General features: G+C 42.3%; 160 protein-coding genes, 1 tRNA gene and 1 pseudogene (2 of these 162 cut by a window edge). 82 read left to right on the plus strand and 80 right to left on the minus strand.

Features of this window, described 5'->3' with window-relative positions:
* From ACYQ3L_RS07415 to ACYQ3L_RS07455, 9 genes are all read left to right on the plus strand, one after another.
* Positions 1 to 56 carry the end of a sugar phosphate nucleotidyltransferase gene (locus ACYQ3L_RS07415; RefSeq protein WP_379994083.1) on the plus strand. The gene continues 655 nt to the left of window position 1, outside the view, so the window shows 56 of its 711 coding nt (coding positions 656-711); its start codon lies off the left edge, out of view; its stop codon occupies positions 54 to 56.
* Positions 43 to 906 (plus strand): hypothetical protein, encoded by an 864-nt coding sequence (locus ACYQ3L_RS07420; protein WP_379994084.1) that lies wholly within the window; start codon positions 43 to 45, stop codon positions 904 to 906. Before ACYQ3L_RS07415 ends, ACYQ3L_RS07420 begins: the two co-directional genes overlap by 14 nt.
* 128 nt (positions 907 to 1,034) lie before the next feature.
* Positions 1,035 to 1,508 (plus strand): phosphatidylglycerophosphatase A family protein, encoded by a 474-nt coding sequence (locus tag ACYQ3L_RS07425; RefSeq protein ID WP_379994085.1) that lies wholly within the window; start codon positions 1,035 to 1,037, stop codon positions 1,506 to 1,508.
* Entirely contained in the window at positions 1,493 to 2,050 is a 558-nt protein-coding gene (locus tag ACYQ3L_RS07430; protein WP_379994086.1) for a GtrA family protein, read from the plus strand. Before ACYQ3L_RS07425 ends, ACYQ3L_RS07430 begins: the two co-directional genes overlap by 16 nt.
* A 54-nt stretch (positions 2,051 to 2,104) precedes the next feature.
* Complete coding sequence (locus tag ACYQ3L_RS07435) at positions 2,105 to 2,851, plus strand: CDP-alcohol phosphatidyltransferase family protein (RefSeq protein ID WP_379994087.1); 747 nt, start codon at positions 2,105 to 2,107, stop codon at positions 2,849 to 2,851.
* Positions 2,852 to 3,787: a phosphoinositol dihydroceramide synthase gene (locus ACYQ3L_RS07440; RefSeq protein WP_379994088.1), complete on the plus strand. Its 936-nt coding sequence runs from the start codon at positions 2,852 to 2,854 to the stop codon at positions 3,785 to 3,787.
* 71 nt (positions 3,788 to 3,858) lie between these two features.
* Positions 3,859 to 4,686: a lysophospholipid acyltransferase family protein gene (locus ACYQ3L_RS07445; protein WP_379994089.1), complete on the plus strand. Its 828-nt coding sequence runs from the start codon at positions 3,859 to 3,861 to the stop codon at positions 4,684 to 4,686.
* Positions 4,687 to 5,179: 493 nt separating this feature from the next.
* Entirely contained in the window at positions 5,180 to 5,905 is a 726-nt protein-coding gene (locus ACYQ3L_RS07450; RefSeq protein WP_379994091.1) for an HAD family hydrolase, read from the plus strand.
* Between the two features lie 241 nt (positions 5,906 to 6,146).
* Complete coding sequence (locus ACYQ3L_RS07455; RefSeq protein ID WP_379994093.1) at positions 6,147 to 7,442, plus strand: inositol-3-phosphate synthase; 1,296 nt, start codon at positions 6,147 to 6,149, stop codon at positions 7,440 to 7,442.
* 72 nt (positions 7,443 to 7,514) lie between these two features.
* On the opposite strand, the gene coaA is transcribed toward ACYQ3L_RS07455, so the two are convergent.
* On the minus strand, positions 7,515 to 8,456 hold the full coding sequence (gene coaA / locus ACYQ3L_RS07460; protein WP_379994095.1) for a type I pantothenate kinase: 942 nt from the start codon (positions 8,454 to 8,456) through the stop codon (positions 7,515 to 7,517).
* A gap of 403 nt (positions 8,457 to 8,859) precedes the next feature.
* On the opposite strand from coaA, the gene ACYQ3L_RS07465 reads away from it, so the two are divergent.
* The 5 genes from ACYQ3L_RS07465 to ACYQ3L_RS07485 all read left to right on the plus strand — a co-directional run bounded on the left by ACYQ3L_RS07465 (position 8,860) and on the right by ACYQ3L_RS07485 (position 18,876).
* Complete coding sequence (locus ACYQ3L_RS07465; RefSeq protein WP_379994126.1) at positions 8,860 to 10,245, plus strand: sugar porter family MFS transporter; 1,386 nt, start codon at positions 8,860 to 8,862, stop codon at positions 10,243 to 10,245.
* A gap of 110 nt (positions 10,246 to 10,355) precedes the next feature.
* Positions 10,356 to 13,694 carry a DUF5107 domain-containing protein gene (locus ACYQ3L_RS07470; RefSeq protein ID WP_379994096.1) on the plus strand — a complete coding sequence of 1,113 codons (3,339 nt, stop codon included), beginning with the start codon at positions 10,356 to 10,358 and terminating at the stop codon, positions 13,692 to 13,694.
* 13 nt (positions 13,695 to 13,707) lie between these two features.
* Positions 13,708 to 15,891: an alpha-galactosidase gene (locus ACYQ3L_RS07475; RefSeq protein ID WP_379994097.1), complete on the plus strand. Its 2,184-nt coding sequence runs from the start codon at positions 13,708 to 13,710 to the stop codon at positions 15,889 to 15,891.
* Between the two features lie 3 nt (positions 15,892 to 15,894).
* The gene (locus tag ACYQ3L_RS07480; RefSeq protein ID WP_459952371.1) at positions 15,895 to 17,850 is read left to right on the plus strand and encodes a glycoside hydrolase family 97 protein; all 1,956 of its coding nucleotides are present in this window, start codon (positions 15,895 to 15,897) and stop codon (positions 17,848 to 17,850) included.
* Positions 17,851 to 17,877: 27 nt separating this feature from the next.
* Positions 17,878 to 18,876: an aldose epimerase family protein gene (locus ACYQ3L_RS07485; protein ID WP_379994101.1), complete on the plus strand. Its 999-nt coding sequence runs from the start codon at positions 17,878 to 17,880 to the stop codon at positions 18,874 to 18,876.
* Between the two features lie 131 nt (positions 18,877 to 19,007).
* Here the strand turns inward: ACYQ3L_RS07485 and trhA are convergent, their stop codons facing one another.
* Complete coding sequence (gene trhA / locus ACYQ3L_RS07490) at positions 19,008 to 19,661, minus strand: PAQR family membrane homeostasis protein TrhA (RefSeq protein ID WP_379994103.1); 654 nt, start codon at positions 19,659 to 19,661, stop codon at positions 19,008 to 19,010.
* Between the two features lie 302 nt (positions 19,662 to 19,963).
* On the opposite strand from trhA, the gene sufB reads away from it, so the two are divergent.
* Together sufB and kdsB are read left to right on the plus strand one after the other, a co-directional pair.
* The gene (gene sufB, locus ACYQ3L_RS07495) at positions 19,964 to 21,421 is read left to right on the plus strand and encodes a Fe-S cluster assembly protein SufB (RefSeq protein WP_379994104.1); all 1,458 of its coding nucleotides are present in this window, start codon (positions 19,964 to 19,966) and stop codon (positions 21,419 to 21,421) included.
* A gap of 226 nt (positions 21,422 to 21,647) precedes the next feature.
* Complete coding sequence (kdsB, locus tag ACYQ3L_RS07500; protein ID WP_379994105.1) at positions 21,648 to 22,400, plus strand: 3-deoxy-manno-octulosonate cytidylyltransferase; 753 nt, start codon at positions 21,648 to 21,650, stop codon at positions 22,398 to 22,400.
* Position 22,401: 1 nt separating this feature from the next.
* Here the strand turns inward: kdsB and ACYQ3L_RS07505 are convergent, their stop codons facing one another.
* Complete coding sequence (locus ACYQ3L_RS07505; RefSeq protein WP_379994106.1) at positions 22,402 to 23,301, minus strand: SMP-30/gluconolactonase/LRE family protein; 900 nt, start codon at positions 23,299 to 23,301, stop codon at positions 22,402 to 22,404.
* Between the two features lie 233 nt (positions 23,302 to 23,534).
* Between ACYQ3L_RS07505 and ACYQ3L_RS07510 the strand changes: the two genes are divergently transcribed.
* Positions 23,535 to 24,176 (plus strand): TetR/AcrR family transcriptional regulator, encoded by a 642-nt coding sequence (locus ACYQ3L_RS07510; protein ID WP_379994108.1) that lies wholly within the window; start codon positions 23,535 to 23,537, stop codon positions 24,174 to 24,176.
* Between the two features lie 13 nt (positions 24,177 to 24,189).
* Entirely contained in the window at positions 24,190 to 28,437 is a 4,248-nt protein-coding gene (locus tag ACYQ3L_RS07515; protein ID WP_379994109.1) for an acyl-CoA dehydratase activase, read from the plus strand.
* 101 nt (positions 28,438 to 28,538) lie between these two features.
* Here the strand turns inward: ACYQ3L_RS07515 and ACYQ3L_RS07520 are convergent, their stop codons facing one another.
* Complete coding sequence (locus ACYQ3L_RS07520) at positions 28,539 to 29,171, minus strand: ExbD/TolR family protein (protein ID WP_379994110.1); 633 nt, start codon at positions 29,169 to 29,171, stop codon at positions 28,539 to 28,541.
* 366 nt (positions 29,172 to 29,537) lie between these two features.
* Between ACYQ3L_RS07520 and ACYQ3L_RS07525 the strand changes: the two genes are divergently transcribed.
* Both ACYQ3L_RS07525 and ACYQ3L_RS07530 read left to right on the plus strand, forming a co-directional pair.
* Positions 29,538 to 31,358 (plus strand): LTA synthase family protein, encoded by a 1,821-nt coding sequence (locus ACYQ3L_RS07525; RefSeq protein WP_379994111.1) that lies wholly within the window; start codon positions 29,538 to 29,540, stop codon positions 31,356 to 31,358.
* Between the two features lie 85 nt (positions 31,359 to 31,443).
* A tRNA-Arg gene (locus ACYQ3L_RS07530) sits at positions 31,444 to 31,515 on the plus strand.
* 239 nt (positions 31,516 to 31,754) lie between these two features.
* On the opposite strand, the gene ACYQ3L_RS07535 is transcribed toward ACYQ3L_RS07530, so the two are convergent.
* The 5 genes from ACYQ3L_RS07535 to ACYQ3L_RS07555 all read right to left on the minus strand — a co-directional run bounded on the left by ACYQ3L_RS07535 (position 31,755) and on the right by ACYQ3L_RS07555 (position 40,044).
* Positions 31,755 to 31,883 (minus strand): hypothetical protein, encoded by a 129-nt coding sequence (locus tag ACYQ3L_RS07535; RefSeq protein WP_379994112.1) that lies wholly within the window; start codon positions 31,881 to 31,883, stop codon positions 31,755 to 31,757.
* A gap of 688 nt (positions 31,884 to 32,571) precedes the next feature.
* Complete coding sequence (gene tyrS, locus ACYQ3L_RS07540) at positions 32,572 to 33,864, minus strand: tyrosine--tRNA ligase (RefSeq protein WP_379994114.1); 1,293 nt, start codon at positions 33,862 to 33,864, stop codon at positions 32,572 to 32,574.
* Positions 33,865 to 34,483: 619 nt separating this feature from the next.
* Positions 34,484 to 37,402, minus strand: coding sequence for a calcium-translocating P-type ATPase, PMCA-type (locus tag ACYQ3L_RS07545; RefSeq protein ID WP_379994115.1), 2,919 nt, complete (start codon positions 37,400 to 37,402; stop codon positions 34,484 to 34,486).
* Positions 37,403 to 37,595: 193 nt separating this feature from the next.
* Positions 37,596 to 39,443 (minus strand): 4-hydroxy-3-methylbut-2-en-1-yl diphosphate synthase, encoded by a 1,848-nt coding sequence (locus ACYQ3L_RS07550; RefSeq protein ID WP_379994116.1) that lies wholly within the window; start codon positions 39,441 to 39,443, stop codon positions 37,596 to 37,598.
* A 127-nt stretch (positions 39,444 to 39,570) separates the two neighbouring features.
* Positions 39,571 to 40,044 carry a PaaI family thioesterase gene (locus tag ACYQ3L_RS07555; protein WP_379994117.1) on the minus strand — a complete coding sequence of 158 codons (474 nt, stop codon included), beginning with the start codon at positions 40,042 to 40,044 and terminating at the stop codon, positions 39,571 to 39,573.
* Positions 40,045 to 40,208: 164 nt separating this feature from the next.
* Here ACYQ3L_RS07555 and ACYQ3L_RS07560 point away from each other — a divergent pair, with 164 nt between their 5' ends.
* Positions 40,209 to 41,396: a class I SAM-dependent rRNA methyltransferase gene (locus tag ACYQ3L_RS07560; RefSeq protein WP_379994118.1), complete on the plus strand. Its 1,188-nt coding sequence runs from the start codon at positions 40,209 to 40,211 to the stop codon at positions 41,394 to 41,396.
* A gap of 78 nt (positions 41,397 to 41,474) precedes the next feature.
* Here the strand turns inward: ACYQ3L_RS07560 and glyA are convergent, their stop codons facing one another.
* Together glyA and ACYQ3L_RS07570 are read right to left on the minus strand one after the other, a co-directional pair.
* Positions 41,475 to 42,755, minus strand: a complete 1,281-nt coding sequence (gene glyA, locus ACYQ3L_RS07565; RefSeq protein ID WP_291109527.1) for a serine hydroxymethyltransferase — start codon at positions 42,753 to 42,755, stop codon at positions 41,475 to 41,477.
* A 372-nt stretch (positions 42,756 to 43,127) separates the two neighbouring features.
* Entirely contained in the window at positions 43,128 to 45,839 is a 2,712-nt protein-coding gene (locus ACYQ3L_RS07570) for a cation-transporting P-type ATPase (RefSeq protein WP_379994119.1), read from the minus strand.
* 680 nt (positions 45,840 to 46,519) lie between these two features.
* On the opposite strand from ACYQ3L_RS07570, the gene ACYQ3L_RS07575 reads away from it, so the two are divergent.
* The 5 genes from ACYQ3L_RS07575 (at position 46,520) to ACYQ3L_RS07595 (ending at position 55,677) form a co-directional block, all read left to right on the plus strand.
* The gene (locus ACYQ3L_RS07575) at positions 46,520 to 48,322 is read left to right on the plus strand and encodes a glycoside hydrolase family 2 protein (protein WP_379994120.1); all 1,803 of its coding nucleotides are present in this window, start codon (positions 46,520 to 46,522) and stop codon (positions 48,320 to 48,322) included.
* Positions 48,323 to 48,329: 7 nt separating this feature from the next.
* Positions 48,330 to 50,807 (plus strand): glutaminase domain-containing protein, encoded by a 2,478-nt coding sequence (locus ACYQ3L_RS07580; protein ID WP_379994121.1) that lies wholly within the window; start codon positions 48,330 to 48,332, stop codon positions 50,805 to 50,807.
* A gap of 133 nt (positions 50,808 to 50,940) precedes the next feature.
* A complete protein-coding gene (locus ACYQ3L_RS07585; RefSeq protein ID WP_379994123.1) occupies positions 50,941 to 52,995 on the plus strand; it encodes a beta-L-arabinofuranosidase domain-containing protein in 2,055 nt (684 codons plus the stop codon).
* 458 nt (positions 52,996 to 53,453) lie between these two features.
* Complete coding sequence (locus ACYQ3L_RS07590; protein ID WP_459952372.1) at positions 53,454 to 53,594, plus strand: hypothetical protein; 141 nt, start codon at positions 53,454 to 53,456, stop codon at positions 53,592 to 53,594.
* Positions 53,595 to 53,937: 343 nt separating this feature from the next.
* Positions 53,938 to 55,677: a fibrobacter succinogenes major paralogous domain-containing protein gene (locus ACYQ3L_RS07595; RefSeq protein WP_379994124.1), complete on the plus strand. Its 1,740-nt coding sequence runs from the start codon at positions 53,938 to 53,940 to the stop codon at positions 55,675 to 55,677.
* A 246-nt stretch (positions 55,678 to 55,923) separates the two neighbouring features.
* On the opposite strand, the gene tnpC (ACYQ3L_RS07600) is transcribed toward ACYQ3L_RS07595, so the two are convergent.
* The 7 genes from tnpC (ACYQ3L_RS07600) to araD form a co-directional block, all read right to left on the minus strand.
* Positions 55,924 to 57,450, minus strand: a complete 1,527-nt coding sequence (gene tnpC / locus ACYQ3L_RS07600; RefSeq protein ID WP_459952232.1) for an IS66 family transposase — start codon at positions 57,448 to 57,450, stop codon at positions 55,924 to 55,926.
* A gap of 51 nt (positions 57,451 to 57,501) precedes the next feature.
* Positions 57,502 to 57,864: an IS66 family insertion sequence element accessory protein TnpB gene (tnpB, locus tag ACYQ3L_RS07605; protein WP_459952231.1), complete on the minus strand. Its 363-nt coding sequence runs from the start codon at positions 57,862 to 57,864 to the stop codon at positions 57,502 to 57,504.
* On the minus strand, positions 57,864 to 58,229 hold the full coding sequence (gene tnpA, locus ACYQ3L_RS07610; protein WP_459952230.1) for an IS66 family insertion sequence element accessory protein TnpA: 366 nt from the start codon (positions 58,227 to 58,229) through the stop codon (positions 57,864 to 57,866). The genes tnpB (ACYQ3L_RS07605) and tnpA overlap by 1 nt, the downstream gene beginning before the upstream one ends.
* Positions 58,230 to 59,217: 988 nt before the next feature.
* Positions 59,218 to 60,963 carry a sodium:solute symporter gene (locus ACYQ3L_RS07615; protein WP_380000254.1) on the minus strand — a complete coding sequence of 582 codons (1,746 nt, stop codon included), beginning with the start codon at positions 60,961 to 60,963 and terminating at the stop codon, positions 59,218 to 59,220.
* 106 nt (positions 60,964 to 61,069) lie between these two features.
* Positions 61,070 to 62,737: a ribulokinase gene (locus ACYQ3L_RS07620; RefSeq protein WP_380000256.1), complete on the minus strand. Its 1,668-nt coding sequence runs from the start codon at positions 62,735 to 62,737 to the stop codon at positions 61,070 to 61,072.
* Positions 62,738 to 62,903: 166 nt separating this feature from the next.
* Positions 62,904 to 64,406: an L-arabinose isomerase gene (araA, locus tag ACYQ3L_RS07625; protein WP_380000258.1), complete on the minus strand. Its 1,503-nt coding sequence runs from the start codon at positions 64,404 to 64,406 to the stop codon at positions 62,904 to 62,906.
* A gap of 67 nt (positions 64,407 to 64,473) precedes the next feature.
* Complete coding sequence (araD, locus tag ACYQ3L_RS07630) at positions 64,474 to 65,157, minus strand: L-ribulose-5-phosphate 4-epimerase (protein WP_380000260.1); 684 nt, start codon at positions 65,155 to 65,157, stop codon at positions 64,474 to 64,476.
* A 270-nt stretch (positions 65,158 to 65,427) separates the two neighbouring features.
* On the opposite strand from araD, the gene ACYQ3L_RS07635 reads away from it, so the two are divergent.
* Positions 65,428 to 66,651: an IS4 family transposase gene (locus tag ACYQ3L_RS07635; RefSeq protein ID WP_459952373.1), complete on the plus strand. Its 1,224-nt coding sequence runs from the start codon at positions 65,428 to 65,430 to the stop codon at positions 66,649 to 66,651.
* An 84-nt stretch (positions 66,652 to 66,735) separates the two neighbouring features.
* On the opposite strand, the gene ACYQ3L_RS07640 is transcribed toward ACYQ3L_RS07635, so the two are convergent.
* Positions 66,736 to 67,428, minus strand: coding sequence for an NUDIX hydrolase (locus tag ACYQ3L_RS07640; RefSeq protein ID WP_379994278.1), 693 nt, complete (start codon positions 67,426 to 67,428; stop codon positions 66,736 to 66,738).
* A gap of 295 nt (positions 67,429 to 67,723) precedes the next feature.
* Between ACYQ3L_RS07640 and ACYQ3L_RS07645 the strand changes: the two genes are divergently transcribed.
* From ACYQ3L_RS07645 to folD, 9 genes are all read left to right on the plus strand, one after another.
* Entirely contained in the window at positions 67,724 to 68,836 is a 1,113-nt protein-coding gene (locus tag ACYQ3L_RS07645; protein ID WP_379994299.1) for a glycoside hydrolase family 43 protein, read from the plus strand.
* Between the two features lie 118 nt (positions 68,837 to 68,954).
* Positions 68,955 to 72,932, plus strand: coding sequence for a hybrid sensor histidine kinase/response regulator transcription factor (locus ACYQ3L_RS07650; RefSeq protein ID WP_379994279.1), 3,978 nt, complete (start codon positions 68,955 to 68,957; stop codon positions 72,930 to 72,932).
* A gap of 125 nt (positions 72,933 to 73,057) precedes the next feature.
* Positions 73,058 to 73,315: a hypothetical protein gene (locus tag ACYQ3L_RS07655; protein WP_379994280.1), complete on the plus strand. Its 258-nt coding sequence runs from the start codon at positions 73,058 to 73,060 to the stop codon at positions 73,313 to 73,315.
* 487 nt (positions 73,316 to 73,802) lie between these two features.
* Positions 73,803 to 73,967: a hypothetical protein gene (locus ACYQ3L_RS07660; RefSeq protein WP_459952374.1), complete on the plus strand. Its 165-nt coding sequence runs from the start codon at positions 73,803 to 73,805 to the stop codon at positions 73,965 to 73,967.
* A 343-nt stretch (positions 73,968 to 74,310) separates the two neighbouring features.
* Positions 74,311 to 76,059, plus strand: coding sequence for a fibrobacter succinogenes major paralogous domain-containing protein (locus tag ACYQ3L_RS07665; RefSeq protein WP_379994281.1), 1,749 nt, complete (start codon positions 74,311 to 74,313; stop codon positions 76,057 to 76,059).
* Positions 76,060 to 76,491: 432 nt separating this feature from the next.
* The gene (locus tag ACYQ3L_RS07670) at positions 76,492 to 78,321 is read left to right on the plus strand and encodes an ABC transporter ATP-binding protein (RefSeq protein ID WP_379994282.1); all 1,830 of its coding nucleotides are present in this window, start codon (positions 76,492 to 76,494) and stop codon (positions 78,319 to 78,321) included.
* A 41-nt stretch (positions 78,322 to 78,362) separates the two neighbouring features.
* Positions 78,363 to 79,124: a tRNA (guanosine(46)-N7)-methyltransferase TrmB gene (trmB, locus tag ACYQ3L_RS07675; RefSeq protein WP_379994283.1), complete on the plus strand. Its 762-nt coding sequence runs from the start codon at positions 78,363 to 78,365 to the stop codon at positions 79,122 to 79,124.
* On the plus strand, positions 79,117 to 80,229 hold the full coding sequence (locus ACYQ3L_RS07680; RefSeq protein WP_379994284.1) for an Mrp/NBP35 family ATP-binding protein: 1,113 nt from the start codon (positions 79,117 to 79,119) through the stop codon (positions 80,227 to 80,229). The genes trmB and ACYQ3L_RS07680 overlap by 8 nt, the downstream gene beginning before the upstream one ends.
* Before the next feature lie 115 nt (positions 80,230 to 80,344).
* On the plus strand, positions 80,345 to 81,226 hold the full coding sequence (folD, locus tag ACYQ3L_RS07685; protein WP_379994285.1) for a bifunctional methylenetetrahydrofolate dehydrogenase/methenyltetrahydrofolate cyclohydrolase FolD: 882 nt from the start codon (positions 80,345 to 80,347) through the stop codon (positions 81,224 to 81,226).
* A 108-nt stretch (positions 81,227 to 81,334) separates the two neighbouring features.
* Here the strand turns inward: folD and ACYQ3L_RS07690 are convergent, their stop codons facing one another.
* Positions 81,335 to 85,564, minus strand: coding sequence for a hybrid sensor histidine kinase/response regulator transcription factor (locus tag ACYQ3L_RS07690; RefSeq protein WP_379994286.1), 4,230 nt, complete (start codon positions 85,562 to 85,564; stop codon positions 81,335 to 81,337).
* Between the two features lie 214 nt (positions 85,565 to 85,778).
* On the opposite strand from ACYQ3L_RS07690, the gene ACYQ3L_RS07695 reads away from it, so the two are divergent.
* The 14 genes from ACYQ3L_RS07695 (at position 85,779) to ACYQ3L_RS07760 (ending at position 111,910) form a co-directional block, all read left to right on the plus strand.
* Complete coding sequence (locus ACYQ3L_RS07695) at positions 85,779 to 86,750, plus strand: glycoside hydrolase family 43 protein (RefSeq protein ID WP_379994287.1); 972 nt, start codon at positions 85,779 to 85,781, stop codon at positions 86,748 to 86,750.
* A 91-nt stretch (positions 86,751 to 86,841) separates the two neighbouring features.
* Positions 86,842 to 88,386, plus strand: a complete 1,545-nt coding sequence (locus ACYQ3L_RS07700) for an alpha-N-arabinofuranosidase (RefSeq protein WP_379994288.1) — start codon at positions 86,842 to 86,844, stop codon at positions 88,384 to 88,386.
* 26 nt (positions 88,387 to 88,412) lie between these two features.
* Entirely contained in the window at positions 88,413 to 89,897 is a 1,485-nt protein-coding gene (locus tag ACYQ3L_RS07705) for an arabinan endo-1,5-alpha-L-arabinosidase (protein WP_379994289.1), read from the plus strand.
* A 141-nt stretch (positions 89,898 to 90,038) separates the two neighbouring features.
* On the plus strand, positions 90,039 to 91,832 hold the full coding sequence (locus ACYQ3L_RS07710) for a LamG-like jellyroll fold domain-containing protein (protein WP_379994290.1): 1,794 nt from the start codon (positions 90,039 to 90,041) through the stop codon (positions 91,830 to 91,832).
* A gap of 21 nt (positions 91,833 to 91,853) precedes the next feature.
* Positions 91,854 to 95,000 (plus strand): SusC/RagA family TonB-linked outer membrane protein, encoded by a 3,147-nt coding sequence (locus ACYQ3L_RS07715; RefSeq protein ID WP_379994291.1) that lies wholly within the window; start codon positions 91,854 to 91,856, stop codon positions 94,998 to 95,000.
* Positions 95,001 to 95,006: 6 nt separating this feature from the next.
* The gene (locus ACYQ3L_RS07720) at positions 95,007 to 96,782 is read left to right on the plus strand and encodes a RagB/SusD family nutrient uptake outer membrane protein (RefSeq protein WP_379994292.1); all 1,776 of its coding nucleotides are present in this window, start codon (positions 95,007 to 95,009) and stop codon (positions 96,780 to 96,782) included.
* A gap of 18 nt (positions 96,783 to 96,800) precedes the next feature.
* The gene (locus ACYQ3L_RS07725) at positions 96,801 to 100,034 is read left to right on the plus strand and encodes a SusC/RagA family TonB-linked outer membrane protein (RefSeq protein ID WP_379994293.1); all 3,234 of its coding nucleotides are present in this window, start codon (positions 96,801 to 96,803) and stop codon (positions 100,032 to 100,034) included.
* 115 nt (positions 100,035 to 100,149) lie between these two features.
* On the plus strand, positions 100,150 to 101,943 hold the full coding sequence (locus tag ACYQ3L_RS07730) for a RagB/SusD family nutrient uptake outer membrane protein (RefSeq protein WP_379994294.1): 1,794 nt from the start codon (positions 100,150 to 100,152) through the stop codon (positions 101,941 to 101,943).
* Between the two features lie 41 nt (positions 101,944 to 101,984).
* A complete protein-coding gene (locus ACYQ3L_RS07735) occupies positions 101,985 to 103,874 on the plus strand; it encodes an arabinan endo-1,5-alpha-L-arabinosidase (RefSeq protein WP_379994295.1) in 1,890 nt (629 codons plus the stop codon).
* Between the two features lie 217 nt (positions 103,875 to 104,091).
* Positions 104,092 to 104,652 carry a sugar O-acetyltransferase gene (locus ACYQ3L_RS07740; protein ID WP_379994297.1) on the plus strand — a complete coding sequence of 187 codons (561 nt, stop codon included), beginning with the start codon at positions 104,092 to 104,094 and terminating at the stop codon, positions 104,650 to 104,652.
* Positions 104,653 to 104,662: 10 nt separating this feature from the next.
* Positions 104,663 to 106,597, plus strand: coding sequence for a glycoside hydrolase family 97 protein (locus ACYQ3L_RS07745; RefSeq protein ID WP_379994298.1), 1,935 nt, complete (start codon positions 104,663 to 104,665; stop codon positions 106,595 to 106,597).
* Positions 106,598 to 106,616: 19 nt separating this feature from the next.
* Positions 106,617 to 108,593, plus strand: coding sequence for an alpha-L-arabinofuranosidase C-terminal domain-containing protein (locus ACYQ3L_RS07750; protein WP_379994300.1), 1,977 nt, complete (start codon positions 106,617 to 106,619; stop codon positions 108,591 to 108,593).
* Between the two features lie 740 nt (positions 108,594 to 109,333).
* Positions 109,334 to 111,367, plus strand: a complete 2,034-nt coding sequence (locus tag ACYQ3L_RS07755) for a transketolase family protein (RefSeq protein ID WP_459952375.1) — start codon at positions 109,334 to 109,336, stop codon at positions 111,365 to 111,367.
* Positions 111,368 to 111,454: 87 nt separating this feature from the next.
* The gene (locus tag ACYQ3L_RS07760; protein ID WP_459952376.1) at positions 111,455 to 111,910 is read left to right on the plus strand and encodes an RpiB/LacA/LacB family sugar-phosphate isomerase; all 456 of its coding nucleotides are present in this window, start codon (positions 111,455 to 111,457) and stop codon (positions 111,908 to 111,910) included.
* A 142-nt stretch (positions 111,911 to 112,052) separates the two neighbouring features.
* Here ACYQ3L_RS07760 and ACYQ3L_RS07765 read toward each other — a convergent pair whose 3' ends face one another.
* From ACYQ3L_RS07765 to ACYQ3L_RS07825, 13 genes are all read right to left on the minus strand, one after another.
* The gene (locus ACYQ3L_RS07765; RefSeq protein ID WP_380000475.1) at positions 112,053 to 112,988 is read right to left on the minus strand and encodes a family 43 glycosylhydrolase; all 936 of its coding nucleotides are present in this window, start codon (positions 112,986 to 112,988) and stop codon (positions 112,053 to 112,055) included.
* Positions 112,989 to 113,013: 25 nt separating this feature from the next.
* On the minus strand, positions 113,014 to 113,940 hold the full coding sequence (locus tag ACYQ3L_RS07770; RefSeq protein WP_380000557.1) for a family 43 glycosylhydrolase: 927 nt from the start codon (positions 113,938 to 113,940) through the stop codon (positions 113,014 to 113,016).
* Between the two features lie 102 nt (positions 113,941 to 114,042).
* Positions 114,043 to 115,713 carry a GH35 family beta-galactosidase gene (locus ACYQ3L_RS07775; RefSeq protein WP_380000478.1) on the minus strand — a complete coding sequence of 557 codons (1,671 nt, stop codon included), beginning with the start codon at positions 115,711 to 115,713 and terminating at the stop codon, positions 114,043 to 114,045.
* Complete coding sequence (locus tag ACYQ3L_RS07780; RefSeq protein ID WP_380000481.1) at positions 115,710 to 117,119, minus strand: GDSL-type esterase/lipase family protein; 1,410 nt, start codon at positions 117,117 to 117,119, stop codon at positions 115,710 to 115,712. The genes ACYQ3L_RS07775 and ACYQ3L_RS07780 overlap by 4 nt, the downstream gene beginning before the upstream one ends.
* Complete coding sequence (locus ACYQ3L_RS07785) at positions 117,116 to 119,785, minus strand: glycoside hydrolase family 3 N-terminal domain-containing protein (protein ID WP_380000483.1); 2,670 nt, start codon at positions 119,783 to 119,785, stop codon at positions 117,116 to 117,118. The genes ACYQ3L_RS07780 and ACYQ3L_RS07785 overlap by 4 nt, the downstream gene beginning before the upstream one ends.
* Positions 119,786 to 119,899: 114 nt before the next feature.
* A complete protein-coding gene (locus ACYQ3L_RS07790) occupies positions 119,900 to 122,269 on the minus strand; it encodes a glycoside hydrolase family 31 protein (RefSeq protein WP_380000485.1) in 2,370 nt (789 codons plus the stop codon).
* A 9-nt stretch (positions 122,270 to 122,278) separates the two neighbouring features.
* Positions 122,279 to 123,601 (minus strand): glycosyl hydrolase family 28-related protein, encoded by a 1,323-nt coding sequence (locus tag ACYQ3L_RS07795; RefSeq protein WP_380000487.1) that lies wholly within the window; start codon positions 123,599 to 123,601, stop codon positions 122,279 to 122,281.
* 12 nt (positions 123,602 to 123,613) lie between these two features.
* Positions 123,614 to 125,356, minus strand: a complete 1,743-nt coding sequence (locus ACYQ3L_RS07800) for a family 43 glycosylhydrolase (RefSeq protein WP_380000489.1) — start codon at positions 125,354 to 125,356, stop codon at positions 123,614 to 123,616.
* A gap of 15 nt (positions 125,357 to 125,371) precedes the next feature.
* Entirely contained in the window at positions 125,372 to 127,633 is a 2,262-nt protein-coding gene (locus tag ACYQ3L_RS07805; RefSeq protein ID WP_380000491.1) for a GH92 family glycosyl hydrolase, read from the minus strand.
* A gap of 156 nt (positions 127,634 to 127,789) precedes the next feature.
* A complete protein-coding gene (locus ACYQ3L_RS07810; protein WP_380000493.1) occupies positions 127,790 to 128,569 on the minus strand; it encodes a DUF3823 domain-containing protein in 780 nt (259 codons plus the stop codon).
* Positions 128,570 to 128,589: 20 nt separating this feature from the next.
* A complete protein-coding gene (locus ACYQ3L_RS07815) occupies positions 128,590 to 130,635 on the minus strand; it encodes a RagB/SusD family nutrient uptake outer membrane protein (protein WP_380000495.1) in 2,046 nt (681 codons plus the stop codon).
* A 14-nt stretch (positions 130,636 to 130,649) separates the two neighbouring features.
* Positions 130,650 to 133,913: a SusC/RagA family TonB-linked outer membrane protein gene (locus ACYQ3L_RS07820; RefSeq protein WP_380000497.1), complete on the minus strand. Its 3,264-nt coding sequence runs from the start codon at positions 133,911 to 133,913 to the stop codon at positions 130,650 to 130,652.
* 766 nt (positions 133,914 to 134,679) lie between these two features.
* Complete coding sequence (locus ACYQ3L_RS07825) at positions 134,680 to 136,896, minus strand: glycoside hydrolase family 3 C-terminal domain-containing protein (RefSeq protein WP_380000499.1); 2,217 nt, start codon at positions 136,894 to 136,896, stop codon at positions 134,680 to 134,682.
* Between the two features lie 258 nt (positions 136,897 to 137,154).
* Here ACYQ3L_RS07825 and ACYQ3L_RS07830 point away from each other — a divergent pair, with 258 nt between their 5' ends.
* The 3 genes from ACYQ3L_RS07830 (at position 137,155) to ACYQ3L_RS07840 (ending at position 144,554) form a co-directional block, all read left to right on the plus strand.
* Positions 137,155 to 139,731 (plus strand): Kelch repeat-containing protein, encoded by a 2,577-nt coding sequence (locus tag ACYQ3L_RS07830; RefSeq protein ID WP_380000501.1) that lies wholly within the window; start codon positions 137,155 to 137,157, stop codon positions 139,729 to 139,731.
* Positions 139,732 to 140,781: 1,050 nt separating this feature from the next.
* Positions 140,782 to 143,223: a glycoside hydrolase family 95 protein gene (locus ACYQ3L_RS07835; RefSeq protein ID WP_380000503.1), complete on the plus strand. Its 2,442-nt coding sequence runs from the start codon at positions 140,782 to 140,784 to the stop codon at positions 143,221 to 143,223.
* 101 nt (positions 143,224 to 143,324) lie between these two features.
* Positions 143,325 to 144,554 (plus strand): glycoside hydrolase family 99 protein, encoded by a 1,230-nt coding sequence (locus ACYQ3L_RS07840; protein ID WP_380000505.1) that lies wholly within the window; start codon positions 143,325 to 143,327, stop codon positions 144,552 to 144,554.
* A gap of 26 nt (positions 144,555 to 144,580) precedes the next feature.
* On the opposite strand, the gene ACYQ3L_RS07845 is transcribed toward ACYQ3L_RS07840, so the two are convergent.
* Together ACYQ3L_RS07845 and ACYQ3L_RS07850 are read right to left on the minus strand one after the other, a co-directional pair.
* Positions 144,581 to 145,339 (minus strand): LytR/AlgR family response regulator transcription factor, encoded by a 759-nt coding sequence (locus tag ACYQ3L_RS07845; RefSeq protein WP_380000507.1) that lies wholly within the window; start codon positions 145,337 to 145,339, stop codon positions 144,581 to 144,583.
* Positions 145,336 to 147,141, minus strand: coding sequence for a tetratricopeptide repeat-containing sensor histidine kinase (locus tag ACYQ3L_RS07850; protein WP_380000509.1), 1,806 nt, complete (start codon positions 147,139 to 147,141; stop codon positions 145,336 to 145,338). The genes ACYQ3L_RS07845 and ACYQ3L_RS07850 overlap by 4 nt, the downstream gene beginning before the upstream one ends.
* A 157-nt stretch (positions 147,142 to 147,298) precedes the next feature.
* Here ACYQ3L_RS07850 and ACYQ3L_RS07855 point away from each other — a divergent pair, with 157 nt between their 5' ends.
* The 9 genes from ACYQ3L_RS07855 to ACYQ3L_RS07895 all read left to right on the plus strand — a co-directional run bounded on the left by ACYQ3L_RS07855 (position 147,299) and on the right by ACYQ3L_RS07895 (position 155,943).
* Complete coding sequence (locus tag ACYQ3L_RS07855; RefSeq protein WP_380000511.1) at positions 147,299 to 148,480, plus strand: vWA domain-containing protein; 1,182 nt, start codon at positions 147,299 to 147,301, stop codon at positions 148,478 to 148,480.
* 228 nt (positions 148,481 to 148,708) lie between these two features.
* Positions 148,709 to 149,554 (plus strand): DUF3298 and DUF4163 domain-containing protein, encoded by an 846-nt coding sequence (locus tag ACYQ3L_RS07860; RefSeq protein ID WP_380000513.1) that lies wholly within the window; start codon positions 148,709 to 148,711, stop codon positions 149,552 to 149,554.
* 4 nt (positions 149,555 to 149,558) lie between these two features.
* Positions 149,559 to 150,179, plus strand: coding sequence for a 16S rRNA (guanine(527)-N(7))-methyltransferase RsmG (rsmG, locus tag ACYQ3L_RS07865; RefSeq protein ID WP_380000515.1), 621 nt, complete (start codon positions 149,559 to 149,561; stop codon positions 150,177 to 150,179).
* A gap of 70 nt (positions 150,180 to 150,249) precedes the next feature.
* Entirely contained in the window at positions 150,250 to 150,660 is a 411-nt protein-coding gene (locus ACYQ3L_RS07870; RefSeq protein WP_380000517.1) for an Rrf2 family transcriptional regulator, read from the plus strand.
* Between the two features lie 66 nt (positions 150,661 to 150,726).
* Positions 150,727 to 151,377: an NAD(P)-dependent oxidoreductase gene (locus ACYQ3L_RS07875; protein ID WP_380000519.1), complete on the plus strand. Its 651-nt coding sequence runs from the start codon at positions 150,727 to 150,729 to the stop codon at positions 151,375 to 151,377.
* A gap of 159 nt (positions 151,378 to 151,536) precedes the next feature.
* Positions 151,537 to 152,178: an MBL fold metallo-hydrolase gene (locus ACYQ3L_RS07880; protein ID WP_380000521.1), complete on the plus strand. Its 642-nt coding sequence runs from the start codon at positions 151,537 to 151,539 to the stop codon at positions 152,176 to 152,178.
* A gap of 17 nt (positions 152,179 to 152,195) precedes the next feature.
* Positions 152,196 to 155,048, plus strand: coding sequence for an aminomethyl-transferring glycine dehydrogenase (gene gcvP / locus ACYQ3L_RS07885; protein ID WP_380000523.1), 2,853 nt, complete (start codon positions 152,196 to 152,198; stop codon positions 155,046 to 155,048).
* Positions 155,049 to 155,162: 114 nt separating this feature from the next.
* Positions 155,163 to 155,483 carry a heavy-metal-associated domain-containing protein gene (locus ACYQ3L_RS07890; RefSeq protein WP_380000525.1) on the plus strand — a complete coding sequence of 107 codons (321 nt, stop codon included), beginning with the start codon at positions 155,163 to 155,165 and terminating at the stop codon, positions 155,481 to 155,483.
* A gap of 7 nt (positions 155,484 to 155,490) precedes the next feature.
* Positions 155,491 to 155,943, plus strand: a complete 453-nt coding sequence (locus ACYQ3L_RS07895; protein ID WP_291107294.1) for a copper resistance protein NlpE — start codon at positions 155,491 to 155,493, stop codon at positions 155,941 to 155,943.
* 112 nt (positions 155,944 to 156,055) lie between these two features.
* On the opposite strand, the gene ACYQ3L_RS07900 is transcribed toward ACYQ3L_RS07895, so the two are convergent.
* Positions 156,056 to 156,469 carry a nuclear transport factor 2 family protein gene (locus ACYQ3L_RS07900; protein WP_380000528.1) on the minus strand — a complete coding sequence of 138 codons (414 nt, stop codon included), beginning with the start codon at positions 156,467 to 156,469 and terminating at the stop codon, positions 156,056 to 156,058.
* A gap of 609 nt (positions 156,470 to 157,078) precedes the next feature.
* Here ACYQ3L_RS07900 and asnA point away from each other — a divergent pair.
* The 4 genes from asnA to ACYQ3L_RS07920 all read left to right on the plus strand — a co-directional run bounded on the left by asnA (position 157,079) and on the right by ACYQ3L_RS07920 (position 163,954).
* Entirely contained in the window at positions 157,079 to 158,116 is a 1,038-nt protein-coding gene (asnA, locus tag ACYQ3L_RS07905) for an aspartate--ammonia ligase (protein WP_380000531.1), read from the plus strand.
* A gap of 154 nt (positions 158,117 to 158,270) precedes the next feature.
* Positions 158,271 to 159,941 (plus strand): nucleoside kinase, encoded by a 1,671-nt coding sequence (locus ACYQ3L_RS07910; RefSeq protein WP_380000533.1) that lies wholly within the window; start codon positions 158,271 to 158,273, stop codon positions 159,939 to 159,941.
* 537 nt (positions 159,942 to 160,478) lie between these two features.
* Entirely contained in the window at positions 160,479 to 161,450 is a 972-nt protein-coding gene (locus ACYQ3L_RS07915; protein ID WP_380000535.1) for a hypothetical protein, read from the plus strand.
* Between the two features lie 503 nt (positions 161,451 to 161,953).
* On the plus strand, positions 161,954 to 163,954 hold the full coding sequence (locus tag ACYQ3L_RS07920; RefSeq protein WP_380000537.1) for a hypothetical protein: 2,001 nt from the start codon (positions 161,954 to 161,956) through the stop codon (positions 163,952 to 163,954).
* Positions 163,955 to 164,025: 71 nt separating this feature from the next.
* Here ACYQ3L_RS07920 and rnc read toward each other — a convergent pair whose 3' ends face one another.
* From rnc to ACYQ3L_RS07935, 3 genes are read right to left on the minus strand one after another with little or no spacing between them, the layout of a single operon-like run.
* Complete coding sequence (gene rnc / locus ACYQ3L_RS07925; protein WP_380000539.1) at positions 164,026 to 164,853, minus strand: ribonuclease III; 828 nt, start codon at positions 164,851 to 164,853, stop codon at positions 164,026 to 164,028.
* A 9-nt stretch (positions 164,854 to 164,862) separates the two neighbouring features.
* Complete coding sequence (fabF, locus tag ACYQ3L_RS07930) at positions 164,863 to 166,125, minus strand: beta-ketoacyl-ACP synthase II (RefSeq protein ID WP_380000541.1); 1,263 nt, start codon at positions 166,123 to 166,125, stop codon at positions 164,863 to 164,865.
* A gap of 21 nt (positions 166,126 to 166,146) precedes the next feature.
* Entirely contained in the window at positions 166,147 to 166,383 is a 237-nt protein-coding gene (locus tag ACYQ3L_RS07935; RefSeq protein WP_006798850.1) for an acyl carrier protein, read from the minus strand.
* 154 nt (positions 166,384 to 166,537) lie between these two features.
* Between ACYQ3L_RS07935 and purN the strand changes: the two genes are divergently transcribed.
* Positions 166,538 to 167,137: a phosphoribosylglycinamide formyltransferase gene (gene purN / locus ACYQ3L_RS07940; protein ID WP_380000543.1), complete on the plus strand. Its 600-nt coding sequence runs from the start codon at positions 166,538 to 166,540 to the stop codon at positions 167,135 to 167,137.
* A gap of 66 nt (positions 167,138 to 167,203) precedes the next feature.
* Here purN and ACYQ3L_RS07945 read toward each other — a convergent pair whose 3' ends face one another.
* Positions 167,204 to 168,364, minus strand: a complete 1,161-nt coding sequence (locus tag ACYQ3L_RS07945; protein WP_380000545.1) for a hypothetical protein — start codon at positions 168,362 to 168,364, stop codon at positions 167,204 to 167,206.
* A gap of 814 nt (positions 168,365 to 169,178) precedes the next feature.
* Here ACYQ3L_RS07945 and ACYQ3L_RS07950 point away from each other — a divergent pair.
* Positions 169,179 to 170,357 (plus strand): tyrosine-type recombinase/integrase, encoded by a 1,179-nt coding sequence (locus ACYQ3L_RS07950; protein WP_380000547.1) that lies wholly within the window; start codon positions 169,179 to 169,181, stop codon positions 170,355 to 170,357.
* Positions 170,358 to 170,786: 429 nt separating this feature from the next.
* On the opposite strand, the gene ACYQ3L_RS07955 is transcribed toward ACYQ3L_RS07950, so the two are convergent.
* Complete coding sequence (locus tag ACYQ3L_RS07955) at positions 170,787 to 170,951, minus strand: hypothetical protein (protein ID WP_380000549.1); 165 nt, start codon at positions 170,949 to 170,951, stop codon at positions 170,787 to 170,789.
* Positions 170,952 to 171,763: 812 nt separating this feature from the next.
* Positions 171,764 to 175,164 (minus strand): annotated as a pseudogene (gene cas13b / locus ACYQ3L_RS07960) (type VI-B CRISPR-associated RNA-guided ribonuclease Cas13b).
* 682 nt (positions 175,165 to 175,846) lie between these two features.
* Here cas13b and ACYQ3L_RS07965 point away from each other — a divergent pair.
* From ACYQ3L_RS07965 to ACYQ3L_RS07975, 3 genes are all read left to right on the plus strand, one after another.
* Positions 175,847 to 176,713 (plus strand): hypothetical protein, encoded by an 867-nt coding sequence (locus ACYQ3L_RS07965; RefSeq protein ID WP_380000551.1) that lies wholly within the window; start codon positions 175,847 to 175,849, stop codon positions 176,711 to 176,713.
* Positions 176,671 to 177,183, plus strand: a complete 513-nt coding sequence (locus ACYQ3L_RS07970; protein WP_380000553.1) for a hypothetical protein — start codon at positions 176,671 to 176,673, stop codon at positions 177,181 to 177,183. The genes ACYQ3L_RS07965 and ACYQ3L_RS07970 overlap by 43 nt, the downstream gene beginning before the upstream one ends.
* A gap of 64 nt (positions 177,184 to 177,247) precedes the next feature.
* Positions 177,248 to 177,874: a hypothetical protein gene (locus ACYQ3L_RS07975; RefSeq protein ID WP_380000555.1), complete on the plus strand. Its 627-nt coding sequence runs from the start codon at positions 177,248 to 177,250 to the stop codon at positions 177,872 to 177,874.
* Positions 177,875 to 177,988: 114 nt separating this feature from the next.
* Here the strand turns inward: ACYQ3L_RS07975 and ACYQ3L_RS07980 are convergent, their stop codons facing one another.
* The 10 genes from ACYQ3L_RS07980 to ACYQ3L_RS08025 form a co-directional block, all read right to left on the minus strand.
* Positions 177,989 to 180,916, minus strand: a complete 2,928-nt coding sequence (locus ACYQ3L_RS07980; RefSeq protein WP_459952377.1) for a DEAD/DEAH box helicase — start codon at positions 180,914 to 180,916, stop codon at positions 177,989 to 177,991.
* Between the two features lie 6 nt (positions 180,917 to 180,922).
* Positions 180,923 to 181,189 carry a hypothetical protein gene (locus ACYQ3L_RS07985; protein ID WP_459952378.1) on the minus strand — a complete coding sequence of 89 codons (267 nt, stop codon included), beginning with the start codon at positions 181,187 to 181,189 and terminating at the stop codon, positions 180,923 to 180,925.
* 420 nt (positions 181,190 to 181,609) lie between these two features.
* Positions 181,610 to 182,581, minus strand: coding sequence for a hypothetical protein (locus tag ACYQ3L_RS07990; protein WP_380002173.1), 972 nt, complete (start codon positions 182,579 to 182,581; stop codon positions 181,610 to 181,612).
* 18 nt (positions 182,582 to 182,599) lie between these two features.
* Complete coding sequence (locus ACYQ3L_RS07995; RefSeq protein ID WP_459952379.1) at positions 182,600 to 183,622, minus strand: hypothetical protein; 1,023 nt, start codon at positions 183,620 to 183,622, stop codon at positions 182,600 to 182,602.
* 562 nt (positions 183,623 to 184,184) lie between these two features.
* Positions 184,185 to 185,153 (minus strand): IS110 family RNA-guided transposase, encoded by a 969-nt coding sequence (locus tag ACYQ3L_RS08000; RefSeq protein WP_459952380.1) that lies wholly within the window; start codon positions 185,151 to 185,153, stop codon positions 184,185 to 184,187.
* 77 nt (positions 185,154 to 185,230) lie between these two features.
* Positions 185,231 to 186,157 (minus strand): hypothetical protein, encoded by a 927-nt coding sequence (locus tag ACYQ3L_RS08005; protein WP_459952381.1) that lies wholly within the window; start codon positions 186,155 to 186,157, stop codon positions 185,231 to 185,233.
* Positions 186,158 to 186,169: 12 nt separating this feature from the next.
* The gene (locus ACYQ3L_RS08010; RefSeq protein WP_380002194.1) at positions 186,170 to 188,302 is read right to left on the minus strand and encodes a hypothetical protein; all 2,133 of its coding nucleotides are present in this window, start codon (positions 188,300 to 188,302) and stop codon (positions 186,170 to 186,172) included.
* Positions 188,303 to 188,314: 12 nt separating this feature from the next.
* Entirely contained in the window at positions 188,315 to 189,025 is a 711-nt protein-coding gene (locus tag ACYQ3L_RS08015) for a hypothetical protein (RefSeq protein WP_380002196.1), read from the minus strand.
* A gap of 32 nt (positions 189,026 to 189,057) precedes the next feature.
* Positions 189,058 to 190,332, minus strand: a complete 1,275-nt coding sequence (locus tag ACYQ3L_RS08020; RefSeq protein WP_459952382.1) for an SPFH domain-containing protein — start codon at positions 190,330 to 190,332, stop codon at positions 189,058 to 189,060.
* Positions 190,333 to 191,210: 878 nt separating this feature from the next.
* Entirely contained in the window at positions 191,211 to 191,390 is a 180-nt protein-coding gene (locus tag ACYQ3L_RS08025; RefSeq protein ID WP_379993820.1) for a hypothetical protein, read from the minus strand.
* Positions 191,391 to 191,992: 602 nt separating this feature from the next.
* On the opposite strand from ACYQ3L_RS08025, the gene ACYQ3L_RS08030 reads away from it, so the two are divergent.
* Positions 191,993 to 192,835: a DUF3800 domain-containing protein gene (locus tag ACYQ3L_RS08030; RefSeq protein ID WP_379993821.1), complete on the plus strand. Its 843-nt coding sequence runs from the start codon at positions 191,993 to 191,995 to the stop codon at positions 192,833 to 192,835.
* A gap of 342 nt (positions 192,836 to 193,177) precedes the next feature.
* Here the strand turns inward: ACYQ3L_RS08030 and ACYQ3L_RS08035 are convergent, their stop codons facing one another.
* The 3 genes from ACYQ3L_RS08035 to ACYQ3L_RS08045 form a co-directional block, all read right to left on the minus strand.
* Positions 193,178 to 194,002: an IS982 family transposase gene (locus tag ACYQ3L_RS08035; protein WP_459952367.1), complete on the minus strand. Its 825-nt coding sequence runs from the start codon at positions 194,000 to 194,002 to the stop codon at positions 193,178 to 193,180.
* 88 nt (positions 194,003 to 194,090) lie between these two features.
* A complete protein-coding gene (locus ACYQ3L_RS08040; RefSeq protein ID WP_379998099.1) occupies positions 194,091 to 195,425 on the minus strand; it encodes a TM2 domain-containing protein in 1,335 nt (444 codons plus the stop codon).
* Positions 195,426 to 195,636: 211 nt separating this feature from the next.
* On the minus strand, positions 195,637 to 195,873 hold the full coding sequence (locus ACYQ3L_RS08045) for a hypothetical protein (RefSeq protein ID WP_379998097.1): 237 nt from the start codon (positions 195,871 to 195,873) through the stop codon (positions 195,637 to 195,639).
* Between the two features lie 242 nt (positions 195,874 to 196,115).
* On the opposite strand from ACYQ3L_RS08045, the gene ACYQ3L_RS08050 reads away from it, so the two are divergent.
* On the plus strand, positions 196,116 to 196,280 hold the full coding sequence (locus ACYQ3L_RS08050) for a hypothetical protein (protein ID WP_379998095.1): 165 nt from the start codon (positions 196,116 to 196,118) through the stop codon (positions 196,278 to 196,280).
* 984 nt (positions 196,281 to 197,264) lie between these two features.
* On the opposite strand, the gene ACYQ3L_RS08055 is transcribed toward ACYQ3L_RS08050, so the two are convergent.
* The 5 genes from ACYQ3L_RS08055 to ACYQ3L_RS08075 form a co-directional block, all read right to left on the minus strand.
* Positions 197,265 to 197,516, minus strand: coding sequence for a hypothetical protein (locus ACYQ3L_RS08055; RefSeq protein ID WP_379998093.1), 252 nt, complete (start codon positions 197,514 to 197,516; stop codon positions 197,265 to 197,267).
* A gap of 418 nt (positions 197,517 to 197,934) precedes the next feature.
* On the minus strand, positions 197,935 to 199,299 hold the full coding sequence (locus ACYQ3L_RS08060) for a replicative DNA helicase (RefSeq protein WP_459952260.1): 1,365 nt from the start codon (positions 199,297 to 199,299) through the stop codon (positions 197,935 to 197,937).
* Positions 199,296 to 200,183, minus strand: coding sequence for a hypothetical protein (locus tag ACYQ3L_RS08065; RefSeq protein WP_459952261.1), 888 nt, complete (start codon positions 200,181 to 200,183; stop codon positions 199,296 to 199,298). Before ACYQ3L_RS08065 ends, ACYQ3L_RS08060 begins: the two co-directional genes overlap by 4 nt.
* A gap of 227 nt (positions 200,184 to 200,410) precedes the next feature.
* A complete protein-coding gene (locus tag ACYQ3L_RS08070; protein WP_380002133.1) occupies positions 200,411 to 200,710 on the minus strand; it encodes a helix-turn-helix domain-containing protein in 300 nt (99 codons plus the stop codon).
* 253 nt (positions 200,711 to 200,963) lie between these two features.
* Complete coding sequence (locus ACYQ3L_RS08075; RefSeq protein ID WP_459952383.1) at positions 200,964 to 201,248, minus strand: hypothetical protein; 285 nt, start codon at positions 201,246 to 201,248, stop codon at positions 200,964 to 200,966.
* Between the two features lie 135 nt (positions 201,249 to 201,383).
* On the opposite strand from ACYQ3L_RS08075, the gene ACYQ3L_RS08080 reads away from it, so the two are divergent.
* The 3 genes from ACYQ3L_RS08080 to tnpC (ACYQ3L_RS08090) all read left to right on the plus strand — a co-directional run bounded on the left by ACYQ3L_RS08080 (position 201,384) and on the right by tnpC (ACYQ3L_RS08090) (position 203,761).
* A complete protein-coding gene (locus ACYQ3L_RS08080) occupies positions 201,384 to 201,770 on the plus strand; it encodes a hypothetical protein (protein WP_459952242.1) in 387 nt (128 codons plus the stop codon).
* Between the two features lie 39 nt (positions 201,771 to 201,809).
* Entirely contained in the window at positions 201,810 to 202,139 is a 330-nt protein-coding gene (gene tnpB / locus ACYQ3L_RS08085; protein WP_459952347.1) for an IS66 family insertion sequence element accessory protein TnpB, read from the plus strand.
* A 71-nt stretch (positions 202,140 to 202,210) separates the two neighbouring features.
* Positions 202,211 to 203,761: an IS66 family transposase gene (tnpC, locus tag ACYQ3L_RS08090; RefSeq protein WP_380002139.1), complete on the plus strand. Its 1,551-nt coding sequence runs from the start codon at positions 202,211 to 202,213 to the stop codon at positions 203,759 to 203,761.
* A 29-nt stretch (positions 203,762 to 203,790) separates the two neighbouring features.
* Here the strand turns inward: tnpC (ACYQ3L_RS08090) and ACYQ3L_RS08095 are convergent, their stop codons facing one another.
* Positions 203,791 to 204,441: a hypothetical protein gene (locus tag ACYQ3L_RS08095; protein WP_459952384.1), complete on the minus strand. Its 651-nt coding sequence runs from the start codon at positions 204,439 to 204,441 to the stop codon at positions 203,791 to 203,793.
* A 939-nt stretch (positions 204,442 to 205,380) separates the two neighbouring features.
* On the opposite strand from ACYQ3L_RS08095, the gene ACYQ3L_RS08100 reads away from it, so the two are divergent.
* Positions 205,381 to 206,202, plus strand: coding sequence for a glycosyltransferase family 2 protein (locus ACYQ3L_RS08100; protein ID WP_380000210.1), 822 nt, complete (start codon positions 205,381 to 205,383; stop codon positions 206,200 to 206,202).
* Between the two features lie 153 nt (positions 206,203 to 206,355).
* Positions 206,356 to 207,996 (plus strand): fumarate hydratase, encoded by a 1,641-nt coding sequence (locus tag ACYQ3L_RS08105; RefSeq protein WP_380000212.1) that lies wholly within the window; start codon positions 206,356 to 206,358, stop codon positions 207,994 to 207,996.
* A gap of 63 nt (positions 207,997 to 208,059) precedes the next feature.
* On the opposite strand, the gene ACYQ3L_RS08110 is transcribed toward ACYQ3L_RS08105, so the two are convergent.
* The 16 genes from ACYQ3L_RS08110 to def (ACYQ3L_RS08185) form a co-directional block, all read right to left on the minus strand.
* On the minus strand, positions 208,060 to 208,428 hold the full coding sequence (locus tag ACYQ3L_RS08110; RefSeq protein ID WP_380000214.1) for a VOC family protein: 369 nt from the start codon (positions 208,426 to 208,428) through the stop codon (positions 208,060 to 208,062).
* 79 nt (positions 208,429 to 208,507) lie between these two features.
* A complete protein-coding gene (locus tag ACYQ3L_RS08115; protein WP_380000216.1) occupies positions 208,508 to 209,302 on the minus strand; it encodes an AraC family transcriptional regulator in 795 nt (264 codons plus the stop codon).
* Positions 209,303 to 209,448: 146 nt separating this feature from the next.
* Positions 209,449 to 210,117, minus strand: a complete 669-nt coding sequence (locus tag ACYQ3L_RS08120) for a 3-keto-disaccharide hydrolase (protein ID WP_380000218.1) — start codon at positions 210,115 to 210,117, stop codon at positions 209,449 to 209,451.
* 158 nt (positions 210,118 to 210,275) lie between these two features.
* On the minus strand, positions 210,276 to 210,620 hold the full coding sequence (rplT, locus tag ACYQ3L_RS08125; RefSeq protein ID WP_006798843.1) for a 50S ribosomal protein L20: 345 nt from the start codon (positions 210,618 to 210,620) through the stop codon (positions 210,276 to 210,278).
* A 105-nt stretch (positions 210,621 to 210,725) separates the two neighbouring features.
* Positions 210,726 to 210,923 (minus strand): 50S ribosomal protein L35, encoded by a 198-nt coding sequence (rpmI, locus tag ACYQ3L_RS08130; RefSeq protein ID WP_380000220.1) that lies wholly within the window; start codon positions 210,921 to 210,923, stop codon positions 210,726 to 210,728.
* A 55-nt stretch (positions 210,924 to 210,978) separates the two neighbouring features.
* Positions 210,979 to 211,611 carry a translation initiation factor IF-3 gene (gene infC / locus ACYQ3L_RS08135; protein ID WP_380000222.1) on the minus strand — a complete coding sequence of 211 codons (633 nt, stop codon included), beginning with the start codon at positions 211,609 to 211,611 and terminating at the stop codon, positions 210,979 to 210,981.
* Between the two features lie 72 nt (positions 211,612 to 211,683).
* The gene (gene thrS, locus ACYQ3L_RS08140; RefSeq protein ID WP_380000225.1) at positions 211,684 to 213,636 is read right to left on the minus strand and encodes a threonine--tRNA ligase; all 1,953 of its coding nucleotides are present in this window, start codon (positions 213,634 to 213,636) and stop codon (positions 211,684 to 211,686) included.
* A gap of 585 nt (positions 213,637 to 214,221) precedes the next feature.
* Positions 214,222 to 216,276: a tetratricopeptide repeat protein gene (locus ACYQ3L_RS08145; protein WP_380000227.1), complete on the minus strand. Its 2,055-nt coding sequence runs from the start codon at positions 216,274 to 216,276 to the stop codon at positions 214,222 to 214,224.
* Between the two features lie 95 nt (positions 216,277 to 216,371).
* Entirely contained in the window at positions 216,372 to 218,777 is a 2,406-nt protein-coding gene (locus ACYQ3L_RS08150) for an exopolysaccharide transport family protein (protein ID WP_380000229.1), read from the minus strand.
* A gap of 116 nt (positions 218,778 to 218,893) precedes the next feature.
* A complete protein-coding gene (locus ACYQ3L_RS08155) occupies positions 218,894 to 219,640 on the minus strand; it encodes a polysaccharide biosynthesis/export family protein (protein WP_380000231.1) in 747 nt (248 codons plus the stop codon).
* A 1-nt stretch (position 219,641) separates the two neighbouring features.
* Entirely contained in the window at positions 219,642 to 220,454 is an 813-nt protein-coding gene (locus ACYQ3L_RS08160; RefSeq protein ID WP_380000233.1) for a polysaccharide biosynthesis/export family protein, read from the minus strand.
* Between the two features lie 19 nt (positions 220,455 to 220,473).
* Entirely contained in the window at positions 220,474 to 221,037 is a 564-nt protein-coding gene (def, locus tag ACYQ3L_RS08165; RefSeq protein ID WP_380000246.1) for a peptide deformylase, read from the minus strand.
* 14 nt (positions 221,038 to 221,051) lie between these two features.
* Positions 221,052 to 221,477, minus strand: a complete 426-nt coding sequence (gene ruvX, locus ACYQ3L_RS08170; RefSeq protein ID WP_380000236.1) for a Holliday junction resolvase RuvX — start codon at positions 221,475 to 221,477, stop codon at positions 221,052 to 221,054.
* 197 nt (positions 221,478 to 221,674) lie between these two features.
* Positions 221,675 to 222,472 carry an LPS export ABC transporter ATP-binding protein gene (lptB, locus tag ACYQ3L_RS08175; protein ID WP_380000238.1) on the minus strand — a complete coding sequence of 266 codons (798 nt, stop codon included), beginning with the start codon at positions 222,470 to 222,472 and terminating at the stop codon, positions 221,675 to 221,677.
* Between the two features lie 18 nt (positions 222,473 to 222,490).
* Entirely contained in the window at positions 222,491 to 223,510 is a 1,020-nt protein-coding gene (locus tag ACYQ3L_RS08180; protein WP_380000240.1) for a branched-chain amino acid aminotransferase, read from the minus strand.
* 214 nt (positions 223,511 to 223,724) lie between these two features.
* Positions 223,725 to 224,294 (minus strand): peptide deformylase, encoded by a 570-nt coding sequence (def, locus tag ACYQ3L_RS08185; protein WP_380000242.1) that lies wholly within the window; start codon positions 224,292 to 224,294, stop codon positions 223,725 to 223,727.
* Positions 224,295 to 224,663: 369 nt separating this feature from the next.
* Here def (ACYQ3L_RS08185) and ACYQ3L_RS08190 point away from each other — a divergent pair, with 369 nt between their 5' ends.
* The 4 genes from ACYQ3L_RS08190 to ACYQ3L_RS08205 all read left to right on the plus strand — a co-directional run bounded on the left by ACYQ3L_RS08190 (position 224,664) and on the right by ACYQ3L_RS08205 (position 228,187).
* Positions 224,664 to 225,383, plus strand: a complete 720-nt coding sequence (locus ACYQ3L_RS08190; RefSeq protein WP_459952385.1) for a helix-turn-helix domain-containing protein — start codon at positions 224,664 to 224,666, stop codon at positions 225,381 to 225,383.
* A gap of 397 nt (positions 225,384 to 225,780) precedes the next feature.
* Entirely contained in the window at positions 225,781 to 226,263 is a 483-nt protein-coding gene (locus tag ACYQ3L_RS08195; protein ID WP_379996282.1) for an RNA polymerase sigma factor, read from the plus strand.
* Between the two features lie 11 nt (positions 226,264 to 226,274).
* Positions 226,275 to 226,850 (plus strand): hypothetical protein, encoded by a 576-nt coding sequence (locus tag ACYQ3L_RS08200; protein WP_379996284.1) that lies wholly within the window; start codon positions 226,275 to 226,277, stop codon positions 226,848 to 226,850.
* A gap of 416 nt (positions 226,851 to 227,266) precedes the next feature.
* Positions 227,267 to 228,187, plus strand: coding sequence for a TraB/GumN family protein (locus ACYQ3L_RS08205; protein WP_379996286.1), 921 nt, complete (start codon positions 227,267 to 227,269; stop codon positions 228,185 to 228,187).
* A 2-nt stretch (positions 228,188 to 228,189) separates the two neighbouring features.
* Here ACYQ3L_RS08205 and ACYQ3L_RS08210 read toward each other — a convergent pair whose 3' ends face one another.
* The 3 genes in view from ACYQ3L_RS08210 to ACYQ3L_RS08220 are tightly spaced (at most 52 nt apart) and all read right to left on the minus strand, a layout consistent with a single transcriptional unit that may run on beyond the window.
* Positions 228,190 to 228,594 (minus strand): DUF2752 domain-containing protein, encoded by a 405-nt coding sequence (locus ACYQ3L_RS08210; protein WP_379996289.1) that lies wholly within the window; start codon positions 228,592 to 228,594, stop codon positions 228,190 to 228,192.
* Between the two features lie 13 nt (positions 228,595 to 228,607).
* Positions 228,608 to 229,177 (minus strand): GYF domain-containing protein, encoded by a 570-nt coding sequence (locus tag ACYQ3L_RS08215; RefSeq protein ID WP_379996292.1) that lies wholly within the window; start codon positions 229,175 to 229,177, stop codon positions 228,608 to 228,610.
* A gap of 52 nt (positions 229,178 to 229,229) precedes the next feature.
* A protein-coding gene (locus ACYQ3L_RS08220; protein ID WP_379996294.1) for a transglycosylase domain-containing protein crosses the window boundary here: on the minus strand, positions 229,230 to 230,686 show its 3' portion. Its footprint extends 919 nt past the window's final position; only the last 1,457 of its 2,376 coding nucleotides appear in the window; its start codon lies off the right edge, out of view; the stop codon is at positions 229,230 to 229,232.

Consider the following 230,686-nt stretch of genomic DNA (forward strand, 5'->3'; position numbering starts at 1 on the left):
CAGAGGATATAAAGAAAGCGGAGCAATTTGTAAAAAATAAAGATGTCAAAAGTTAGAATCGCAGGAATCAAAAGGAATACAAAGTTCTCTCCCAACCATATTGGAAACGATGGTATGATATTCAACCTTACCGCTGAATGCCTGCGGAGCATGGGATATGAGGTGAGGGAATATACGGAATCGGAGTTTGTGTTGAGTGAAGAAAATGAGAGGTATATTTTTAATATGGCCCGTGATAGAAGCACAATCAAGAGGCTGAAACAATGCGAGAAAAACGGTGCGATAATCCTGAATCCGGGAACAAGTATCGAAAACTGTACCCGTACTACCATGACACGTTTGCTGATAGACAATAATATTCCACACCCTGAAAGTATAATCATGGATGTAACTGACGACCCTACCGGAGAACTGGAAAAAATGAATGCCGGAGCTTTTTGGGTAAAGAGAGGCGATTCACATACCATTCACCGGGAGGATGTAGCTTATGCACGTAATATAGAGGAAGCTAAATCCATTTTACAGGAATTTGCATTACGCGATATACCTAATGCCGTGATAAATGAACATCTGGTCGGAGATTTAGTGAAGTTTTATGGAGTATACGGCACGGATTTCTTTTATTGGTTCTATCCGTTCGATCTGAGCCTTACCAAATTCGGGTTGGAAGCAGTAAACGGAGATGCAAAGGAATTCCCGTTCGATTTGGATGCATTGAAAAAGACCTGTAATAAAGCGGGGGAGGTACTGAATGTAGATATATACGGCGGTGATTGTATTGTCGCAGCGGATGGTTCATTTAAGATTATAGACTTTAATGACTGGCCTAGTTTTGCTCCTTGCCGCGAAGCATCTGTTCCGTATATAGCAGAACGCATATCACAGAAAATATCGGTAAATATGTAATATCGGCAAAATACCGGCAGGGTTGCTCAGGTAGCCATTTTAAGGAATTTAAATGTAAGTAAATTATATATTTTTAACCACTTTGATATCAATGCAATTTTTGATAACTTTGTGGCTTTATTGAAGAAATGAAACAAAAGAATCTCTTTTATATAATTATCGCATCAGGCTTTGGTACGGGCTTTTCCCCGTTTGCTCCCGGCACGGCGGGCGCAGCATTAGCTACTATTATATGGATTGCCCTTTCTTTTCTCGTTTTCCCTTTTTCCTTATTTCTGATAACTATTGCATTAATCATCATATTTACAGCTCTGGGCGTCTGGTCATCAAACGTTCTTGAACCTTCATGGGGAAAAGATCCTTCCCGTATCGTAGTAGACGAAATGGTGGGAGTTTGGATAACCTTACTTGCGGCTGATGCCGGCAATGTATATCACGCGCTGATTGCATTCGCCTTGTTTAGGCTATTCGATATCTGGAAACCCCTGGGAATTCGTAAAATGGAGAATCTGAAAGGCGGATGGGGCGTAATGATGGATGATGTGCTTGCAGGAGTGTATGGCTTTATAATATTATTGGGAGGAAAATGGCTGATTGGATAAAGAAGGTCACGAAAACCGTCTCTGAAAAAGGAGGGATTTTCATGTTTGTGCGGGCGCAGTTCTCCTCACAGATATCTAGTCTGACTGACTTTACAGTAACCATATTACTCACTAATATTTTTGGCGTCTTTTATGGTAATGCGACCCTTTTCGGCAATATTTCGGGAGGAGTGGTTAATTGTATTATAAACTATAAATGGACATTCAAGGCTCAGGATAGTAAGATACGCGATGTTGCTATTAAATATGTGATGGTTTGGCTGGTCAATCTGTTCCTTAACAGAGAAGGGACGGTATTGGTGACTGAACTGGTGATGAAATGGCTTCCTATGGAGAGCCTGCCGGAGATTATAGCGAATAATGTATTCCTGATACCGAAGATAATTGTCTCGTTGATCGTCGGGTTCGGATGGAATTACAACATGCAGCGTCTCTTTGTATATAAGAACAGGGATTTCAAAAAGTATTTTAAGAAAAATACGCAAAAAGATAATAAAGAAGAAGTTATAGAATGTGAAAAGGAACATGCAGATGACATATAGAAAGGTGTTGCTGTATACGATATATATAAATCTTAAAAAAGGGGAAGGATAAAAATGAAAGCTAGAGATATTGCTCAACAGATAATTTATAAAATTATTGACCCTCTTGTCAGGGGGATGGTAAAGATTGGTATTACACCCAATTTTATTACGGCCACAGGGTTGGTACTGAATGTTGTAGCTTGTATTATTTTTATTTGCGGAGCTATGCGGGGAAAAATCTTTTTCGGGCATACCTACGGCCATGAAGGCGATTTGTCGTTTGTCGGTTGGGGGGGATTCGTTATTTTATTTGCCGGATTGTTTGACATGATGGACGGGCAGGTTGCCCGCGTCGGTAAAATGAGTTCCCGTTATGGCGCACTGTTTGATTCGGTACTCGACCGTTATAGCGAGCTGATTGTGTTGTTCGGTATTTGCTATTATCTGATCCTGCAAGGATATTTCTTTAGCTCGTTATTTGCCTTTATCGCTCTTATCGGGTCCATGATGGTAAGTTATGTGCGTGCCCGTGCCGAAGGATTAGGGATAGAATGTAAAGGAGGGTTTATGCAGCGTCCCGAGCGTGTGGTGACTATTGCTGTGGGGTGTATACTCTGCGGCTTGTTCGGATATTTCTTTCCGTATTATCGTGTCGCTGTGCCTCACAAAGAGAGTATTCCTTTGTTTGAGCCGATATTAATTATGGTGGTACCGATTGCTTTCGTCGCCGTATTTTCCAATATTACAGCTATTAACCGCCTGAGACATTGCAAAAGGGTGTTGCAGGAACAAGACAGAAAAGAAAAAGCAGGAGAATAAATGAAGTTACAGATTTCTTTGCCGACTCTGAGAGAGAGCATTATTGTTGTAGGGATAACTATCCTGTTTTCGATATTGACAAGTATATTCGTAGGATTTCGTCCTGAGCATTTTCTTTTGATCGCACTTTTTCTCTTGTTGTTTTTTGTGAATGCCAAGACCCGGAAATTAGCCGTAGGATTATTGCCGTTTCTTATATTCGGTATTTCTTACGACTGGATGCGTGTATATCCTAATTATCTGGTGAATCCGATAGATGTGGAGGGATTATATAATCTGGAAAAAGCGTTATTCGGTATTACAGTAGATGGTGCAGTACTTATTCCTTGCGAATATTTCACCCTGCATACGAGCGCAATAGCCGATTTCTTAGCCGGTATTTTTTATTTGGGCTGGGTACCTGTTCCGGTGGCATTCGGTCTATACTTATATTTCAAGAAAGACAGGGATATGTTCCTTCGCTTTGCAATGGTTTTCCTCTTTGTCAATCTGCTCGGTTTCACTTGTTATTACATTCATCCCGCTGCACCGCCATGGTATGCGATGAATTACGGGTTTGAGCCGATATTGAATACACCCGGTAATATGGCCGGATTAGTTCGTTTCGATGAACTGATAGGCTTCCCGCTGTTCAATTCCATTTACGGGCGCAATGCCAATGTATTTGCCGCGGTTCCGTCCCTGCATTCGGCATATCTGGTAGTGGTGCTGTTCTATGTAGTAAAGAAGAAATGTAACCGGGGAATATTGTCCGTTGTTTTAATATTCTTGGTTGGTATATGGTTTACAGCAGTATATACGTCTCATCATTATATTATAGATGTACTGTTAGGCATTCTTTGCGCGGTTGTGGGCATCGCATTGTTCGAATTTGTATTGATGAGGCTGGGCTGGTTTAAATCATTTTACAGCAAATATCTTAATTATATTAAGTAGTTACGAGTTACAAGTTACGGGTAGACAAGATATGAATTGTAAACTCCTGACTGATAACTGAAAAAAGGCTTATGAAAGAAAAACTGATAAGCAGGGATATGATACAGAACCTGCATCCTGTATTCAGGGGGCGTTTTGGAAATACCCTTACGAATATTGTGTTCAGTGTAGGAGGCTTAAATAAGGTAAATGCTATTTACGATGCCTCCAAACAATATACAGGTCTTGAATTTGTGAATGATATGCTCGACAAAATGGGGATCATCCGCAAGTATGAGAATTACGAGGTTCTCGATCAGTTTAAAGAAGGGCCGTTCATCACAGTTTCGAACCATCCAATAGGCCATATAGATGGAATAATAGCTATCAGTACAGTGGCAAGCAAGCGTAAGGACTACAAGATGATGGTAAACTGGATGCTGAGCCAGATAGATACTATGGACGAGCATTTTATCGGAGTCAATCCTTATGCTAAAGGAAATAAGATGAAAGATCTGAAATCGAGTCTGGGAGGAGTAAAGCAATGCCTGGAACATTTGCATGACGGACATCCGTTGGGGCTGTTTCCGGCAGGAGGTGTATCAACCAATCATCTGACTAAGACCGAAGATCGTGAATGGCAACCAACTGTTCTTAAATTGATAAAGAAAGCAAAGGTCCCGGTCATTCCTATGTATATAGATGGAAGCAATTCGTGGATATATCGTACATTAGGATTTATAAGCTGGAAAATAAGGACTGTACGTCTATTGCATGAAACGACTAACAAAAGAGGTAAGACTATTTATGTACGTTTTGGTAAACCGATCTCAGTTGAGGAGCAAGCCAAATTCACAGATATAAAAGAGTTTGGCGAATTTCTGAAAGCACAGACTTATGCTATGAAGAAGAAAAGATAATCGGACGTATTCCGGTATACATTTCGACATTAAGATATAAGAGGCTGAATTTAAAAGGACAGCCTCTTTTAACGCTTGTGAAGTAGTCCGGACTCGAATAACAAAATAAATATCAGATTATCCGCTTTATTTTCCATCTATCTTTATCTATATTATCGAACAAGTAAAAGCAACGGGATTCACTAAAAAGTAACACTCTGAAAAGACTTTAATCATGTTACCTTTGTTACCTTTTTATATAGTGTCCCTGGTGTAAATCTTTGTGTCCCTTGTGGTAAAGAGTTTTAACCACCAAGTACACGAAGGAAATCACAAAGGGCACAAAGACTAAAAAAACTGTTACTTTTGTTACCTTTTGGAGAAAGATACGAGATACTGCGCCCTAGGGCAGTTACGAGTTACGAGTAGACAAGATACGAGTTGTTAACTGCTGACTGTTTACTGTTTACTGAAATAAGTGTTACCTTTGTTACCTTTTAAGATTTGAAAAAGAATGTTGGATATAAGTAAAATAAAAGGAATAATCTTCGACTACGGAGGTACTATCGACAGCAATGGGAAACATTGGGGCGAAGTGCTTTGGGATGCATATGTGGATAATGAAGTACCTGTTTCGAAAGAACAGTTTCGTGAAGCTTATGTGTATGCCGAGCGTTATCTTGCTACACACCCTGTTATTGAAGCAGAAGATAATTTTTTTATATTACTTGGAAAAAAGATAGATTTACAGGTAAATTACTTAATAAATAAAGGCTTTTTATCCGAAAATGATAAAACAAAGGGTTATAGCCTTGCTATTTCGACACAATGTTATACCTTTGTCAGAGATTTAATAGAAAAAGAGAAGCCTTTACTCAAAATATTGAAGAGCCGTTATCCCATGGTATTGGTTTCTAACTTTTATGGAAACATACAATCTGTGCTAACTGATTTCGGCTTGTCCGGATATTTCGACGATATTATAGAATCGGCTGTAGTAGGAGTAAGGAAGCCTGATCCGGCTATATTCGGTCTGGGCGTCCAGAATCTGGATTTACCTGCTTCTTCAGTTGTGGTTATCGGGGATTCTCATTCGAAAGATATTGTGCCTGCTTCACAAAACGGGTGTCAGACTATCTGGCTCAAAGGTCAGGGGTGGGGTGACGAGGAAGAGAATGCCACGGCAAATATCATTATTTCCGACTTCATGGAGTTGAAGTCTGTTTTTCAGATAGGCTGAAAAACGCGTACTTGATTTTTGGGTAATAATATGGAGTCAGTAAGGATTCCGGTTTTAATAATGGATACCGTTTGTATGGTAGAAAAGCCCGGGTTGGGAGAATAAAATAAGACTGGTTTTCGCTGAAGCTATACTATTATATAGGATTTTGCGGAAACAGGAGATAATATCCTGAAGAAACTTGATCCAGAGTTTAAAGGATTGCTGCGGGTTGCAGTGTATTTTAATTTAATTAAAAAAAATGGGAAAAGTACAATTAAAAGAAGCCAATGGAAAACTTGGTATTCTAACAGTTGGAGTTGGTGCAGTAGCAACAACATTCATGGCAGGAACGTTGCTAACACGTAAAGGACAGGGAGTTCCTGTAGGGTCAATCACTCAATTGGCTACAATGCGCTTAGGGAAAAGAGAAGAAAACCGCTTCCCTAAAATCAAAGATGCAGTGCCTTTGGCTGATCTTAATGATGTCGTATTCGGTGGATGGGACATTTTTGAAGAAGATGCATACGAGGCTGCAAAACATGCAGATGTTTTAACAAAAGATGACTTGGACAAAGTTAAAGATGAAATGCAGGCTATCAAACCGATGAGAGCAGTATTCGATCAGGACTTTGTAAAACGTTTGCATGGTACTTGGGTAAAATCGGCTCCTACAAAGTGGGAATTGATGGAACAAGTAAAACAAGACATCGAAAACTTCAAAAAAGAAAATAATTGCGATCGCATCGTAGTTATCTGGTGCGGTAGTACAGAAGTATTCACTCCGCTGGGTGAAGTACACAAAACACTTGCAGCTTTCGAAAAAGGACTGAAGGAAAACCACAAAGACATTGCTCCTTCAAACGTTTATGCATATGCAGCAGTATCTATGGGAATACCATACATCAATGGTGCTCCTAACCTGACTGTAGACATACCTGCAATGTGGGAACTGGCAGAGAAAACTCAGACTCCGATATGCGGAAAGGACTTCAAGACTGGTCAGACAATGTTGAAGACTGTATTGTCTCCAATGTTCAAGACCCGTATGCTCGGTCTTAACGGATGGTTCTCTACAAACATTCTTGGTAACCGCGACGGTGAGGTACTGGACGATCCGGGTTCATTCAAGACAAAAGAAGAATCGAAACTTTCGGTTATCGATAACATCCTTCAACCGGAACTTTATCCTGAACTTTACGGTAATGTTTACCACAAGGTTCGTATCAACTATTATCCACCCCGCAACGACGATAAAGAAGGATGGGATAACATCGACTTGTTCGGATGGTTAGGTTACAAAATGCAGATGAAGGTAGACTTCCTTTGTAAAGACTCTATTCTTGCGGCTCCACTTTGCCTGGACCTTGTTCTGTTTACAGACCTGGCTAAACGTGCGGGAATGAGCGGTATACAAGACTGGTTATCTTTCTACTTCAAGAGTCCTATGCATGAGCCTAGCAAGGTTGCAGAGCATGACTTGTTCATCCAATATGTGAAGTTGAAAAATACACTTCGCCAGATGATTGGAGAAGAAACAGTAGATTTTATCGACTAATTCTTACCCTGGATAAAATGAGAAGGAGACATCCCTACAGATGTCTCCTTTTTTATGTAACTATAATGGTACTTATTTCCTTAGCCTCACATAGTCCACGGCATGCCCTTCTCCTTTATGTAGTATCAGACTGGCCCGTTCACGTGTAGGGAGGATGTTTTTACGCAGATTCTTGCGGTTTATTTCTCTCCAGATGGTTTTTGCGGTATTGATCGCGTTCTTGTCAGCCAGTTTGGCAAAGCTGTGAAAATACGAATCGGGATTCGTAAATGCTCCTTTCCTGAACTTCATAAAACGGGAGATATACCACTCTTCCAGTTTCTGCTCATCGGCATCCACATAGATGGAAAAATCTACAAAATCGGAAACGAAAATACGGGGTTTTTCATCCGGATAATCCATTCCGCTCTGCAATACATTCAATCCTTCCAAAATAAGTATGTCCGGCTGGTCTATGACCTGATACTCGTTAGGGATAATATCATAAATGAGATGCGAATATTTGGGTACTCTTATATTTCTTTTCCCCGCTTTCAGGTCCGTAACGAACTTCAACAGTGTCTTTATATCATATGATTGAGGGAATCCTTTCTTGAGCATAATGCCTTTTTCTTCCAATGTAGCGTTTGGATACAGAAATCCATCGGTGGTTATCAGTGATACTCGCGTATCCTCTTTCCAACGGCTAAGTAATGCCTGTAATACACGTGCAGTTGTGCTCTTGCCTACCGACACGCTACCGGCAATCCCGACAATGAAGGGAACTTTCATCGATTTCTGATTGAGAAACTTTGTCAGTACCGACTGGCGGCTGGTACGCGCATTGAAGTAATAACTCAATAAACGGGAGAGAGGCAGATAGATGTCTTCTACTTCGTCGATAGAGAGTTCGTAGTCGATGCCCTGCAGCGTCAGCAACTCTTCATATGTGAGCGTCATCGGTTCCGAGTCGCGGAGAGCAGCCCATTGATTACGGGAAAACTGAATGTAAGGACTCGAAGGAAATGCTTCCATTCTTTCAATTTTAGAATACGAATGCTACAAAGGTAGAAAAACTTACAGGTTATGAGTTATTATAACATGAGTATTTTATCTATAGGTAAAGCTTATGGCTTTGGAGTCCTTTGAAGTATTGGTATAAGTAGTAAGTAATGAGCGGTAAGAGGGAAGTAAAGAATTGGAAGCGGCAGCTTTTTCTATTGTTGTCAAACTATGTTCTGGTATTTATAATTTCCAAGGAATTAAAAAATCAGAATCAGCCCAAAACAATAATTATATATTTTACAAGAAAGCCATATGTAGTTATGCAGAGGATCAAATTGTAATATTTTACATGTATTTAAAAAATCCTTACATCTTTAGCAGGGAAGAAACCTCTAATTTTGCTTCAGTAATAATCCAATATCTAACTAACATTATAATATCCATGAAAGAGCGAAGAAAAAACTATCTTTTACTTATCACTTTTGTTTCGGCTATGGGAGGCCTTCTTTTCGGCTATGACTGGGTTGTCATCGGAGGTGCTAAACCATTTTATGAAGTATATTTTAATATTGCCGATTCCCCGGTTATGCAAGGCTGGGTAATGGGAAGTGCTATTTTAGGATGTCTTGTGGGAGTGATGGTTTCGGGAAGTTTATCCGACAGGTACGGAAGGAAGCCGCTAATGATCGTTTCTTCCCTCATATTTATTATAGCTGCTATTGGTACAGGTATTTGTAATGATCTTTCATGGTTTATAGTGTACAGGGTATTGGGGGGCATTGGCATTGGCATGGCTTCAAATCTGTCTCCGATGTATATTGCAGAGGTTTCCCCGGCAAACGTAAGGGGTAAGTTTGTGTCGGTCAATCAACTGACAATTGTAATTGGTATACTCTCGGCTCAGATTGTAAACTGGCTTATAGCAGATCCCGTGATGCCGGGTGAAGATATCCTGGCCTCCTGGAACGGGCAGATGGGATGGCGCTATATGTTTTGGACAGGAGGTGTACCCGCCGTTGTATTCTTTCTGATGCTCTTTATCTTGCCGGAGAGTCCGCGCTGGTTAAGTACCCGTAATGAATTTACCAAATCGGAAAATATATTGAACCGCATCGGGGGAAAGGCTTATGCAGAAAACGAAATTGCGACTCTCAAAGCGGCAGTTTCGGAGGTGAAAGAGAACGTAAATTATAAACTACTATTCAAAGGAAAGATGCCTAAGATATTATTGATAGGTATTGTTATTGCAGCTTTCCAGCAATGGTGTGGTATTAATGTGATATTCAACTATGCTCAGGAGATATTTTCAGCAGCCGGATACGGAGTATCCGATATATTATTCAATATAGTTGTTACAGGGGTGACTAATGTTATATTCACGATAATTGGCATGTATACGGTAGATAAACTCGGACGCAGAGCGTTACTTTTATTCGGAGCAATAGGATTGGCGCTTATCTATGCGGCTCTGGGGGCATGCTACTATCTCGAAATATCCGGCATTGCCGTATTGTCGCTCGTTATGCTGGCTATCGGTTGTTATGCAATGAGCCTGGCTCCGATTACATGGGTGGTCATTTCCGAAATATTTCCCACACGTATCAGGGGGATGGCAATGGCGGTGTCAACATTCTCTTTGTGGACAGCATGTTTTATCCTTACATATACATTCCCTCTTCTTAATAGTGGATTAGGGGCATATGGCACATTCTGGCTATATGGAATAATCTGCCTATTAGGATTTATATTTATTAAAGCAAATTTACCTGAAACGAAAGGTAAATCACTTGAAGAAATAGAGAAAGAATTAACAAAATAAATAAAGTATTTAAAGGCCTTATCTTCAGTTGCGTAAGTAGATTTGTTATTTGCGGTACAGGGGATTGAATGCTAAAATGAATCTATAATAATATAAAACTGTATTAAGAAATGGAAGAAATTACAAGCTATCTTATTCAGTCTACAATTGATGAAAAAGGAGTTGTTAAAGCATGGGCGGAAGATATTATGCTTCCTACATATGAGATAGGAGAAGAAGAGAAGAACCCTATGTTTCTCGAAAAAAGAGTCTATCAGGGTAGTTCGGGAGTCGTATATCCTTATCCTGTGGTCGAAAAAGTATCTGATGAGAAAAAAGATAAACAATATAAGGCTCTGTTTATCGAGAATGAATTTCTCAAAGTGATGATATTGCCTGAACTTGGAGGACGTATTCACATGGCTTACGACAAGGTAAAGCGACGTCACTTTGTTTATTATAATCAGGTTGTCAAGCCGGCTTTGGTTGGTCTTACTGGTCCCTGGATTTCGGGAGGAATCGAATTTAACTGGCCTCAGCACCATCGGCCGAGTACGTTTCTACCAACAGATCACCTTATAGAAGAAAGTGCCGACGGAAGCGTTACCGTATGGTGTAACGAGGTTGAACGCATGTTCCGTACAAAAGGCATGCAGGGCTTTACCCTTTATCCGGGAAAAGCATATATTGAAATCAACGTGAAAGTATATAACAGAACAGCTTTCCCTCAGACTTTTCTTTGGTGGGCAAATCCGGCTGTTGTAGTAAATGACGGTTATCATTCTGTATTTCCTGCAGATGTGCATGCGGTATTCGATCATGGTAAACGTGCCGTATCCAATTTCCCGATAGCAACAGGGGAGTATTACAAGCAGGACTATTCCGCGGGAGTGGATATTTCCAAATATAAAAATGTACCTGTTCCTACATCCTATATGGCGATTCAGTCGAAATTCGACTTCGTAGGAGGTTATGAAGAAGATGTAAAAGGTGGACTGTTGCATGTTGCCAATCACAATGTATCACCAGGAAAAAAGCAATGGACATGGGGTAACGGGGACTTCGGGCAGGCATGGGACAGAAATCTGACTGATGAAGACGGGCCGTATATCGAGCTGATGACAGGCGTTTATACCGATAACCAGCCCGACTTTGCATGGCTGCAACCGAATGAAGAAAAGTCATGGGTACAATATTTTATGCCTTATGCGGAAGTTGGCTATGTTAAGAACGCTAATAAGGATGCGATAGCTAATATCGAAATCAAAGACGGTAAGGCTAAAATAATTATTTATACAACATCAGAATTCAAAAACCTCCGTGTGCTGTTAAGGGATAAAGAAGGAGAGGTATTTATTGATGAACAAGCTAATACTTCCCCGTCAGAATATTATATAAAAGAACTGTTTGTAGGTAATATACTTCCGGAAAACCTTATATTCGAACTATATACATCAGAAGGTAGAGAATTACTGACCTATCAGGCGGATAAACCTGAAATTAAACCAATCCCCGATCCTGCAAAAGCAGCAAAAAGGCCTAAGGATATTGCATCTATCGAGCAGTTATACCTTACAGGGCTTCATCTGGAACAGTACCGTCATGCAACGTACAATCCTTTTGATTACTATATGGAAGCATTGAACCGTGAACCCGGGGATATTCGTTGCAACAATGCTATGGGATTATTGATGATACGGAGAGGGCAGTTTGCCAATGCGGAACCATTCTTGCGTAAAGCAATAGAAACTCAGACAGAGCGTAACCCGAATCCGTATGATGGGGAGCCTCATTACAATTTAGGTTGGTGTTTGCATATGCAAGGTAAAAAAGACGAAGCATACAAAGCATTCTTTAAAGCGACATGGAATGCCGCATGGCAGGATTCAGGCTATTATGCACTGGCCAGGATAGATGCGGAAAGAGGTTTATACGAAGATGCTTTGGACCGGATCGACCGTAGTCTGGTAAGGAACTGGCATAACCATAAAGCCCGTCAGTTGAAAACTTCGATTCTCAGAAAACTGGAACGTAAAGATGAAGCTATGGCTTTGATAGGAGAATCATTGAAAATAGATAAATTCAATATGGGCTGCCGTTTCGAAAAGTACCTGTTGACAAATGATTTAAATGATTTGAATGAACTTAGAACCTTAATGCGCGGGGCACCCCATCCTTATATAGAATATGCCCTCGATTTTGCAGGAGCAGGCATGTATGACGAGGCGGGCCAATTGCTGTCGTATGTTGTTACCGGTGAGGATAATGTTTATCCGATGGTGTATTATACATTAGGTTATTTTGCTTCCCAATCAGGTGATAGAGCCAAAGCGAAAGAATATTATGTGAAAGCAGCGGGGATGAATCCGGACAAGTGTTTCCCTAACCGTATAGAGGAAGTAAATATCCTTCAGGATGCGATGAAGATAAATCCTTCGGATGCTTTAGCGCCATACTATCTGGGTAACTTCTGGTATGCTTTCCGTCAATATGACGAAGCAAAAGAGTGTTGGGAGAAATCTATGCAACTGAATGATAAATTTCCGACAGTATTGCGTAACCTGGCATTGGCGTATTACAACAAATACGACAGAAAGCAGGAGGCGAGGGAATTACTGGAAAGAGCGTTTGCTTCAGACCCGTCAGACTCACGTATGTTGATGGAACTGGATCAGCTATACAAGAAAATGGGAGTTTCACATAAAGAGCGTCTTGCCCTGTTAGATAAATATCCGGCACTTGTAGCCGAACGTGACGACCTGTGTATAGAACGCATCACCTTGTATAATCACTTGGGCAGATATGCAGAAGCAAAAGACCTGATTGCATCCCGCAAATTCCATCCGTGGGAAGGCGGCGAAGGCAAAATTACCAAACAATATACGGTTTGCCGTATCGAACTGGCCAAACAGGCTATCAACAGTAAGAAGTATGACGAAGCGGTAACACTTCTTCACGAGATAGATTCTTTTCCTCACAATCTCGGAGAAGGAAAACTGACGACTGCCGAAGAAAACGATATAGATTATTATAAAGGTATTGCTTACCGTGGATTGGGTAATGAGGAAAAAGCTATATTTTTCCTCCGGAAAGCGACAGTTGGTATAGCTGAACCGCAACAGGCATTTTATTATAACGATCAGCAACCGGATAAGATATTCTATCAGGGACTGGCTTGGCTGGCACTAGGCGACACGGACAAAGCCCGCGGACGTTTTCACAAGCTGATCGATCATGGAGAGAAACATCTGTTTGATAATTGCCAAATCGATTATTTTGCTGTATCATTGCCCGATCTTGCCATATGGGAGGACGACCTGAATACACGGAATAAGATACATTGTTACTATGTTATGGGATTAGGAAACCTTGGACTTGGCAACCTGGATAAAACAAAAGAATATCTGGGTAAGGTAGTACAATTGGACGTAAATCATATCGATAGCCAGTTAATATTAAGCAGTATATAACTTATAATAGAATATGATGAATTTAAAAAAGATAATGTTTATATTGAACATATTCCTGTTTACGACAGGGATATACGCGAACGATTTTGTCCCGCTGACGACAGATAATGTATGTTTATTGCTAAAAGTGAATGACCGTAACAAACTGGAACAGGTTTATTTTGGAAAGAAGATCAGTCAGATAAGTGAACTGGAAACTCTTGCTCCGGGAAATTTCAGCGCTTACTCTACCTTCGGAACAAATCATGTATTTGAAGCCGCATTGAGAGTTACGCATGCTGATGGTAATACCTCCACTGAACTGTCCTATGTGTCTTCAAAAGTTGAAAATAAATCCGGTAATATTATCCATACTATTATCTCCATGAAAGATGATTATTATGGCCTTTATGTAGATTTACACTATAATGCTTATCAGAAAGAAGATATTATTGAACAATGGACAGAGATAAAGAATAACGAAAATAAGAGTATTATGCTGGCAAATTTTGCGTCTTCCGATCTGTCTTTCTTTTCGCAGAAGTATTATATAAGCCAGTTCCACGGTGATTGGTCGGAAGAGATGAATATATCGGAAGACGAATTATCTGCGGGAATTAAAGTAATTGACTCCAAGCTTGGTGTACGGACAAACCAATATACACATCCATGCTTCCTGTTGGCGTTGGACAAACCGGCAGAGGAACAGAGTGGGGAAGTGATTGGAGGAACGTTGGCCTGGCCGGGTAATTTCCAGTTCAGTTTTGAAGTAGACAATGCAAAAAAACTGCGTATCCTGTCAGGGGCCAATCCTTATGCTTCTACTTATACACTGGAGAAAGGGCAGGTGTTTAAAACTCCGGCACTGCTCTATACCTACAGCAATGAGGGTACCGGGAAGATATCCCGCAATTTTCATCGCTGGGCAAGGCAATATGGTATAAAGAACGGCAATAAGGAAAGAAGTATTTTACTCAATAACTGGGAAGCTACATATTTTGATTTTGATGAGGCTAAACTGACTCAGATTATAGATGATGCCTCAAAAATGGGTTTTGAACTATTCCTCCTTGATGATGGCTGGTTCGGGAATAAATATCCCAGAAATGGGGACAATGCCGGTCTTGGCGACTGGCAGACAAATAAGAAGAAGTTACCGAGGGGAATACCATATCTTATAGAAGAGTGTAAAAAAAGAAACCTGAAGTTTGGGATATGGATAGAGCCCGAAATGGTAAATCCCAACAGTGAATTGTATGAAAAACACCCTGACTGGGTTATTGCGCAGCCACACAGGGAGAGAACGCTCCAGCGTAACCAGCTGATACTCGATATGAGCAATCCCGCAGTGAAGGATTTTGTATTCAATACTATAGATAATATATTGCAAGACAATCCGGGAATCGATTATGTAAAATGGGATTGCAACCGTTTTGTCCATAATCCGGGTTCATCGTATCTGTTTGCAGGTAAACAGTCTCATCTGTGGATTGACTATACCCGCGCGCTACTGGAAGTAATGGAAAAAGTAAGTGCTAAATATCCGGATGTAACATTTATGGCATGTTCGGGCGGCGGCGGCCGTATCGACTATGGATCGATGAGGTATTTTGATGAATATTGGATCAGTGACAACAATGATCCGTTGCAACGTATATTCACTCAATGGGGAACACAATATTTCTTCCCGGCTATAGGCCTTGCCAGTCATGTGGCAGTATCCCCCAATCATATATCGGGGCGAAGTACCCCTCTTAAATTCCGTTTCGATGTAGCTATGTCTGCAAAATTAGGAATGGATTTACAGCCGGTACAGATGACCGAAGACGAAAAAGCTTTTTCCAGAAATGCGATAGAAACATATAAGAAAATCAGGAAGACGGTATTAATGGGAGATCTTTATCGTATATTGTCGCCATATAAGGGCAACCGCACTGCATATATGTATGTGTCGGAAGATAAAGATGAAGCTATCCTGTTCAATTTCCTTGTAAGGAAAGAAGTCAAATCGAATCAACAAACTATTCTTTTACAGGGTCTTGACCCCAATAAGAAATATATCATAAAGGAAGTGAATAAAGACCCTGACGACTGGTCAAGGGTATCGGCGTATGAAGGTAAGGTGTTCAGTGGCGAATACCTGATGACTGCCGGAATGACTTTTGGAATGTATAATGAATATGAAAGCGTAGTACTTCAGTTAAATAGCGTAGAATAACAAATGAAACATATATTGGCAATTTTATTATGTTTATCTCATTTATTTTCAGTTAACGTGTCTGGAATAGAGGTCGTATCGCCTGATTCACACCTGAAAGTAAAGATAGATATCAAAGATGCGATCACTTACCAGGTATTTTTCAAGGGGAAGGAGATCATCGCAACCTCTGACATTGGTTTTCAACTGCAGGGAGAAGATCTTATGAAAAATCCCCGCGTAAAGAATACAATAAGAAGTTCCGCAGATGAAACTATACAACCTCTGTATGGAAAATTTAAGTCGTTGCAAGAGAAATATAATGAAGTAAGGCTTGATTTTCAGAAAGGGTATTCTTTAATATTCAGAGCTTACAATGAAGGTGTGGCATACCGTTTTGCAGCCGGACTGGATAAAGAGATGATTGTCAGTAATGAAATATTCAATGTCAATATTCTTAATGATCCGGCTGTTATATATCCCGAAACAGACAATTATACTGCATGGGAGTTGATGTATGTCGACTATGCGTCCCAATCGTCTATCAGAGACGGGAAAAAAGCCATAACCCCGGTTCTCTTTTCTATGCCTGGCAATGTCAAGGTGGTAATTGCTGAATCGGATGTAAGGGATTATCCCGGCATGTATCTGAAAAAAGGCGAAAAAGGGTTTTATGCCGATTTTGCCCAATATCCTGATAGTACAGCTTTGGGTAGCTGGGGATTTGTTTCCGTCGTACAACGAACCCGGGATTATATCGCCAAGATCAAAGGTCGACGCGATCTGCCCTGGCGTGTAATGATCGTCACCGATAATGATAAAGACCTGTTGACAAACGAATTGATCTATAAACTTGCAACACCTCAGTCATTAACTGATGTTTCGTGGATAAAACCGGGAAAGGCCGCCTGGGAATGGTGGCACGATGCCCTGCTGCCCGGTGTGGATATCCCGTCGGGAATGGATAACCGGAATACAGTTCTATATAAGTATTATATAGATTTTGCAGCCGAAAATAATCTGGAATACCTGATGATAGATGCCGGCTGGTCCGATATCTTCGATTTGTCGAAAGTGAATCCGAAAGTAGATATTCGGGAGATTATCGATTATGGTAAAAAGAAAAATGTAGGTGTATTTCTTTGGTGTGTGGCAATGGCGTTGACTGATAAAGCTGATGAATATCTGAAAATGGTTCATGATTGGGGGGCTGTGGGTATTAAGGTGGATTTTTTTGATCGTGATGACCAGTTGGCGATGGAGTGGTATGAAACGATTGCCCGTAAAGCGGCAGAATACAAACTGATGGTAAACTTTCATGGATGCAGTAAACCTACCGGAATGCAACGCATGTACCCTAATATTGTGAACTATGAGGCAGTAAGAGGCGGTGAATGTTCCAAATGGGATTTGACCGCTAATCCGAAGCATCATGTGACAATACCTTTCACCCGGATGCTGGGAGGCGCGCTTGATTATACTCCGGGTGCATTACGGAATTGTTCTCCCCAGTTGTTCCGGCCTGTCGATCCGGGATTGCCCTCGGCTCAGGGCACACGTTGCCATGAGTTGTCGATGTTTGTGCTCTATGATCAGTATTTTGCGATGCTCTGCGATTCCCCCTCCGAATATCGTAAAGACCCTGTTATCCTGAAGTTCCTTTCCAAAGTTCCTGTGGTATTTGACAATACCAAGGTACTGGATGCTAAGGTCGGAGAATATGCCCTCGTTGCAAAACAAAAGGGGAAAGACTGGTATGTAGGAGGTATGACCGATTGGACGGCAAGGAGTTTTACGGTTGATTTCTCATTCTTGCCAAAAAACGGGAAATACATGGCAGAGATATATCGCGATGGTGACGATGCCAGTTTATGGGCTACACACTATATTTATGAAGAAAAAGAAGTGGATGCGAGTTCCATACAAACATTTGCCGTATCGGCTGGCGGAGGATTGGTAATGAGGATTTACAAGAAGTAAGAATGTGGTAATAGATGTATTATGATTATGGTAGCAAGACAAAAGCCAATTATAAATCAGGGTAAAGAGGTTAAGTTGTTTCGTATAACGAACTCTTCAGGGGCTTATGTTGAAGTAATGAATTATGGCGCTACAATTGTTTCGGTTGTCGTACCCGGCAAGGACGGCTTGTTAGGGAATGTTGTTTTGAAATATGATGATATCACGGATTATTTCACGGATGAGTTTTATATTGGATGCACTGTAGGACGTTATGCTAATCGTATATCAAAGGCTCGATTCCCATTGAACGGAAAGACATATCATGTAGATAAAAATGACGGTATGAATTCCAATCATGGGGGCTTTAATGGGCTGAATAAGAAAGTGTTTGACTGCAATATTATGGGAGATAAGGTTGAGTTTATCTCCGAAAGCAGTGATGGGGAAGGCGGTTTTCCCGGAAATCTCAGGTTATCCGTCATATATGCTTTTTCCGAAGATAATGAGTTGGATATAGTTTACAGGGCTGTTTCGGATAAGGCTACTCCTGTGAGTTTTACCAATCATAGTTACTTTAATCTGGATAGTACAGCAGAAGGAGATGTATCTGCCCATAAGTTACGAATAGATACAGGCAACATCCTCGAAATGGATAATACTTTTTTGCCTACAGGAAAGATTCTTGCTGTAGACGGCTCCGCCTTTGACTTTCGCCTGCCTGGTATTATAAGAGAAAAAATGAAAGCGAAGAACGACAACCTGAAAGGGTATAATGCTTTCTATATAAAGGAGAAAAGGGGTATGGTCGATCCTTTCGCTACTGTGAGTAGCCAAGTGTCGGGCCGGCAAATGGATGTATATACAACTATGCCCGGAATTATGCTCTATACAGGCGATTTCCTGTCGGGCAGGTTCATGCCGATGGGAGGGTTGTGCATCGAAGCTCAGTATTATCCGGATGGTGTAAATCATCCATATTTTGTTTCCAATATATTAAAACCATTTGAAGAACAAACAGATATGGTCAGGTATCATTTTCGGTAACAGGATGTTCCTTTCAATTCCCGGATGTGGATACATATTCCTTTCCGGGCGGATTATCCGGATCATATATGCCCTTCGCTCAGTTACGGGTAAATAAGACAAGCGTTTTTAACTGCAAAAAGGGATACTTTTTACAACAGGAGATAGACTGCAATCATATGGCAGGCGCTTCCTCCCAATACAAAGAAATGGAAAACAGTGTGCATGTATTTCTTCTTTGTCCAGGAATAAAACAGTGCGCCAACGATGTAGGAAACCCCTCCTGCTATAAGCAGATAAAAGGATTCGATGCGTCCGTCGGCAGATAATACGTCTGCCAGAGGTTTGAAAGCTACGAGTATGGCGCAACCCATTAATACAAAACAGATGGTTTCGAGGTTGCTATGGTCTTTTAGTCTGGCAAAGCTAAGTATCAGTCCGGCTATAGCAGCTAACCAGATGAAAATAAAAAGCGACCATCCCCATGCGCCCTCATTGCGCAGTACCAGGAGAGTGAATGGAACATATGTGCCGGCTATGTGCAGGTAGATAGCTGCATGGTCGCATTTGCGGAGCATACTTTTTCTTTTGCCGTGTTTACAGCCATGATACCATGTAGATGTGATGTATGATGCCATCATGCCGGAAAGGTAAATGATAACGCCGCCGATAGCCCACCCGCTACCGTTTTCGATGGCTGCGGCAAGGAGGATATATCCGCCGGTGATACCGAGCAGAATACCTATCGCATGTGACATGCTGTTGGCTATTTCTTCCTCTTTTGTATAGAATTTACTTCTCTCCACTTTGTCTTGGATTACAGAATACAAAAGTACGGATAAAGTTTCTAAGAAGTTGTCAGAATTATACCGGAATAAATAAAAATAAGTTTTTAATACCTTTGCCTGCCTGCTTTAATAATATTATACAAAAAACGGAGGAGTCCTTATAAAAATGAAAAAGGATAAACAAAAGCCTGTTATATCTGTTCTATGAGTGATGCAAAATATTTATATATGTATTTTAAGTGCGTGGAATATCGTATCTTTGCAAACTGAAAGAGCTAACAGCCCGATAGCCGGACTATGGGCTTAACAATAAATTACTCATGCAAGAAACTCAAGATAAGATTTTAGAAGATGTTACCTCCGGTGATTATAAATACGGATTTGTAACAGACATAGAAACAGAGGTTATTCCGGTAGGACTCAATGAGGACGTTGTCCGTCTGATTTCGGCAAAGAAGAACGAGCCCACATGGCTGCTAGAATTCCGCCTGAAAGCATACCGTCACTGGCTGACAATGGACATGCCTGATTGGGCACACCTGAATATTCCTCCGATAGATTACCAAAGCATCAGCTACTTTGCCGCGCCGAAAAAGAAAGACGGTCCGAAGAGCCTCGATGAGGTAGATCCCGAACTGTTGAAGACATTCGACAAACTGGGGGTTCCTCTTCACGAACGTGAAATACTCGCAGGTGTAACGGGTATGGCTGTAGATGCGGTAGTGGATAGTGTTTCTGTAAAAACCACATTCAAAGAAGTATTGGGCGAAAAAGGGATTATATTCTGCTCGTTCAGTGAAGCAGTGCAGGAACATCCCGAGCTGGTGAAGAAATACCTCGGGTCAGTAGTACCATATCGTGATAATTTTTTCGCGACACTCAATTCGGCCGTATTCAGCGACGGGTCGTTCGTGTATATTCCCAAAGGCGTCCGCTGCCCGATGGAGTTGTCGACATATTTCCGCATCAATGCTGCTAATACGGGCCAGTTTGAACGCACGCTGATTGTTGCCGACGATGATTCGTATGTGAGTTACCTCGAAGGCTGTACAGCACCTATGCGTGACGAAAACCAGCTACATGCGGCTATTGTGGAGATTATCGCTCTCGACCATGCCGAAGTGAAATACTCGACTGTGCAGAACTGGTATCCGGGCGATAAGGAAGGCAAAGGTGGTATTTACAACTTCGTTACTAAACGGGGTGTTTGTAAAGGCCGTGGTTCTAAGATATCGTGGACGCAGGTGGAAACCGGCTCGGCCGTAACATGGAAATATCCTTCATGTATCCTTGCGGGGGATGATTCCATCGGTGAGTTCTATTCGGTAGCCGTAACGAACAATTTTCAGCAGGCCGATACAGGAACGAAAATGATTCATATAGGTAAGAATACCCGGAGCCGTATCGTATCGAAAGGTATTTCGGCAGGGCAAAGCCAGAATTCGTATCGTGGACTGGTAAAGGTATCTCCGAAAGCGGAAGGCGCCCGTAACCACTCACAATGCGACAGCTTATTGCTGGGCGATAAATGCGGTGCCCATACATTCCCATACTCGGATATTGCCAATCCAAGCGCAATTATCGAGCATGAGGCTACAACGTCGAAGATCAGTGAAGACCAGATATTATACTGTAATCAACGAGGTATCGGGACAGAAGAAGCTGTCGGGCTGATTGTAAACGGATATGCAAAAGAAGTGATGCAAAACCTGCCTATGGAGTTTGCAGTAGAAGCCCAAAAGCTATTGCAGATAAGCCTGGAAGGCAGCGTGGGATAAACTGATATTATTCTACGGAATCTAAATATAAGAGACAGCTGATATGGCTGTCTTTTTTTTGTGGAGAATATTCTATGAAATGTATTTTTCAGGGATAACTTTATCTATACATACGGAATGCTGCTATTTTATCAAGAGGCAGTAAATAATATTTTACAGATTCTTATTGGTAATTAATAACAAGTTTATTTCTTAAATTTGTATATTATTATATGATAAATTCAATATGAAATTTATAGCTATTATTCCCGCGCGCTACGCCTCTACCCGCTTTCCGGGAAAACCTCTCGCCGATATGGGCGGGAAACCGATGATACAACGTGTCTACGAGCAGGTAAAGAAGGCTGTTGAAGATGTATGGGTGGCTACGGACGATTCGCGTATTTTCGAAACGGTGGAATCTTTCGGAGGCAAAGCCGTAATGACATCACCGGATCATAAAAGCGGTACGGACCGGATACAAGAGGCGTATGCTAAAATAGGCGGAGGGTTTGATGTGATAATCAATGTGCAAGGTGATGAGCCGTTTATTCAGCCCGGACAGATTGAAGCGCTTAAAAACTGCTTCGATAGTAAAGAGGTTGAACTGGCAACTTTGGTAAAACCATTTAAAAAGGAAGATGGTTTCGATGTGCTGTTTAATCCCAATTCGCCTAAAGTAGTTATAAATAAGATGGATGAAGCGATCTACTTCAGCCGTTCCATTGTTCCTTATATCCGGGACGTACATCATACCGAATGGCCGGGTAGGCATACTTTTTATAAGCACATTGGTATGTATGCTTACCGCTCCGATATTCTGAATGAAATAACCGGATTGCCCCAATCTTCATTAGAGAAAGCGGAATCGTTGGAGCAGCTTCGCTGGATAGAAAACGGATATCGCATTCGTGTGGGATATACAGATGTGGAGACCATCGGCATAGATACGCCGGAAGACATGGAGAAAGCGCTGGCTTTCCTTCATAACAGGGGATGAGCTATCTGACGCCCTTTACATTCATCCGCAAACTATATAAATACCGGGAGGCCGTAATAAAGAGGGTTTTCATATCCTTGCCTCCGAAACAGACGTTTGCTGTCCAGTTTGCTTCCACAGGAATATGTTCTATCTGTTTTCCTTCAGGGTTGAAGACTGTGACACCCTGCCCAGTCAGGTAAATATTCCCTTCTCTGTCTATGGTCATTCCATCCGAACCTAACGAAGTGAAGAGTTTCTTATTTGCAAGAGAACCATCGGGAAGGATGTCATAAACATATGTTTTATTTGCCCCGATATCAGCAATATATAATTGTTTCCCGTCAGGAGTGCCGATTATTCCGTTTGGCTTTTTCAAATCTGTGGCAACCTTTATTACACTGTCGCGATCGGGAGAAAGGAAATACACATATTCACCCTCCTGCTGCATTCCGGGGTTCCTGGTCCAGTAATCGCGCTTATACAGAGGATCGGTAAAATAGATGCCGCCGGCGGGGTGCACCCATAGGTCGTTCGGGCCATTTAGTTTATAACCATTGAAGTCAGCGACCAGAACCGTGTGATTGCCATTCATATCGATGCTCCATAATTCATTATCCATATCGGAGCACGAAAGCAGATTTCCGTTCCGGTCGAAATAAAGGCCATTTGCCCGTCCGGTATTTTCCATGAATGTGGATAGCCGGCCATCTGTCGACCATATTAGGATCTTGTCGTTTGGCTGGTCTGTGAAATATATATTTCCTTTTTTATCTACGGCAGGCCCTTCGGTAAAGCTGAAGCCATCGGCCAGTTTCTCTGCTTTTGCTTCAGGGGCAATGAGTGTCTTCGGCTTCTGGGCAAAGGCCGAAGAACCGAATGAAATGAGTAAGAGGAGAAGGACGGTTTTACTTGTTATCATACTTGGTAAATATTCTCAGATGCTGAAATGTAATATCTGTTGCAATTAAGTCATTTTTCTTGGAATAATAGATAGAAGATGGAGAAAGAGTTGTTACCTGTCATTTGAATAAGTAATGAATATGACGATTTTTAAGGTGTAAATTATTGTATTAAAATACTATTGAATACTTAAACACTTGTTTAGTCCGATAATCTTTTTTATTTTTGCGATTAAACGATCGTTTAGAACACATGTTTAATAATGAAGATTCTTCGGAAGTAAGGAAACGTATCCTGAAAGAAGCACAAGTGCTTTTTATCAAAAACGGCTTTAAGGGAACCAGTGTCAGGGATATAGCGAAAGCATCGGGCACAAATGTGGCCATGGTAAATTATTACTTCCAATCGAAGTATAATTTATTTGAGATCATATTTGAAGATGCCCTCGATGTATTCACTAAAAGAATATTTGAGACGGTGACATCCGACCTTCCTTTTTTTGAATTAATAGAAACATGGATTCATACCTACTATGAAATCCTTTTCGAATATCCGCAAATCGCGGCGTTTATACTGAATGAAGTAAGCCTTAATCCGGCCGGTCTGACTAATCGGATTAAAGCCCGTAATCCATATATATCTTTCAGTAAGGTTGAGGAACGCATAGAAGAAGAGATCAAAAAAGGTACGATAAGAGAGACTCCGGCCGCCGATTTTTTACTGAATATATTATCGCTGTGTATGTTCCCTTTTATGTTTGGAAATCTGGCTATGACATTGATGGAAATTCCCCGGAATATATATGATGAGCTGATTGCCAATCATGAGAAATACGTAATAGAATTTACGATAAACGCATTGAAACCGTGCGATGGAGAGTTCAAAAAAAACTAAACTACATTATAATATGAATAAAAGACAACAATATAAAATGGGAGTTGACGTAGGTTCGACAACTGTGAAGATTGTCGTTTTGGATAATAATAAGCAAATTATACACAAGTCCTATTGTCGCCACCAGGCTAATATACAACAAACTCTTGTAGCTGAACTGCAAAAGGTAGTTGAATTATATCCCGGTACCGCATTCAATATCAATATCTCAGGCTCTGCCGGTATGGGTATCGGAGAGCGTGTAGGAATACCGTTTGTACAGGAAGTAGTTGCAGCTGTTGAGGTAGTAAAGAATGTTTATCCTGCCGCCCATACGCTCATCGATTTGGGTGGAGAAGACGCCAAGATGGTGTTCTTTAGTGAAGGCCGTCATCCGGATATCCGTATGAATGGAAGTTGTGCCGGAGGTACAGGCGCTTTTATCGACCAGATGGCCAGTCTGATGAACATACCGGTAAATGAACTGGGCGAAAAGGCTTTGACTTATGATAAAATATACCCTATTGCATCCCGTTGCGGTGTTTTTGCTAAAACAGATGTGCAGAACCTGATAAGTCGTAATATACCTGTTTCGGATATTTCCGCTTCTATTTTGCATGCCGTGGCCTTGCAGTCGGTTACGACTCTTTCCCGTGGATGTGATGTTGTGCCCAAAGTGATCTGTATCGGCGGGCCGTTGACATTTATCCCTGCACTTCGAAATTCTTTCCGCGACGTATTAAAGATTGAAACTACGGATATTATTGTACCTGAGAATGGGGAATATTTCCCTGCCTGGGGTGCAGCCTTATATGAAGAAGACGGTGTGAAGGCTTTTGACCTGAACAGTCTGATAGAAAAACTGAACGAGTCCACATCGTCCAACCACAGTGAGGCATTACCGGCTCTGTTCAAAGACGAACTGGAGTATATAGAATGGGACGCTAACCGCAATGTAAAGGCTTTGCAGTTTAAAGCATTGGGTGACGAAAAGTATGTAGAATGCTTCTTAGGTATAGACTCAGGTTCCACAACCTCGAAAGTTGTAATAATGGATACTGATGCGAATATTATCTATAAATTTTACGGAAATAACGAAGGTAACCCTCTCAAGAAAGTGATGGAAGGGTTGGAGTTGTTCTATAAAGAAGCTGAAGAAAAAGGTGTTACGGTTAAATTCCTATCTTCCGCAGCTACCGGGTATGGTGAAGACCTGATGAAGTCTGCACTCGGGCTTGATTATGGCATAGTGGAGACTATTGCCCATCTTTCCGGAGCACAGTATGTGGACCCTGATGTATCGTTTGTCCTCGATATCGGCGGTCAGGATATAAAATCGATATTTATCAGTAACGGGCTGATATCAAATATAGAACTGAACGAAGCATGTTCGGCCGGTTGCGGTTCATTCCTGCAGAATTTTGCGACCACAATGAATATGGAGTTGGCAGATTTTACCCGTGCTGCCTGCCTTGCCAGATATCCGAGCGATTTGGGATCACGCTGCACAGTCTTTATGAACTCGAAGGTGAAGCAGTCGCTTCGCGAGAATGCAGGAAATGATGATATCGCTGCGGGACTGGCTTATTCGGTGGTAAAGAATTGCCTGTTTAAAGTATTGAAAATATCCAATCTGAACCAGTTGGGCGATCATATTGTAGTGCAGGGCGGAACATTCCGCAACGATGCTGTTTACCGTGCACTGGAATTGTTGTCGGGTAAAACAGTAAGCTCTACCGATCATCCCGAACTGATGGGCGCTTTGGGTGCCGCGCTCTATTCTCAACGCTTGTGGCAGAAAGGCCATGCCCAAACGGCTTTTGCAGGGGAGGAGGCTCTGTTCGATGTAAACTCGATAGACTCGAAAGAATTAACCTGTAAAGGTTGTACAAATCTCTGCTCGGTACTTCGTTTCAAATTCAATAACGGAAATATCAGTTATGCAGGCAACAAGTGTGAGAAAGTATTTTACAACAGGAGCAATGACCGGAAAGAAGGTTACAATGCCTTTGACAAGAAAAACGAGATACTTTTCGCACGTCCGGTTAATGCAGGCAATATAGAAAAAGGAAAGACCATAGGTATTCCGCGTGTACTGAATATGTTCGACAATTATCCGTTCTGGCATACATTGTTATCAGAGTGCGGATTTAATGTACGTTTATCGCCCGAATCTACATTTCCACTTTATCAGAAAGGGGTAGGAGGTGTGATGTCCGATAACATATGCTTCCCTGCCAAACTGGTGCACGGTCATATACTTGCTTTGATAGAACAGAAAGTGGACAGGATATTTTATCCGATAGTACCAAAGGAAGAAAAGGAATTCGGACAGGCCTCCAATTCATTCAACTGTCCTGTTGTCAGCGGTTATCCGGATGTGATTCAAAGCTCAATTGATCCTTCGGGCCGTCATGGTATCCCATTCGATGAGCCTGTGATCACTTTCAGTAAAGATAAAGCTCTGGCTAAAGGTTGTTACAATTATTTGTCAGGTCTAGGTGTATCCAGATCTGTTTTTGAAAAAGCCTTCCTAAAAGCCATGGAAGTAAAGACCGGATTGAAACAGGAATTGTATGGCTACCAGAAAGAACTTCTGGACAAGGCTCTTGAAACTGGAGAACTGGTCTTCGTGGTAGCGGGCAGGCCGTATCATACGGACCCCCTGATACATCAGAAAGTAGGACAAATACTCTCCGACCTCGGGGTTATCGTACTGACGGATGATGTTTTTCGCAAGCCCGAAAGTCATGGTTTCGGGAAGCTGAATATCATATCCCAGTGGTCATATCCTAACCGCGTGGTACAGGCTGCTATGGAAGTAGCGAAATTACCGCAGAATGTACAATTGATACAGCTGAATTCGTTCGGTTGTGGCCCCGATTCATTCTTTATGGATGAGACACGGGATATACTGAAGGCTGTTGGTAAAAATATAACAGTGCTTCGGATAGATGAAATTGCCAGTCCGGGTTCTATCCGTTTGCGTCTCCGTTCCCTGGTAGAATCGCTGAAAGCCGTGAAGTCTTTTGATGTAACTGCCACGGAGGGATACAAGGGCTATTCTGTTCCTTACAAAAAGGCGAAGGATGGGAACAAGACAATCCTTATCCCATGGCTATGTGATTTTATATCTCCGTTTGCTCCTGCATTGGGTGAAATATTAGGATTAAAGGTAGAAAATCTGCCTAAATCGAATAAACTATCCGCCGACCTGGGTTTGATGTATGGCAATAATGAAGTTTGTTATCCTTCCACCCTTGTTCTGGGGGATATCATCAGCACCCTGCAATCCGGGAATTACGATGTAAAGGATGTTGTTCTGGCAATAACCCAAACCGGAGGGCAATGCCGTGCGACTAATTATATAGCGCAAATCAAGACCGGACTGCAAAATGCCGGGTTTAATGATATTCCTGTCATCGCTTTAAGTTCGGGAGATACCTATCAGAACGGAGAAAGCGAATTTACCCTTGAATGGAAAAAGATAGCTAAACTGGCTGTACCATTAGTGCTCTATGGCGACGGTTTGCAACAGATGCATGGATCTATATCTGTTCGCGAAAAGAAAGAAGGATCTTCACAGGAAGTATTTGATTTCTATATTGAAAGAGGTATAGATGCGGTCCGGGCAAAAGATGTGAAGACGTTGTTCCGCCTGCTGAAAGAAGCTGTTGAGGATTTCAATAATGTGGCGATTTATGATAAGGAATATTCGAAAGTAGGCCTTATCGGGGAAATCTTTGTGAAGTATAATAATTACGCGCAGGCAAATATATCGGAGTGGCTTCGCTCTAAGAATGTAGAAGTTTCCACACCTCCGCTTCTCGACTTCCTGATGCAGTTCTTTGTGAACAGTAAGGTGAATGTAGAGAATGGATTGGCTGAGGAAACTATTTTCTCAAAAACGTTGAAACCACTGATCTGGTGGTATATAAACGGCAAGGTGAGAAAATCGGAAAAAATACTGGGCAAATTCAAATTCTATGAAGCCTCAGAATCTATATACGCTAAAGCGGAAGCGGCATCCGAAGTGCTGAATCTTTCCAATCAGTTTGGAGAAGGCTGGTTGATACCGGGCGAGATTGCCCATTATGCCCGCAAGGGAGTGAATAAAGTGGTGTGTTTGCAGCCATTCGGTTGTATTGCGAATCATATTGTAGCCAAAGGAGTGGAAAAGCGTATAAAGGAAATTTATCCGAATATGAATATACTGTATCTGGATATTGATGGCGGTATAGCTGAAGTGAACTTACAGAACCGCCTGCACTTTATGATTTAGAAGGAAAATAATGTGTCAATAATTTAATGTGCTAATATGCCAATGTGCCAATGACGCAAGCGACAATAAGACATTGGCACATTGGCATATTGTCTCATTAATTATTTTGGTCTCTCGGCCATTGCGGTCAGCGCTCCCTTTTGTTTCAGGTTTTCCATCAGGAAGCTATCTCCTTCTTGCAGGTCTACGATAGTGTATTTATCCACCCCGCATATCTGCATCTCGTCGAGGGCATCAACAAGGTTTTTATAATTAGAGTCCTTAGTTGCCTTGATAACGACATTCAGTCCTTCATCAGATTTCTTTGCTTCAGAGATCAGGCTTTTCAGCTGATTTTCGTTTATTTCTTTTCTGTAATACTTCCTTTTCAAATCCTGGATTTTGGATGCAACAAAGCTGTTCCGTTCCAGAAGCATCTGACGTAAACCTTTATAATCGGTTTCTTTCAGCGATGTATAGTCATCGTAATTGGCAACGTCTGCATAATAGTAGATCTTGTCCTGTTCGCCCAGGATAACGGTAACAGATTTTGATCCGGGTATTTTTATCTCCCCTTTTTTTGCAGGCATCGCGATATCCATTACTTGTGGTATGCTGAGGGTGGTGCAAAACATGAAAAATGTAATAAGGAGCATATTCATATCCACCATCGGGGTGAAATCCACCCTTAAAGTTCTCCGTTGAGGTTTTCCTTTCTTATCATTTCCTCTGCTGTTTGTATCTATATTAGCCATAATATTTGATTTTTTAAAGATTGAACTTCTATTTTTACTTAATAGAGCAATATTGTGTTGAAATTTCATAAAAGGATCGTACTTTTTTCCGATAAATTTTATCTTTGTGTTTTGTAAGCGGTCAATAACAACTTTTTAGACGGGAAGTAAAGCCGTTTGTAACGTATATAGGAAATCTTTATCTATATAGGAGGTACTAATTGTATTCTTCAATATAAGGTCGAATAATTTAATAACCAGAGATAAGCGTGACAGTGGTAAGAATAGAGAAAAAAGTGTAACTTTTGTAACTTTTTTTTAACTATCGGGTAGCGTGCAATTATCAGCTAACTTTAACAATAATATATAATTATATAACCTAAACTAATGAAAAATAGGATATTACTTCTTGTCGCTATATTTGTATATTTTATATTTATATTTTGTTTAGAGAAGCTGGCTTTTATGTTGATGTATTCTGCTACCGCAGGAGGAATCACATCTTCTGAAATATTTCAAGTGCTGTATCATGGCTTACCGCTCGATATGTCTATGAGCGGATACCTTACGGCCATTCCTGCACTTATGCTTATTTTTTCTATCTGGATCAAACCTAAATTCATAGCCTGGGTATTGAATGTGTATTTTGGGATAATTCTTTCACTGGTAGTAATTATAGCAGTGGTTGACCTTATTATATATCCGTATTGGGGTTTCCATTTCGATTCCACAGTATTCCTTTATTTACAAAAACCGAAGGAAACTTTTGCAAGCGCTTCTGCTCTCGAAATTATCATCGGATTTTTAGCTGCGATAGTGTTTAGCCTGATTGTATATATTGGTTATGTAGCCATAATCCGTAAGCAGGTATTGAAATTGACCGTACCTAAATCTATATGGAAAGCCTGCCTGATAATGATAGTTTTGACTGCGGCTTTATTCTTACCAATACGAGGCGGGGTAACCGTTTCTACAATGAATGTGGGGAAGGCCTATTTCAGTGATAGCATGTTCCTTAATCATGCTGCAATTAATCCTCAGTTCAATTTAATGTATTCTTTCTTCAAATCGGATAACTTCGGTTCGCAATACCAGTTCTATGAAAATCCGGAAGCAGTGGCTATTTTTGATGCGTTAATGACACAACCGCCTACAGACAGTATTCCGCAGTTACTGAATACCGACCGGCCCAACATAATATTGTTTATTCTGGAGAGTTTCTCTGCTGAAGCGGCTTTGGATTCTGTTATTGCACCTAATATGAGCCGTTTTGCAAAAGAGGGTATCTTGTTTGATAATTTTTATGCAAATAGTTTCAGGACCGACAGGGGGTTGGTTTCTGTACTCAGTGGTTATCCGGCCCATCCAACAGTAGCCATTATGAAGTATCCGCAAAAAACAGAGAATCTGCCTACTATTCCAAAGACATTAAAGCAGGAGGGCTATAATAATCTTTCTTTCTATTATGGGGGTGATGCTGATTTTGCAAATATGCGGTCTTATTTTATAGGGGCGTGTGGAATAAAAGAAGTTGTTTCGGATAAGGACTTTCCGTTAAATGAACGTATGACCAAATGGGGTGCGCCTGATAAGTTTCTTATAGACAGGGTATATAAAGATTTAACTACAAAAAAGCAAGAGACTCCGTTTATGAAGACGGTGCTGACCCTCAGTAGCCACGAACCGTTTGATGTACCTGTGTATAAATTTGAAGAGCCTTTTCTGAATGCAGTATCATATACAGACGAATGCCTGGGTGACTTTGTAAAGCGGCTGAAAACAACTGATTTATGGAATAATACACTACTTATATTTATCGCGGATCATGCGATGCAGTCATATCCCGAAGGGCTGAGTAATAGCGATCCTAAAAGATTTCATATACCTATGCTTTGGCTGGGTGGAGCTGTGAAGAAACCGGAAGTTGTATCCGATTTCGGTTCACAGAATGATCTTGCTGCTACTTTACTTTCTCAGTTGAAATTGAAATATACCGATTTTAAATTTAGTACAGATATGATGAACCCGGATAGTAACAAATTCGCTTTTTACTCTTATGTAAACGGTTTTTGTATGACCGATTCTACCGGAACGCTTACATATGACAATGACAGACAGGAGATTATTCGCCAGTCTGGGAATCCGGGATTGGAAAAGAAAGCAAAAGCGTTTTTCCAGAATATGTATATGGATTTAGGAGAGAGGTAAAGTTTCAGTCTCGTTTGTGAATTGTTTTTACAAGTTATAATATAAAAGCTGAGAATATTTTTATATTTTTGTGTCGCCAATCAATGGCCCTGTAGTTTAATGGATAAAATAAAGGATTCCGGTTCCTTAGCTGTGGGTTCGATTCCCGCCAGGGTCACAGAGTATTGAAAAGATAGGCTGTGTATCAATCAGATATGCAGCTTTATTTATTTAAGGAGAGATATTCCGAATTCCATTTTTAAATACATTAGTTTCCCGATCAATCCAATGAACATGATTCCCGCCTCCGATACCTCTCCTGAATCCGGTAATTACACCGGATTTGTTCCTCACGGGCTTTATTATATCAGTGAAGTCCTCATTTATTAAATGTCGGATAAGCCGGATTATTTAGGTCTAATTCAGTTTTTTATTGGGAGAATCAATAATTTTTTGGAGTTTTGCTTTACTTATCGCATTTGCAACAATGCCTGCGGTAACTCCAATAATAAAAGATATTAAAATACTCATAAATGAATTTTTCATCTAGTTTTTCACTTAAAGCAATATAAATAACATCATTCTTAAGTCTGAATATATTATTTTTTCGTATTCGGTGTTAAACTTTACGCAATTATATAATCATATCCCATAAATCGACTGATAAAGTGATTAATTAAATCCATATTGAAAAATTTAACAGAATAATAATAAACGTTCAATTATATTGATCGTTTTGCGTGACTCGGCATAATCAAAATGAATTTTGCGTCTGCTTTCGCGACTTAAAACGTTCTATTGTTTTCAGTATAACTCCTATCCTTATCTATTTTCGAAAGTTTTTAACTCATACCCGTCGCGCCCTACCGGGCTTATTCTTTTTGCATTGCCTAGCAGGAAGCAAAAACGCTTTAGCACTCCGCTTCATAGGCTGCCCCGTAAGATAAAAAGACGAAACGGGAACAACTTAGCCGAAGCATAGGCGAGGCTAAAACTCGCAGAAAGATTGTATATTCGAATTAGAAGATAGGCTCAAACACATTCTCTGTCTGGAATTATATTTTATTCTTTAAGAGTGAGGCAAAAAAACAATAAGCCGCAACTATCTGATAGTTATGGCTTATTTCGTTGTCTCACTAGGACTCGAACCTAGACAGGCAGAACCAGAATCTGCAGTGCTACCATTACACCATGAGACAGTATTACTTTTGCGACTACAAAAGTAATAATAATTTTATTTAGCCACTAACAGGAAGTAATTTTTCTTTCCTTTTTGTGCAATAATATATTTTCCGGCGATTAGATGAGCATGACTGATGATATCATCGAAGTTCTCCAGCTTCTCTTTATTTATCATTACCCCGCCTGCCTGTACAGTTTTGCGCATTTCTCCTTTCGATGGAAATACAGATGCACTTTCGGTCAGCAAATCTACAGCTTTAATTCCGGCAGCCAGCTCATCTTTGGACATGTCAAATGTCGGAACACCTTCAAATACCTGTAGGAATGTCTCTTCATCCAGCTTTTTCAAAGCATCGGCAGTGGCATTACCAAACAAAATATTGGATGCCTCAACAGCCTGCTCATAATCTTCTTCGGAGTGGACCATAACAGTAACTTCCTTAGCCAGGCGCTTTTGCAGTGGGCGCAAATGTGCCGCAGTTTTTTGTTCTGCAACCAGTGCTTCTATTTCTTCTTTGCTGAGAGCTGTGAATATCTTGATATATTTCTCTGCATCTTCATCACTTACATTCAGCCAGAACTGGTAGAATTTGTAAGGAGAAGTATATTTTCTTTCGAGCCATACGTTACCCGATTCGGTCTTGCCGAACTTAGTTCCGTCTGCTTTTGTTATCAGCGGGCAAACAAGGGCAAAAGCCTCGCCGGCAGCCTTACGGCGTATAAGTTCCGTTCCTGTGGTGATATTTCCCCATTGGTCGGAACCGCCCATTTGAATGCGGCAACCTAATGTTTCGTATAAGTGGAGATAGTCGTATGCCTGCATCAGTTGATATGAAAACTCTGTAAACGACATGCCTTCCGAAGCTTCCCCGCTCAGGCGTTTCTTTACAGAATCCTTGGCCATCATATAGTTTACGGTAATGTGCTTTCCTATGTCGCGGATAAAATTCAGAAATGAGAAGTCTTTCATCCAGTCATAGTTGTTTACCAACAATGCCGCATTCGGCTTGTCAGACTCGAAATCGAGAAACTTGGCTAACTGCTTCTTAATCGATTCCTGATTGTGGCGAAGAGTAGCTTCGTCCAGCAGGTTACGTTCGGCCGACTTCATAGAAGGGTCTCCGATCATACCTGTTGCTCCGCCTACAAGAGCGATAGGACGATGCCCTGCACGCTGGAAATGTTTCAATATCATCACACTCACAAGGTGCCCGATATGCAACGAATCGGCAGTAGGGTCGATACCCACATAACCCGAAGTAAGTTCCTTTTGCAGTTGTTCTTCCGTACCCGGCATGATCTCCTGTATCATACCTCTCCATCTTAGTTCTTCAACAAAATTCATCGAATTAGTTTATTAATTGTAACTTTTTTAGTTAGTGTGCAAAAGTACGACCTTTTTCGAAAAGAAAAAACATATACCTTTATTTTAATGTGCCAATCCTATTAGAAACCTGAAGATTCGAAGATTTACAAATCCTCTTTTACTCACTGCTTAGAACTGATTTTTTGTTAAAAAGTAACAAAGGTAACATATATCAGTTAACAGTAATCAGTAAACAGTATCGTGGTTTGTCATGCTGAGAGAAACGAAGCATCTCGTCAGATAGCAGTTAACAACTTGTAACTCGTAACTGCCTAGGGCGAAGTAACTTGTAACTATTAAAAAAGGTAACAGTATTTACAGTCATCAGTTAACAGTCATCAGTCAACAACTCGTAAGATGTAAAACTTTGCGCCTTTGCGTCTTTGCGTGAAACAAAACAAAACGCCAGTCAACTTTGTAACCCGTAACTGCCCGCAGGGCGCAAAAATAACATTCGCCGAAGCCAAGGCGAGGCAAACCCGTAACTTAAAAACGATTTAGGCGGCCCGTTCAATATATCAAAGAACCCTGTAAACTGATTGCAATTACAATCAGTTTACAGGGTATAGATAAAGTTATTCTTAAATATTCCGTATTCTTACTTCTTTTTAAATAAGCGAACCAACTCCCCTATCCAAAGTACAAACGAAGTGCCGCCTATTATAATACCCCAGTCCTGTATAGTCAAAGGCATGGTACGGAATACTTCACCGCCGAAAGTCACTATTAATATCTGGCCTATAAGTATTATCAGCGCTACCATCTCAAATCCGGCGCTTTTATTTAAACCTGCAAAAGCAGATTTGCCTGTGGCGTATGCTTTTGCATTAAACATATTCCAGAATTGTAACAATACAAATACAGTGAAGAAATAGGATAAGAAATATCCGTTTCTGTCCGCTTCAGGTACATAACTAAAGAATGAATTGAGATGTTCCGGAGAAGAAAAATAATACATCATTCCCAACAACAGTATGACAAACAGGATGCCTGTGGTCAGAATATGTTTCCCGATAGAACTGGTTATAATAAAATCACTGTTCTTTCTTGGTTTACTGTTCATTACATTCGGATCGGGAGGGAGAGAGGCCAGAGCCCCGGCAGCGAATGTATCCATTATCAGATTCACCCAGAGCATCTGTGTTACTGTCAATGGTAACTCCTGACCGAATATAGAACCCAGGAATACGATTAATAAGGCAGCCACATTGATTGTCAACTGGAACAATATAAACCGCTGGATATTTTTGTAGAGCGAACGCCCCCACATTACGGCTGTAGCAATACTGCTGAACGAGTCGTCGAGAAGGGTTATATCGCTTGCCTCTTTGGCTACGGATGTTCCCGAACCCATCGACAGGCCTACATCAGCATAGTTGAGGGCGGGAGCATCGTTTGTTCCGTCGCCGGTAACAGCGACAATCTCGTTTCTTTGTTTCAGTAAATGAACGAGACGTTGTTTATCCGTAGGACGGGCACGGCACATTATTTTCAGGTCTTTTACCCTTTCATATGCTTCGTCATCAGGAAGATTTTCGAAATCGATACCGCCTATTATATTCAGGTCTGTATCCTCCTCATCTTTCCAGATTCCGATCTGACGCCCTATTTCTTTTGCGGTGCCATAAGTATCCCCTGTCACTATCTTAACTCCGATACCCGCATTCAGACAGCGCTCTACAGCTCCCGGCACATCGGTACGCACAGGGTCGGAAATACCCGCGATACCCAAGAATATTAAATCGCCTGAAGCCAGTCCTTCAACAGACTGATTGTTTCCTTCTTCAACATATTTATATGCAAACCCAAGCGTACGCATTGCCTGATTCTGGTACTGGAGTAGCTGTTCGTCTACTATATCCTTAAATTCCTCCACAGGAGCTTGTCCGTTTATGCCTGCTACATGTTTACTTTTTGCAAAGACGACTTCCGGCGCACCTTTTACATAAAGTACCTTTCTTTTCAGTTTCGGAGAATCGACAAGAGTCGCCATGAATTTCCGCTCGGTAGAGAACGGCAACTGATCCAGTACCTCTTCCTTATTGCGGATATTGCTATATAATATCTTGCTTTTGTTCAGCCATAATAAGAGCGCCCCTTCGGTAGGATTGCCCAATGCAGATACTTTTTCTTTATTTGAAAAATCGAGGAATGCTGTTGAATTTACCGATATATTCCCAATCACCAGCCTGCTCACTTCACTGTCTGTCAGGTTTTGATCTGCCACTCCGTAGAAATTTGTACTTGCTACCTGCATCTGGTTCTGGGTGAGCGTACCTGTTTTATCTGTACAAATAACAGTAGTGGCGCCCATCGTTTCCACTGCATGCATTTTACGCACAAGGTTATTCATCTTCAACATACGACGCATGCTCAGTGCCAGACTGAGCGTAACGCTCATCGGCAGACCTTCCGGCACCGCCACTACAACCAGCGTAACAGCCACCATAAACGCCTGAAGTATATTCGCTGCCACATCGATGCTGATCCATGAGTCATCATCCAGAGGATTTACCCCGAAGATATATCCCGAAAAAGCTAAAACGACAGTAACCAATGCCCCTGTAAGCAGCCACCTCAGCCAACTGCCTCTGGCTACGGCTTTCGGCAGTTTAATATCTTTTCCTGCAAGTTCAAGGCCGTCATATATAATAGGCAGCCATACTTTTACCATTGCTATGGCCACACCTATCATAACTGCTCCGAGGAGGCCGAGTTCGCCAAGTGAGACATATACAGTAGGGTCGTTGAATATATTTTTTATAAAGAGGACGGCAAAGGTAAGCATAGCCAATATAAGCCCTATAACCCCTATAAATTTGGCAAGGGAATCCAGTTGCCGGTTCAGAGGTGTTTCCCCTTCTACCTTTTCCGTGGATTTTTCTGCAACCTTACCGAATTCGGTGGCATCACCCACACGGGCTACTTCGAAAACTCCGTGTCCGTTTATTACTTTCGTGCCCCGGAGTACCCAGTTGGATGGGTAAGTCACACCCTCTTCGAAATGGTCGGGATCTATTGTTTTGTCTATACTAAGTTCTCCCGTAAGACAGGATTCGTCTATTTGCATGGATACGGCGTCGAACAGTTCTCCGTCGGCAGGAACTTCATTTCCCATTTCCAGGAACACGATGTCTCCTACCACAATATCTTTCTTAGGTACCTGCCGGATATTACCGTTACGCATCACGGTTATCATATCCTCATCATTTACCTGATTGAGTACATCGAATTTTTTATTGGCATCCATCTCGAACCAGAAAGATACTCCGGTAGCCAGCAGGATGGCGCAGAATATACCGATGGTTTCGATATATTCGTTGTGTATGATGGATATTCCCAGAGAGAGAAACGCTGCTATAAGCAGGATGCGGATAATAGGGTCTTCAAACTTTTGCAGGAAAAGCTTCCATAAAGGTTCCTTTTTAGGAGGAGTGAGTATATTCGCTCCGTGCTTTTGCCTGCTTTCTTTTACCTGACTGTCTGTAAGCCCCGTGTAATTCTTTTTTCCTTCCATTATTCTATTAATAAATATACTTCTTTAACAATAAGCAGTTTGTTCTTGTTTAAAAAAAGGGATAAAGTTAATGTTATCAGAGTACAAATATAACACCGGCCTGTTAATTAATTGTTACGATCATTAAGGCGTTCTTAAGAAAGTAAAGGAGCAGGTTTTTCTGAAATCCTGCTCCTTTAGTGCTTTATAACGATCAATTCTCCGGCTCCATCCAGTCGCCATTATCTTTGATGAGCTGGACAAGCCTTTCCACAGCCTCTTCCGAAGCAATATTCTTTTCTATCAGATGTTTCTTTTTATAAAGGGAAATTTTCCCTTTCTCAGCCCCGACATAACCGTAATCGGCATCCGCCATCTCTCCCGGTCCGTTAACGATGCAGCCCATAACACCTATTTTTAAGTGTTTAAGATGTGAGGTAGCTCCTTTTACCAGTGCAACAGTTGTTTGCAGGTCGAATAATGTACGTCCGCAGCTAGGGCAGGATATATATTCGGTTTTACTTGTACGGATGCGCGATGCCTGTAAGATTCCGAACATGTACGCATCTATATTTTTCAATGAAATGTTTCCTTTGTTTTCGAGCATAATACCGTTGCCGAAGCCGTCGAGATAAAGAGTACCGAAATCAGTCGCGGCTTTTATCTGCAGATCTTCCGTTTCATTCTCTTCATATCTGCGGTTGGGTATTACGGGAGTATCACAATCATTATTCATCAGGGTATGTATAAATGCGCGCTGTTCTCCTACACCGTTGATATGATTAGTAGTGAGAATAATAACAATGGATCTGTCTGTTTTCAGCAAAGAGATGATATTATTATCCAGTTCTGGATATGAAAGGCGCAGGAACTTGATTGCCGCATCATTGCCCCTTATCTTTTCCCAATTCGGTTTATCGAACAGTGGGTATGTATTCTTTTCCCCTTTCCATCCGTCTAAATCTATAATAGAAGGTATTGCACGTGGAGCGCTAAGGGGTAACTCTTTCCCGACATACAGATAATCGGGCAGGAAGTGGACGTTAAATTCAAAGTTGCCTTGCGAACGGTCTGAAATGACAACAGGCAGGCTATCGCCTCCAATATTACCTACCGTATATGTTTCCCTGCGGTCGGTAGAGAATGGAGAAAATTTATCGCTTGGGGCAGCTATTATTTCCGGATGATTTTCTTTCTGTTTGATATATGCAACAAGTTTTCGCGCCACAGGTACCTCATATTCCGGATCTTCGCTCAGGGACACACGGATGGTATCGCCGATACCGTCGGAAAGAAGTGAACCGATACCTACAGCCGATTTTATGCGCCCGTCTTCACCATCTCCCGCTTCGGTTACTCCAAGATGCAGAGGAAAGTTGAGACCTTCTTTTTCCATACGGGCAATAAGTAAGCGGACAGCTTTTGACATGACTACCGTATTGGAAGTCTTCATGGAAATTACAATATCCCTGAATCCTTCGGCGATGCAAATATGAAGGAACTCCATGCATGACTCCACCATGCCTTCGGGAGTGTCACCATAACGGCTCATAATACGGTCGGATAATGAACCGTGATTTACCCCGATGCGGATAGCTGTTTTGTGTTCTTTACATATATCAAGCAGAGGAATGAGTTTCGCCCGTATTTTCTCTATTTCCTGTGCATATTCTTCATCTGTATATTCGAATGTTTCGAAAGTTTTTACCCTGTCAACAAAATTTCCCGGATTGATTCGCACTTTCTCCACAATCTTTGCGGCAGCTTCAGCTGCACGCGGATTGAAGTGTATATCGGCAATCAGCGGAGTGTTGTATCCCTGCGCCCTTACCACTTCTTTTATATTCCTGAGATTCTCGGCTTCGCGTACTCCCTGTGCGGTGAGGCGTACATAGTCAGCCCCGGCCTTCACAATTCTTATAACTTGTGCTGCACTGGCTTCGGTATCGTTGGTGTTAGTGTTCGTCATCGACTGAATCCGTACAGGATTGCTGCCTCCGAGGGGAGTGTCGCCGATCCTGGTTTCGGAAGACAAACGCCTTTTATAATTGAAATAATTCATATCTGAATTTTTTTAGTTGTAATCAAAAAATATAACAAAGATAGAGTTTTTTTGTTGTGTTAAATCTGATAGCTGCTACATTGGCAAATACTATAGATAAACTACAATCATAAAAATAATTAAGAAATCATTCATCCTCCGTCTTGCATCCGCAAAAATGAAATTGCTCCATTGCCTGTTCTTGGCTCACAATGAAATAGACCATATCGGCACGCGCGCATAATTCGTTTTTTGAGTTATATATTTCAGCTTCGAGGAATACGGCATTTCGTTTCTGGTCTTTTATTCTTCCGCGGATTGTCAACAAGGGTTCATTGGTAGGTATACTCTTTATAAATCTGGCTTCGAGACGGGAGGTCACTCCTGTCGTCTGTAATTTACGGATGATAATCCAACCGCCGATTTCATCCATCAGGGTGCTTTGTATTCCACCATGAAGCGTGTTTAGCCAGCCTTGCATATACTTGTTTGGCTTCCAATGTGCAACTATATCATCTCCGTCTTCATAGAACTCCATATGGAGCCCTGACGGGTTAGCGGGCGAACAGGCAAAGCACATATAACCGTCCAGTCCTTCCCAAGGATTTATTATCTTTTTCATAGACACAAAGGAAATGATTCGGAATGTAGATAACAAGAAAAGATTGCATAAAAAGCTCTAAAGAGTCAGCCTGTCTTCTGATATATACAATACAGATAAACTTTATCTTTGAAAATAAAGTTGTAATTTTGTGCCGCTTCAACTCATCGCTGGAGCATCATGATATGGATTATAAGATAATAAAGCTAAAACCCAAGAAAGAAGAATCTTTGAGACGCTTTCACCCGTGGATATTTTCGGGAGCAGTACAAAAAAAAGATAATGACCTGACCGAAGGAGAGGTGGTTGCCGTCTATACAGCCAGTAACGAATTTATAGCCGTTGGGCATTATCAGGTCGGAAGTATCGAGGTCCGCGTCCTGTCTTTCGAAGAGGAAGAGATCAATCCTGATTTCTGGAAAAAGCGATTGAACTCCGCTTTGGAGCTGAGAAAATCGATAGGATTGCTGTCAGCAGATAATAATTCATACCGTCTTGTTCATGGCGAGGGTGATGGTCTTCCCGGGCTGATTATAGACATATATGCGGAGACTGCTGTCATACAGTCGCACTCTGTGGGTATGCACGAATCGCGGATGATGATCTGTGACGCGTTAAAGGCCGTAATGGGAACGACGTTGAAGAATATATACTATAAGTCTGAAACGACATTGCCATATAAAGCCAATCTGGGAGCGGAAAACGAATATCTTTTCGGAGGTAAGGATGTAGCCGAAATCGCTTCTGAAAACGGTTTGAAATTCTATCCCGACTGGGTAAAGGGACAAAAAACCGGTTTCTTTGTCGATCAGCGGGATAACAGGGCCTTACTGGAGCGCTATGCCAAAGACCGTTCGGTACTGAATATGTTTTGTTATACAGGCGGATTTTCGTTCTATGCCATGCGTGGAAACGCAAAGCTGGTGCATTCAGTCGATAGTTCCTCCAAAGCCGTGATGCTGACGAATAAGAATGTGGAGATTAACTTCCCGGATGATAAACGGCATGAGGCTTACGCAGAAGATGCATTCAAGTATCTCGGCAACATTAATAAAGGTGATTATGACCTGATAATACTTGATCCTCCTGCCTTTGCGAAACACCGTGGAGCGATCAAGAACGCGTTACAGGGATATAAACGCCTGAATGCCGTCGCCTTTGATAAGATAGCCCCGGGAGGAATTGTCTTTACCTTCTCCTGCTCGCAGGTAATAACTAAAGAGGCGTTTCGCCTGGCTGTATTCAGTGCGGCTGCCATGTCCGGCAGAAAAGTGCGGATACTGCATCAGTTGAGCCAACCAGCCGACCATCCGATCAATATATATCATCCGGAAGGGGAATACCTAAAAGGTTTGGTATTGTATGTGGAATAAATGATGACAAGACATATAAGAAATATAAAGGAGCCGGTTTATAGCCGGCTCCTTTATGTATATAATGATTGTTTCTTATTACCAGGCAAATAACGGATATTCTTTCATGATTGAATTTACCTTTTCACGGACGGCTTTTACTGTCTGTCCGTTTTCCGGATTTGAAAGAACAGTATCTATCATTTCCACGATCTCAGCCATCAGCGGTTCTTTCGCACCACGTGTAGTGATGGCAGGTGTACCGAAACGAAGTCCCGAAGTAAGGAAAGGACTACGGCTATCGAACGGAACCATGTTCTTATTCGTTGTGATATCCGCTTCTACAAGCGCTTTTTCAGCCAGCTTACCGGTCAGTTCGGGGAATTTAGGACGAAGGTCTATTAGCATAGAGTGATTATCCGTACCACCGGATACCACCTTATATCCTTTGTCTATAAATGCCTGAGCCATAGCGGCAGCATTTTTCTTCACCTGTGTCTGATATACTTTATATGAAGGGTCGAGTGCCTCTGCAAACGAAACGGCCTTAGCGGCAATAACGTGTTCCAGCGGACCACCCTGTATTCCCGGGAATACCGCAGAATCCAGCAAAGCGGACATCATACGTACTTCGCCTTTAGGCGTTTTCTTACCCCATGGATTTTCAAAATCTTTGCCCAGCATGATTGCTCCGCCACGAGGCCCACGAAGGGTCTTATGGGTGGTGGTAGTCACTATATGGGCATGAGGCAGCGGATTATTCAGTAATCCGGCGGCAACAAGCCCGGCAGGATGTGCCATATCTACCATAAAAATTGCGCCTACTTCATCAGCTATTTTACGGATTCGAGCATAATCCCAATCACGGGAATAAGCCGAGGCTCCGGCGATGATTACTTTCGGTTTTTCGGTACGGGCAACCTGTTCCATCTGTTCGTAGTCTACCTGTTCCGTATCCTGACGCACATTGTATTCAAGTGCGTGGAACATTAGTCCGGAAAAGTTTACGGGTGAACCGTGCGAAAGGTGACCGCCATGTGACAGGTTCAGTCCCAGAAACTTATCTCCGGCCTGCATACAGGCCAGGAAAACTGCCGCATTGGCCTGCGCCCCCGAATGAGGTTGCACATTAGCCCATTCTGCACCGAATATTTCTTTCAAACGGTCGATGGCTAGCTGTTCGCTAAGGTCTACAATTTCACACCCCCCATAATATCTTTTCCCCGGATAGCCTTCTGCATATTTGTTGGTAAGGCATGAACCCATAGCCTCCATTACCTGTTGGCTGACAAAGTTTTCCGATGCGATCAGTTCGATTCCTTTCAGTTGTCGTTGATACTCTCTTTCGATAATATCAAAAATGGCTGTGTCTCTTTTCATAAGCAAATGAAATTTTTATGAGGTGAAAAATTAAGGTCGCAGACCTGTTTATATTTTTGTAAGTGCAGGAAAAATACCGAAATAATACCTGCGTTTATTGTTTATAGTTTTAACGAGCACAAAGGTAACAAAAGTAACAGGAAACAATTAAGAATAAAGAATGAAAAATCCAAACATATTCTTAATTTAAATCGCTGCCTATAGATTACGCGCTATGCAAGGCATATATTTCCATAGAGGGCTGTAGGTATAATGCAGGCAGGCTTTAAGTTTTTGAACTCCGTCTATACGGTTTACATACAAACAAATGGTATGTCCACACAGAAGACAGGCTCTTTAATTCTGCTTTGTACCTTATATTTTATACGCGGTTTAAGACTTATTCGTTTTTATCCGTTTTCCGTCAATTAGTCTCATAATCCACTTTTCGATTTCTACTATTATGAAAATAATAAAACCAAAAACGAAAGGATATATCCAAAAATGAAGGGGAAGTCTAACGGTGCCGAATACTTCGTTCATAAACGGAATGTATGTTATTGATAATTGCAATAAGATAAGTAAGCCCGAAACTACGAATACTGCTTTGTTGCCGAAAAAGTCTCCATAGAAAGCAGACTGGCGGATACTACGGCTATTATACAGGTGAAACATTTGGGTAATTACGATCGTTTGTATTGTTACCGTTCTTACAATATCTTCGCTTACGCCATTATTCAACAGATACAGGTTCAATAGTAATGTACCTCCCCCAATAAGCACAGATACGAATAAGATACGCCATATAAAGTATCCGTTTAATAACGGGGTACGGGGAGAGCGCGGCCGTTGTTTCATTGTATCCGGCTCCAGTTTTTCAAACGCGAGAGCCAGGGAAATAGTCACCGATGTAACCATATTGACCCAAAGTATCTGTATCGGGGTAAGCGGCATCAGCGTTCCGAACAGGATACTGGCTATAATCAAAAAACTCTCGGCTCCATTAGTAGGCAATATAAACAGGATTGTCTTCTTGAGATTATCGTATACGCGTCTGCCTTCTTCCACAGCAGCAGCAATAGTAGAGAAATTATCATCAGCCAATACCATCTCTGCCGCATCTTTGGTTACCTCGGTACCTTTTATACCCATCGCTATTCCGACATCCGCTTTTTTCAGCGCGGGAGCATCATTTACCCCGTCTCCGGTCATGGCACATATTATATTACGGGCCTGTAAAGCCTTCACTAAACGGAGTTTATGTTCGGGACTGGTGCGTGCGAAAATATTATATTCAACTGCCGCTGATTCTAATTCTTCATCGGTCATTTGCTCTATAGCCTTTCCCTCCAGAGCTTTGACACCATCACCGATCCCCATTTCCAGGCCTATCGACTTCGCAGTTTCGATATGGTCTCCGGTTATCATTTTTACGGTTATACCGGCCTCCGTACATTGCCTGATCGCTTCAATGGCCTCCTCCCTTGGAGGATCAATGATTCCCGCTAACCCGAGGAACGTGACACCTTCGTGTAAATCCTCATGCAACAGGTTTTTCTTGTTTTTAGCCACGATTTTATATGCTCCTCCAATTACACGCTGCCCTTTTCCGGCCAATCCGGTTATTTCATCCTCCCAGTTTTTACGATCAAATGGTTTTTCCCCACTCAAAGACAATTCTTTGTCGGCCATATCCAGAAGACGGTCGGGGGCACCTTTTATGTATATAATATTTTTATCATCTGCTTCAACCAGCGTGGCCATATACTTATACTCCGAGTCGAACGGAATCGTTGCAATCCTGTCTGTTTCGTGATGATCCACAGACGCTTTCTCATACAAAGTTATAAGCGCGCCTTCCGTCGGATCTCCTTTTATATACCAGTTATCCTCATCATCTTTTCCCAAAGAGGCTTCATTGCATATGTAAAAACAGCCTATCAGGCTATCCAGCACCGGTTCAGCACTGAAATCAACCGTTTCATTATCTTTCACGACATCTCCAACGGGGGAATATCCCGTACCGGTTACATCAAACTTATCATCACCGGTTACAAGAGTCTTGACCGTCATCTCATTTTTAGTCAGAGTCCCGGTTTTATCAGAACATATGACTGCCACTGAGCCCAGTGTCTCCACTGAGGGTAAAGTGCGGACTATAGCCTTGCGTTTAGCCATATTCTGTACACCGATAGCCAATATTATCGACAAAATAGCCGGAAGGCCTTCCGGAATAGCTGCAATAGCAAGTCCGATTACCGACATTAACAATTCGCCGGTATCGTAATGGCGATAAAAATACCCGAAAATGAAAACCACTACTGCAATGGCAATTATCACAAAAGAAACGCTTTTACCGAATTTGGCCGTTTGCCGCAGCAAAGGTGTTGTAATAAGTTTCACTTCGGACATCATACGGTTTATTTTCCCTATTTCGGTATTCTGTCCTGTTGCTACAACTATCCCCATTCCTGTTCCCGCACTAACTGTGGTTGTAGAAAAGGCCATATTGTTCCTGTCACCTAAAGGAGTATCCGCGGATATTGCTCCCACATTCTTCTGTGAAGGTATAGACTCTCCTGTCAACGCAGATTCTTCTATTCTCAGATTATCCGATTTTATTAATCTAAGGTCTGCCGGGATCTTATCCCCGGGATGGAGAATAACCAAATCCCCTATAGCCAGATGTGATGCTCCTATTTCCAGCCTCTTTCCGTCCCGTATTATTTGTGCTGTATGAGACAACATCTTCTTTATATCTTCCAATGCTTTCTCAGCCTTATTTTCCTGAAAATATCCGATACAGGCATTGACTACGGCTACAATCACGATGACTATTGTATCTACCCAATGGCCCAGAATAGCAGTAACAACTGCGGCTATAAGCAATATGTAAATAAGGATATCATTGAAGTGTTTGAAAAAACGTAATAAACGGCTTTCTTTTTTCTTCTCGGGAAGGACATTCTCTCCGAATTGGACAAGCCGTTCATTTGCCTCTTTCTCGAGTAAGCCTTTTGTCGCATTAGTCGTTAACAAGTCTAAAACCTGACTGACTTCGAGTGAATGCCAGTTCTTATTACTTAATGTTTCTGCTTTCACCATATTGTTTTGATTTTATTTTTCCTGAATTAGTATGTTAGATACCATCCTATAAAAATGAACATAGCTTTGTACAATTCTTTATTTTAACAATTAAGCGGATGAAAAAGTTTCAACTTTTCCACAGAGTACATCCTATTGTTTTCTACACAAACAAATATGAAATTATAGGACATCCTGGGAAAATATCAGATTAGAAAGCCTAACCCTAATTCGGATGTGCTATTCAAAGTTTGTGTCTTACAGCCCAAAATAGGAAAAGCCACCAGTTTAGTGACTTTTTCTAATTCTTTATTTTTCGTTGTCTCACCAGGACTCGAACCTAGACAGGCAGTACCAAAAACTGCAGTGCTACCATTACACCATGAGACAAACACTTGCTTTTCTTAAAGCGATACAAAAGTATAAGATTTTTATTAAAAAACAAAGAAAATATATCCTTTTTCAATTTTTATGTTCTAATTAATCGATTCAAAAGGAGTTGTGACCTGATATTTATATTTTTTGAACAATAAATTTCAGCGATTTCAGGTACATCAGAGTACATTTGTAATCTCCGATAGACTTAAACATATCCGAAAACATATGAAAACAGTACAAATACCTGAAAAGAAGAAAAAAATATAAACTAAAAAATAATAAAATCATATTGTATAATACCTAAAAGTAAACACCTTATTTAAATGAAGAAGATTCTTATTTTAGCCTTGGTCTTATCAAGTACCAGCTTATTTGCCCAATGGAAACCTGTAGGAGATAAACTAAAAACCAAGTGGGCGGAAACCCTTAATCCAAACAATGTATTACCTGAATATCCGCGTCCGATTATGGAACGTCCGGACTGGACAAACCTGAACGGACTCTGGGAATACGCTATTTTGCCTGTAGGAAAACAAGAACCTCAGAAATTTGACGGACAGATACTGGTCCCTTTTGCTGTGGAGTCAAGTTTATCCGGAGTGCAAAAAGAACTGGGTAAAGAAAAAGAACTATGGTATAAACGGACTTTCACTGTCCCTTCCAATTGGAAAGGGAAGAATATCCTGTTGCATTTTGGTGCGGTAGACTGGAAAACAGAGGTATTTATCAACGACATTAAGGTAGGTTCCCATACCGGAGGATATACCCCATTCAGTTTCGACATCACACCTTATCTGACTTCCGGAAATCAAAAACTGGTAGTCAAAGTATGGGACCCTACAGATGACGGCGACCAGGCCAGGGGAAAGCAAATAAAGAATCCGCATGGCATCTGGTATACCCCTGTATCGGGCATCTGGCAGACTGTATGGATGGAACCTGTAGCGCAGAAACATATTGCCGCCATCAAAACAATTCCAAATATAGACAACAGTCAATTATCAATTGACATCTGTACAGAAGGCACTGCTACCGGAGATATAATAGAGGTGACAGTAAAAGACGGACCAAGAACTGTAGCAACAAGCAAATTCGCCGCAGGACAGTCTACCGATATAAACATTCCCGATTTGAAGCTTTGGTCTCCCGAATCTCCGTTCCTGTACGATTTGGAAGTCACCTTATACAATAATGGCAAGGCGGCGGATAAAGTGAAAAGCTATGCTGCCATGCGCAAAATATCCTCTAAAAGAGACGCCAACGGCATCTACCGTTTTCAGTTGAACAACAAGGATTATTTTCAGTTCGGCCCGTTAGACCAGGGTTGGTGGCCTGATGGACTATATACAGCTCCTACCGATGAAGCACTGGCATATGATATCCAGAAAACAAAGGATTTCGGATTCAATATGATCCGTAAGCATGTAAAGGTCGAGCCGGCCCGCTGGTACACACATTGCGACCGTCTTGGAATCCTCGTTTGGCAGGATATGCCTAATGGAGGACCGTCTCCTCAGTGGCAAAGCCAAAAATATTTCGATGGCGTGGAAGTACAGCGTTCCATTGAGTCTGAAAATGTATATCGCAAAGAATGGAGAGAAATAATGGATTACCTGATTTCATATCCTTCAATTATAGCATGGGTTCCGTTCAATGAAGCATGGGGACAATTCAAAACACCTGAAATTGTGGCATGGACAAAGAATCACGACCCTTCCCGCCTGGTAAATCCTGCCAGTGGCGGCAATCATTACCATGTAGGAGATATGATAGACCTGCACAACTATCCGGGACCGGATATGTATCTGTACGATGCCAAAAGAGCGAATGTACTGGGAGAATACGGCGGTATTGGTTTACCTCTTGAAGATCACCTTTGGCAGACTGACAAAAACTGGGGATATGTTCAGTTTAAAAATTCGAAAGAAGTTACGGATGAATATATCAAATACGCGGAAGCATTGAAAGGCTTTATCAAAAGAGGATTCACAGCCGCGGTTTATACCCAGACAACCGATGTAGAAGGAGAGGTAAACGGATTGATGACATACGACCGTAAAGTTATCAAACTGGAAGAACCCCGATTAAGACAAATTAACCTGGAAATATGTAATTCATTGAAATAAATATAGAATGAAAAATTTACTTTATCTCTTATGCCTCACCGGGCTATTCAGTTGCGGCGGCACAAAAGAACCGGCACAGATTATTAAGAACGATTTACGGGCGCCCGCTTACCCATTGGTAACGATTGACCCTTACACCTCAGCGTGGTCGGCAACCGATAATTTGTATGATGAACCGGTGAAACACTGGACAGGCAAGGAATTTCCTCTATTAGGGGTGATACGTGTCGATGGGAAAGCATATCGCTTTATGGGCGTAGAGCAAACTCCCGTAAAAGCTGTAGCAGGCATGTCTGTAATATCAGCCTGGACAGGCAAATATACATTCAACGCTCCGGCTAAAGGCTGGGAAAAAGCTGAATTTAACGATAATGCCTGGAAAGAAGGACAAGCCGCATTCGGTACGCCAGAGGAAACCAATGTAAACACACTGTGGGAAACCAAAGACATATGGGTACGCCGGAATATAAATCTGGATAAAGACCTGTCGGATAAAAAAGTATTCCTGATATATTCGCATGACGACATCTTCGAGCTGTACATCAACGGCATACAGGTGGTAAAGACGGGATATGAATGGAGGAAAGATGTACAGATCACACTCAGCGATGAAGTGAAAAGCACCCTGAAAGCGGGTAAGAATGTCATTGCAGCACATTGTCACAACAAAATGGGAGGAGCCCTCGTGGATTTTGGCATCTATGTGGAAGATGACATTGAAACATTCCTGAGTACAACAGCTGTACAGAAATCGGCTGATGTACAGGCAACCCATACCCATTATACTTTCGAGTGTGGAAATGTGGGGCTGAAACTCTCTTTCCTTGCGCCACTACTCATGGATGACCTGAATCTCGTGTCACGCCCGGTGAACTATATTTCGTATGACATCAATTCATTGGATGGCAAGGAACACGACGTTCAAATCTATTTCGAAGCCGCGCCAAACTGGGCATTAAATATTCCATCCCAGGAAAGTAAAGCCGAAGGATTTGAAAAAGACGGGCTGCTGTTCCTCAAAACAGGAAGCACCAACCAGAAAGTCCTGGGAAAAAGAGGTGACGATATCCGTATCGACTGGGGTTATTTCTACCTGGGTGGAGAGAAGAACAACTCTACATATAATGTAGGTGACCCTTATCAGATGAGAAACGATTTTGTAAAGAACGGAAAACTTGCAGGAGACGTAAGTTCCAAAGATAATGCCAGTCTGGCCATATCACAAACTCTGGGTAGCGGTAAATCTGCCTCGGGAAAAGTGCTTATCGGATATGATGATATCTATTCCATCCAGTATTTTGAAGAGAATCTTCGCCCATACTGGAATAAGAAAGGCGACAAATCGATAGAGCAGGCTTTTGTTGAAGCCAATAAAGAGTTTATCAGCCTAAGCAACAAATGTAGCGACTTCGACTTCAAACTGATGAATGAAGCCGCTCAGGCCGGAGGAAAAGAATATGCCGAATTGTGTGCGCTTGCTTATCGTCAGGCCATATCCGCACACAAGCTTGTAGAAGCGCCGAACGGAGATCTGTTATTCTTATCCAAAGAAAACAATAGTAACGGATCTATCGGGACAGTAGACGTAACCTATCCTTCCGCTCCATTATTCCTGTACTACAATCCGGAACTGGCGAAAGGCTTGCTCAATCATATCTTCTACTACAGCGAGAGTGGCAAATGGGTAAAACCGTTTCCTGCGCACGATGTCGGTACATATCCTTGGGCCAACGGACAAACATACGGTGGCGACATGCCTGTGGAAGAAGGCGGAAACATGCTGGCACTGACCGCCGCTATAGCCGCTGTGGAAGGAAATGCAAAATATGCTGAAAAACATTGGGATGTACTGACCACATGGACAGATTACCTTGTAGAAAAAGGACTCGATCCGGAAAATCAGCTTTGTACCGACGACTTTGCAGGTCACTTTGCCCACAATGTAAACCTTTCGGTGAAAGCAATTATGGGTATCGCATCTTACGGATACCTGGCAGATATGCTCGGGAAGAAAGACATCGCTGAAAAATATACAGCCAAAGCTAAGGAGATGGCGCAGGAATGGATGAAAATGGCTGATGATGGCGACCACTACCGCCTGACATTCGACCAGCCGGGGACATGGAGCCAGAAATACAATTTGATATGGAACAAGATTCTCAAATTGAATATATTCCCTGAATCTGTGGCTCAGAAAGAAATCTCTTATTATCTGACCAAACAGAATGAATACGGCTTGCCGCTCGACAGCAGGAAAAACTATACGAAGGCCGACTGGATCATCTGGACTGCAACATTGGCTGATGATAACGCGACATTCCTGAAATTTATCACTCCATTGCATAAATTTATGAATGAAACGACCGATCGTGTACCTATGACCGACTGGTACAATACGGACAGTAAAACACATGTCGGATTCAAAGCCCGCTCGGTAGTAGGCGGATATTACATCAAAATGCTAAACGACAAAATGACGAAATAATCTATTATTCTATAGTAATTAAATAAATACTTTAATATTGTACTGGGCTGTGACAGTCCGGTACAATTATTTTCTTTATCAGGATATCATCGGTTATGCGTTCATAAAAACAGAATTAATTTAAATAATACATATGAAAAAAGGTCTTTTAAACAGCTTGATCGCAGTCATATTCCTTTTATGCTGCAATAGCGCTTCCGCATCGAAAGGAGACATCGATGTTACAATTGTGAACCGCCCTTCAGTAAAGGCCATCAATAGTCATTATACAAGCAACAGGGCTCCTTTACTACCTAATAATTTTATAAAATTACCGGTCGGTAAAGTACAACCCAAAGGCTGGACAAAACGTATGCTTGAATTACAGCGGGACGGACTGGCCGGGCAACTGGGCGAAATCAGCGCATGGCTCAACAAAAAGAACAATGCGTGGCTCAATGCCGGAGGAGAGTACGGATGGGAAGAAGTCCCTTACTGGCTCAAAGGATATGGCAATATGGCCTACATACTTAATGATCCGAAAATGCTTGCCGAAACAAAAATATGGATAGAAGCAGCCATAAAAAGCAAGCAAGCCGACGGATATTTCGGCCCCGTCAATGAAAGAGACGGAAAAAGGGAACTCTGGGCTAACATGATAATGTTATGGTGCCTGCAATCCTATTACGAATATTCAAATGATAAACGCGTAATAGACCTGATGACCAATTATTTCAAATGGCAGCTGACCGTTCCTGACGAAAAATTCCTGAAAGACTACTGGGAAAATTCCAGAGGGGGGGATAATATCTATAGTGTGTATTGGCTATATAATATCACCGGAGACTCTTTCCTCCTGGAACTGGTTCATAAAATACACCGCAATACTGCCAACTGGATGCAGGATTCCAGTCTTCCTAACTGGCATAATGTAAATATAGCCCAAGGCTTCCGGGAACCTGCCACCTACTATATGCTCACCAAAGACCCGGCACATCTTCACGCCACCTACAACGTGCACGACCTTATACGCCGTACATTCGGACAAGTATCGGGGGGAATGTTCGGTGCCGATGAGAATGCGCGTATGGGGTATATAGATCCCCGCCAAGGTACGGAAACATGCGGTTTTGTAGAGCAAATGGCTTCGGATGAAATGATGCTGTGGTACACCGGAGATCCGTTGTGGGCAGAACATTGCGAAAATATCGCGTTCAATTCCTATCCCGCCTCTATGATGCCCGACCTGAAATCGTTGCGCTATATCACTTGCCCGAACCATGTGCAGAGCGATTCGGAAAACCACAAACCGGGTATTGATAACGGAGGGCCTTTTCTGGCAATGAACCCGTTCAGCAGCCGTTGCTGCCAGCACAACCACGCGCAAGGCTGGCCATATTTTATAGAGAACCTGATCCTTGCTACTCCTGACAATGGTGTTGCAGCAGCCATCTATGCGGCCTGCGAGGCAAAAGTAAAAGTGGGTGACGGCACTGAAGTCACTATCGGTGAAGATACGCAATATCCGTTTGACGGAGCAATCCTGTTTAAAGTGAGCACACCGAAAAAGGTGAAATTTCCATTCTATCTTCGTATCCCGTCATGGACAAAGGATGCGCAACTGGAAATAAACGGCAAGAAAATCCCAGCGGATATGGTTGCAGGTAAATATGCGTGTATCAACCGTGAATGGAGCAACGGGGATGTCGTAAAAGTTACCTATCCGATGGAGTTCTCGCTAAAAACATGGCAAGTGAACAAAAATAGCGTAAGCATTAATTACGGGCCATTGACCTTATCGCTCAACATCGATGAAGAATACAAGAAGGTGGATAGTAAAGAAAGCGCCATCTGGGACTCGAAATGGCAGGATAATGCCGATCCGTCCAAATGGCCGTCATACGAAATATATCCTAAGACAGCATGGAATTACGCCCTGGTGCTTAACCCGGAAAAACCATTCGGTAACCTTGTTGTTGAAAGAAGGGCATGGCCTGCGGATAATTATCCATTTACCCAACAGAACTCGCCTCTTGTAATAAAGGCAAAAGGGAGACAAGTGCCGTCGTGGAAATTAGATCAATATAAGCTGTGTGGAGTATTACCTAACGAAGACTGTGAGAAATCACCTCAGGTGGATGATATTACACTTGTACCTATGGGTACGGCCCGGTTAAGGATAACTTCCTTCCCGGCATCATACGAATAACTTTATATTTATTAGAGTTTTATCCGGAACGGGACTATCATAATAAAATAGTCCCGTTTTCATTTAACTTTATCAGGAATATTTATCTATATATCAGCTGGCTGCTTTTAGTGGTTAGCTGATAGTTCTTTGAAGTGTTGGATTTAGTATTTAAAAATTTAATGTTTAAGGATTCAATAATTAAAATGCGTAAAAGTTGTCACCTTTGTTACTTTTTAAGAAAGTTACGAGTTACTGCGCCCTAGGGCAGTTACGAGTTACGAGTTGTTAACTACTATCTGACGAGATGCTTCGTTTCTCTCAGCATGACAAACCACGATACTGTTGACTGCTAACTGTTTACTGTTGACTGAAAAAACTGTTACTTCTGTTACTTTATAATTCAAAAATTTTACATAACTTTGTCAAAATCATATATCATCCACTTCCTGAATGAACAATAAAAACCGTTTTCCGCTATGCAAATAACGACGGAAACATATAGAAAAAACACAATATCACACGCCATTTTTCTTCCTGAAAATTTGGCGCTTAATTATATTTTACTAGAGAGAGAGAGAGAGAGAGAGAGAGAGAGAGAGAGAGAGAGTAAGCCTTAGTATTACCTTTCCGGTTATCCTACACATTCTATACGCGCGCGCATTCAATGCATCGCTGAATATATATAAAAACACACAATCAAATCCCGAACTGTTAAATTTATCCCGTGCTGCCAGGCAGGGTGGTTCTGCATTGTATTTTCCCACACGTTATCCCGTTACTTTACATCCCTGTATTCCCGGGGTTGTCAGGTTCCCTAAGTTTTTGCTTACACTGGGAAACTATGAGTACCTGCTGAGCTACATGGAGGTATATACTCCCGGTGCCTTCTCAGGGAAACTCAGGGTAACAATCTTCTTTACAACAAATATATGCAACACAATTTACCCAAAAACATGCTTTATGAAACCAAAGAAAATGAAAACCCTCATGCCGGCCTGTTTGCTGGCTGCGCTATTTGCGCTATTGTCAATGCCATCCTATGCGCAGGTAACTATCGGCGACGGTGTACCTCCGCATGATTTTTCCGTACTGGAGGTTTCCACCGCCAGTACAAAAGCGGGCTTGCGCCTGCCGCATCTGACCACCGCCGAGCGTAACGCCTGGCGTGACTACTTTTTAGGAACTAATACGGGAAACCCTGTAAATCCGTCGGGAAGCGGAGTCACCGCCGACGAATTGATTAATGCTCCCGGGCTTATGATTTACAATACAACGAACAACTGTGTGGAATACTGGAACACCCTGAAATGGGTTTCCTTCTGTGACCAGCCTTGTGCCGACGAGATAACAGGCGTTTCAATCAGTGGCGGGACAACCATCCTCCAGGGGGCAACCACTGCTGTTACCCTGACGGCCACTGCGACGGGAGGAACGGCAAGCTCATATGAATGGTACCTGGGTGGTTCGCCGGTCGGGACAACAACTGCCAATACATACACTGTACCGCAAAACGTCAAAGATGTAGCCGGTACCTACGCCTATACCGTAAAGGCGATAAATGCCTGCTCGGAGACGACCGGCACGGCTCCGGCGATAGTAACGGTATGGCTGGCCGGTTCGGGTACGCTTAGCGGAAGAACCATCTTCGATATCGCACAGGGTAACGACGGCGGAGCTTGCGGCGACCTGGCCGCCCGCGTGCCTTACAGCACCGATTTTACACAGACAGAAGAACAGGACGCCACAGACGGGACGCCTGCGGCGATAAATCCGGATGCGGGTGGTACCTGGCTTTACTCCGGCACACAGGTGTACACCTTTACCCCGTCGGGCAATGTATCGAATGTGCGGTTCGTCTATGTGGAGGATGCTTCCTTAGAGGCTATCGTAAGTATGACACCGAAGGCCGGCTATAGCGGGAACATATCGTCCGGCACCGCTTGTAAAGCCGTAGTAGTTTACAAACCGTCCCTGATGACAGAGCTGTTAGATGTGACCCGTGACAATGCTGTCCATCCCAAATTGTACGCCGTTTACAACGACCAGCCGGACGGAGCGGGGACAGACTATGCTGTCGAACTGACTGTCAGCCTTCAGGATTGCAATTGCTGCGGGGCATTCACCTCAGCAGGCGGCTGGCAGAACTTCCTCTGCTATAACCTAGGGGCTAATTTTATGCTCGAGCCTTTCACTCCTGCTAAATATTTGAATGGAGATTACTACCAGTGGGGCCGCTCTACAGTCGTTGCTACCGTCGATACTCCGGCCGGTCCTATCTCCGGTTTGGATAGTACAAATGCACCTGACGGCTCATGGTCAGACGCTTCAAAAACGGCTAATGACCCTTGCCCTCCGAATTATCGTGTACCAAAAAAATCAGAATGGGAGGGTGTCGTCGATAGCTCACTGAATTCACAAACTCTCGTGGGTACATGGACTGATAACGAATTCAACTTTAGTAGCGGACGGAATTTTGGGCCCTATTTGTTTCTAACGGCTTCTGGCTTTCGTGGTACTGGGAACGGTGTGTTGGGGAGTCGAGGTTTTTTTGGTTTTTATTGGACTAGCAGCCCTGGTGAAAATACACAAAATTCATCATCAAATGCTAAAGTCTTATACTTCGGCGGTATTCCTAATCCTACGGCATTTGGTGAAGGTCAAAGGAATTTTTCACAAACTTTGCGATGTATTGCAGAATAACTCCGTTTTATTTGACTATTCATCTATTCCTCCTCCTGCTTTTAATGCAGGAGGAGTTTAACCAACGATGCAGTACAGAATAAAGGTGTAGCGTAATAGTTCGGGGAATTGCGTCCATAGATCCAGGTGCCAGCAGCCTCGGGCTTATCCATACAAAATAGACAGAGCCGTCCGGTCACATGACCGTCCGGCTCTACTTTATTCGTGTGGCAGACGGCGAACATCGCCGCCCTTGAGGGATTTATATTAATGTTGGCCCGTCGGCAGCCAGGCTCCGGGCAGCAACAGATGCAGGTCTTCCGTTTTGGTATCAGGTAACCGGTTCAGGACATCCGTAAGCCAGGCTTCGGGATTCACGCCATGCAGCCTGCATGTACCCAGCAGGGAGTAAATGATAGCGGCATGGTAAGCAGCCTGATGGCTGCCGCAGAACATATAGTTTTTCCTGCCTACGGCCAGGCCTCTAAGGCCATTCTCGGCACCGATATTGGATATCTGATATCTTCCGTCGATGACATAGCGCACCAGGCGGGGATAAATATTGTAGGTATAAGCGATTGCCTTTCCAATGAGGGACTGCGGCAATACCTTCGGATACTCATCCAGCAGCCAGCGCTCGAAAGCCTTGAGGATGGGATAGGCTTTGGCCTTACGCTCCACAGCAATTTGATCGGGAACATGACAGGTTTCCCTGAACTGCCTCTCCAACCGGTAAAGCAACTGTATTTGATCCATGGCAAAGGATGACCGGGCGGGGTCATTTTTGAGGGCTTGCTCAAATCGTCTGCGGGCATGGTCCCAGCAGCCCAGCAACAAGACATCCTTCTTGTTCTCATATATCCCGTAGGCGGCGTATGCGTCGCTTTGGACGGCTCCCTTAAAGTTTTTCAGCAGTTCTATCACCACTTTCTGCCCTCTCGAGCCGTGGTCGTAATGGAAGAAAAGCTTCCGCTCTTCCGGCGCCTTGACGATCCAGTGGTAGCCTTTACGGGTTGCACCGGGCTTGTCCCTGTCCACTACCGGTATGAAGGTTTCATCCATCTGGATGTAATCCGATGCCAGCACCTGTTTCCTGAGTTCGAGGTATAAGAGTTCCAGCAGGCAGGCTGAACCGGCATTCCAGCCGTTAACGGTAGAAGCGGCCAGTTTTATGCCTTGCCGGCTGAAGATGTCGATCTGACGGTAATAGGGAAGGTGATCCTGGTATTTGCTTACCTGCAGGTGTGCCAGCAGCGACGCTCCTGCGTTACTCTTTGGCAGCGGCAGGGACGGAAGTTCCGCTATAACCACGCCCTGATGGCCGGCCAAGGCATATTTCTTGCGGATAATCCTGCGCACATACAATGTTCCCGGTGTATATTCCAGTATCTCTGTCACTTCCTGACCGATGCAGGTACTTCCTGCGGGTATCGGATCGGGTTCTATGATTTCTTCTTTACGTTCCAATCCGGCTGGCAGTTCCTGGCGTACCGGTTTAGAGGAATTTTCCTTTCTGGCCTCACGTTCGTAAGTAATGGTTTGACGCAACTCTTCAACCAGCGCCTTTTCTTCTTCCGGCAGGCTGTCAACACCCTCGAAGGCCAGGCTCAGCTGGTTGGGATCTTCCTTTACATAGCGTTCAGACGAACGTCCGAACATGGCCCGGCGAAGATAAAGGAGTTCGTCGGTAAGTTTGCTTAGTTTGGATTCCAGGGAAATGTTCCTCGACTCCAACTCCTGTATAACAAGCTTGGATTCGGCTAATAATTCTTCCAGTTCCCGTATCTTTTCCATGTATGAAAGATACACATTTTTTACCGGATATACAAGCGTTAATCCTTTTATTTATAAGGTTTCGACGGGTTTTTCGTATCTTTTTTTGTACACTACTTTTTCCAGGCTGATACCGTCGGTCATCATCACCAGTTCAACCCACTTTAAGCGGTAACAACCTGTCTTTTCATCATAATGAGGGCGGCTGAACTGTCCTTTCTCCAGCCTCTTGTGATAGATAACGTAACCCCCGCTTTCCCAATGTAGCAATTTCAGCGTTCGCCGGCTGCGACTAAGAAAGATAAAAACTTCGCCGCTGGCCGGGTCATGCCGCATAACAGAGGCGACGATTCCCGACAGCGTGTCAAAGCCTTTGCGCATGTCGCAGGCACTCGAATATAAGTAATACTTATCCGTTTCTCCCAGGCTGAACATCAGACTTTGAGTTTTAGCAGTTCGGCCAGCTGGCCCATTCCGATGCCCGGCTCAGCCGGAAGGGCCAGTACCACCCCGTTCGGGTAGCGCACCTCTATACCCCGGACAACTTCGCCGGAGGGCGTATCTACTATCCTGACAGGGACCAGGCGGCAGGGCTCCGGTTCTGCTGCCGGCTCCGACGGTGCTCCCTCTGCGTGAATGGCGTCGTAGCGGTGCTTCCACTTATAGAATGTGTGCTTGGACATGCCCAAGCCTCTATACCACGCTTCGGCTCCCCGTCTACTTGTATAAAAACTTTCTATCAAGGCAAAGCCTTCGGCTTCGCTCAACGCCACTCCTCGCACATAATCGTTCGTTTCCATAGGTTTTTTCCTCAAAGGTAAGAACTCGCGTACGGCTTTGCAAGACGCGGTTACCCGAACTATTACGGTGTAGCCACTCCACCCCGCTCGCGCAGACGTCCCGTCTGTGTGTTGCGTAGCAAACATTTTTGCACTGTCAACAAGACACGGACTGGAAGTCCGCGCCAGCGGAGACAAACGAATCAGAGGCCGTATCTTTATGGGAAAATTTTATCTATATATGTAGCTGATAACCTTTGGCTGTTAGCTGATAGTTCTTTGAAAGAATGGAATAAGTGGTAAGTTTAAAGTAATAAGTAGTAAGTGATAAGTTTTGTCGCTTTGCGCCATTGCCTCGCCTTCGCTTCGGCGATTTTCAATTACATACGCTTTGCCCCCCTGCTCGCGCAGACGTCCCGTCTGTGTGCTGCGTAGCAGACATTTTTGCTCTATCAAGCAAGACACGGACTGGAAGTCCGCGCCAGCGGGGACAAACGAATCAGAGGCCGTATCTTTATGAAAAAATTTTATCTATATATGTAGCTGATAACCTTTGGCTGTTAGCTGATAGCTCTTTGAAGTGTTGATTAAAGTAGTTACGAGTTACTTCCCCTGCGGGCAGTTACGAGTTACAAGTTGGCTGGCGTTTTGTTTTGTTTCACGCAAAGACGCAAAGGCGCAAAGTTTTACATCTTACGAGTTATTGACTGATGACTGATAACTGTTGACTGTAAATAGTGTTACCTTTGTTACCTTTTAAGAAAGTTACGAGTTACTGCGCCCTAGGGCAGTTACGAGTTACAAGTTGTTAACTACTATCTGACGAGATGCTTCGTTTCTCTCAGCATGACAAACCACGATACTGTTTACTGATTACTGTTTACTGTTAACTGATATATCTGTTACTTTTTAACATTTTCATAACAGGACGAAAAAGGCAAAAACAAAAAGCAAGTGCATTTTTCAATACACTTGCTTTCATCTAAGTACTTATTATAAATTGTCTTCTTTACCAGAAATACATATAGAACGCCACACAAAGAGCGACAACCCCGAGCGATGCGATAACATCCCATTTGTTCCAGCTCTTTCCGATAACTTTCTTGTAATCGTCGGTGAAAGTTATAGCCTCTATCTGTTGTGCCGTTGGCTTCGCTGTGAAGAACGATACTACTACCATCAGCAACATGATGAAGACAAGCAACCATATCTCAAAAATAAGCCAGTTGGTTTGCCAGAACCAGGTAGTGCATTCCCAGTACCAGCCGGTCATTATGTCTTTACCTGTATTTGTAAATATATTGGTCAGCAAACGTACCATACCGATAATAAAGCCCACGATCATACCTACTTCACCGGCCTTAGGCGTAATCCTTTTGGAGAATATACCCAGTGCGAATACAGCCACCATTGCAGGCGCAAGCAGCGATTGAATACCTTGCAGATAGTCGTACAGGCTACCGAGGCTCATCATGACAGGTATCCATACAATACCGAGTACTACAACGACAACTGTGGCAATACGACCTACCAGAACGTAAGTATCCTCGCTCTTGCCTTTAAACATCGGCTTATAAAAGTCCTCTGTAAACAATGTGGCACAGGAATTGAAGAATGCAGCCAAAGAAGCAACCAATGCCGATATAAAGCCTATGGTAACAATCCCTTTCACTCCGGCAGGCAATACAAACTTAACCATTGACCCGAAAGCCGTATCAGGATCGTCGAGTGTAAAGCCGCTGTCGGGGCGTGCCGCCAATGCCGCAGCTACCATACCCGGTATCAGGAACATAAATACAGGCAATAGTTTGAAATATCCGGCAGCGATAGTACCCCTGCGTGCACGTTTCATCACTACATCGTTATCTTCACCTTTACGTTGCCCGAGTACACGCTGAACTATATGTTGGTCGGTACACCAATACCAGAAACCGATAATAGATGCTCCGATAAATACCCAAAAGCCGGGATAGTCATCATACAACGGGTCGCCCGTACTGAAGTGGAACATATGGTTTGTGCCGTATGCAACACCATCTTCTCCTACATTCAGCGTTTTAGCATAGTCGATCATCGCGGTCCAGCCTTCAGGAATACTGCCACCGCCGAGCGCCGACAATCCGAGGAAAAGCACAAGGAACGAACCTGCTATAAGTATAGGAGTCTGGATCGCAGACAATGTCATCACACCTTTCATTCCTCCGAGAACAGTAAAGATACCCGTTAAGACGATTAAGCCGATAGCCCCGTACCAGAAAGGCAAGCCAAGAAGGCTCTCCATGAAGATACCTCCGGTAAATGCCGTTACGCTCACTTTGGTAAGCACGTATGCTATAAGAGTGATGATAGATAACCACGAACCCGTAGCCGGGGTGTAACGATATTTGAGGAAATCGGGCATTGTGATGATTTTACCCATCTTATTGTTCATAAGCTGATAGAAAGGTACAAACAGCCAACCCAGGATAAGTATCATCCAGCCTTGCATTTCCCAGTGCGCCATACCCACACCTGCTTTTGCTCCTGTTCCGGCAAGCCCTACGAGATGCTCCGAACCAATGTTTGCGGCAAAGATAGCCGCACCGATGATGTACCATGGCTCCCCTTTACCGAACAGATAGTCTTCGCTACTGGCACCCTGTTGCAGGCGCTTATCTTTTTGTATCGAACGCCAAACGGCCCATGTCACCGCTAATATCCCGACTGCGATAATTACCCAGTCGAGCCAAATAAATTCATGTGAATTCCAGTTCATAGTATTTTATAATTAGAAGTGAAAAACTAAAAGTGAAAAATGAAAAATAAAGACCCAATCATTGTCGCTTCGCATAATTTTTCACTTTTCACTTTTCATTTTTCATTTAGTTAAATAATTCTGTTTCTGTGAATTTACCCAGCTTCTGATATTTAGCATATAATTTCATATATACCTCATGCTTGGCCATATCAGGTTTATATTCAAAAGCAAAACCTTGTCCCATTGCTTTTTGCGCGGCCTTAATATCAGGATGAATACCAGCAGCTACCGATGCAAACATAGCAGCACCGAATGCGCAAGCCTGCTCCGATTTAGCTACTTTGATCGGCATACCCAGCACATCGGCCAAAGTCTGCATAACAAGCGGCGATTTCAAAGATATACCACCGATGCCGATTACGCTGTTTATTTCGATGCCATTTTCAAGGAAACGGTCTACAATAGCCTTGGAACCGAATGCCGTAGCTTCTACCAAAGCTTTAAATATGAGCGGCGCAGAACTGGCAAGGTTCAATCCTGTAATGGTACCTTTCACCAATTGATTGGCATCAGGTGTGCGGCGTCCGTTCATCCAGTCGATAGCCAGTACCGAGCTTTCCGATACAGGTATTCTCTCCGCTTCTTTCGATAAGGCAGGGATCATCTTATCTAAAGCTTCTTCTATCAGTTTATCTTTTGTAGCCTGATCGACCAACGCAGATTCTTTCAGTATCTTTTCCAAAGGCCATGCCAACACGGACTTAAACCATGCGTAGATATCTCCGAAACCCGATTGTCCGGCTTCAAGGCCGATCATACCCGGAATAACAGAACCGTCTACCTGTCCGCAAATACCCGGAACAAGTTTACCATGCATATCTTCATACGAAGCCACCATAATATCGCAAGTAGAAGTCCCGATGACACGGACGAACGTTTTAGGCTCGATCTCCGCTCCTACTGCACCCATATGGCAGTCGAAAGCTCCGACACCTACCGCTACATTTGTTGTCAGGCCTAATCTTTCAGCCCATTCCGGCGTAAGGTTACCGACTTTTACATCACTTGTATATGTTTCGTGGAACAGTCTGTCTCTGAAACCTTTCAGTTCGGGAGCCACTTCTACAAGGAATTCTTCGGTAGGGAGCCCGTCCCATTCTTTCAGCCACATGGCCTTATGTCCGGCAGCACAACGGCCTCTTACTATATCGGCAGGCTTTGTAGTCCCTGTAATTAATGCAGGCATCCAGTCGCAATGTTCCACCCAACTGTATGCATCGTTTACAATGGATTTATCAGCTTTCAGTACATGAGCGATTTTTGCCCAAACCCATTCGCTGGAATAAATACCGCCTTCATATGCTGTATAATCGATAGGCCATCGTTTAGCTACTTCGTTGATTTTTGCCGCTTCTTTGATAGCAGTGTGGTCTTTCCATAAGATGAACATTGCGTTCGGATTTTCTGCAAATTCGGGACGCAACGCCAGTATCTGTCCGTCTTTGTCGATCAGGGCAGGAGTGGAACCGGTAGTATCGAACGACATGCCGACAACAGCTTCAGCGGTTCCGGCAGGTGATTTACTCAAAGCTTCCTTCACCGATTCTTCCAATGCCTCAACGTAATCGAGCGGATGTTGCCTGTATTGATTGGCCTGAGGGTCGCAATACTGACCCTTCATCCATCTCTTATAATATTTTACAGACGAAGCTATTTCTTTTCCGGATTGAGCTTCGATGATTACTGCCCGACAGGAATCTGAGCCATAATCAAGTCCGATTGTATATTTCATATTTATATTAGTTTGGGCCCCCTCAATCCCCCAAAGGGGGAAGCCGGATAGGCTATAATTTAACTTTCTCTTGTTATTTTTCCCCTTGTCTTGATTTCCCCTCCGGGGGACAGGGACTAAAAAATAGGGTACTGAGAATAATCACTACTCACAGTACCCCAGAACCTTAATTTAACGATTTATTTAATAAGTAGTACACTTCATTTACTTTCAACTCAAACTTGAAGTTGTTTATAGTTGTATTTTCATCGATAGTCACCAGTTCGATACCTGCGATATCGGCATAGTCTTCCAACATCTCGGTAGTTACAGAGAAGGAGAAGCTTGAATGGTGAGTACCTCCTGCCAGAATCCATGCTCCTGCACCCACTTCGAGGTTAGGCATCGGTTTCCACAAGGCACAGGCCACTGGTAATTTTGGCAGCGGTTTAGGTTCTACCACTTTCACTTCATTTACAATCATACGGAAACGATTTCCCATATCTACGATTGTCGCAGCTACACCTTCACCCTTATGAGCCTGGAATACCAGACGGGCACAAGTGCGGGCATCGCCTATACCTAAGAAATGAACTTCGATACGTGGTTTTGTACCTGTTATATCGGGATTGATCTCGAGCATGTGAGATTGCAGAATAGTGCTGTTCTCACCGTCGAAATTCAATGTGTAATCTTCAAGGAATGACTGTCCGCCCGGCAGACCCTGTCCCATCACCCACATTGTGCGAACCAATGCAGCCGACTTCCAGTCTCCTTCGGCTCCGAATCCGTAGCCTTCCGCCATAAGACGCTGAGAAGCAAATCCCATCAATTGTTTCATGCCTGCCAACTCGTTGAAGCTGGTAGTAAACCCTTTGGCTCCTTTGTCCTGAAGGAAACGGCGAAGACCGATTTCCTGAGCTGCAGCATCGCGCACAAACTGGTATTTTTCGGCCCCTTTTTTACAATCGGCAGCAAAGTCATATATCTTTTCGTACTCAGTAATCAACGCATCTATTTCAGCATCTGTAACTGCTTCTACATATGGAACCAAAGTCGCAATCGGAGCATTGTCTACGTGATAACCCAGACGCATTTCAGCTTCTACCTTATCTCCGTCTGTTACAGCAACATTGTTCATATTGTCTCCAAAGCGGATGATAAGCATATCCTGAGAATCTGCCCATCCTGCGCAAACACGCATCCAGTTCGCTATCTTAGCCTGAACGCCTTCTTCGCTCCAGTGACCTACAACCACTTTGCGGTTTTTGCGCATACGGCTCACCATATGTCCGAATTCACGGTCTCCATGAGCCGACTGGTTCAGGTTCATGAAGTCCATATCTATTTCATTCCAAGGAATTTCTTTATTGAACTGTGTATGAAGGTGCATCAATGGTTTTCTCAGATTCTGAAGCCCTTTAATCCACATTTTAGCAGGCGAGAACGTATGCATCCAAGTGATAACACCGACACATTTTGTATCATTATTTGCTTCTTTGAATACTTTCTCAACTTCCGGAGAAGAATTGGCCGTACCTTTGTAAACAATCTTTACAGGAAGTTTGCCTGAATCATTCAGAGCCTTTACCATTTGTGTAGAATGGGAGTCTACTGCAACTACTGCATCTCCACCATATAACAATTGTGCGCCGGTTACAAACCAGACTTCTAAATCTTTGAAATCCATGATATTAATAAATTATGAGTTATAAATTATGAGTTATAAGTATTTACTGTTAGCTGTTAACTGACTCTTACTGTCCGTAATATGCACCCGGACCATGTTTTCTGAAAAAGTGCTTTTTTATCAGCTCCTCATTCATTTTCAGTTGAGGATTGATTGAATAGGCTATATATGCCATTTTGGCTACCTGTTCCAATACTACAGCATTGTGTACAGCATTATGCGCATCCTTACCCCATGAGAAAGGACCGTGGTTATTTACCAGTACTCCCGGTGTGTAATCGGCATTCAGATCAGAAAAGCGCTCTATAATCACGTTTCCTGTTTCCAGTTCGTATTTGCCTTCGATCTCAGCCTTTGTCATCTGCCTTGTACATGGGATTTCATCTTTGAAATAGTCGGCATGGGTAGTACCAATGTTAGGTATATCACAACCGGCCTGAGCCCACGATGTCGCATATGTGGAATGGGTATGTACAATCCCTCCGATATTCGGAAAAGCTTTATATAATACAAGATGGGTAGCCGTATCCGAAGATGGTTTCAGCTTACCGTCCACAATATTCCCGTCCAAATCTAGAACGACCATGTCTTCAACCTTCATTGTATCGTATGATACACCTGATGGTTTAATCACAACCAATCCTTTTTCGCGATCGACTGCACTGACATTTCCCCAAGTGAAAATTACCAATCCGTGTTTTACTAAATCGAGATTAGCGTCAAATACTTCTTTTTTAAGTGATTCCAACATAATGGTATATATGGTTCAATTACTATTATAAGGCTCTCTTTAAATAAGTGTAGCGTTTACACTTGCAATGTTAGCAATAAGTGTTTAGATGCACACTTATTTATCATATGTTGTAAAACATATTTAATAAAAAAAGAGAGTAAAATACCAGGAGTGGTCGGAAGAAATATCTTCCGACTATTTTTTTATATAATCATTTGATATTAAGCTGATTATGTTTGTTTTTATCACATAGTTTTATTATCTTTAAGTATTGATAATCATATATTTATGGCAATATTTAAAGATCATAGGATTGGAATAAATCAACTATTGGGAGTTATTCCAGAGGCACTTTTAAGTCATTTATCCGAAAATACAAAAGTTGACTATTATTCAAAAGTTCTGCATGGCAAGAAATTGTTTTACCTTTTGATGTATGGCATTTTAGAGAATGACAGATTAAGTCAGCGAACCTTAGAGGATACCTTTAATGATCCAGTCTTCAAGATGCTTTTTAACTTAGACAAATCAGAGAGTGTTCGCCGAAGTTCCATATCAGAACGGCTTTCTAAGATTGATGCGGACTTCTTCAAACAAATATATGAATGTATTTATGAACAATTCTCAGCAGCCTATTCATCGACAGAAAAAGAGGAATATAATCTGATACGAGTTGATTCTTCAATGGTAAGTGAAGCTTGTAGCAAACTCTTAGAAGAAGGTATTGACCATAAAAACGGAAAGAAGTCAGTTAAGTATAGCATTGCTTTTGATGGCATTTTACCTTGTGATGTTAAGATATTTACAGACTCCAAATACTCTGGCGAAGAAACAGCTTTACCTGAGGTTATAAGAAGTCATGTGAAACAAGAAACCGGACATCACAATATTTACATTTTGGACAGAGGATTGCAGTCAGCTAGAACCATGAAAGATTTTTCCGGAGAATCTATCCCTTTTATAATAAGAGCAAAAGAGAATCGAAAACATGTTGAACTAAAATCCTTGAAAAGCGATGATATTGATCTAGACTTGGGTAGTTTGATGCTTTTGAAAGATAGTGAAGTTTATTTATATACCGGTAAGCCTATTAATAATAAACGAGGTAATATCCATTACAAAGAAGAGCTGGTAGAAGTACCTTTTCGCTTAATTGTAGCACAAAGCAAAGATGATCCTGATAAAGAATTTTGGTTTATCACCAATGTGCTTAACTTATCAGCCAAAGATATTACGGACGCTTACAGGCGAAGGTGGGATATCGAAGTATTCTTCCGATTTATAAAGCAGGAACTAAATGTGAGTACTCTTGTGTCACTCAATAAAAATGGAATAAAAGTTATCCTATATATGACTTTGATTGTGGCTATACTTATCTTGATATATAAACAGGCTAATAAACTTGGATATAAAACTGCTAAAAGAAGATTTTCCATGGAATTGAGAAACCTGATTATATCTATGATTGTTGTGCAGTGTGGTGGTGATCCTTCTATTTTCTTCAAAACGTAGAAAACAAAAAGTGATCGGAATTTCTTCCGACCACTCCTGGTAAAATACTCTCTTTTAAGTCCTTGTTTAAATACTATTTTATTTTTACAATGAAAAGTAATATCCTTTTTGGAGCAACTGATCATACTTCTCTTTATTAAAAGTATAATAGAATGCACCTCTCTTCGAACTCGACTTATCTTTTTCATCTTGTTTTTCGAGTATCTCCATTTCCAGAATCTTTTTACGAAAATTACGTTTATCCAGCGTTGTCTGGTAAATGGCTTCATAAAGCGCCTGCAGTTGGGGCAAAGTGAATTTTTCGGGCAACAGGTTAAAACCAATTGGCTGTGTTGCCGTTTTCCTTCTCAATATTTCGATCGTATCGCGCAGCATCTGGTTGTGGTCGAATACGAGTTTACCCACTTTTTCCACTTCTTCCCATCTGGCATTATGTATCTCACATACATTTTCGTCGAACATTTCCAGGTCTATCAGGGCATAATAAGCTATGGATACAACCCGCTCACCTTCGTCACGACCGATTTCACCATAAGTACCGACCTGCTCCATATATACATCCTGGATACCCGTATATTCGAGAACGACACGGGAAACAGTTTCCGACAGGCTTTCATCCGATCGCAAAAATCCTCCCATCAGCGTATCCTGGCCTTCCTGCGGTTCAAATTTCCGCTTCGATATGAGCAAATACAATTTACCATCCTTAAAACCGAGGATTATACAATCGACTGAGACGTAGAACTTTTCCTGTTCTCTATAAAATAATGGAGTCATGTATGTGTTTTTATATTTATGCAAAAAGATGCATAATTCAAGTTTATTAAGTGTACTAAATACGTTTTATTTTTCAACCAGCAAATATAGTATATTTTTTCTTTTCACAACATTTTAAATAGCGAAATTATAGTCGTGAATCGGATCGTAATATACAAAAGTTTCCTGAAAACTCTGATGAATTCGTTTCACAATCAGGTTTATCTGGTAAAAAAGTTTAACTTTAAGCCTGATTTCAAAAAAATGCTTATTGTTTAGCCTAAGTATATTCGTTTAATATATCATTATCATGAACCTGACGTTAAAGTTTCCGCTCATCCTTATTATATTACTCACACTGATATCTTCCTGCAAGAAAAAGGAAGCAAACTCCAAACAATCCGGCGATGCCCCGGCCGAAACATATACCAATCCGCTATTACAAACAGGAGCACGCCCCTGGGCCACGTATAATAACGGCCATTATTATTATCTGCAGGATGCCGATGATAAGATTATCCTATGGCAGACAGAAGATATTACCGACCTGAAAAATGCGCCAAGTAAAGAGGTCTGGATACCCAAAGATAAGAATAATTCGTTTCATATCTGGGGTCCGGAACTGCACCGCATAGATAATAAGTGGTATATCTATTTTGCAGCAGATGACGGGAATACGGATAACCATCAGATTTATGTCATTGAAAACACATCAAAGAGCCCCTTTGATGGTGAATTTACAATGAAAGGGCGCATAAAAACGGATAAAGATGACAATTGGGCTATTCTTCCGAGTGTATTCACTCATAATGATAAGCTGTACATGATCTGGTCAGGTTGGCAAAAGCGCAGGATAGAAGCCGAAACCCAATGCATTTATATTGCCAGGATGGAGAATCCGTGGACTTTGGCTTCGGACAGGATACTCATCTCCAGGCCTGAATATGAATGGGAACGGCAATGGATAAATCCGGACGGAAGCAAAACCGGCTATCCTATCTATGTGAATGAAGATCCGCACTATTTCTATACCAAAGATAAGGGTAAGGTACTAATCTATTATTCGGCCAGCGGCACATGGACACCATATTATTCTGTAGGGATGCTATACGCCGATACAAACAGCGACTTGCTGAATCCTTCGTCATGGACAAAATCGGACAAGCCTGTTTTTGTCCAGAATCCCGAAAACCAGGTGTTTGGCACGGGCAGCCCCTGCTTTATACCATCTCCCGACCAAAAGGAGATATATTTTCTTTATCAGGCGCGCGCCATAGACAAAGAGCCTTACGGCTCCCTCCCTTCCGGGGATATGGATACGCGTTCGCCCCGATTGCAAAAGATGGAATGGGGAGATGATGGTTTCCCTGTTTTTGGGGAAGCATTATCCGAGGCGGATAAGATAAAGAAACCATCGGGTACAAAGTAACGAGACCGCAGGCTTATCCACTGCTTTTGTATCTGCGGCAGCAATAGCTGGTTACAATGGGACAATATTACATTAAATGCTATCTTTTACTTATAATGCATACCATCTGGAAAAAACAATGAAGAGACTTTGGCTATTTTTTCTGTTGATATATCTTTTTGCGGACACCCTGACCGCACAGCAGTTCTTTTTCAAAAAGTATCAGGTAGAGGACGGGCTGTCGCACAATTCGGCATGGTGCATATTGCAGGACAGTTATGGTTTCATGTGGTTCGGGACGAGCGACGGGCTTAACCGGTTCGACGGCAGAAAATTTAAAGTATACAGAAATGACATACAGGATAGTTTCTCGCTGGGCAACAATTCCGTCCAGTCCTTATTCGAAGATAAAAACAGGAATATCTGGGTAGGTACAGGCAGTGGCATGTATGTATATGACCGGAAAGAAGACAAGTTCAGGCATTTCGATAAAAAAACACAATATGGAGTTTCCATTAGCGGAGAAGTAAAGAAGATAATAAAAACAAGCAAAGGGCTTATCTGGATAGCGACCCTGGGACAGGGCCTTTTCGTTTACAATCCCGAAACAGATACCCTAAGCCAGAACAGCCAATATTCCTCATTTGTATGGGATATATGCGAAGATAACTCTTCGCGTATCTATTCTTCCTCATTGCAGGAAGGGCTTATATGCTATGATAAAGACGGTAAATATATAGAATCATTCACACTGTTTCCGGATAAAAGAGATTTCGGAAATCTAAAAATCAACTGCATACAAGCTTTTGGCGACAAAGTATGGTTCAGTGTGGGAACAAATAATCTGGGTATGCTCAATAATACCACAAAGCAGGTATCATATTTCAGCAGCAGCCAGAATATAGGCACTATACGGGCTATTTCCCAATTTTCGGAATGGGAGCTTCTTGTAGGTTCCGACAATGGTTTATATATATTTAATATACAGCACAATGAGTTCATACGCATCGACAATCCTTTAGACCCGCGCAGCCTGAGCGACCAGTCTATCTACAGCATATTAAAGGACATTGAAGGCGGCTTCTGGATTTCGACTTATCTGGGGGGAGTAAATTATCTTCCGCAACAGACAAAAGTATTCGAATATTATAGCCCCACTTATGCCCCGCTCCTGAGTACGGGTAAAGTCATCAGCCGTTTTTGCGAAGATAAGGACAGGAACATCTGGATTGGTTCACAAGACGGGTTGAAATTTCTTAATCACAGCACCCAAAAGCTGGAAACACATATTATTCCCGGAAAAATACAAAAACTGGATATCCGTTCGTTACTCCTCGATGGAGAGAATCTCTGGATAGGAACCTATGCCGAAGGGCTGAAAGTATATAATCCCGAAACAAACAAAATGACGGAGTATTATCATGCCAGGGAATCGTCTGTTACAATCTGCAGCAACGATGTCCTGTCGCTTTACAAAGACAGCAGGGACGATATCTACATCGGTACCAGCTGGGGACTCTGCAAGTATAACCGGACAAAAGACAATTTCGAAACGCTCAATTTTGTCGGGACTATGACTTCCGTCTCTGATATACTGGAAGATAATGAGAACCAATTGTGGGTAGCGACATACAACTCCGGCGTATTCCGATTTGATCCTCAAAACAATCAGTGGAAGCATTATACTCATGACGAAAAAATATCCAGCTCGATAACCAGCAATGCTATAATAACTCTTTTCAAAGATTCGGGAGGCAGAATATGGTTCGGCTCCAATGGCGGAGGCTTATGCTATTTTGATACGGCAACCGGGTCGTTTACCGACTTTGACCCGCATAATCAAGCCTTGCCAAACAATGTCATTTACTCCATCGAAGAAGATAACCATGGGGACTTCTGGATATCGAGCAACGCCGGGCTGCTGAGAGTGAATCCAAAAGAGAAGGCAATAAGAAAACTTTTCACACAAGAAGACGGACTGCAAAGCAACCAGTTCAACTATAAAGCTTCCCTGAAAGCCAGTACAGGTAAACTATATTTTGGCGGCATAAACGGGTTCAATGCTTTTTATCCTCACGAGTTTAAAGAAAACAGCTATATACCACCTGTCTATATTGTCGATATCAGGTTGTACAACACCGACGAAAGCAGGAGCAAAGAACTGCTCAACTTATCCGAACCCATATATATGGCCAAACAAATAGTTCTGCCCTACGACAATAACAGCATTGTACTTGAGTTCAGCGCCCTCAGTTACGAAGAACCCAACAGGAACAGGTATATGTATATGCTGGAAGGCTTTGATAAAGATTGGGTGAATAGCGAAAACTCAAATACCGCGTCTTATACCAACTTACCTCCCGGACAATACACATTCAGGGTAAAAGGCGCAAACAATGATAACAAATGGAATGAACAGGGTACAAGTATAAAAATTAGGATTTCGCCTCCCTGGTGGAGATCTATACCTGCATATATCATTTACGCATTATGTGTCGCAGGCTCTGTTTTCTTTCTGATCAGGTATTTCATTACCCGGTCGAACAGAAAACTGGGACGGCAGATGGAAGAATACCGCATAGAAAAAGAGAAAGAGGTATATCAGTCCAAGATCGGCTTCTTTATCAACCTGATACACGAAATAAGAACCCCTTTGAGCCTGATAAAGCTGCCACTGGATAAATTGAGTGAAAAACAGCAGGAAGATGCAAAATCATCTAATTACCTGACGGTTATCAACAAGAACGTAAATTATTTACTCGACATCGTCAACCAGCTTCTCGATTTTCAAAAAATAGAGAATCAGAACATGCAACTTATTCTTAAAGAAGAAAATATAAACAGCCTCTTGCTGGAAATATATACACAATTTATCCATTCGGCAGAACTGAAGCATATCAGCTTAACCATTTTGTTGCCACAGAATGAGCTCCTGGCCCAGGTAGACAAAGAAAAAATTACCAAGATTATCATTAATCTTCTAAGCAACGCCATTAAATTCACAGAATCGAAGATAGAACTCCGGTTAGAATCATTTGACGGGCATTTCGAAATAAGCGTAACAGACGACGGGCCGGGTATCCGCGATGAAGAGAAAGTCAAGATATTCGATGCATTTTATCAATCGGAAGCAAAAAGCAATACCAGTACAGGAACAGGCATAGGGTTGGCCTTTTCAAAAATGCTGACCGAAAACCACAAAGGCAGTTTGTCCCTGGGTGATAATGATTGGGGAGGGGCATCATTTGTGCTGTCTATCCCCAAGTTGTATAGTGAGGAAAAATTCAATGAGGCTGCCCGTGCAGAGGACATCGTTGAATCGTCCGATATACTGAATACCGGAAATGACACGGCTGCTTCATTCAAAGATTTCAGGGTACTATTGGTAGAAGATAATATGGAATTGCTTAATATGGTTGCGGATTCGCTGGCGCCTTTCTTCTCCATATTGAAATCGGGCAACGGCAAAGAGGCCTTGGAAATATTATCCGAAAACAGTGTCGATCTTATTGTGAGTGATGTGATGATGCCTGAAATGGACGGGTTCGAATTGTGCAAAACCGTTAAATCCGACATTAACTATAGCCATATACCCGTTGTCTTGCTAACGGCAAAAGTGACACTGGATGCAAAGATAGAAGGTATGGAATACGGTGCCGATGTGTATCTCGAAAAACCTTTCTCAATCAGGCAATTGCATAAGCAGATCGAAAATCTGCTGAAACTGAAACTATCCCTCCGGAAAATAATAACAACATCTCCTTCCACACCGGCTATAGACATAGCTATGCCCAAGAAGGACAAGGAGTTTATCGAGAGGCTTCATGCCGAAATAGAAAAACACATTACCGAGCCGGATTTTTCTATCGATACGATTGCTGAAACCATGTTTATGAGCCGTTCCAGCTTCTACCGCAAAATGAAAGGTATCACAGGCTTGTCTCCGAACGATTACCTGAAGACGTTCCGCCTGAATAAAGCGGCAGAACTGCTGCGTGACGGAGAATTACCTATCTCTGAGATATGTGAGAAAGTAGCATTTAGCTCCTCCTCTTATTTCGCGAAGTGCTTCAAGGCGCAGTTTGGGGTATTGCCGAAAGATTATCCGGGTAATTAAAAAAAACACTTATATAAAAGAAAAGAATATTTTTATTTTTATCTTAGTGCACCGGAAACTCAGACTATAAATCAATTCATTAGTGAAGTTTTCGTTCTATTATTTTTAATTATAAAATCATTATTATGGAAAATCAGGAACAGTATGACAAAAGCAACAAATCTGTGGTTAGTGTAGGAGAATGGCTTATAACTATGCTTATAATGATCATTCCCGTAGTAAATTTCATAATGCTGTTCGTATGGGCTTTCGGAAGTAATACTCCGGAAAGTAAAGCCAACTGGGCAAAAGCTCAATTGGTATGGATGGTAATAGGTATTATACTTGTTGTTATTTTCTGGGGAACCATTGCCGCAATATTTCTCGGTACAGCTTCGCGGTGATAAATAGATTTAATAATGAAGTATGGAAGCCTTTGAAGAAAAGGCTTCTTTTTTTATGACAAAAATCGTCCCGCCTTGCTTATTAGATAATTGAAAGATTGATTAAAGCAGTTACAAATTTGCCTCGCCTTCGCTTCGGCGAATGTTATTTCTTCGCCCTGTGGGCAGTTACGGGTTACAAGTTGGCTGGCGTTTTGTTTTGTTTCACGCAAAGACGCAAAGGCGCAAAGTTTTACATCTTACGAGTTGTTGACTGATGACTGTTAACTGATGACTGTAAATACTGTTACCTTTTTTAATAGTTACAAGTTACTTCGCCCCAGGGCAGTTACGAGTTACAAGTTAGTTCACTGTTTACTGCTAACTGTTGACTGTTGACTGAAAAAACTGTTACTTCTGTTACTTTATAATTCAAAAATTTTACATAACTTTGTCAAAATCATATATCATCCACTTCCTGAATGAACAATAAAAGCCGTTTTCCGCTATGCATATAACGACGGAAACATATAGAAAAAACACAATATCACACGCCATTTTTCTTCCTGAAAATTTGGCGCTTAATTATATTTTACTAGAGAGAGAGAGAGAGAGAGAGAGAGAGAGAGAGAGAGAGAGAGAGAGAGAGAGAGAGAGAGAGACTAAGCCTTAGTATTACCTTTCCGGTTATCCTACACATTCTATACGCGCGCGCATTCAATGCATCGCTGAATATATATAAAAACACACAATCAAATCCCGAACCGTCAGATTTATCCCGTGCTGCCAGGCAGGGTGGTTCTGCATTGTATTTTCCCACACGTCATCCCGTTACTTTACATCCCTGTATTCCCGGGGTTGTCAGGTTCCCTAAGTTTTTGCTTACACTGGGAAACTATGAGTACCTGCTGAGCTACATGGGGGTATATACTCCCGGTGCCTTCTCAGGGAAACTCAGGGTAACAATCTTCTTTACAACAAATATATGCAACACAATTTACCCAAAATCATGCTTTATGAAACCAAAAAAAATGAAAACCCTCCTGCCGGCCTGTTTGCTGGCGGCGCTATTTGCGCTATTGTCAATGCCATCCTATGCGCAGGTGACTGTCGGCGACGGTGTACCTCCGCATGATTTTTCCGTACTGGAGGTTTCCACCGCCAGTACAAAAGCGGGCTTGCGCCTGCCGCACCTGACCACCGCCGAGCGTAACGCCTGGCGTGATTACTTTTTAGGAACTAATACGGGAAACCCTGTAAATCCGTCGGGAAGCGGAGTTACCGCCGACGAATTGATTAATGCTCCCGGGCTTATGATTTACAATACAACGAACAACTGTGTGGAATACTGGAACACCCTGAAATGGGTTTCCTTCTGTGACCAGCCTTGTGCCGACGGGATAACAGGCGTTTCAATCAGTGGCGGTACAACCATCCTCCAGGGGGCAACCACTGCTGTTACCCTGACGGCCACTGCGACGGGAGGAACGGCAAGCTCATATGAATGGTACCTGGGTGGTTCGCCGGTCGGGACAACAACTGCCAATACATACACTGTACCGCAAAACGTCAAAGATGTAGCTGGTACCTACGCCTATACCGTAAAGGCGATAAATGCCTGCTCGGAGGCGACCAGCCCGGCTCCGGCCATAGTAGAGGTGATCGACCTGGCATCACTGCCTGACGGTTCGGCTTCGGGTACGCTTAGCGGAAGAACCATCTTCGATATAGCACAGGGTAACGACGGCGGAGCTTGCGGTGACCTGGCCGCCCGCGCGCCTTTCAGCACCGATTTTACACAGACAGAAGAACAGGACGCCACAGACGGGACGCCAGCGGCGATAAATCCTAGTGCGAGTGGTACCTGGCTTTACTCCGGCACACAGGTGTACACCTTTACCCCGTCGGTCGACGTATCGAATGTGCGGTTCTTCTATGCGGAGGATGCTTCCCTGGAGGCTATCGTAAGTATGACGCCGAATGACGACTATAGCGGGAACATATCGTCCGGCGACCCTTGTAAAGCCGTAGTGGTTTACAAACCGTCCCTGATGACAGACCTGTTAAATGTGATCCGCGACAATGCTGTCCATCCCAAATTGTACGCCGTATTCAACGACCAGCCGGACGGAGCGGGGACAAACCGTAAATTCGAGCTGACTGTCAGCCTTCAGGATTGCAATTGCTGCGGGGCATTCACCTCAGCAGGCGGCTGGCAGAACTTCCTCTGCTATAACCTAGGGGCTAATTTTATGCTCGAGCCTTTCACTCCTGCTAAATATTTGAATGGAGACTACTTCCAGTGGGGTCGCCCTACAGTCGTAGCTACCGTCGACACACCGGCCGGCGCAATCGCCGGTTGGAATACTTCATACGCACCTAACGGCTCATGGTCAGACGCTTCAAAAACGGCTAATGACCCTTGTCCTCAAAATTATCGTGTGCCAACACGGTCAGAATGGGACGGTGTTGTCGATACCTCCCTGAATCCACGGACAATGCCCCCCGGAGCTACATTGAACACAAGCGAGACAAACTTTAGTAATGGGCTGAATTTTGGGTCTGCTCTGTATTTGCCGGCTGCCGGCTACCGCAGCTACGGTAGTTCGCTGTTGGACCGCCGGGGCGGCTACGGCTACTACTGGAGTAGTACGGAAGACCGTTCTTCCTTCGCGTACTTCTTGTACCTGACCAATTACTTAACAACAACTTACCAAAACCTAGTCCGCGCATACGGCTTTTCTGTCCGGTGTATAGCAGAATAAATCCGGTTTATTTGTCTATTTATCTATTCCTCCTCCTGCATTAAAAGCAGGAGGAGTTTAACCAACGATGCAGTACAGAATAAAGGTGTAGCCACTCCCCCCCGCTCGCGCAGACGTCCCGTCTGTGTGTTGCGTAGCAAACATTTTTGCACTGTCAACAAGACACGGACTGGAAGTCCGCGCCAGCGGGGCATGAAATACTGTTTACTGTTTACTGCTAACTGATATATCTGTTACTTTTTATATATCAAATATAGAAGACCTGATTATTTTTTCAGGATGAAAAGGTTGCTAATTTTCTCTGGAATTGTTAGCCGTATTCGTGAAAATAAATAAAAGATATTCATTAAGAAAAGAATTATAGCTAACTTGCAGCCGTTTTTGCAATAGCCTCTCCTGAGGCTATACTTATTATTAACTAAACATCTTTGGATGAAAGATTTTATTTCACTGATCAGGCGGTTTGTACCGCCATACAAAAGGCAAGTCGCACTTAATATATTCTTCAATATATTGAGCGCATTCCTTAACATATTCTCATTCGCGCTAATTGTTCCCATCCTCCAGATACTATTTAAGGTGAACGATAAAGTTTATGAATATATACCTATGAATTCTTCAAGTATATTCAACTTTAAGATTTTGGAGAACAATGCATACTACTATCTTTCCCAAACTATGGATACTCATTCGGGAGCTGCTGTCCTGATCATTTTGGGTCTGATACTAGTGGTAATGACTATCTTAAAAACAGGAACGACCTATCTCAGCGCTTATTTCATTACGGATGTGCGTACCGGAGTTGTAAGGGATATACGCAAACAGATAAACGACAAGGTCTTGTCTTTACCCCTTGGCTTCTTTTCCAATGAACGCAAAGGGGATATCATGGCACGTATGACCGGAGACGTGGGTGAGGTAGAAAACTCTGTGATGAGTTCCCTGGATATGATTAGTAAAAATCCGATTATGATTATAATATATCTGGGCACATTACTGTTCATCAGTTGGAAGCTTTCTATATTCGTATTCATTCTGCTGCCTGTTTCCGGATACATCATGGGTAAAGTGGGTAAGAGCCTTAAAAAGCAATCGGTAGAAGCCCAAAGCCAATGGGGCAGCATGATGTCGCAGATAGAAGAAACCCTTGGCGGACTGCGCATTATTAAAGCATTTAATGCCGAAGAAAAGATGACCGAACGCTTCGATAAAACGAGCAATGTATTCCGTAACATGTCGAACCGTATTGCTCGCAGGCAACAATTGGCACATCCGATGAGCGAACTGTTGGGGACGGTGACCATTGTTCTGGTGTTATGGTACGGAGGTTCACTTATTCTGGAAGGAAGCGGCTATATGGATGCCTCGAGATTTATATATTACCTGACTATTTTCTACCTGATCATCAACCCGGCAAAAGACCTGTCCAGATCGGCATATGCTATCCAAAAAGGTATGGCTTCGGTAGAACGTATAGACAAAATACTAAAAGCAGAGAACAACATCAAGAACCCCGCTAACCCGAAACCAATCCTTTTCAACAGGGAGATCACTTACCGGAATGTATTGTTCAGATACGAAACAAACTGGGTAATAAAAGACGTCAGCATCACAATACCAAAGGGGAAGACCGTGGCGCTTGTAGGGCAATCCGGTTCAGGAAAATCAACAATGGCCGATCTCCTGCCCCGTTTCTATGATGTAAATGAAGGAGGTATCTACATTGACGACACCAACATTAAAGATGCTGATGTACACGATTTACGGGCGCTGATGGGCAACGTGAATCAGGAAGCCATCCTGTTTAACGATACATTTTTCAATAATATATCGTTTGGGGTAGAAAATGCTACAATAGAACAGGTTATTGAGGCCGCTAAGGTAGCTAATGCACATGACTTCATTACCGCCACAGAGAAAGGATATGAAACCAGTATAGGAGACCGTGGCAGCAAACTGTCGGGAGGGCAACGCCAGCGCGTCAGCATTGCCCGCGCCATACTGAAAAACCCTCAGATATTGATTCTGGATGAAGCAACATCGGCTTTGGATACGGAATCGGAGCGCCTTGTGCAGGATGCTTTGGAAAAACTGATGAAAAACCGTACAACGCTGGTTATCGCTCACCGCTTATCTACAATCAAGAACGCGGATGAAATATGTGTTATGAGCGAAGGCATCGTTGTAGAACGCGGACATCACGACGAATTGTATGAGATGAACGGATATTACCGGAAACTGTGTGATATGCAACAGTTCTAATGTGCTGATTTGTCAATATACTAATTTGCTAATATAAAGTAATGGGAAAGAATAAACTTGCCAAATTTGCCAACATGGAGGAATACCCGCACGTATTCCAGTATCCGTTTGCAGTTCTGCAAGAAAAAGGGTTTGCGATGAAAGGCAAATGGAACGAGTTGTTTTTCAGAAATGACAACCCGATTGTTCTTGAACTCGGTTGCGGCAAAGGCGAATACACAGTAGGCCTGGCCAAGCTGTTCCCTGATAAAAATTTCATCGGAATAGATATAAAAGGAGCAAGGATGTGGACAGGTGCGAAACAGTCATTCGAAGAAAAGTTGGCCAATGTAGCTTTCCTGCGTACGCACATAGAACTGGTTATCCATTTCTTTGCCAAAGGGGAAATTTCCGAGATCTGGATAACATTCCCCGACCCGCAAATGGGTAAGGTAAACAAGCGGATGACTTCGACCCGTTTTATGAAACTATATCGTCAGATTCTGTCCGACAATGGTATCATACACCTGAAGACCGATAGTAATTTCATGTTTACATATACCTGTGAAATGGTGAAGGCTAATTCGCTGCCTGTATTGTTCCAGTCTGCTGACTTATACCATTCGGGACTCGTAGATGATATTCTTAAAATACAGACATTCTATGAACAACAATGGCTTTCGCGTGGTTTAAATATCAAGTATATAAAATTTGAGTGCGCCGGACGTGATAACTGGACTGAACCGGATATTGAAATCAAAAAAGACCTGTATCGCAGTTACGGACGCAGTAACGAATTAAATCAATCAACTAAAAATGGCTAATATATATCCTAAACTGATTATCGACGCACTACGCAACGTGCGTTATCCCGGTACAGGGAAAGATATTGTGGAAATGGGGTTCGTATCCGACGATATACATATCGACGGTATGAAGGTTAGTTTCTCCATGATGTTTGACAAACCGAACGATCCATTTATCAAATCGGTTGTAAAAGCAGCCGAGACAGCTATACTTACATATGCAGATCCTGACATTGAAATTAAAGGTAATATAGAAGTAAGAACCAAACAGGCAGAGCAACCAAAGCCTGCGACACTTCTTCCTCAGGTGAAAAATATCATTGCCATATCATCAGGCAAAGGTGGTGTGGGAAAAAGTACCGTATCTGTAAATCTGGCTGTATCATTAGCTAAAAAAGGCTATAAGGTAGGCCTACTGGATGCCGATATATTCGGCCCGTCGCTTCCCAAAATGTTTAATGAAGAAGAGTCTCAGCCATACTTAGAGCCTATAGACGGTAAGGAATATATTATTCCCGTTGAAAAATACGGTGTAAAGATGCTTTCCATAGGCTTCTTCGTAAACAAGAACGATGCTGTGGTATGGCGTGGCGCAATGGCGGGAAATGCTTTGAAGCAACTTATAGCCGATGCAAATTGGGGAGACCTCGATTATTTCCTTATCGACTTTCCTCCCGGCACAAGTGATATACACCTTACATTGGTGCAGACACTGGCTATTACGGGAGCGGTAGTGGTAAGTACGCCTCAGGAGGTGGCTCTGGCCGATGCGCGCAAGGGAATCAATATGTTTACCAATGATAAGGTCAATGTGCCGATATTAGGACTGGTAGAAAACATGGCATGGTTCACTCCTGCCGAACTACCGGAAAACAAGTATTACATCTTTGGTAAAGAAGGAGCTAAAAATCTGGCGGAAGATATGAATGTGCCTTTACTCGGGCAAATACCTATCGTCCAGAGCATTTGCGAAGGAGGTGACAAAGGTGTGCCGGTAGCCCTGAATGAGAATACGATAACAGGTATGGCATTTGCTCATCTGGCTGAAAACTTTATAGCTTCGGTAGACAAACGGAATAGTCAATTTGCCCCTACGCAGAAAGTAGAGGTAAGTAACAAATAACAGGAAAAGAGGGCACAGGGATGTCCTCTTTTCATTTGGATCATTAATTCTATTACATTCATATTTGTATATTTGCACTCAGGAAGCACTATAATACATTACTAAATCAATATCTATGCAACTAATCGACGGAAAAGCCATTTCGGCGCAGATAAAAAAGGAAATAGCTCAAGAAGTAGCGCAAATAAAAGCCGCAGGAGGAAAAACTCCACATCTGGCAGCAGTGCTAGTCGGACACGATGGCGGCAGCGAAACCTATGTAGCCAGTAAAGTACGGACATGTGAAGAAGTCGGATTTAAATCGTCCCTTATCCGCTTCGAAGACAATGTCAGTGAAGAGGAGTTATTAGCTTGCGTCGATAAATTGAACAATGATGCTGACGTAGATGGCTTTATAGTCCAACTGCCTCTCCCAAAGCATATTTCGGAGCAGAAAGTGATTGAATCGATAGATTACCGTAAAGATGTGGATGGTTTCCACCCTATCAATGTAGGGCGCATGTCCATCGGCCTGCCTTGCTTTGTTTCGGCTACTCCGGCAGGCATATTGGAACTGCTGAAAAGATATGAAATACCGACCCAAGGGAAACATTGCGTTGTTCTTGGCCGTAGTAATATAGTAGGTAAGCCTGTAGCCAGTCTGATGATGCAGAAGGGTTATCCGGGCGATGCCACCGTAACGGTCTGCCACAGCCGTACGCCAAACATCAAGGAAGTATGTTTGAGCGCCGATATTATCATTGCCGCCCTTGGTGTTCCCGGGTTCCTGAAAGGCGATATGGTCAAAGACGGTGTTGTTGTTATAGACGTAGGTACAACCCGCGTGCCATCTACCGAGACAAAATCGGGCTTCAGGCTGAAAGGTGATGTAGCTTTCGATGAAGTCGCACCTAAAGCATCTTATATTACTCCTGTTCCGGGGGGGGTAGGCCCTATGACTATCATCTCATTGATGCGGAATACATTACAGGCGGGAAAGAAAGATATATATAGTTAATAAATATTGAATCTTTAAATTTTATCATAAGATTTCAAGGAACTGTCAGCGAATGTCTAAAAACTATCAGCTATTATGGAGATAAAATTTCCTGTAAATAATCACATCTTAGTCCGTATCTTTCGACATAACGCTGGGAGCAATACCAAAATGTTTGGTAAAACAACGTGTGAAATACTTCGGATCGTTGAAGCCTACTTCGTAAGCTATTTCCGAAATGGTTTTGTTGCCTTTACTTTTCAGTATCAATTCTCTGGCAATGGATAGTCGGAAATCACGGATAAAGTGGCTCGGGGGCTGCCCCGTAAGTATCTGCATCTTTTTATTGAGCAGGCTTTTACTTACCCCCATATCGTTGACAAAGTCGCTCACGTCATACTCTGTATTTGTATAATTCTCTTTTATGATTTCCATCGCTTTCTTGAGAAACTTTTCGTCGTTCGAGTCTTCTATAATATTCAGTTCATCCACATTCATGTACAAGCTGAATTTTCGTTGATATAGTTTGCGGATTTCCAGAATGTTGTTGATTCTTGTAAGCAGTAATTCTTCGTCAAAAGGCTTGGTAAGGAACTCGTCCGCGCCCATTTTATAACTGCCGATCCGGGTTTCAATCGATGTTTTCGCTGTTAACATCAAGAATGGGATATGGGAAGTAGACAGGTCGGATTTAACTTTCTGAGACAATTCGAGTCCGTCCATAACGGGCATCATCAGGTCGCTGATAATAAAGTCGATGGGTTCTGTTTTCAGTATTCTTAAAGCTTCTGCTCCGTTTTCGGCCTCTATTACTTTGTAATAATCCGACAATATGGAACAGATATATTTACGCATATCCATGTTGTCTTCCACGACGAGTATTGCCAGCTGTTGTCCGTTTTGTTCTGTAACAGGGGCATATTCTATATCACCGGTTATGGACGGTATGTAACTTTCACTGACGGGCTGTTGTTCGCTCGCTGTTGCAGGGGTAAATGGTAATAGTATCCGGAACGATGCTCCCTTTGTATGGTTATTCTTGGCTACAATGCTGCCTTCGAGCAAGTTGACGATATTTTTGCACAGATAGAGTCCTATACCTGTGCCGCTTTGTCCGTAAACTGGGTATCTGGTGCGTGTATCCGACTGGAAAAAGCGGTTGAAGATCCGGTTAAGATCTTCCTCCCTTATTCCTATGCCCGAGTCCTGTACGCAGATATATAGCTTATCTTCTCCTTTATTTCCGCTAATGGAACTTACATATAAAGTTACACTACCGTTGTCGGGCGTAAATTTGATGGAGTTGGCCAAAAGATTGGTAACCAGTCTCCGGATAGCTTCTTCATCAAACATTATCCGGGGTTGCGGCATCCGGTACACCCTCCTTATTTTTATGCCGCGTTCGTTCGCAAAGGATTCGAATGGAATGAGGAGTTCATCCAGGAAATTTATAAGATTTCCGGCAAGCGGATTTACGCTCATATTGTCCGATTCTACTTTTCTGAAATCCATCAGTTGGTTGACCAATGATAACAGGTGTTTCGAGTTGCGGGCCACATATTGCAATTGTTCCACAACCTTAGGATTGGTACTCAGTTTCAAAGCCCTTTCTATAGGTCCTATAATAAGAGTGATAGGTGTGCGGAATTCATGGGTGATGTTCGTAAAGAAAGATATTCTGTCAGCCATGGCTTCCTGTACCTTTTTAGACATCTCTATCAATTGTTTTCGCTGATAAGAGATTTTCTCATTCTGGTCTACAAGCATGGTGTTCTGTAATTTTAGTTCTACCGCCTGTTCTTCCAGCAGTTTTTTTTGCTCATTGAGGGCATGTGTCCGTTCCTCTACCTTTATATGCAGTATCTCGCGTTGTTTTTTCAATGAATTTATACGCCACTTGTATAACTGAATGCCCAGTACCAGAAGCAATATAATACATAAGCTGACGAACCATACTGTTTTATAGAAAAACGGGTGGATATCTATCTCCAGCTCGGTTATTTTTTCGGACCAGTCCGAGGCTTTAGCCATGCACCTTACCTGAAGCCTGTAAGTGCCGGGGCTGAGATTTGTATAACTTACAAAGCGGCGGTTTGCGGGAACATCAACCCATCTGTCGTCGAAACCTAAAAGCCTGTATGAATAGGCTACAGTCGACGGATTGTCGTAGTCGAGTGCCGAAAATTCGATAGAGAAAGATTTATCCTGTTCGTGCAGGTCAAGCTTTTTCGCATAGCTGATATCTTCCTTTATATAATTGCCTTTATTGTACCATACAGTCTGATTTAATATTTGCAGTTTGGTAAATGTTACACCTTTCTGTTCTCCCGATATATATTGGGAATTGCCTTTCAGCTCGGTAAGCCCCGCCATACTCCCGAAATACAGGTTCTTGCTGACAGGCGATTTGAAAGAGGCATTCCAGTAAAACTGATGATTGGCGAGTCCGTCTTCTTTGGTATAGTTTACAAATCTTTCTGTCTGCGGATTGAACGATGACATGCCTCGTCCCGTACTGATCCAGAGAAGTCCCTGTTCGTCTTCCAGGATTCCGAATACGGCATTGTTAACTAATCCCTGTACTGTGGTATATGTACGGGATATATATTTGCCGCCTGTCTCTTCTATTTTGCAGATTCCATACCCGTTGCTGCCCACCCATATTGTATTGTCGCGTGTCTGAAAGATGCATGTGATATTTTTCAAAAACAATTTGTTAACATCCTGTTCGTTCAGAGAAACAAAGCGTGCCGCGAATTTTTTAGCGTGCTCATCATAGGAGTTGAGGTCTATCTGTATCAGACCTTCGGAGCATCCCAGCCATAACCTGTTCTTTTTGTCTATGGTACTGCCCAGTGTTCCCCATATGTTTTGGTTCATATTCTCGGGTAAAGGACTTTCGAGGCTGTTATTCTGTATATCGTACCAATAAATAGCCCTGTTGGTACCTATCCACATCCCGTTATTCACCGGGTCATATTTGAGAATTCCTATAAAACTGAAGTTAGGGCTTATATATTTATAGGAAACGGCAGGGAGTTTGTTCTCGTTCAGGATACTTATCGCCCCGCCCCAGGTTCCTATCCACAAATTCCCCGCATTATCCTCCTCCAGTACACTTATAGTATTATGACTGAGTAACCCCGGGCCGGCCATATAGTGAGTAAAAGATGACTCCCCTTTTTTCATCAGGTTCAAACCACCTTCCACGCTTCCTACCCATAAGTTCCCGTTGCGGCTCTCCAGAATGGCATTTACGGGGTTCGGCGATATGCTACCCTTATCAGAGTTGTTATGAGTGTAATTCTTAACGGCCAGTTTGCGTAAAGTCATTTTATTGATACCTCCCGATTCAGTTCCTATCCAGAGGTTATCACCGTCAGCAAGCATGCAGTTGATAAAGTCACTGTTCAGCGATTCCTCTCCACTATTGTGGGTGATATGTTCGAATTCGTCAGTAACGGGATTGTAAATGTTCAGCCCGCGTAGCGTTCCCGCTATGATAGATCCGTTTACAATGTTTAGGTCTGTAACCATATTCTGAGAAATAGAATATTGGTTCAGGGTATTGTGAAGGTAATGTGCCGGAGGCTGGTTTATATCATCGTATCTGAACAGTCCGTCTTCGGTAGCCATCCATATTGTGTTATTCTTTTTCAGAATACTTGAGATGAATAGATTGGAGGATATGTTGAAATGTGTAGAAATGATTTCCAGATTCAGGTTTCCCTTTTGGCTTTCTATTATTTTATAAACAGCGCCGTCGTTGCCTACCCATATTTCATTGTCAATTTCGCTGATGCAGGTAAATCTATAAGGAGAGCCTTTTTGCACGGTTGTGTATATGCGCTGTATATTTCCTTTGGCATCGAATTCCAGTTTGTACATGTTTTCCGTCGAAACCACCCATATACCACCTTTCCTGTCTTTAAATATTGTAATAGCCGGGGTATCTAATACAGTATCGAGTAAATTATCTTTGTGCGAAATAGTCGCCTTCTTCATGGTTTTGAGATCTATAATGTCTATACCATTATTGGATGTTGTCCATAATCGGTTGAAATTGTCTTCCACTACCTTCCGTATAAAATTACTTTTAAGAAAGAGAGGATAACTGTTTACGTTGAAATTTATAAATTCATAACCATCGTATCGCGACAGGCCTCCTCCCTGGGTCGCCACCCAGATAAATCCATGACTGTCCTTGAATATATCGTCTACAAAATTCACAGGGAGTCCTTCATTGATACTGATGCTGCTGAATATGTACTTTGATGATATATTATTTTGTCCGTTAGCTGTCGGTATGAATAATAACGATAGAATGATACTGCTTATAACTATAAGTGTATTTTTCATGTTAACTGATTTTTGGTTGAGTAAAGTTAGTAATAAAAAATTAAAAATGTATTTTTTACACTTAAATACTGTTTTGTCCACCTTTAATATTTTTTTGTCCACCATACTAAGCCTTGCACATATATATATTTGTCAAAGAAATTAAAGACGAGTGATTAAAGGTTAACCTCATTCCGGCCAAAGAATCTTTCTTTCTTGAAAAATATTTAAAACCATGAAAATATTGAAACTTATTTTTCTTTTTTGCATTATTGTGTGTAATTTACATGGATCGGTACAGGACTCGATTTTCCAGATAACCGGCAACCCTGTTTTTACACATAAATATACAGCCGATCCTGCAGTGCTGGTACATAACGACAGACTATACATATATGCGGGCCATGATGAATGTCTCCCTCCCCAGAATCATTATGAACTGAACGAGTGGCTTGTATTCTCGTCGGATGATATGGTAAACTGGACAGAACACGCAGTCCCGCTGCGGGCAAAAGATTTTACATGGGCAAAGGGTGAAGCATGGGCTTCGCAGGTTATCGAACGTGATGGTAAATTCTATTGGTATGTAACTGTAGAACATGGTACCAAACCCGGCAAGTCTATAGGTGTGGCAGTGGCTGATAATCCGCTTGGCCCGTTTAAGGATGCCAGAGGTTCAGCGCTGATAACTAACGATATGACTACAGCCTACACCTCGATAGGATGGGACGATATAGACCCTACGGTATGGATAGACGATGATGGCCAGGCATACTTGTTCTGGGGAAACACACAATGCTACTATGCAAAACTGAAGGAAAATATGATTGAACTGGATGGCCCGGTAATGACTGTCGATTTGCCAAACTTTACAGAAGCACCGTGGATACACAAATATAATGGATGGTATTACCTGTCATACGCACAGTACTTTCCCGAAAAACTGGGATATGCTATGAGCCGGAGTATAAACGGACCTTGGGAGTATAAAGGCATACTGAACGAGATAGCAGGCAATTCCAATACGAATCATCAGGCAATAACCGAATTTAAAGGGCAGTGGTATTTCATATATCACAACGGGGCAATACCGACACAAGGTGGGAGTTTCCGCCGTTCGGTCTGTATCGACCGCCTGTATTATAATGAAGATAATACTATAAAACGGATACAAATGACATCAGAAGGGGTTTTAGGCTTTAAATAAGGTAGTGAGGATAAAGCCCGTATGGGCTTGTCCTCACTTTTGGATACCTCTCCTTTCTAAAAAACTAATAAATCACAACTTATAACTTATCATGAAAAAAAATCTACTGTTTTATTTATCTCTTTTTGTTTGTATAACGGTATTCTCACAGCAAAAGGCGGAGATAGTCGTTAAAACGAATTCCGGAAAATACAAGATCGACAAACATATTTACGGTCATTTTTCCGAACATCTCGGACGTTGCATCTATGACGGGCTTTGGGTTGGCGAGGATTCTCATATACCTAATGTGAACGGTGTGCGCAAGGATATTATCGATGCGTTAAAACATATTAAAATACCGAATCTTCGCTGGCCGGGAGGATGCTTTGCCGACGAGTATCACTGGATGGACGGAATAGGTGCAAGAGCAGACCGTCCTAAAATGGTGAATACTCACTGGGGTGGGGTAGTAGAAGACAATAGTTTTGGTACGCACGAATTCCTTAATCTCTGTGAAGCACTGGGAACAGAACCATATATCTGTGGGAATATGGGAAGCGGTACGGTAGAAGAAATGTCGAAATGGGTGGAGTATATCACTTTTGACGGGGAGAGCCCGATGTCGAACCTCCGTAAGAAGAACGGACGCGAAAAACCGTGGAAAGTAACTCTGTGGGGTGTTGGTAATGAAAACTGGGGCTGCGGAGGAAATATGACTCCGGAAGGCTATGCCGAAAATTACCGCAGGTATGCTACTTATTGCCGCAACTACGGTGAAAACAGATTGTACAAAGTTGCCGGAGGCCCTAATGTAGACGATTACCGCTGGATGGAAGTGATGATGAAAAACATACCGCATCACATGATGTCGGGTGTATCGGTTCACAATTATACATTTACCTACAGATGGGAGGATAAAGGAAACGCGCTTGGCTTCAATGAAGATGAGTACTTCTCGTTACTGGAGCATGGTATGCGTATGGACGAGATAGTGACAAAACATGCTGCCATAATGGATAAATACGATCCTGAGAAGAAAATAGCCATGATAGTAGACGAATGGGGTGCATGGTACAATGTGGAGCCGGGAACAAATCCGGGATTCCTGTATCAGCAAAATACCCTGCGCGACGCTTTACTGGCGGGAACTATTCTGAATATTTTCCACAAGCATGCCGACAGGGTGCGTATTGCTAATATTGCACAGTTGGTCAACGTGCTGCAGGCTTTGTTCCTTACAGAAGGTGATAAAATGTTGCTGACTCCTACTTACCATGTATTTGATATGTATAAAGTACATCAGGATGCAACCATGCTACCGCTCGATATTATAAGTCCTTCATACAGTCGTCTGGGTAAGGAAATCAATTCGGTATCGGCTTCGGCATCGAAAGACAGCAACGGAAAAATACATGTATCAATTGTGAATATCGATCCTAACCAATCGGTGGATATAACATGTACTATTAAAGACCTGAAAAACGGCCGTTTCGTTTCCGGTAATATAATTACTGCGCCCAAAACAGATTCTCACAATACATTCGAAAAGCCAAACGAAGTAGAGTTGAAGGATTTCAAAGATGCAGCGGTGAAGAATGATGTATTAACGGTGAAGATTCCGGCTAAGTCGGTGGTAACAATAGAATTGAATTAACTCACAAACTTGCGGTTAAATTGACTATGAAAACAATTTTCAATATTCTGCTTTTAGGATGCTGTACTTTCCTTGTATCTTGCGCTCAGAAACCGTTTGAGCCGAAAGCTAACGTAAATCCGTGGGCTGACGATTATTCGGGCATTTCTGAAATGAAGGATTATAAACAATGGGGTACCTACAATGTACACGATCCGTCGTGCCTGCTGATAGGGGATACATATTATATGTATTCTACCGACGCTATTTATAAAGAAGACAGCGCGGCAATGAAGAAAGATAATCTGCCTTTTGGTTATATACAAGTCCGTAAATCGAAAGATCTTGTCAACTGGGAATTTTCCGGATGGGCCTTTAAGGAAATTCCACAGGAAGCCAAGGACTGGGTTTTGGATAATAACAACGGTAAAGGCGCAACCAATATATGGGCACCCTACATTGTAGAATATAAAGGGAAATACCGCTTATATTACAGCGTTTCGGCTTTTGCCAAACAGGTGTCTTATATAGGTATGGCTGAATCCGTATCGCCCGAAGGCCCCTGGGAACTAAAAGGCTGTGTGGTGAAAACGAAGACAGGCGATGTAATGAATGCCATCGATCCGAGTATTGTTAGCAATCCTGAAAATGGGGAGCAATGGATGCATTACGGCTCTTATTTCGGCGGGCTGCATTGCGTGCAACTGAATCCCGAAACAGGACTTACGCTTAACGACGGGGATCAGGGACATCTTACCGCCCGCCGTTTCGACGGTAAGAAGAACAATATAGAAGCGCCGGAAATAATCTATAACCCCGGGCTGAAGAAATACTTCCTGTTTGTTTCCTATGACCCGTTAATGACGACTTATAATGTGCGTGTAGGCCGCTCCGATAAGCCCGAAGGCCCTTTCACAGATTTCTTCGGAGTTGATATGCGCGAAGAGACAGATAACTTCCCTATACTGACTTATCCTTATCAGTTCCGCAATCATATAGGCTGGGCCGGTACAGCTCATTGCTGTGTATTCATGGATAAAAACGGACAATATTATATGGCTCATCAGGCACGCCTGCGTCCCGAAAACCATATGATGGATCTTCATGTCAGGGATATGTACTGGACTGCCGACGGCTGGCCGGTAGTATCTCCGGAAAGATATGCGGCTATCCCACAGCAGAAAATACAGGAAGGCGATCTTGCCGGCGACTGGGAGATACTTGTTATACAAGGCGATGCTCCTGCCCGTGACTTGTTTGCCGGACAAATATTGTGGGGAGAAAACCATCTTAAAGAAGGGGAAGAAAACAAATCCGATGTAATTACGTTAAATAAAGATTTGTCACTGAGTGGCGGCTTGTCAGGAAAGTGGTCTTTCGACAGGAGTGGTGTATTGAGTCTGAATATATCGGGTTCTGTCAGCAATTTACAGGTGTTTATGGGGCAGGACTGGGAAAACCAGACTCAGACTATTTTGTTTACCGGACTCAATTCCAAAGGATATACCATTTGGGGAAAAAGAATAAAATAAGAATAAAAAATAGAAAAATAATCTCACGCCTTTGTGACTCTAAATCTATTGAAAAACAGTAATATACTGAGTTAACCGAAATATTTTTCCAAGCAGTACATACTGCGCAAAAAAGAATTATTAATCATTAATCTAAGTTATATGCAAAAAGTAAAAAAATGGGCGCCGTTGATTATGGCAGCATTTACAATCCTTTTGTGTGCTTCATGTCAGGATTGGGGTGAAACAGATCCCCCTTCAGGCAATCAGGTTTATCCTAAACTGGAAAAGATAGTTACTTATTCCTTCGAGGAGGAAATTGACCCTGCAATTATTCAACTCTATGCTTATAGTGATGGAAACACGCCCGCGCTGGCAAACGATGAAGAACGCAAGAGTAGTGTGCTCCATCTGAATGGTGGATATGCACATATTAATAATCCACTCAACAGCGTGAAAGTTCAAAATGGAGTTTCACTCACTTTCTGGATGAAACAAGTTGTTCAGACAGGTGAAAATTCCGGGCAGGATTTGGAAGGGGCGCTTTTCTCTTTTCAAAACGAAAATGGCACGCAGAAATTCTTTTTCACAGCCAATGGTTGGTTAAGTTATGATGGCGTTGACGGAAAATACGAGGACAACAATCCTTCAGGGTATAAAACCGGATTGCTGACAGCCGGAGAATGGCATTACGTGGCTATGACAATCCGTGACAACGGATATGTTGTATATGTAGACGGACAAAAGAAAATAGATAAGGAAGTTACCGGATTTGATTTCTCTAAAATCGTTCAGTTCATGGCTTCCGTACCTTCTTTATATCTGGGTTATGGCTCAGGCGCTGAAACTCAGGAATGGATGCTGGACGACCTCACTATCTACCGTAATCAGATTACCGACAGTCAGATAAAAGTGCCGGGAACAGGTGGTGAAGAGGAAGAAAATAATTACATCATTGTTGGTAACGAAGATATGTCTACCCCTTGGTGGTCGGCTTTCTCCGATCTTGTAACAATGCAGGGTGACCAGACTATGCATTTCGGTTTCTATAATTATACCAACGGTGTCAATAACTGGCATAACTGGGCGCTGGTGCTCACCAACGGTAAAAACAGAGATGAAGCAGGTTATGCCGAATACTTTGTACTACGTGCTGATGCTTGGGAAAATATTAGTTTTTCAGGTACCAATATAACGTCAGATTACAATTGGGATACCTTTACGACTGATATGAAGGGTGCATATGTAGACTTAACTATCAAACGGACAAGTAACCGGATAGACGTTACAGCAATAACAACTACTACAAGTGGTACCGTATACACAATGAACTACTTCTATGAAGGAACTTTGGCAAGCAGTATCGGTTCATTCCTTACTTGCGAGGGAGCTTATCTGGCAATCGATCCGGAAACGGTATATGTAGGCCAGCAATATGCACCGGATACCTATCTGGTTGGTCCGGCAGATTTAAGCGCAGGCTGGTGGTCGTATTTCTCCAATTTCTCCCTGATTAAGACTAATCCTTTTGTTTATACATTTATCAACAACACCAGCGGTGCCGCAAACTGGAACAACTGGCTACTGGTTGTTACCAATGGTAAAGACAGAGGTGAAGCCGGCTATGCGGAATATTTCGTATTACGTGCCGATGCTTTCGGATGGGGGCCTGAAGGCTCTGGCTACAATGCAGCGAATATCTCCGCAAGTTATGATTGGGATAGTTTTACCACGCAAATGAAAGGAGCATATTGTATGATAATACTGAGACGCAGTGGCAACCGTCTGGATATGACAGCTAAGGTAACCACGGCTGATGGCGTGAAACTGGGTGACTACACATTCTTCTATGAGGGAATTACAACTACCGATGTCGGCGCATTCCTTACTGTAGAGGGAGCCAGCCTGAATATGCGTACGGTAGGATACTATCCGTTCTTGAATGCTGCTGAATAATAAATCAATAAAATACTGTATATGAAAAATAAACGGACAAATGGAAAAGCACCGTGGAGCAATTTGCTCCTGCGGTTGCTGCCAATACTTGTTTTGATGCTGGTTGGACAAAATGCATGGGCGCAGTCCAGGCAGGTGACAGGTATCGTAAAAGATATTACCGGAGAGACTGTTATCGGCGCCAGTGTCGTTGAAAAAGGAACTACTAATGGTACAATTACGGATGATGATGGCAGCTTTAGCCTGAGAGTAAGCAGTGATAATGCTATATTGGTGATATCATTCATCGGCTTTCAGGCTCAGGAGATTAGTGTAAAAGGCAAGACGATAATAAATGTGACAATGAGGGAAGACTCCGAATTGTTGAGTGAAGTTGTCGTAGTCGGCTATGGCTCACAGAAAAAAGAGAGTGTTATAGGTGCTATTTCGCAGTTAAATACTAAAGATATACTTCAGTCGCCTTCTGCTAACGTTTCACAAGCCATTGCCGGTAAGATTAGCGGTGTTGTCACTTCGCAGACTTCGGGTGCGCCGGGTGCGGATGATACGCAAATCTATATCCGCGGACGTGCTACCTTTGCGGGCGATGCACAGCCGCTTATCCTTGTGGATGGTATTGAACGTCCGTTCTCACAAATTGCACCGGATGATATCGAAACTATTTCCGTGCTGAAAGATGCCTCTGCTACAGCCGTATACGGTGTGCGCGGTGCAAATGGTGTTATGTTGATTACTACCAAAAGAGGTAAGGAGCAAAAACCGGAAGTAAGTTTGACTGCTAACTGGCAGATACAAAGCCCTACACGCAAAAATACTTATCTGAACTCTTATGAGTCGGTGACATTACTCGAAGAAGCGTTGGCCAATGACGGGCTACCCTCTCAGTTCTCTGCCAGCGATATTGAAATGTACCGTAAATCGAGTGCCGGTCAATTGAACGGATTGGATGCGATGCTTTATCCAAATGTAGACTGGTATGACGAAGTGTTGAAAAGTACAGCTCCCGCACAGCGTTACAATGTAAGTGTACGTGGAGGTACCAAGCGTATGCGTTATTACGCGTCAGGCGAGTTTTACGATCAGTCGTCTTTGGTTAAGAATTTAAGTAACAATGTATATGGTAATAGCTCAAGCCCTCATTACCGCCGTTACTCTTTCCGGGCCAATACCGACTTCTTTCTGACCAGGGATTTGACTTTCTCGGTAAATTTCGGTACCCGTTTCGAAGAACGTAAAGGTTCCAATACCGAAGAACGGAATGATTATAGCGAAACATTTTACGAACTGAATCATACTCCGGGCTGGCTCTTCCCTGTATCATATACGGTACAGAACGGTGAAGATACCAAAACCCTTTATGGAGGAAGCTCACAGTACCAGAACAACATAGTTGCCGCACTGGCCGAGGGTGGTTACTACCGTGCGGTAAATACCATCAACGAAACCAATTTTATTGTCGACTATAAACTGGGCTGGCTGACCGAAGGATTGAGCGCCAAAGCAATGCTTTCGTTCGACTATGAAAATTACCATACGAATCTTTATTCCGCAGGGTTTGCTACTTACGAGCTGAATGACCGCGATAACTATACATCTATCGATGCTTATAATCAGTTTAATAAAGATACCGAATTGGCGTTTACAGAGGAAGGGAGTTTGAGAGACTCGCAAAAGTTTAAATCTATCTATAAACTCTACATGGAGGCTCAGTTGAATTATGCCCGCAAGTTCGGCAAGCATGATGTGACTGCCATGATGCTCTATATGCAGAATGACTATCGTTATAAGTCGGATCTGGCACAGCGTTACCAGGGTTTGGTGGGTCGTGTCACCTATGGTTATGACGATCGTTATCTTGCCGAATTTAATGCCGGATACAACGGTTCCGAAAACTTTATGCGTGGCAAACGCTTTGGCTTTTTCCCGTCTTTTTCATTAGGATGGCGCATTGCCAACGAAGAATTTATGAAGGGTACAGAGAATTGGTTGGATAACCTGAAGCTTCGTGCTTCTTACGGGCAGGTAGGTAATGATATATATCAGATCAACGGTGTAAGACAGCGTTTCTTATATGAACAAAAGTGGTCGCAGATCGCGAATGACTATTACTTCGGAACCACCGGGAAAAGTGGTGTCTACGAATCTCAGTATCCTAACTACGGCGTTACTTGGGAACGCGCGCACAAATACAACCTTGGACTTGAGTTTGGCTTGTTTGGCAGCAGGCTGAACGGCAATATAGATGTTTTCTATGAAAAACGTAACGATATATTGACAGAATACCTCACCCGTCCGCAGTGGGTAGGTGTTGCAATGGCTGCCGGGAATTTAGGTAAAACAAAGAATAGCGGTTACGAGCTTGAACTGAAATATAACGACCGTATAGGTAAAGATATTCATTATTCTGTCGGCCTGACATACTCTCATGCCCGTAATGAAATTCTTGATATGGATGAACCCAGCCTGAAAACCGAATACCGTAAACGGGAAGGTCATCCTATCAACCAATACTTCGGACTGATGTGTGACGGATTCGTTACACAAGCCGATATTGACAGTGGCGATCTTCCGGTTTCGACCTTTGGCAATGTGCAGGTCGGTGATTTGAAATATCGTGATATGAATGGAGACGGCTTTATTGACGAGAGGGATGAAACCTTTATCGGCAGAAGCGATATTCCTGAAAATATATATGCGCTGACATTGGGTATCAACTGGAAAAACTGGGGCTTCAATGTTATGTTCCAGGGGGTTGATAATGTGAGCCGTTATTATGATGCTGAGGCCATGTTCGCTTTTGTAAACGGAGGTAAGGTGAAGGAGCATCACCTCGATCGCTGGAATCCGTCACAAAGTGAAGCCTATAATCTGGCAAATGCCAAATATCCATTATTGCACTATAATAATTATGGTGACCATAATCAGCGTCAAAACTCATTCTTCTTGAAAAACGGAGCGTTTGTCCGCTTGAAGAATATCGAGTTAAGTTATACTCTGCCAACCAACTGGGCGCGGAAAGTAGGAATGAGCGACTGCCGGCTGTTCTTTAATGCCAACAACCTGATAACATGGGATGATCTGGATGGCCTGACCGACCCCGAAAGCAATGGATCTAACCGCTACCCGATTATGAAGACTCTGAATTTTGGTGTAAATATTAAATTCTGATAGAACATGAAGAAAACAATTATATATAGCTTATTTGCTGTGTGCATCGCTGCTTTCACACTGACTTCATGCGAGGACGCCTTCGGTGATTTTCTGGACAAGCAGCCCAGTAACGAACTGACGGAAGAGGAAGTGTTTAGCGACTGGGAGATGATGGTGAAATTCCACTATGATACTTATAATTTTTTACGCCACGGAGCTAGTCGTATTAAAGATTCCTGGTTGGATTCGGCTACGGATTTAGCAGAAACCAGTTATTCTGCAGGTGGTGTGAGAACTACTTTTAATATTGGAAACTATTATGGTTCGGCTGGCGAAGCGGAACTTACAGGTACATGGGAACATTATTATCGTGCTATCCGTAAATGTAACATGATTATTACCCGTATCGAAAGTGTCCCGAAGGAGCCTTCTCTGAGCGATACTCAATACAAGCAGGATAAATTGAACTATACATCGGAAGCCCGTTTCCTGCGTGCCTATTTTTATTGGGAGTTATTTCTGCGTTATGGGGCTATTCCAATTGTAACCGAAGTTCTCGATCCGGATGGTGATTTGCTGAGTAATTATATTAATCGCCCGACAGCGAAGGAATATGTTGTAGACTTTATCCTGAAAGAACTGAAAGAATGCGAAGCCGGATTGCTGGTCTATGACGAAGCTTGGGATTCGAGTCAGGCCGGACGCATCGGCCAGCCTATGGCACGGGCCCTGTATTCACGCATAATGCTTTATATGGCTAGTCCGCGTTTCAGTGCCGAATCGGGTATCACATGGCAGCAGGCCGCTGATGCAGCCAAAAGTTTTATTGATGATTACGGCGCGAATTTCAGTCTGTTTTCAACTACTGATGCCGATGGGAATGCTTTGGGTGTGGAGGCTTATACCAATGCACTGTTGAGGACTGCCTATTCGGGAAATAACAAGGAAGTGATTTTTTATCGCAATGATGTAGTTATAAGGTGGGATGCGATCAAGAATGATACTCCTGTAGGCGAGGGGGGTAATGGAGGACTTTGTCCGTCGCAAAACTTAGTGGATATGTACGATATGGCAGATGGCTCTTCTCCTTTTGCTCAGTATGATAAAACAGGTGCTCCGGTATATACTAATAATACTCCGGCTATAAATACCGCCAGCGGATATGATGAAGCCAAACCTTGGACGAACCGTGACCCGCGTCTGGCTGCAACCGTTCTCTGCAATGGAGTGAAGTGGGGTAATGGTACTATCAATGTGGTACTGGGCCAGAGGGACAATCCTATCGGTAATACGAATGCAACTCCGACAGGTTACTATGTGCGTAAGTATATTCCTGAAACTATCCTGAGCGCAGAACATTCTCAGAGCGCTTACCGCCTGTGGACTATCATGCGTTACGCTGAAATCCTGCTCAACTATGCCGAAGCGTTGAACGAGGCGCAAGGCCCGGGAACGGAAGTATATAATATGCTCGATAAAATCCGTCACCGCGCAGGCATCAGCGGTAAGATAGCAGACCGTAGCGATTTGACGTCTTCTAAGGATAATATGCGCAACTTCATTCATAAAGAACGTACTGTGGAACTTGCTTTCGAGGAACATCGCGCATGGGATGTCCGCCGCTGGAATGTTGCTGTAGAAGCATTGTCGCGTCCTATCTATGGCGTAAATGTAAGTGCAGACGGAACCATTACGCGTAAGGTGGCCCAGAGCCGGGTGTTCGAGAACAAGATGTATCTCTATCCGATACCTGAAGGGGAAGTTTGGAAAACAGGAATTGAAAATAATCCGGGTTGGTAATCCTTAAATTGAATACATATGTATACAAGCATAAATAATATAAAAAACAAGTTGGCAGGAATAAGTAAATTCCTGTTGATGGGGGTACTGATATTCGTAACCTGCAATACTTGGGCACAAGAAGAACAGGTGTTGAGAGGCCGTATCGTGGATTCCGAAGGCAAACCTATTGCCGGAGCTGTGGTAAATGTGGCGGAGCAGAGCCGCATAGCACTGTCCGGTGAAGATGGGTATTTCAGTCTGAAGAATGTAAAGCCGGACGATGAATTGTGTGTCAGCAGTATTGGTTATAAAAATGCTACCGGTACAGCCGAATTTAGCGGCGCTTTCCAAATAGTAATGGAACCGGATTTAGATGAATATTTACATACCATGCCTGTTCCTTTCGGCCGCAAGCCGAAGAAATTTATGACGGAAGCCACTTCGGTAGTAACCGGTGAAGAATTGCAAAAGCACCCTATTTCGGTGCTTCAGAATGCTTTCACTTCTACTCTTTCCGGAGTGGAAACCTACGAATGGTCAAGTGAGCCCGGATGGACAGAAACGACTATGTATGTCCGCGGCTTGCGTACAATGAATAAGAATGCCCGTAGTCCGCTGATAATTGTGGATAATGTAGAACGTGACCTTTCGTTTCTGGATGCATTTCCTATCGAGAATATCACTGTTCTGAAAGATGCGGCAGCGACAGCTATTTACGGTATGCGTGGAGCTAATGGTGTGATTATGGTGACTACCAAACGTGGTTTAGCAGGAAAAACGAAGATAGACTTTACACAGGAAATAGGTTTTCAGATGCTGAGCAATAAGTTTGAAACACAGAACTCCTACAATATGGCGCTTACCCGCAATCAGGTGAGATATCTCGATGGCCTTGACCCTATGTACACAAATGCTCAGGTAGAGATGTACCGCCGTGTATCATCAGGTGAGAAGCTGACAGGTATCGACCAGTATAAGTATTTTAATACAAACTGGTTTGAAGAACTGTATCGCGAAACAGCCCCGTTATATAAGACCAATATGCAGATAAGTGGCGGTAATGCCCGTGCACGTTATTATGTGTCGTTCTCTTATCTTCGTCAGGAGGGTATGTGGAATGATAAATGGACGAACTATAACGAAGGTTATAATACTTCCCATACGCTGAACCGCTATAACCTTCGCTCGAATCTGGACATAGATGTGAATAAGTATTTGAACGTATCATTGGATTTAGGGGGACGTATCGATAATATTACACAACCTACAACAGGTGTATTCAGCCTCGTGACCTTCGGTGCGGTGGAAGCGAATCCTATGGAACCGATATATACTCCGGGCGGACAGATATATTCATCCAATACGGCTAATAACCCGGCACGATTGCTGGCTTCATCAGGTCAGGAAAAGAACCGTCGCCGTAACCTGTATTCGACCGTAAATGTGACAGGCGATCTGGGAGAACTGGTTCCCGGCCTGAAAGCAAATGCAATGGTGAGTTTCGATGCTTACGACGTATTTGAATCTACACAGACCAATAGTATCAATTCTTACTACTACGATTATTCAAATGCTTCGGTTACCGATCCGTCAGAATTTACCCTGTCAAAAATGACCTCTTACTCGGCCTTGTCGGACCCGACGGCTAACGAACGTGGTAACTATTACAATCTCAATTTCAATGCAGGATTTTCTTACGATAAGACTTTTGGTAAACACAATGTCGGAGCCCGGGCTTTCTTCCGTACCTATCAGAATGCGGTGAACCGGATTGAGAGTACCAACTATGCCAATCAGTCTTCCAACCGTTTCATGTCCTACAACGGACAGGCTACTTATGTGTATGACAGCAGGTATATTTTCTCAGGTAACCTTTCTCATATGGGTTGTGACAATTTTGCTCCTGACGACCGTTGGGGTACTTTCTGGGGAACATCTATCGGTTGGGTAGCCTCGGAAGAATCATGGCTGAAGAACAAGAATATTAATTTGCTGAAGCTCCGCGCATCATATGGTACTTCCGGGCAGTCTACCACAGGAGCCAACCGTTATCCATATCAAAGCACTTATGGCTCAGGTACAGGTTATAACTTTGGTACTTCCAGTTCGAGCATCGGAGGTATTTATGAAAGCCTGGCGGGCAGCAATAACAACAAGTGGGAACTCTCTGAAATGCTGAATGTCGGTTTAGACTTCGATTTCTGGAATAAGAAGCTTTACGGTTCGTTCGATGCGTTCAAAGAGTGGCGTTCGAATATCCTGATAGACCGCTCTACTATCCCTAGTATAGTGGGTGTGGCAGTGGCTCAGGACTCTTACGGAAAAGTTGAATCCAAAGGTCTGGAATTATCCCTCGGCCATCGTGGTAATATAGGTAAGGTGAATTATTTTGTCGAAGGTATGCTGTCTTACAATACCAATAAGATTACCGAAATGGATGAGACAGAGCCGAATGTGCCTTGGCAGCGCAAAACGGGTGACCGTATCCGTGATTATACTTCAGTTGCGGAACTTTACGAAATACCTTTTAATAACAGTATCGGAGGCTGGAATATTTACAAATTTGAGGGTTGGGCAAGCGATCCGAACCTGATTGCCTCCAGTCAGCAGGATGCTATAGATAATCCGGAGAAATATCCGTATAATACGGCTTCGAATGGTTCTCAACAATTAGGTACTGCCGTATTTAAAGATTTGAACGGCGACCGTCAGATTGACTCTAATGATATGGTTCCCGATACTTATACCATCATTCCGGAACTGATTCCATCTATGACTTTCGGTTTCGAATATGCAGGTTTCGATGCCCGCGCCATACTCACGGCTTACCTCAACCGTTCGGTATTCCTGTCTCCTGCTGTCAGCTATTCGGGCTGGAGTAACATGGGTACCCATGAAGTGACCAAGGCATGGGGATATTATAATGACGATCCTACCGATCCGCGTAACATCAACGCTACTTATCCGCGTCCTACTTATGGCGGATTCAACGCTATTGACAGTGACCGCAGTACAGGTACATATCAGAATGATATATGGATCGTAAACGGGGATTACCTGTCGCTGCGGAATATTGAAGTTGGCTATTCGCTTCCTAAGAAGCTTATAGCTAAGGCTAACCTTACCAAATGCCGTATCTATTTCAGCGGATACAATTTATATACCTGGAGCCATTTGCCGAAAGGCCTGGACCCGGAGAAGCCGATGAGCTATTGCTGGTGGTATCCGAAAACCCGTTCGTTCTCATTTGGTATAAACATTGGCTTCTAAGTAAGGTAAAATATTTAAAGCATTGTTTTCAGACATAGTATATTATTGCTATTATACATACAAAAGCAATAAAAAGGTCTGAGACCTTAATTCAAGAATAAACAAGGAATATAAAATGAAAAAGATTGCAATATATATAACCACAGTGCTGTTGCTATTAAGTAATCATTCATGTAGTGATTATCTGGGCAAAGAAGTGGACTTGTCCCTGTCGGACGAACAGGTATTCAGTAGCTTTGAGAATACGCGGGGTTTCCTTGCAAATATTTATACTTATTTGCCTGATGCCTTCGCAGGATATAATAATGGACAATTTCTGGCCGCGTCACGCGACTGTATGACCGACAATTCTTTGTCTTTCTGGGATGTACACTACTATCATAGTGTGCTTACCGACAGTTACTCGGCTGCAGACCATCCGTTTGCCAAGGATTTCTGGCCGAAGAACTTCAAAGGTATCCGCGCGGCAAACCAGTTTATGAAGAACGCCCGCTCATCAGTGATTGGTAATTCGGAAAAAACAGGAGACGATAATCATCTGTACGATCGCAATATAGCTGAGGCTCGTCTGCTTCGCGCTATCTTCCATTTCGACATAGCCTGTTGGTTTGGTGATGTTCCCGTTATCGGCAATGATGAGAATGGAATACCTATCGTATTCGATCCGAGCGACACAGAGGCTATGAACAGGGCGCGTACGAACTGTGCGGACGCATTGAAATGGATTGCCGATGAGTGTGACGCCATAAAAAATCAATTGCCGTACCGTTATAGCAATGAGGATGAAAACTGGGGTCGTGTGAATGGGGCCGCTGCTTATGCTTTAAAGTCGAGAGCTTTATTGTACAGGGCATCCGCGCTCCATAATCCCGAGAATAAGGCTGAATACTGGCAGGAAGCTGCTACGGCGGCACTGGATTTAATTACAGAAAATGCGAAACACAGTAACCGCTATAAGTTATATACGACAAGTGATAATAATCCGAATAAAAATTATTACGAATGTTTTGTGACCACTCCGTACTATAATGACGAATACATTCTGACCCGTTCGGTATGGAATACCTATCAGATAGAGTTGTTCCTGGCACCTTGCGGTTTCAGTGGTACAGCAAGTTCCACAGGACGTACCAATCCGACTCAGAATCTGGTAGATAGTTATGAAACCATCAATGGTCTGCCTATCGATCAGGACCCTGCTTATAACGACCAGAATCCGTATGCGAACCGCGACCCGCGTCTGGAACAGACCATTCTGCACAACGGGTCCGTCTGGGGTGATCCTTTGCAGGAAGAACAACGTGCCGTTGATGTATCATATCCTGACGGAAAAGACTATCAGCAGCTGCATGGCGGTACACTGACCGGATATTATACAAAGAAGTTCCTGAACAATATGTCGTTCAAAAGCCCTTCTACATACAACCATGCCTGTCCTATCTTCCGGTATGCAGAAATCTTGTTGAATGCGGCGGAAGCGATAAATGAGGCTTCGGGGCCCGATCAGGCTTATCAGTATGTAAATCAGGTGCGTGCCCGTGTAGGTATGCCGCCTTATAAGGGTATGACAAAGGAACAGCTTCGTGAGCGTATCCGTAACGAACGCCGCATAGAATTCTGTTTCGAAGACCATCGCTTCTTTGATGAGCGTCGCTGGAAATTGTTCGAAGGCCAGACTGTCAGCAGTGAAAAGAGCCTGCCGCGTTACAAGCAGGTGTACAATATTTATGGTGTAACTGTTACTCCCGAACTTTCAACCGTTTACACATACGGTGGAGCTCAGAAACATCCTACCCGCGCATTCAACAGCCCGAAAAACTATTACTTCCCGTTGCCTGATACAGAAGTGAAGAAGGCTCCGAATCTTAGGCAAAATCCGGGCTGGGAATTATCAGTGGCATCTGAATAGAAGGATATGTAAAGGTTAAAAACTTTAAAAACGAAAAATGTATGAAATATTATAAATGGTTTAGCTTATTAGTTATCTGCTCGCTCCTTCTTGGGGCGTGCAGTGACGATGATAAGGATTTTGGGGAACTAGGCGTAATCATTGAAACGCCTGTTGTTGCGGAAATAACCTATTCATCGGCGCAGTTGCAGGCAACATTGTCTTCTGCAAAAGGTGTGATATTGTCGAAACGTGGTTTTTGCTATAGCACTAAAGCCAACCCGGATATTTACGATGCACCGGTTGTGGCTATGGGTAATGAGTCTTTTACAGCTACGCTTACAGGTTTACAGGGCAATACCACCTATTATGTACGCGCCTTTGTAAGCATCTATAACGGGGGAGTAGCTTATTCGTCCGAAATAGAGGTATCAACCGGCGAAGGGACACTCGATGAACAACTGTCTCAGTATAAGGCTCCTGCTTATGCAGATAATTATGCAAGTATTGCTGTCTGGGACAACCGCAGCCAGTGGAATCTGGCCAATGTACACGATCCTTCGGTGGTGTTGGCTAAAGACGGTTATTATTATATGTATCAGACGGATGCTTCATACGGAAATGCGCATGCCGGACATGGACATTTTCATGCCCGCCGTTCCAAAGACCTTGTGTATTGGGAATATCTCGGTGGAACTATGAAAGAACTACCGGGGTGGGTTATTCCTAAACTGAATGAGATACGGAAAGAGATGGGGCTGGGAGAAACTACCAGTACCAGTGAAAGTGAGTTCGGATATTGGGCGCCTGGTGTTCATAAGGTAAATGACGATTTGTACCGTATGTATTACTCGATTGTTTGTCCGGGGCTGCTTAATGGCGAGGGTACTTGGGGCGAACGGGCTTTTATCGGTATGATGGAAAACACCGATCCGGCAAATAATGATGGCTGGGTAGACAAAGGATATGTAGTCACCAATGCTTCGGATAAAGGTCTTAATTTCAATGTGCAGGCAAACGACTGGGCAAATTGCTACTACAAATGGAATGCTATCGACCCTTCGTATATAGTCACTCCTGAGGGAGCGCACTGGCTTATTTATGGTTCGTGGCACAGTGGCATAGTTGCTATGGAATTGAATGCTGCAGATGGTATGCCGAAACAAAGTTTAGGAGTTCCGTGGGCTGATACCAGCGCCCCTGCCGGATACGGACAATTGATATACACACGTCAGGCAGGTAATCGCTGGCAGGCTAGTGAAGGCCCGGAAATAGTCTACAATCCTGAAACAGGATATTACTATCTGTTTGTGGCCTATGATGCGCTCGGCGTTCCTTATAATACCCGTGTAGCCCGTTCGAAGAGCATTACGGGACCATATCTGGGTATTGATGGTACGAATGTAACTGCGGGCGGAGACATGCTTCCGGTGGTTACTCATCCATATAAGTTCGCGAACAGTAATGGTTGGGTAGGTATCTCACACTGCGCTGTATTCAACGATGGTAATGGCAATTGGTACTATTCTTCGCAAGCGCGTTTACCTGAAAGTGTAGATAATTATATTATGATGGGACATGTCCGCAGCATTCGCTGGACAAAAGACGGGTGGCCACTGGTGATGCCGGAACGTTACGGGGCTGTACCACAAGTTGCTATTACTGAAGAAGAATTGGTTGGTAACTGGGAGCATATCGATTTGTCATATAGCTACGGAAAACAGAAGGAATCGTCTGTAATGACATTGGCGGCAGATCATACCGTATCGGAAGGTACATGGAAAAATTCGGCATGGAGTTACGATGCCGGTAAGCAAGTACTGACAGTGAATGGTGTAGAATTATATCTGCAACGTGAGGTGGACTGGGAAGCTAATCCCAGGACACATACTATAGTTTATGCTGCTTATGGTGGTAATTTTAAAACTTACTGGGGGAAGAAAATAAAATAATTTTTCATTTTTGTACTAAAAACTGTTTTGTTGTCAATTGGCAACAAAACAGTTTTCACCTTTTAAGTATAGCTGATAGCCAGATTTGAGAGAAATAACATGTTTTATAACATATCTAAATAAGTGTATTTGGAAACACTTATTTGTTATCTTGCAAGTGTATTTGATACACTTATATAGTGTTTCAGGGAGATCTAAATAAATCGCTGATATAAAAATGAAAACAGAGAAGGAGAAAATGGCTGCCGGAGAGCGTTATTGGGCTCATGGAGAAGAGATGATCGGACATCGGGCAAAGATAAAGCCAATACTTCATAAATTGAACGTGACGGAATATTATACCGATAAATTTCATGATGTAATAAACGAATTATGTCCTAATTCGGCAAAGGATCTCCACCTTGAGCCTCCCTTTTTCTGCGATTATGGTGAATTTATATATGCCGAAGAAAATGTTTTTATCAATACCGGAGCGGTTATCCTCGATGGCGGAACAGTAAAGATAGGTGCCAATACGTTGATTGCACCCGGCGTACATATATATACAGCCGGTCATCCGCTCGATATTGAAGACCGCAAACAATGGGAAGCATGTAAACCCGTGGTTATAGGAAAAGACTGCTGGATAGGAGGACATTCTACTATTTGTCCCGGTGTGACTATCGGTGACCGTTCTGTTATCGGGGCAGGGGCAGTGGTGATAAAAAATATTCCGGCCGACAGCCTTGCGGTTGGTAATCCTGCGAGAGTAGTGAAAAAGCTAAATCAATCAAAATAAATTAATTACCATGAAAAAATTATTGGGAGGATTTTTATCTCTCTTTATTATCGGATTATTGGCGTCATGCTCTCCAAAGCAAGATGCCTTAACCAGTCCTGATGGGAAAATAACGGTCGAATTGAGCCGGGATTCTGCAAAAGTATTGAAATATACCATTAAAAAGAATGGTGTAACTGTTATCGAGCCTTCAGTTTTAGGCCTGATGAGAAACGATGCTGATTTCTCTTCTCTTGAAGTTGTAAGTATCGGAGCCAGGCGCGATGTACAGGGTACTTATGTCACTCCTGCCGAAAAAAGGCTGAACAATAGTTTTAAGGCAAATGAATGGGATGTGAAAGTAAAAAATCCGGAAGGAAAAGAAATGACAATTACTTTCCATATCGGAGACAACGGTGTTGCTTTCCGTTATGCCTTTGATGAAACTTCTACAGATGAAAAGACCATAGAGAAAGAAAATACATCGTTCCGCTTTGCGACTACAACTAAAGCGTGGTTGCATCCGCACGATGATGTGAAAAACTGCTGGGCACAGACATGTCCGAGCTATGAAGATAATTATATTACAGACATTCCTGTAGGAACGGAAGCCCCTAAAAAAGCAGGATGGAGTTTTCCGGCTTTATTCAATAACGGAGAAACATGGGTGTTACTTACAGAAGCGGGATTAGAACCGCCTTATTGCGGCACACGTCTGGCTCAGCATAGTCCTGATGGTGAATATTTTATTGAGTTTCCGCAACAGGGGGAAACTGTAAAACCTACCGATCCTGTTACTCCGATATCGAAATTGCCATTACGTTCTCCATGGCGTGTGATTATGCTGGGAGGATTAAACGATATAGTAGAAAGCTCGATGGTAACAGATGTTTCCGAACCAAGCCGGGTGAAAGACGCAGGTTTTATAAAACCCGGAATCGTAGCATGGAGCTGGGGTGTGGAAAAAGACCCGTCCGTTAATTACGACCGCCAGAAACAATATATCGACTATGCCGCTAAAATGACATGGGAATATGTTCTGGTAGATGGACTTTGGGATACGGTAATAGGTTATGAAAAAATACAGGAGCTGATAGATTACGCTAAGACCAAGAATGTTAAACTTCTTCTGTGGTATAATTCCGCGGGAGATTGGAATACAACTTATCAAACCCCGAAGAATGCACTATTAACAAGGGACGCTCGCAGAGCTGAATTTGAACGGGTGAGCAAGATGGGGATCGCCGGTCTTAAAGTCGATTTCTGGCCGGGAGACGGGCCTTCGGCCATTCAGTATTATTATGATATGATGCAGGACGCTGCTGATTATAAGTTGATGCTCAACTTCCACGGAACTACTGTTCCCCGTGGCTGGAGCCGCACATTCCCTAACCTGATGACACTGGAATCTATCAAAGGATTTGAGTTTATCACCTTTGCTCAGGAGACCGCTGATCTGGCTCCGCAACATTGTGCTACGGCTGTTTTTGCCCGTAATGTAGTCGGCCCTATGGACTTTACTCCGGTTTGTTTTGGCGAGATACCGAATATCCGGCGTCGTACGTCCAACGGATTCGAAATTGCATTGACCGTTCTTTTCCAATCCGGAATTCAGCATTATGTGGAAATTCCTGAAAGTATGGAAAAACAACCTGACTATGTACAGGAGTATATGAAGAATGTTCCAAGAAGCTGGGATGATGTGAAGTTAATAGATGGCTTCCCTGCCAAATATGCCGTGTTTGCTCGTAAGTCGGGAGAAAAATGGTATGTGGCCGGAATTAATGCCGAAACCGCAGTGAAGACGTTGGAACTGGATTTGTCGAAACTGAATATCTCAAAAGAAGGTACAATGATTACCGACGGTGATACTAACCGTACGTTCAGCCAAAAACAGGTTTTGTTGAATAATGGGAAACTAAGCGTCGAAATTCAGCCGAATGGCGGATTTGTAATAGTATTTTAATCTTTAACCATATAGTATGATGAAAAAGAATTTATATAAAATTGTAGGCCTGGCCTCATTACTGGCTTTCGGTCAGTCGGCTGTTGCACAGCAGACCTATGAATTTACATTAGACACAAAGAAAGTGGGAGCGCCTGTTCAGTCTACCATGTACGGCCTTTTTTTCGAAGATATAAACTTCGGGGCCGATGGCGGATTGTATGCCGAGCTGGTGAAGAACAGGTCTTTTGATTTTCCGCAGGAGCTCATGGGCTGGTACACTTTCGGTAAAGTGGAAGTGCGGAAAGATAATCCTCCTTTCGATAAAAACCCGAATTATCTGGTCCTTTCCAATCCCGGACATGCACATAAGCATACAGGGATAGAGAACGAAGGCTTCCGCGGGATGGGCTTTAAGAAAGATGCGACTTACCGTTTTTCTGTTTGGGCGAAGAAAGTGAATACAACGGAAGACCAGAAAATCCGTGTCGAATTTATCAATCCCAAAGATGAAGTAATAGGCAGTCAGGAATTGATTATAAACTCACCGGACTGGCAAAAGCATCAGGTAGTAATAACAGCTAAGGCAACAGAGGAAAAGGGACGCTTACGCATATTCCTTGCATCCAGGGGTGCGATTGCCGTAGACCATGTCTCATTATTTCCTACCGACACGTATAAAGGCCGTGAGAACGGATTGAGAAAAGATCTGGCTCAGGCGCTGACAGACATTACTCCGGGTATATTCCGCTTTCCGGGAGGATGCATCGTTGAGGGCACAGACCTCGATACCCGTTATGACTGGAAAAAGACCATTGGTCCGGTTGAAAACCGTCCTGTGAATGAAAACCGATGGCACTATACATTTACTAACCGTTTCTTTCCAGATTATTATCAGAGTTACGGCTTAGGTTTTTATGAATACTTCCTTTTGTCGGAAGATATGGGGGCAGAGCCGCTTCCTGTATTAAGCTGCGGGCTGGCGTGTCAGTTTCAGAACGAAGACCGGCATGCGCATGTGCCTGTAAGCGATTTAGCGCCATACATTCAGGATGCTCTGGACCTGATTGAGTTTGCAAACGGCCCTGTAACTTCCACCTGGGGAAAAGTACGTGCCGATATGGGGCATCCCGAACCTTTCAATCTCAAATTTATAGGTATCGGTAACGAACAATGGGGAGAAGAATATCCTGAACATCTGGCTCCATTCGTGAAAGAAATTCGTGCAAAATATCCTGATATGAAGATAGTAGGCAGTTCGGGACCTTCGGCTGACGGAAAGCAATTCGACTATCTGTGGCCCGAAATGAAACGTCTGAAGGTGGATTTAGTGGACGAACATTACTATAAAGAGCCGGATTGGTTCTTCAAAAACGCTGCACGTTACGATAATTATGACCGTAAAGGTCCGGCTGTGTTTGCCGGAGAATATGCTTCACACGACCATTCTACAGGGAAACAGAACAATTTTCTGTCGGCTCTGTCCGAAGCTGCATTTATGACCGGATTGGAACGTAATGCCGATATTGTTCATATGTGTACTTATGCGCCTCTTTTTGCACATGTGGATGCATGGCAATGGTGTCCGGATATGATCTGGTTCGATAATCTGCGGATGATGAAAACTCCGAACTATTATGTGCAGCAACTTTATGCGCAAAATAAAGGGACAAATACAATGACTTTGTTGTGGCCGGATAAAAAGGCTGTGACAGGGCAGGATAACCTTTATGCTTCTGCTGTTTATGATAAAGACCAGAACTGTTACATTGTGAAAGTGGCAAATACAGGTACCGAAGCAAAGAATGTAAAAGTAACATTGACAGGAACTAAAAAGAATGCGGCATTCACAGTCGGTGACTGTATAGTCATAAAGAATAATAACTTGAAAGCAATAAATACACTCGACACACCAACGAATATTATTCCTGAGAAAGCAACAGCCTCAATAGATGGAAATATATTGAATATACAGACTCAGGGTCAGTCATTCGGTGTATATAAGGTAAAACTGTAAATCAACAATCAGATTATTTTGGAAGAATCCGGATATATTCTCTGCTTTGACGGAAAATAGTATTTGGATTCTTTTTATTTATACTAAATTTGGGATAGATTCTTTTTCAATAATTTTATCTATATAATAAGCCAATAGCCTTTAGCTGTTAGCTGATAGTTCTTTGAAAGACTGATTAAAGCGGTTACGAGTTTGCCTCGCCTTCGCTTCGGCGAATGTTATTTCTTCGCCCTTCGGGTAGTTACGAGTTACAAGTTGGCTGACGTTTTGTTTTGTTTCACGCAAAGACGCAAAGGCGCAAAGTTCTACATCTTACGAGTTGTTGACTGATGACTGTAAATACTGTTACCTTTGTTACCTTTTGGGAGAAAGATACGAGAGACAGGTTGTTAACTACTCTCTGACGGGATGCTTCGTTTCTCTCACCCGCTCGCGCAGACGTCTCGTCTGTGTGTTGCGTAGCAAACATCAACAAGACACGGACTGGAAGTCCGCGCCAGCGGGAGTTAACTACTCCCTGACGAGATGCTTCGTTTCTCTCAGCATGACAGACCACGATACTGATGACTGTTTACTGTTAATACTGTTTATTGTTCACTGAAAAAAGTGTTACCTTTGTTACTTTTTAAGAAAGTTACGAGTTACAAGTTGGTTTACTGTTGACTGCTAACTGATATATCTGTTACTTTTGTTACTTTTTCAATCCGAATTAATTATAATAATCATATACAATATAACCGATGACACCAATCAAATTATTAAACAAAGCAGCGGACAACATCCGCATTCTATCGGCCTCGATGGTCGAGAAGGCCAAATCGGGCCATCCGGGTGGCGCTATGGGCGGCGCCGACTTCATCAATGTGCTTTTCACCGGGTTTCTGGTTTACGACCCTAAGAACCCGCGGTGGGAAGGCCGTGACCGTTTCTTTTTAGATCCCGGACATATGTCCCCGATGCTGTATTCCACCCTTGCCCTTGCCGGCAAGTTCAGCATGGAAGACCTGCAGGGCTTCCGCCAGTGGGGCAGCGTAACGCCGGGACATCCCGAAAGGGATATCCTGCGTGGCATAGAGAACACCTCCGGTCCGCTCGGACAAGGACATACCTTTGCCGTGGGAGCGGCCATCGCCGCCAAGTTCCTCAAACAACGCTTCGGAGACTGCATGGACCAGACCATCTATGCCTTTATCTCCGACGGAGGCGTGCAGGAAGAGATCTCACAGGGAGCAGGCCGTACGGCAGGACACCTTGGACTTGACAACCTGATTATGTTCTACGACTCCAACGGCATCCAGCTGTCTACCAAGACCCGCGAAGTGACCGAAGAAGACGTGGCCGCCAAATATACGGCATGGGGCTGGCGTGTGATCACCATCACAGGAAATGACGCCACCCAGATCCGTGCCGCCCTGACAGAAGCCAAGCTCGAGAAAGAACGCCCTACCCTGATTATCGGTAAGACCGTGATGGGAAAAGGAGCGGTCAAGGCAGACGGCACAAGCTTCGAAGACGAAACGGAGACACACGGCCAGCCACTAAGTGCAGCCGGGGCCTCTTATGAGAAGACCATCGAGAATCTGGGCGGTGACCCGGCCAATCCGTTCGTTATCTTCCCTGAAGTCAAAGAACTCTACGAAAAACGTGCTGCCGAACTGGCAGAGATAGTAGCAAAAAAATATGCTGCCAAAGAAGCCTGGGCAAAACAAAATCCCGAAGCGGCACAAAAGATGCAGCAGTGGTTCGACGGTTATGTACCGGCTATCGACTGGGCCGGCATCGAACAGAAGCCAAATCAGGCCACCCGTGCCGCCTCCGCTACCGTATTAGGAGTATTGGCCAGACAGGTGGAGAATATGATCGTATCATCAGCCGACCTGTCCAATTCGGACAAGACCGACGGTTTCCTCAAGCATACCCGCAGCATGAAGAAAGGCGACTTCTCGGGAGCCTTCCTGCAGGCAGGAGTATCGGAGCTGACCATGGCCTGCCTGTGTATCGGTATGACCCTCCATGGAGGAGTCACAGCCGCCTGCGCCACCTTCTTCGTATTCTCCGACTATATGAAGCCAGCCATCCGCCTTGCAGCGCTGATGGAACTGCCGGTCAAGTTCATCTGGACACACGATGCCTTCCGCGTAGGCGAAGACGGCCCTACCCACGAACCGGTGGAACAGGAAGCCCAGATACGCCTGATGGAGAAACTCCAGAACCATCACGGTCACAACTCGATGCTGGTTCTGCGTCCTGCCGACGTACAGGAAGCTACCGTAGCCTGGAAGATGGCCATGGAGAACAAAACCACTCCGACAGGCCTTATCTTCTCACGGCAGAATATCAACGACCTGCCGGCCAAAGTAAACCGCTACACGGAAGCCCTACAGGCTGAAAAAGGGGCTTACATCGTGGAAGAAGATGAGAACTACGATGTTATCCTGCTGGCTTCGGGTTCGGAAGTATCGACCCTTGTGGAGGGAGCTAAGCTATTGAAAGCCGAAGGTATTAAGACCCGTATCGTATCGGTACCCTCCGAGGGTCTGTTCCGTGCACAGAGCGAAGCATACCAGCAAAGCGTACTTCCTGCCGGCAAGCGGAAGTTCGGCCTTACCGCAGGTCTTCCTGTCACCCTTCAGGGCCTTGTAGGCGATAAAGGCAGGATCTGGGGGATGAACTCCTTCGGTTTCTCCGCCCCTTACAAGGTGCTGGACGAGAAACTGGGCTTTACCCCTGAGAATGTATACAACCAGGTGAAACAGTTAACAGTAAACAGTTAACAAAGAACAAACAGTTGCAGGTTGTGGAATGAAAGCAGCCTGCAACTTATCATTCATCATTCATAACTCATAACTCAGAACTATCACATGAGCTTATTTCCCATCCCCTCAAAACCCATCGGACTGGCCAGTGACCATGCCGGCTACCCGGTGAAAGAATATATCATCAGCCTGTTCAGGGAACAGGGCATCCCTTATGCCGATTTCGGTACCTATGATGGTACACAGAGTGTCGATTATCCCGACTTCGGCCATAAGCTGGGAGAGGCCATCGACAGTGGCGACTGCGACAGGGGCATTGCCATCTGCGGTACGGGCAACGGTATCAACATGACTTTGAACCATCATAAGCATGTAAGGAGCGCCCTATGCTGGAATACGGAGATAGCAAGGCTGGTCAGGATGCATAACGATGCCAATGTGCTGACTCTGCCCGGCAGGTTTGTATCTCAGAAAGAGGCCTATGATATGATCGAAGTCTTCTTCAATACCGACTTTGAAGGGGGGAGGCATCAGGCCAGGATTGATAAGATCAACGCTTGAAAAGGAAAGACCGGATTATTGACAATCCAGCCTTCTCCTATTTTTAGTATTGATAGTTAATTCCTGACAGACAGAGGGATGTTAAACAATAGGGGAGTATGTGCTTTTCATAGTGATTTAATAGAATGTTAAACGCCAGATATCATTTCCAGCCCTCTTTCGTCCGGATTACTTTTCTGATGGTACCATCAGGATTGTAATATAGCTTGTCTACGCAAATAGAACGTAGATTGCCTTTTCCGGAAAGCGAACTGTCATGATAGAATGCATACCACTGTCCTTTATATTCGACTATCGAACCGTGGTTTGTATCGCAGCCGGTAGGGTCCATATATACACCCTGATATTTCCATGGTCCCAACGGGCTTTTACTGGTTGCATACTTCTTGCGGTTGGCTCCGGGATTATTGTCCGAATATGAAAGGTAATAGGTTTCATTGTATTTGTGTACCCATGTAGCTTCATGGAAATCGTCAAGGCCGGTCATTTCCTGTAGTTTACCATCTAATTCTATCATGTTGGCTTTCATTTTAGCGCCTTTGCACCGGCCTCCTCCACCATAGTAGAAGTAGACTTGTCCGTCATCATCGGTAAAGACACAAGGGTCTATCATGGCAAAATTATCTTCTCCTAAATCGAGATATCCCTGTACCTTGAAATCACTGGCCGGTTTGGTGCTGGTCGCGATCCCCACTTTCCATGTTTTGTTCCACTCCGTTCCGCTTGGGTGAGGAAAGTAGAAGTAATATACACCATTTTTGTAGGCGCAATCCGGTGCCCACATAAATCCGCCTTCGGGCCTTCCCCACGGAACCTGACTGGAACGAAGTATCTCGCCGTGATCTGTCCAGTTTACCATATCATCGGTAGAGAAAACGTGGTATTGGTCCATCAGGTCGCAACCTCTCGGAGGAGCGATATCATGTGATGCATATACATATAGCCGTCCGTCGGCCCATACACGTGCTGAAGGGTCGGCTGTGTACATGTGTCTGATAAACGGATTCTTTTGAGCATACGTATTGTTTGGGACAAGAATGTATGTTATAATACATAATAGGTGTGCTATCTTGTTCATTATAAGCTTATTTTATGGGTTGTTGTTATTTCCGGCCTTCTTTTGTCTGCTTCACCATCCGGATTGTCCCGTCTTCGTTATAGTATAGTTTATCTACACAAATGGAACGGAGCCAGTCGTTGAATTCACCATTTTTGAGGGAGAGCGAACTGTCATGGTAGAATGAGTACCATTGTCCTTTGTATTCGACTATAGAGCCGTGATTTGTATAACTGTTGGTAGGCTCCATATAGATACCCTGATGCTCCCATGGACCGAGCGGACTATTGCTGGTCGCGTAACGCATCCTGTTATCCCCTTTTACTCCGTCATTCCAGTTATCATCGTGATTATCGGAGTATGACAAGTAGTAGATACCATTGCGTTTGTGTACCCATGTGGCTTCGTGGAAATCATACAATCCTTCCATCTTTTGCAGTTTGCCGTCTACCTCCATCATATTGTCTTTCAGTTTACCACCAAGGCAGACACCGCCTCCACCCTGATAAATATAAGCCTGTCCGTCATCATCGATAAATACGTTGGGGTCGATATGAGCTTCCATACCTTTTACATAGCCTTGCACTACGAAGTCTTTTGCCGGGTACTTACTTGTGGCCACACCTATCTTCCAGCTTTTGCCCCAGTTTGATTCACTCGGATGAGGAAAATAGAAGTAATACGTTCCGTTCTTGTAGACGCAATCGGGAGCCCACATAAATCCGCCCTCGGGTCTGCCCCAAGGCACCTGGCTCGAACGGAGTATCTCGCCGTGGTCTACCCAGTTTACCATATCGTCGGTAGAGAATACATGGTACTGGTCCATCAGGTCGCAACCTCTCGGGGGTGCAATATCATGCGATGCATATACATACAGGCGGCCGTCGGCCCATACACGTGCCGAAGGATCGGCGGTGTACATATGTTGTATAAACGGGTTTTTCTGACCGGAAACATTATTGGACAACAGCATGCATAAGAATAATCCGAATAATGGATAAATGGCTTTGGCTTTACGAAGAACAGGGTACTTTTTCATTTCTTTAATATGTTATTAAGTTGTATAATTATTCAGTTAATCGAAGATGTTTTTGTTGGTATAAGTCGAACTCTTGACAGGTATTACTTTGATTCGCAGGATGGATACCAGATTCTGGTTTGCATCTTCACTCAGATAAACAGGAGGGAGCTTGACACCGCCTACTCCCTGCATAGCTTCGTCTCCTCCTATATATTTTGAAGTCTTCCATTCCCCGTTTACAAAGTAGCCCTCCCTGATAGTTCCATAACTGATACCCCGTAATGATTTTACTTTAGAGCGGAATGATATATCTGCTCCGTTTCCAGCAATTAAGAACTCATCTTCGGAAAGCCTTATTACCAATCCATAGCCCAGATAAGGATAATTGTAATGGATATTGATCTCATAATCTCCAAAATCAATTTTATCGGACTTATTATCTTGTTGCATAAATCCCCTCATTTTGCCCGATCCATGCTCTTTAGTAATCAGGGGAATCAGGTTGTTCAATACATGATATGCATCTTTCAGAGGGTGTTTATCGTCATAGATAGCGTTGTCAATGGCAAAGGGAGAGAATCCCAAAGCGTCAAATTCACTTAAAGTATAGAATGCTTTTGCCGGGCTGCTCCACTTTTCCCCCCGCCACAGGGCGACAGCTTCGGGAACGAAGACCGGATTACCATTTCTGTTGTATTGCTTTAGTTGGGATATATAGTCTTCATTATAGTTGTCTATGGCCAGAAAGTCTATAGACGGAGCTGCACACTGGTATATATCCAGCATCCGGTGATTAGGGCCGCCACTGGGATAGTTTCCCGGTACCGGATCGCCCGGATAAATGGTCCATGCGTTTACAAACATAGGAATGGCATATTCTTTCTTCCCACTGGCGGCAACCTGCTCTACGAATCTGGCATAATACCATCCCATGAACATTTCATCGGCAAGTTTCTGACTATCATTCCCGAATAGCGAGAGCCAGTTTCCCCGGGATTTCTTCCCGTTGGCTTTCCATTGCCCGGTTATTTCGGGTAGAATTTGTTTCTCATTCTTTTGGAGATATTGAACCAGTTCGACAGGCACTTCTTTCGCAAATAGCTCATTCGCCTTATCAGAACGGTCGCGGCTATCTCCCAGCAGACCCATTTCGTTTTCTATCTGCATCATAAGCACAGTATGTTCTTCGCCGTCTGTTTGCTTAATGAAGTTCATTAAAGCGCCGAATACTTTACTATCGGCTTTTATCAGGTTCTCGCTGAAATTTGAGAGGAACGGACGGTTTTCCCCTTTGTCGTTTTCCATTCGTGGAAATCTCCTGGTATCTCTCATCATCCAATGCGGGGCATATCCTGAGGAGCCGTTTTTCCAGCTACCGAACCATAAAAAGACGAGTTTCAAATCATGTCGGCGGGCTTCTTTGATAAGACCCTCTACAATGGAAAAGTCATATTGGCCTTCTTCCGGTTCTATTTGTTCCCAAGCTATGGTTGCCAGCACTGTATTCAGGTTAAGTGCTTTTAGCTGCTTCCATTTTGGGGCCATACTTTCCAGGGTAGAAGCACTGGAGTTCATCAGTTCGCCGGCAAGCATTATGTATGGCCTGCCATTTACAATGAGTTGGGTAATATTGTTTTCATTCCTCTTTAAATGAGGAATATCCTGTCCCCATATCGATCCGGCTGATAATAAATATATAAATATGAAGATTATAGCTTTTCTCATTTCATTATTTGATTGCTATTAGCTTTTAATATGAAGTCTACTATCGGTGCAGGATTGGGGAAACTATGCGGATGATGTTTGAATCCGTGTTTCATCATTACGGTAATATCACCGCCCAGGGCCTTGATCTTCTCTTCAAAAAGAAGTGTCTGGGTAGGTGGTACCGCTTCATCCTGGTCGGCACAGAGTATCAGTATCGGATATCTCCCTTTTACGATTTCCTTTACCTTATCTGTGGGGCTGCCATTGAAGTTGCGGATATCATCCTTCGTTTTCAGTCCGTATGCGGCCATAAAATCCCTTGTCATTTCCCCTAAGTCGCCTTCCCTGTCGGCCAGATAGCGGCAATCGAGCAAAGGATTATCTACATATACACAACTTATCTTGTCGGGATTGGCTGCTGCCCAGCAGAATGAGTACATAGCTCCGCGGCTCATGCCTTCCATGGCGCTCTTTCTGGATAATCCCGCTTTGATCAGTATCTTATAAAAATCAGACCAGATAGATAATGCTTCCTGATTTCCCATCAGTTCGGCCACATCACAATAGACCAGATGGAATCCTCTTTCGAGCAAGGCTATGTCTGTCTGAGGTTCGTGTGCCCAGAAGCGGGTGCGCCAAATCCATGGTTTTCCCGGTGCGGCTTCTTTGGGTTTTACCACTTTACATTCACGTCCTCTTAATTTGAAGTCGGCACATACATATCCGCTGAATTCGGAAGTGGTATACGGTACCTTTATATTCGTCAGTATATCAAAGTCCTTGTCTGTCTTCAGGGTTACCTGTTCGAACAACCTGCGGGCAATAATGGCAGCGCCTTCATTGTCGGGATGAATATTATCAGGCATTAAGTCCTTCCTGTTAATGAGTAAGGGGTGCATATCCAGTACTTCAATACCTTCCTTATAGGCCGCTTTGCGAAGGCAGGGAATTATCTTATTCACAATCACCGCATCCCATATCTGCGCTGTATCGGGTTCGAACGAAACAATAGGAAGCATCAGTATTACCCGCGGATTGGACGGCAGTTGTCTGAAAGACTTTATCATATCGATACAATCCCCTTCCATTTCATTCATATGGATACGATTCCGGGCTTTGGCATCGTTCCCTCCCAAATCGATGAATACAATATCAGGATTGCTGGCGAGCGCTTTTTTATATTGCTCTGTTTCCCGGTAAGGAAAATCTCCTTTACGAAGCATTGTGCGGCCACCGAGGCCGAAATTCAAAACTTTATACTCGTTTCCAAGCAAGGTTCCCAGTTGTGCCGGAAATGAATTCTTTGCCATATCGGTAGTTCCTGCTCCTTCGGTGATGCTGGCGCCGATGCAGGCTATCCTTTTTTGCGCACTGATGGTTGTCGTCAGTAATAAGGAAAGCGCTAGTGTTAATAACTGTTTCATTCTGTTATGGTTATACTTTGAGTGAGATGTATGTTTTTTGATGAACTTCCGACCATTATTTCGAACTCCCCGGGTTCTACCACACGTTTCATTCCGGCATTTATCAATGACAAATGTTCCGGAGTAAGATTTATCTTTACCTCCTTGCTTTCTCCTGCTTTCAGGAATACATTGGCAAAGCCTTTTAATAGTTTTACCGGAGTTGCGACACTACTAACTTTATCGTTTATATATAACTGTACTACCTCTGCCCCGTCTACATTTCCTGTATTTCTCAGGTTGATAGTTACCGTGACATTGTCAGTTGTTTTTGGATTTTCGGGTTGTATGCTTAGTGCTGAGTAAGTGAAATCGGTATAGCTAAGTCCATACCCGAATTCATATAGCGGTTCCCCGTTCCCGTCTACATATCTGCGGCTGGCAGATGGTTTCTTTGAATAATATATAGGTAATGAGCCTTGCTCTTTCGGGAAGCTGATTGATAATTTACCCGAAGGATTATAGTCGCCCCATAGGACATCGGCCACAGCATCTCCTCCGGCTTCGCCGGGATACCATGCCTGAAGAAGGGCGTTCGAATTTGCAGCTATTTCCGTAAGCACCAGCGGGCGGCCTGTAAGCATTACTGTTACAACAGGTTTATTGGCCTGTTTAGCTGTTTTGATAATATCCAGATCGGTTTGATGAGGATAGAGGTTTTGCCTGTCGCGGCTTTCACCTACTTCGTCGTTTGTTTCGCCGATTACAACTATTGTAACATCGGAAGCGGCGGCAGCATTTGCCACATCCCTGTACAAAGATGAAGATGTAAGTTGTGTCATTCTCCATTTCAGATTGATGTAAGCAATATCTTCTATCTCGGCATATTCCAGTGTAACGGGAACAGGTTTTCCGGCTGTCATACTTATTTTCTTACTGCCTGTCTGTTTCCGTTTGTCATTTCCCCAGCAGTCAATAAGGAGTTCATTGTTTATGGATACACGTGCATAATCATCAGCATTCAGCTGGAATTCGTATTCGCCCGATACGGGGGCTGTGATAGTTCCGCTCCAACGGACGGAAAAATTATCAGAGTTTATACCGGGAGCGGGACTCAGGTTGTGCCAGTAAACGGACAGGTTATCACCGGTAGACGTATAGACCGGCGAGCCTTGAAAGTCGGTATTGTTGAAGAACTCCATATCCAACCCATTCTTATCGGGAGTTGATTTCGGATTCAGAGCCGTTAAAGGAATGTTTGAGAAGCGTTCCGATATATCACTGTTTACAAAATTGATCTTTACATTATCGCCGAATCTTTTTTTCAAGGCCTGATATACTGTTACACCTTTTGCTCCGGCCGGAGAGTAACCTCCTAACGAAGATACATTGGCCAGATTACCGACAAGGGCGATAGACTTGATATTCTTTTTTAAAGGTAATATATCGTCTTTGTTTTCGAGTAATACGATTGATTTCCGGGCAGCTTCAAGGGCTAATTTCCGGTGCTCTTCACTATGGAATACTTTCGCTGTTAACGCTTCATCCGTATAGGGATTATCGAAAAGCCCGAGTTCGAATTTTACCCTCAATACACTACCTGCCGCCCTGTCCAAATCTTTTTCAGATAGTTTACCATCTTTCACAGCCTGCACAACTGTATTCTGAAATACATCGTGGGGATAATCATAAAACTGCATATCCAGTCCTGCAGAGAGCGCATTTACAATCGCTTCTTCGCCCGACGCGGCAGTATGGTGGTCTTTATATTGTTTGGCAATAGCTCCTAGGTCGGATACAACAAAGCCGCCGAATTTCCATTCGTCACGCAATATGGTTTTTAGCAGCCAGGGGTCAGCAATAGCCGGCACACCATCCCTTTCGTGATAGGCTGCCATAATCCCTTTTGCCTTTGCTTCGGTAACGGCTTTCTCGAATACATAGAGATGTGTGGAACGGGCTTCCCGTTCCCCGATAAAGACCGGTGAAGTATTTACTCCCCCTTCGGGTATGCCGTGTATGGCAAAGTGCTTCGGTTCGGCGACAACGGCATTGTTGTCTTTCAGGCTGTTGCCCTGCATTCCTTTTATCAGGTTAACGGCGTAACGTGACGAGAGGTATGGGTCTTCCCCGAATGTTTCTTCGGTACGTCCCCAACGGATATCGCGGGCCAGATCGAGGTTCGGCCCCAGTATGAAATGCACGCCGTGTGCCCGGGCCTCGGCGGCAATAGCTTTGCCTATATTATTTACCAATATGGTATCCCATGAGGATGAATTGCCTATCGGGGTGGGGAATGTAGTCGCTCCCTCGCCCTGATAACCGTGTAATGCTTCTTCTATAAATATTAAGGGGATTCCCAGACGGGAATTCTCTATCGCGCGTTTTTGTACTGCATTGGCAATTGCAGCCGTTTTAGGATAAAAATCATGAATGGAACCAATGCACATGGAATCTATGAAATGCATAGCTTGCGCCTCATTCAGCTTATCGGGGCCATCGAGTATATCATTCGCTGAAAGCATATCCAGCTGGGCGGCTTTCTCCTCTAATGTCATCCGGGAGAGCAGGTCGTTTACCCTCTCTTCTACCGGCGCGTTTGCGTTTTTGTAACGTGGCGTGTCTGAACATCCTGCACTGAGGAGCAGCAGAAAAGCTGCGACACAGATGTAATTTATCTTTCTCATGGGTATAATTTTAATCAAGGCTATTTAGTTGATTTTTCCTGGATCAAAAGTATTTCTACTCCATTAAAATAACCTTAACAGGAACATTAAGACACGCTTAATAACGCATTAATACTACATTTTAACGTTAATTTCTTTTCCATCAAATACAATAAGGTGATCAGCCTTGTCTGTTAAAGACCGGATGCTTTTCCCGGCAGGCAAAAGGGTAATTCTGAAAGTCCGTTTAGATAACATACCCGGAAATTCTCCTTGTCTTGCACCTATGGTAAGGGTTTGGCTTATATCATCCCACATCATTTTGATTGTGGAATAAATACCTTTCTCATAATTGTAATTATTGTTTTCGTCTTCATATAAGACAAACTCGGTGTCAGCACCCGGATATATGAAAATATTGAGGTTATCCCAGTTCTTTTCTTCTGCATATTGCACTTTTGGCCCCCAAGGCAGAATAGTACCGGCCTTTATATATAAAGGAATAATGTCGATAGGAGCGGCTTTGCTTATCTCCTGTCCTCCTTTGATTTTCTCTCCTGTCCAGAAGTCATACCAGTCAGCACCTTTCGGCAGGTACACTTTTTGTATTTTTGCCGCGCTGAAGTCGGCGACCGTCCTGCCATCCCGTGTACGGTTTACATACATAGAGTCGGTTACAGGTGTTACGAGGATAGATTTTCCAAACATAAACTGGTTGTCTATGTCATATACTTTCGGGTCCTTCGCAAAATCCATCATTAAAGCGCGCATCATCGAGCCCGAATTATTTGTAATGTCATGTCCTGTCGAATACATATACGGCATCAGGCTATAGCGCATATTGATATATTTCTCCTGTACGTCGAAGGCCCAGTCTCCTCTTTTCCCGAACTGATAGATTTCCCGCGGGGTATTTGTCCCATGCGAACGCATCATCGGAGTAAATGTCCCGAATTGCAGCCAGCGTACATACAGCTCGTGGAAAGCAATATCTTTAATCCCTCCGGGATATGCCCTGCCTGCCCAGAAACCGCCTATATCGGTATTCCAGTAAGGGATACCGCAAAGAGAAAAGTTTAATCCTGCCGGAATCTGTTTACGCAGAGTGCTCCATCTGGAATCGATATCTCCCGACCAGGAATTTGCACCGTAACGTTGCTGTCCGGCAAAAGCTGAACGGGTGAAAATATACACGCGCTTATCCGCAGTAACTTTTCGCTGGTTATCATAAACGCCTCCGACAGAAACGATGGGGAAAGCATTGGAGATGTCTCTGTAAGTTCCCAGAAAAGTTGCTCCGTCGAGAGTTTCCCCGTTGATATTATCCTCCGGCTCCGTGGCATCGAGCCACCAAGCATCCATACCTAACGAGAAAATGTTCTTGTTCATGTAGTCCCAGTATATTTTACGGGCTTCGGGGTTGAATGCATCGTACACCCTTACCCCATTGTTGTGGGGATAAGTATCGAAGTTCAGCAATAGTTTCCTTTTATTCAAATCTTTGTGAATATTAGTATTCGGGCCGAAAGACGGCCATACCGATATAGCCACATGCACATGCAGCCTGTGTATATCCTCCACCATTTGCTTTGGATTGGGGAAGGCCGGATTTCCGAATTCGACAGCGTTCCAATGCGTGTTATCGGTACTCCAGTATTGCCAGTCCTGTATGATGCCATCGAGAGGAACTCCCAGTTCGCGGTATTTCCTGACAGTGCCTGCCAGTTCATCCTGAGAGGTATAACGCTCGCGGCTCTGCCAGAATCCATACGTCCAGAGCGGGAACATAGGCGCCTGCCCTGTAAGGTTGCGTATCCGGGCGATAGTGCCGTCCGCATCCTTCCCATACATAAAGTAATAATCGATACATTTGCCCGAGACCGATGTAAATGACATCCCATCGAAGGAGTCTTTATATTCGGTTTCCGAATAATTATCCCAGAATACAGCATATCCTTTTACTGAGTGGATAATAGGAACAGCAATCTCCGTATTCATCTGACGCAGGCGCACGCTTTTTCCCCGCTGATTCATATATCCCTGCTGGTGTTGCCCAAGTCCGTACATCGCTTCCTGCTTGTCCAGCAGGAAGGTTTGTTGAATCTCGTAGGTCTTTCCGCTTTTGTACTGTTTGTCCGTAAAGAGAGAGGAAGAGCTTTTTTCAGCAATGAACGGACGGGTGTCCAATCCATTGAATTGTACATCCCCTGTTGTCAGGTTGAGGGTAACAATTATTTCAGAAGATGAAAGGGAAATTACATTATTAAACCTCTCTGTTTTAAAATCTGTCTTTTCCGGTATCTTTATCACTGAAAGGCTCTTTTTATTAACCTTCTCGGTTTTAGGATATTTCAATACCCTGACAATCCTGGGACTATAGAATTGCAATTCGATCGCAGTGCGGCCGACTTCAGCTTTTACGCCTTGAGATGTTTGCTGATAGCTTTGTGCGCTCAATAGCGTTGACAAAGCCATCAACATAAGGATTGTTATAGATTTCTTCATGCCCTGCTGTTATTCTGTACCCAGATTTCCGTTTATATAGCTGTTAGTGGCATTATTGCTGATACGGACTTTCCCCTTGATGGTATTTTCGCTGACAATAGCGCGCTGTACGTCTTTACTGATAGTAATCTGCGGACTGTCGTGCATGAAGTCGCATCCACGTACAACGATAGAACCGCTGTTTGCCTGTATTGCACTTCTGTTTTCCTTGTTTCTGTCCCATTGTACGAAAATACAGTCGGAGAAACCTACTGTTCCTTCTCCGTTGATTTTGGCAATCTGGTTGCAAGGGCCCCAGAACGCGCTGTTTACAAAGCGTACATTGCCATGATTGGCCGATGTTACTTCCACCATTGTAGGGTCATCGCCATTCAGGGCAACAAATTCGGCATTAGTGATAAGTATTCCATAAGCTGCGCTTTGCTCTACTTTTACAGATGTGTGGCAGGCATCGGCACCTATTCCCAGGAAGTTCCCGTTACATGAGCCTGTACTCCCCTGGCTTGCCCCGAACTTATATCCTACATTATATCCGAAGCAGAAAGTATTTATTACATAGTGCCAGTCGGTACGCTCGAAGATAAACGCTTCGCCATGCTCCCTTTGCCAGTTGTAAAGAGTAGGTTTCATACTCCACCATGGATTCCAGTGTACATTTTCAATACGGCCTATGTCATAGATGGCATCTACATATATGCCTCGGCGAAGCGGCTGCCCGCTGATATTGCGGATAAGGGCGCGTTCGTTATGCGATGCGTCGATAGCATTATAAGGATTGAGCATTTCCACATCGAGAAGAGCCGGATTTTTACCTTTCATAGCTACCCCCCACGGATAAGCATCGGGTATTTTGTCCGGGTCTTGTGATGGCCAGTACATTACAACGCCTCGCAGGGTACTGTTTGTATTGATCGTTATGGCAGGAGTACCATCAAGGTCTTTCCCTTTATTTCCTGTGATGAGTAGTGTTGTGCCGTCATCACCCGGTTTTGGCAGTCCGGCGTTGCGGATACCATTATGTGATGGTACCGATTCTATCGAACCCTTTAAGGTAATGGCTTGCGGAATATTCAGCGATCCGGCGATCAGATAGGTGCCATTAGGCAAATAAACAGTCCCTCCTCTTTTACCGAAAGAGTTCATTGCTTTTTGGATAGCGTCCGTGTCATCTGTGACTCCATCCGCTTTTGCTCCGAAATCCTTAACAGAAACAACATCAACGGATTCCGGATAAGGCTTGATGTCCGCATCCTGTTGTTTTTTACTTAATCCCTGTGCCGACATGCTTGTTGTACCAAGGATGAAGAGCAGTGTAAATATTATTTTTTTCATAATAAATAGAATTTATTGAACTTTATTTTTTGAATTATATATCTTCTTTCCTTTATTAATACCATTCTCATTAAATGAGTCCATGGAGAAATAATACTCCGAATCTCGATTGAAGAAACGTCCTTCGAAGAAATTATCGGAATATATCATTGCTGCATTTCTTAACTGGTCTTTTTTTACTCCCCATCGGAGGATATAACCGTTTGTATCAGCGGTTTTGTCCCAATTCAGTCTTATTATTCTCTTATCTACGGCATCTCTTTCAATGTGGATATCAGGAGTTTTTTCCGGTATCTTTCCTTGTCCGTTTCCGAATATCCTGAGATCGTATAATGAGAAATTGCCGGGTACATCTTTTGTGTTTTTTATGCGGATATATCTTGCTTCCTGTGGGCTATCGAGGAGAATAAGTTCATGTGCCATATCCTTATTGTTGGAAGCTCTGTCGACGATTGTTTCCCAGTCGGCGCCCTCTGCTGAGCACTCTATGATATACTGATAGGAATATGTTTCCGGAGCTCGCATCGTGAAGTTATGATCTGCAAAGTTTATCTGAATAGCATTTACAGTCATCGGTTTGCCCAAGTCGGTTTGTAACCATTCACCCGGTTTACCAGAAGCAGCAGCCCACCATGTTTCTATTTTCTCATCATTTGCTTTTGTCGGTTCGTATCCTGTCAGGGACGAAGATGCCGTAATTGTTTTGCCATAGGATAATATATTCCATGACATGGAGCAGTCGTTCTTTTCCATATCTATTTTCCTACCGGGAATACAGAAAGGATAGTCGGAGAGCACGGTATGTGAATGCAACTCATCGTCAGCCGATATATAAGCAGGGAATAATCCGATTCTTCGTTCAAACATATGCCTTACCGAGATAGTCATGGTAGCCACATGCCAGTAATTTCCGTATTTGTCCCTGAATGTGTGGCCGTGTCCTGCACCGCCGATAAATCCTCCGGGTTTGAAGGAGAACGGGCTGCTTTCTACATAAGTGTACGGGCCCAGAGGGCTATCGGATATATATAATCCATCGCCATAGATGCGGTATTGTGTGCCCGGTGCAGCGTATTGCAGGTAGTATTTACCCTTGTGTTTGATAATACAAGGGCCTTCATTCCATCCGGTTCGGTCTTCTTCATTATTTGCTCCCGGTACTTCCCATCCGTATTTATCACCGTTATGCCTGATGAGTACGACAGCTTCACCTATTTCCTTAAACCCGTTGTCAGGGTCAACCCGGACACCCATTATAGGATCTGTATCAGAACATCCCCAGTAAAGATAAACCTTTCCGTCATCGTCCTTGTAAAAAGCAGGATCGGTCATTCCGTGACTAAACCGGCTGCCTGTATCTACCCAGTTGTCTTCTTCGGGATCGGTAGTCCTGAATATTTTAGGTGCACCCGAACCCAGATAATACAGCGCATCGTTGTGTACAAGAACGGTGGGCGCGTAGCCTTCAATGGTTTCAATAGATTTACACGGAATATAAGTCCATTCGCTTAAATCGGGGGAACTCCAGTAGCCCCCCGACTTAGAGGCGAATAAGTAGTACTTTCCCTTAAAGTATTCTATGACAGGGTCGGCAGCTTCCCTCCGTGTCGGATCATCGAACTGGAATCGATAATTCAGATTAAGGGGATTAGCTATTATTTGCCTGTTTCCACTATTAGTCTGGCTTTTAGAAAAAGGACTGTAAAGAATGAATAAACCTAAAAAAAATAATATGTATGAATGTATTTTATACATGCTTTTATAATTTAATTATAATTTTCCGGCAGAAGGCGGGACGTCTTTTGCTCCCCAATTCCGGTTCGGTTTATTACCCATCACCAGTATCAACTTACCTCCGTTTTCTATATCCGAATGGCTGAACCATGCTTTATTCCATTCTTTTCCATTTAATGTTGCCGACTGGATGTATTTATTATCATCGGAATAGTTCTGAGCCTCTATTTCGAATACTTTACCGTTACTCATTGCCATTTTAGTATTTGCAAAAAACGGACTGCCTATATTATACACAGGCATTCCCGGGGTTACGGGATAGAAGCCCATCATAGAGAATACGACAAAGGCAGAAGTACCGCCGCCGTCTTCATCCCCAGGCAGACCCATGAGGTCGTTACGGAACCATTGGTTTATCAGTGTGTGGATGCGTTTTTGCGTTTTCCACGGCTGTCCGGCATAATTATATAAATACGGGATATGAAGGCTCGGTTCGTTTGCCATTGAGAATTGTCCCACATTGCCTGTATGGTCGGGTAGCTGTCCGTAAAAATCCGGTTTGCCTTTACCCAGCGGCTCTGTGAATGTACGATTCAGATTAGCGATAAATTGTTCGTTTCCACCCATCAGGCCGATAAGGTCGGCTATATTGTGAGGTACATCCCAGCGGTAGACCCAGCCATTATTTTCCCCATAATAATCACGTGCGCCCATTCCTCCCGAATAGCGGTAATCGAACGGTTCGATGAATTTTCCGTTTTTATCTTTAGGATGGAAGAATCCTGTTTCGGCATTATAGACGTTTCTGTAATTATAAGAACATTTCAGGTAATAGTCGGCTTCATCTGTCTTGCCCAATGCTTTAGCTATTTGAGAGAGACACCATTGGTCGTAAGATGTACCGAGAGTGACGGCGATAGGCTGGCGCTTCTCGAACGAATTTACGTTCTCTACAGTTTCCTTCTCTCCCGGGTACAGGGCCGGAATATAGCCATATTCTTTATAGAATTCGTCGAGCCATCCGGCAGGCGCACCCGACCACGGAATTAGAGTTTTTTCTTCTATACCTTTTTTGCAGGCGGTATATGCTTTTTCAAGGTCAAAGCCTTTCAACCCTTTAGTATAACCGTCTATAACAGTAGCTACGGCATGATTCGAATTCATCCGGCGCGAATCTCCTGTGATTTCGGGGAATGTAGGCATCCAGTTGTTGCCCATCTGTTCGGCCATCAGCAGGTACGAATTGATGATGTTTACTTCTGTTTCTGCCTCGATGAGTACGCGTAGCGGATGGGTCGCCCTGTAAGTATCCCAGATCCAGTCGTCGGTATAGAATGGTTTGCCTCCGTCTTCGTGTACCTTTCCGTCGAAGGCACTGAAATAGTGCCCGTCTTCACTGATGCAAACCGGACGTTCATAACAACGATACAGAGATGTATAAAATACGGTTTTCTCTGTATCGTTGTCCCCATTCACCTTAATCTTACCTAAAACCTCATTCCAAATCGCGCGGCCTTTGTCGGCGAGTTGCTTCACATTATAATCTTTTAGTTCCCTTTGCAGGTTATTCTTTGCTTGTTCTTCGCTGATAAACGAAATACCGTAGCGAAGGTTTATAGTTTGCGGCTTGTCGCCGTAATATAAAACGACAAAAGAATCCCTGCCCTGGGCTTGTTTCCGGCTTTCATCGATTGTGTTATCTTTCCATGTGCCGGATTGTATAGGGGTTTGTTCTGTTTGCAGATATATATAGACATTGGTATTGTTTTCAAGTTTTTGGTATCCGCTAACTGTATTTCCATCTACTTTGATTTCTCCATTTTTGGAATTAAGTATCAGATAAACAGGCGAGTCTGTTTGTGTATAATCAATCTGATAAATGGCTGATTGATGTGAAGGTGCATATTGAATATGCGTTTGCTGGTCGTCCAGGTCTACCTCGTAGAAGTATGGGGCCAGCTTTTCCCTGTCGTAACTATATGCTATGACAGGCTTTATGTTTTCTACGGAGCCCTGATAAGGGCTAAGGTTGAATGCCGAACGTCCTCTGTGGCTGGTCACAATCAATGGCAGTCCGTTGATTACATCACCCGTGAAATCGGCACGTTCGGGATATACTCTGAGCATGCTGTTTGGCAGGTGGATGGTGGGGTAGGTTGGTACAAGCAAGTGGCTTATATTTCCCATGTAAGGGTTTACATAGTCGACCGGCTGCTTGTTTGTACTATCATTGTTTATTGATGTACAAGCTGATAAAATAAGGATACAGATAAAAAAACAGATATTACTGATTTTCATAATTAGTAATTTATTAAGTTGGTATTATTTTTTACCAAAGCGAAGGAAACTTATCCTAACTAACAAAAGGATTAATTTTGGATTAATATCCTGAAAAATATAATGAAATATATTAATCCGGGGTTTTAAGCCCCGGATTAATATATAATTTATTAATTATTCGCACTTAAATTCGATAATTTCGGAATAATTGTATTTCTGACTGGCATCATTTACATTGGCTCCAATTCTTGCCCGGTAGGTATAGCCTGAATTCTTAATAAGTCCAATTTTAAACGTATATGTATTACGTCCGATACCGGTGGCCATATCGCCAATATCTGCCCAGGTCTTATTCAATGTAATCCTGTTCGCATTATTGTTCTGCTCGCTGATTTCGCCGATATTGGCGCCTGCTCCGCAGAACGGTGTCCAACTGATGAACGGTTTGATTTCTCTTACGTTAGGCAGGCCTTCGGTAATAGGCGCTTTCAGTTTACAACTCATGTGAAGGGTATCTACTTTAGTACCGTCTCCTTTGGTAGTTGTTACTACTTCCCAAGTGAAATCTGTGATTTGCAGATAAGGCGTCACCTCGAAATTTTGGGTCAGGATACCATTAAGTATGTGGCCTTCTGTTCTTTTCACAGGCCAGAAAGGTCCATTGAAAGGTTGCATGGCATACGTTGCATCAAAAAGCTTGGTGTCCTGATACGTTCCGTCTTGCTTCACCGGAATATCTTGCGGTGAAACAGCATCGCTCCAGCTTGTTTCCCATATACGAATCTGGAAATCGTCCGTACTGGTAAGAAGATTCTTACCGGTGGTTTTATCGATCACATTTCCCCTCATGGCTGAAGAGGGAGCTTTGTAGTTGTCGACTCCGGTAAAGCAAGATGATAACATCAAGCTTGCTCCTACTACCACCGACAATCTATATAATAAATTTCGTTTCATATCTGTTATTTTATTAATTGTTACCATAGTGGATTTTGGATCAGATTCGGATTTATATTTATCTCACCGCCTGGAATATCTTCGTAATACGCTTTTTTCTCGAAAGTAAACTGTTTCCAGTCTGTAGTGTATTCACGGATAAAGATATATTTACCTTCACTGAGTACAAAGTAAGGATAGAATGCGTGCGGGCGGAATTGCTGAAGGGCAAAGGTAAAACCTTTAGCTCCGGTTACAGGATTCACAGCATCGCCACCATCGAGCCGGTTAAGCTGATCGGCCACTCTCCACCGACGGATATCGAACCAGCGATGGTTTTCGATAAGCAATTCTCTGGCGCGTTCTTCGCGGATGTATTCCAGGTTTTCGTCCACAGTCTGGCCATTGATAATATATGTAGCTGCCGGAGCCGCCTTAGGAGTCCATACAACGCCGCCGGCGCGGTTGCGGATGCGGGCGATATTCTCGTAAGCCAAGTCTTTTTGCCCCAACTCATACGCGGCTTCCGCCTCGTTCAGCAAGATTTCGGCAAAGCGGAATACTTTCCAAGGATGATAACATGTGTTTGCCGCAGCCATTCCTATGCTCAGTTTATAATCCACATATTTGCGCATAAAGGCGCCTGTAAGGCTGTTGTTCTCATTTCCTCCCCAACAGCCATGATAATCGGAAATCAACTTATCCGGGCTTTTGGACCAATCCCATTTTGTCTGATTCGTGTTGTTCGGATCGTATGTCCATCGTTTACCTCCGCCTACAGCACGGTTGGTCAGCGCGTTTATACCGCTTGGGGCATTGATGTCTCCCTGTGCGGCATCAAGCATTGTTCCCGTGTAGGTACTGTAAACACCTCTTTGTACTGCGAATTTGTTTCCTCGGAGTTCTTGTCCCGAGAAGTAGAAGTTCGCCCTCATACGTGGTTCGAAGTCCGTGGTTTGCCACAATTCTTCGCGCGTATTAAAGCGGCGCGGTTTACCGTTCGCATCTTCCAGCGGCAATTTCTGGTACAACTCCAGTGTTTCCACCGACGGATACCACAGCGAGCCGGGCCATTGTGCCATACCGTCTATATTTCCGTTCTGATATTGCGGAGAAGCAGCGCCATCGTAGCTATGGTAAAGCTGCGCATCCTGATTGGCACTTTGGCTGTATTGCTTTATAAAAATATCTTCCTTATTAATTGTAAGGAACAGGTCCACGTAATTTTGTTCTTTCTGAGCCTGCGGAAGATTCTCACCCACCAGTTCATAAGGGCCTTGCTTCACCATTTTGCTACCTTTCAGCGATTCTTCGAAGAAATAGTTGGCCTTGTCGGCAGGGATACCAACCAAACCGGCTGCTGCAGCGGGTTCGGGCGAAGCTGTGGTATAATCACCGTACTTGGCAATGGTACCTGCATACAGCATGGCGCGTGACATCAGAGCTGCGGCTACATATTTATTGCCTCGTCCTATATCTGACTTTTCCGTCATGTTGGCCATGGCAAACTCCAGGTCGTCGTGTATAAACTGCCATGTTTCCAGTTCGGTAGCACGGCTCACCATCAATTCTTCTCTAGGCGCCGTAGGATTCTGCACGGTAGTGATAATGGGTACACCGCCATAACGCTTCGCCAATCCGAAATAATAGAACGCTCTCAGAAAACGGGCTTCACCCATCAATGCGTTATAAACCGCTTCATTAAAATTACCCTGAACAGTAGGTAATGTCTCGATCACGGTATTGACATAGCGTATCCGGTCGTAGGGCCAATAATCGAATCCTCCGGTTTCGTCTACATTGCCCCGGCCGCCTACAAGCTCACCGTTCACCGTGCTCTGATAATCTTTGGGGATATCCCATCTGTTACCGCCATTGAAACCATAGCCCGGACTGTTTACTTTATAGTTGAAATCTTCGATGGGCAGCATCTGATAAGCGAGTACAAAGTACGATTTAATACCTGTTTCACTTCCTAACAAAACGGAAGAATCCATCTGGCCTTTCGGTTCCAAATCCAAATCGCTACAGGAAGCCAGCGCAAGTGCTGCCAGTCCTGAAAGTAATATGTATTTTATCTTTTTCATAATTATGAATCTCTTTAAAATTTAATAGTTGCACCAATGTTCCATGTACGGTTCAGAGGATATCTGTAATTACCCGTTACATCATTGTTATTTTTGTCTCTATTACCATCTATCGCGCCACCCTGTCCTCCGGGATGTTCCGGGTCCATACCGTCCAAGCCGGTGAAGGTAAGCAGGTTGTATCCGCTCACATACACACGCATGTTTTTCACACCTACTTTTGACACTATATTTTTGGGGAGGGTATATCCTATTTCTAAAGACTTCAAGCGCACATAAGATGCATTTTCTATACGGGTCGATCCGTCAGGGTCATATTCGCCGCCCGTAGTAACCGGGAATTTTCCGGGTATCCATTTAGATTGTGGGTCGTACATCTTTGCAGGGTCTTCCGGATGCCATCTGTCCCAGAATTTGATATTCGTGCCTCCGTCATTCCATCCTAAAGGCATGGCATAAGTTTCGGTATATCTGTAATAGATGCCGGCAGCCCCCTGGAAGTTGGCGTTCAGGTCGAAGCCTTTATAGGCAGCTCCTATGTTGAATCCGTAGTTGAACAAAGGCATACCGAAAGTAGCCAAGGCTTGCATGTCGTCATCGTTGATTATACCGTCACCGTTCCAGTCTTCGTAGTAGTATTCACCCGGGCGCATACCTCCGCCCCCGCCGATGCGATACGTGTCGAAATTGTAGATTTGATCGAAGCTCTGGAATTGTCCCAATGTATTCCGGACAAACCAAATATCCTTGTAGCGATTCGTATTGTCTCTGCGTTTCCAGTTCTCGAAAGAGTTTCCTGCGGGTCCCTGGTCTAACTTGTCTCTCCATTCGTTGCGGGTAGCAAACATATTGGCGCCGATGTTGTATTCGACATCGCCTATCTTGTTGCGATGGTACACTGATACATCGTATCCGAAGGTGCGGTCACTGTTCATGTTTTCCTCAGGCATATCAGCACCGACTGTTTTTGGGAGTGCTTCCGTCGATCTGCCTATAAGCCCGTCCCTGTTGCGCACGTAGTATTCGAAGCTACCGCCCAGCAGACCGTTCCACATTTCAGCTTCCACACCCACATTAAGCATATCGGCCGTATACCATGTGAGGTCGGGATTCGGTAGTGAAGTTGGCTTCAATCCGGCTTCCACGCCTCCGTTAGCGCCATATATCCAAGCTATTTCCTGCGCTATTTGATATGCTGCGCTCACTGTCGGATAATTGGATGCTGCGCCGTCATCTCCCATCACACCATACGACCCTTTCAGCTTGAGGTTGTTGATAAATGCCAGGGGAGATTCTTTGAAGAATGTTTCTTCGCTGATACGCCATCCTGCCGAAACCGAGCCGAACAGCCCCCATTGGGAATCTTTCGGAAACTTCGATGAACCGTCATAACGACCGGCGATTTCCAATAAGTATTTGCCTGCATAATCGTAGTTGAATTTACCTACAAAAGCCTGGCTCGATCTGTCCCAAGGAGAGCCTGAGTTCATAGAACCCACCTGACCGAGAGCGTCGCCGGCAAACAGGTATTCGGAATTCAACGATATAAATCTTTTCGCATAAAAGTTATCGCCTGTGCTATATCCGTCTTCGAAGAGCACCAGGGCTGCTACGTTGTGCACATCGTTGAATGTGCGGTTGTAGTTCAAAGAGAGCTGCAGGTTGCGGTTTTCCCATTTCTCATCCATTCGTTGGACGGAGCGCTTCGACGGGGACTGACCGTCTCCCATTATAGCTCCTCCCGGAGTATAGGTGTCGTTGGTATCATTATATAAGTAGAGGCTATAGCCTTTTTTGAACCATCTGGAATCTTTGTCGCGGAAATCGTAATAGTACGAAGCTTTAGCCGATAATCCATTGATGCCCGGAATGTCGTAAGTGAGGGATAACTGTCCGTTGAATTTACGGTTGATATACTTATTTTCTCCCACATAGTCGGAATTGGTGTTAGCTAAAGGGTGTCCGTCTATCAAGCGATTATATGCCTCGCCCGGAGAGGCGTTCAGATAGTTCGGATTATTATTTGCGTACACAGGAACATGGGGTTGCTGTACATATACATTCTTATAAACGGTCCAGATGTCTATGCCCGGTTCTACCATATCATCCATGTATCCACCCAAAGAGACCGAAGCCTTGAGGCGTTTGGTGATATTTACGTCGACATTGGAACGGAAATTCCAACGGTCGTAGTTCATGGAATTGCTCCTGAGGGCAGATTCCTGATTCATATAACCCAAGTTGAAGAAATAACGAACCGTTTCAGAACCACCGTCCATGGTGATATTATGTTGCTGTTGCATAGCATTATTTCTAAAGGTTGCTCCCAACCAGTCGGTTGTTTGGAGCGTACCATCCCGATAGGGTTGGAAGTTCGCATCTGTAAAATGAGGCACTGTGTTGCCTGTCAGTGTATTAAACCAACTTCCGGCATAGAGTTTTTCATTTACCAACTCCATATATTGTACCGCATTCACATTTTCGGGCACATGCAGGAATTGCTGCCAACCGACGTTAAATCCATATTGGATTTCAAAAGCTTTAACACTAGATGCTCCTCTCTTGGTGGTTACCAGTACAACACCGTTGGCCGAACGCAACCCGTAAATAGCGGCGGCGGCATCTTTCAGGATGGAAACGCTTTCTATTTCGGAACCATCCATACGTTGGAAAGTATCATTATCGGAAGGAACACCATCGATGACAATTAGCGGATTACCTAACCCGCGAATATCGAATTTAGAATCGAATGCCCCAGGACGGCTACTGGTCTGTGTTACGCGCAATCCCGGCAGTTTACCGGCGAGCATGTTCACCACGTTTTCGTTCTTTGTTACGGTAATTTCCTTGCTGGCTACGCTTGATACGGAACCTGTCAATGTCGCTTTCTTTTGCGTACCGTAACCTACTACAACAACATCCTCCAGTTCGGTATTGTCTTCTTTCATTGTAATGTCAAGACGGGTATTGTTCCCTACGGCTATTTCCTGTTTCAGGAAGCCGATAAATGAAATAGTGAGCCTGTCGTTAGGAGAAGCGTCAATACTGAAACTACCGTCTACGTTTGTCAATGTTCCTCTCTGGGTTCCATTGACGGTTACAGATGCTCCGGGAATTGCTTCGCCTTGCGTATCAGTAACAGTACCACGAACAGTTCTTGTTTGCGAGAATGCCATTACAGGCAGTGCCAGAAACAAAAACATGAGGAAAGCATAGCGTTGCATAACACGCATGGTATCCCCTTTTCCAATTTTAATTTTTTGTTTGTGATTTTCCATAATACATTGTTAAATGGAGAGTAATTAAATAATACAAATAGTGCTTTATCAGAATGCATAAATATATAATGACTAATACAAATCTGTGAAATGTGTAAACAGTATGATTGCAGACCTATTCTACGATTCGTAAAATGCGTTGTTAAATTCTATTATTTACATATTTATAGGATCGTTATTATCGGTTCTTAAAGTGAAAAATATCAGGAATATTGCTTATAGAGAACGGCTTGTTTAATAGAATTGATTTAGGTTACTTTATACTTTTAAAAGTATTGTCATTATAGATACGGTTCTTGATTTTTCAGAAATTTTCATTTAGGCTTCATGATGAATTTACGGTTTTCTTCATATTTATAATAAGATTTAATGGCACTTAAGCATTGGCGAATTTATATAACATATATTAATATTTTTCTAAAAATATCATTAACAAAGCCATTAAAATTTCAATAATTTAGGCTTTTAAACCTTTTATCCATAAGGGTTTCATTAATTTGGAGGATAACTGGCGCTTTTGTATTTGACCGTGAATAAAATAATGAGAAAACAGAGATAGAAGCCGGTGGAATATTTTATGAAAATTTATCAATATAACGGTTGTCTGAAAACCATGTATAATAAGTTTCGGGTATTCGGGGATGCCGGATAATATTAATTCGGAGGGGTCATATAACAGGAGCGGATAAACACCCGTATTTGCCGAATGCTTATCCACTCCGATTTGTTCCGTTCACAGAAATTATTCCGGAAGGATTAATTCTTTTTAGTTAACTATATGGTCATTTCCTGTTATCTCAAAGCCAGCCTCTACAACAGGTAATTTCTCTGCGCTTGTTTTTGCCGGGGAAGTACCTCCGATATACAGCCGGCCTTTACCCTTATTCACCTTCAGTACCCCGTCTTCATCAGCCAGGGCGAGTTCTCTGGAAGTTAACCTGAAAGTTACGCTTTTGCTTTCACCTGCCTTTAGGAAAATCCTGTCGAAGCTTTTCAGGGCATATAGAGGTTTCTGTTTGTTAGAGCCATCCCCGTCATGGGAAATATAGAGCTGGACTACTTCTTCCCCATCAGTTTTTCCTGTATTCTTCACAGTAACGGAGACTTCCATGTTTTCTCCTGTTTTTATAATGGCTGGTATTTGTATAGGGGAGTATTCAAATTTAGTATAACTTAGTCCGTAGCCGAAAGGATAAAGCGCCTGCCCGTCAAAATAACGGTAAGTCCTGTTTTTCATTTCGTAAGAGTTGAATGCCGGTAAGTCACTGTCTTTCGTATAGAATGTTACAGGTAATTTCCCCGAAGGATTATAGTCCCCGAAAAGGACGTCGGCAATAGCTGTTCCCGCGTCTTGCCCGCCATACCATGCATTCAATATTGCAGGTATGTTTTTCGATTCCCATTCGGTAGCTATTGCGCTTCCGGTCATCATCACAAAGACTGTTGGTATTTCTTCTGCTTTCAAAGCCTGCATCAGCTCTGTCTGTATTTTCGGCAGTTTTATGCTGGTGCGGTCTCCCCCCGTAAATCCTTCTATATTGACTGGCATTTCCTCTCCTTCCAACTCCGGAGATATACCTCCTGCAAATATGACCACATCCATTCCTTTCAGGCGTTTTGCCAGGGCGGCGATCTCTCCTTTGCTGTTTTCCGATGGTTTTACAAAGTCAATGCCCTTTTCGTAAATCACCTCTGCATTTTTCAGTTTGTTCTTAATGGCTTTGTAAGGAGTTATTATCTGAGTAGGGAAACCATTGTAATTGCCCAGTACAGATACTTCATTATCTGCATTAGGGCCGATGACCGCTACTTTTTTCAGTTTCTTGCTCAATGGCAGGAAGTTATTCTCATTCTTTAATAATACGATTGATTCTCTGGTTATTTTAAGAGCCAGATCTTTATGGGGTTGCGATTCCAATACCGAAAGCGGTATTTTTGAAAATTTCACATCCTCGGCAGGGTCGAACATTCCCAGTCTGAAACGGATTTCGAATAAGCGCTTTAATGATATATTGATTTGTTCTTCTGTAATCAGCCCTGTTTTAACGGCCTCCACCAGAGCTTTGTATGCTTCATTTCCACAGTCGATGTCAGTTCCGTGGAATACTGCGTCGGCAGCAGCGTATTTAGCATTGGGATGTGTTTTGTGATGACGGTAGAAATCGTCGATAGCGCCGCAGTCGGATGTCACATATCCTGTAAAGCCCCATTTATCTCTCAATATTTCCTGCATCAGCAGGTTATTACCGCAACAAGGCACCCCACTGAAAGCATTGTATGCACACATCACTCCCGCTACTTTGGCGTCTACGACCAGGTCACGGAATGCCGGAAGGTATGTATCCCACAGATCGAATGTGGTGACAAATGTGTTGAACGTATGACGTGTATTCTCCGGGCCGCTATGTACGGCATAATGTTTTGCACAGGCTGCTGCTTTTAGGTATTTGGGGTCGTTACCTTGCAAACCTGTTACAAATGATTTACCTAAAGTCCCTGTGAGATAAGGGTCTTCGCCATAGGTTTCCTGTCCGCGTCCCCAGCGGGGGTCACGGAATATATTAACATTAGGCGTCCAATACGTCAGGCCGTGATATATGGAGTAGTTGTTTTTTGCCGATGCGTCATTATATATTGCCCGTCCTTCATCAGAAATAGCATTGGCCACATCTTGCAACAACCTGGTATCCCAGGCCGCGGCCATTCCTATTGCCTGAGGAAAAACGGTTACTTTGTATTTTGTGCGTCCGATGCCATGCAGACATTCGTTCCACCAGTTATAAGCCGGGATATTCAATCGATCTATGGCCGGAGTATTATTGAGCATCTGTAGTACCTTCTCCTCTAATGACAGGCGGGAAACCAAGTCAGATATACGTTCGTCGGTAGATAATTTTGTATCCCGGAAGGGATATGACTGACCGGATAACATGGTGGCCGAAAATGTAAGAAAAATGAGAAATAATAGTTTCTTGGCTTTCATGATAAAGATTTTTTTTTAGGAAATTTATAAATACAAATTAAAGCAAAAGGCATTAATAAAAGTCAAAATCAAACATTAATGTATCGGTTAAAATACGATTAATATTTTATATTTTAAAAGAATGCTATTAAAAATAGATGATTTATCGGAAAACTAAAATCTTTTAGTTGGAATAAAAAAAGAAATAAAGTATTTTTACGATCGTTAGCTTCTGTTGTGGTTTTTAAAAGTGCAATTTATCCTCTACAAAAAATCTAAATGAAAAAACTATTCTCTGCTATTTTATTTATCTTTTTGTCGGTATTAACCAATGCTGCTCAAGCCGATAGTATAGATTATGGTTTATATATAAAGTCGTTTCCGTTCAATGATCAGGAAAAGACATCTTTGATCCTCGAAAATGATCAACCTATCAAACTGCATGGTGAAACAACCATGACATTCGATATAAGTGTACGCAAAGACAATGTATTCGGGGTTGTATTCAGGATGATTACCGATAAGAAGGAGAATATAGACTTAATATTTACTGTGGGTGAAGAAGATAAGCGATATCCGATGCTTGTGGTCAACGAATCCGTTTACATGATCTCCAAAGAGATATCATGCAATAAATGGTTACCGGTAAGCATAACCTTATCGTCGGAAAAAAATGAAATCACGATAGTATATGGGGAGACTAAATTATCTGTTCCTTACCAGATCTCACGGGCCAATGAGGTTAAAGTATCATTCGGTTTATGTCCTTTCGACGGATATACGTTGTATGATATAGCATCAGTGAATATCAGGGATGTAAAGATATTCAACGGTAAAAATCTACAGAGGCACTGGAAATTGGAAAAACACGACGAGAGGCAGAGTCCCGACTCTGTGAGCCAGGTGCCGGCGTTAGCAAAAAATCCACGCTGGATAATAGATATTTATGCTACCTGGCAAAAAATATATTCGAAGCATATAAAGGAAAACTCGCTGTTTGCATTCAATCCGGATGAGGGTATAATATATATCGCTTCTCCCGATTCGAAACAGCTCATCTCCTTCGATGCCGACCAAAAAAAAGAGAATATAATAACAGTGAAGGGTGGGATAATTGCCGCCAATGCTCCCAACCAGTTGTTCTATAATCCGGTTTCAAATAAACTATTGTCCTATAATCTGGACGAAAACATAGTATCTGCATTTAATCCGGTTTCAGAGTCGTGGGAAAACAATACAAAATCGCTTCTGGAGCATGCCTACTGGAACAATTCAGTTTCTTTTTTTTCCTCCGACTCGTCGCTAGTGTCTTTTGGAGGCTATGGCTTTTATAAGTATAATAACGAATTGCTCCGTTTAAATCCGAGCCGGAAGTCCATAAAAAAATCCAATTTACCTGATATTTCTCCCCGCCATTCATCCTCAACAGTTATCGTAAACAATACTTTATATATCTATGGAGGATGGGGTAATAAAACAGGACGGCAGGAGTTGTCGCCACGTAATTATTACGATCTTTATTCGGTCAATCTCCTTACAGAGCAGACAAATAAGCTGTGGGAAATGGAAACTCCCGCACCCGAGTTGGAATTCCTTCCGGGAGAGAATATGATCTATGATGAGAAAGATGATTGTTTTTATGTATTTACAAACCAAAACGGCGGGACATTGATGAGGCTAAGGAAAGATCATCCGGGTTTTGAATTAATGTCTTTTCCTATATATGAAGATCTCACAGCTCACTATTTATATATGAATTTGTATCATTCAAAAAAGGATAATAAATTTTATGTATTGATAAATAAGATAAAAACAGATAAGTCGGCCGAAGTCGCGATCTATTCGCTTAATTACCCTCCGATCGCTTTAAGCGAGATACAGGTAACCCCGCCGGTGGCGGAGACGGTACCGGCGCTGTCTATATGGAAGATTGTAATAATAGCTTTGGGGCTTCTGTGTGTAATTGCTCTTACGGTATATTTCCTGATTAAGAGGAAGCCTTTCAGAAAGAAAACCGGTAAAAGGCTGATGACTTCGTCCCGGAGCCTTATAATTCCTTCGGCCACAGAGGTAAAAGCGAAAGAACCGGAAGTCCGGTATTATGATTTCTCCAGACAGTCGATTTGTTTTCTGGGAGGCTTCCTGATAATGGATAAGGACGGGCGGAATATAACCGGCCAGTTTACACCGATGCTGAAATACCTGCTCGTATTGCTGATACTTAGTACAGAGAAGGACAGCAAAGGTATATCGGGCAAGAAGCTGATACAATTGTTGTGGTTCGATAAAAATGAAGAATCTGCGAAAAATAACAGAAACGTCTATCTCAGCAAGTTGCGGACGATACTCGAAAATGTAGGGAATGCGGATATTATAAACCAAAACGGATTTTGGAGTATAAAACTGAACGAAGGCATTGTATGCGATTATACGGAGTCTATGCGGCTGTTCGGTTTAATAAAGGAAAATACTACCTCCGATCAGACGAATATAGATAGGTTGCTCGAACTATTGCTCAGGGGGGTGTTGTTGCCAAATACAGAGGCGGATTGGGTAGACGGTTTCAAAAGCGATTTCTCTAATACGACAATCGATATATTGACCGAACTTTCGAAAAGTAATTATTATAAGCTGACGGACGACCTGAAACTGAAGATTGCGGATACTTTATTCCTGCACGATTATATAAATGAGGAGGCGCTATACCTCAAATGCTCTATCTTGTTCAATTCGGGTAAAAAAGGAATTGCAAAAAGCATTTATGACAATTTCTGTAAAGAATACTATAATCTGCTGGGCTCGAAATATAAGTATTCCCTTACCGATGTGATAAGCCGGAACAATATCGAAGATTAATAATCTCATTTCCTTTCTTAATTGAAAATAATTTTATCTATATATCAGCTGGCAGCTTTTAGCAGTTAGCTGATAGTTCTTTGAAGTGTTGATTAAAGCAGTTACAAGTTACTTCACCCTTCGGGCAGTTACGAGTTACAAGTTGGCTGGCGTTTTGTTTTGTTTCACGCAAAGACGCAAAGGCGCAAAGTTCTACATCTTACGAGTTGTTGACTGTTAACTGATGACTGTAAATACTGTTACCTTTGTTACCTTTTTGGAGAAAGATACGAGAGACAGGTTGTTAACTACTCTCTGACGAGATGCTTCGTTTCCCTCAGCATGACAGACCACGATACTGTTAACTGATGACTGTTTACTGTTTACTGTTAACTGATATATCTGTTACCTTTGTTACCTTTTGGAAGAGAGTGTGTCAAAAGTAATTTTTGCTTTCTGTTTACATACGCTACGCTCCTGTGACCGTTGGTTGTCATGTTGAACGGAGTGAAACATCTCGTTTTTGGAGGGCCGGGATTCTTCATTGCATTCAGAAACAACGTTCGGCAGAGCGAAGCGGGCGTTATTTTCTGCTGTCATCCTGAGTGAAACGAAGGATCGCCTTCGATTTAGGAGATGTTTGCCTCGCCTTCGCTTCGGCGATTTGCAATTCACTTCGTTCAACATGACAAAGAGGATATAAGAATCTGCAAGGGTAAAAATTAGCTCCGCTGACCGTTGGTTCTTAATTTTTTTCATTCTTCATTCTTAATTGCTTTCCGTGTTACCTTTGTTACCTTTTAAGAAAGTTACGAGTTTGCCTCGCCTTCGCTTCGGCGAATGTTATTTCTGCGCCCTGCGGGCAGTTACGAGTTACGAGTAGACAAGATACGAGTTGTTAACTGCTGACTGTTTACTGTTTACTGAAAAAACTGTTACCTTTGTTACTTTTTGAACAAAATATCACATCTAACCTTATTTTTAATACATTATTAATACGTTTTTAACTCTCCTGTTAATACCCCTGGCTTTATTTTGTTCCGGGAAATAACCAATACTTAAAATAACACCATGAGAAAAAAAATCGGATTATTTATGTTTTTCGCCGTGAGCATCCTTACCGTTCAGGCCGGTGATATCAAATTACAGTATAAACGTCCCGCAAAAGAATGGGTAGAAGCCTTGCCTTTAGGGAACTCGCGGTTGGGAGCTATGGTTTTTGGCAGCCCGGCCCGGGAGCGTTTGCAGCTGAACGAAGAAACAATGTGGGCCGGAGGGCCGCACCGGAATGATAGTCCCGCTTTGCTAGGTTCGTTGGATGAAGTAAGAAATCTTATTTTCGAAGGAAAGGAAAAAGAGGCAGAGGCATTGCTGGACAAAACGATGAGGACTCCTCACAATGGCATGCCGTATCAGACTATCGGAAACTTGTATCTGGACTTCACCGGGCATGACAATTTCTCGGATTACTCGCGCAATCTGGATCTAAAAACGGCGGTAGCAACTATCCGGTACGCTGTGGATGGTGTGACATATACCCGTGAAGTATTCAGTTCGTTTACCGATAATGTGATTATTATGCGTATTACGGCAGATAAGGCGAACAGTATCAACTTCTCCGCGTCATACGATTCTCCGGTGAAAGGCTATTCCGTATCGGCAAAGGGCAACAGGCTGGTGCTGAAAGGTACAGGCTCTGACCATGAAGGAATAAAAGGAGTAGTAAGATTCGAAAACCAGACCGAAATAAAAACGGAGGGCGGAACGGTAAAAGCCGGAAAAGATAATATCGTTGTGAAAAACGCGAATACAGCGACAATATACATATCCATCGCCACTAATTTTATAGACTATAAGAATGTGAGCGGTAACGAGGCCGGAAAAGCAGGAACAATATTGAAGTCCGCGCTGGCCAAACCGTATCAGACTGCGCTGAACGACCATATAAAGTATTATCAGAAGCAGTTTAACCGTGTTGAGCTGGATCTGGGGACTTCCGAAAGAATGAACGACGAAACCGATAGCCGTGTACGGAACTTTAAGGATGGTAAAGACCAGAACCTTGTTACACTGCTTTTCCAGTTTGGACGCTATCTGCTCATCAGTTCGTCACAGCCGGGCGGTCAGCCTTCGACTTTGCAGGGTATATGGAACGATCAGCTTGTGCCGCCCTGGGATAGTAAGTACACTATCAATATCAATACGGAGATGAATTACTGGCCTGCCGAGGTGACCAATCTTAGCGAAACACATTTTCCGTTGTTCGAAATGGTGAAAGAAATAGCCGAAACAGGTAAAGAGACGGCAAGGGTAATGTACAATGCCAACGGATGGGTTACACACCACAATACGGATATCTGGCGTACGACCGGACCTGTGGACGGACCGTTTTACGGGATGTGGCCCAACGGCGGGGCGTGGTTAAGCCGCCATATGTGGCAGCATTACCTCTATACGGGAGACAAGGTGTTTCTGAGGGATGTATATCCCGTACTGAAAGGTGCTGCCGATTTCTTTCTGGATTTCCTTGTAGAGCATCCGAAATATAAATGGATGGTATCGGCTCCTTCCACTTCGCCCGAACAAGGCCCTCCGGGAACCGGAACAAGCATCACGGCCGGTTCTACGATGGACAACCAGATAGTATTCGATGTGCTGAGTGATGCGTTGAACGCATCCAGGGCTTTGCAACTGGCCGATAATGTATATGAAAGAAGACTGGAAGATATGATTTCGCGTCTTGCCCCTATGCAGATAGGGAAATACAACCAGTTACAGGAGTGGCTCGACGACGTGGACGACCCAAAGAACGACCATCGCCATGTGTCGCATCTGTACGGGCTGTATCCGAGCAACCAGATATCTCCTTATTCGCATCCTGCATTGTTTCAGGCAGCAAAGAATTCGTTGCTTTACCGTGGCGATATGGCTACGGGGTGGTCGATAGGCTGGAAGATAAACTTCTGGGCACGCCTCCTGGATGGAAATCATACATATAAGATTATATCCAATATGTTATCGCTTGTAGAGCCGGGAAATAACGACGGGCGTACATATCCGAACCTGTTCGATGCGCACCCGCCTTTCCAGATCGACGGTAATTTCGGGTTCACTGCCGGAGTGGCCGAAATGTTATTACAAAGCCACGATGGAGCACTCCATCTGCTTCCTGCCCTGCCCGATGCATGGAAAAAGGGCGCAGTGAAAGGGCTGATGGCTCGCGGCGGTTTCGAGGTCTCTATGGCGTGGGAAAACGGGGAACTTCTGACTGTCTCGGTACTATCCAAATTGGGTGGGAATATGCGCCTGCGGTCTTATGTGCCATTGACGGGTGCGGGATTGTCGGAGGCTAAGGGTGTAAATCCTAATCCGTTATACGGGACAGCCCGGATAAAGGAACCTCTGGTCTCAAAAGAAATAAACGCTCAGTATCCGTTGCTGTATAAGATATACGAGTATGACGTGGATACGCGGCAGGGGCAGGTATATACATTTAAGAGAGGTTTGAAATAAGATCTAAAATGTTAGAATTAAAGCAGTTATTTAATATATAAAACTAAAGTATAATGAATCAGCGAATTATTCTGTCTGTGATAATCTTATCCTGTCTTTTTATGAGTAAGATTACAGCCCAGACAAACAAGCACTCTGCTAAAACACAGTATCCAAGCTATAAAGGCCTGATTATGGCAGGTTATCAGGGATGGTTCAGGGCGCCGGCCGATGGAGTGATGTATCCCGATGAAAAACAAGTCCGCATAGACATGTGGCCGGATGTGAGCGAGTATGAAAAGACATATCCTACGGGATTGAAGCACGCGGATGGTTCCACAGCCCACTTTTTCAGTTCTACGGACAAAAGCACAATAGATTTGCATTTCAAATGGATGCAGGAATATGGCGTAGACGGTGTGTTTATGCAACGCTTCTTTGGCTCTGCTCAGGCAAAGGCCAGAAGGGAAGCTCCGGCAGCGGTGATCAGAAACGCGTTTGAGGCTGCATCTAAATATCAGCGTGCGATAGCTGTCATGTACGACTTGTCGGGTTTGAAAAGATCGGGAGAAGATTGTTCCAGCCTGATAGAGGATTGGAAGTACCTTGTAGATTCCATAAGGGTGACAAACCAGAAAGGAAATCAGACATATTTATTTTTCAACGGGAAACCTCTTGTGGCTATCTGGGGTATCGGTTTCCCCGACAGGCCTTATAATATCCGTAATATAGGTATTGAGCGCTTCATCGACTTCCTGAAAAATGACCCTGAATACGGAGGTTGCAGTATTATGCTGGGTGTACCGACGTTTTGGCGCGAACTGACTGCCGATTGTATCCCGGACCACTATTTACATACGATAATCAAACAAGCCGACATCGTTCTGCCCTGGACTGTCCAGCGTTTTACGCCGCTTCTGCATAACGATATGGACCGTTTCCGCGACCTGATAATCGGTGATATGGAGTGGTGTAAGAATAATAATATAGATTATGTACCTTGTGTGACCCCGGGATTCAGTTGGCATAATCTCAGCCGCTTTGAATTTCCGGATGATATAAAGCCGTCCGGTTCCATACCGCGTCAGGGGGGACGTTTCTACTGGCAGCAGATATCTACTGCTATCAATGCAGGCGCCGGTATGATCTATGCGGCTATGTTCGATGAAGTAAATGAAGGAACGGCAATATTCAAATGCAGCGACAATCCTCCGGTAAGTGATATAGCTAAGTTCGTAGGGATGGACGGAGTGCCTTCCGATCATTATCTCTGGCTTACAGGGGAAGCGTCTAAAATGCTGAAAAGACAGAAACCATTGAGTATCCCGATGCCGAAAAGGGATTCCCGGTAGTAGGATTGATTAAGCAGGCTCCGGATCTATGCTTTAAAGAACCTGAGGAAATCTTCCTTATAGCTGGATGATATTTCGATCTCCGTACCATCTTCCAGAGTCACATATCCACCGGAGTTTTTGTGATATGACTTTACAAAGTTGAAGTTTACGATGTGTGACTTATGGATGCGGATGAAAGGGTAGGGCAGTATCTCGCTAAAATGCTTGAGGAACCGGCAAACCATCTTCTTGCTCTTGTCTTTCAGGTAGATATCGGTGAAGTTTCCGTTGCCTTGCAGGCGGATGATATCCTCCACCTTCACCACTTCGAAGCCTTCGAGAGTAGGAAGTATGACCTGCTGTTTTTCCGGCTTGGTTTCGCGGAAGTTCTCTACCAGTATTTTGTTGCGGTTGAAGACTTCCTTATTGATGATGTGCTGCTGAACTTTATTCACGGCTAATATCAGTTCCTCGATGCTTACGGGTTTCAGGAGATAGTATGCCGCGCTTTGGTTCAATGCCCGCAAAGAGTATTCGGAAAAAGCCGTGACGAATATCGTCTCAAAGTAGAGGTCTTTACAGCCTTCCAGTACATCGAAGGCATTACCGAACGGCATTTCCACATCGAGGAATACAAGTTGCGGTTCCAGATCGTGAAGAAGGGGGATGGCATCCTTGCAATTATGCGCTTCGCCTGTAATTTCTATTTGCGGACAGTATTTCGCCAGATAGTTTTTCAGGGCTTCCCGGGCGGCGGGTTCATCCTCTACTATTACGCTCTTTATTCTTTGCAGTGTATTCATAAGTTCTTGTTCATTAAGGGGAATAATAACCTGACTATCACTCCGCTTTCCGTCCCTTCCTTCTCGGTGATGGAAATTGATATGTTGGTATGGTACAGGCTGTTCAGCAGGTTGATGCGTTCCTGTGTATTATTCAGTCCGCGGAAACGGTGTTCTTTTTGGTGCTTGGTTTTTAGCTCCTTGCTTTTTGTGAGTCCGATGCCGTTATCTTCGATGATGACTTCCAGATGATTACCTTCGGGCTTTACATTCAACGTAAGCAGTCCCATACCATCCTTGTAGCGTAGTCCGTGCCAGATGGCATTTTCCAGTTGTGGCTGTATCAGCATATTGGGAATGAACAGGGAATCGGCATCCAGCGAATTGTCTATCTCCATCTTATAGGTGAACTTGTCGTGAAAGCGCATGTATTCCAGATCGAGGTACTCCTTCATCTGCTCCATCTCGGTAGCCAACGGAATAAAGTCCTTGTTTGAAGTCTCCATGATATTGCGCATCAGCTTGGAGTAGGAAGACAGGTATTTGTTGGCTTCCAGTTCGTTATTTTGCGCTATGAACTGGTTCACGCTATTGAGGCTGTTGAAAATGAAGTGGGGGTTCATTTCCCTGCGCAGCGATTGCAGGGCTATCCGCTTATTCTTCTTCTTGATGGAATAGAGGGCTTTGGCTATAAAGACGAGTGAGATGAGTATAAGCACAATGGCTATGAGTAGTACATAGTTGAACCTGTTGGTTCTGGATATCAGTTCATCTTTTAGCGCCCGTTCTTTTTCCAGCCGGAGTATTTTCTCCTCCTGTACGTGAAAGAATCTTTCGTCCAGCAGCGTACTGTCGTTCTTTACAAGGTCTTCGAGCTTCTTCATGAAGTCGGAATAAGCATCCAGGGCTTTCTGGGGTTGATGCATCCTCTGATATTGTTCTACGAGCAACTTAAGGCTGTTTTTGGCCTCTATGGTCTGTCCGTTATCTATGGCGAGGCTGTATGCCTGTTGCAGGGCGGATACACTCTCGGCTAGCTTATTGGCCTCGAGGTAATTTTCAGACAGGGCTTGCAGTTGCTTGATCTCGGCTTTGGGGTTGTTCGTTTCTTTGGCTTCCGCAACCAGATCCTTGTTTATTTCTATTGCTTTTCCTATCTGGTTGTCGGAGGCATAGGTGCTGGCTATATCCTGCCGTATCTGCATGGATGCTTCCGGCTGGCCCTGGACAGTGATCAAGGCTTTCTCGAGGTTTCTGATTGCTTCGGGAGTATTGTCCATATCTTTGTTCACTTGTGCCATTTGCCGGTAGGCAAGGACTTTATCTTCCTTGCTGTCCAGTTCTTCGGCCAGCAGTATATTCTGTTGTATATATCCCGATTGTACAGCCGGATTGTTGTAGTTCTGCACACGATACATATCATTGGTATTGATTTGCTGCATCTTTTTGTTGGAGGTGTTTGCCTGTGCAGAACTAAAGTTAAGAAAGGCATCATACCTCTTATCCTGTGCTTCCTGAACTTTTGCCAGCTCCCGTTCCACAGCGGCCAGTTTCTCCTTTTCTCTGCGGATCTGGTATATTCGTTTAGCTCTTGTCAGATAATCTTCGGCTTTTGCATATTCTCCTCTTTCGGACAGTTCTTTTGCCAGTTTCTCATAACTTTCGGCCACTTCCATATCGGACTTACCTTCTTCTATGGCTTTGGAAACCTCCTGTATCCGTATATTCTCCCTTGATTGCTTGGATGCGCTCTTCGGCTGCTGCGCCCAACCTGGTGCTGAGATCAGGATAAGAAGGAGTATAAGTATATATCTGATATGCATAAGCTGTTGTGTTTGATTGAGATTGTAAAGTAAATACTTTTAAAACATTTATACCTTATAGTTCACCAATTCAAAATGACCGTTCACCCATTTTTCCACTATTGTTAATTCTTAACGTAATACATTTGAGCAAAGAAACCAATTAAAACACAATGATATGAAAAAGTTTGTACTATTAAGCTCGGTGTTATTCACTTTTGTCGCAACAACTGCCGGCTGTTCCGCAGCAACAGCTGAAAACAGAGGAAAGGAACAGAATCCGGAATTGTCCGTATCTGCAACTGATAATGAAATGAACAGGGGGACGAAAATACAGGTTGCTATTCTACTCGATACATCGAGCAGTATGGACGGACTGATTGAACAGGCTAAGTCTCGTTTATGGAACATAGTGAATACACTTACCACACTGCGGTACGAAGGGAAAGCTCCCCGTATAGAAATTGCTTTGTATGAATATGGTAATGACGGTGTACGCACGAGCGATTATATCCGGCAGGTGACGCCTCTGACTACCGATCTCGATCTGATTTCTCAAAAGCTATTCGCTCTGACCACCTACGGAGGAGACGAATATTGCGGGGCAGTGATAAATAAAGCCGTAGAAGTGCTGGACTGGGGCAGAAACACATCGGATATGAAGCTTATTTATATCGCGGGTAATGAACCTTTCACTCAAGGGCGTATTTCTTATAAATCTGCTATAGACCGAGCTTTGGGCAAGGATATATTTGTGAATACAATACATTGCGGCAATCATAGCTCAGGTGTTCAGGGAATGTGGCGTGATGCCGCTATAAGGGGAAAAGGGAAGTTTTTTAATATCGACCATAATGCGAAAGTGCGCTATTACGATACTCCTTACGATGACAGAATAAGTATTTGTAACGACCGTCTGAATGCGACTTATCTGGGATATGGGCACAATGGTTTTGCACGGAAAAAAATGCAGGCCGTTCAGGATGTGAATGCGAAATCCATATCGTGGTCGAATATGGCGGAACGTGCGGTGAGTAAATCGGCAAGCGTTTATAAGAATAGTAGCTGGGATCTGGTGGATAGGGTTAAAGAAGACAAAGATGCCCTGGATAATATAAGGCAATCCGACCTTCCGGAAGAATTGCAGGATAAATCGAAGGTTGAAATACAAAATGTAATTGCCGGAAAAGAAACCGAAAGAGCCGCTATACAAAAAGAAATAAATGAACTGGCAAAAAAACGTCAGGACTATATAGACAAGCAACTGAAAAACGATGATACCAGCGACGATCTAGGCAAGGCTATTAACGAATCCGTTCTTGCATTTGCCAATCAGAAGGGTTATACTATCAGTAAATAATGGACTTCCGGCCTTGTGCCCGAGCAAAACTATACCGATGCAAATGCTGAAGAGGTAAACAAATCCATTAGTTTTTTGTTTCTATGTTAAGTAGGCTACTGACTGGATTTACAGGAAGTAGCTTACTTTATCTATAAAGATAAAAGGATATCGAAATGTAAAAATGTTAGGTAAAAATCGGCATTCTTCCATTTTGTCGTATATTTGTATTGTTAAATAATAGTATATATGAAAATCATACTTACATCTATCAGCTTATTAGTATTATCGTTCGCTGTTTTTATATCCTGTAAGACAGAGAAAAAGATGAATACACCGAACGAGATATCTTACGATTCCATATCGGTTTCCAAGATATATCATTTGGATAACGATTCTACAAAACCGTCATGTTCGTTAAAGATTACATATATCTTCCCCGTGAAGTTTACGGATGAGAAGATCCTGGCTACGGTACAGAAGGTATTGAATTTTGCCCTGATGGAAGATGAGAAATACGAGCAAATGAAGCCGCAGGATGCCATCAATGAATATGTGGAAGATTATGTGGAGAAATATAAGACTGATGCCAAAGAGCAGTTTCCCGACTGGCAGGAATCAGGCGACACAGAGGATTATTTTTCGTATTATAAAACATTGGATACAAAAGTGATATTCGATATGGACGATATATTATCGTATCAGATATCATCGATGGATTATAAAGGCGGGGCGAATTCTTCTACGGCTTACCGCAATATTGTGATAGATTTAAAGACCGGGAATATATTGAGTGAACAGGATATATTCTTGCCTGAATACAGGAAATTACTGAATGCTATTCTGATAAGAAAAATAGTTGCTCAAAATAAAGTGCAGAAGCCAGAAGACCTTCTCGAATTCGGTTACTGGGGAATTGAAGACCTGACATCGAATGAAAATTTCCTTGTAGATAATAATGGTCTGACCTATATTTTCAATCCGGGAGAATATTCGGCTCCTTCTCTTGGGGAGATCCGTGTATCCCTTTCCTATAATGAAATCAGGGATTTGCTGAGAGATAATTCACCAATATCAATTTTTGCCGGGAAATAATAATATGGAAATAATTCTTAAGTATTTTCCGGATATCAGCGAAGAGCAGAAGGCACAATTCGCAGCTCTTTATGATTTATATGTTGACTGGAATTCAAAGATAAATGTAATTTCGCGCAAGGATATAGAAAATCTTTATACACATCATGTCCTGCACTCTCTTGCTATAGCAAAGCTTATACGGTTTACTGACGGGACACAGCTTATGGACGTAGGTACGGGCGGAGGATTTCCCGGAGTGCCACTGGCTATATTGTTTCCAAAATGTAAGTTCCTGCTGGTAGATAGTATCGGTAAAAAAATAAGGGTGGCGACCGAGGTGGCTACGGCTATCGGATTGAAGAATATCCAGTTCCGCCATTGTAGGGCCGAAGAAGTAAAAGAAAAATTTGACTTTGTAGTAAGCCGCGCAGTAATGCCGCTGCCCGATCTAGTAAAAATTATAAAAAAGAATATTTCGAAAGAACAGCACAATGCTTTGCCAAACGGTCTGATTTGCCTTAAAGGGGGAAACCTTGAAGGCGAACTGAAGCCTTTTAAGAAGACAGCCGAAGCAGATGACTTATCTATGTTCTTCGAAGAAGAATATTTCAAGACCAAGAAAATCGTTTACGTTCTTATTTAAATAATTGTTAATTCTTTTTGCTAAGAGAAAAATATATCTACCTTTGTACTGTAATTATAAATATTACAGTATGAGCGATCGTAAGTTTTCAATATCAATGCATATATTAGTACTCCTGGCTACGAGTTTGGATGAATGGATTTCTTCCGACTATCTGGCAGGAAGTATGAATATCAATCCTGTATTGGTAAGAAAAGAATTGTCGAACCTTCGCAGGCATGGGATTGTTGTAAGTAAAGAAGGTAAAAACGGAGGTAGTATGCTGGCAAAACCGGCAGACAAGATACTTCTTTCAGATATATATAGAATAGTCAGTTCGCAGACAGCGTTGGGCAATTCATTAGCATCCCCGAATCCGAAATGTCCGGTAGGGAAACAGATTAATGAACATTTGCACGATTTGAATATGGAAGCAGAAGATTTTATAATCGCAAAACTTTCGGGCCAGACACTGGCCGATTTCAAGAAGAAATTCGAATGATTTTTTTTACGCAAAACTGTAATAAATATAGATACAGAAAAGGATAACATTAAAAAATAAAACAGTATGAAAGTAGCATTGATAGGAGCAACAGGGTTTGTAGGCTCACATTTATTACAAGAGTTGGTAAACAGAGGTTTTGAAGTAACAGCACTGGCCCGTTCGGTAGATAAGATTCCGGTGAAGGATGGCCAGCCAAAGGCGGTTGCAGCAGATGTAACAGACCTAAAAGCATTAGCCGCGGTATTGAAGGGAAATGATGTCGTATTGAGTGCTTTTAATCCCGGATGGTCGAATCCGAACATTTATAATGATTTTATGAAAGGATCGGAAGCTATCCGGCAAGCAGTAAAGGAAGCCGGAGTAAAACGTTATGTAATGATAGGAGGGGCCGGTAGCCTGTATATAGATGGCCGGCAAATCGTAGATGGCGCTGATTTTCCCGAAAGTATTAAACCCGGAGCAACTGCGGCAAGGGATTACCTGGATGTGCTGAAAAAAGAAAAAGAACTTGACTGGACAATGTTTTCACCTGCTATCAATATGCATCCGGGTATTAAGACCGGAAGAACAGGTAAATACAGGCTGGGAACGGATGAACCTGTATTTGATAAGGATGGCGAATCGGTATTGTCTGTCGAAGATCTTTCGGTAGCTGTTGTTGACGAGATTGAAAATCATAAATTCTCCCGCCAACGCTTTACGGCCGGATATTAATTGATATATAGAATCTATACGGTATAGGCAGTATTTCGAATGTGAATACTGCCTTTTTGTATATTTATAACATAAGATATAAGCTTAAATGGCTAGTTTCGAAACGAAAAAAGTTTTATCTTTAGGCTGTTTTTTAACAGAAAGTCATTTGTAAAATCTATGAACGTAAAAATATTTGAGTTTAACCCGATTAGCGAAAATACATATGTGGCATATGATGAAACGAAGGAGTGTGTCATCATCGATCCGGGCTGTTTCTTCCCGGATGAGAAGACGCTCTTGCTGAATTTTATCCTCGATAACGACCTGGTGGTAAAGCACCTCTTGAATACCCATCTGCATTTCGACCATATATTCGGAAATAATTTTATATACGAACAGTTCCATCTGGAAACAGAGGCAAACAAAGGAGATGAATTTCTTCTGGAGCAATTGCCGGCCCAATTGCAAATGTTCGGCTTTAAGAATGAAAGTGCTGAAATTCCCCGGATTAGCAAGTATCTGAATGAAAACGATGTGGTGACATTCGGTAATCAGAGATTTATAGTCCTGGAAATACCGGGGCACTCGCCGGGCAGCATCATTTTCTATAATCAGGATGCTGGCTGCGCTTTTGTCGGAGATGTATTGTTCAGGGGAAGCGTAGGGCGTACCGACCTTGCCGGAGGAAGCCATGAACAGCTTATTGCCGGTATAAAGAGCAAACTGCTTACACTGCCTAAAGAAACAGTCATATATTCAGGCCACGGGCCATTAACTACAATAGGGGAAGAAATTAAAAGTAATTTTTATTTACAATAAAACAGAACGGAAAGCACATGAAAAGCGAAAGATTCCAACATCGCCATATTGGCATCAATGCAGAAGAAGAGAAAATAATGTTGGCTAAAATCGGGGTAAAATCCCTTGATGAGCTGATAGACCAGACGATTCCTCAGAATATCCGGCTGCAAAGTGGATTGAATTTGCCGGAGGCTCTCAGCGAACACGAATATGCCGAAGAAATGGCATTGATGGCCTCGAAAAACCGTATATGCGCTTCGTATATAGGGATGGGATGGTACGATACGGTATGTCCTGCGCCTATTTTCCGTAATGTGTTCGAAAATCCTGTCTGGTACACGTCTTATACACCATATCAGGCGGAAATATCGCAAGGCCGTCTCGAAGCTTTAATGAACTTCCAGACAATGGTGAGCGAGTTGACAGGTCTTCCTTTATCGAACTGTTCCCTGCTAGATGAAGCTACAGCCGGAGCGGAAGCCGCTGCAATGATGCATGCCCTGCGCAGCCGCGATCAGGTGAAAAACGGAGCAAACAAATTGTTTGTTGATAAAAATATATTCCCGCAAACACTCGCTGTAATCAATACCCGTGCCGTGCCGCAAGGTATAGAGGTCGTAGTTGGCGATTATAAGGTATTTGATATTAACAGTGAATTTTTCGGTGCTATTATCCAATACCCGAATTCGAACGGTAGTGTCGAAGATTATACAGCTTTTACTCAAAAAGTGCATGCAGCAGGATGTAAAGTCGCTGTAGCTACCGATCTGATGGCATTGACCCTGTTGGTCCCTCCGGGAGAATGGGGTGCAGACATAGCATTCGGAAGCAGCCAGCGGTTTGGTATTCCGATGTTTTATGGGGGGCCTTCAGCCGGATTCTTCGCAACAAAAGAAGAAAACAAACGGAATGTGCCCGGACGTATCATCGGTGTATCGAAAGATGCTTATGGTAAGTCGGCGTATCGTATGGCATTGCAAACCCGCGAACAGCATATCAAGCGGGAGAAAGCAACCTCAAATATTTGTACGGCTCAGGCATTGTTGGCTACTATGGCCGGTTTCTATGCCGTATATCACGGGCCTAAAGGCTTGAAGGAGATAGCGAAACGGATTCACTCGGCAACAGCATTGATAGCGGATGAACTGAAAGAACTGGGCTATACTGTCCTTAACGAGCAGTATTTCGATACATTAAAAATAGGTCTGGCTAGTGGTGTCTCTCAATATTCTTTACGCGAATATGCTGAAATGCGCGATATCAATCTGCGTTATTATGAGGGTGGGGAAGTCGGTGTCAGTATAGATGAGACTATCACGGAATATAAAGCCCATGAACTTCTGGCTGTGTTTTCCCTTGCTGCCGGACGTATGGAGGTATTTATGATTGATGATCTTCCCGAAAAACTGACTATTAAAGATGAGTTTCTCCGTAAAAGCGAATACTTGCAGCACGAAGTATTTAATTCATATCATACCGAAACGGAGTTGATGCGCTATATTAAACGCCTCGACAGAAAAGATATATCACTTGCCCATTCTATGATTTCGCTCGGTTCATGCACCATGAAGCTGAATGCTGCATCAGAACTGCTCCCTCTTTCATTGGGCGGGTTCCAGAATATCCATCCGTTTGCACCTCAGTCGCAGACTCAGGGATATAACGAATTGATAGAAGAACTGGGTGAATACCTCAAAGAAATAACAGGTTTTGCAGGCGTTAGTTTTCAACCTAATTCGGGTGCAGCCGGAGAATATGCGGGCTTGATGACAATCCGTAAATATCAGGAGAGTATCGGACAGGGGCATCGCAACATTATCCTTATTCCTGCATCGGCTCACGGTACCAATCCGGCATCCGCTATACAGGCCGGATACGAGACTGTTACCATAGATTGCGATGCGCATGGGAATGTAGTATTGGAAGACTTACAGGCGAAAGCTGATCTGCATAAAGACAATCTGGCAGGGTGCATGATTACATATCCGTCTACACACGGTATTTTCGAAAAGGAAATAAAGGAAATGTGCAAGGTTGTCCATGAAAAAGGAGGGCAGGTATATATGGACGGAGCAAATATGAATGCACAGGTCGGACTGACCAATCCGGGCTTTATCGGCGCCGATGTATGTCACCTCAATCTCCACAAAACATTTGCTATTCCTCATGGTGGCGGAGGCCCGGGTGAGGGTCCTATTTGTGTGGCTGAGCACCTGATCCCGTTTCTTCCTCACCATCCTGAGCTGGATGGCAGCACGGTGAATACTGTTGCTTCTGCTCCGTTTGGTAGTGCGGGAATATTGCCTATCACTTATGGATACATCCGTATGCTGGGTGCGGAAGGGCTTACGCATGCGACTAAAATAGCTATACTGAATGCAAACTATCTGGCCGAATGTTTTAAGGATACCTATGGTGTCGTTTACAGAGGTACATCGGGCAGGGTAGGACATGAATTGATACTGGAATGCCGCAAGGTGAAAGATACATCCGGTATAACCGAATCGGACATTGCCAAGCGCTTGATGGATTACGGTTATCACGCGCCTACATTGTCCTTCCCTGTACACGGTACATTGATGATAGAGCCTACCGAGAGTGAAAGTCTGGCGGAACTTAACCGTTTTGTAGATACAATGAACCAGATATGGGAGGAAATCAGGGAAGTGGAAAACGGTACATATACCAAAGAAGATAATGTGCTGGTAAATGCTCCTCATCCTGAATATGAAGTATGTGCGGACGAATGGAAACATGCTTATCCGCGATCAAAGGCTGCTTATCCGCTTCAATTTGTGAAGGATAATAAATTCTGGATAAATGTAGCCCGTGTAGATAATGCTTTTGGGGACAGGAACCTGATTACCTGCCTGTGTGATATGGGATAAGGCATCTATTGTAGTAGGACTTTGGGATGTGAATTGTTGTAAACATATAAAGATAGTTTAAACTAAAATCGTATTAATTTGTTTATTGTAAAATAAACACAAAATTGTAAAACTATGAAATTGAAATTGTTTTTAATGACGGTTATATTAATGATGGGTATAAGTACAACACTGGATGCTCAGAATAAAAAACCTTTGAAGAATGATAAAGAGACAGTTTTATTTGATGTTTCGATGACTTGTGAGAATTGTCAGAAGCGTATTGAAAAGAATATCGCATTCGAAAAAGGGGTAACGGATATGAAAGTAGATCTTGAAAATAAAACAGTACAGATCGAATTCAAGAAAACTCAGACAACCGTGGAAAATCTTAAAGCCGCAATTGAAAAATTGGGGTATGAGGTCAAAATACACAATAGTGAACAAAAAAAATAATAGAAACATGAAAAAATTATTTATCATTATTGCAGCTATGGGATTGATGTATAGCTGTGGTGGTGGCACTCAAAAAGGACAGGAAGAAAAAGCTTCTGTCGATGAATTCTCTGAAATCGCGAAGCAGGTAAAAGACGAGCATAATGCTAAAAATTCGCTGGATTATGTGGGAACATATACTGGCAAAATGCCTACAGCCAGTGGCGAAGGCATGATTGTATCTATTACATTATCTGACAGTACATACGTTAAAAATACAGAGTATGTAAATAAGAAAAACAGTAAATCGGAAGAAAAAGGAAAATATACCTGGAATGCTGCCGGTAATACAATTATTTTGGATGGTGTGAAAGATGCGCCTAACCAGTATTTCGTAGGAGAGAATACATTGACACAGTTGGATATGGAAGGTAATAAAATAACCGGAGATATGGCTGACCTGTATATTTTGAAGAAATAATTCTTTGATTTTATATAAAGAAAGTCCTTTTCATGATTATGGAAAGGACTTTTTTCTTGAATAAAGTATCTTTTAGTTTTATGGTAAATCGTTATTTACGTTCTACTTATTCTCATTTATTTTTATCCAGTATATCAAATACTTTTTTTTGATCGGCATATACTTGCCATGATTTTATTTTTCCATTTATTATTTCAGCCTGCCATGCAGCCGGTACTTTCCAATAATTTTCATTCAATTCTGTTTTTTTATTTTCAAATGTTCCACTAGCAAGGCCAAATACCGCTATTTTATTTCCATCAAAATATATATCTGTAATTTCTATTCTATAATCGGGAAACATTTTAAAATAATCTTTCCATCCATTTTTCATTTTATCATTTCCTTTAGATTTTCCACCCCATGCATCAGAAAATATATAGTCATCAGCCATTAAATGATAAATTTTCTCCACATTATGTTCATTTATGGCATCTATATATTGATAAAATATATCTTTTATATCCATCTTCAACTTCTTATCCATTTTATGCAATTACAATTAACCAAAATTGTTAATAAAGCTTTAAGCTATTCTGACAAAGCGCTAAAAAACAAAGATAGAAATCTGTAGAAAAAAAGAAAATGTTTATCTATATTATTTTAGCTCTTTGAAATATTGATTAAAGCAGTTACGAGTTACAAGTTAGCTGACGTTTTGTTTTGTTTCACGCAAAGACGCAAAGGCGCAAAGTTTTACATCTTACGAGTTGTTGACTGATGACTGAAAATACTGTTACTTTTGTTACCTTTTTGGAGAAAGATACAAGAGACAGGTTGTTTACTACTCTCTGACGGGATGCTTCGTTTCTCTCAGCATGACAGACCACGTACTGTTAACTGTTTACTGTTCACTGAAACAAGTGTTACCTTTGTTACCTTTTAACAAGTGGCAGCCTTAATCTTATATGATAGTTAAAGTTAACGGCTATCGGCTAATAGTTCAACAATTCCTTGGAACATCGGCATATTTACTCATTGGTACATTAGATCCGGGATATCATAATGCATTAATTGATCTGAAAATGTTTTCATATTAATATTTAAAAGTTAACTTTGTGTGTTATTTAACAGCGAAAACGTTCAAAATATAAAAATGAGCTATTTAATAAAACCAAAACAGTACACTGCTTTGCTTGACTTGCAACAAACCGAAATGGGTATCAAGCGAATAAAAGACTTCTTCCAGCAAAATTTATCGTCCGAACTCCGGCTGCGTCGTGTAACCGCTCCTTTATTCGTGTTGAAAGGAATGGGAATAAACGATGACCTGAATGGTGTGGAACGTGCCGTTAATTTCCCGATCAAAGATATGGGCGACGAACGAGCCGAAATTGTTCATTCGCTGGCGAAATGGAAACGTCTGACTTTGGCTGATTATGGTATAAATGAAGGCTACGGTATATATACGGATATGAACGCGATCAGAGCCGATGAGGAACTGGGTAACCTGCATTCTCTGTATGTTGACCAGTGGGACTGGGAAATGGTGATGTCGCCGAAAGATCGTAATCTTGACTTCCTGAAAGAAGTGGTTCGTCGTATCTATGCCGCCTTGGTTCGTACCGAATATCTTGTGTATGAGGCATTCCCTGCTATAGTTCCGATCTTGCCCGGTGAGATAAAATTTATCCATGCAGAGGAATTACTGAACAAATATCCGGGCCTTTCATCTAAGGAGCGGGAAAATAAAGTCGCAGAAAAATATGGTGCTGTTTTTATTATAGGTATTGGAGGAGAACTGAGTGACGGCGAACCGCATGATGGACGTGCTCCCGATTATGACGACTGGACTACCAGATCTGAAAATGGTTTTAATGGACTGAATGGAGACCTTATTGTCTGGAATCCGGTATTGAACCAGGGAATGGAACTTTCCTCAATGGGCATCCGTGTCAACAGGGAGGTATTGCTCGAGCAATTGAAAAAATCGGGGCAGGAAGACCGCACGCAATTATATTTCCACAGGCGTTTGCTGAATGGTGAACTACCTCAGTCTATCGGAGGAGGAATAGGTCAGTCCCGGCTTTGTATGTTTTACTTGCGTAAAGGGCATATTGGTGAAATACAGGCTGGTATATGGCCGGCAAAAATGCGTTTGGAGGCTGAAAGTCTGGGGATGCCGTTGATATAGGGGCTTTTCATAAAAAGATTTAAATAAGCGCTATTCAGACGCTGAAAGAATCGGGATTGAGCTGTAAGTGGATTATTTTTCTTAACTTTATAATTCAAGGATGTTTTTTATTAAAGACATCCTTCGTTATTTTAATTATTCAACTAGACAAAACATGGAAAATAAGGTAACTATTCACTGCACAAATACAGACAGCTATAAGGACTTCCCCGTAGGAACAAGCCTGATTGATATATTAAAAGGTTTTTCTCTGAAAACAGAATTTCCGGTAGTAAATGCGAAAGTTAATAATAAGACAGAACCGCTGGACTATCAGGCTTACCATAATAAGACAGTGATATTCGTTGATCTGACAGAGCCTTCCGGAATGCGGACTTATGTGCGTTCATTGTGCTTCTTGCTGGCAAAAGCAGTTTCGGAGATTTTTCCGGAGGGACAGCTTTATATCGAGCATCCTATTTCGCTAGGTTATTTCTGCCGCATTATTAATGTGTCTTCTGTTATAGATCAGGCTGCAATTGAGTCTATAAAAGCGAAGATAGAAGAATACATCAATGCCGATATGCGCTTCGAAGGAGTTGAAGAAGAAACTGTGCAGGTTGTGAAAATGTTCAGGGAAAGAGGGTTCGAAGATAAAGCCATCTTACTGGAAACATCAGGTGAGATGTATTCCAAGTATTACCGCCTGGGGGATTCAGTCGACTACTTTTACGGTTGCCTGGTGCCATCAGCCGGATATATTAACATATACGATTTACTGTTGTACAATGATGGCTTATTGCTACGTGTGCCTAATCGGAGTAATCCGGTTGAACTGGAGCCTGTCATAGAACAACCTAAGATGTATAATGTATATAAGGAGCACCTTAAGTTCCTTAATATAATAGGTTTGGATAATGTTGGCGATATGAATAAAGCCAATCAGGAAGGCCTGATGCCGGGCGTAATAAAGGTGTCGGAGGCCTATCAGGAAAAAACGATTGCCAATATCGCCGAGCAGATTGCAGCCCGCTCCGAAGACGGGGTCCGGGTTGTGCTCATATCAGGGCCTTCTTCTTCGGGAAAGACGACATTCCGTATGCGCCTCGAGGTACAGTTGATGGTCAATTTGTTAAAACCTGTCGGATTATCTCTTGATAATTATTTTGTAAACCGGGACAAGACTCCTTTGGATGAGGATGGCGGCTATGATTTTGAATCACTATACGCGCTGGATATACCTAAGTTCAATGAAGACCTTGAGAAATTACTTAAAGGTGAAGAGGTGGAATTGCCTACATTCAACTTTACTACAGGCCAGAGAGAATATAAAGGAGATAAGCTGAAGCTCGATGAGCACACTATATTAGTTATAGAAGGAATACACGGGCTAAATCCGGATTTAACAATAGGGATTCCCGACTATCAGAAGTTCAAAGTGTATGTTTCGGCTTTAACTACAATTTCGTTGGATAATCACAACTGGATACCTACAACGGATAACCGCTTGTTGCGCCGTTTGATTCGTGATTATCGTTATCGTAGTTATTCGGCCATAGATACATTGTCGCGTTGGGCGAGTGTACGTAAGGGAGAGGATAAATGGATTTTCCCGTATCAGGAAAATGCCGATGTAATGTTTAATTCGGCTATGATGTATGAATTTGCGGCATTGCGCCGTTATGCCGAGCCGATTCTGTCGCAAGTGCCGAATAGTGCGGCAGAGTATGCAGAGGCTCATAGATTATTGAAGTTTCTCAAATACTTCAATTATATAAATGACAGGGAGCTGCCTCCAACCTCATTATTGAGGGAATTTGTGGGTGGAAGCAGCTTTAAGTATTAATGTAATAAGGTAAAATACTAAAAGAGGGCTGTTCGAATATCTGACAGCCCTCTTTGTTATATTCATGGATAAAATACCATTATTGAAAATCGTTTTTTTGTATTTACTCATTGAGTTCTGTGGAGTTTTTATAAATATGCGGATTAACGTGAGTGTTAAATTAATTTTTCAATATATTATCAGGCTAAAAGAGGGAGAAGATAAAAAATATGCAGATGTTTTTCGTTCCATAACTATTTAATATTTCTTTTTTCATTTTTTATTGTGTCATATATTGTCAATTTGTGTAAATAAAAATGTTACGATGTTTAAAAATGTGACATAAGGTAAGGCTAATATGTTTTTTTATCTTATTATTTGTGTAATTAAGTTGTTTTATTTCATAAATATGTAGATAATGTAGTAATTTTGACTTAAATATGCTTAGGTAATGAAATTAGATCGTCTATTTTTGTTTATAGCAAAAGTGCATTGTTATTAAATGCAAACACACAAATATTTATTAATAACTATACCACCTGGTGTCTTCTTTTTTTTATGAAAACTGTAATAAACCAAATGCTTGTTACGTCAATCAACAACTCTTTGCCTGAAGGCGAAAAGCTTGTTTCCTTTTTAATGGATTTATTGAATCTTAGTAGAGAATCGGCGTATCGGCGTATAAGAAACGAAATTCCTTTCACTTTTGAAGAGGTTATTGCAATATCCTTGAGACTGGGCCTTTCTCTGGATGAAATAGCCGGACAGGAACAGAAAAACAGGGCCTTTTTTGACTTACCTGTCCCAAAATCGGAAGATCCCCTGGATATGTATTCGGAAATAGTGGATGTTGCAGCTGAAATATACAAAAAGATGCAAAAAAGTAAAGAGTCGGAGATATTCTTTACCGCAAATCAGCTGCCTTTTCCTTATTATATGTTGTATGAGAATCTTTCGAAATTTTATTATTACAAATGGATTCATAAAACACAGGAGGTTCCTCTCAATTTTTATTTATCGGAATTTTCTCCTCCTGTCCAAATTTCAACTGTACATAAAAGATACAGATATGCGGCAACTAAGGTAAATCAGGTTACAGCTATATTATGTCCTAGTTTTATCCTGTCTACCGTTAAAGAAATAATATATTTTTACAGGCGGAGACTGATAACAAAAGAAGAGTTGCTCTTATTGCAGGAAGACTTATATAAAGTAATAAGTAAACTTGAAAATGATACAAGAAAAGGGTTTGATGAGAATGGAGTAAAAACCGACTTGTATTGCTCTACTTTAAACATTAGCTCAAACAGCATCTGGTTCAGGCATGATAATGAGACCGGTACCCAGTTCTGGACCTATACGGACCCGATCACTATCTATAATACAGAGGTTTCGAGAAGACATAAGATGTGGATCGATTCATTATTAAAGTATTCGACGTTGATATCTCAAAGTAATGAAATCCAACGTTCCGATTTTTTTAATAAACAAAATGAGTTTGTTAAAAATATTGAGGATCTGACGCTTTAACCAAGGAAAAAGATATTGTCAGTTTCTAGGGGGTGGGAATTTTTAGGCCTCTTTTATTGACAAATTCAAATGTCTTATTCTCAGTTTTGTGCTGATGATATAAATGGTGAATATTTAATTTTACCATTAAATAAGATTATAATAAAGACAAATATGAAGACAAGTGCTATTTCTATAAATAGTACATATAAAGACAGCATGCATTGTATTTCAAAAGCAGGTCTCTCTGGACCTAATCTTGTATATCTGAAGTATTAATACTTCATGTTTTGTGGTTCTTTAAAATTTGTTTTATAAAATATATGATGAAATAAGTAAGAGGAATTTAGACAACAATAGTTTTGCATTAGCATTGTTTGTCTTCTTATATCTGCTCTTTTACATGCCTGTGAAGGTCCATTGCAGTATACCGTCGTGCAGAACTATTGCTGGCTAAATTTCTTTTTATGAAACAATAATGTAATAATCAAAACTATAGAATAATTATTTATCAATTTTAATTTATGAGACTACATAAAATCTGCTGGCTGTACAGTCTGCTGTTCATGTTATTGCCTATTTACGGACTGAAAGCTCAGGTTACGATCGGATCAAATCTCCCGCCGGAGAAAGCCGCACTATTGGATATAAAAGAGAAAATGGATAAAACCGGAGGTCCGACTGTTGACAAGGGAGGTTTACTCCTGCCCAGAGTAAATCTGGAAAGGAAGTATCAGTTATACCCCTTCGTAAGGGAATCAGGTTACAGCCCTTCAAATTATGATAATCCTGCCTATAATCCGGACGATACAGATCCGGGGTATGCTTCGGAAAAAATAGCCCATACAGGTCTCATTGTATATAACTTAACGGCAGATGATGAAAAAGAGTTATGCCTGGGGCTAAATCAGTGGGATGGGGAAAAATGGAACTGTTTCCAGGAGAAAATGGGTAATGCCATAGCTACTATAACCAATTGTGATTCACTAAAGTTTTACGGTCAATATCAGAACAAGGTATCTTTAAACTCATCCAATTATGTAACTATTCCTTTGCTTGTAACAAAGGCGGGGGCTTACACGATTACAGTTATGCCAGACCCGGCTAACGGCTATTACTTTACTGTATCAGGTATATTCATGACTACTGGATACTACTTTATTACTATACCCGGAGCCGGCACGCCAATTAATTATACACCCTCAGCCGGAATTGGCAGTGAGGGGGATCTGATGAAGATCGTTTTCAACGGGAAGCCTTTATCTTCATGTGATCCGTTATATGTCAAGGTGGAAGATTCATCGAAGAAACCCTTTTATACAATGGATTGTAGCAAGACGAAGGTTAGAGGGGTTTATAAAATAGATGTACCTCTCGATCCTGACGCACACTATATGGATATGGTGTTAACTGTCGATGCGGAAGCGCTGGGGGCAAGCTATATAATAGAGACCAATACTGTGGATGGTATTTATTTCAGAGCCGAAGGAATACTGGATAATACCAGTCAGCCGGTAAAATTGTTGGGTTATGGAATACCGGATAGTATGAATGACAAGGTCTTTACTATCACTTCTAATAGTAAAAAGACTGTTGCGACATGTAAAGCGACTGTATATATGTGCTATACGCCAAAAAAGATATTGGGAATCGGTTATTATAATACGAATTATGGATATTATATTCAAAACTCGGCATCACTGGCGGTGATGAATGCCGATATAAACTTCGGCTCATTGGAAAGTAGTACGGTGAAAGTGGAGAAGCCTTTTTCTTACAGCTATATAAAAGGTGAGACCCAGGGCAATATCGACGGTGCGGGTTATATAAATGCAACAGCGCTTAGTACCGAGCTGGCTAAGAATCCGGATATTGTTGTACTGGGCTTTTTCGTATCTTTTAATGCAAATACGATACAACAACTTACAGAATATCTGAATAAAGGCGGTGTACTGGTTATGTTCACAGAATACTATACAAGCAATGCTGTGAGTGCGGAGGCCCTCTTTCGCAACATTTTCGCTGATCCTAACATCACAGGAGGCATGAAGAATGCAAGAAGTGCTGTTTATCCGTTGAGTTCCGTAAATGATGAAATATTGAACGGGCCGTTTGGCGATGCCAGAGGAAAACTATGGGGAGAAGATGCTTCACAGACATATGTTATACAGGGGCTGCCCGCAGGCGATATATATACATATAGCGGAGGTAGCCGGTTGAATGCCACAGGTAGCAATATTCTTCCAGGGGTGACGATGTTCAGGCATAAGACCCTGAATCTTTTCTGGGTAGGCGATGGCGGATTCAATTCTAATCTGGGGCCATACTATGGTAATACATATGCAGATAAAGGTATTTGTCCATTCACTATAAATTCCTCCATGCAGCCTATACCCCGTATCGATTATGGAGAATCGGCGATGGGAAATGTAAATCAGACAGTATATAATTCAATATTATTTGGCAATATAATGGCCTGGGCTATAAAACAGGCTGAATTTAATGGTATCAATACAGTGAAATAAGATGCTGTACAGTCTACAAAGAAAGCCACTTCATAAAATGAAGTGGCTTTCTTTTATCTTAAAATATAAAATTATTCGTCTTCTCTTTTTTCAGAAGTGTTTACGTACTTTTCGTTTTGCAACTGTTGCTGCTGTTCATATAATTCAAATATATGATTGCGGAAAGTGGTACTGCGTTGTAGTTTGTTATAGGCTTCTTTTGCAGCTTTCTGTTGCGATTCTTTTTTTGAATAGCCTGTTCCGAGCCCCGCTTGTTCTCCCATAATTATTACTGCTGTTTTAAATATAGGAGTATTATTTTCGTTGACAAAGCTGTCGATGAGATCGAAACTTACCGATATTTTTTGCTTCTGGCTCCATTCTATCAGTCTGGATTTATAATTGGCCTCCAGTTCGGCTACCGATTCTATATTCAGGTGCTCCTGTATCAGGCGTTCGAATACAAACCGTTTAGCGGCTCTGTAGCCCTGATCCAGATATATAGCGCCAATCAATGCTTCCAGAGCATTGCCATACATATGGGTATTTGGCGTGGTGTTGCGTGTAGATGTTTTGATGAGCTTATCTATGCCAATCTCCAGAGCTAATCTGTTTAATGTTTCGCGTTGGACGATTTTCGACCGCATATTGGTAAGGAAACCTTCTTTCTTGTATTCGAATTCTTTGAACACAATATCGGCTACAATTGCATCCAGTATGGCATCACCGAGGAATTCGAGACGCTCGTTGTTGATCCATCTGCCGTCTTTCAGCTTAATGGATGATGACTTATGCAGTAAGGCCTGTTCGTATAATGTTATGTTATACGGATAGAAACCAAGTATTTTGCAAAAAGATACATAAGGCTCCTTCCCTCTTTTAGGAAGAAGCCTTATACCTCGATATATCTTTTTAAGCACGTTGTTTTCCTATTTCTTAAACTTTTTGACTATCACACATGCATTATGTCCGCCAAAACCAAATGTGTTGGAAAGTGCTACATTAACAGTTCTCTTTTGAGCCTTGTTGAATGTAAGGTTCAGTTTATAATCTATTTCAGGATCTTCGTCACCCTCTGCAAAGTTTATGGTCGGAGGAACGATGTCGTTCTGAACCGCCAATACACAGAACATGGCTTCTAATGCCCCTGCTGCACCCAATAAGTGGCCGGTCATTGATTTTGTAGAACTGATGTTCAGATTATATGCATGCTCACCGAATACTTCTTTAATAGCTTTTATCTCGGACGGGTCACCTACCGGAGTAGACGTTCCGTGCACATTGATATAATCCATATCAGTAGGGTTCATATTCGCATCCTGCAAAGCATTTCTCATTACTAACTTAGCACCTAACCCTTCCGGGTGAGAGGCTGTTAAGTGGTAGGCATCCGCAGACATACCTCCTCCAACGACTTCAGCATAGATTTTAGCTCCACGGGCAAGTGCATGTTCCAGTTCTTCGAAAATAAGACATGCAGCACCTTCTCCCATGATAAATCCGTCGCGGCTGGCGCTAAATGGACGTGATGCTGTTTCAGGCGAATCGTTGCGTGTGGATAATGCGGTCATGGCGTTAAAACCTCCGACACCGGCGGCTGTAATGGCTGCTTCCGCACCGCCCACTACAATAACATCAGCCTTACCCATACGGATAATGTCGAAAGAGTTTATAGCGCTATGAGTAGATGAAGCACAGGCCGAAACGGTTCCGTAGTTGGGACCGCGCAGACCATGACGAATCGAAATAAGTCCCGCTGCGATATCCGAAATCATCTTAGGGATAAAGAAAGGATTGAATTTCGGTCCGTTTTCTTCATTTTTCGCATAATAACTGACTTCTTCTTCGAAAGTCTTTATACCACCAATGCCAGCGGAGAAGATTACACCTATACGATCGCAGTTCTCTTTTGAAAAATCAAGTTTTGAGTCTGCGATAGCTTCTTCGGAAGCACCTATAGCCAGTAATGTATATCTATCGCATTTGCGCATTTCTTTCCTGTCCAGATAGACAGAAGGATCATATCCTTTAACTTCGCAAGCGAATTGTGTTTTAAATTTTGACGCGTCAAAATGAGTAATAGGTCCAGCCCCACTCACCCCGTTGATGGCATTGTTCCATGTAGTGGCTACATCGTTGCCAAGAGGAGATACCGAGCCTAGACCTGTTACTACTACTCTTTTTAATTCCATAAGTAAATATTGGAAAAAAAATTATTTTGCATTTGCTTCAATGTAAGAGACTGCATCTCCTACTGTAGCGATTTTTTCAGTTTGATCATCTGGAATAGAAATGCCGAATTCTTTTTCAAATTCCATGATTAATTCTACTGTGTCAAGTGAGTCAGCTCCTAGGTCGTTTGTAAAGCTAGCAGTATCTGTTACTTCAGATTCTTCTACACCTAACTTATCAACAATAATTGCTTTCACTTTTGATGCTACTTCTGACATAATTTCTAGTTTTGATTAATAATTAATTTTTATTTCTAATTTTGTCGGTGCAAAGTAACAGTTTTTTATACATATGAAACAAATATTTTGTGGATAAAATAGTTAAAATTGCACATTTTTTTTGTTTGTGTGCAGGCATCTTAAATTATACTTAATGACTAAAATCGCAATTTTCGCTTCGGGTTCAGGTTCTAATGCCGAAAATATAATAAAATATTTTGCAAATAATGAGGATGTAAACATTCAACTCATTGTTTCGAACAAAGAGGATGCGTATGTCCATCAACGGGCTAAAAACCTGGGAGTAGAGTCTGTTACATATTCCAGGAGCGACTTTTACCACACAGGCAAGGTACTGGAATGCCTGTTGCAAAAAGGGATAGATTTTATTGTATTAGCCGGCTTTTTACTGAAAATTCCTGAAAATCTCCTGCGTGCATATCCTGATAAAATAATTAATATACATCCGGCCTTATTGCCTAAATTTGGCGGGAAAGGGATGTATGGGGATAATGTGCATAAAGCGGTGGTTGAATCGGGTGATGCAGAGTCGGGTATCACGATACATTATGTAAATGAGAATTACGACGAAGGGGCTGTTATCTTCCAGGCTAAATGCCCTGTTTCTGCAACCGACAGCTACGAAGATGTCGCAAAAAAAGTGCATGCGCTGGAGTACACATACTTTCCTGTGATTATAGATAAATTGTTAAATAAGCGCCGGGCAGAATCTGATGATTTTGGTTTCGAATAATAACTTATGCCAGCCGTCAGCAAGCAGTTTTATTTCCCTGGATAATAAACAGGCCTGCAGCCTTAATTAATCCTTATACTGGTTCTGAAGCTTTTCTTTTATTCTCCGGACTGATTTTCTCGGGATAGTTTTCGGTGTATTATCCTCCTGTTTCTTTTCTTCAACTTTAGCCGGTTCGTCTTTGTTTGCCGCATTGTTAGTTGTCACACTACTGCTGTTATAATGCTGTTGCCTTATGGTGGACTGAGGTGGATTGGTTATCCGTTTAATGCCCGGTCTGTTTATTATATAGGTAGCGTTTTCGTCTGTTCCTACTTTTTCATCATTTACGGTTCTGGAAATAACCCGGGTGGCCGACGCAGCCGTACTTTTCTCTTCAGGTATATCAGCTTCTTCTGTTTTTACCACACGGTCTATCTGCTTGCCATCGGCTGTAATCTCTCTTCTTATGACGGGGTCCGGCGTCTTTGGCGTTTTTTTCTTTGCTTCAGCCGCACTGTTCACAGGGACAGAGGTCGCCGTAGTAGCTACATTATTATTGAACAGATAATCAGTAGTCAGGTCAACCGGGATCTTTAGCCTGTTCAGTGTTTTCTCCGATACGAGATACCAGATTTCCCCAAAAGGATTTCCCGATGCTGTGTCGGTAACCCGCATCTCACGTTTTATCACTTCTGACGGATATAATTGATTCGTTACCGAAAACGGTACTTCCAGCCCATTGATATAATAGGTAGGCTTTCCGTTAAATCCAATGTACATATTCGTTAATTCCTCGATAGAGGCATCTTTTTTTATCAGGCTGTCCGCTATATTTATAGCTGTCTGTTCTTTCTTTTTCAGGTTTCGGTAGTCTCTGGCGAGCCGGAAGCCCAGCGCATCATTTCTTTCGTTATTAATCCTCTTTTCTGCTTCTATTTCACGTAGTAATTTATCTACATCTAAAGCGGCTTCCTCTAAACCACTGTATGTCGGATCTGTTTCTCCAAAGATGGAATCAACTTCTGCGCTTTGGTTTTTTCGGAACAGGAATTTTGAGTATTTATCTGTCAGTCCGCCGCCAGTTCTGTTTACTACTCGCGTGGTATCTCCTGTACTGATAATATATATTTTTTTACCTATCTGCTCTGCCTCATTTTTTGTAGGAGCCCTGTATATCTGGGCGTCTGCAAGCAAAGGAAAAAGCAGCAGGGATATTAGTATTATTATATATTTGCTTGTACTCATTTGTGTCTCTTTATGCAATTTATGTATTCGATACAATAACCCACGTTACTATATACGTAGCAAATATACAAGTTTTTATTGAAAGATATTTTGCTCTTACAAAATTTTAGGGCAAACGCATGAAATTTAATCTTTTTGAAGAAGTTTATCTATAGAATAAGAGCCGGTAGCCTTTAGCTGTTAGCTGATAGTTCTTTGAAATATTGATTAAAGCAGTTACAAGTTTGCCTCGCCTTCGCTTCGGCGAATGTTATTTTTGCGCCCTTCGGGCAGTTACGAGTTACAAGTTGGCTGGCGTTTTGTTTTGTTTCACGCAAAGACGCAAAGGCGCAAAGTTCTACATCTTACGAGTTGTTGACTGATGACTGTTAACTGATGACTGTAAATACTGTTACCTTTGTTACCTTAAAAGTTATCACCAAAATTCATCAAGAAAGAAAATGAAAATAAAAGTGGTATGAATGAAACTAAATACACTTATATACAGATATTTAAATTAGTTAACAAGAGCAAAAATAGATTTCTATTTTTCATTTGCATAATCCTTTTTTATCTGTTATTTGTTACCTGTTTGTTACTTATGGATTTTTATAATTGTTACTTTATTTGTTTTTCGTAAATTATTATGTTTCTTGTATTTATATAACATCTGATTACTAATTATTTAAAAACACATATATCAAAAGGTAATTAATCCTTATTTTCTTTTGCCATGTCGTTCCTTGTTTGTACCTTGCCCCCGGTTTAATTTTTAATTTTATTTTTTTTAGTTTTTCTTTCTTGATTTTTAGTTTTTAACTTAATATTGATCCTTATGACAAACAGCAGGAAACAACCCAAAGCAAAGGAACCGGTAAAGATCCGCTTCAAACAACTCTCCGGCGGCAGCCAGTCCATTTACTTCGATATCTACAGGAACGGCAAACGCTTGTACGAGTTCCCCAAACTATACCTTGTACCCGAAAGGACACCCGAAGACAAGGAACTGAACCGCCGTATGCTCGACAAGGCCGTCCGTATCAAGGCTCAGCGAATAGATGAGTTGTCCAGCAAGGAAAACGGCTTTGTCAATATGGGACTGAAACAAAAGGCGAATTTCATCAGGTATTTACAGGCATTGACAGAACGCAAAGAAGCAGAGGGCAAGACAGCGGTATGCGATACTTACCGGAGCCTTATAAAGCACCTGATCCTTTATAAGGGTGACGGGCTAAGCTTCAAGTCTGTCACCAGGGAGTATTGCTGCGGTTTTAGCGAATACCTGCTGACAGCGGAGAACCTCTCCAGCCGCAGGGGCATTCCGGCAAGCGCCAAAGGTTGTCTGTTATCCAAAGGTAGCCGTTACGGTTACAGCCGCGCCTTATCCATTGTATTGAACTGTGCAGTACAGGACGGTATTATTCCCGACAACCCGATGAAGAAGCTGACCCGCTTCGAGCGTCCCAAACGTCCGGAAAGCGACAGGGAATACTTAGGGCTGGAAGAGATCAGGGCACTGGTAAAGACCGAATGTATCAAACCACTGGTAAAGTCAGCCTTCCTGTTCAGTTGTTTCAGCGGATTGCGCTTCTCTGATGTCAAGGCCCTGAGATGGGACGATATCCAGACCGACCATGAAGGCAGGAAGCAGATCTGCTTTACCCAGCAGAAGACGAAGAAAAAGGAATACTTACAGGTATCTGACGAAGCTTTGAAATTCCTGCCGGAGAGGGGAACCGCTATGGGGGAAGATATTATCTACCCGTTATCATCCAGCGGCTTTACAAACCAGGCGCTTAAAAGCTGGGTACTGGCGGCAGGGATAAAGAAGCGCGTGACATTCCATGTTGCCAGGCACACAAACGCAACCCTTTTGCTGTCCCTGGGCGTTCCTATCGAGACAGTGAGTAAGCTATTGGGGCATGCCGATATGAAGACGACGCAGATATATGCGAAAGTAATAGATAAGAATAAGCGGGAAGCAGTCAGTAAGCTGGACGGGCTGACGGACTAGGGACTAAACCCAAAACACTATTTACTAAGAGCAATTCCTTTCGTACTATTTATTCATATTTTCTTATCTGTAGTCTGGTATAAGAATTTGGGATTTTTCCCAAATTTGCACTTCTCCAGATTCTCCACCAAATTTCCGGAGAAGTTAAATAATACACAACACTCAAGCTGATAAAAACAGACTGAAGAAAAACATAAGAAAATTATCAAGTGTCCAGTTATTTCAGAACAACATATATACAATTGATACCAGTAAATCCAACCTCTATATTTAGAACCTCCTTGAGACAATACTGGCTTATTTACATAAGCTCTTGAGCATGTTTTCGAGGATAGCTTTATATTTCTTGGGCGTACCTTTGTATTGATAGAAGCTATATACCAGACCTTTAAGCCCCCTGCTTATAAGGCTATCCATTAATTCGACTTCTTATTCACCCAACAATTCGAAGGAAAAATGATGGATATTACCGTTAAGATTGATAAAAGTATGCTTATGAAAAGAGAAACCGTTAATTCCGATAATGTGACCAGCTTCGAAACAATACATGGATGCTCCCGCATCTTTATCTATAACCTTATGTGTCTGTTGCACAACTAAACAAATTTAATATTTTATGAAAACAGACATTGTTCATGAAAAAATATATATTGAAAATCAACCTGTTATGAATGTAAAAAACTCCATTTTATTTTAATTTGTAGCAAAATGTGAGTTGTGCAACAGCCACTTATAAGCATAAAAAAATAAGAGAAAGGAAAGCGAAAAAAAATGTTATGATAATTATCCTGATATTACAGAACGGCAACAAAAGTAATGTCATATTAGATATTACTATATTAATACGTTTTCAACAGCATAGGTTATTCTTAAGATCTGATTTAATTTCAATAAAAAAGGACAAGATTCATTGTCCTTTTTTTTCAATGGTATCGTTGTATTTACCTTTCAAACTAAGAGTATCTACAACTCGACATCGGCCCTGAGTGGAACAACATTAGTTGTATCTACCTTTCAAACTAAGAGTGTCTACAACTAAAGTGCTGTACATCACGTATCGGAATTGGTTGTATCTACCTTTCAAACTAAGAGTATCTACAACCACCATCACTGGTTACATGGTTAAGTTCAGTTGTATCTACCTTTCAAACTAAGAGTATCTACAACCAGAAGCGATACATCCCACTTTCTTGTTTGGTTGTATCTACCTTTCAAACTAAGAGTATCTACAACGACAGTGGAACCCAAACCCATCCGGAATAAGTTGTATCTACCTTTCAAACTAAGAGTATCTACAACGCAGAGGATTACGTCTATTATCTTCAGTCTGTTGTATCTACCTTTCAAACTAAGAATATCTACAACGGCTTGTTCATATTACGCTTTTCGGATGTTGTATTTATCTTTCACCTGAAATCTTCCGTTAAGTCAACGATTATTTTCCCTGTACATCTCAGTATTGTATCACAATATGTTTCATCATCCAGTCGTTTTTCCTGGCATATATCGAGTAAATAATCATAGAGTCCCGCTTTCAGCATTTGGTTATGTGCTATCTTATTCCTTATATATACAAGCATAAATCCTTTTTGTAAGACTTCCGGTTTTTCTTTCAGCTCGTTAAGTGTCAACTCTGACTCAAATGATCCGTCAAACTTCCCTAACAACCATTTTATATCTGAATCGGCGACATCCGCAGAGTTTTTCAACAAACCGTTTGCCACATAACATTTGAAGTTCGGAAATCCATCCTGTTCCAATTCCCTTATATGGTTTACTCCGTCAAAACCCATATGTTGTAAAATATTACATTCCAGCGATTGTATATTCTTAAGTAATATGTCCCTTCTTATATTCTCGTATGATTCCAGTTCCTTTTCCAGTTCCAGCTTATTCCAGCTCCTGTCAGGATCGTATTGCAATATACATTGAACTTTAGAATCTGCTATCAATCGTTTGAATTTCCCTATATCTTTTAGCTTTACCGCAGGTTCTTGTATTTGTCCATGCTTATATGGGACAGTCATATTCCAAATAAAGTTTTCCTTTATTATGTTTTCCGAGGCATCGCCTTTCTCGCGCCGGTTCTGTCCGGATGCCTGTCTTATCTGTTCCAACCTTTCTTCCCTGGTTAAATAAAAGTCTTTAAGGACTAACCCAACCTTGTGCTCAAAAACTTCTTCATAAAGCTGCTCTGCAATATATTTTAAAAATAAATCCTGTATTTTCAGCTTTTTTATATATAGATCATTCTCGGTTTTTAATTTTTCTATTGACTTTTTACGTTCTTTTTCCTGTTAAGCTGGTCTTGTTTGAATAGTTCTTTATAATCGCGACCGTAATCGTAAAAACGCTGAAAACTATGTCCTGTATTGTTCGCATACTGATACCAGTCGGCAAACAATTCAGGATTATCGTGTATATTCACCCCTTTTATATAAGTCGGTTTCTTATCGAATATCCCCCTTGATAAAACAATTGGTTTTGCCAATAACTTCTCTTTTTGTTCTTGGGTTGCATCGATATGAAAGTCTCGTGCCGAAAACAAATTCTTGACATTGTATTGCTTCAACGCTTTATTTAGTACCTTTTTATTTTCACCACTGCTTATTATTGAGGTTTTGATATTGTTATAAATATCCGACCTGAAATCTAAATATTTTTCGAAGAAACAATCAAAATCTTTTTTCTTGAAGGCTTCCTTTATCCCCACATTCCAAAGATAAGCGCTATTATTAAAATCCCACACTGCTTCCAACAGGCCTAGCGCTTCATTTGGCCGGGTATCATAAAACGATAATGATTGTTGCAACTGGCTATGCTGGTAACCTTTCCATCCTTTGCGAATATCGGCAGGCATATAGCGAACCAGGTCATAGGCTATCCATGTAGCTTCTTCGCCCCGCTCTTTGTTGTTAAATATAAACTTGCGAATACTTCTGCCCTTCTCTGTTTTCTTTGTTTCGGCTCTGTTATTCTTTATCAGATTTATCTTTTTCCTGGTTATCTCAATCTCTTTTTCAATTTCGGATATCAGCATATCCGTATCTATGGAACTTGTATCCGAACTTTTCAGCAGTTTTTGGGGGATCTGGGAAACCGGCAAGCGGTCTCCCTGTTTGTAATTTTCCAGTTTACTGAACTGTTCCTCTACGTGTTCATGTATACGTTTTTCTATGTCTTCCGGGGCAGCTTTCTTTATAAGCAATTCATATAGTAAAGCCGGTAGTTCGTTCAGGGAAAGAACGGCAACGGGTTCGTCGTAATTGACAATGCTTTTTCCCCCTATTTTCCTTGTTATTTCGTATTTAGCGATCCTGTTTTCCCTGTTGCTTTTCCGCTTTTCATTTTTATTCCGGATATTCCTGTATTTTTCAATCCGGCTTTTTAAGTTCTTATCAATACTCAAATAAACCATAATATTCCCCCCCTCGATATTATACGATGGATTAGGGAATACTTCCCATCCGGCAGGTTCTTTCGCTGTTCCATGAAAATAGTCGCCTTTCAGCTTACTAACTTCCGATAACCGGGCGAAAACATTTATTTTATCCTTAACGATGCGTTCCGTATAATACGGTGTCCCGCCAATTTCCTTTTGCCTCCTGTCATGGATATAATTTCCCAGATATATTTGGAATCGTAGTGAAGGAAACTTCACAAACTCATCCAGGTACCTTAATGCAAAATAGTTAAATTTATTTTCGTATCTTTTTCTTATAACAGGATGGATAACGGTCAGTTCATCTGACTGGTATGTTTCGTTTCCTTCCTTAATGTATTCGTTAATATCTTCAACGAAGGTTTCCTGCAATTCTTTTGGTAAGGCATTATATACGGCATCGGGAACCTTACTCAATTCATCTGCTATTTGTATAAGCAGGGTCTCTTTGTTATATGTGCTGCTAAGCTGGTTTTTCAGTCCTTTAAATGATAGGTGTGAGAACACCCAGTGAGTAACCATGTTCTTAAGGCTGTTATATTTCAGGTTAGGATAGCCTTCCCCGTCTGCACTTGTTATCTTAGCCTTAAATCCTTTTATCTGTGCCCTTAAATTCTCGTTTTCCTTTTTTGTTAAGAATAAACTTAAAAGAAATATTAGTCCGTTCCGGCTGATTGCAATATTGTTTTCCGCAAATGATTCTTCCGAGACAGGTTTTGACCTGTAATATCTATCAATACTTTCTTCCTCTGTATCCCTGTTTTTATAAATTAAGTGATGAAAAGCCTGGTTGTAAATATTATTACGAATGCTTTCCTCATCGAGAAAAACGTTCCTGCCTTTAGCTTTCTCTTCTAATAATTTCTTTTTTTGGATTTTGAAAAGAGTTTCCAATTCATCTTTTAACCTTGTTTTCAACAAAAGCTTTGATTCATCCGTTTTAAGCCTGTTTTTCCGGACATCCTTTACCGTTTTTAGAAATATATGGTCTAAAGTGGTATAAAAATTTTCATCAAAACACAATGGCTCCTGATAATAATGCGTATAAAAATTTCTAAGGTCATTTATATTTTTCACCAACAATTTTAGCTTTTCTCCAAAATCTTCCCTGTTCGTTTTGTCCAGGTAGTTTATAAACGGGAAAAAGCGGCTTAAATACTCAACTTTCAGCTTAAATTCTGAATCGGATAGTTTGATATTTTTAAGTTTATCTATTACATTTTCAGTTTTACCATTTTCATTAAACCGTTCTTTATAAGAATCAAAAATTAAATCGATATTGTTTTGGGCCAGATTGAAATATCCCCCGAAAAAATGTTTATCGGCTACCAGTGTGTGATCATAGTATCTTTTTCCAGATTCCATAAATTCATTTTTTGAGGTTAAAAATAAAGAATTTTATTTTCATAAAATGTATTTAATGTAATAATCATCAAGTCATAGTTGGACAGTCCCTTATTTTTCAGTCGGAAAATATATTGCAGGCCTTTCAAACAAGGCTGTAGCAGTCAGTCTGATTATTCTCGCTTTTTAAAATAATTTTAACGGGATATAAAGGTGGATATTTCAACTTGTACCTAAACAATCTGAGAAGACATTAACCGCTCTTGTACATAAGGAGTTAATTTATTTACTTCAAACTTATATTTTATCTGCTTTATAATATCCGGTAATTTCAGCATCATACTCTCAGCAAAATGCTTTTTTTTCTTAATGATAATCAATATAAAATTAAATTATTCCATGCGAAATAATTGCCTGATCGTATACATTCGATGAGCCCCCTCTTCTCAATAAAGGCCAGAGATTATGTTTGTGCCGGACAGGACTTATTCGCAAAATTATGGTGAACATGCCATCACAAATAAAATATCCGGTTCTCATAAACAAATAAACCGGATGGTTGTTAAAATTACAATATATGAAACGGTTAGAACTGTAAGCCGAGCCGTAAAAGGTACATGTCATCCTTCCTGAATGAGTTGCACAGTATGTCCGGCATATAAAACCGAATGTATAAACCGAACGAACAGTTCCTATGAAATCAATGATAAGATTATTTTTAGTATTGCTGGGCTGCTTTTTCATGCATCTGTCACAAGCCCAGGTAACGATTGGTTCAGGAGAAGAGCCTGCTGAAGGAGCCGTACTTCATCTGAAAGAAAAAGAAAACGTAACGGATGCCGGCCATAATTCATACAGGGGGCTGATACTGCCCAGGGTCAACCTCTCCGAAAAGAAGCAGCTTTACCCGATGTTCCTGAATAATCCGGAAGATCCCGCTTCCGGCGCTAACTCAAATTATATAAGCAACAAAATCGCCCTGAATAAGACCCATACGGGAATGATCGTTTATAACCTGACCGAAAACGATGAAAAAGAACTTTGCCTGGGTCTGAATCAGTGGGACGGGGAACAGTGGAACTGTTTCCAGCAGAAGATAGGAAATGCCGTCGGGCATATAGTGGATTGCGACGGAATTAATATAGCCGGGCATTATAAGTCCCCCGACCAGTATCCACAGACCCCGCCAGGCAGCGCTGTTGTACCCTTGGACGCTTCCAGTTACATAACCATAAAGCTGGAGATTACCAAGCCCGGGGCATATACCATTCATGTTACCCCGGCCTATGCGGGCGACCATACTAAAACAAACGGCTATTTCTTTATCGCATCGGGTATGTTTATGGAAAAAGGCGTATATACCCTTACTATTCCCGGTAGCGGAACGCCGTTCTGGTATACCCCTGCCGGAAATCCGGGCGACGAGCTGGCTGTTACAATGAACGGCAAGCCGCTGGTATTACAGATGGCACGGCCTGTACAAAGAATATCATTGTGGAGGATTACTCTAAAAAGCCGAACTATGAGATGGATTGCGGCAGGACAACCGTGCATGGCGTATATCAACTGAACCAGGCATTGAACCCTGCCGGTAATTATATTTCCGTGTGGATTAAAATACTCCCGGGCGATCCGTTCGTAGAAGGGTCGACTGTCTATCTGGAAACCAACATAGTGGACGGAATCGGTTTTGCATCGGTTCCGACGCTGGTTACAGCCGCAGACAAGGCAGGCGGAGAAAAAGAAATCATACTGAGGGGAAGCGGAAAGCCTACTTCGGTGGATACCAAGAAAATGACCATTACCTCCAACAGCGCGATCAGTGTGGCAACATGTTATGTAAGCGTACCGGTTGCCTATCCGGTAAAAAAGACTTACGGATGGGGCTGGTATAACAACACGGCGGGATATATCATGCAGGTATTAGACAGTACGCCCCAGGGCACACGGAAACTGGTGGATGCGGATGTAAACTTCGGGACAAATGATAACAGTACTGTGAAGATTGTAAAATACAGTCCATCCTACCCAGACCTTTAACCACTCAATACTGGATGGTGAACTGATGGGTGGGGCTGCTTATAACCCTGTCCGGGTTAAAGCCATGTTCGACGAGAAACCCGAGATTGTGCTTACCGGGTTCGACCTGGCTATCGCGGATGCAGGCAACAGGGCGGCGATTGCAGGTTATATGGTCGATTACCTGAACAAGGGCGGCGTGCTTATACTGGTATTGGAAAGGGATTATATGGCGAAATCTTTCTTTGAAGCCCTGTATCCCGGCATCACTGTATCGGGAAGCGCCCTGATAGGCACATTGAGGATGCAGCTTGGCTTTATGAACGATGAGATACTGAACGGCCCTTTCGGCGATATCAGGGGCCGGTTCTTTGGAAACGATGCAGGCGGAACCATCAGCATAACCGGATTGCCGGAGGAAGACCTTGTGGTATATGCCAGGGATTCGGGCGGTAAGCCGACGATATTCAAACATAAGTTTTACAATCTGGTATTCATCGGGGACGGCGGTATCTTTGCAAACCTCAACGGGGGGACAGGCTCTACTACCGGTACGGCCACCACCTATCCGCTAACAATTGATAGTAACAACAGGCCTGTCACCAAAACAAGCTGGTCAGGCGGGGATGTGGAGAACGCCCGCTTGTTTGCCAATATTATGGCTTGGGCAATAAAGCAGGCACAATTTAACGGCATAAATTCGCCGAAATGAAAGACTATCTCTGTGCCGGTGTCTTCATGCGATTATTGAGACTTCATAAAAAAGGTGAGGCTTCCCAGGCTTCCGTCTGCGGCAGCGACTAATAACTCAAATACGGAAGTATTATCATTCCAATAAAGCTTCCACATCATCTTTATCCATGCCCTGTAAAGGGTTTGATCCGGACGCGAATACTTCGGCCAGCTTTGATTTGCCATCCTGTAAACGCCGGATCTTTTCTTCTACCGTGCCTGACGAAATGAAACGGTACGCAATCACATGCTTCTGCTGACCTATCCGGTGGGAACGGCTTACCGCCTGGTTTTCCACGGCGGGGTTCCACCAGGGGTCCAGGATGAGGACATAATCGGCTGCGGTCAGGTTAAGCCCTACGCCTCCCGCTTTGATGGAAATGAAAAAGCAATTCACTTCCGGGTCATGCATGTACAGGTCAACCTGCTTCTCCCTGTCCCGGATTTTCATATCCCCCGTCAGCCACGCATATTTCCAGTTATTTTGGTCGAAGTAGCCGGAAAATAAGCGTAGATGCTTTACAAAGGAAGAAAAGACCAGAACCTTATGCTTGCTGTTGCGCAATGTTTCCAGGTACATCGCCACCTGTTCAAACTTACCTGAATCCCCGCAGTAGGACAAGTCCAGCAGTTTCGGATGATTTGCCAGCAACCGCAATCTGGTTAAACCCTGCAAAGCCATAAATGACAGTTTCTGGGTATCGGCGGATTGCTCTCCGGCAATCAGGCTGTTACGCAATTTATTTTTCTCCAGGTTATATGATTCAGCCTGGGACTCGCTCATGTTGCAATAAACGGTTTTCTCGGTCAGGGGCGGCAGCTCCGGAGCAACTTCTGCCTTTGTCCGCCTCAGGATAAACGGTTGTATGATTTTCAGTAAAGCCGCTTCTTTTTCTTTGTTGTTCCGCCTGAGCGGATTGGCATAAGCCTTCCGGAAGTCTTGCAGGTTACCCAGCATACCTGTATTTACAATGTTAAACTGTGCCCACAGGTCTGTAAGCGAATTCTCTACAGGCGTACCGGTAAGCGCTAATTTATGCATGGCCTTAATCCGCATCACGGCCTTATAGGTCACCGAGTCCGGATTTTTCACATACTGGCTTTCATCCAGAATGAAATAATGGAAAGAACAGCATTCCAGCATTTCTATATCGATGCGGAGCGTCCCGTATGTGGTCAGTACCACATCGAACATACTGAAAAACATATCCGTGTCTTTTGTTCTCATCCGCCTGCCTCCCGAATAGATATATACTTTCCGGGCGGGCGCAAACCGTTCCAGTTCATGCTGCCAGTTATACAGCAGGGATGCAGGGACGACTACCAGCGAAGGGGGATACTCCCGGGAGCTGCTGCTTTGGGATATATCGTCTTCTGTGAATAAGGACAACTGGCCTGAAACTTTTGACTGCCGGTTTGGTTTTTCTTTTTTCCTGTGCTGGTAAAAATATTGCAGCAGGGTGATTGCCTGTAAAGTCTTCCCCAAACCCATATCATCTGCAAGGCAACCCCCGAAATTATTTTCAGACAGGCTCAGGAGCCATGAGAATCCCTTATGCTGGTAAGGCCTCAATGTGGCATTCAGCCCTTCGGGAACAGGATATAAACCATCGGAGTGTATCTCCGGGACAGGCTTATGCGTACCAGCGTCAAGGATGCCTGCCAACCGGAAATGATGCCTTTGCAGGCGGATATTCGCTCCGTCCTCCCTGCCGAAAAACATCAGTTCATAATAGCGGCTGAACCATTCCCCGGGCAATACGGCAATGCTCCCGTCCGGCAAAACATATTCCCTGATATCATTCAGTATGTGGTTCCGGAAACGGATAAAAGGAATCCTGAACGTACCGAATACGGCTTCACTTTTTACATCAAACCAGTCCGGGCTTTCATCCGGTTTGTTTTCCAGGGATATTTCACCTAAAAAATATCTCTTATCCGGGATATCCTGTACCAGGTCGAAAAGGCCCAATATTTCCCGGTGTGCCTGAATCCAGTCAATCAAGCCATTTGTATCATCTTCCGGTTCGGTTTGCTTTACCCGGAAGCCGTTAAGCCACTTCCTTTCCAGCCCGTTATCCGTGAGTAGCTTAATCAGTGAACTTTCCCGTTCCTTATCCCTGTAAAACCAGACTAATGCCGTGGTGCCGTCAGCCTGCCTTGCATATACAACCTTCTTATCGGGCGTATCGATGGGACAGGCTTTTCCCTCATATAAAAAATCGAGGGACAGGACAGGCTGCATATCCAAACCGTTTGTCAATGTCAGGCGCGCTGTGCACGGTGGGTATATTTCCTGTATATCGATCCCCCGGGCATTTACCTCAACGTTGTTCTTAAGGCAATTCGCTATAAATTTCTCTATGTAGGCTTTTTCCGAGGCTGGCGGAACCGTTACATATTCCTTCGAAAAGAACGGCAGTAATTTTTTTGCATCGATATCCTTAAACACAAGCAGTTTCCTGTCCACGAAAACACAGGCGGGATCACTGCATATGACGCCGAAAGGCTTGCCGTTCAAATCAATTATTTCATTTCCGGCGGCAAGGGTGATGAAATACCGCAACTCCTGCCCGCCATTTTTTATGAAATTAAACACAGCCCTGGCCGGGTCGGGGTATACTTCCGCTTTGGCGGAATCAAACAAGGCCCGTACTTTTACCCCTTCCCTGAAATAAACCTCCAGTCCGGACTGGGGTAAGCGCTCAATAATACGTTGCTGGTATCTTTCTATAGCCGGGCGGATATAGGTCTCTATTGTTTTTTCAGTGACATTTTTTTCAAAGCCGGATACTGTTGTTTCCTTAGAATAGCTTTTCATAAGGGATTTAGCTGTACAACGGCCTGCCAGGGCAACAATCTCCCTGTGAGCCTGCGGCAGGAATGTAAAACTACCGGCTTTTTCACCGGCTATTTCCACGATGGTCAATGAATCCGTCTTCTCCCTCCTGGCCCATAATGGCTGAAGAAGGTAGCCGAAAAGGGGATGCTCTATGATGCTTATAATAAGTTTTTCTTCCATAGTCAGTTATATGATACCTGCCCGCAGGCGTAACTCCCGGCTTACCGGCAAATTTACGCACAAAATACCAGGATTGTATTGAGGTCCCGGGTATTTTATTTTTTTACCGGATGATGCTGGTATATCGCCTTTTTCCGGCTTATACTTTATCATTCCGGCTATGTAATCCGCCGTTTTTTCGGTCATTTCATCATTGCATACCAAAGAATAAAGACCGTCATATAAAACAAAATACTCCCCAAATGTTGAAAAGACAGTTGAGGAGTTCTTCATAGTTATTCTTTACCCAAATTTATTTTTAGTATTACTTTTACTTTATTATTGCCTGCTGAACTTCATCGTCTATTCCGATATCCGGTCAGCCTGTTTTACATAATCTTTTTCCATAGTAAAAATATCATCTGGCACCGTAGCTAGATGTCGAAATCATCTTCACTTTCCCACGTCAGTTCCAATAACGCCACCCTAAAAGGTTAAATTCCATTATATATGATCCGTATATCTTGTATTTGGCAGTGTTACCGTTCCACCCACCCTGAATACATATATAAACCCATATAATCAGATTCTACCCTGGAAACAATATGGCTCTTATTTTTCCGTCATTAGCCGTACTGTTAGTCTTAACTTCACCGGCTAGAACTTCAATAAAAGTTGCCTGATAATTTCCATCGAACAGAATATTTCACTTTTCTACAATTTTCCTGTAATTTGCGAAATATCGAACTTACCGTCAATGTTCTGAATTTCTATCTTTCCTTTGAGAATATCAAAGAAGAAATCGCGGATTTTTTCGGAAGTCAACGTAGCGGGTTTACCATTTTTGTCAATACCCATATCGTAAGTTTTGAGTAGCTGCGAACCCAGGCTTGCCGCTGTGAGCAGGAAATGATTTTGGAACTTGTCCATGTCCAGTAGATCGGCTGCCAATACTTTACCAACAACTGTATAACTGCGTAGCGTTTTCTGGATTTTTTCATTGGCAAGTGTCGTTTTCACCTCATCGGTCTCGATATTCATTTCAATCTTGCCGGAATTGCCGGCTTGCGGTAGCCCTTTATATAATGCACCTAAATCAGCCAAACTCAAATTGAATAGTTTTGCTTCGGCGGTTGCAAGTATTTTTTCAATCGAAAACGCGCTTGGTAACAATAAACTTACCATTTGTGCGATTCTTACAGATGGCGTATTGAAAGTACCAACAATACAATTTGTCAGGTCAATTTGCTGTGTTGCGAAAACACCGCCGATTACTATACAATTTTCTAAGATAATTTCATCGGCGTAAATAGTACCCGCCACAAATGCGTTGTATAGCGTAACAGTTTTTGCATTAATATCGGAATAGAACATGATATTGCAGTTCGCTGCACGTGAAACAACGGAATTTGCCGACCCAACGCTCTTCTTAAATGCCACATTGCCTTTTGCTTCGCTATTGACATAAAGTTCCAACTGTGTGAAAACAGTTCCCTGGATTTCAAGGTCACCATTTTGAATTTCAAGTTTGTGGGCATATACAGGCCCTTCTATAACCGTGTTGCCTTGTACTGTGATGGTGCGATTGAGTTCAGCAACTTTTTCGGGCAGGATTGAACTTCGCACTAAATTATCCTTCAATTGTATATTGCTTTCGTTAAAACGAAGTTCTTTTAATTCTTTCATTTTATTTGATTTTTTTAATTATATACTTTTAATATGATTGAAATTCAACATACTTGCAATATTTTCTTTTACACGATTGCTGTGTGTATCGGCTGAACTGAAATGACGGTTAAGTTCGGCATTGAAATAACGCCCGATCTGGGCTTTACTTTCACCGGAAATAATACTCCAATGCTGTGCCTGAAAATCAGCCATTAATTCGTTTTCCTGCATTTTGGATAGGGAACCGGATTGGAACAGTCTTCTGTCAATTTGGCTTTCTTCGCTTTGCGTCTCGATAAAGCAAACCGGCAGGTACAGGACAGCGGTAACAGTTTCATTCAACATGCTTTGGTTAATTGTTTCATCCAGTTTTTTTTGTTTCAGCAAAAATATATTTGCCTTGCCGATAGTATCCAATGCGCGTTTCTTGGCAATGGAAGCGCTGATTCTTGCCTGTAACTCAGAACCTTCTTTCCCAAAAACAGAGACGGTGCTGGCTAAATCGCTGCCCAAAGCACGGTTAGTGTGATTGTCACTTTCGCGTTTGAAAACAAAGGCGGGCTTATCCAACTCGAAAATCCGGTTTTCTAGTTCGTTGTTCAGATCTTCAAAAATGTTCAGATAGCGGCTTGTAATACGATTATAGTCGGTTTCCATCTGTTTTTGCTTTCCCACACAGCGTTTTGCCAATTCGTGCAGATGCATTAAGGTTGCATCAAGTTTTGTGGTTAATTCCATTATTTGCTGGCTGATTTCGGAACGGATAGTCTTAAAAAAGCCATCAATTATGGTTTGTCCTATTTTTTTTGCATTATTGTCGATTGATGCGATTTGCGCTGCTTCTGTGGCAACAACTGCACCAGTGAGCAAACTAACATTACTATTGCAGTTATCGATGCTGCGATCAAAAGGAGTGGTTTCGACATCGATATTCACTGTAACATTCTCGTGGGCAGTTCCGCTATACGACACACTCCCGCCGTGCTGGGAAGCAGGGTAGCTGACAGAACCGGAATAATGCACGGAAATTGTTTTATTAAAACTGCGTCTATAACTCATAACTGTCCGTTTTCATACGTAAATAAATTATAGTTTATAGTCCCTAAATAGGACTTTTAGTTATTAAATCGTTATTTCAGACAAAACAAGAGATAACACTTATGGTAATAAATGCACGGTTATTGGATATATTAAAAGGGAACAGCCAAGAAAATTAAAATTTCATACACGTGGTTTATTCCACAATCTTTGGTACTTAGCTGTTGAAGTCAGTTTCATTGTCGGCTTATATGTTACCTATTTGGATAACTGGCGCCAGTAAACATCGACCTTTATTGTAATTTGAGCTATCCTGCTTTAGTCTCGACCAAATCCACCTGGTAGCCCAGTTTTTCCAACTCTTTCTTCAGGTAAGATTTGCGTTTGGCTTCCATCCTTTGGTTGATATAGTCGGCTCCAAGTTCTCTGTATTGTTCTTCTGTGCTCAGTATATGGTAGACAGACTTCAGGATCGAATGTCCTATGGCTACCAGAGCTCTTTTCTTGCCCCGTCTTGCTGCCAGCCGGTGATACCTCGCACTGTAGAATGTATTCTTCGTCCTTGTTGCCGCCCAGGCTGCTTCTACAACTGCCGCTTTGGCGGATTTATTTCCGTGGGTGGTTCGTCCGCTTTTTTTTTGCCCGCACTCTCATTGTTGCCCGGAGATATACCTACCCAGGAGCACAGGTGCTTCTCGCTGGGGAAGACACTCATATCCAGTCCAATCTCGGCAATAAGGTCTTGCGCGGTTTTAAGGTTGAAGCCCGGTACGCCTTTGAGCAGTTCGATGACATTATCATAAGGGCTAAGTGCCTGCCTGACTTTATCGTCAATCTCGGATATGATAACCTCTGAGGCGGCAATATCACGCCTTATTAAACCTAACATGTAAACATGATGTTCGGTTATAAATCCATTGCAGGCTTCCAATAGTTCTTCCTTGCTGGCTTTCAGCTTACCGTGATAGACCCGGTCAATATCTTCAGGGCTTATCTGTTTTCCCTCGATCAGTTTATCGATCAACTTGGTAGCGACCACACCGTCTGTTCCGCTCATCACGCTCGACAATTTTATGTTGCAGTCTTCCAGAATCCGGTTTATGCGATTCTTATTGGCGGCAATGCCTTGTATCAGCTTGACCCTGTATCTGGTCAGGTCCCGCAATTCACGCTGTTCACGCGGTGGAATATAACTCGGCTTGAGTAATCCGGCAAGCAGTAACTTGCATATCCAGGTGCTATCCTTCTTATCGGTTTTGTGACCCGGAACATACTTGATATGACGGGCGTTGACAATCCAGACCTTCATTCCGGTCGGTTCCAGTATATGATATACCGGCTTCCAGTAAACTCCGGTACTCTCCATGGCAACATGGGTGATACCCAATTCCAATAACCATTCTCTTAATTCTGTCAAAGAACTCGTGAAAGTAGAGAACTCACGCGTGGTTTTCTTTATACCTTCGCCAGACACGGTGGCAACTACTACTTTCTGGTGTACGTCTATGCCGCATCCCCTGGATACGACCTGGGTGAATGTAATCTGTTCCATAGCCTTACTGATTAATGGGTTATATCCAAAGGTAAGGGCCTTTGCGAACTTTTACATGCTCTTTGGCGGCTTTTACGTCATGGGGGTTTCATTGTTTGAAAACTATTTGCCATAAACAGTTTGTTAGCCATCTCTTTAACACGCTGCGAAGTATTGGCTGATGAAAGCAATTTGCTGAATTCGCTTCTTACTTCTTTGTCTATTTCTTTTACTGGCTGCCATTGCAGGTTTTCAATATGATGATTAACGGCATTTTTTACAACCGCCTGCGCCTGCTGGCTTAATTGAACATTATTAACCGCAACATCGATATCTTCGTTGCCGTACTTATCAAAATTACATTCGCTGATAAGAACAGGAATGAACAATATGGAATTTTCAACCGCGTTTACTTTTTCCACCAAAATACGGTCAGTCAATTTCTTCTGTTCCGACATATCGGCAAGGAAGTTGCTCATTGAATTGATAAGCTTCAAACCCCGGAATTTTACATTCGAGGCAATAATTTTCTGGCTTGCCGCTAATGACTCCAACTGCGAAACAGGGACGGTTGCTGCCAGGTATTTGGTTCTGTTCGATACTTTTTCCACTTCTTTTACGGCAAAGTCAATCATAGGTCTGTCGAGTTCCAAGACCCGCTGTTTCAGGTTTTGGTTAAGCCCGTTGAAAAGTTTCAGGTAACGGCCCGAAATCATGTTATAATCGTGCTCCATCCTGCTTTTGACAGACAAAAGTTGTTTACGCTGCTGATTGAGATGCATTAAATGTGAGTCTACTTCGCTTTGCAGTTTGGCTATTTTCTGCGAAATCTGAGAACGGATCAAAGTATAAAAGCCTTTGTTTACATTATCGCAAACATGGTCGGCAGCCTTTTGCTCTGCTAACACAACGGCAGTTTGCATTGCTACAACAGCAGTTGTAGTTCCTTTAATGTGATTGGACACAGTGCTTATTTCCTGTGCCATCGGGTTGGTGTCTACTACACAATCGATATATGAAGCCATAGTTGTCCCTCCTTATTCGTTATTAAATTCGCCTTGGGATTCAAGGATATCAATAATTGCTTTCTCGCGCTCAAAATCTTCAGCATTGTATTCCATGCCCATTTCATCCATTATTTGCTGTAATACATCGTCGGGGAAACCATATAATTCTTCTGCGGAATACTGATATCTTCCTTGTCCTTCCTGTCCCGTTTCCACACTATTATTTTCCTGAATTTCAGAATTTTCATCAGAAGTATCCTTTTCAAAATCCGTTGCGCTTCCTGTTGTGTCAAATTCAGATTGTGAAATTTCGTTTTCCGTCTGCAAATTGTCATCTTTCAGGTTTTCCAACACATTTTTAGCAATAACTGGCAGATTCAAAGAAATATGCTCAAAAGTAATATCTTCAATATTTGGAGAAGGCGGTAGTTCGGACGTTTTTGCAAACAACGGATTTACAAGAGCAAGCGGTTTGCGGCGGGCATCTAAATCGTGGATTTCGCTTGTGGCGACGGCAACTTCGTTCGAATGTCCATCCCGCAGTTTGGCGTCGAAGTATTCGATATGGCCAAATTTCTCAGCTTTTTGATCAATATCTTCTTTGAGGCGCTCCATATATTCCTCGAAATTTGCCTGCGTATTTTTAAATTCATTAGATTGCAATTCGAAAGCGGCAAGCGTTTCGGTTGTATTGTCAACTACATCGACAACAGTAGAATCAAGCGAACCGTTCGACTGTACCATACTGTCTTCGGTACGCTGTAACGATATCAAAGTATTGTAAGCGGCAACATACTCACGTAAACTTGCCTGCATCAAATTAATAATATCAGCGCTTTCGGCACGGTTGGCACGATAGAACGCATCGGTATCCTGATGCCACTTGTTGAGATAATTAATTTTCTGGTCTTTGATATGGTTATAGATTTTCAGGCGTTCAATGCGGTTTTCATTCATCAGGTTTTGTACTACGGGCGCAACGATTTCTTCATAAATCTGGTGTACGCCAAAAGGCAGGTTGATTGTGCTGCCGTCTTCTGCCGTCCACATACCCGAAAGCAGGTTGTAGCGAACCCGCGAACTCAGTTTAAGCTGGAACGGCTCGTAACCCTGGACTGATTCACTATAATCAAACTTCTCATTCCGGATACGTTCGATTTCTTCGTGTTCAAGTATAGGCGAGTAATGATTATATGGAGATTTGAGGATTTGATATAGTACTTTGTTCGATTCGAAAACAATCTTGTCTGTAGAAGCAACTTTCAATGCGGAAATCGCCTGCACGGAGTTTGCCATCGTAATCATTAAGCCTTTCAATACATCTTCAAACTGCTGTGTTTTATTCGATAAAGAATCTTTTAATTTATTGAGTTCCTGAAATTTATTGATACTTCCTGTATATTTTCCTTTATCGAATACATTGATAACCGGAGCATTTACAGGCAGTTCCGTAGTCGCAAATTCATCCAGGAACTGTAAATACTCACTTTTCCCGGCAACCAGCGGAAGCGATACCGAAGTAGTGTCAAGGTCATCCATACAGTAAGAAATTGTACGTAGCGAGCGTTCCAGCTTTCCAAAATAATCGTGCTGGTTGATTTCCTGGATAGAAGTGGAATAATCGTCTGTTTCAATCGTTTCTGTTTCATTGGAGGTTTCAACGATCGGCGCTTCGGAGGAGAGGTTTTCCAGATCGGCAATAGTCTCTATCAGCAAATCGTTTTGACGCGAGAGTTGCAGTGTAACTTCCGATTCATCAACCTTGCCGGTATAATCTACAATAAAGCTTTTATCTTCATACTTGATTTGGTCGGCAACGGGAACATATGCCACGCCAAGCTTACTCATTTTGTAATCGCGGAAAATTTCAGCGTGTTGCTTTTCAAATTCGGCAATACGGCTGTCTTTTTCTGCAATTTCTTTTTCCAGACCGTTCTTTTTTATGAAATAAATAAAGAACAGTATAATGGTCAGGAACCATACCCACAAACCGGAAATCTGTTCTTTCAAAATTACCTTTTCTTCTTCCAAAACCACAATTTCGTGTTCTAACCGTTCCTCTTCGGTTACGATCTTTTCAGCCGCTCGGCTATAATAATTGAATAATATCTTCGCTTGGTCTTGATAGATATTACCCGATTCGGGGAAAATTTTACCTGTCATTGTTTATTTGATTTAATTTGAATATGTATTTTTTCTGTTTTGATAAATTCTTTCAAGGTTTTTGAGATTGTTTTCTATTTCCGCCTCATTCATTGAATAATTATGAATTGCAGAAGAAATATCGCTCACAATATTCGTAAAAGAACGTTCTAAATTGTACGCTTCCTCGTTATTTGCAGGAGAAATAAAGCGTAACCCTTCTTCGAGCGAATTAATGCGGTTTGTAAAGCTTCCGGGTAATTCCGGCAAATCATTCATTTTGTCTTTCAAGCGCCTCATCGCAGATTTCATTTCGTTAATTTCGTTATAGTTTTGCGTTTCCTGCATATAAACTTCTGCTACTTTGTCGACAGAGTGACGGGAAAGCAAGAGCCACAAAAACAGGAAAAATAAGAACGCAAGGTGGATAAACAGTTGAATGGTAAAAGTGAGTTCAGGTACAAAATAGCCGATTACAATCAATCCGGCTGCAAAAATGGCATAAGACCAGGTTATAAGCCAATTTATCCCCAAAGCTCCAACCTGTTTTTGCGATTTGTCCTTCAGATTGATCCAAGGTGTACGGTAATTAAAAGTAAACAGCCCGTAAACGAGTGAGCCGGTTGTAATATTCAAAATAAGAATATCTGTTGGGGGTTCGCCTTTAAAAAGGATAAACGCCGTTATAATGATTCCTTCACCAAAAAGCAATAATAACCACGAAAGGATATTTTTTATAGTCATGGTATTTGTGATTTTTTAATTCGAATTCTTAATTATCTCTTATTCCCGCATTTCGGACAGAACTTTACGCCTGGTGCCAATGCTGTTCCGCAACGGCTGCAATTATCACCCGAAGAAACCTGTTTACCACAGTTTCCACAGAAAGTTGCTCCCGTTTGCATCGGCGCATTGCAACTGGGGCAGACATTCCCGCCTTCGCCACTGCCTGTTAACGGTGTTCCGCAACTGACACAGCGCTTTGCGTTTCGTGCATTGTCCGTTCCACACTTAGGGCAAGGATCGTAGGAGTCGCCGCAGTGCGGACAAAACCGGGCTGTGTTTGGAAACTTTTTAGCACAATTTGAACAGAAAACCATTTTTACCTGTTGTTCCTTTTGAATTGGTTGTCCTTGAAAATCCTGATTATTTCCGCCAAAAGCAGGCTGGTTATACTGCGGCTGCATCATTCCGGCACCGGCACTACCTCCGCCTCCCATTCCTCCCATCATATTCATTGCCATTAAACCGCCGATAAGGCTACCGTTACCGTTGCCAAAATTATCCACTGCATTATTGGCTGTATTAAACATCTGTTCCTGTTGCCAGGTATGTCCTGTAATCGACATCGAACTTTGCTGTGCGATTGCATCTGCTACTCGCCTGCCGCTTTCAGTCAAAGTATCGATATCAATGCTTGTGATATAGAATTGTGTCAGATCCAGGCCTATATTTTCCCAAAATGCAGCCATTGTACCCTTCAAAAATTCGGAAAGTTGGTCTAAGTAGGCGGAAATGGACTTAAAACCGATCCTGTGTTTAAGCATAAATTGCAGAATGGTGGATTTTGTTTTCGTAGAAAATTCGCCCAGGAACTGATCGGTCAAATCGTCCTGTGTAAATTCGGATTTTGTTCCGACGATTTTGACCAGGAATTTCTCGGCAGCGGTAATTTTCAAACCGTAACGTCCTTTTGAGACAAGCGGAAGTTGCGTATTATAGTCCGGATCATGCATTGACATACTACTGGTTTCCCAATCAATGTTATACGGTGTGGTTTTATTGACAAACCACACTTCTGCCGTAAAAGGATTTTTTCCGCCGAAAGGAATTCCGAATAGGTTGCGTAAAACAGGCAGGTTTTCAGTGTTTAATGTATGTTTCCCAGGGCCAAACTTGCCAACAATCTGTCCTTTTGAGAATAATACCGCCTCCTGCGATTCCTGCACAATGAGTTGCGTGTAGGTACTTAAATTGGTCTCGGGGAAACGCCATGCATAAATCGTTTTATTTCCCTGCGGCGACCATCTGACTAAATCAATTATTGCCATATATTTTTGTTTTTGAATGATTCATTTTCAATTTATAAATCCATATTATTCAGTCGGGCAAAAACAGCAATGCCACATACTTTTTTATTTTATATAGCCTTTACAGGGATTCCCCATATATGCACTACTGTAACATAACTCCACATTCAATAACAGAAAACTGACGGAGTAAATATGCCACTGCTAAAAGCTATCCTGTAATTCTTTAACTGCTGATTCAAAATGTATATGAATACATTACGGACTAAAAAACGGGAGCATCGTTTTATTGTTTGAATAACATGTATATTTCTCTGGTGAGATAAGCTGAATGCATGAAAAACTAACTGCCGTTTTTTGACAAAAGGGAGATCGGTTTAAATAGTTTGTGTTCATACAAATATGGTTTTTAATTTGTTTAATAACTATTAATTGTTAACTCGCTTACAGTGTAGTTTTGTTTGCGTTCAAAGATAAAGAAAATTATTAAAAACGAAGACTATGTGTTTTAATTATTTAGCATATAAATTAGATATTATATTCTAATACATAAAGTAGTTTTCATGCCGACTCAAAACAATTAATCATATTAAATAAATTTTCCGGCAAGAGACAAAAAAATATCAACCAGAAGTCTGGTTTCACTAACAAACCCCGCCTGATACTTAATCGAAAAAAATCGATGCTAGAATAGACCTGGGCAGTGACCTGAGTATCGCTAACATATACGCCGGCCAAATAGAAGATACTGATGTAAAAATAAAAAACACAAACGCATATATAAGCCTGGGCTATAAGTCCTGAATCCTGTACATAATCCTTAAACAGAGGCGGTTCCTGAATGGTGCCGCTTTTTGTTTTATATTTGTATTTGTCAACAGTCAGGAAACCCGGCCTGTTCAAGGATAAAGGAATAGCTGTTGTCCTGCATCCTCTTCCGGAATAACTTTATATCCCAACTGCTTGTAACCCGCCAGGCGTTTCCGGTACATCCGTTCCAGTACAGGCACATGCCTGTCCACATAATCATATACCCTGACTTCTTCTTTTCCCGAATAGTTACGAATATTAAGTAGCATTTTTTCGAAATATTGCGTCTATCTACAGAAATTCTACAGAATTGTTTGCTATAATTGTATACTTTTTATTTGATGAATATTTAACATAAAAAATCACTAAGTAACAACACCCGTTATTCCCTTTTATTCTTTTTGCCCCTTAACACCAATAGCTGGGAGATAACGATAAGTATTACCGAAACCAGTTTTTTAGGGATATTTCATCGTTGCTGAAATTCCAGGCAGGGTAGGTTACAAGTACTACAGCTAAGGATATAAGTATCTTGCTAATCATAATTTTTATAAATATCAATGCATTAGGGTTACAAAAATACTCTAAAATAGATACGTAATTTTACAATTTAAGTGGCTGAGCACGGACGGAGGATATGCGTTATGAATTTGATTTTATGCATTATTATAACAAATATAAGGGGAGGATGCTTTATGTTTTAAGGATGGAGTAGATTATCCGGGAAGATGAGCGGCTTTTAGGTTGAGGTAAATTTACCTCACTTTTTAAATGAAAATAGTTTATGAAAAAATAAATATTTATGATTAAATTATTTTTATATAACCGGAAAATTTAGCACTTTCGTACCACATTATATGACTTTAATTAGATGGTATATTATATATGGTTCGACGAAAGTGATAAGGAAGGTGAGTATTATACTAACTTTTATGGTGGAATATTAATAGAATCTACCAACCTAAAAAATGTTATATCAATGATGAACGATATAACTCGTGAACTTGATATAACAGAAGAAATAAAATGGCAAAAAGTAAATAACCACACCTTTAAAAGATATATAAAGTTGGTCGATTTTATATTTGATCTTTTAAGTGAGAATCTTATTAAAATTCGTATTTTCTTCAAAAATAAGCAGTATGTTCCTATAGGTTTAACAAAAGAGCAACAAAAGGCTGAATTCCCTATTTTATATTATCAATTTATAAAACATGGATTTGGATTACGATATTCAAATAAAGAAAAATCTAACATTTATTTAAAAATACATTTAGATAATATACCATTAAAAGGAGAAGATAAAAAGACTTTTATTAAACATCTATACGAATTAAATAAGGATACAGAATTAAAGAAAGCGAATATATGTATAAGAGAGGGGGATATTTTTGAAGTAGATTCGAAACAACATCTACCTCTTCAGTGTATGGATTTGATTCTGGGTGCAATCTGTTTTAGATTAAATAATAAGCATAAAGAAAAATTAGATAACACAAACAGACGGGGTAAACGTACTATCTTAAAGGAAAAACTTTATAAACATATTAATAAAAAACTTAGGGAATTAAGGCCTAATTTTAATATTGGAGAGAGTACTGGATATGTAGATATTAGCGAAAGATGGGAGCAACCATATAGACATTGGAGCTTTAAGCCTAGTAATTGCCTTAGAGACCTGAATTATTCTAAGAATTCAAATAAAAAAGAATAATCCCGTGCCTCCTACACTAGTGAGCTACGTACCACGTAGCCTTTCAGAGAGCAAAGGATTATTCTTTTTACAAAAGAACTCATTTTGTAGTGAAAAATCAAATTTTTAACGTTAAAAATTTTGATTTTCAAATTATTCGTAAACTGGAGTTTCTAATAGAGTCAATAAAGAACAAAAAGAATCCCCGTCACTATGATCATATTCATAAAATTTAAGCTATAACGCTATCCTTTTTTGTCGGTGTGTATTTATTGGCTGTCGCATTTTGGACATTTTATGATTTCGTTTCCCATGGTTTATTACTAAAATATTATCGATATATTAATTAATTTAAGTTGCTATTTATAGATTGTAAATTTTATCAAAAGTATATCCCCAAATGAAAGCAATAAGTTTAATCAAGAACCCCTTTTGAGTGACGGCATGAATTTTCTTAGGCAAATACTTGGTAATATCACTAAAAGCTGTTTCAATCCGCTTTCTGTGAATAGATATCAGATATTCCATACACGGATTATGCGGCTTTGTGGAATTACTTTTCCTGGCAGCTTTCAGATAAATATTATTATCGGCCAGCATGTCTTCAAGCAAATAATCAGTGTAAGCGGAATCAGCCAGAAGTTGACTTCCATCAGGCAGGTTGACCGGCAATTGTTTTATACCGTCAATATCATGGATTCCGCCTGCTGTAAAGGTAAATTCTACGGGAATACCATCCGAAGTAACTATCATATGAACTTTAAAACCATAAAAATAAACACGTTTGGAAGCACATTTACCTCGGTATTGTTCCCCTTTGACAATCCTGGATCTACTTATGCGTATATTATGGCAGACCTCTACAGGAAAGCTATCGATGCTATAAGTTGTCTCAAGGCTCATACCCTTTATTGCCTGGCCTGTATAGAAAAAGAGTTGGCTAAGAAATTCTCCTATATTGTGCAACCTGCGGTTGAAGCGGCTTTTGCCAAGCATACGAGGCATCAATCCGGTAGAACGGACAAAACAGATGGATTTCTCTATATTGCCTGCAAAATACTGGGCGGCAATCAGAACTACCGTAATGATTTCCGCATCACTGGTCTTACGGCTCTCAGGCTCTTTGTGGTTCATCGATTTCAATATATCATCAAAAAATACGTATATTGCAATGGTTTTTGTAACCATGGTCAGTCCTTTTTTGTGTGTTAGCACCGCAAAGTTAAGGGATTGACCTTTTTTATTGGATAATTCTATAAATAGCAACTTGAATTAATTAAGCGAAAATTAATAAAATAAAAAACATTAACAAAAATAAAGCAACTGTATTGAAGCATCCCTGATTGCTGCGATTATAATTTTTATTTCTTCCTGTATCCCGAATAGGTGGAAATGCGTCATAACGATAGTCAGGAATTAGTTCTTTCTTGATTTTCCTAATATTCGGATTAATAGTATTATTTCCTTCGGATAATATACCTAATCGATCTTTCAGAAAAAGAGCACAGATTTTATAAGCCTTGGTGTTTTTACTACCTCCGGAGTAATCATTCCATTGATGTGTAAATGTTCCGAACCAGATTAAATCTTCTCCCTGATACCTATTCAATGATTTAATAAATTCTCTGTCTGTCTGCATTTTATATGAAAATTCATAAAATAAATCTTTGTGTCTGGATTTATTAAGATTGATCTCTCTGTCAACAGATAGCCATCTGTAGACACAAAAGATGAAAAAAGCAATTCTGTCTTCCAATGAACTATTGAAAAATATAAGATTATATAATGCTTTCCTTCCGGTATACCTTGAAATATAAAATCCTTCTTCGGTAGCATATTCGATAAGGCCGATATCGGCTGGAATATCATCATCCTGTTGTATGCTAATAAGAGCAGACACATCCTCCTGTGAAGCACCCACAGGTGTTTTTATACCAAAATAAGGAGCAAATTCTATTTGCCGTTCTGTAGGCTCTCGAAATATCTCCTCAATTTGATATGGCTCCCTGAATTCGGAGTTATCAAGTAATTCGCGTACTTCGTTCTCATCTTTTGCTATTATATTATTAACAGTTTTCCAGCAGTTACGACCTGTATGAAAAGCACGAGCCTTATATTTTTTATTAAGTTTTACGGGATAATCTTTATTGGAAGATACAGTATTAATTGCTACTCGCGTACTGCGTAAGTCCGATTTTTGTAGTAAATTTTTTATATGTTCAAGATGAAAATTATTAAGGCCCATTGCTATCTTAGGGTTAACATCATTAATCTTTTTCAAGCATTTATCACAAACTACACCATTATCTTTCAATATATTATGCTTAATATTCGTGATATTTGCAGAATCTAAATACTCAGTGCATAATACGCATCTATTTTTAAATTGGTTATTGCACAGTTTAATTTGCTTGTTATATTTCTCATAAAATGTGTCCTCATACATCAATCCAAGCATTATTCCATCTATAATACCTAAAACGAAAGGTACCAGTGTCCAGCAAAACAATAAATATGCCAACCCTTGAAACTCTTTTTCTAAATAGAATTTATGTATTCCAAATCCCCCTAAAAATAAAGCTAATATTGTAGCCGTATTTTGATTTTTCATTTTTACTGAATTTTATGCTATTGTCAAATTTAAGTTTAAAGATTCCCGATTCGGGTATATTTATATCAAATTAAGCCCTCTATTTGGCAGCATAGAGCCTGTCCCGTTGTCCAAGCCTCCACTGTTTGTTTCTTGTTTCCATCATCACGTTCAATTATAGTTAGCATGAACGTGGATATTAGCCTGAATCCGTTTAAATCAATAACTGTCCTCATTTCCTCATTAATTTTTCGATGAACCGGCAATCATAGCCCCAATAACGTTTCCCATCGCCCGCGAAACTCCAGACATCCATAACTTCACGCAGGCGGGAAGGTAAATCTTTCCCTTGTTTCAGCAAGACCTTACTTTCCCGGCGGAACAGGCGGTTACAAATACGTTTATCCGCTTTTTGGGATTTACAACAGGCAATCGTGCTTACAGGAGTTCTTTTTCTGCTTCTGCTCATTTTCTTATAGGTTTATGTCCCGGACTTATCCGGAACAAATGAATACCTATAAGACTTTCAGATGAAATTCAATCATAATTGATAATTTTTAAATGGAAATAGCTTCCGTGTATTTATAGCTTATTTGGGATTATGCCTATCTCCGGACATTTATTATTTGATTCTTTAGAGTCAAAGCTTGCATCAGTATTAAAGCAGGTTGTTACACACTGCAAATATAAAATTTTAATTTATAAAAATCCATGTTTTCAATATGTCGAATCAACCGGAACCCGTTTTGTCCTGTATTACTAGGAATAAAACCGGTGTGCGGTAAACTACCGGTGTGGTATTACAAGGTGGTTGCTTCCGGTTACAACTACCTGTTACTTATCAATCGTATGCTTCACCTGTATGGTATAGCATAGCATACCACACATCTGTTATAATCCGGTTGGGTAGATGATTACTCCTGCCGGTACTGTCGATGCAAAGTTGTTGATAAGTTGCTACTGCCAACCTTGCACTTGTTACACCTTGCTTACTAATAGATAGTAATTTCCTATTAAACTATCCTGTATAGCTTACTGGTTGCTTACAAATTAATAAGGCTATTGCTGCTTTTGGTTGCAAAAATCTTGTTTCTGCTCCTTTACTCTTATGATATACAGATCACAGAACCAGAAATAAATAATCCAATAAGATTGCTCCTGCCTGTAACGGATATCAAGGGATTATAAGCATCAATAAATATGATTTACAAACAATTACATTGAAACTGCTTTACCAATTCCTGTATTTATCAAATAAAACAGGATTGAAATACACAGACTATCCAATGACCTCTACTGTCCTGTTGCCTGTCAGTTGCTCCTGTTGCTTCCATCAGCTATAGGCAGCAACCCACAAGCAGCTAATACAAGCTAAAAGCAACACCGGACAGCAACTACAACCGTAAAAACGGCCAAAAACAAGCGTGAATGGTCACCTGTATGATATACAGGGTGTTATATGGAATCCATTTTTGTAAATCCTGTATTTAACAAAAATGAATCCGGTGTGCAGGTCGTGTTTTGTTGGTTGTTGCCGCTTATCTGCTACACCTGTCGCTTCTAACTTGTACAATCAGGAAAGTACAAGCTACAACAAACTATAAAAAAACACCTTGAGATCCTGATGCATGCCTTTACAGACCTTTGCAAAAAAAATATGGGCCCGGATTCAGGCCCATATAAATCCTTTATTATTTTACAATACACGGTTTACCAAATGCTTACATTCCTAAAGGCAAGAAAGCTGTCAGAGGTATTTTAAACTATTCCAGGACTAAGCTCCTGTCGTTTACCGGATGATTGCATCAGGATGTAAAACACCCTGCTGCAACCCATAAAATACCCGTTCCGTTATACCCCTTATAATTCATCTGCAAGCCTTATAAGCCTGTCAATGAGTTTCCTTGCATCATCCTTCGTAACGGATATAACCAAAGATCCGTCTTTTGTCAAATTATCAGGTATAATATCCCCGGCCAGGAATAAGAGCTCCTTTTGTGCCGGAACCCCGTCAATCTTAGGCGTTACCACCTGTAGGCTGAAATTTATACCTTCGTTGTTGTCAATCATGTAAGGCTTTTTAGCCGCTGTCTTTAAAAATTTCCGTTCCATTTTTTTTAATTTTAAGTGTTGCGTATTTATATAAATTTTTTAAGCCCCTGTTCCTCAATATCTTTCATAAAGTGGGAAATTCCCCATTTTATGGGATTTTCCTTATTTTTACTGTTTTTCATAAAAGGGCGGATATTCCCTTTTATGGGATTGTATCCACTACCGGCAAGACAGCCCTGCTCCTGAAGGATATAAAATATCCTTTCCGCGTTAGCCGTAGAATCGGATATCTCATCAGTCCTCCTGTAGCTCCAGCCTTTCCTGTTCCTTTCTGTTTTGTAAGCCTTCGTTAATCCGGTACATTCAGGAAGCCCGTTTTTGTCTCCTGCCGGATAACGATGCCGGATAAATCCCGGTCTGCGGATTTCATTGTTATATTTATTTTCATTTCCCCATGTGTTTAAATGTATTTAAATATTTAGAAGGGACGTTTGCCCTCATTTTTCAATACCGGGGACTCTATGTCCGTAAACTGCGTCGTTTCACTGTTGAACGACACCAGGAAGCTGACAAGCCCCGTATTGCGTCCCTTGCCCCCGATGATAAGGGCCTTCGCCTGCGTATCGTAAGCTTTGAAAGGCTCCGGGAAATCCCTCCTGTAGAGTTCGGGACGGTAAACAAAGTAGATGTTGTCCGCTGCTTCCCCTATCTGGCCGCTGTCCCTCAGCCTGTTGATGTTCGGTTCCGGGTTGGATGCGTCCCGGCTTAACTGCGACAGGGCGATAACCCAGATGTCCAGCTCCCTGGCTATGTTCTTCAACCGCCTGGCCGCATCCGCCATCTGCTGCTCCTTGCCGGCTCCCTTCATGTTTACGGTCAGGATCTGGAGGTAGTCTACCACCGCCCCGTCGATATCATAACGGGCTTTCATCATGCGGATGGACGAAAGGATATTGTCGATGTTGGATGTGCTCCTGTCGTCAAAGTAGATGCCCGAATGGTACAGGGGTGATATGGACTTGTCCAGTTGCCCGAACCTGTGGTCTTCCAGCGGGGCGTACAACAGCTTTGCGGCGGGTATCCCGCTTTCCATGGCCATCAGGCGGGCCGTCAACTGTTCCTTCTTCATCTCCAGCGAGTAGACGGCTACACGGCTACCGTATTTGACCGTATTGTTGAGGACGGACATGGCGAACGATGTCTTGCCCTGTGAGGTCTCCCCGGCGATGATGACCAGGTCGGACTTTTGCAGGCCGCCTGTCCTGCTGTCCAGCTCCCGGAATCCCGTAGGGGAGCCGCTAAGGCATTTATTGGTCTTATTGGCCTCGATGATCGAGTATACGCCTTTGATGGCATCCTGTATCGTCGTTACCGGGTTCTGCGGCATGCTATAGAGGTTTTTCAGTACCTGGCCGCAATATGCCGTAATGTCGGCTATATCCGTAGAGTCCGTATAAGCTTCGAGCCTGACCCTATCGGCCAGTTGCACCAGCTTGCGCCGTGTATCGAGGTCGGAGAGCCGCAGGGTATGGCTGTACACCTGTGTTACTTCCGTCAGTTCGCCCATCCCTGCCAGCTCCACAAGCTTTATTTCGCCGGTTCCGGCTTTATACAGGCTTGCTATGCCGGCGATATCGGGCTCGGCGCCTTTGGCCTCTATCTCCCTGAAGATCCTGAATACCCTCCGGTGGAAGTCATCATAGAAACAGTCTTCGTGCAGGATGTCCCGGACTTCATCATATCCGTGGCGGTTGGAGATAACCGTACCGAGCACGATCTTTTCCAGTTCCGGGTCATGCGGCGGCATATATGCCGGAGTATCTGTATGTACCTGCTTTTTCATCTGGTGTATACCCTGTTTGATTGTATGTTTAACGCATTACGGAAGGTTGCCTGCCAGTCTATGGCCTGCGACCTGGTCTTTTTCTTGTTTTTCCATCCGGCTTCCAATGACCAGAACTCGACACAGGCTTTTTCGACCGATAATTTGATATCCACGTTCGGGTGGTAGCGCTGCATTTTGTTCAGCAGGCCTTCATCCGACATAAGGGTGTCATAGGCTTTCCTCAACCCGTCCAGGTATGTACCGAAATCATCCCTCCAGTTTTTAGCACTGGCAGCCGCTTTATCTTCCCCGGATGAGTGGGAAGGGGATACGCATGCAGGAAGGGAAGAAGGTAAAGGAAAAGAAGAAAGGCAGGGGGAAGGTAAAGGAGAAAGGCCGGGAGAAGATAAAGAAGAATCTGAATATTTATATGAAGATTCTTTCTCCTTATCATTCTTTTCGTTCTTATCATTCTTATCATTCTTGTTAGTTGTGAGGTCTTTGCCACCGCTTTGTGAAGGCTTTGTTATGCCTTTGCGGGAATCTTTGTCCCCTCCGCTTTTCGCCTGCTGGTAACAGTCCCAGTTACAGATGGTTATCAGCCTGCCTGTCTTTGCCGACTCGTTTGTCAGGAACCCGTATTTTTCGAAGCGTGCCAGGGCTGTCCTGACATGCTGTACCGATATCCCCTTGCCTGCCCTGCGGGTGATCTTCTCCAGGCTGGTAACCACCTGTCCCGGCTGGCAGTTGAACTTCCTGCCCTGCCATTCCCATCCGGCCTCTTTATGGTTGACCATCAGCAGCAATGTAATGAGTACTGTTTTTTGCCCGGGGGTCGAGAGATGCCAGATCGGTTTATCCGGCAGCGACCTGTATAGCTTGATATATCCTTCGTTTTCCATTTTTTTTGTATTACCTGTTTTGTTATTTACATTTATGCCGGCGATTCAATTATCTATGCCGGCTATCCGGTTGTTCAGACTACTGTTTTATTTATCTTTTCAGGATAACCCTTTCCCATACGCATATCAGGTTATCAGGTTAATATTATTGGATTCATATTAGTTATGTGGCAAAGGCTTTACCTCCTATACAGGGGCTTCCGGCTTATTTTCCGGAAATCCTGTATTTATGGACTCATCCGTAGTATTTTCTTTATATCGCTCACCCGGTACCTCCTTCTCCCCACGGTGGAGACAGGGCACAGGTAGCCGGATTTATTCCAGCGCCGGAGCGTGCCTGTATTTACATCCAGTAGCTGCGCCGCCTGTCCGGCGCTCAGGCAGGTTCCGTTTTCAACGTCCGTATCCTGATGCCCCGGTTCTTCCCGGGTTTTGTCTATACAATAATCGATTGCTTCGATCAGTTGCCCGGCATTGATGGTTACATTCAGGCTGGCATTGTCGCTTAATAAGTCATACAAGTTCATTATGCAAAAATTTTTGGTTTGCCCGTGTTCCGGTAGCTTACGGCCTATCCCGCACGTCCGGCAGTCCGTAAGTACCTGCCGTTTTAGACAATACAAAATTGCACAAAGGATACCTGTTTACAGAAAAGGGAATTTTCGAAAACAGGTAATAATGTAATATACAGAATATTGCAGGAAAAAGAGGGAATTGCTACAGGGAACAGGCAGGGAATTTATAAACGACAATTCCCTTTTATAATTTTTTAGTTATACTTTACAGGTAACCGAATAGCTTTTTGAGATCCCCCGAGGGTGTGTTCAGGTTATTGGGCTTGTAGCCCTTGCCTTTCTCAATGCCAATGGCCTCACAGAACAGGCCGTACCATTGGGAGAATGTTGCAGGCTTCCTGCTGTTCATATGTTTGCCTGTGTATATCATATAGGCAATCTGGCCAAACTCTTTGGCTGTCCGGTCTGTATGTAATTCATCGACCAGGGTGTCGAAATAGTTGATGTTATTTCCCATGCCCCTGAAGGCAGGGCTAAAATAGTCTTTCAACTTACCGGCATCTATTATCCGCTGAGGCCTGTACTCCTTTACTCCAGGATGTGCAGGCTGACCGGATTGTAAGCGTCTCCGCGATGACGTCTTGATTCGCTTTTTGTAACCCTGTACATTTGCAAATAAAAGAGCATGGAAAATAATTTCGTAGAAATGAATAAATCATCAGTACAGATGAGAGCTATTGAATGTTATAAAGAATATTTGAAGAAAGATTCATATTTATCATTCAAATCTTATTGCCGGGATAATAACATTAAATATGAAAAAATCTTAGATTGGGCGCAACGTCGCGGAATCTTTATGAGACGGCTTCAAGCAGAGGCAAGAGGCGAAGGTATCACCAATGAAGATCAACAAACCTTTATCCAGTTCAGGCCACAGAGCCATCCTGTCGGGACAGGCAGTGTTCTCAAAGGAGTCAGCATTACCTTTCCACACAATATCAGTCTGACCTTGCAGGAATGTACGGCGGAAAGCCTGATTTCGTTATTGTCATTGTATCATCCTGAAAAGTAGTATTCTATGTTTGGCCTTAACGATAATGTAAGGTACTTTATGTGCCAACACCCTGTTCGTATGAATAAAGGGATTGACGCATTGTTCAATCTGATCAAGTCCGAATCCCCGCTTTCTCCAATGAACGGTGATATCTATATCTTCTTTGGCCAGAACAGACAAAACGTAAAGATCTTAAAGTGGGATACCGACGGTTTTCTGTTATATCACAAGCGCCTTGAACGGGGCAGTTTTGAACTGCCTAAAATAGATCCGGCTACAGGCTATTATGAGCTATCCTGGGAGACTTTCAGCTTCATCATGTCGGGGGTCTCACTTGAAAGTGTACGCTTCCGCAAACGCTACAGAACGCGCTTTTTGTCCATTTAATAATTTGATAATCAATTAAATAAGCTACGCAAACTCTTGCTTATCTCCATATTTCTTTGTACCTTTAAAGCATGGCAGGAAGCAGAATGGAAGAAATATTGGCGGCGCAATTGGAAGCAGTCAATGCGTTCAACAAGCAGTTGTTGGCCCAGATAGAAACGCTATCCGCAACGGTTAAATCCATGGAGGGAACCATCGCTTCCTTACAGGAAGCCTTGCTTCAGAAAGACGAATCCCTCACTAAATCAGCAAATAAAATAAGAGGCATATCCAAACTCATATCCAATAAATCAGAAAAGCAGTCACAACCCAGGCAGGAACAAGAAACAGCTTCCGGAAAAGTAAAGCCGAAAGCCGACCTGAAAGCCCGCAAGAATAATGGAGCAAAACGGGATATGCATTATGAACTGGAAGAAGTGGTTAAAGATGTCTATCCCGATGATACGGAGTTTGATATACGAACGGCTATCCAAATCGGCATCCGTGAATCTATCCGGTACCGGATGGTTCCGATGAAGTTCCAGAAGATAGTCTACAGGCTTCACACATACAGACAGGATGAACGGATTTACTCCTGTAAGGCAAGCCAGGCCCCGCTCCAGAACTCAAGTTTTGACGGTTCCTTTATAGCAGGAATGGCACAGCTCAGGTATATCTACTCAATGCCTGTTGAACGAATAGTCAGGTACTTCAATGACAACGGCTTTCATGTAAACAAGGCAACGGCAAACGGACTGTTGTCCAAGACGGCAGATATGTTCGAGAACCTTTATACAGCTCTCGGCAGGGCTGTATTGGAAGATGATTACATAAGCTGTGATGAGACCTACTATAAAGTAATGGACAGGGCTGATAATGCGGATGCGCCAAACATCAACAAGGAATATATCTGGGCCATATCCGCAATGAACCTCAATCTGGCATACTACTTCTACGAGAATGGTTCAAGACAGGGTGCAGTCATATACAAGAAACTGGAAAAGTATAAAGGGACAGTCCAGAGTGACGGGTATGCTCCTTACAAATCCCTGGGGGATGGAATCCTCAGGCTGTCATGCTTCCAGCATTGTAAACGCAAGTTTTTGGATATCCGGGACAATCCGGATGCGGACAGCATAATCGAACTGATCAACCAGCTTTACAGACAAGAGCATCAGCATCGTATTGGAGTGGATGGGTGGACCCGGGATGATAACTTGAAATGGAGAAGAAAATACTCGAAAGATATCATGAAAGCCTTGAAGGTCGCACTCAAAAGAATAGTATCTTCTCCGGAATATCCTCCAAAGAGTCTGATGTATGCAGCAGCAAACTATATGCTGGGTGAATGGAAAGGCCTGGAGAATATCTTTACCTCCGGACTTTATAAACTTGATACAAATACTATTGAAAGGCTAAACCGTTACATATCCCTTTCCAGAAGGAACTCACTGTTCTTTGGTAGTCATAGGGGAGCCGAAAGAGGCGTTATCTTCTACTCGCTGGCTTGTTCGTGCAGGCTCAATAATATCAACTTCTTCGAATACCTTAGCGATGTGATCAACAATGCTGCGGCACTTCCACCGGATACATCACTCGAAAAATACCGCGACTTACTCCCGGACATGTGGACAAAAAAATAGCAGGCAAGCGTACTCCCTGCTTATTTTTTTTACAGGATAGACGTCATCGCGGAGACGCTTACACCGGATTGCCCTATGCTTATCAAATCCTTTATAAGCCCTATTTCCAGCAGGCAGTTACCGGTAAAGGTGTTTTGTTCCGGAGTACCATCTGCATCCCGGTATTTTTGTAAAAAGGCTGTTTTACGCTCCAGCAGGTACGCCAGCTTTCCGGGATAGTCGTTAATTGTTGCCAGGTGTTCTTTCGTATCGTCCCAGTCAAAGCCAATGGCCTTTTCTATTTCTTCCCTGTCCGGCACGCAGTCATATGTGAAAAGGCGGCCGGGATTCCTGTTCTGCTCGCTTGCCAGCAGGTAAAACAGGTAGCCGAAGCTTTTATCCTGTTCAACGGCTTGCAGTAATTCAAGGCGCACTGCCGGGGCCGTATCTTTATTTATTTCACCGGGATTGTAGGCAAAGACTGGTTTTTGCCCGGCCATAATGCCTTTATTCAGTTCATAATCCATCGCGGAGTATCTGTACTTTTGATACCGCCAGTCGGCGGTCAGGATACACTTATGGTATTCACCGGTTGCAACCTCATCGGAACGGAGGGGATACAGGCCGGCTATGGCCAGGCTAACTTCCTCCAAATGGCTGATGCTGTTTTTATTTTTTTCGATATAATCTTTTGCCCTCATGACCGCTTACAAAAAACAGGTTGTTAGATTGCAAATGTAAGGCTTTAATTTAAAATCATGTAAAAACAGTACCCGTTATAAATAAAATATGTTATATCTTGCAACCGTTATTTTTGACGCTTGATTATGGCCGTACAGGGATGTCATGGAAAGGAAAAGAATGGCTATTGCTAATATCGGAAAAGAAATGTATCTTTACAGACTCAATCTTTTCAGGCGAATGTTGTTTTCCGCATTTTTGTTACCCGGTTGTTACTCGCCATTTTCAAAAAGTAGGCTTATATATTTATTATCAATTGATTACAAATACCATTTACCTTTATTACCTTTTTTAATAGTTACAAGTTACTTCGCCCTAGGGCAGTTACGAGTTACGAGGGAAAAAATTAGCTCCACTGACCGTTGGTTCTTAATTTTTCATTCTTAATTCTTCATTCTTAATTGCTTTCGGTGTTACCTTTGTTACTTTTTACATAGTGCTCTTTGTGTAAATCTTTGTGCCTCTTGTGGTAAAGAGCTTTAACCGCTAAGTACACGAAGAAAATCACAAAGGGCACAAAGGCTAAAAAGACTGTTACTTTTGTTCCCCTGCTCTCGCAGACGTCCCGTCTGTGTGTTGCGTAGCAAACATTTTGCCCTGTCAACAAGACACGACTGGAAGTCCGTGCCAACGGACGAAAACGTTCTGTATCTAAGGCATATGTTACGTTATACTTTGCGTCAGTAGCGATTATTGATATACAGCTGGTATATTGCATTGTTGTTTTGAGAATTTTACTAAAAAATTAATTTGTTTTTAGTTATATTTATTTAAATTCGCATGCTCTGGGAGCATTTGAATCTAAAAATTAAAAAAAATGAAAGTTAAGAATTGACTTATTTTTTTATTAATTAATTATAATAAAAGATGAAAAATTTATTTTGGAAAAAATAGACTCTATGAAAAGTAAAAATCGTGCAGATGTCTCCCTAATTGTTTCCACATATAACCGCCCTGAAGCATTGAATTTATGCTTACAAAGTATTGCAAGGCAAAAAGTTTTACCAGATGAAGTTATTATTGGGGATGATGGATCGAATGAAGAAACAAGAAAACTAATTTTATCATTTAAAAAGAACTTTCCAGTTCCACTTATCCATGTATGGCAAGAAGATAAAGGCTTTCGTTTAGCAATGAGCCGAAACAAGTCTGTTGCAGCATGCCGGTATGAATATATAATTGAAATAGACGGTGATCTTATTCTTCATCCAGAATTTATAGCTGATCATATGTCGTTTGCTCGCAAGGGCTATTTTTTGAAAGGAGGAAGAGTGAACCTTTCTCAAAAATTGACAGATGAATGCTGTAAGTCAGGAAAATTACCATCTCTCCATTTCTTTAGGCCAGGAATAATGCGACGAATCAATTCTATCCACTGCATGTTGTTAAGTAAATACTTTGCCCCTCGTTATAAGAAAAATAAAATACTGGGATTAGGTTGTAATATGTCATTTTGGAAATCTGATTATATTCGCATAAATGGATATGATGAGTTTTATGAAGGATGGGGTGGGGAAGATTGGGATTTTGCCGCCCGAATGATGCATAGTGGTGTTGATCGGCTATATTTGAAATTTTCAGGAATTATCTTTCATTTGTGGCATAATGATTTGTATATGTATAATAAAGAGGAGAATTTTAACTACTATGGTCAAAAATTAGGGGAGAATGCTACTAGATGTAAGGATGGAATTGATAAATATTTGAATGCAAAAGATTAATATAAACGGCTTCTAAGATTTATTGTTAACTATATCTTGTCTTGGAGAATCAGTTTTAAGTCTTTAAAATTTTATAAACTTGTAATCCTTGATAAGGTTGTAGATATTTGCTACTTTTGCATACAATGAAATCAACTATAAAAATATTAATTCATGGCAACACCTCCGTTTAAGTATCAGGAAACTTTCCCTCTCGGAAAGGATACTACAGAGTATTATCTCTTGTCGAAAGACTTTGTTTCTACTGCAGACTTTGAAGGTCAGGAAATTTTAAAAGTGTCACCCGAAGCACTTACTTTATTAGCACAACATGCATTCCATAATGTGGAATTCTTGCTTCGTCCCGAACATCAGGAACAAGTGGCAAAAATACTCTCCGATCCCGAAGCCAGTGATAACGATAAGTTTGTGGCACTCACATTCTTGCGTAACTCTGAAATTTCGGCTAAGGGCATACTTCCGTTCTGTCAGGATACAGGTACAGCTATTATAATGGGCAAGAAAGGCCAGAATGTGTGGACCGGAGGAAACGATGAAGAAGCTTTGTCAAAAGGGGTGTATAATACTTTTACGGAAGACAATCTGCGCTATTCGCAGAATGCGCCTCTGGACATGTATAAGGAAATAAATACAGGGACCAATCTCCCTGCACAGATAGATTTATATGCTGTAAACGGTAATGAATATAAATTCTTGTTTGTTGCCAAAGGTGGAGGTTCTGCCAATAAGACTTATCTTTATCAGGAAACAAAAGCATTGCTAACACCCGGTAAGTTGGAGACATTCCTCATCGAGAAAATGAAATCGTTGGGAACAGCGGCCTGCCCTCCTTATCATATTGCTTTTGTCATCGGCGGTACATCTGCCGAAACAAACCTGAAGACAGTGAAAATGGCTTCCACCAAGTATTATGATAATTTGCCTGCTTCGGGTAATGAAGGCGGTCAGGCTTTTCGTGATCTGGAAATGGAAGCAAAGCTATTGAAGGCTGCACAGGAATTGGGTCTTGGAGCGCAATTCGGTGGTAAATTCTTTGCCCACGATATTCGTGTGATCCGCCTGCCTCGCCACGGAGCTTCTTGTCCGGTAGGTATGGGCGTATCCTGTTCTGCTGACAGGAATATTAAAGGTAAGATCAATAAAGACGGGGTATGGTTGGAGAAGCTGGAAGATAATCCGGCGCGTCTGATCCCGCAAGAATTACGTAATGCAGGAGAAGCCGGTGGAGTAAAGATAGACCTGAACCGTCCGATGAAAGAGATTCTTGCAGAATTGACTAAATATCCGGTTTCAACCCGTTTGTCCCTCACCGGTACAATTATCGTAGGGCGTGACATTGCGCATGCGAAGTTGCAGGAAAGAATTGACAGCGGCGAAGGATTGCCCCAGTATATAAAAGACCATCCTATTTATTATGCAGGCCCTGCAAAGACACCGAAAGGTTATGCCAGCGGTTCTATGGGACCGACTACAGCAGGTCGTATGGACTCTTATGTAGATTCATTCCAGTCGCAAGGTGGCAGCCTCATTATGATTGCAAAAGGGAACCGCAGCCAGCAGGTAACAGATGCCTGTCATAAGCATGGAGGCTTCTATCTGGGTAGTATTGGCGGTCCGGCGGCTATTCTGGCGCAAAACAGCATCAAGAGCCTTGAGTGTCTCGAATATCCTGAGCTTGGCATGGAGGCTATATGGAAAATTGAGGTAGTTGATTTCCCGGCGTTCATCTTAGTCGATGATAAGGGGAATGATTTCTTCCAACAATTGAAGCCGGTTAATTGTGCGATGTGCTGAATCCGGTTAGTTTATAATACAAATACAAGAGGCTGCCCGTTTCAGCAGCCTCTTTTTATCTCCTTATTTATCGGAATATAGTCCGATGTGATTACCCTCGCAGTCGGCGAATACACAAAAATACCCTAGCCCTTCGACCTCTATTTTTGTTTTAGGAATTACGACCTTTCCCCCCTTCGATTCAACAATAGCTAAGGAAGCGGATATATCTTCACAATTGAGGCTGATAAGAACCCCGTTTTGAGACGGGATAAAATCTTCCGCCCATGAAATTGCTCCGGAGTTTTTACCGTCTTCACCCGGAAAGAAAGCCATTTTTTCATGCTCGCAATCACATTTGCTCATGCTGATACTGAATATTGATTCATAAAACTTTACTGCCCTGTCAAAGTCTTTGCAGGGAATTTCGAAAAATGCGACTAGTCTTTTCATAAAATTTGTTTTTAGTTTGACTTTACAAAAGTAATGCGTCCGGCTTTCGGGATCTTGTAAAAAAAGGACATTCAGCATATCAGGAAAAATAGTCGGAATATGGATTGCATACAGCCATATATTCGTATGGAGTATATCCCGAGAAACTTTTAAACTCCTTTATCAGATGCGGCTGGTCGTAATATCCGCAATCGAAAGCCAGTTCTGTAATATTAATATCCGGGGTGTTCTGCAATATATATAAGGCCCTCTGAAAACGTATTATACGTGTAAATTCTTTAGGGTTGGCTCCTACATATTCCGTAAATATACGGTTGAACTGCTTATAACTGAGGCAGGCTATTTCGGATAGGGAGGTAATACTTGACTGATGTTTGAGGTTTATAGCGGTTATTACTGCTGTTATCCGTTTCCGGTTGTAATTGTCAAATATCCTCAGGCGGGAGATAAGTCCGGATTCTATCAGCGCTATTGCCTTATTGTTATCCTTTTCGTGATAGATGCGGTCTTTCAGCTCGTTCAGGGAGTTATCGCTCAAGTCGCTAATAGATACATCTATACCGTAAAACTCACTCATAGGCATTGGAAAGAATGCCTTAGCTCCGAAAGGATGGAAAACAACGACAATCATATTCACCTTGCCGGTAGAAGCCAAGTCGGTAAAACCTGCTGATTGTCCGCATATGAAGGACTGAGGTTGGAGTTTATTATCGGATAGCTTCATTTTATCGCCACGATGGAATATCATTTGCATAAACCCGGTAGGAATTATCCGTTCCGAAACAGGGGCGATTCCATCTGTTTCCAATATCCAGTAATGTTTAACAAACGGAGCCAGTATCGGTGAAGGTTGTATGAATCTGAAAGTTTCCATTGAGGTAGATGTATGAAAAATGAAATAGATGCAAAGTTAAGAGATAATCTTTTCTTTGTCTTGTAAAAAAAGGACATAGGTATAATGAAAAAGGGTGATAAAATTGATTGCCACCCTCTTTATATATGAATCAGATACTCTGAAGATTATCTCAGACTACGTATTTTTGCATTGCGGAACCAGATTAAGGAGTTTCCATGTTTTCCTTGCAATCCGATAAATCCTTTTGTCGGTAGTTCGGCGAATGGTTTAGGCAGCCAACTCGGAATTTTTGTTCCATCAGGATTTGTTGTTCCCGAAGTCCATTTACTCATATCCATTTCTGTAACTTTCTGACCATTAAGTGTTACAGTGATATGCTGTCCTTCGCATTTTATATGCATGCGGTTCCATTCTCCCGGTTTTTTTACTATTTTGTCTTTGGTTGCCCCCAGGTGGCCATAGATAGCACCGCATTTTTCATATGGCTTGGCATTCTTGAAATGCTCGCTGTGGTCATCGGCGATTTGTATTTCTACCGAATTGGGTATCCAGTTTTTAGTATCCGTACAATAAACAACGACTCCGCTATTGGTTGCTTCATCCGTTTTGAATTCGAGATCGAGTTCAAAATTTTCATATTCGGTGGTAGTCCAGATGGATTCGTCTTTTATAGCGCCGAGTACCCCGTCTTTTTCGCTCCATACCTCCGGATTATAATTCGCATCGGAAAGATTAGTGCCGAAAAGCGGTTTCCATTTATTTTTATTTGCTGCAAAAACAGAAAAAGAGCAGAGAAATAAGAAGATTGATGAAATTAAAATGATACGTTTCATGACATTTATTTTTAAGTAATACATTAAATAAATCATAAGGCAAACAAATGTATCGCTTTTTTAACAGTTTAATGTATGAAATTCATAAAAATATCATCCGGTATAAATAAAAAAAGACCGGCATACGAATCCGGCCTTTTGCATATGGCAAAGTATATTTATTTTACTTTATCTACAATAGCCTTGAACGCTTCAGGGTGGTTCATGGCAAGGTCGGCAAGGACTTTGCGGTTGATTTCCACTCCGTTTTTGTGAAGGGCTCCCATCAGGCGGGAATAAGACATTCCTTCAAGACGTGCAGCTGCGTTGATACGTTGTATCCACAGTGCGCGGAAATTGCGTTTTTTAGCGCGACGGTCACGGAATGCATAGGTAAGACCTTTTTCCCATGTGTTTTTTGCTACTGTCCATACATTTTTGCGGGCTCCGTAGTAACCTCTTGTTAGCTTTAATACTTTTTTTCTGCGGTTGCGTGACGCAACATGATTGACTGATCTTGGCATAATTTACATTGTTTTGAATGTCAGCGGTTCCCGTGCTTTGGAACTCTTTGGTGCATACATCCGGTTAATAAATCTTTAAAACTTGCTTTTGTAAAACGAAATAGATTATTTAAGAGCTAATAATTTTTTCACAGCTTTCTCATCTACTTTGTGGACAAGTGAAGTGTGAGTCAGATTTCTCTTTTGTTTTTTCGTTTTCTTAGTCAGGATGTGACTTTTGAAAGCATGTTTTCTTTTGATTTTTCCTGATCCGGTAAGGGCGAACCTCTTTTTGGCACCGGAATTAGTCTTCATTTTTGGCATCTCAGTTTATTAATTTAATTATTTATAAAGTACGGATATATACAAAGTATTCGTTTTATTCTTCGTTGTTCTCTTCTTTTGGTTTGTCCACTTTTTTCTCTATAACCTTTTTCTCACCGTCTTTCGGTTTAGCCGGAGCCGGAGCTTTTACAGGTTGCTTTTTAGGAGAAAGCATCATGATCATCTTTTTACCTTCAAGCGCAGGCAGTTGATCTACTTTTCCTAAGTCTTCAAGTTCTGTAGCAAAACGGAGTAGAAGAACCTCTCCTTGTTCCTTAAACAGGATCGAACGTCCTTTGAAGAATACATAAGCTTTTACTTTTGCTCCTTCTTCAAGGAAGTTTTTCGCATGATTGAGTTTGAAGTTAAAGTCATGGTCGTCGGTTTGTGGTCCGAAACGGATCTCTTTTACCACAACTTTTACAGACTTGGCTTTGGCTTCTTTCTGTTTTTTCTTCTGCTGATAAAGGAACTTCTGATAATCGGTGATTCTACAAACAGGGGGATCGGCTGTTGGAGAAATTTCAACCAAATCAAGTTCGAGGTCATCAGCTAGTCGTAAGGCTTCGTTTATGGTGTATACACCTTGTTCTACATTGTCACCGACTAAACGGACTTCCCGAGCCCGAATATTTCCATTGATTTTGTGTAACTCTTCTTTGCGATTATTAAATCTGTTGTTTCTCATTCAAAAACTGTTAGAATTCCTTTATCTTTTTTATTTAAATATTTAATTTTCAAAAATATAAACAATGAATACTTAGGATTGCTGCTCCCATGCATTCATCATTTTTTCTACTTCTTCATTCAATTGGGCAGCAAAGTTAGTAAATTTCATCGAACCTTTATCACCTTCGCCCTGTTTTCTTACCGAAACTTCTTCTGTTTCTGCCTCTTTCTCGCCTACAATGAGTAAATAAGGGATTCTTTTCAACTCATTATCGCGGATTTTACGTCCTATTTTTTCATTACGGTCATCCACTTGTGAACTAATTCCCTGTTGTTTGAAATAGCTGTTCACTCTGTGAGCATAATCATTGAACTTCTCGCTGATAGGTAATATTACTACCTGGTCAGGCGCCAGCCATAACGGGAATTTACCCGCAGTATGCTCGATAAGCACTGCAATGAAACGCTCCATCGAACCAAACGGTGCACGGTGAATCATCACCGGGCGGTGTTTTTGGTTGTCGGCTCCTGTATATTCGAGTTCGAAACGTTCAGGGAGATTATAGTCAACCTGTATTGTTCCCAACTGCCAGCGACGGCCTAAGGCGTCTTTTACCATAAAGTCGAGCTTAGGACCATAGAAGGCCGCTTCGCCAAGTTCAACTTTTGCAGGCAGGCCTTTTTCTTCACAGGCTTCTATAATAGCCCGCTCTGCTTTTTCCCAGTTTTCATCGCTACCGATATATTTTTCGCGGTTTTCAGGGTCGCGTAAAGATATCTGGGCTTCGAAATTTTCAAAGTCAAGCGCCTTAAAGATAATGAAAACAATGTCCATTACTTTCAGGAATTCAGCTTTCAATTGCTCAGGTGTACAGAATATATGCGCATCGTCCTGAGTAAATCCGCGGACACGGGTTAAGCCGTGAAGTTCCCCACTTTGTTCGTAGCGGTAAACAGTACCAAACTCAGCCAGACGCAAAGGAAGGTCTTTGTATGAGCGTGGAATTATTTTGTAAATCTCGCAGTGGTGAGGACAGTTCATAGGTTTCAATAAGAACTCTTCTCCTTCTTCCGGTGTATGGATAGGCTGGAAAGAATCCTTACCGTACTTTTCGTAGTGTCCTGAAGTAACGTACAATATCTTGCTGCCTATATGGGGGGTCATCACCTGCTGGTAATCAAATTTACGCTGGATCTTCTTTAAAAAATCTTCCAGTTTCAAACGCAACTGGGTACCACGTGGAAGCCATAGCGGAAGCCCTTTTCCTACATTCTCGGAAAAAGCGAACAATTCCAGTTCTTTCCCTATCTTGCGATGGTCGCGTTTTTTCGCTTCCTCAAGCAGAACCAGATACTCGTCCAGCATTTTCTTTTTAGGGAAAGTGATGCCGTAGAGACGGGTAAGCTGTTTACGCTTTTCATCGCCACGCCAGTATGCACCTGCCGCACTAAGGATTTTTACAGCCTTAATGTAAGATGTATTGGGTAAGTGCGGCCCACGGCAAAGGTCTGTGAACACACCTTGTGTATATGTTGTGATGGTGCCGTCTTCAAGATCATTTATAAGCTCTACCTTATAATTTTCGTGACGGGCATCGAACATCTTTATTGCATCTGCTTTGGAAATACTCTGGCGTTTGATTTCTTCTTTATTGGCGATAAGTTCCATCATCTTTGCTTCTATCTTAGCAAAGTCCGCGTCTTTTACGGGAGTATCACCAAAGTCTATATCATAATAAAATCCGTTTTCGATGGCAGGCCCGATACCAAATTTGGCATGAGGATAAAGTATCTGTACGGCTTCGGCCATAAGATGGGCGGAAGAGTGCCAGTATGCGTGTTTACCGTCTTCATCTTCCCATTTCAGCAGTTCGATCGTCGCGTCTTCGTCTATTGGACGGGTCAGATCCCATACTTGTCCATTGACCTTGGCTGCAAGTACGTCCTGAGCCAGACGCGAACTGATGCTTTCTGCTATCTGCATCGATGTGGTTCCTTTTGCAAATTCTCGCACGGAACCATCCGGAAATGTAATTTTTATCATTTTTAGTTTCTATTTAATTATGCAGCTCCTACAAATAAGCTACTTTTTTGAACTTGCAAAAATAATCATTTTTTGTAACAGATGTGATATTCTGTCTATTTTATTTCTGTAAGCGGCTATTGATGACTGGTTATAAAAAAAGGTAACAAAGGTTACACTTTTTCAGTAAACAGTAAACAGTCAACAGTTAGCAGTCAACAGTATTTCATGCAGAGACGCTAAGGCGCAAAAGGTAACAAAGGTAACAGATATATCAGTTAACAGTAAACAGTCATCAGTAAACAACTCGTAAGATGTAGAACTTTGCGCCTTTGCGTCTTTGCGTGAAACAAAACAAAACGCCAGCCAACTTGTAACTCGTAACTGCCCGAAGGGCGCAGAAATAACATTCGCCGAAGCGAAGGCGAGGCAAACTTGTAACTGCTTTAATCAATATTTCAAAGAACTATCAGCTAACAGCTAAAGGCTACCGGCTCTTATTCTATAGATAAAATTTTTGCAGGAGATTAAAAGATAGTTATAAAAATATTCCTCATAGAATTTTATACAGTTCTATGAGGAATATTTATCGGGAGTATTTTTGATTTATTCTGTCATACGCTTAATAATGCTATAAGCTTCCACTACGCCCATTTCCCCGGCTTTACGCATATCGTCCAGTGCACGGTCTTTGTCTTTGACCTGGAAGCGGCTTAGTCCCCTGTTGTAGTACCCTTCGGCAAACTCAGGGTCGCGTCTGAGAGCTTCGTTATAGTCAAGTATGGCGGCACGGTAATCGTTTTGTTTATAACGTATTCCCGCCCTGTTGTAATAAGCATAAATAAATTCCGGATTGAGTTCTATCACCTTATTATAATTCTTGACAATGAGGTCGTACTCCATTTTACCCGGGTCTATGATGGTTGTTGTAGCGGGTAATGAATTATCTTTCTTTATCCCGCCCAAGGTAGCCAAATCCGTTTGATCGCTTTTCTTTTCGTACTCAGGCACATTCTCCCGCAGGTTGAGCTGTTTTGTATATACAACGGCCAGATTGAAGTATGCCAGCGTAAATTTCGGATCGAGACTGATTGCCTTATTAAAGTCTTCGATAGAGTTGGTAAAATCCTGCACGAGCATATAATCCATAGCCCTGGCAAAATACAGGTCGGCATTTGCCGGCTGATCGGCAATGCGTTTCGACAGGTCGTCTATCGATTTGAAGTGTTCCTGTATCTGGAATTCGTTCAGCGAGGCCTCACTGTTGGTGATCCTAAGTTTCTTAGGAAGTATCGCCCGTTTGTTTATATTGTCGATAAGCTGGCTGTAATATACAAACCTGCGTATATCATTCGGTTTTTCGTAATATGAAACAATAAACTGAGGTTCCAGATCCAGTTTGACCTGTTTATTTTGTATGCGGCCCCGGGTATCATTGTTATATTTGCTTTTTTCTTCTTCTGTCTTATCTGCTACGACAAGCAGGTTAAATTTGTCAATGTCTTTATCCGATTTCTCCCTTGTCTTGTCCTTTTCTGATTTTTCTTCGGTTTGTCCGGCCAAAATTTCTTTGTTTTTGCGGCTTTCTTCGTTGCGGGCATAATTGAAATCGCGTTCAGCGCCTTTCAGGTCATTTTGGCGGCGTTTAATCTCGGAACGCATATAAAATCCGTGGTAAAATTCAGGATATTCAGCCAGTACAACATTCAGGTCTTCCAAAGACCCTGTGTAATCCCCGATATTATTTTTTATCAGGGAGCGGTTGAAGTATGCTATATAGTTGTTCGGCTCATACTTCAATACTATATCAAAGTCGGCTATGGCACGGTTGTCGTCACCCACTTGTGAGCGTAGTAATCCCCGGTTGAAACGTGCGATTATATTGTTTGGGTCGAGGTCGATAACCTTGTCGTAGTCGGACATCGCTCCGCGCAGGTCGTTTTTTGAATACCGTATCAGTCCCCGGTTGATATAATTACCGGATTGAAGCGGGTCTATCCGTATAGCTTCGTCCAGGTCGGCCAATGCTTTGTCATAGTCCTTTTTGTAATAATGTAGCAACCCGCGCATAGAGTAGGATTGAGGCAGGTATTTGTCGAGTTTTATAGCCTGATTATAATTCTCGAAGGCTTGTACTGTATCCCCTTTTTCCTGATAGAGCGCACCTCTGGTAAGGAAGCCCTGTGTATAGGCCGGATAGGATTTTAGCAGGGTATTCAGGTATTTTTCGGCTTCTTCATAATCTTTCTTCTGGATATTGACTATACCCATGTTGATTAATACAAACTTATCGTTAGGATATACTTCCAGCGAAACTTTGTAATCTTCCAATGCTCCATCATAATTATTCTGATTCTGGCGGGCATCGGCACGCAGCTGATAAGCTTTCGACATGAAGGGATTTCTTTCCAGTGCCAGAGTACAATCGTCTTCCGTACCCCTGTAATCGTCGAGGTAATATTTTGCAATAGCCCGGTAAAAGTAAGGCTCAGCGAGGTATGGTTTTGCTTTTATGGCCTGGTTGAAGTATTGTATAGCCAGTACGTAATCTTCGAAATAGAGCGAGTTGCGCCCTATTAAGATTACGCGGTCGGTGTTAATCTGGGAAACGCCGATCAGGCTGTTTATCAGAACAAGTATTGAAAATAAAAATCTCTTCACGATAGATTGTATTAATCATTGAGCAGCAAATATATGAATAATACATTAACAAAAAAGAAGAGAGGCTCTCACAGCCTCTCTTTTTAATATATTTTTTAGTTTTCGAAATAGTCGTCGTGATAGTATGAGTTCTTTTTGAGATAATATGTCCTGTCTCCATAGTAGCGGGATGTGCCGTAATAGCCTTCACGTCCTTTAACATCGTTGAAGACAAGCGCTATATCTTCCACGCCATCGTATTTCAACTGGGTAATAACGCTTTTGAAGAATGATTTGTTTGTCTTGGCCCGGCGCACGACGAACAATGTCGTGTCTGCTATCTCTGATAGTATATATGCATCCGACACCAGTCCCACAGGGCTACAGTCGATGATTACATAATCGTATATTTCTTTCAGGTGTTCCAATACTTGTTTTGTTTTGGCCGTTTTTATCAATTCGCTCGGGTTTGGTGGTAATGTCCCCGCAGGAATAATATCGAATCCATAGTCGGGATGGGAGTAAGTAATTTCGTCCAGTGTCACTTGTCCTATGAGGTAATTCGATATCCCTTTCTGTGAGTCTATTTGCAGGGTTTTAGCAACCGAAGGGCGGCGGAGGTCTAAGTCCACAATGATAACTTTCTTGCCCATCAATTGATATACGGACGCAATATTTGTGGCTATGAACGTTTTACCGTCAGCCGGCTCGGTAGAAGTAACCAGGACTGTAATCTTGTTTTCGCGTTGCGCCATGTACTCAATCCTGACACGCATATTGCGGAACGATTCGGCAAAACTCGATTTAGGATAGTTCTTGACCAAAACTACTCCATTATTGAGTTTCTTCGAAACGTTTTCTATTGTACCGATAACGGGAAATCCTGAAATTTTCTCACATTCTTCTTTTGTTGTTATGGAGAAATTTAATATTTCTTCTTTCAGTACCACAAAGCATAATGGAAGGATGAGGCCTATAATGAAATAGTATGTGTAGTTCTTACCTATTTCTCCCCCGTTGACAGCACCACCCATTTGCCGGGGCGCTTCCCAGATAAAGTTGTCCGGCGTGTTTGATGCCTTTTGTATCTCGGCTTCATATTGTCTTTGGGTAAGATATTGGTGGTACATCTCATTTACCCGGAACTCCCGCTGGAATTTTACCAGATCCCGTTCCTGCGGCGGAAGGTTGTCTATTTTCAGCTGGAGCACTTCATATTTTCGTACCAGGGCATCTTTCTGGTTTTGAAGATTGATCTGGGAAACTTGTATTTCCTGTAAAATCTTTACCCTGAGGTCGTTCAGTTCGTCGATCGTTTTATTATATAATGGATTTTTCGCGCCCAGGTTCCGGGCCTTTTGAAGCAATTCATTATACAGCGTCACAAATTCGCTTAATTTGGGATTCCTTATATTCATACTGGCAGGGTCCATCAGGTCGTCGGTGCCGAGAATCCTCTCTTTTATTTTTTCAGTCAGGAGCAGCACTGATTTTTCCTTCAGGGAAAGGGCGTCTTTTTCCCTGTCGGCACTGTCGAGGGCTATTCTTAACGATTGGGATGAGATATCATATACTCCTGTTTCTTTTTGGAATTTTTCAAGTTTGAAACGTGAAATATCTAACGAGTCGTTGATTAATTTCAGCTGTTTGCTCAGGAATTCTATCGTAAGTTCTGCCTGTTCATTCTTTAGCCCAAGGTTGTAATTCTCAAATTCCTTGAGCAATATATTCAGGTAATCAATGTCTTTGGCCGGATTTGTGCCTGACATGGAGATGGATAAGATGGATGAATTGTTTTCAAGTTCAGAACGGATTCGTCCGTTATATATTCCTATCAACTGGTCTTCGGACAGGAATCTGAAATTGAATGTTGATATATCCGGTTTAAAGGCGCCTTTAATATCGTTTCTGAAATTGGGTGTCTTATGTAGTTTTATTTTAAAAAGCTTATAATCAATTTCTTGGTTGAATGGGGTTATCAGGGAGATTTTAGTTTCCGACTTGGGATCTTCCTTATAGCTGATTTCGCATTTTTCCGGATCTATATAGCTGATTTCGTATGAGTAATTATATGCTTCAGGCTTGATATCGATCATTTCTATTTCGATAGGAGTGTCGGTGTACAAGCTGATATATTTAAACCGGGTTTGTATATAGTATTCGATACGCATTTTCGCCGGTAAACTTTTTACAGTCCGTTCGGTGAGTCCATAGGATTTCAATACAATTTGCTGGTTTTCAGTATTACGCAATAAAGTTCCTGTAGGAACGGAACCCGCAACAACACTGGCCGTGTTCCTGTCTTCCAAAATCATCAGGGCCTGAACGTAGAATACGGGCACCCAGGATTTATTTTTTATATATGCATAGCCAAGAAATACGGCGACCGATATAATAAAAAGATACCAGTATTTCAAAATACGGTAAAACCAAAGGACAAAATCGAATGATATGTTTGTCTTTGTCTTTACTTCCTCGAAATAGGGATCGGACTCTATTACTTTTTTATTGTTATTATCCATGATAACTATCTGTTTCTATAACGCTTATGTTTGGGTGTTTGTTCTTGGTCAAACTTTGGAGCTAACTGAATGTTTATAGTCTTTATTCCTCTACATCTATGCTTCCCGCAGCTTTATTAAAAGCCTCTGTATATGATTGAATATAATAAGAACTGTAATGGTACAGACATCGTTGTAATAAATGAACTCATCGAACTGATGTCAAAGAATGAATTTTTGTTTGTAGGAAAATAAATTACATCGTTTGGTTTAATATAATAATATTCGGACTGGATTACATCCTGACTTCTCAGATCAAATGTTTTTACCTGTGTATTCCCATCAGTACCTTTTCTGACTATGCTCACTCTGGTCAGATCCATCAGTCCGGTTGTCTGTTGTGATATGGCCAATGCCTGGTAAATAGTCATATTGTCTTTGTATACCTGGTAAGATCCTCTTTTATCATTGGCATAAATATAGAAAAAATTATTGGCCATAGTTACTTTTACCTGTACATCTTTTACCGATTGTTGCATCAGGTTTTGTATGATGATCTCCGCTTCCTGTACCGTATGACCGGCTACTTTGGCTGTGCCGAAGAACGGAAGTATAACAGTGCTGTCTTCATATATTGTATATGTTTTCAATACATTCTGGTTGTTTGTAATCACAGAATTGAAAGTGCTTACCAGTTCCTGGTCACTGGATGAAATAGCGCATGATATCATGTCTCCGACGTCCAGCTTATACTCCTTGAATTCTTGTAAAGGATACTGTTTGTCTATAGCCTGAAGGTAATTTATCTCTTCGCTCGATATGCAGGAAGAGAAAATACCTGAGATGGATATACAGAGTAGCAGAAAATATAATGTGTATTTCATATTAAAAAATTCTGAGTATTAATATTACAACGCCGGCTAGTGATGTTACCATGCCGAAAATTCCGGTAAATGATGTGGTTGCCCCCAGGAATTTGCCTTTGGTCTGAGGTACGTATATAACATCGTTTGGCTGTATATAATAAAATTCTGTGTCAATAATATCTTTACTTCTCAGATCGAATGTTTTGGTAAGCGATCCGCCGGCATTCTGCCTGATGATGGTCACCTTGGACCGGTCGCCGTATGGGCCGATATTGGTAGCTATGGACAGTGCCTGGTATATCGTCATAGAGGTGCTGGTCATCGTTATCCTGTTTGCCCCGGCTTCTCCCAGTACACTGAAATACCTGTTTGCAAGTGTTACATCAGCCATGGTTCCTTCCGAAAAGGTATTCAGTTTCTGGCTGATAGCAGTTTTTATTTGTAGGAGGGTAAGTCCCTGGACATATATTTTCCCTACATAGGGAAAGTTAATAGTACCGTCGGCATAAACGGTTGTAGGCCTTATGTTCCACGTGTTTTCCAGACTTCTGATTTCGGAGCCTACACTTACGCCAGTCGATTCGTTCATGCCTCTGTATGTAGATTGGGGGCTATAACCCGCAAACATATTTGCTGTTTCACGGTCCCATGCATATACAATGATGCTCAACTGATCTCCGGGGATGACTTTGTATTCTTCTGCCTTGACCATAAGCTGAGGGTAATTCAGCTTTATATCCTGCAGTAAGTCCGTTTGCTTGTTTGTTACACAAGAACTGAGACTTGAGATAATACAAAACAGTATTAAAAGTGCTTTTGCTAGGCTTTTCATAAATTATATATCCGGTTTCTCAATTTCTACTATCCGAAGGTTTTACTTTGTAATGACAATTGGTCCTTCCTTTCATTAAATTGTTCAGTTTGCCCTTTATTAATTGTTTGCGTATGCCCGATATCTTATCTATAAACAATATTCCCTCTATGTGATCGTATTCATGCTGTATGCAACGTGCGAAGAATGCATCATATACTTCGTCATGAGGAATAAAATCCTCATCGAGATATTGTATGCGGATTTTTTCTTCCCTGTCTACATTTTCATTGATACCCGGTATGCTGAGGCAACCCTCTTCCATTTTTACTACCTCACCTGTTTCTTCAATAATAACCGGATTGATGAATACTTTCTTGAATCCTGAGTAGATTGGGTTATCTTCGGCCAAAGGTTCCAGGTCTATAACAAAGAGGCGTATATCCAGTCCTATCTGGGGGGCGGCTAATCCGATACCATCAGCATTGTACATGGTTTCGAACATATTTTCGATAAGTTCTTTCAGATTGGGATAACCGGATGTGATCTCCCTGGTTTTCTTCCTTAGCACCGGATGACCATACAGATATATGGGTAGTATCATATTTTTTTTATTGTTCATTTGTTTTGTAATCGCAGGCTCTCCATATAGCTTTGCAGTATGATGACCGCACTGATTTCGTCTACAAGAGCTTTGTTTTGCCTGTCTTTCTTTTTCAGACCCGCATCAATCATTGTTTTTTGAGCTAAGGCAGATGTAAAGCGTTCGTCGTACATTTCAACAGGGATATCCGGATAAAGTGCTTTCAGCTTTTTTACAAATGGGAGAATATGCTTCATATTCTCAGAGTATTCGTTATTCATTTGTTTCGGCAGGCCTACTATGATGCGCTCAACATTTTCTCTCTCCAGATAGGTTTTAAGATAATCGAACAGAGTATGAGTAGGAACAGTAGTCAAGCCGTTAGCAATAATTTTAAGCGTATCGGAAACCGCTATGCCTGTTCGCTTTGTCCCATAATCTAAAGCCAAAAATCTTCCCATATTAAAAAACAAAGGTAGATAAAAAACTTTATTTATCTCTAATCTAATTAAGTAAATAGTAAGAATGTTCTCTATTTTGTTATATATAGCAAAAATAGGAGTAAAATTGGTTGTGTATAAAGATAATATCCTATTTTTCTATCAGTTGTGTTTGTAAAGTTACTTTAGTAATAATGAGTTTCCCGGGGGATGATGCATTACTCTTTCAGGTGTTCGAAGTTGCGGCGCTTCAGTTCGAAATCGCGACCAAGGTATTTTTCCCTTACGATTTCATTATTCGCCAGCTGTTCCGCTGTTCCCTGAAACAGAACCTTTCCTTCGAATAGCAGGTATGCCCGGTCGGTAATACTGAGCGTTTCGTCCACATTGTGGTCGGTTATAAGTATTCCGATGTTTTTATATTTGAGCTTGGCTACGATTTCCTGTATGTCCTGTACGGCAATCGGGTCTACTCCGGCGAAAGGCTCGTCGAGCATGATGAATTTAGGGTCTATGGCCAGGCAACGGGCTATTTCAGAACGCCGGCGTTCACCTCCGGATAACCTGTCTCCCAGATTTTTCCTCACTTTCTGCAGTCCGAATTCTTCTATCAGGCTTTCCAGCTTTTCTTTTTGGTAGGCCGCGGAAGTTTTTGTCATTTCCAGAATAGAACGTATATTGTCTTCTACCGTCATTTTCCGGAAGATAGACGCTTCCTGCGCCAGGTATCCGATTCCGTTCTGCGCCCGTTTGTACACGGGGAATTTTGTTATCTCCTGTTCGTTGAGGAAAATTTTGCCTTCATTCGGCATTACAAGTCCCACGGTCATATAGAAAGTGGTAGTTTTACCCGCCCCGTTAGGGCCGAGCAATCCTACGATCTCTCCCTGCTTCACGTCTATCGAAACGTGATTGACAACTGTTCTCGATTTATATCGTTTAACCAGGTTTTCGGTACGCAGCACCATGTGCTGTTCTTCCTGAATGGCTGTTTCTTCTGTTATTATTTCCTCCATGCCTGTTGATAAGGATACTTATTCCAATATGGTAACCCAGCCGTGTGTGTCGGGCTCGTCCCCTTGTTGTATTCCTTTCAGTTTGTTGTATAATCTTGTGCTTATAGGGCCCGCATTTCCGTCTTTGGATATTACATACGATTTGTCTTCGTCTATATCGTCCACCCTTAGTATCGGGCTTATAACGGCAGCGGTACCCACTTGCCCCGCTTCTTCGAATGTAGCCAGTTCTTCTTCGGGCACTTGCCTGCGCTCAACTTTCATTCCCATGTCTTCGGCCAGTTGCATCAGGCTTTTGTTGGTAATGGACGGCAGTATAGATGAAGAAAGAGGGGTGATGTATGTATTGTCCTTGATCCCGAAGAAATTGGCAGGGCCGCATTCGTCCAGATATTTCTTTTCTTTGGCATCCAGATACAATACCGCGGAATAGCCCATTTCGTGCGCTTTATTTCCGGCCACAAGGCTGGCAGCGTAGTTTCCTCCTATTTTTATCGTACCTGTGCCTAATGGTGCAGCGCGGTCGAATCCGCGAAGAATGGCTACAGGTGTAGGTTTGAATCCTTCTTTGAAGTAAGGCCCCACGGGTGTTACAAACACAAGGAAAAGATATTCATTGGCAGGTTTTACTCCTACCTGCGCACCCAAACCTAGCAATAAAGGACGGATGTATAATGAAGCTCCGCTTCCATAAGGAGGAACGAAGCGTTCATTCAGTTTTACTGCTTTCAGAACGGTTTCTTCAAATACCTCCACAGGCAGTTCGGCCATCATAATACCATGACACGAAGATTGCATGCGCAAAGCATTGTCATGCATTCTGAATATGCGGATTTTACCATCTTTGCCCCTGAATGCTTTCAGTCCTTCAAATGCTTCTTGTCCGTAATGAAGGCAGGTCGCGGCCATATGAATGTCAATAGATTCGGATGTGGTTTCGGCAGGGGTGCTCCATTTACCATCTTTGTAATAACTTCTTACATTGTAGTCTGTCTTCATGTATCCGAAAGACAAATTTGACCAGTCTATAGCATTCATATCAGTAAAAGTTTTAGCATCAATAATAATTGATAGGATTGTTTATTCCCACAAAAATACAATTTTCGGTGATATAAGGATTAAAAATTAGTCATTAAGTTTGGCTTTTAATGAAAGAAAGTATTTTATATCATTCATTAAGCCTGCAACTGCCGGCCGTGTATTTTTCCAGAGCACTGTAAATAGTCTGGGATATGTATCCGTAAATATCCTGTTATCTGCTTCTCTGAAGACTTGCGGCTCCGTCGAATAGCCTGTCTGTAAATAAAATACCTTGCAGGTGGTCGAATTCATGCTGAAAGATAACTCCGGTGAAATCACTGCCCCGCGACTGCCCCGACAATCTTTCTTTTATCAGTTCTCCTTTTTCATTGTAGTACTCTACATCTATCCATGCATAACGTTTGGTACTTCCTGATAGTTCGGGAACGGAAAGGCATCCGTCACCTTCAAAACAGATGGTTTCGCCGGAATGATTTACGATGCGCGGATTGATAGCCACCTGAATCGCTTTATCCGGGCGGTCTATTCGTGTAAATAAAAATAAGTTCCGGCCCACACCCACCTGAGGAGCCGCGATTCCGACACCTGATTCTACGGCCAGTGTAAGTTTCAGCCGTTGGATAAAGTGCAGCCAGTCCTTGTCGGATACAATATCTTTAATGTTTATATCGATGCTTTTTTTCCTCAGGAAGAGGGAATCATCTATATTGTCCGTCTGTAATACTCTGAACGGGGTGTCAATACCGTGGCTGTTGGTTAATGTCTTTTCTTTTGTAGTCATATTTCTTATTGAATTACACGCAGATAGGGCAATGCTTAGCAAAAGCATATATATAATTTTTTTCACTGCATTATTGAATTGAGATTTGATACAAAGATAATAAAATGTCGGTTAATAATGCGGCTTCAAAGAAACAAGTGCTACTTTATTTATGGGCGTCATTGGGCTAAGTAATTTTATTCGCCGGCACCCACTGGCGTGGACTTCCAGTCCGTGTCCTGTTGACAGGGCAAAAATGTTTACTACGCCACACACAAGCGGGGCATCTGCGCGGGCAGAGGCTATGTCAGCGTAACTGAAAATTTATCAAAACCAAATATCTTTATCTGTATAAGAAACTGATTATTAACATTAATATTTAAGTATCTTATGAAGTATAAAGAGAAAACGGCCTCAGAGATTATCCGGATGATAGAACAGGACTTGTGCAGTATCTCCGAAATATGCAAAACATTTAAAATAAGCCGCAAGACATTTTACGAATGGAAAAAGGCAAAACCGGAGTTCGGCGAAGCGGTGGAAGAAGCCATCGACCACCGCGAAGAGGTGATGATAGCCTCGGCACGTATCGGACTGAAACAACTGCTCGAGGGATACATGCAGAAAAAAGAGAAGGTCACCTACATCCCCGATAAGAACGATCCGCTGAACGAGGTGGAGAAATGCCGCGTAGTGGAAAAGAAATTCTGCCCGCCGAGCATCCGCGCGATAAAGTACGTACTCGACCGGGAGGAAAGGAAGAAGGACAGAGACCGCTTGCTTGCATCGGAACGCCATCCGCTGGTCATCGAAGTACAGGACGAAGAGACCAGGCGTCAGTTGATGATATTGAAAGGGAACGGCTTCCGTTCGGGCGGCTCGCTCAATCCGGAAGTAGTGGCGGCCGTGGACAAGGAACTGGAAGAGGAAGGCAAAATGAAAAGTGAAGAACCGGAAGTGAAAAGTGAAGAACTAAAAGTGAAAAATGAGCAGGGGCAAGTTATGGAGCAGCAGCCTGTCGCTCAACCATCTGCCGCTCCTGTAGAGAAGCCCAAGCCAAAGAATCTCTATCCGTTTCTGCCGCCGGGATATACATCGAGAACGGATTGAGGACGGATTAGTCCCTCAATGGCAGGGTTGTCAAGTTCTGAATCCTTATATCCTCTTTGTCATGTTGAACGAAGTGAATTGAATTGAAAATCGACGGAGTCAAAATCACCGAAGCGAAGGCGAGGCAAACATCTCTTAAATCGAAGGAGATCCTTCGTTCCACTCAGGATGACAGCAGAGAATAACAGAATAAAAGCGGAGAACTTAACAACCCTGCCCCGGAAAGGGACTTACATTGAAGATAAGAAGTAATAAGTGGAAAAAAACTGTATTTTTGTTTACTGCTAACTATTAGCTGATTTACAAAACAATATATCTTGAAATAAGAAAAATATATATTATTTTGTGACGATACAGGCTAAATGGCGACATATAAATAGAAACGAATCTCTGATAGATGGAACAAACGGCAAATGTGGATGTGCAGTTTTTGGAAATGATACGCCAGAATGAGGGTATCATTTACAAAGTTTCTTCTTTCTATACCGATATGGAACATCCTCTGGGAGATTTATATCAGGAGGTGGTACTTAACTTATGGAAAGCTTTTCCGTCTTTCAGGGGCGACAGTAAATGCTCTACATGGATATACCGGATTGCCCTGAATACATGCGTCTCCTTTTACCGGAGGAGTAAAAAGAATATCAGCTATGTGGATATATCGATGGATATACCCGATGTAGTGGATAATAATGAGGAAATACAGGAGTTATATAAACTTATAAACCGCCTGGGGAAAATAGAACGGGCTTTGGTATTGCTTTATCTCGATGATAAATCTTATAAAGAGATTGCTGAAATAACGGGGCTTACGGTAACCAATGTGGCTACAAAGATAAGCCGGATAAAGGATAAGCTGAGGGATATGTCGAATGAATAAAACGAATCATTATGGATTTGGATAATATAAAGAAAACATGGCAGGAAACGGAGATGAAACCTACCATAGATAATGAAAAAATACAAAAGATGATTTCTAATGAAGGCCGGAGTGCATTCAATAGCCTGCTCAGATATGAAAAATTGGGTATTATATTGCTTATTATATGTATTCCGATGATATTTGCACTCTCGCTTCGTCACACTCCTGTCATTGTCTTTTATTTATTAAGTGTCGCTATGTTTTTAGTGTGGCAGGTTTATAAGTTCAGAAAGTTGCGGAGGATTAATCTGTCGGAAATGGGCATCACGGAAATTTCGAGTCATTTCTATTGGTATAGGAAGGCGATACTAAAGGAGTTCGTCACAGGTTTGGTCTGGATTATGTTTTTCTTTATTTTGTTTGGCTATTTCGAATTACCTGATGATCCGGATTATCTCTACAGACACCTTATTATATTAGTTATCTCAGTATTAATAGGATTGTTTGTTGCCATAATAATATATAAGATGATTTATTGGAATAATATAAAGAAAATGGAAAACTCTATCGGGGAAATACAGGATTTTGAGAAGGATAACAAATAAATAGTACAGATCGGAAGCAAAAAGATTTAACTTTTCAGGAATAGTTATGGGTTTGCCTCGCCTTCGTTTCGGTAAATGTTATTTCTTCATCCTAGGGCAGTTGCGAGTTACAAGTTGGCTGGCGTTTTGTTTCACGCAAAGGCGCAAAGTTCTACATCTTACGAGTTGTTGACTGATGACTGTTAACTGATGACTGTAAATACTGTTACCTTTGTTACCTTTTTTAATAGTTACAAGTTTGCCTCGCCTTCGCTTCGGCGAATGTTATTTCTTCGCCCTAGGGCAGTTACGAGTTACAAGTTAGTTCACTGTTTACTGCTAACTGTTTACTGATATATCTGTTACCTTTTATAAACGATAGTCTGATTATAAGTTAAATAGGCCTCTGGCCTTAATTGATCATAAATATATTACGGATGAAAACTATCACATCGGCCATTCTCGCAGTTATACTGCTTCTTTCAGTGTCTTTAACTGTTTCTTCGCAGACAGGAGGAAAATATACCGGGGCTCTCCTTTGGAAAGTGTCCGGGAACGGGCTCTCCAAGCCGTCTTATATCCTGGGTACGCATCATCTTACACATGTGAGTTTTGTCGATAACATTCCGGGCTTGAGGGATGTTATGGCGAATACGCAACAGACTGTGGGTGAGCTATTGTTGTCGGATGAGGCCGGTATGCAGCAAAAAGTACAGGCGGCAGCAATGATGCCCGCAGGAGAATCTTATTCCAAACTGCTTTCGGCTGAAGATGCCCGGGCGTTGGATGAAGGGCTGAAATCTTTAGTAGGCGCGGGTCTGGATCAATTCGGGCAATTCAAGCCGGGAATGATCTCGATGATATATACCATCACGCTTTACACAAAACTTTATCCTGAGTTCAATCCTATGTCACATGAAGCTATCGACTCTTATGTGCAACGCATAGCAAAGGAGAATGGAAAATCGGTCTTAGGATTGGAATCGGTGGATGATCAGATTTATGCTTTATTTGAAGCCGAGCCGCTAAAAGATCAGGCGGAGTCTCTGGTTTGCAGCATCAAAACCCGCGATTTGGCGAAAGATCAACTGGATAAATTGAATGCTTATTACAAAGCCGGGGATTTGACCGGAATGTACAACATGGCTTTCAATAATCCGGATGAGCCATGTAAAGTGTCACAGGCGCAGCAAAATGCCATTAATAGAGATCGGAATGATAAATGGGTGGAGAAATTACCCGCGATAATGGAAGATAACTCTAACCTGATCGCTGTGGGCGCTTTGCATCTTGCCGGAGAAGAGGGGATACTGAACCAGTTGGCAACAAAAGGTTATACAGTAGAGCCTGTAAAATAATATCAGATGAGATTGCGCCCTATCCAAAACAGGATAATGACAAGTAGTACCGTATATATAGCCTTCTTGCTATAAAGCCATTGTCTGACACGGGGATACTTTTCTTTGCCCCCGAAATATTCCAGATAGATACATATCAGAATATAGGGGATTGCAATGACAAGTAAGGGATTGCTGGTGAATGCGTCTTTGATTCGCAGGTGCAGCAAATGATGTACAGCCCTTTGTGAACCGCATCCCGGACAATCTAACCCTGTAAACGTATGGAACGGACATCGGGGGAAAAGGGATGATTCTCCGGGACTGAACAGATAGTAAATGATACCGCCTGCAACCAGTAGTATCGCTATCCCGAGCAAGCGCCGGATATATGTGTGGTTTCCGCCAGATGCCGTTTTCCTGTCCATAATTAGGAGGGATTCAGATCGAAGAAAATACCGACGCTGCTATAACACCGAATATCACGAGTAATACATAGCAGGCGGGCAGGAATAAGATCCCGGCCAAAGCCCATTTCTTAGCATTCTGGGCAGCCTGTGTAGCTCGGTCGTATTCTTTGGCATAATAGAGGGATTCCACTTTGGCAGCGTAAAAAATGCCTGCCATACTGATAGGAGAGCAGCAGAATATGGATAATAGTATCGATTCCACTAACCAATTCTTAGGCATGGGAAGTATGTCATCCCATCTGCGGGCGTTATTGTCCTGAGTGTAGTTTGCCTGCTGGTAGCTGGTCGCAGGTTGAGGAGAAGCGATAGGTTGAGGCTTAGGTTCGGTGGTTACAGTTTCCGGTTTCCCAGCTTCGGGGACAGGTATCTCGGTATCGAAGAGGAAAGATAATTCGGGAACGCTTCCGGCATTTACCCAATCGGGCATGCCCGAACGCCACACCATTGTTTCGGGGCGGATTTTTTTTGAGAGTAAATCGTTCAGCGGAAATGGTCCGCATTGCTGCTTCGATATACCATCGATATAATAGTATTTTACCATAATGACTAAATCCGGTATTGAGTAGTAAGTAGTGAGTCTGGGTTTGCAGAGCCTATTTGAATATCTTATCGATTCCGACTGTTGGTGCTGCATCGGGAACTTCTTCGTCCATACCTTTGTCGCATACCCCGTATCCCGGAGCAGGAGCAAATTGGTCGGTTTGTTTATATCCCAGTTTAGGGTCGGCATACACTTTCTTCATAAACAAGCCGAATATAGGAAGTGCCATTGCGGCCCCCTGCCCGTCACTTGTGCGGTCGAAGTGTATGGAACGGTCTTCTCCACCTACCCAGCATCCGGCAGAAAGCTTAGGACTGAAGCCCATAAACCAGCCGTCGGAGTTGTTCTGTGTTGTCCCGGTTTTACCACCCAATGGAGCGGTAATGCCATAGTTGCGTCTTACGCGGCCGCCTGTTCCCCCATCGATTACACCACGGAGCATATCCAGCATCTTCACATAGGTGCCCTCACTGAACACTTCGTCGAGCTTGGCCGAGAAGTTTGCCACTACATTCCCTGAGCGGTCTTCTATATGCGTCACATAAACAGGGTTAGCTCTTACTCCTTTGTTGGCAAAGGCCGAATAGGCAGCTACCATTTCGGCTACTGTAACCTCCGGTGTTCCGAGACACATGGCTGGTACAGGATCGATATGTCCTGTCAGTCCGAATGAGCGCAGGAAGCGTGCAAATGCATAGGGTGAAGTCCTGTTCATCAGGTATGCGGTTACCATATTGTCGGAGTTTTGCAGTCCCCATTTTATAGTAACCATTTCTCCCACCTTAGATGCCCTTATTCCCCGTGGCGGATGCTGCCGTCCCATCTCGTCAATCAGAACTTGTTGCTCATATTGCATCTCGTCGCAAGGTGTCACACCTTCTTGCATGGATAATGCGTACAGGTATGGTTTGATTGTGGAACCGACCTGCCGGCGACCCATATTTACCATATCATACTGGAAGAAGCGATAGTCGATGCCGCCCACATATGCTTTTACATAGCCGGTATGTGTATCCATAGCCATGAATCCGGCACGCATAAATCCTTTATGATAACGGACCGAATCCCACGGAGTCATGATGGTGTCTATTTCACCCCTCCATGAGAAGACTTTCATATCTACCGGCTTCTTAAACTCGGCTAGTATCTCTTTCTCCGAAGCTCCGGCCTTCTTCATATTCCGGTAGCGGTCGGTTTGTTTCATCGCTTTATAGAGCAGAGAGTCTACTTGCTTGGACACCGAGTAGGAATATGGGGCGTAAGAACGTCCTTTCTTTTCTTTATCGAAATCAGGTTGCAGTTCTTTGCTCATATGCTCGGTCATTGCTTCCTCTGCATATTGTTGCATCCGGGAGTCTATTGTAGCATATATTTTAAGTCCGTCAGTTGCCAGATTGTAACTACTGCCATCAGGCTTCCTGTTTTTGCTGCACCAGCCGTACAAAGGGTTTGTCTCCCAGCTAAGTGAGTCTATTGTAAACTGATCCTGTTGCCATGAGGCGTAATTGG

Source organism: Dysgonomonas termitidis (assembly GCF_054657735.1).

What these genes read in the sequence shown, in the direction of transcription:
- ACYQ3L_RS07420 (WP_379994084.1), top strand. Translation starts at nt 43, where the DNA reads ATGTCAAAAGTTAGAATCGCAGGAATCAAAAGGAATACAAAGTTCTCT.
- ACYQ3L_RS07425 (WP_379994085.1), top strand. Translation starts at nt 1,035, where the DNA reads ATGAAACAAAAGAATCTCTTTTATATAATTATCGCATCAGGCTTTGGT.
- ACYQ3L_RS07430 (WP_379994086.1), top strand. Translation starts at nt 1,493, where the DNA reads ATGGCTGATTGGATAAAGAAGGTCACGAAAACCGTCTCTGAAAAAGGA.
- ACYQ3L_RS07435 (WP_379994087.1), top strand. Translation starts at nt 2,105, where the DNA reads ATGAAAGCTAGAGATATTGCTCAACAGATAATTTATAAAATTATTGAC.
- ACYQ3L_RS07440 (WP_379994088.1), top strand. Translation starts at nt 2,852, where the DNA reads ATGAAGTTACAGATTTCTTTGCCGACTCTGAGAGAGAGCATTATTGTT.
- ACYQ3L_RS07445 (WP_379994089.1), top strand. Translation starts at nt 3,859, where the DNA reads ATGAAAGAAAAACTGATAAGCAGGGATATGATACAGAACCTGCATCCT.
- ACYQ3L_RS07450 (WP_379994091.1), top strand. Translation starts at nt 5,180, where the DNA reads ATGTTGGATATAAGTAAAATAAAAGGAATAATCTTCGACTACGGAGGT.
- ACYQ3L_RS07455 (WP_379994093.1), top strand. Translation starts at nt 6,147, where the DNA reads ATGGGAAAAGTACAATTAAAAGAAGCCAATGGAAAACTTGGTATTCTA.
- coaA (WP_379994095.1), bottom strand. Translation starts at nt 8,456, where the DNA reads ATGGAAGCATTTCCTTCGAGTCCTTACATTCAGTTTTCCCGTAATCAA.
- ACYQ3L_RS07470 (WP_379994096.1), top strand. Translation starts at nt 10,356, where the DNA reads ATGGAAGAAATTACAAGCTATCTTATTCAGTCTACAATTGATGAAAAA.
- ACYQ3L_RS07475 (WP_379994097.1), top strand. Translation starts at nt 13,708, where the DNA reads ATGATGAATTTAAAAAAGATAATGTTTATATTGAACATATTCCTGTTT.
- ACYQ3L_RS07480 (WP_459952371.1), top strand. Translation starts at nt 15,895, where the DNA reads ATGAAACATATATTGGCAATTTTATTATGTTTATCTCATTTATTTTCA.
- ACYQ3L_RS07485 (WP_379994101.1), top strand. Translation starts at nt 17,878, where the DNA reads ATGGTAGCAAGACAAAAGCCAATTATAAATCAGGGTAAAGAGGTTAAG.
- sufB (WP_379994104.1), top strand. Translation starts at nt 19,964, where the DNA reads ATGCAAGAAACTCAAGATAAGATTTTAGAAGATGTTACCTCCGGTGAT.
- kdsB (WP_379994105.1), top strand. Translation starts at nt 21,648, where the DNA reads ATGAAATTTATAGCTATTATTCCCGCGCGCTACGCCTCTACCCGCTTT.
- ACYQ3L_RS07505 (WP_379994106.1), bottom strand. Translation starts at nt 23,301, where the DNA reads ATGATAACAAGTAAAACCGTCCTTCTCCTCTTACTCATTTCATTCGGT.
- ACYQ3L_RS07510 (WP_379994108.1), top strand. Translation starts at nt 23,535, where the DNA reads ATGTTTAATAATGAAGATTCTTCGGAAGTAAGGAAACGTATCCTGAAA.
- ACYQ3L_RS07515 (WP_379994109.1), top strand. Translation starts at nt 24,190, where the DNA reads ATGAATAAAAGACAACAATATAAAATGGGAGTTGACGTAGGTTCGACA.
- ACYQ3L_RS07520 (WP_379994110.1), bottom strand. Translation starts at nt 29,171, where the DNA reads ATGGCTAATATAGATACAAACAGCAGAGGAAATGATAAGAAAGGAAAA.
- ACYQ3L_RS07525 (WP_379994111.1), top strand. Translation starts at nt 29,538, where the DNA reads ATGAAAAATAGGATATTACTTCTTGTCGCTATATTTGTATATTTTATA.
- ACYQ3L_RS07535 (WP_379994112.1), bottom strand. Translation starts at nt 31,883, where the DNA reads ATGAAAAATTCATTTATGAGTATTTTAATATCTTTTATTATTGGAGTT.
- tyrS (WP_379994114.1), bottom strand. Translation starts at nt 33,864, where the DNA reads ATGAATTTTGTTGAAGAACTAAGATGGAGAGGTATGATACAGGAGATC.
- ACYQ3L_RS07545 (WP_379994115.1), bottom strand. Translation starts at nt 37,402, where the DNA reads ATGGAAGGAAAAAAGAATTACACGGGGCTTACAGACAGTCAGGTAAAA.
- ACYQ3L_RS07550 (WP_379994116.1), bottom strand. Translation starts at nt 39,443, where the DNA reads ATGAATTATTTCAATTATAAAAGGCGTTTGTCTTCCGAAACCAGGATC.
- ACYQ3L_RS07555 (WP_379994117.1), bottom strand. Translation starts at nt 40,044, where the DNA reads ATGAAAAAGATAATAAATCCTTGGGAAGGACTGGACGGTTATATGTGC.
- ACYQ3L_RS07560 (WP_379994118.1), top strand. Translation starts at nt 40,209, where the DNA reads ATGGATTATAAGATAATAAAGCTAAAACCCAAGAAAGAAGAATCTTTG.
- glyA (WP_291109527.1), bottom strand. Translation starts at nt 42,755, where the DNA reads ATGAAAAGAGACACAGCCATTTTTGATATTATCGAAAGAGAGTATCAA.
- ACYQ3L_RS07570 (WP_379994119.1), bottom strand. Translation starts at nt 45,839, where the DNA reads ATGGTGAAAGCAGAAACATTAAGTAATAAGAACTGGCATTCACTCGAA.
- ACYQ3L_RS07575 (WP_379994120.1), top strand. Translation starts at nt 46,520, where the DNA reads ATGAAGAAGATTCTTATTTTAGCCTTGGTCTTATCAAGTACCAGCTTA.
- ACYQ3L_RS07580 (WP_379994121.1), top strand. Translation starts at nt 48,330, where the DNA reads ATGAAAAATTTACTTTATCTCTTATGCCTCACCGGGCTATTCAGTTGC.
- ACYQ3L_RS07585 (WP_379994123.1), top strand. Translation starts at nt 50,941, where the DNA reads ATGAAAAAAGGTCTTTTAAACAGCTTGATCGCAGTCATATTCCTTTTA.
- ACYQ3L_RS07590 (WP_459952372.1), top strand. Translation starts at nt 53,454, where the DNA reads ATGCAAATAACGACGGAAACATATAGAAAAAACACAATATCACACGCC.
- ACYQ3L_RS07595 (WP_379994124.1), top strand. Translation starts at nt 53,938, where the DNA reads ATGAAACCAAAGAAAATGAAAACCCTCATGCCGGCCTGTTTGCTGGCT.
- tnpC (WP_459952232.1), bottom strand. Translation starts at nt 57,450, where the DNA reads ATGGAAAAGATACGGGAACTGGAAGAATTATTAGCCGAATCCAAGCTT.
- tnpB (WP_459952231.1), bottom strand. Translation starts at nt 57,864, where the DNA reads ATGTTCAGCCTGGGAGAAACGGATAAGTATTACTTATATTCGAGTGCC.
- tnpA (WP_459952230.1), bottom strand. Translation starts at nt 58,229, where the DNA reads ATGGAAACGAACGATTATGTGCGAGGAGTGGCGTTGAGCGAAGCCGAA.
- ACYQ3L_RS07615 (WP_380000254.1), bottom strand. Translation starts at nt 60,963, where the DNA reads ATGAACTGGAATTCACATGAATTTATTTGGCTCGACTGGGTAATTATC.
- ACYQ3L_RS07620 (WP_380000256.1), bottom strand. Translation starts at nt 62,737, where the DNA reads ATGAAATATACAATCGGACTTGATTATGGCTCAGATTCCTGTCGGGCA.
- araA (WP_380000258.1), bottom strand. Translation starts at nt 64,406, where the DNA reads ATGGATTTCAAAGATTTAGAAGTCTGGTTTGTAACCGGCGCACAATTG.
- araD (WP_380000260.1), bottom strand. Translation starts at nt 65,157, where the DNA reads ATGTTGGAATCACTTAAAAAAGAAGTATTTGACGCTAATCTCGATTTA.
- ACYQ3L_RS07635 (WP_459952373.1), top strand. Translation starts at nt 65,428, where the DNA reads ATGGCAATATTTAAAGATCATAGGATTGGAATAAATCAACTATTGGGA.
- ACYQ3L_RS07640 (WP_379994278.1), bottom strand. Translation starts at nt 67,428, where the DNA reads ATGACTCCATTATTTTATAGAGAACAGGAAAAGTTCTACGTCTCAGTC.
- ACYQ3L_RS07650 (WP_379994279.1), top strand. Translation starts at nt 68,955, where the DNA reads ATGAAGAGACTTTGGCTATTTTTTCTGTTGATATATCTTTTTGCGGAC.
- ACYQ3L_RS07655 (WP_379994280.1), top strand. Translation starts at nt 73,058, where the DNA reads ATGGAAAATCAGGAACAGTATGACAAAAGCAACAAATCTGTGGTTAGT.
- ACYQ3L_RS07660 (WP_459952374.1), top strand. Translation starts at nt 73,803, where the DNA reads ATGCATATAACGACGGAAACATATAGAAAAAACACAATATCACACGCC.
- ACYQ3L_RS07665 (WP_379994281.1), top strand. Translation starts at nt 74,311, where the DNA reads ATGAAACCAAAAAAAATGAAAACCCTCCTGCCGGCCTGTTTGCTGGCG.
- ACYQ3L_RS07670 (WP_379994282.1), top strand. Translation starts at nt 76,492, where the DNA reads ATGAAAGATTTTATTTCACTGATCAGGCGGTTTGTACCGCCATACAAA.
- trmB (WP_379994283.1), top strand. Translation starts at nt 78,363, where the DNA reads ATGGGAAAGAATAAACTTGCCAAATTTGCCAACATGGAGGAATACCCG.
- ACYQ3L_RS07680 (WP_379994284.1), top strand. Translation starts at nt 79,117, where the DNA reads ATGGCTAATATATATCCTAAACTGATTATCGACGCACTACGCAACGTG.
- folD (WP_379994285.1), top strand. Translation starts at nt 80,345, where the DNA reads ATGCAACTAATCGACGGAAAAGCCATTTCGGCGCAGATAAAAAAGGAA.
- ACYQ3L_RS07690 (WP_379994286.1), bottom strand. Translation starts at nt 85,564, where the DNA reads ATGAAAAATACACTTATAGTTATAAGCAGTATCATTCTATCGTTATTA.
- ACYQ3L_RS07695 (WP_379994287.1), top strand. Translation starts at nt 85,779, where the DNA reads ATGAAAATATTGAAACTTATTTTTCTTTTTTGCATTATTGTGTGTAAT.
- ACYQ3L_RS07700 (WP_379994288.1), top strand. Translation starts at nt 86,842, where the DNA reads ATGAAAAAAAATCTACTGTTTTATTTATCTCTTTTTGTTTGTATAACG.
- ACYQ3L_RS07705 (WP_379994289.1), top strand. Translation starts at nt 88,413, where the DNA reads ATGAAAACAATTTTCAATATTCTGCTTTTAGGATGCTGTACTTTCCTT.
- ACYQ3L_RS07710 (WP_379994290.1), top strand. Translation starts at nt 90,039, where the DNA reads ATGCAAAAAGTAAAAAAATGGGCGCCGTTGATTATGGCAGCATTTACA.
- ACYQ3L_RS07715 (WP_379994291.1), top strand. Translation starts at nt 91,854, where the DNA reads ATGAAAAATAAACGGACAAATGGAAAAGCACCGTGGAGCAATTTGCTC.
- ACYQ3L_RS07720 (WP_379994292.1), top strand. Translation starts at nt 95,007, where the DNA reads ATGAAGAAAACAATTATATATAGCTTATTTGCTGTGTGCATCGCTGCT.
- ACYQ3L_RS07725 (WP_379994293.1), top strand. Translation starts at nt 96,801, where the DNA reads ATGTATACAAGCATAAATAATATAAAAAACAAGTTGGCAGGAATAAGT.
- ACYQ3L_RS07730 (WP_379994294.1), top strand. Translation starts at nt 100,150, where the DNA reads ATGAAAAAGATTGCAATATATATAACCACAGTGCTGTTGCTATTAAGT.
- ACYQ3L_RS07735 (WP_379994295.1), top strand. Translation starts at nt 101,985, where the DNA reads ATGAAATATTATAAATGGTTTAGCTTATTAGTTATCTGCTCGCTCCTT.
- ACYQ3L_RS07740 (WP_379994297.1), top strand. Translation starts at nt 104,092, where the DNA reads ATGAAAACAGAGAAGGAGAAAATGGCTGCCGGAGAGCGTTATTGGGCT.
- ACYQ3L_RS07745 (WP_379994298.1), top strand. Translation starts at nt 104,663, where the DNA reads ATGAAAAAATTATTGGGAGGATTTTTATCTCTCTTTATTATCGGATTA.
- ACYQ3L_RS07750 (WP_379994300.1), top strand. Translation starts at nt 106,617, where the DNA reads ATGAAAAAGAATTTATATAAAATTGTAGGCCTGGCCTCATTACTGGCT.
- ACYQ3L_RS07755 (WP_459952375.1), top strand. Translation starts at nt 109,334, where the DNA reads ATGACACCAATCAAATTATTAAACAAAGCAGCGGACAACATCCGCATT.
- ACYQ3L_RS07760 (WP_459952376.1), top strand. Translation starts at nt 111,455, where the DNA reads ATGAGCTTATTTCCCATCCCCTCAAAACCCATCGGACTGGCCAGTGAC.
- ACYQ3L_RS07765 (WP_380000475.1), bottom strand. Translation starts at nt 112,988, where the DNA reads ATGAACAAGATAGCACACCTATTATGTATTATAACATACATTCTTGTC.
- ACYQ3L_RS07770 (WP_380000557.1), bottom strand. Translation starts at nt 113,940, where the DNA reads ATGCTGTTGTCCAATAATGTTTCCGGTCAGAAAAACCCGTTTATACAA.
- ACYQ3L_RS07775 (WP_380000478.1), bottom strand. Translation starts at nt 115,713, where the DNA reads ATGAGAAAAGCTATAATCTTCATATTTATATATTTATTATCAGCCGGA.
- ACYQ3L_RS07780 (WP_380000481.1), bottom strand. Translation starts at nt 117,119, where the DNA reads ATGAAACAGTTATTAACACTAGCGCTTTCCTTATTACTGACGACAACC.
- ACYQ3L_RS07785 (WP_380000483.1), bottom strand. Translation starts at nt 119,785, where the DNA reads ATGAGAAAGATAAATTACATCTGTGTCGCAGCTTTTCTGCTGCTCCTC.
- ACYQ3L_RS07790 (WP_380000485.1), bottom strand. Translation starts at nt 122,269, where the DNA reads ATGAAGAAATCTATAACAATCCTTATGTTGATGGCTTTGTCAACGCTA.
- ACYQ3L_RS07795 (WP_380000487.1), bottom strand. Translation starts at nt 123,601, where the DNA reads ATGAAAAAAATAATATTTACACTGCTCTTCATCCTTGGTACAACAAGC.
- ACYQ3L_RS07800 (WP_380000489.1), bottom strand. Translation starts at nt 125,356, where the DNA reads ATGTATAAAATACATTCATACATATTATTTTTTTTAGGTTTATTCATT.
- ACYQ3L_RS07805 (WP_380000491.1), bottom strand. Translation starts at nt 127,633, where the DNA reads ATGAAAATCAGTAATATCTGTTTTTTTATCTGTATCCTTATTTTATCA.
- ACYQ3L_RS07810 (WP_380000493.1), bottom strand. Translation starts at nt 128,569, where the DNA reads ATGAAACGAAATTTATTATATAGATTGTCGGTGGTAGTAGGAGCAAGC.
- ACYQ3L_RS07815 (WP_380000495.1), bottom strand. Translation starts at nt 130,635, where the DNA reads ATGAAAAAGATAAAATACATATTACTTTCAGGACTGGCAGCACTTGCG.
- ACYQ3L_RS07820 (WP_380000497.1), bottom strand. Translation starts at nt 133,913, where the DNA reads ATGGAAAATCACAAACAAAAAATTAAAATTGGAAAAGGGGATACCATG.
- ACYQ3L_RS07825 (WP_380000499.1), bottom strand. Translation starts at nt 136,896, where the DNA reads ATGAAAGCCAAGAAACTATTATTTCTCATTTTTCTTACATTTTCGGCC.
- ACYQ3L_RS07830 (WP_380000501.1), top strand. Translation starts at nt 137,155, where the DNA reads ATGAAAAAACTATTCTCTGCTATTTTATTTATCTTTTTGTCGGTATTA.
- ACYQ3L_RS07835 (WP_380000503.1), top strand. Translation starts at nt 140,782, where the DNA reads ATGAGAAAAAAAATCGGATTATTTATGTTTTTCGCCGTGAGCATCCTT.
- ACYQ3L_RS07840 (WP_380000505.1), top strand. Translation starts at nt 143,325, where the DNA reads ATGAGTAAGATTACAGCCCAGACAAACAAGCACTCTGCTAAAACACAG.
- ACYQ3L_RS07845 (WP_380000507.1), bottom strand. Translation starts at nt 145,339, where the DNA reads ATGAATACACTGCAAAGAATAAAGAGCGTAATAGTAGAGGATGAACCC.
- ACYQ3L_RS07850 (WP_380000509.1), bottom strand. Translation starts at nt 147,141, where the DNA reads ATGCATATCAGATATATACTTATACTCCTTCTTATCCTGATCTCAGCA.
- ACYQ3L_RS07855 (WP_380000511.1), top strand. Translation starts at nt 147,299, where the DNA reads ATGAAAAAGTTTGTACTATTAAGCTCGGTGTTATTCACTTTTGTCGCA.
- ACYQ3L_RS07860 (WP_380000513.1), top strand. Translation starts at nt 148,709, where the DNA reads ATGAAAATCATACTTACATCTATCAGCTTATTAGTATTATCGTTCGCT.
- rsmG (WP_380000515.1), top strand. Translation starts at nt 149,559, where the DNA reads ATGGAAATAATTCTTAAGTATTTTCCGGATATCAGCGAAGAGCAGAAG.
- ACYQ3L_RS07870 (WP_380000517.1), top strand. Translation starts at nt 150,250, where the DNA reads ATGAGCGATCGTAAGTTTTCAATATCAATGCATATATTAGTACTCCTG.
- ACYQ3L_RS07875 (WP_380000519.1), top strand. Translation starts at nt 150,727, where the DNA reads ATGAAAGTAGCATTGATAGGAGCAACAGGGTTTGTAGGCTCACATTTA.
- ACYQ3L_RS07880 (WP_380000521.1), top strand. Translation starts at nt 151,537, where the DNA reads ATGAACGTAAAAATATTTGAGTTTAACCCGATTAGCGAAAATACATAT.
- gcvP (WP_380000523.1), top strand. Translation starts at nt 152,196, where the DNA reads ATGAAAAGCGAAAGATTCCAACATCGCCATATTGGCATCAATGCAGAA.
- ACYQ3L_RS07890 (WP_380000525.1), top strand. Translation starts at nt 155,163, where the DNA reads ATGAAATTGAAATTGTTTTTAATGACGGTTATATTAATGATGGGTATA.
- ACYQ3L_RS07895 (WP_291107294.1), top strand. Translation starts at nt 155,491, where the DNA reads ATGAAAAAATTATTTATCATTATTGCAGCTATGGGATTGATGTATAGC.
- ACYQ3L_RS07900 (WP_380000528.1), bottom strand. Translation starts at nt 156,469, where the DNA reads ATGGATAAGAAGTTGAAGATGGATATAAAAGATATATTTTATCAATAT.
- asnA (WP_380000531.1), top strand. Translation starts at nt 157,079, where the DNA reads ATGAGCTATTTAATAAAACCAAAACAGTACACTGCTTTGCTTGACTTG.
- ACYQ3L_RS07910 (WP_380000533.1), top strand. Translation starts at nt 158,271, where the DNA reads ATGGAAAATAAGGTAACTATTCACTGCACAAATACAGACAGCTATAAG.
- ACYQ3L_RS07915 (WP_380000535.1), top strand. Translation starts at nt 160,479, where the DNA reads ATGAAAACTGTAATAAACCAAATGCTTGTTACGTCAATCAACAACTCT.
- ACYQ3L_RS07920 (WP_380000537.1), top strand. Translation starts at nt 161,954, where the DNA reads ATGAGACTACATAAAATCTGCTGGCTGTACAGTCTGCTGTTCATGTTA.
- fabF (WP_380000541.1), bottom strand. Translation starts at nt 166,125, where the DNA reads ATGGAATTAAAAAGAGTAGTAGTAACAGGTCTAGGCTCGGTATCTCCT.
- ACYQ3L_RS07935 (WP_006798850.1), bottom strand. Translation starts at nt 166,383, where the DNA reads ATGTCAGAAGTAGCATCAAAAGTGAAAGCAATTATTGTTGATAAGTTA.
- purN (WP_380000543.1), top strand. Translation starts at nt 166,538, where the DNA reads ATGACTAAAATCGCAATTTTCGCTTCGGGTTCAGGTTCTAATGCCGAA.
- ACYQ3L_RS07945 (WP_380000545.1), bottom strand. Translation starts at nt 168,364, where the DNA reads ATGAGTACAAGCAAATATATAATAATACTAATATCCCTGCTGCTTTTT.
- ACYQ3L_RS07950 (WP_380000547.1), top strand. Translation starts at nt 169,179, where the DNA reads ATGACAAACAGCAGGAAACAACCCAAAGCAAAGGAACCGGTAAAGATC.
- ACYQ3L_RS07965 (WP_380000551.1), top strand. Translation starts at nt 175,847, where the DNA reads ATGATAAGATTATTTTTAGTATTGCTGGGCTGCTTTTTCATGCATCTG.
- ACYQ3L_RS07970 (WP_380000553.1), top strand. Translation starts at nt 176,671, where the DNA reads ATGGATTGCGGCAGGACAACCGTGCATGGCGTATATCAACTGAACCAG.
- ACYQ3L_RS07975 (WP_380000555.1), top strand. Translation starts at nt 177,248, where the DNA reads ATGTTCGACGAGAAACCCGAGATTGTGCTTACCGGGTTCGACCTGGCT.
- ACYQ3L_RS07980 (WP_459952377.1), bottom strand. Translation starts at nt 180,916, where the DNA reads ATGGAAGAAAAACTTATTATAAGCATCATAGAGCATCCCCTTTTCGGC.
- ACYQ3L_RS07985 (WP_459952378.1), bottom strand. Translation starts at nt 181,189, where the DNA reads ATGAAGAACTCCTCAACTGTCTTTTCAACATTTGGGGAGTATTTTGTT.
- ACYQ3L_RS07990 (WP_380002173.1), bottom strand. Translation starts at nt 182,581, where the DNA reads ATGAAAGAATTAAAAGAACTTCGTTTTAACGAAAGCAATATACAATTG.
- ACYQ3L_RS07995 (WP_459952379.1), bottom strand. Translation starts at nt 183,622, where the DNA reads ATGAGTTATAGACGCAGTTTTAATAAAACAATTTCCGTGCATTATTCC.
- ACYQ3L_RS08000 (WP_459952380.1), bottom strand. Translation starts at nt 185,153, where the DNA reads ATGGAACAGATTACATTCACCCAGGTCGTATCCAGGGGATGCGGCATA.
- ACYQ3L_RS08005 (WP_459952381.1), bottom strand. Translation starts at nt 186,157, where the DNA reads ATGGCTTCATATATCGATTGTGTAGTAGACACCAACCCGATGGCACAG.
- ACYQ3L_RS08010 (WP_380002194.1), bottom strand. Translation starts at nt 188,302, where the DNA reads ATGACAGGTAAAATTTTCCCCGAATCGGGTAATATCTATCAAGACCAA.
- ACYQ3L_RS08015 (WP_380002196.1), bottom strand. Translation starts at nt 189,025, where the DNA reads ATGACTATAAAAAATATCCTTTCGTGGTTATTATTGCTTTTTGGTGAA.
- ACYQ3L_RS08020 (WP_459952382.1), bottom strand. Translation starts at nt 190,332, where the DNA reads ATGGCAATAATTGATTTAGTCAGATGGTCGCCGCAGGGAAATAAAACG.
- ACYQ3L_RS08025 (WP_379993820.1), bottom strand. Translation starts at nt 191,390, where the DNA reads ATGCTACTTAATATTCGTAACTATTCGGGAAAAGAAGAAGTCAGGGTA.
- ACYQ3L_RS08030 (WP_379993821.1), top strand. Translation starts at nt 191,993, where the DNA reads ATGGTATATTATATATGGTTCGACGAAAGTGATAAGGAAGGTGAGTAT.
- ACYQ3L_RS08035 (WP_459952367.1), bottom strand. Translation starts at nt 194,002, where the DNA reads ATGGTTACAAAAACCATTGCAATATACGTATTTTTTGATGATATATTG.
- ACYQ3L_RS08040 (WP_379998099.1), bottom strand. Translation starts at nt 195,425, where the DNA reads ATGAAAAATCAAAATACGGCTACAATATTAGCTTTATTTTTAGGGGGA.
- ACYQ3L_RS08045 (WP_379998097.1), bottom strand. Translation starts at nt 195,873, where the DNA reads ATGAGCAGAAGCAGAAAAAGAACTCCTGTAAGCACGATTGCCTGTTGT.
- ACYQ3L_RS08050 (WP_379998095.1), top strand. Translation starts at nt 196,116, where the DNA reads ATGTTTTCAATATGTCGAATCAACCGGAACCCGTTTTGTCCTGTATTA.
- ACYQ3L_RS08055 (WP_379998093.1), bottom strand. Translation starts at nt 197,516, where the DNA reads ATGGAACGGAAATTTTTAAAGACAGCGGCTAAAAAGCCTTACATGATT.
- ACYQ3L_RS08060 (WP_459952260.1), bottom strand. Translation starts at nt 199,299, where the DNA reads ATGAAAAAGCAGGTACATACAGATACTCCGGCATATATGCCGCCGCAT.
- ACYQ3L_RS08065 (WP_459952261.1), bottom strand. Translation starts at nt 200,183, where the DNA reads ATGGAAAACGAAGGATATATCAAGCTATACAGGTCGCTGCCGGATAAA.
- ACYQ3L_RS08070 (WP_380002133.1), bottom strand. Translation starts at nt 200,710, where the DNA reads ATGAACTTGTATGACTTATTAAGCGACAATGCCAGCCTGAATGTAACC.
- ACYQ3L_RS08080 (WP_459952242.1), top strand. Translation starts at nt 201,384, where the DNA reads ATGGAAAATAATTTCGTAGAAATGAATAAATCATCAGTACAGATGAGA.
- tnpB (WP_459952347.1), top strand. Translation starts at nt 201,810, where the DNA reads ATGTGCCAACACCCTGTTCGTATGAATAAAGGGATTGACGCATTGTTC.
- tnpC (WP_380002139.1), top strand. Translation starts at nt 202,211, where the DNA reads ATGGCAGGAAGCAGAATGGAAGAAATATTGGCGGCGCAATTGGAAGCA.
- ACYQ3L_RS08095 (WP_459952384.1), bottom strand. Translation starts at nt 204,441, where the DNA reads ATGAGGGCAAAAGATTATATCGAAAAAAATAAAAACAGCATCAGCCAT.
- ACYQ3L_RS08100 (WP_380000210.1), top strand. Translation starts at nt 205,381, where the DNA reads ATGAAAAGTAAAAATCGTGCAGATGTCTCCCTAATTGTTTCCACATAT.
- ACYQ3L_RS08105 (WP_380000212.1), top strand. Translation starts at nt 206,356, where the DNA reads ATGGCAACACCTCCGTTTAAGTATCAGGAAACTTTCCCTCTCGGAAAG.
- ACYQ3L_RS08110 (WP_380000214.1), bottom strand. Translation starts at nt 208,428, where the DNA reads ATGAAAAGACTAGTCGCATTTTTCGAAATTCCCTGCAAAGACTTTGAC.
- ACYQ3L_RS08115 (WP_380000216.1), bottom strand. Translation starts at nt 209,302, where the DNA reads ATGGAAACTTTCAGATTCATACAACCTTCACCGATACTGGCTCCGTTT.
- ACYQ3L_RS08120 (WP_380000218.1), bottom strand. Translation starts at nt 210,117, where the DNA reads ATGAAACGTATCATTTTAATTTCATCAATCTTCTTATTTCTCTGCTCT.
- rplT (WP_006798843.1), bottom strand. Translation starts at nt 210,620, where the DNA reads ATGCCAAGATCAGTCAATCATGTTGCGTCACGCAACCGCAGAAAAAAA.
- rpmI (WP_380000220.1), bottom strand. Translation starts at nt 210,923, where the DNA reads ATGCCAAAAATGAAGACTAATTCCGGTGCCAAAAAGAGGTTCGCCCTT.
- infC (WP_380000222.1), bottom strand. Translation starts at nt 211,611, where the DNA reads ATGAGAAACAACAGATTTAATAATCGCAAAGAAGAGTTACACAAAATC.
- thrS (WP_380000225.1), bottom strand. Translation starts at nt 213,636, where the DNA reads ATGATAAAAATTACATTTCCGGATGGTTCCGTGCGAGAATTTGCAAAA.
- ACYQ3L_RS08150 (WP_380000229.1), bottom strand. Translation starts at nt 218,777, where the DNA reads ATGGATAATAACAATAAAAAAGTAATAGAGTCCGATCCCTATTTCGAG.
- ACYQ3L_RS08155 (WP_380000231.1), bottom strand. Translation starts at nt 219,640, where the DNA reads ATGAAATACACATTATATTTTCTGCTACTCTGTATATCCATCTCAGGT.
- ACYQ3L_RS08160 (WP_380000233.1), bottom strand. Translation starts at nt 220,454, where the DNA reads ATGAAAAGCCTAGCAAAAGCACTTTTAATACTGTTTTGTATTATCTCA.
- def (WP_380000246.1), bottom strand. Translation starts at nt 221,037, where the DNA reads ATGATACTACCCATATATCTGTATGGTCATCCGGTGCTAAGGAAGAAA.
- ruvX (WP_380000236.1), bottom strand. Translation starts at nt 221,477, where the DNA reads ATGGGAAGATTTTTGGCTTTAGATTATGGGACAAAGCGAACAGGCATA.
- lptB (WP_380000238.1), bottom strand. Translation starts at nt 222,472, where the DNA reads ATGGAGGAAATAATAACAGAAGAAACAGCCATTCAGGAAGAACAGCAC.
- ACYQ3L_RS08180 (WP_380000240.1), bottom strand. Translation starts at nt 223,510, where the DNA reads ATGAATGCTATAGACTGGTCAAATTTGTCTTTCGGATACATGAAGACA.
- def (WP_380000242.1), bottom strand. Translation starts at nt 224,294, where the DNA reads ATGACTACAAAAGAAAAGACATTAACCAACAGCCACGGTATTGACACC.
- ACYQ3L_RS08190 (WP_459952385.1), top strand. Translation starts at nt 224,664, where the DNA reads ATGAAGTATAAAGAGAAAACGGCCTCAGAGATTATCCGGATGATAGAA.
- ACYQ3L_RS08195 (WP_379996282.1), top strand. Translation starts at nt 225,781, where the DNA reads ATGGAACAAACGGCAAATGTGGATGTGCAGTTTTTGGAAATGATACGC.
- ACYQ3L_RS08200 (WP_379996284.1), top strand. Translation starts at nt 226,275, where the DNA reads ATGGATTTGGATAATATAAAGAAAACATGGCAGGAAACGGAGATGAAA.
- ACYQ3L_RS08205 (WP_379996286.1), top strand. Translation starts at nt 227,267, where the DNA reads ATGAAAACTATCACATCGGCCATTCTCGCAGTTATACTGCTTCTTTCA.
- ACYQ3L_RS08210 (WP_379996289.1), bottom strand. Translation starts at nt 228,594, where the DNA reads ATGGACAGGAAAACGGCATCTGGCGGAAACCACACATATATCCGGCGC.
- ACYQ3L_RS08215 (WP_379996292.1), bottom strand. Translation starts at nt 229,177, where the DNA reads ATGGTAAAATACTATTATATCGATGGTATATCGAAGCAGCAATGCGGA.